Annotated in this window: 228 protein-coding genes and 2 tRNA genes (2 of these 230 running past the window's edge); 114 read left to right on the top strand and 116 right to left on the bottom strand. The window is 72.9% G+C overall.

Going from position 1 to position 219181, the window contains the following annotated elements; genetic code table 11:
- From JQC91_RS15345 to JQC91_RS15330, 4 genes are all read left to right on the top strand, one after another.
- On the top strand, window positions 1–573 hold the 3' portion of the coding sequence (locus tag JQC91_RS15345; protein WP_203288144.1) for a phytanoyl-CoA dioxygenase family protein. Its footprint begins 219 nt before the window's first position; only the last 573 of its 792 coding nucleotides appear in the window; its start codon lies off the left edge, out of view; it ends in the stop codon at window positions 571–573.
- Between the two features lie 134 nt (window positions 574–707).
- Window positions 708–1946: an extracellular solute-binding protein gene (locus tag JQC91_RS15340; protein ID WP_203288143.1), complete on the top strand. Its 1239-nt coding sequence runs from the start codon at window positions 708–710 to the stop codon at window positions 1944–1946.
- A 99-nt stretch (window positions 1947–2045) separates the two neighbouring features.
- Window positions 2046–3083 carry a sugar ABC transporter permease gene (locus JQC91_RS15335; RefSeq protein WP_203288142.1) on the top strand — a complete coding sequence of 346 codons (1038 nt, stop codon included), beginning with the start codon at window positions 2046–2048 and terminating at the stop codon, window positions 3081–3083.
- A 13-nt stretch (window positions 3084–3096) separates the two neighbouring features.
- Window positions 3097–3978 (top strand): carbohydrate ABC transporter permease, encoded by an 882-nt coding sequence (locus JQC91_RS15330; protein WP_203288141.1) that lies wholly within the window; start codon window positions 3097–3099, stop codon window positions 3976–3978.
- Between the two features lie 35 nt (window positions 3979–4013).
- On the opposite strand, the gene JQC91_RS15325 is transcribed toward JQC91_RS15330, so the two are convergent.
- Together JQC91_RS15325 and JQC91_RS15320 are read right to left on the bottom strand one after the other, a co-directional pair.
- Window positions 4014–4703: an RraA family protein gene (locus tag JQC91_RS15325; protein WP_203288140.1), complete on the bottom strand. Its 690-nt coding sequence runs from the start codon at window positions 4701–4703 to the stop codon at window positions 4014–4016.
- 123 nt (window positions 4704–4826) lie between these two features.
- The gene (locus JQC91_RS15320) at window positions 4827–5870 is read right to left on the bottom strand and encodes a hypothetical protein (RefSeq protein ID WP_203288139.1); all 1044 of its coding nucleotides are present in this window, start codon (window positions 5868–5870) and stop codon (window positions 4827–4829) included.
- Between the two features lie 212 nt (window positions 5871–6082).
- Between JQC91_RS15320 and infC the strand changes: the two genes are divergently transcribed.
- Window positions 6083–6598 carry a translation initiation factor IF-3 gene (gene infC, locus JQC91_RS15315; protein WP_343069992.1) on the top strand — a complete coding sequence of 172 codons (516 nt, stop codon included), beginning with the start codon at window positions 6083–6085 and terminating at the stop codon, window positions 6596–6598.
- 50 nt (window positions 6599–6648) lie between these two features.
- Here infC and JQC91_RS18040 read toward each other — a convergent pair whose 3' ends face one another.
- From JQC91_RS18040 to JQC91_RS15275, 8 genes are all read right to left on the bottom strand, one after another.
- Window positions 6649–6861 (bottom strand): hypothetical protein, encoded by a 213-nt coding sequence (locus JQC91_RS18040; RefSeq protein WP_238941577.1) that lies wholly within the window; start codon window positions 6859–6861, stop codon window positions 6649–6651.
- Window positions 6862–7431: 570 nt separating this feature from the next.
- On the bottom strand, window positions 7432–8238 hold the full coding sequence (locus JQC91_RS15305) for a xanthine dehydrogenase family protein subunit M (protein WP_203288137.1): 807 nt from the start codon (window positions 8236–8238) through the stop codon (window positions 7432–7434).
- 13 nt (window positions 8239–8251) lie between these two features.
- Complete coding sequence (locus JQC91_RS15300) at window positions 8252–10714, bottom strand: xanthine dehydrogenase family protein molybdopterin-binding subunit (protein ID WP_203288135.1); 2463 nt, start codon at window positions 10712–10714, stop codon at window positions 8252–8254.
- A 137-nt stretch (window positions 10715–10851) separates the two neighbouring features.
- Window positions 10852–11337, bottom strand: a complete 486-nt coding sequence (locus tag JQC91_RS15295) for a (2Fe-2S)-binding protein (protein WP_203288133.1) — start codon at window positions 11335–11337, stop codon at window positions 10852–10854.
- 55 nt (window positions 11338–11392) lie between these two features.
- The gene (locus tag JQC91_RS15290; RefSeq protein ID WP_203288131.1) at window positions 11393–12382 is read right to left on the bottom strand and encodes a molybdopterin-binding protein; all 990 of its coding nucleotides are present in this window, start codon (window positions 12380–12382) and stop codon (window positions 11393–11395) included.
- Window positions 12379–13323, bottom strand: coding sequence for an XdhC family protein (locus JQC91_RS15285; protein WP_203288128.1), 945 nt, complete (start codon window positions 13321–13323; stop codon window positions 12379–12381). Before JQC91_RS15285 ends, JQC91_RS15290 begins: the two co-directional genes overlap by 4 nt.
- Before the next feature lie 86 nt (window positions 13324–13409).
- Entirely contained in the window at window positions 13410–15422 is a 2013-nt protein-coding gene (locus JQC91_RS15280) for an OmpA family protein (RefSeq protein WP_203288125.1), read from the bottom strand.
- A 97-nt stretch (window positions 15423–15519) separates the two neighbouring features.
- Window positions 15520–16773, bottom strand: coding sequence for a VWA domain-containing protein (locus tag JQC91_RS15275; RefSeq protein ID WP_203288123.1), 1254 nt, complete (start codon window positions 16771–16773; stop codon window positions 15520–15522).
- Between the two features lie 91 nt (window positions 16774–16864).
- Here JQC91_RS15275 and JQC91_RS15270 point away from each other — a divergent pair, with 91 nt between their 5' ends.
- Window positions 16865–17398, top strand: a complete 534-nt coding sequence (locus JQC91_RS15270; protein WP_203288121.1) for a DUF4329 domain-containing protein — start codon at window positions 16865–16867, stop codon at window positions 17396–17398.
- Between the two features lie 3 nt (window positions 17399–17401).
- On the opposite strand, the gene JQC91_RS15265 is transcribed toward JQC91_RS15270, so the two are convergent.
- Together JQC91_RS15265 and JQC91_RS15260 are read right to left on the bottom strand one after the other, a co-directional pair.
- A complete protein-coding gene (locus tag JQC91_RS15265; protein WP_203288119.1) occupies window positions 17402–17932 on the bottom strand; it encodes a hypothetical protein in 531 nt (176 codons plus the stop codon).
- A complete protein-coding gene (locus JQC91_RS15260) occupies window positions 17929–18825 on the bottom strand; it encodes a MoxR family ATPase (protein ID WP_203288118.1) in 897 nt (298 codons plus the stop codon). The genes JQC91_RS15265 and JQC91_RS15260 overlap by 4 nt, the downstream gene beginning before the upstream one ends.
- Window positions 18826–18920: 95 nt before the next feature.
- On the opposite strand from JQC91_RS15260, the gene JQC91_RS15255 reads away from it, so the two are divergent.
- Window positions 18921–20144 carry an acyl-CoA dehydrogenase gene (locus tag JQC91_RS15255; protein WP_203288116.1) on the top strand — a complete coding sequence of 408 codons (1224 nt, stop codon included), beginning with the start codon at window positions 18921–18923 and terminating at the stop codon, window positions 20142–20144.
- Between the two features lie 75 nt (window positions 20145–20219).
- Here the strand turns inward: JQC91_RS15255 and JQC91_RS15250 are convergent, their stop codons facing one another.
- Window positions 20220–20798, bottom strand: coding sequence for a YceI family protein (locus JQC91_RS15250; protein WP_203288115.1), 579 nt, complete (start codon window positions 20796–20798; stop codon window positions 20220–20222).
- Window positions 20799–20913: 115 nt separating this feature from the next.
- Window positions 20914–21861: a CAP domain-containing protein gene (locus JQC91_RS15245; RefSeq protein WP_203288114.1), complete on the bottom strand. Its 948-nt coding sequence runs from the start codon at window positions 21859–21861 to the stop codon at window positions 20914–20916.
- 375 nt (window positions 21862–22236) lie between these two features.
- Here JQC91_RS15245 and rpsF point away from each other — a divergent pair, with 375 nt between their 5' ends.
- The 4 genes from rpsF to JQC91_RS15225 all read left to right on the top strand — a co-directional run bounded on the left by rpsF (window position 22237) and on the right by JQC91_RS15225 (window position 24164).
- Entirely contained in the window at window positions 22237–22599 is a 363-nt protein-coding gene (gene rpsF, locus JQC91_RS15240) for a 30S ribosomal protein S6 (protein WP_203288113.1), read from the top strand.
- A gap of 12 nt (window positions 22600–22611) precedes the next feature.
- Window positions 22612–22839, top strand: coding sequence for a 30S ribosomal protein S18 (gene rpsR, locus JQC91_RS15235; RefSeq protein WP_203288112.1), 228 nt, complete (start codon window positions 22612–22614; stop codon window positions 22837–22839).
- A gap of 10 nt (window positions 22840–22849) precedes the next feature.
- Window positions 22850–23479, top strand: coding sequence for a 50S ribosomal protein L9 (gene rplI, locus JQC91_RS15230; RefSeq protein ID WP_203288111.1), 630 nt, complete (start codon window positions 22850–22852; stop codon window positions 23477–23479).
- Between the two features lie 208 nt (window positions 23480–23687).
- Window positions 23688–24164 carry a GNAT family N-acetyltransferase gene (locus tag JQC91_RS15225; protein ID WP_203288110.1) on the top strand — a complete coding sequence of 159 codons (477 nt, stop codon included), beginning with the start codon at window positions 23688–23690 and terminating at the stop codon, window positions 24162–24164.
- Between the two features lie 20 nt (window positions 24165–24184).
- On the opposite strand, the gene JQC91_RS15220 is transcribed toward JQC91_RS15225, so the two are convergent.
- Window positions 24185–24778 (bottom strand): rhomboid family intramembrane serine protease, encoded by a 594-nt coding sequence (locus JQC91_RS15220; protein WP_203288109.1) that lies wholly within the window; start codon window positions 24776–24778, stop codon window positions 24185–24187.
- Window positions 24779–24926: 148 nt separating this feature from the next.
- Between JQC91_RS15220 and JQC91_RS15215 the strand changes: the two genes are divergently transcribed.
- Window positions 24927–26885, top strand: coding sequence for a bifunctional 2',3'-cyclic-nucleotide 2'-phosphodiesterase/3'-nucleotidase (locus JQC91_RS15215; protein ID WP_203288108.1), 1959 nt, complete (start codon window positions 24927–24929; stop codon window positions 26883–26885).
- On the opposite strand, the gene JQC91_RS15210 is transcribed toward JQC91_RS15215, so the two are convergent.
- Together JQC91_RS15210 and JQC91_RS15205 are read right to left on the bottom strand one after the other, a co-directional pair.
- The gene (locus JQC91_RS15210) at window positions 26874–27527 is read right to left on the bottom strand and encodes a DUF2268 domain-containing putative Zn-dependent protease (RefSeq protein WP_203288106.1); all 654 of its coding nucleotides are present in this window, start codon (window positions 27525–27527) and stop codon (window positions 26874–26876) included. The genes JQC91_RS15215 and JQC91_RS15210 overlap by 12 nt on opposite strands.
- A 42-nt stretch (window positions 27528–27569) precedes the next feature.
- Window positions 27570–27962 carry a four-helix bundle copper-binding protein gene (locus tag JQC91_RS15205; RefSeq protein ID WP_203288104.1) on the bottom strand — a complete coding sequence of 131 codons (393 nt, stop codon included), beginning with the start codon at window positions 27960–27962 and terminating at the stop codon, window positions 27570–27572.
- Between the two features lie 127 nt (window positions 27963–28089).
- On the opposite strand from JQC91_RS15205, the gene JQC91_RS15200 reads away from it, so the two are divergent.
- Both JQC91_RS15200 and cobS read left to right on the top strand, forming a co-directional pair.
- Window positions 28090–29298, top strand: coding sequence for a PQQ-dependent sugar dehydrogenase (locus tag JQC91_RS15200; RefSeq protein ID WP_203288102.1), 1209 nt, complete (start codon window positions 28090–28092; stop codon window positions 29296–29298).
- Window positions 29299–29395: 97 nt separating this feature from the next.
- Window positions 29396–30379 carry a cobaltochelatase subunit CobS gene (gene cobS, locus JQC91_RS15195; RefSeq protein ID WP_203288100.1) on the top strand — a complete coding sequence of 328 codons (984 nt, stop codon included), beginning with the start codon at window positions 29396–29398 and terminating at the stop codon, window positions 30377–30379.
- A 19-nt stretch (window positions 30380–30398) separates the two neighbouring features.
- Here cobS and JQC91_RS15190 read toward each other — a convergent pair whose 3' ends face one another.
- Window positions 30399–31385, bottom strand: coding sequence for a phosphotransferase family protein (locus JQC91_RS15190; protein WP_203288098.1), 987 nt, complete (start codon window positions 31383–31385; stop codon window positions 30399–30401).
- Window positions 31386–31431: 46 nt separating this feature from the next.
- Between JQC91_RS15190 and JQC91_RS15185 the strand changes: the two genes are divergently transcribed.
- From JQC91_RS15185 to JQC91_RS15170, 4 genes are all read left to right on the top strand, one after another.
- Window positions 31432–32664, top strand: coding sequence for an acyl-CoA dehydrogenase family protein (locus JQC91_RS15185; RefSeq protein WP_203288096.1), 1233 nt, complete (start codon window positions 31432–31434; stop codon window positions 32662–32664).
- Window positions 32657–33286 carry a class I SAM-dependent methyltransferase gene (locus JQC91_RS15180; protein WP_203288094.1) on the top strand — a complete coding sequence of 210 codons (630 nt, stop codon included), beginning with the start codon at window positions 32657–32659 and terminating at the stop codon, window positions 33284–33286. The genes JQC91_RS15185 and JQC91_RS15180 overlap by 8 nt, the downstream gene beginning before the upstream one ends.
- Complete coding sequence (locus tag JQC91_RS15175) at window positions 33283–33549, top strand: hypothetical protein (RefSeq protein WP_203288092.1); 267 nt, start codon at window positions 33283–33285, stop codon at window positions 33547–33549. The genes JQC91_RS15180 and JQC91_RS15175 overlap by 4 nt, the downstream gene beginning before the upstream one ends.
- Window positions 33550–33673: 124 nt before the next feature.
- Window positions 33674–33886, top strand: coding sequence for a DUF2945 domain-containing protein (locus JQC91_RS15170; RefSeq protein WP_203288090.1), 213 nt, complete (start codon window positions 33674–33676; stop codon window positions 33884–33886).
- Here JQC91_RS15170 and JQC91_RS15165 read toward each other — a convergent pair.
- The 3 genes from JQC91_RS15165 to JQC91_RS15155 are packed head-to-tail and all read right to left on the bottom strand — an operon-like array spanning window position 33883 to window position 37122.
- Complete coding sequence (locus JQC91_RS15165; protein ID WP_203288088.1) at window positions 33883–35151, bottom strand: DUF3422 domain-containing protein; 1269 nt, start codon at window positions 35149–35151, stop codon at window positions 33883–33885. The genes JQC91_RS15170 and JQC91_RS15165 overlap by 4 nt on opposite strands.
- A 40-nt stretch (window positions 35152–35191) precedes the next feature.
- The gene (kynU, locus tag JQC91_RS15160) at window positions 35192–36376 is read right to left on the bottom strand and encodes a kynureninase (RefSeq protein WP_203288087.1); all 1185 of its coding nucleotides are present in this window, start codon (window positions 36374–36376) and stop codon (window positions 35192–35194) included.
- Window positions 36373–37122: an SDR family oxidoreductase gene (locus tag JQC91_RS15155; RefSeq protein ID WP_203288085.1), complete on the bottom strand. Its 750-nt coding sequence runs from the start codon at window positions 37120–37122 to the stop codon at window positions 36373–36375. The genes kynU and JQC91_RS15155 overlap by 4 nt, the downstream gene beginning before the upstream one ends.
- A 101-nt stretch (window positions 37123–37223) precedes the next feature.
- Between JQC91_RS15155 and JQC91_RS15150 the strand changes: the two genes are divergently transcribed.
- The 3 genes from JQC91_RS15150 to JQC91_RS15140 all read left to right on the top strand — a co-directional run bounded on the left by JQC91_RS15150 (window position 37224) and on the right by JQC91_RS15140 (window position 41088).
- Window positions 37224–38798, top strand: coding sequence for a Re/Si-specific NAD(P)(+) transhydrogenase subunit alpha (locus JQC91_RS15150; RefSeq protein ID WP_203288083.1), 1575 nt, complete (start codon window positions 37224–37226; stop codon window positions 38796–38798).
- Window positions 38799–38808: 10 nt separating this feature from the next.
- On the top strand, window positions 38809–40326 hold the full coding sequence (locus JQC91_RS15145) for an NAD(P)(+) transhydrogenase (Re/Si-specific) subunit beta (RefSeq protein ID WP_203288081.1): 1518 nt from the start codon (window positions 38809–38811) through the stop codon (window positions 40324–40326).
- Between the two features lie 201 nt (window positions 40327–40527).
- Window positions 40528–41088, top strand: coding sequence for an outer membrane beta-barrel protein (locus JQC91_RS15140; protein ID WP_203288080.1), 561 nt, complete (start codon window positions 40528–40530; stop codon window positions 41086–41088).
- A gap of 277 nt (window positions 41089–41365) precedes the next feature.
- Here the strand turns inward: JQC91_RS15140 and JQC91_RS15135 are convergent, their stop codons facing one another.
- The gene (locus JQC91_RS15135) at window positions 41366–42049 is read right to left on the bottom strand and encodes a D-lyxose/D-mannose family sugar isomerase (protein ID WP_203288079.1); all 684 of its coding nucleotides are present in this window, start codon (window positions 42047–42049) and stop codon (window positions 41366–41368) included.
- 207 nt (window positions 42050–42256) lie between these two features.
- Window positions 42257–43366, bottom strand: a complete 1110-nt coding sequence (gene hppD, locus JQC91_RS15130; RefSeq protein WP_203288078.1) for a 4-hydroxyphenylpyruvate dioxygenase — start codon at window positions 43364–43366, stop codon at window positions 42257–42259.
- Window positions 43367–43478: 112 nt separating this feature from the next.
- Here hppD and JQC91_RS15125 point away from each other — a divergent pair, with 112 nt between their 5' ends.
- The gene (locus JQC91_RS15125) at window positions 43479–43952 is read left to right on the top strand and encodes an Lrp/AsnC family transcriptional regulator (RefSeq protein ID WP_203288077.1); all 474 of its coding nucleotides are present in this window, start codon (window positions 43479–43481) and stop codon (window positions 43950–43952) included.
- A gap of 35 nt (window positions 43953–43987) precedes the next feature.
- Entirely contained in the window at window positions 43988–45886 is a 1899-nt protein-coding gene (locus JQC91_RS15120; RefSeq protein WP_203288076.1) for a monovalent cation:proton antiporter-2 (CPA2) family protein, read from the top strand.
- Here JQC91_RS15120 and JQC91_RS15115 read toward each other — a convergent pair.
- The 4 genes from JQC91_RS15115 to JQC91_RS15100 all read right to left on the bottom strand — a co-directional run bounded on the left by JQC91_RS15115 (window position 45883) and on the right by JQC91_RS15100 (window position 49577).
- Entirely contained in the window at window positions 45883–46347 is a 465-nt protein-coding gene (locus JQC91_RS15115; RefSeq protein ID WP_203288075.1) for a DUF1499 domain-containing protein, read from the bottom strand. The genes JQC91_RS15120 and JQC91_RS15115 overlap by 4 nt on opposite strands.
- A gap of 19 nt (window positions 46348–46366) precedes the next feature.
- Complete coding sequence (locus tag JQC91_RS15110) at window positions 46367–47581, bottom strand: DUF4147 domain-containing protein (RefSeq protein ID WP_238941575.1); 1215 nt, start codon at window positions 47579–47581, stop codon at window positions 46367–46369.
- A 46-nt stretch (window positions 47582–47627) separates the two neighbouring features.
- A tRNA-Leu gene (locus JQC91_RS15105) sits at window positions 47628–47712 on the bottom strand.
- Window positions 47713–47867: 155 nt separating this feature from the next.
- Window positions 47868–49577, bottom strand: coding sequence for an NAD(P)H-hydrate epimerase (locus tag JQC91_RS15100; RefSeq protein WP_203288074.1), 1710 nt, complete (start codon window positions 49575–49577; stop codon window positions 47868–47870).
- A 148-nt stretch (window positions 49578–49725) separates the two neighbouring features.
- Between JQC91_RS15100 and JQC91_RS15095 the strand changes: the two genes are divergently transcribed.
- The 9 genes from JQC91_RS15095 to scpB all read left to right on the top strand — a co-directional run bounded on the left by JQC91_RS15095 (window position 49726) and on the right by scpB (window position 58835).
- Window positions 49726–50064: a P-II family nitrogen regulator gene (locus JQC91_RS15095; protein ID WP_203288073.1), complete on the top strand. Its 339-nt coding sequence runs from the start codon at window positions 49726–49728 to the stop codon at window positions 50062–50064.
- 44 nt (window positions 50065–50108) lie between these two features.
- The gene (gene glnA / locus JQC91_RS15090) at window positions 50109–51515 is read left to right on the top strand and encodes a type I glutamate--ammonia ligase (RefSeq protein ID WP_203288072.1); all 1407 of its coding nucleotides are present in this window, start codon (window positions 50109–50111) and stop codon (window positions 51513–51515) included.
- Between the two features lie 101 nt (window positions 51516–51616).
- Window positions 51617–52075 (top strand): hypothetical protein, encoded by a 459-nt coding sequence (locus JQC91_RS15085; protein WP_203288071.1) that lies wholly within the window; start codon window positions 51617–51619, stop codon window positions 52073–52075.
- Window position 52076: 1 nt separating this feature from the next.
- A complete protein-coding gene (locus tag JQC91_RS15080) occupies window positions 52077–53261 on the top strand; it encodes a crosslink repair DNA glycosylase YcaQ family protein (protein ID WP_203288070.1) in 1185 nt (394 codons plus the stop codon).
- Window positions 53262–53322: 61 nt separating this feature from the next.
- Entirely contained in the window at window positions 53323–55065 is a 1743-nt protein-coding gene (argS, locus tag JQC91_RS15075) for an arginine--tRNA ligase (protein ID WP_203288068.1), read from the top strand.
- A gap of 127 nt (window positions 55066–55192) precedes the next feature.
- The gene (locus JQC91_RS15070) at window positions 55193–56254 is read left to right on the top strand and encodes an SPOR domain-containing protein (protein WP_203288066.1); all 1062 of its coding nucleotides are present in this window, start codon (window positions 55193–55195) and stop codon (window positions 56252–56254) included.
- Window positions 56255–56401: 147 nt separating this feature from the next.
- Complete coding sequence (locus JQC91_RS15065; protein WP_203288064.1) at window positions 56402–57385, top strand: glycoside hydrolase family 3 protein; 984 nt, start codon at window positions 56402–56404, stop codon at window positions 57383–57385.
- 8 nt (window positions 57386–57393) lie between these two features.
- Window positions 57394–58194, top strand: coding sequence for a ScpA family protein (locus tag JQC91_RS15060; protein ID WP_203288062.1), 801 nt, complete (start codon window positions 57394–57396; stop codon window positions 58192–58194).
- Complete coding sequence (gene scpB, locus JQC91_RS15055) at window positions 58191–58835, top strand: SMC-Scp complex subunit ScpB (protein WP_203288060.1); 645 nt, start codon at window positions 58191–58193, stop codon at window positions 58833–58835. Before JQC91_RS15060 ends, scpB begins: the two co-directional genes overlap by 4 nt.
- A 202-nt stretch (window positions 58836–59037) precedes the next feature.
- Here the strand turns inward: scpB and JQC91_RS15050 are convergent, their stop codons facing one another.
- The 5 genes from JQC91_RS15050 to JQC91_RS15030 are packed head-to-tail and all read right to left on the bottom strand — an operon-like array spanning window position 59038 to window position 62418.
- The gene (locus JQC91_RS15050) at window positions 59038–59949 is read right to left on the bottom strand and encodes an ATP-binding cassette domain-containing protein (RefSeq protein WP_203288058.1); all 912 of its coding nucleotides are present in this window, start codon (window positions 59947–59949) and stop codon (window positions 59038–59040) included.
- Entirely contained in the window at window positions 59942–60613 is a 672-nt protein-coding gene (modB, locus tag JQC91_RS15045; protein WP_203288056.1) for a molybdate ABC transporter permease subunit, read from the bottom strand. Before modB ends, JQC91_RS15050 begins: the two co-directional genes overlap by 8 nt.
- Window positions 60610–61353: a molybdate ABC transporter substrate-binding protein gene (gene modA, locus JQC91_RS15040; RefSeq protein WP_203288054.1), complete on the bottom strand. Its 744-nt coding sequence runs from the start codon at window positions 61351–61353 to the stop codon at window positions 60610–60612. The genes modB and modA overlap by 4 nt, the downstream gene beginning before the upstream one ends.
- Window positions 61328–61975: an SDR family NAD(P)-dependent oxidoreductase gene (locus tag JQC91_RS15035; protein ID WP_203288052.1), complete on the bottom strand. Its 648-nt coding sequence runs from the start codon at window positions 61973–61975 to the stop codon at window positions 61328–61330. Before JQC91_RS15035 ends, modA begins: the two co-directional genes overlap by 26 nt.
- Window positions 61975–62418 carry a DUF1178 family protein gene (locus JQC91_RS15030; protein WP_203288050.1) on the bottom strand — a complete coding sequence of 148 codons (444 nt, stop codon included), beginning with the start codon at window positions 62416–62418 and terminating at the stop codon, window positions 61975–61977. The genes JQC91_RS15035 and JQC91_RS15030 overlap by 1 nt, the downstream gene beginning before the upstream one ends.
- 84 nt (window positions 62419–62502) lie before the next feature.
- Between JQC91_RS15030 and JQC91_RS15025 the strand changes: the two genes are divergently transcribed.
- Both JQC91_RS15025 and JQC91_RS15020 read left to right on the top strand, forming a co-directional pair.
- A complete protein-coding gene (locus JQC91_RS15025) occupies window positions 62503–62997 on the top strand; it encodes a glutathione peroxidase (RefSeq protein WP_203288048.1) in 495 nt (164 codons plus the stop codon).
- Window positions 62998–63008: 11 nt separating this feature from the next.
- The gene (locus JQC91_RS15020) at window positions 63009–64121 is read left to right on the top strand and encodes an acetoin utilization protein AcuC (protein ID WP_203288656.1); all 1113 of its coding nucleotides are present in this window, start codon (window positions 63009–63011) and stop codon (window positions 64119–64121) included.
- Window positions 64122–64447: 326 nt separating this feature from the next.
- Here the strand turns inward: JQC91_RS15020 and JQC91_RS15015 are convergent, their stop codons facing one another.
- The 8 genes from JQC91_RS15015 to JQC91_RS14980 form a co-directional block, all read right to left on the bottom strand.
- Window positions 64448–64993, bottom strand: a complete 546-nt coding sequence (locus tag JQC91_RS15015; RefSeq protein ID WP_203288046.1) for a PIN domain-containing protein — start codon at window positions 64991–64993, stop codon at window positions 64448–64450.
- Window positions 64990–66177 carry a class I SAM-dependent methyltransferase gene (locus tag JQC91_RS15010; protein ID WP_203288044.1) on the bottom strand — a complete coding sequence of 396 codons (1188 nt, stop codon included), beginning with the start codon at window positions 66175–66177 and terminating at the stop codon, window positions 64990–64992. Before JQC91_RS15010 ends, JQC91_RS15015 begins: the two co-directional genes overlap by 4 nt.
- 46 nt (window positions 66178–66223) lie before the next feature.
- Entirely contained in the window at window positions 66224–66370 is a 147-nt protein-coding gene (locus tag JQC91_RS15005) for a hypothetical protein (RefSeq protein ID WP_203288042.1), read from the bottom strand.
- Between the two features lie 196 nt (window positions 66371–66566).
- Entirely contained in the window at window positions 66567–67322 is a 756-nt protein-coding gene (locus JQC91_RS15000) for an aldolase/citrate lyase family protein (RefSeq protein ID WP_203288040.1), read from the bottom strand.
- An 8-nt stretch (window positions 67323–67330) separates the two neighbouring features.
- Window positions 67331–70006, bottom strand: coding sequence for an ATP-binding protein (locus tag JQC91_RS14995; protein WP_203288038.1), 2676 nt, complete (start codon window positions 70004–70006; stop codon window positions 67331–67333).
- The gene (locus JQC91_RS14990) at window positions 70003–70308 is read right to left on the bottom strand and encodes a hypothetical protein (RefSeq protein ID WP_203288036.1); all 306 of its coding nucleotides are present in this window, start codon (window positions 70306–70308) and stop codon (window positions 70003–70005) included. Before JQC91_RS14990 ends, JQC91_RS14995 begins: the two co-directional genes overlap by 4 nt.
- Window positions 70305–70700 (bottom strand): response regulator, encoded by a 396-nt coding sequence (locus JQC91_RS14985; RefSeq protein ID WP_203288034.1) that lies wholly within the window; start codon window positions 70698–70700, stop codon window positions 70305–70307. The genes JQC91_RS14990 and JQC91_RS14985 overlap by 4 nt, the downstream gene beginning before the upstream one ends.
- A 34-nt stretch (window positions 70701–70734) precedes the next feature.
- Complete coding sequence (locus JQC91_RS14980) at window positions 70735–72000, bottom strand: helix-turn-helix domain-containing protein (protein ID WP_203288031.1); 1266 nt, start codon at window positions 71998–72000, stop codon at window positions 70735–70737.
- Between the two features lie 227 nt (window positions 72001–72227).
- Between JQC91_RS14980 and JQC91_RS14975 the strand changes: the two genes are divergently transcribed.
- From JQC91_RS14975 to aat, 10 genes are all read left to right on the top strand, one after another.
- Window positions 72228–73601: a substrate-binding protein gene (locus JQC91_RS14975; protein WP_203288029.1), complete on the top strand. Its 1374-nt coding sequence runs from the start codon at window positions 72228–72230 to the stop codon at window positions 73599–73601.
- Between the two features lie 63 nt (window positions 73602–73664).
- On the top strand, window positions 73665–74702 hold the full coding sequence (locus tag JQC91_RS14970; protein ID WP_203288027.1) for a branched-chain amino acid ABC transporter permease: 1038 nt from the start codon (window positions 73665–73667) through the stop codon (window positions 74700–74702).
- Window positions 74703–74795: 93 nt separating this feature from the next.
- Window positions 74796–75980: a branched-chain amino acid ABC transporter permease gene (locus JQC91_RS14965; protein ID WP_238941605.1), complete on the top strand. Its 1185-nt coding sequence runs from the start codon at window positions 74796–74798 to the stop codon at window positions 75978–75980.
- On the top strand, window positions 75980–76741 hold the full coding sequence (locus tag JQC91_RS14960) for an ABC transporter ATP-binding protein (RefSeq protein ID WP_203288023.1): 762 nt from the start codon (window positions 75980–75982) through the stop codon (window positions 76739–76741). Before JQC91_RS14965 ends, JQC91_RS14960 begins: the two co-directional genes overlap by 1 nt.
- An 88-nt stretch (window positions 76742–76829) precedes the next feature.
- Window positions 76830–77585, top strand: a complete 756-nt coding sequence (locus tag JQC91_RS14955) for an ABC transporter ATP-binding protein (RefSeq protein ID WP_203288022.1) — start codon at window positions 76830–76832, stop codon at window positions 77583–77585.
- Window positions 77586–77662: 77 nt separating this feature from the next.
- A complete protein-coding gene (acs, locus tag JQC91_RS14950; protein WP_203288021.1) occupies window positions 77663–79615 on the top strand; it encodes an acetate--CoA ligase in 1953 nt (650 codons plus the stop codon).
- Between the two features lie 183 nt (window positions 79616–79798).
- Window positions 79799–80293: an acetyl-CoA carboxylase biotin carboxyl carrier protein gene (gene accB / locus JQC91_RS14945; protein ID WP_203288020.1), complete on the top strand. Its 495-nt coding sequence runs from the start codon at window positions 79799–79801 to the stop codon at window positions 80291–80293.
- Window positions 80293–81639, top strand: a complete 1347-nt coding sequence (gene accC / locus JQC91_RS14940) for an acetyl-CoA carboxylase biotin carboxylase subunit (RefSeq protein ID WP_203288019.1) — start codon at window positions 80293–80295, stop codon at window positions 81637–81639. Before accB ends, accC begins: the two co-directional genes overlap by 1 nt.
- Before the next feature lie 34 nt (window positions 81640–81673).
- A complete protein-coding gene (locus JQC91_RS14935) occupies window positions 81674–81901 on the top strand; it encodes an N-(5'-phosphoribosyl)anthranilate isomerase (protein WP_203288018.1) in 228 nt (75 codons plus the stop codon).
- Window positions 81902–81979: 78 nt separating this feature from the next.
- Window positions 81980–82624 (top strand): leucyl/phenylalanyl-tRNA--protein transferase, encoded by a 645-nt coding sequence (aat, locus tag JQC91_RS14930; RefSeq protein WP_203288017.1) that lies wholly within the window; start codon window positions 81980–81982, stop codon window positions 82622–82624.
- Here the strand turns inward: aat and JQC91_RS14925 are convergent.
- Window positions 82582–83049 carry a DUF2155 domain-containing protein gene (locus JQC91_RS14925; protein ID WP_203288016.1) on the bottom strand — a complete coding sequence of 156 codons (468 nt, stop codon included), beginning with the start codon at window positions 83047–83049 and terminating at the stop codon, window positions 82582–82584. The genes aat and JQC91_RS14925 overlap by 43 nt on opposite strands.
- A complete protein-coding gene (locus tag JQC91_RS14920; protein ID WP_203288015.1) occupies window positions 83046–83423 on the bottom strand; it encodes an NADH:ubiquinone oxidoreductase subunit NDUFA12 in 378 nt (125 codons plus the stop codon). The genes JQC91_RS14925 and JQC91_RS14920 overlap by 4 nt, the downstream gene beginning before the upstream one ends.
- Window positions 83424–83629: 206 nt before the next feature.
- Here JQC91_RS14920 and JQC91_RS14915 point away from each other — a divergent pair, with 206 nt between their 5' ends.
- Window positions 83630–84121: a hypothetical protein gene (locus JQC91_RS14915; RefSeq protein WP_203288014.1), complete on the top strand. Its 492-nt coding sequence runs from the start codon at window positions 83630–83632 to the stop codon at window positions 84119–84121.
- A gap of 133 nt (window positions 84122–84254) precedes the next feature.
- A complete protein-coding gene (locus JQC91_RS14910; protein WP_203288012.1) occupies window positions 84255–85562 on the top strand; it encodes an O-acetylhomoserine aminocarboxypropyltransferase/cysteine synthase family protein in 1308 nt (435 codons plus the stop codon).
- A gap of 39 nt (window positions 85563–85601) precedes the next feature.
- On the opposite strand, the gene JQC91_RS14905 is transcribed toward JQC91_RS14910, so the two are convergent.
- The 4 genes from JQC91_RS14905 to JQC91_RS14890 all read right to left on the bottom strand — a co-directional run bounded on the left by JQC91_RS14905 (window position 85602) and on the right by JQC91_RS14890 (window position 88148).
- Window positions 85602–85964, bottom strand: a complete 363-nt coding sequence (locus JQC91_RS14905) for a hypothetical protein (RefSeq protein WP_203288010.1) — start codon at window positions 85962–85964, stop codon at window positions 85602–85604.
- Window positions 85965–86160: 196 nt separating this feature from the next.
- Window positions 86161–86367 (bottom strand): cold-shock protein, encoded by a 207-nt coding sequence (locus JQC91_RS14900; protein WP_203288008.1) that lies wholly within the window; start codon window positions 86365–86367, stop codon window positions 86161–86163.
- 196 nt (window positions 86368–86563) lie between these two features.
- Window positions 86564–87046, bottom strand: coding sequence for a MarR family winged helix-turn-helix transcriptional regulator (locus JQC91_RS14895; protein WP_203288006.1), 483 nt, complete (start codon window positions 87044–87046; stop codon window positions 86564–86566).
- Window positions 87033–88148 carry a twin-arginine translocation pathway signal protein gene (locus JQC91_RS14890; protein WP_203288004.1) on the bottom strand — a complete coding sequence of 372 codons (1116 nt, stop codon included), beginning with the start codon at window positions 88146–88148 and terminating at the stop codon, window positions 87033–87035. Before JQC91_RS14890 ends, JQC91_RS14895 begins: the two co-directional genes overlap by 14 nt.
- A 128-nt stretch (window positions 88149–88276) precedes the next feature.
- Between JQC91_RS14890 and JQC91_RS14885 the strand changes: the two genes are divergently transcribed.
- Both JQC91_RS14885 and JQC91_RS14880 read left to right on the top strand, forming a co-directional pair.
- Window positions 88277–89467 carry an alpha-hydroxy acid oxidase gene (locus JQC91_RS14885; RefSeq protein WP_203288002.1) on the top strand — a complete coding sequence of 397 codons (1191 nt, stop codon included), beginning with the start codon at window positions 88277–88279 and terminating at the stop codon, window positions 89465–89467.
- Window positions 89468–89560: 93 nt separating this feature from the next.
- A complete protein-coding gene (locus JQC91_RS14880; protein WP_203288001.1) occupies window positions 89561–90268 on the top strand; it encodes a DUF2726 domain-containing protein in 708 nt (235 codons plus the stop codon).
- Here the strand turns inward: JQC91_RS14880 and JQC91_RS14875 are convergent.
- Window positions 90265–91392: an MFS transporter gene (locus JQC91_RS14875; protein ID WP_203288000.1), complete on the bottom strand. Its 1128-nt coding sequence runs from the start codon at window positions 91390–91392 to the stop codon at window positions 90265–90267. The genes JQC91_RS14880 and JQC91_RS14875 overlap by 4 nt on opposite strands.
- Window positions 91393–91574: 182 nt before the next feature.
- On the opposite strand from JQC91_RS14875, the gene JQC91_RS14870 reads away from it, so the two are divergent.
- Window positions 91575–92240 carry a 50S ribosomal protein L25/general stress protein Ctc gene (locus tag JQC91_RS14870; protein WP_203287999.1) on the top strand — a complete coding sequence of 222 codons (666 nt, stop codon included), beginning with the start codon at window positions 91575–91577 and terminating at the stop codon, window positions 92238–92240.
- 315 nt (window positions 92241–92555) lie between these two features.
- On the opposite strand, the gene JQC91_RS14865 is transcribed toward JQC91_RS14870, so the two are convergent.
- The gene (locus tag JQC91_RS14865) at window positions 92556–93140 is read right to left on the bottom strand and encodes a TetR/AcrR family transcriptional regulator (RefSeq protein ID WP_203287998.1); all 585 of its coding nucleotides are present in this window, start codon (window positions 93138–93140) and stop codon (window positions 92556–92558) included.
- 81 nt (window positions 93141–93221) lie between these two features.
- Here JQC91_RS14865 and JQC91_RS14860 point away from each other — a divergent pair, with 81 nt between their 5' ends.
- The 6 genes from JQC91_RS14860 to JQC91_RS14835 are packed head-to-tail and all read left to right on the top strand — an operon-like array spanning window position 93222 to window position 98206.
- On the top strand, window positions 93222–94055 hold the full coding sequence (locus tag JQC91_RS14860) for an alpha/beta hydrolase (RefSeq protein ID WP_203287997.1): 834 nt from the start codon (window positions 93222–93224) through the stop codon (window positions 94053–94055).
- Between the two features lie 14 nt (window positions 94056–94069).
- Window positions 94070–94750, top strand: coding sequence for an aminoacyl-tRNA hydrolase (gene pth / locus JQC91_RS14855; RefSeq protein WP_203287996.1), 681 nt, complete (start codon window positions 94070–94072; stop codon window positions 94748–94750).
- Entirely contained in the window at window positions 94747–95739 is a 993-nt protein-coding gene (locus JQC91_RS14850; RefSeq protein WP_203287995.1) for a DUF2332 family protein, read from the top strand. The genes pth and JQC91_RS14850 overlap by 4 nt, the downstream gene beginning before the upstream one ends.
- Window positions 95740–95797: 58 nt before the next feature.
- A complete protein-coding gene (locus JQC91_RS14845) occupies window positions 95798–96958 on the top strand; it encodes a serine hydrolase (protein ID WP_203287994.1) in 1161 nt (386 codons plus the stop codon).
- A gap of 53 nt (window positions 96959–97011) precedes the next feature.
- Window positions 97012–97401: a DUF2237 domain-containing protein gene (locus JQC91_RS14840; RefSeq protein ID WP_203287992.1), complete on the top strand. Its 390-nt coding sequence runs from the start codon at window positions 97012–97014 to the stop codon at window positions 97399–97401.
- Between the two features lies 1 nt (window position 97402).
- Window positions 97403–98206 carry an alpha/beta hydrolase gene (locus JQC91_RS14835; protein ID WP_203287990.1) on the top strand — a complete coding sequence of 268 codons (804 nt, stop codon included), beginning with the start codon at window positions 97403–97405 and terminating at the stop codon, window positions 98204–98206.
- A gap of 13 nt (window positions 98207–98219) precedes the next feature.
- Here JQC91_RS14835 and JQC91_RS14830 read toward each other — a convergent pair whose 3' ends face one another.
- From JQC91_RS14830 to JQC91_RS14770, 13 genes are all read right to left on the bottom strand, one after another.
- Entirely contained in the window at window positions 98220–98732 is a 513-nt protein-coding gene (locus tag JQC91_RS14830) for a helix-turn-helix transcriptional regulator (protein ID WP_203287988.1), read from the bottom strand.
- A gap of 3 nt (window positions 98733–98735) precedes the next feature.
- A complete protein-coding gene (locus JQC91_RS14825) occupies window positions 98736–99194 on the bottom strand; it encodes a hypothetical protein (protein WP_203287987.1) in 459 nt (152 codons plus the stop codon).
- 81 nt (window positions 99195–99275) lie between these two features.
- On the bottom strand, window positions 99276–99719 hold the full coding sequence (locus JQC91_RS14820; protein WP_203287986.1) for a hypothetical protein: 444 nt from the start codon (window positions 99717–99719) through the stop codon (window positions 99276–99278).
- A 362-nt stretch (window positions 99720–100081) separates the two neighbouring features.
- Entirely contained in the window at window positions 100082–100531 is a 450-nt protein-coding gene (gene rpiB, locus JQC91_RS14815) for a ribose 5-phosphate isomerase B (protein WP_203287985.1), read from the bottom strand.
- Entirely contained in the window at window positions 100528–101757 is a 1230-nt protein-coding gene (gene trpB / locus JQC91_RS14810) for a tryptophan synthase subunit beta (protein ID WP_203287984.1), read from the bottom strand. Before trpB ends, rpiB begins: the two co-directional genes overlap by 4 nt.
- Window positions 101758–101855: 98 nt before the next feature.
- Entirely contained in the window at window positions 101856–102881 is a 1026-nt protein-coding gene (locus tag JQC91_RS14805) for a hypothetical protein (protein WP_203287983.1), read from the bottom strand.
- A gap of 169 nt (window positions 102882–103050) precedes the next feature.
- Window positions 103051–104139: a hypothetical protein gene (locus JQC91_RS14800; protein ID WP_203287982.1), complete on the bottom strand. Its 1089-nt coding sequence runs from the start codon at window positions 104137–104139 to the stop codon at window positions 103051–103053.
- Window positions 104136–104831 (bottom strand): phosphoribosylanthranilate isomerase, encoded by a 696-nt coding sequence (locus JQC91_RS14795; protein WP_203287981.1) that lies wholly within the window; start codon window positions 104829–104831, stop codon window positions 104136–104138. The genes JQC91_RS14800 and JQC91_RS14795 overlap by 4 nt, the downstream gene beginning before the upstream one ends.
- Before the next feature lie 4 nt (window positions 104832–104835).
- Complete coding sequence (locus tag JQC91_RS14790) at window positions 104836–105186, bottom strand: LapA family protein (RefSeq protein ID WP_203287980.1); 351 nt, start codon at window positions 105184–105186, stop codon at window positions 104836–104838.
- 62 nt (window positions 105187–105248) lie between these two features.
- Window positions 105249–105533 (bottom strand): integration host factor subunit beta, encoded by a 285-nt coding sequence (ihfB, locus tag JQC91_RS14785; RefSeq protein WP_203287978.1) that lies wholly within the window; start codon window positions 105531–105533, stop codon window positions 105249–105251.
- Window positions 105534–105850: 317 nt separating this feature from the next.
- Window positions 105851–107533, bottom strand: coding sequence for a 30S ribosomal protein S1 (gene rpsA / locus JQC91_RS14780; protein ID WP_203287976.1), 1683 nt, complete (start codon window positions 107531–107533; stop codon window positions 105851–105853).
- A 194-nt stretch (window positions 107534–107727) separates the two neighbouring features.
- Entirely contained in the window at window positions 107728–108726 is a 999-nt protein-coding gene (locus JQC91_RS14775; protein WP_203287975.1) for a hypothetical protein, read from the bottom strand.
- Between the two features lie 11 nt (window positions 108727–108737).
- On the bottom strand, window positions 108738–109709 hold the full coding sequence (locus JQC91_RS14770; protein WP_203287973.1) for a hypothetical protein: 972 nt from the start codon (window positions 109707–109709) through the stop codon (window positions 108738–108740).
- A gap of 455 nt (window positions 109710–110164) precedes the next feature.
- Here JQC91_RS14770 and JQC91_RS14765 point away from each other — a divergent pair, with 455 nt between their 5' ends.
- On the top strand, window positions 110165–111121 hold the full coding sequence (locus JQC91_RS14765) for a hypothetical protein (RefSeq protein WP_203287972.1): 957 nt from the start codon (window positions 110165–110167) through the stop codon (window positions 111119–111121).
- Window positions 111118–112161 carry a GSCFA domain-containing protein gene (locus JQC91_RS14760; RefSeq protein WP_203287971.1) on the top strand — a complete coding sequence of 348 codons (1044 nt, stop codon included), beginning with the start codon at window positions 111118–111120 and terminating at the stop codon, window positions 112159–112161. Before JQC91_RS14765 ends, JQC91_RS14760 begins: the two co-directional genes overlap by 4 nt.
- Before the next feature lie 152 nt (window positions 112162–112313).
- Here the strand turns inward: JQC91_RS14760 and JQC91_RS14755 are convergent.
- Window positions 112314–112400, bottom strand: a tRNA-Leu gene (locus JQC91_RS14755).
- 115 nt (window positions 112401–112515) lie between these two features.
- Here JQC91_RS14755 and lipB point away from each other — a divergent pair.
- The 6 genes from lipB to JQC91_RS14730 all read left to right on the top strand — a co-directional run bounded on the left by lipB (window position 112516) and on the right by JQC91_RS14730 (window position 117202).
- Entirely contained in the window at window positions 112516–113166 is a 651-nt protein-coding gene (gene lipB / locus JQC91_RS14750) for a lipoyl(octanoyl) transferase LipB (protein WP_203287970.1), read from the top strand.
- Window positions 113167–113220: 54 nt separating this feature from the next.
- Entirely contained in the window at window positions 113221–114063 is an 843-nt protein-coding gene (locus tag JQC91_RS14745; RefSeq protein WP_238941573.1) for a type III polyketide synthase, read from the top strand.
- Entirely contained in the window at window positions 114060–114272 is a 213-nt protein-coding gene (locus JQC91_RS18035; protein ID WP_343069990.1) for a hypothetical protein, read from the top strand. The genes JQC91_RS14745 and JQC91_RS18035 overlap by 4 nt, the downstream gene beginning before the upstream one ends.
- The gene (locus tag JQC91_RS14740) at window positions 114269–114760 is read left to right on the top strand and encodes an isoprenylcysteine carboxylmethyltransferase family protein (RefSeq protein WP_203287969.1); all 492 of its coding nucleotides are present in this window, start codon (window positions 114269–114271) and stop codon (window positions 114758–114760) included. Before JQC91_RS18035 ends, JQC91_RS14740 begins: the two co-directional genes overlap by 4 nt.
- A 192-nt stretch (window positions 114761–114952) precedes the next feature.
- Window positions 114953–116668, top strand: a complete 1716-nt coding sequence (locus JQC91_RS14735; protein ID WP_203287968.1) for a cytochrome c oxidase subunit 1 — start codon at window positions 114953–114955, stop codon at window positions 116666–116668.
- 6 nt (window positions 116669–116674) lie between these two features.
- On the top strand, window positions 116675–117202 hold the full coding sequence (locus tag JQC91_RS14730; RefSeq protein ID WP_203287967.1) for a DUF2244 domain-containing protein: 528 nt from the start codon (window positions 116675–116677) through the stop codon (window positions 117200–117202).
- A 188-nt stretch (window positions 117203–117390) separates the two neighbouring features.
- Here the strand turns inward: JQC91_RS14730 and JQC91_RS14725 are convergent, their stop codons facing one another.
- Window positions 117391–117843 (bottom strand): GatB/YqeY domain-containing protein, encoded by a 453-nt coding sequence (locus JQC91_RS14725; protein WP_203288654.1) that lies wholly within the window; start codon window positions 117841–117843, stop codon window positions 117391–117393.
- 164 nt (window positions 117844–118007) lie between these two features.
- On the opposite strand from JQC91_RS14725, the gene carA reads away from it, so the two are divergent.
- Window positions 118008–119159: a glutamine-hydrolyzing carbamoyl-phosphate synthase small subunit gene (carA, locus tag JQC91_RS14720; RefSeq protein WP_203287966.1), complete on the top strand. Its 1152-nt coding sequence runs from the start codon at window positions 118008–118010 to the stop codon at window positions 119157–119159.
- 55 nt (window positions 119160–119214) lie between these two features.
- A complete protein-coding gene (locus JQC91_RS14715; protein WP_203287964.1) occupies window positions 119215–120855 on the top strand; it encodes a glycosyltransferase in 1641 nt (546 codons plus the stop codon).
- On the opposite strand, the gene JQC91_RS14710 is transcribed toward JQC91_RS14715, so the two are convergent.
- Window positions 120852–121478: a GntR family transcriptional regulator gene (locus JQC91_RS14710; protein WP_203287962.1), complete on the bottom strand. Its 627-nt coding sequence runs from the start codon at window positions 121476–121478 to the stop codon at window positions 120852–120854. The genes JQC91_RS14715 and JQC91_RS14710 overlap by 4 nt on opposite strands.
- Before the next feature lie 61 nt (window positions 121479–121539).
- Here JQC91_RS14710 and JQC91_RS14705 point away from each other — a divergent pair, with 61 nt between their 5' ends.
- Complete coding sequence (locus tag JQC91_RS14705) at window positions 121540–122184, top strand: pyrimidine 5'-nucleotidase (RefSeq protein ID WP_203287960.1); 645 nt, start codon at window positions 121540–121542, stop codon at window positions 122182–122184.
- Here JQC91_RS14705 and JQC91_RS14700 read toward each other — a convergent pair.
- Window positions 122181–122609 carry an Lrp/AsnC family transcriptional regulator gene (locus JQC91_RS14700; protein WP_203287958.1) on the bottom strand — a complete coding sequence of 143 codons (429 nt, stop codon included), beginning with the start codon at window positions 122607–122609 and terminating at the stop codon, window positions 122181–122183. The genes JQC91_RS14705 and JQC91_RS14700 overlap by 4 nt on opposite strands.
- Before the next feature lie 95 nt (window positions 122610–122704).
- On the opposite strand from JQC91_RS14700, the gene rocF reads away from it, so the two are divergent.
- The gene (gene rocF / locus JQC91_RS14695; protein ID WP_203287956.1) at window positions 122705–123601 is read left to right on the top strand and encodes an arginase; all 897 of its coding nucleotides are present in this window, start codon (window positions 122705–122707) and stop codon (window positions 123599–123601) included.
- Between the two features lie 165 nt (window positions 123602–123766).
- Here the strand turns inward: rocF and JQC91_RS14690 are convergent, their stop codons facing one another.
- The 3 genes from JQC91_RS14690 to JQC91_RS14680 form a co-directional block, all read right to left on the bottom strand.
- Complete coding sequence (locus tag JQC91_RS14690; protein ID WP_203287954.1) at window positions 123767–123946, bottom strand: hypothetical protein; 180 nt, start codon at window positions 123944–123946, stop codon at window positions 123767–123769.
- Window positions 123947–124124: 178 nt separating this feature from the next.
- Window positions 124125–126209 (bottom strand): ATP-dependent DNA helicase RecG, encoded by a 2085-nt coding sequence (gene recG / locus JQC91_RS14685; RefSeq protein WP_203287951.1) that lies wholly within the window; start codon window positions 126207–126209, stop codon window positions 124125–124127.
- 55 nt (window positions 126210–126264) lie between these two features.
- Window positions 126265–126876, bottom strand: coding sequence for a TetR family transcriptional regulator C-terminal domain-containing protein (locus JQC91_RS14680; RefSeq protein ID WP_203287949.1), 612 nt, complete (start codon window positions 126874–126876; stop codon window positions 126265–126267).
- 94 nt (window positions 126877–126970) lie between these two features.
- Between JQC91_RS14680 and JQC91_RS14675 the strand changes: the two genes are divergently transcribed.
- The 14 genes from JQC91_RS14675 (at window position 126971) to JQC91_RS14610 (ending at window position 137153) form a co-directional block, all read left to right on the top strand.
- On the top strand, window positions 126971–128233 hold the full coding sequence (locus JQC91_RS14675; protein WP_238941571.1) for a Zn-dependent hydrolase: 1263 nt from the start codon (window positions 126971–126973) through the stop codon (window positions 128231–128233).
- Window positions 128230–128418: a hypothetical protein gene (locus JQC91_RS14670; protein ID WP_203287946.1), complete on the top strand. Its 189-nt coding sequence runs from the start codon at window positions 128230–128232 to the stop codon at window positions 128416–128418. Before JQC91_RS14675 ends, JQC91_RS14670 begins: the two co-directional genes overlap by 4 nt.
- Window positions 128415–128669: a hypothetical protein gene (locus tag JQC91_RS14665; RefSeq protein WP_203287944.1), complete on the top strand. Its 255-nt coding sequence runs from the start codon at window positions 128415–128417 to the stop codon at window positions 128667–128669. The genes JQC91_RS14670 and JQC91_RS14665 overlap by 4 nt, the downstream gene beginning before the upstream one ends.
- Window position 128670: 1 nt before the next feature.
- Window positions 128671–128898 carry a hypothetical protein gene (locus JQC91_RS14660; RefSeq protein WP_203287942.1) on the top strand — a complete coding sequence of 76 codons (228 nt, stop codon included), beginning with the start codon at window positions 128671–128673 and terminating at the stop codon, window positions 128896–128898.
- Between the two features lie 8 nt (window positions 128899–128906).
- A complete protein-coding gene (gene hydA, locus JQC91_RS14655) occupies window positions 128907–130370 on the top strand; it encodes a dihydropyrimidinase (RefSeq protein WP_203287940.1) in 1464 nt (487 codons plus the stop codon).
- 100 nt (window positions 130371–130470) lie between these two features.
- The gene (locus tag JQC91_RS14650; RefSeq protein WP_203287938.1) at window positions 130471–130998 is read left to right on the top strand and encodes a hypothetical protein; all 528 of its coding nucleotides are present in this window, start codon (window positions 130471–130473) and stop codon (window positions 130996–130998) included.
- 266 nt (window positions 130999–131264) lie between these two features.
- Entirely contained in the window at window positions 131265–132035 is a 771-nt protein-coding gene (locus tag JQC91_RS14645; RefSeq protein ID WP_203287936.1) for an ABC transporter ATP-binding protein, read from the top strand.
- Window positions 132032–132184 (top strand): hypothetical protein, encoded by a 153-nt coding sequence (locus tag JQC91_RS14640; protein ID WP_203287934.1) that lies wholly within the window; start codon window positions 132032–132034, stop codon window positions 132182–132184. The genes JQC91_RS14645 and JQC91_RS14640 overlap by 4 nt, the downstream gene beginning before the upstream one ends.
- The gene (locus tag JQC91_RS14635; protein WP_203287932.1) at window positions 132181–132612 is read left to right on the top strand and encodes a GNAT family N-acetyltransferase; all 432 of its coding nucleotides are present in this window, start codon (window positions 132181–132183) and stop codon (window positions 132610–132612) included. The genes JQC91_RS14640 and JQC91_RS14635 overlap by 4 nt, the downstream gene beginning before the upstream one ends.
- A complete protein-coding gene (locus tag JQC91_RS14630; protein WP_203287930.1) occupies window positions 132609–132800 on the top strand; it encodes a hypothetical protein in 192 nt (63 codons plus the stop codon). The genes JQC91_RS14635 and JQC91_RS14630 overlap by 4 nt, the downstream gene beginning before the upstream one ends.
- 50 nt (window positions 132801–132850) lie before the next feature.
- Window positions 132851–133792, top strand: a complete 942-nt coding sequence (locus JQC91_RS14625; protein ID WP_343070006.1) for an ABC transporter permease — start codon at window positions 132851–132853, stop codon at window positions 133790–133792.
- A 53-nt stretch (window positions 133793–133845) separates the two neighbouring features.
- On the top strand, window positions 133846–134619 hold the full coding sequence (locus JQC91_RS14620; RefSeq protein ID WP_238941601.1) for an ABC transporter permease: 774 nt from the start codon (window positions 133846–133848) through the stop codon (window positions 134617–134619).
- Window positions 134620–134642: 23 nt separating this feature from the next.
- Window positions 134643–135632 carry an ABC transporter substrate-binding protein gene (locus tag JQC91_RS14615; protein ID WP_203287928.1) on the top strand — a complete coding sequence of 330 codons (990 nt, stop codon included), beginning with the start codon at window positions 134643–134645 and terminating at the stop codon, window positions 135630–135632.
- Window positions 135633–135755: 123 nt separating this feature from the next.
- Entirely contained in the window at window positions 135756–137153 is a 1398-nt protein-coding gene (locus tag JQC91_RS14610; protein ID WP_238941570.1) for a class I adenylate-forming enzyme family protein, read from the top strand.
- Window positions 137154–137160: 7 nt separating this feature from the next.
- Here JQC91_RS14610 and JQC91_RS14605 read toward each other — a convergent pair whose 3' ends face one another.
- Entirely contained in the window at window positions 137161–138150 is a 990-nt protein-coding gene (locus tag JQC91_RS14605; protein ID WP_203287926.1) for an HWE histidine kinase domain-containing protein, read from the bottom strand.
- 120 nt (window positions 138151–138270) lie between these two features.
- Between JQC91_RS14605 and JQC91_RS14600 the strand changes: the two genes are divergently transcribed.
- Window positions 138271–138933: a DsbA family oxidoreductase gene (locus JQC91_RS14600; protein WP_203287925.1), complete on the top strand. Its 663-nt coding sequence runs from the start codon at window positions 138271–138273 to the stop codon at window positions 138931–138933.
- Window positions 138930–140138 carry an MFS transporter gene (locus JQC91_RS14595; RefSeq protein WP_343069988.1) on the top strand — a complete coding sequence of 403 codons (1209 nt, stop codon included), beginning with the start codon at window positions 138930–138932 and terminating at the stop codon, window positions 140136–140138. Before JQC91_RS14600 ends, JQC91_RS14595 begins: the two co-directional genes overlap by 4 nt.
- Before the next feature lie 7 nt (window positions 140139–140145).
- On the opposite strand, the gene hemB is transcribed toward JQC91_RS14595, so the two are convergent.
- Entirely contained in the window at window positions 140146–141150 is a 1005-nt protein-coding gene (hemB, locus tag JQC91_RS14590) for a porphobilinogen synthase (protein WP_203287924.1), read from the bottom strand.
- Between the two features lie 136 nt (window positions 141151–141286).
- Between hemB and JQC91_RS14585 the strand changes: the two genes are divergently transcribed.
- The 5 genes from JQC91_RS14585 to clpX all read left to right on the top strand — a co-directional run bounded on the left by JQC91_RS14585 (window position 141287) and on the right by clpX (window position 148884).
- A complete protein-coding gene (locus JQC91_RS14585; RefSeq protein ID WP_343069987.1) occupies window positions 141287–141817 on the top strand; it encodes a component of SufBCD complex in 531 nt (176 codons plus the stop codon).
- Window positions 141818–141913: 96 nt separating this feature from the next.
- Window positions 141914–145414, top strand: a complete 3501-nt coding sequence (mfd, locus tag JQC91_RS14580) for a transcription-repair coupling factor (protein WP_203287922.1) — start codon at window positions 141914–141916, stop codon at window positions 145412–145414.
- 91 nt (window positions 145415–145505) lie between these two features.
- Window positions 145506–146525, top strand: a complete 1020-nt coding sequence (locus JQC91_RS14575; protein WP_238941569.1) for a hypothetical protein — start codon at window positions 145506–145508, stop codon at window positions 146523–146525.
- 227 nt (window positions 146526–146752) lie between these two features.
- Entirely contained in the window at window positions 146753–147388 is a 636-nt protein-coding gene (locus tag JQC91_RS14570) for an ATP-dependent Clp protease proteolytic subunit (RefSeq protein ID WP_203287918.1), read from the top strand.
- Window positions 147389–147621: 233 nt separating this feature from the next.
- The gene (gene clpX, locus JQC91_RS14565; RefSeq protein WP_203287916.1) at window positions 147622–148884 is read left to right on the top strand and encodes an ATP-dependent Clp protease ATP-binding subunit ClpX; all 1263 of its coding nucleotides are present in this window, start codon (window positions 147622–147624) and stop codon (window positions 148882–148884) included.
- A gap of 51 nt (window positions 148885–148935) precedes the next feature.
- Here the strand turns inward: clpX and JQC91_RS14560 are convergent, their stop codons facing one another.
- Window positions 148936–149622, bottom strand: a complete 687-nt coding sequence (locus JQC91_RS14560) for a hypothetical protein (RefSeq protein WP_203288705.1) — start codon at window positions 149620–149622, stop codon at window positions 148936–148938.
- A 197-nt stretch (window positions 149623–149819) separates the two neighbouring features.
- Between JQC91_RS14560 and JQC91_RS14555 the strand changes: the two genes are divergently transcribed.
- Together JQC91_RS14555 and JQC91_RS14550 are read left to right on the top strand one after the other, a co-directional pair.
- The gene (locus tag JQC91_RS14555) at window positions 149820–150779 is read left to right on the top strand and encodes a PAS domain-containing protein (RefSeq protein ID WP_203287914.1); all 960 of its coding nucleotides are present in this window, start codon (window positions 149820–149822) and stop codon (window positions 150777–150779) included.
- 43 nt (window positions 150780–150822) lie between these two features.
- Complete coding sequence (locus tag JQC91_RS14550; RefSeq protein WP_203287912.1) at window positions 150823–152043, top strand: FAD-binding domain-containing protein; 1221 nt, start codon at window positions 150823–150825, stop codon at window positions 152041–152043.
- Here JQC91_RS14550 and JQC91_RS14545 read toward each other — a convergent pair.
- Genes JQC91_RS14545 through JQC91_RS14530 form a run of 4 tightly spaced genes read right to left on the bottom strand, consistent with a single transcriptional unit; the run spans window position 152040 to window position 155837 of the window.
- Window positions 152040–153113 carry a DNA polymerase III subunit delta' gene (locus tag JQC91_RS14545; RefSeq protein WP_203287910.1) on the bottom strand — a complete coding sequence of 358 codons (1074 nt, stop codon included), beginning with the start codon at window positions 153111–153113 and terminating at the stop codon, window positions 152040–152042. The two genes, JQC91_RS14550 and JQC91_RS14545, sit on opposite strands and share 4 nt — an antisense overlap.
- Window positions 153110–153706 (bottom strand): dTMP kinase, encoded by a 597-nt coding sequence (gene tmk, locus JQC91_RS14540; protein ID WP_203287908.1) that lies wholly within the window; start codon window positions 153704–153706, stop codon window positions 153110–153112. The genes JQC91_RS14545 and tmk overlap by 4 nt, the downstream gene beginning before the upstream one ends.
- Before the next feature lie 52 nt (window positions 153707–153758).
- Window positions 153759–154916, bottom strand: a complete 1158-nt coding sequence (locus tag JQC91_RS14535) for a D-alanyl-D-alanine carboxypeptidase family protein (RefSeq protein ID WP_203287906.1) — start codon at window positions 154914–154916, stop codon at window positions 153759–153761.
- 39 nt (window positions 154917–154955) lie between these two features.
- Entirely contained in the window at window positions 154956–155837 is an 882-nt protein-coding gene (locus JQC91_RS14530; RefSeq protein WP_203287903.1) for an SPOR domain-containing protein, read from the bottom strand.
- A gap of 163 nt (window positions 155838–156000) precedes the next feature.
- Here JQC91_RS14530 and JQC91_RS14525 point away from each other — a divergent pair, with 163 nt between their 5' ends.
- From JQC91_RS14525 to JQC91_RS14515, 3 genes are all read left to right on the top strand, one after another.
- Window positions 156001–156783, top strand: coding sequence for a TatD family hydrolase (locus JQC91_RS14525; RefSeq protein WP_203287901.1), 783 nt, complete (start codon window positions 156001–156003; stop codon window positions 156781–156783).
- A gap of 56 nt (window positions 156784–156839) precedes the next feature.
- Window positions 156840–157646: an MBL fold metallo-hydrolase gene (locus tag JQC91_RS14520; RefSeq protein WP_203287899.1), complete on the top strand. Its 807-nt coding sequence runs from the start codon at window positions 156840–156842 to the stop codon at window positions 157644–157646.
- 77 nt (window positions 157647–157723) lie between these two features.
- Window positions 157724–158653: an AEC family transporter gene (locus JQC91_RS14515; RefSeq protein WP_203287897.1), complete on the top strand. Its 930-nt coding sequence runs from the start codon at window positions 157724–157726 to the stop codon at window positions 158651–158653.
- Here the strand turns inward: JQC91_RS14515 and JQC91_RS14510 are convergent.
- Window positions 158650–159543 carry a transglycosylase SLT domain-containing protein gene (locus JQC91_RS14510; protein WP_203287895.1) on the bottom strand — a complete coding sequence of 298 codons (894 nt, stop codon included), beginning with the start codon at window positions 159541–159543 and terminating at the stop codon, window positions 158650–158652. The genes JQC91_RS14515 and JQC91_RS14510 overlap by 4 nt on opposite strands.
- 261 nt (window positions 159544–159804) lie before the next feature.
- On the opposite strand from JQC91_RS14510, the gene gatB reads away from it, so the two are divergent.
- Both gatB and JQC91_RS14500 read left to right on the top strand, forming a co-directional pair.
- Window positions 159805–161319, top strand: coding sequence for an Asp-tRNA(Asn)/Glu-tRNA(Gln) amidotransferase subunit GatB (gatB, locus tag JQC91_RS14505; protein WP_203287893.1), 1515 nt, complete (start codon window positions 159805–159807; stop codon window positions 161317–161319).
- A gap of 82 nt (window positions 161320–161401) precedes the next feature.
- Complete coding sequence (locus tag JQC91_RS14500) at window positions 161402–161986, top strand: DUF4177 domain-containing protein (RefSeq protein ID WP_203287891.1); 585 nt, start codon at window positions 161402–161404, stop codon at window positions 161984–161986.
- A 1-nt stretch (window position 161987) separates the two neighbouring features.
- Here JQC91_RS14500 and JQC91_RS14495 read toward each other — a convergent pair whose 3' ends face one another.
- On the bottom strand, window positions 161988–162239 hold the full coding sequence (locus JQC91_RS14495) for a BolA family protein (protein WP_203287889.1): 252 nt from the start codon (window positions 162237–162239) through the stop codon (window positions 161988–161990).
- Window positions 162240–162334: 95 nt separating this feature from the next.
- Here JQC91_RS14495 and JQC91_RS14490 point away from each other — a divergent pair, with 95 nt between their 5' ends.
- Window positions 162335–162949: a J domain-containing protein gene (locus JQC91_RS14490; protein ID WP_203287887.1), complete on the top strand. Its 615-nt coding sequence runs from the start codon at window positions 162335–162337 to the stop codon at window positions 162947–162949.
- Window positions 162950–162979: 30 nt separating this feature from the next.
- On the opposite strand, the gene JQC91_RS14485 is transcribed toward JQC91_RS14490, so the two are convergent.
- The 7 genes from JQC91_RS14485 to JQC91_RS14455 form a co-directional block, all read right to left on the bottom strand.
- Window positions 162980–163450, bottom strand: a complete 471-nt coding sequence (locus JQC91_RS14485; RefSeq protein WP_203287885.1) for a hypothetical protein — start codon at window positions 163448–163450, stop codon at window positions 162980–162982.
- 112 nt (window positions 163451–163562) lie between these two features.
- Entirely contained in the window at window positions 163563–165206 is a 1644-nt protein-coding gene (locus tag JQC91_RS14480) for a flotillin domain-containing protein (protein WP_203287883.1), read from the bottom strand.
- A 13-nt stretch (window positions 165207–165219) separates the two neighbouring features.
- Window positions 165220–165912 carry an OB-fold-containig protein gene (locus JQC91_RS14475; RefSeq protein WP_203287881.1) on the bottom strand — a complete coding sequence of 231 codons (693 nt, stop codon included), beginning with the start codon at window positions 165910–165912 and terminating at the stop codon, window positions 165220–165222.
- A gap of 222 nt (window positions 165913–166134) precedes the next feature.
- Window positions 166135–167469, bottom strand: a complete 1335-nt coding sequence (tig, locus tag JQC91_RS14470; RefSeq protein ID WP_203287878.1) for a trigger factor — start codon at window positions 167467–167469, stop codon at window positions 166135–166137.
- Between the two features lie 123 nt (window positions 167470–167592).
- Window positions 167593–168027: a MarR family transcriptional regulator gene (locus JQC91_RS14465; RefSeq protein ID WP_238941597.1), complete on the bottom strand. Its 435-nt coding sequence runs from the start codon at window positions 168025–168027 to the stop codon at window positions 167593–167595.
- Window positions 168028–168183: 156 nt separating this feature from the next.
- Window positions 168184–168450, bottom strand: a complete 267-nt coding sequence (locus JQC91_RS14460; protein WP_203287874.1) for a succinate dehydrogenase assembly factor 2 — start codon at window positions 168448–168450, stop codon at window positions 168184–168186.
- The gene (locus tag JQC91_RS14455) at window positions 168447–168815 is read right to left on the bottom strand and encodes a helix-turn-helix domain-containing protein (protein WP_203287872.1); all 369 of its coding nucleotides are present in this window, start codon (window positions 168813–168815) and stop codon (window positions 168447–168449) included. The genes JQC91_RS14460 and JQC91_RS14455 overlap by 4 nt, the downstream gene beginning before the upstream one ends.
- 79 nt (window positions 168816–168894) lie before the next feature.
- Here JQC91_RS14455 and JQC91_RS14450 point away from each other — a divergent pair, with 79 nt between their 5' ends.
- Complete coding sequence (locus tag JQC91_RS14450) at window positions 168895–170097, top strand: pyridoxal phosphate-dependent aminotransferase (protein WP_203287870.1); 1203 nt, start codon at window positions 168895–168897, stop codon at window positions 170095–170097.
- Window positions 170094–170504: a hypothetical protein gene (locus tag JQC91_RS14445; RefSeq protein ID WP_203287868.1), complete on the top strand. Its 411-nt coding sequence runs from the start codon at window positions 170094–170096 to the stop codon at window positions 170502–170504. Before JQC91_RS14450 ends, JQC91_RS14445 begins: the two co-directional genes overlap by 4 nt.
- Here JQC91_RS14445 and JQC91_RS14440 read toward each other — a convergent pair.
- The 3 genes from JQC91_RS14440 to JQC91_RS14430 all read right to left on the bottom strand — a co-directional run bounded on the left by JQC91_RS14440 (window position 170461) and on the right by JQC91_RS14430 (window position 173007).
- Window positions 170461–171846 (bottom strand): MATE family efflux transporter, encoded by a 1386-nt coding sequence (locus tag JQC91_RS14440; RefSeq protein WP_203287866.1) that lies wholly within the window; start codon window positions 171844–171846, stop codon window positions 170461–170463. The two genes, JQC91_RS14445 and JQC91_RS14440, sit on opposite strands and share 44 nt — an antisense overlap.
- 70 nt (window positions 171847–171916) lie before the next feature.
- A complete protein-coding gene (locus tag JQC91_RS14435) occupies window positions 171917–172420 on the bottom strand; it encodes a hypothetical protein (protein ID WP_203287864.1) in 504 nt (167 codons plus the stop codon).
- Between the two features lie 14 nt (window positions 172421–172434).
- Complete coding sequence (locus JQC91_RS14430) at window positions 172435–173007, bottom strand: TetR/AcrR family transcriptional regulator (protein ID WP_203287862.1); 573 nt, start codon at window positions 173005–173007, stop codon at window positions 172435–172437.
- Between the two features lie 96 nt (window positions 173008–173103).
- On the opposite strand from JQC91_RS14430, the gene JQC91_RS14425 reads away from it, so the two are divergent.
- Complete coding sequence (locus JQC91_RS14425; protein ID WP_203287860.1) at window positions 173104–173697, top strand: carboxymuconolactone decarboxylase family protein; 594 nt, start codon at window positions 173104–173106, stop codon at window positions 173695–173697.
- Window positions 173698–173779: 82 nt separating this feature from the next.
- On the top strand, window positions 173780–174574 hold the full coding sequence (locus JQC91_RS14420) for a trypsin-like serine protease (RefSeq protein ID WP_203287858.1): 795 nt from the start codon (window positions 173780–173782) through the stop codon (window positions 174572–174574).
- On the opposite strand, the gene JQC91_RS14415 is transcribed toward JQC91_RS14420, so the two are convergent.
- Both JQC91_RS14415 and ndk read right to left on the bottom strand, forming a co-directional pair.
- Window positions 174561–175259 carry a hypothetical protein gene (locus JQC91_RS14415; protein ID WP_203287856.1) on the bottom strand — a complete coding sequence of 233 codons (699 nt, stop codon included), beginning with the start codon at window positions 175257–175259 and terminating at the stop codon, window positions 174561–174563. The two genes, JQC91_RS14420 and JQC91_RS14415, sit on opposite strands and share 14 nt — an antisense overlap.
- A 65-nt stretch (window positions 175260–175324) precedes the next feature.
- The gene (ndk, locus tag JQC91_RS14410) at window positions 175325–175747 is read right to left on the bottom strand and encodes a nucleoside-diphosphate kinase (RefSeq protein WP_203287854.1); all 423 of its coding nucleotides are present in this window, start codon (window positions 175745–175747) and stop codon (window positions 175325–175327) included.
- Between the two features lie 124 nt (window positions 175748–175871).
- Between ndk and JQC91_RS14405 the strand changes: the two genes are divergently transcribed.
- The 3 genes from JQC91_RS14405 to JQC91_RS14395 all read left to right on the top strand — a co-directional run bounded on the left by JQC91_RS14405 (window position 175872) and on the right by JQC91_RS14395 (window position 178991).
- A complete protein-coding gene (locus JQC91_RS14405) occupies window positions 175872–177740 on the top strand; it encodes an ABC-F family ATP-binding cassette domain-containing protein (RefSeq protein WP_203287852.1) in 1869 nt (622 codons plus the stop codon).
- Window positions 177737–178342: a MarC family protein gene (locus tag JQC91_RS14400; RefSeq protein ID WP_203287850.1), complete on the top strand. Its 606-nt coding sequence runs from the start codon at window positions 177737–177739 to the stop codon at window positions 178340–178342. The genes JQC91_RS14405 and JQC91_RS14400 overlap by 4 nt, the downstream gene beginning before the upstream one ends.
- Before the next feature lie 64 nt (window positions 178343–178406).
- Complete coding sequence (locus JQC91_RS14395) at window positions 178407–178991, top strand: TIGR02281 family clan AA aspartic protease (RefSeq protein ID WP_203287848.1); 585 nt, start codon at window positions 178407–178409, stop codon at window positions 178989–178991.
- On the opposite strand, the gene JQC91_RS14390 is transcribed toward JQC91_RS14395, so the two are convergent.
- Genes JQC91_RS14390 through JQC91_RS14380 form a run of 3 tightly spaced genes read right to left on the bottom strand, consistent with a single transcriptional unit; the run spans window position 178988 to window position 181138 of the window.
- Complete coding sequence (locus JQC91_RS14390) at window positions 178988–179152, bottom strand: hypothetical protein (protein WP_203287847.1); 165 nt, start codon at window positions 179150–179152, stop codon at window positions 178988–178990. The genes JQC91_RS14395 and JQC91_RS14390 overlap by 4 nt on opposite strands.
- 53 nt (window positions 179153–179205) lie before the next feature.
- The gene (locus JQC91_RS14385) at window positions 179206–179667 is read right to left on the bottom strand and encodes a DNA polymerase III subunit chi (protein WP_203287846.1); all 462 of its coding nucleotides are present in this window, start codon (window positions 179665–179667) and stop codon (window positions 179206–179208) included.
- 4 nt (window positions 179668–179671) lie between these two features.
- Window positions 179672–181138: a leucyl aminopeptidase gene (locus tag JQC91_RS14380; protein WP_203287845.1), complete on the bottom strand. Its 1467-nt coding sequence runs from the start codon at window positions 181136–181138 to the stop codon at window positions 179672–179674.
- 185 nt (window positions 181139–181323) lie between these two features.
- On the opposite strand from JQC91_RS14380, the gene lptF reads away from it, so the two are divergent.
- From lptF to pdxA, 5 genes are read left to right on the top strand one after another with little or no spacing between them, the layout of a single operon-like run.
- Window positions 181324–182457, top strand: coding sequence for an LPS export ABC transporter permease LptF (lptF, locus tag JQC91_RS14375; protein WP_203287844.1), 1134 nt, complete (start codon window positions 181324–181326; stop codon window positions 182455–182457).
- Window positions 182454–183539 (top strand): LPS export ABC transporter permease LptG, encoded by a 1086-nt coding sequence (gene lptG, locus JQC91_RS14370; RefSeq protein WP_203287843.1) that lies wholly within the window; start codon window positions 182454–182456, stop codon window positions 183537–183539. Before lptF ends, lptG begins: the two co-directional genes overlap by 4 nt.
- Window positions 183536–185680 (top strand): LPS assembly protein LptD, encoded by a 2145-nt coding sequence (gene lptD, locus JQC91_RS14365; RefSeq protein WP_203287842.1) that lies wholly within the window; start codon window positions 183536–183538, stop codon window positions 185678–185680. The genes lptG and lptD overlap by 4 nt, the downstream gene beginning before the upstream one ends.
- A 31-nt stretch (window positions 185681–185711) precedes the next feature.
- On the top strand, window positions 185712–186938 hold the full coding sequence (locus tag JQC91_RS14360; protein WP_203287841.1) for a peptidylprolyl isomerase: 1227 nt from the start codon (window positions 185712–185714) through the stop codon (window positions 186936–186938).
- Window positions 186935–187900, top strand: a complete 966-nt coding sequence (gene pdxA / locus JQC91_RS14355) for a 4-hydroxythreonine-4-phosphate dehydrogenase PdxA (RefSeq protein WP_203288646.1) — start codon at window positions 186935–186937, stop codon at window positions 187898–187900. The genes JQC91_RS14360 and pdxA overlap by 4 nt, the downstream gene beginning before the upstream one ends.
- Here pdxA and JQC91_RS14350 read toward each other — a convergent pair.
- Complete coding sequence (locus JQC91_RS14350) at window positions 187851–188255, bottom strand: hypothetical protein (protein ID WP_203287840.1); 405 nt, start codon at window positions 188253–188255, stop codon at window positions 187851–187853. The genes pdxA and JQC91_RS14350 overlap by 50 nt on opposite strands.
- A 69-nt stretch (window positions 188256–188324) precedes the next feature.
- Here JQC91_RS14350 and JQC91_RS14345 point away from each other — a divergent pair, with 69 nt between their 5' ends.
- On the top strand, window positions 188325–188846 hold the full coding sequence (locus JQC91_RS14345; protein WP_203287839.1) for a TetR/AcrR family transcriptional regulator: 522 nt from the start codon (window positions 188325–188327) through the stop codon (window positions 188844–188846).
- Window positions 188847–188855: 9 nt separating this feature from the next.
- The gene (gene rsmA, locus JQC91_RS14340; RefSeq protein ID WP_203287838.1) at window positions 188856–189689 is read left to right on the top strand and encodes a 16S rRNA (adenine(1518)-N(6)/adenine(1519)-N(6))-dimethyltransferase RsmA; all 834 of its coding nucleotides are present in this window, start codon (window positions 188856–188858) and stop codon (window positions 189687–189689) included.
- Here rsmA and JQC91_RS14335 read toward each other — a convergent pair.
- From JQC91_RS14335 to JQC91_RS14320, 4 genes are all read right to left on the bottom strand, one after another.
- Window positions 189686–190306: a DUF4167 domain-containing protein gene (locus tag JQC91_RS14335; RefSeq protein ID WP_203287837.1), complete on the bottom strand. Its 621-nt coding sequence runs from the start codon at window positions 190304–190306 to the stop codon at window positions 189686–189688. The genes rsmA and JQC91_RS14335 overlap by 4 nt on opposite strands.
- A 159-nt stretch (window positions 190307–190465) precedes the next feature.
- Window positions 190466–191221 carry a peptide chain release factor N(5)-glutamine methyltransferase gene (gene prmC / locus JQC91_RS14330; RefSeq protein WP_343069984.1) on the bottom strand — a complete coding sequence of 252 codons (756 nt, stop codon included), beginning with the start codon at window positions 191219–191221 and terminating at the stop codon, window positions 190466–190468.
- A gap of 50 nt (window positions 191222–191271) precedes the next feature.
- Window positions 191272–192333 (bottom strand): peptide chain release factor 1, encoded by a 1062-nt coding sequence (gene prfA / locus JQC91_RS14325; RefSeq protein ID WP_203287835.1) that lies wholly within the window; start codon window positions 192331–192333, stop codon window positions 191272–191274.
- A 72-nt stretch (window positions 192334–192405) separates the two neighbouring features.
- Entirely contained in the window at window positions 192406–193239 is an 834-nt protein-coding gene (locus JQC91_RS14320; protein ID WP_203287833.1) for a hypothetical protein, read from the bottom strand.
- Between the two features lie 134 nt (window positions 193240–193373).
- On the opposite strand from JQC91_RS14320, the gene cobT reads away from it, so the two are divergent.
- From cobT to JQC91_RS14305, 3 genes are all read left to right on the top strand, one after another.
- A complete protein-coding gene (gene cobT, locus JQC91_RS14315; protein ID WP_203287831.1) occupies window positions 193374–195245 on the top strand; it encodes a cobaltochelatase subunit CobT in 1872 nt (623 codons plus the stop codon).
- A gap of 324 nt (window positions 195246–195569) precedes the next feature.
- Entirely contained in the window at window positions 195570–197342 is a 1773-nt protein-coding gene (locus JQC91_RS14310; RefSeq protein WP_203287829.1) for an aminopeptidase P family protein, read from the top strand.
- A 52-nt stretch (window positions 197343–197394) separates the two neighbouring features.
- A complete protein-coding gene (locus tag JQC91_RS14305; RefSeq protein ID WP_203287827.1) occupies window positions 197395–197736 on the top strand; it encodes a DUF427 domain-containing protein in 342 nt (113 codons plus the stop codon).
- Window positions 197737–197847: 111 nt separating this feature from the next.
- Here JQC91_RS14305 and JQC91_RS14300 read toward each other — a convergent pair whose 3' ends face one another.
- Window positions 197848–199233 (bottom strand): FAD-linked oxidase C-terminal domain-containing protein, encoded by a 1386-nt coding sequence (locus tag JQC91_RS14300; RefSeq protein WP_203287825.1) that lies wholly within the window; start codon window positions 199231–199233, stop codon window positions 197848–197850.
- Window positions 199234–199296: 63 nt separating this feature from the next.
- On the opposite strand from JQC91_RS14300, the gene JQC91_RS14295 reads away from it, so the two are divergent.
- Window positions 199297–200979 (top strand): chloride channel protein, encoded by a 1683-nt coding sequence (locus tag JQC91_RS14295; protein ID WP_203287823.1) that lies wholly within the window; start codon window positions 199297–199299, stop codon window positions 200977–200979.
- A 379-nt stretch (window positions 200980–201358) separates the two neighbouring features.
- Here JQC91_RS14295 and recN read toward each other — a convergent pair whose 3' ends face one another.
- From recN to murF, 18 genes are all read right to left on the bottom strand, one after another.
- Window positions 201359–203014 carry a DNA repair protein RecN gene (gene recN / locus JQC91_RS14290; protein ID WP_203287821.1) on the bottom strand — a complete coding sequence of 552 codons (1656 nt, stop codon included), beginning with the start codon at window positions 203012–203014 and terminating at the stop codon, window positions 201359–201361.
- Window positions 203015–203074: 60 nt separating this feature from the next.
- Complete coding sequence (locus JQC91_RS14285; RefSeq protein ID WP_203287819.1) at window positions 203075–203893, bottom strand: outer membrane protein assembly factor BamD; 819 nt, start codon at window positions 203891–203893, stop codon at window positions 203075–203077.
- A 103-nt stretch (window positions 203894–203996) separates the two neighbouring features.
- Complete coding sequence (gene lpxC / locus JQC91_RS14280; protein ID WP_203288644.1) at window positions 203997–204908, bottom strand: UDP-3-O-acyl-N-acetylglucosamine deacetylase; 912 nt, start codon at window positions 204906–204908, stop codon at window positions 203997–203999.
- 365 nt (window positions 204909–205273) lie between these two features.
- Window positions 205274–206842, bottom strand: a complete 1569-nt coding sequence (gene ftsZ / locus JQC91_RS14275) for a cell division protein FtsZ (RefSeq protein ID WP_203287817.1) — start codon at window positions 206840–206842, stop codon at window positions 205274–205276.
- A gap of 190 nt (window positions 206843–207032) precedes the next feature.
- A complete protein-coding gene (gene ftsA / locus JQC91_RS14270) occupies window positions 207033–208361 on the bottom strand; it encodes a cell division protein FtsA (RefSeq protein ID WP_203287815.1) in 1329 nt (442 codons plus the stop codon).
- A complete protein-coding gene (locus JQC91_RS14265) occupies window positions 208358–209257 on the bottom strand; it encodes a cell division protein FtsQ/DivIB (RefSeq protein ID WP_203287812.1) in 900 nt (299 codons plus the stop codon). The genes ftsA and JQC91_RS14265 overlap by 4 nt, the downstream gene beginning before the upstream one ends.
- On the bottom strand, window positions 209245–210111 hold the full coding sequence (locus JQC91_RS14260) for a D-alanine--D-alanine ligase (RefSeq protein ID WP_238941589.1): 867 nt from the start codon (window positions 210109–210111) through the stop codon (window positions 209245–209247). Before JQC91_RS14260 ends, JQC91_RS14265 begins: the two co-directional genes overlap by 13 nt.
- Before the next feature lie 117 nt (window positions 210112–210228).
- Window positions 210229–211146 (bottom strand): UDP-N-acetylmuramate dehydrogenase, encoded by a 918-nt coding sequence (murB, locus tag JQC91_RS14255; protein WP_203287808.1) that lies wholly within the window; start codon window positions 211144–211146, stop codon window positions 210229–210231.
- Complete coding sequence (locus JQC91_RS14250; RefSeq protein ID WP_203287806.1) at window positions 211143–211379, bottom strand: DUF2484 family protein; 237 nt, start codon at window positions 211377–211379, stop codon at window positions 211143–211145. The genes murB and JQC91_RS14250 overlap by 4 nt, the downstream gene beginning before the upstream one ends.
- 3 nt (window positions 211380–211382) lie before the next feature.
- Window positions 211383–212783, bottom strand: coding sequence for a UDP-N-acetylmuramate--L-alanine ligase (murC, locus tag JQC91_RS14245; RefSeq protein ID WP_203288643.1), 1401 nt, complete (start codon window positions 212781–212783; stop codon window positions 211383–211385).
- A 17-nt stretch (window positions 212784–212800) separates the two neighbouring features.
- The gene (murG, locus tag JQC91_RS14240; RefSeq protein WP_203287804.1) at window positions 212801–213895 is read right to left on the bottom strand and encodes an undecaprenyldiphospho-muramoylpentapeptide beta-N-acetylglucosaminyltransferase; all 1095 of its coding nucleotides are present in this window, start codon (window positions 213893–213895) and stop codon (window positions 212801–212803) included.
- A 10-nt stretch (window positions 213896–213905) separates the two neighbouring features.
- A complete protein-coding gene (locus JQC91_RS14235; RefSeq protein WP_203287802.1) occupies window positions 213906–215069 on the bottom strand; it encodes a putative peptidoglycan glycosyltransferase FtsW in 1164 nt (387 codons plus the stop codon).
- Window positions 215070–215199: 130 nt separating this feature from the next.
- Window positions 215200–216591, bottom strand: coding sequence for a UDP-N-acetylmuramoyl-L-alanine--D-glutamate ligase (murD, locus tag JQC91_RS14230; protein WP_203287800.1), 1392 nt, complete (start codon window positions 216589–216591; stop codon window positions 215200–215202).
- Window positions 216588–216845, bottom strand: coding sequence for a hypothetical protein (locus tag JQC91_RS14225; RefSeq protein WP_203287798.1), 258 nt, complete (start codon window positions 216843–216845; stop codon window positions 216588–216590). Before JQC91_RS14225 ends, murD begins: the two co-directional genes overlap by 4 nt.
- 17 nt (window positions 216846–216862) lie before the next feature.
- Complete coding sequence (locus tag JQC91_RS14220; protein WP_203287797.1) at window positions 216863–217507, bottom strand: SDR family NAD(P)-dependent oxidoreductase; 645 nt, start codon at window positions 217505–217507, stop codon at window positions 216863–216865.
- Window positions 217504–217881 (bottom strand): ACT domain-containing protein, encoded by a 378-nt coding sequence (locus JQC91_RS14215; protein WP_203287795.1) that lies wholly within the window; start codon window positions 217879–217881, stop codon window positions 217504–217506. The genes JQC91_RS14220 and JQC91_RS14215 overlap by 4 nt, the downstream gene beginning before the upstream one ends.
- On the bottom strand, window positions 217878–218960 hold the full coding sequence (gene mraY / locus JQC91_RS14210) for a phospho-N-acetylmuramoyl-pentapeptide-transferase (RefSeq protein ID WP_203287793.1): 1083 nt from the start codon (window positions 218958–218960) through the stop codon (window positions 217878–217880). Before mraY ends, JQC91_RS14215 begins: the two co-directional genes overlap by 4 nt.
- 10 nt (window positions 218961–218970) lie before the next feature.
- Window positions 218971–219181: the 3' portion of a UDP-N-acetylmuramoyl-tripeptide--D-alanyl-D-alanine ligase gene (gene murF, locus JQC91_RS14205; RefSeq protein ID WP_203287791.1), read on the bottom strand. It continues 1175 nt past the right edge of the window; the window shows 211 of its 1386 coding nt (coding positions 1176–1386); its start codon lies off the right edge, out of view — the gene reads right to left on this strand; its stop codon occupies window positions 218971–218973.

Here is a 219181-nt window from a genome sequence, read left to right as displayed (position 1 = left end):
GCCGCGGCCCGCGACCCGCGCGTGGTGGAGGCGGTGGGCGCGCTGATGGGCGGCGGACGGGTGCAGCTGTTCCACGACCACGTGCTCGTGAAGGAGCCGGGGACCTCCAAGCCGACGCCGTGGCATCAGGACGGGCCCTACTACTTCGTGGACGGCGACCAGACGGTCAGCCTCTGGGTGCCGCTCGACCCGGTCGCGGAGGCGACGCTGCGCTGCGTGAGGGGATCGCACCTCTGGGACCGGCCCGTCCTGCCGACCCGGTGGCTCAAGGGCGACGACTTCTATCCCGACCCGGACGCCTACGCGCCCGTCCCCGACCCCGACGCGGAGGACATGGACGTGCTCGAATGGACGATGGAGCCGGGCGACGCGGTGGCCTTCCACTACCGCACGCTGCACGGCGCGCGGGGCAACTCCAGCGACCGGACGCGGCGCGCCTTCTCGCTGCGCTACGTCGGCGAGGACGCCCGCTACGCCGCGCGTCCGGGCCCGACCTCGCCGTCCTTCCCCGGCCACGGCATGACCCCGGGTCAACGGCTTCGCGAGGACTGGTTTCCCATCCTGCGGAACTAGTTGGTCGCGCGGGCGCGGCCGGGGGGTGCCTGCTTGCATTCGATTGCAATCCCCTCCCCCCTGTCGTTCTATGCCGCCCGGACCGCGCGCGGGATTTCCATCGCGCCGGACCCGAAACAGGGAGAGACAACCAAATGAACGTGACCAAGCGCCTGCTGCTCGGCTCGGCCCTCGCGGCCGTCGCCGCGCCCGCCTTCGCCGATGGCCACCTCGTCGCGGGCTGCCCCGTCGAGGGCCGCGTCGCCATCCTGTCGAACGACTTCCCCGCGCTCGCCGCCGTGTCGGCCCGCGCGCAGGAATGCGCGCCCGAGGCGACGATCAACGCGACCACCGAGCACAAGGACATCCAGGTGCCGGCGCTGACCGCCGAGCCGGCGGAGTACACCGTCGCCGTGGTCGCCAACTCGTCGCTCGTGCCGCTTCTGACGGCCGACCTCGTGCGCCCGCTCGACGACCTGATCGCGGAGCACGGCGCGAACATCGACCCGGGCCAGATGATCAAGATCGACGGCCAGACGATGGCCATCGCGTTCATGGCCAACGCCCAGCACCTCTACATGCGGTCCGACCTGCTGGAGCAGGCGGGCATCACCGAGATGCCGACCACGTGGGAGGGCGTCATCGAGGCCGGACAGGCGTTGCGCGACCAAGGCATCATGGAGAACCCGCTCGCGATGAACTCCGCCGCCGGGTGGAACCTCGCCGAGGAGTTCGTGAACATGTACCTCGGCTACGGCGGGTCGTTCTTCGCCGACGGCTCGGCCGAACCCGCCATCGCCAACGAGACCGGCGTGCAGGCGCTCGAGACGCTCAAGCAGATCGCCGAGCTGTCCGGCCCCGACTACCTGACCTACGACTCCAACGCGACGCAGGCGCTGTGGTCGGCCGGCGAGGTCGCCATCGCCCAGATGTGGGGCTCGCGCGCGGCCAACGTGCTGGAGGAATCGGGCGAGGAGATCGCGGCGGCCACCGTGCTCGCCGGCGCGCCGACCGTCGGCGGCGGCTCGTCGCCCGCCTCGACGCTCTGGTGGGATGGGTTCACCATCGCGGCCAACATCTCGGACGAGGACGCCGAGGCGTCCTTCATCGCGATGGTCAACGGCGTGCAGCCGGCCGTGCTGGAAGGCAACGAGGACAAGGCCGTGTGGCTGATCCCCGGCTACGAGCCGACCCCGGTCGCCGTGGGCGTGTCCGAGACGGCGACGGGCGGCACCGCGCCCTACCCGATGCTCCCCTACATGGGCGCGATGCACAACGCCTTGGGCGCCGAGCTGGTGGACTTCCTGCAGGGGTCCGAGGACGCGATGACCGCGCTGCAGGATGCCGAAGCGGCCTACCGCGCCGCGGCCACGGAACTCGGCTTCCTCCAGTGATCGAAGCTTGACGCCTCTCCTCCGGGGGGGTGGAGTGGCGGGGCGGGCCTTCGGGTCCGCCCCGTTGCGTTCTGCGGCGGGCGCACGGGGAGACCACCTATGAAGCACGGCGCCTTCCTGCGCTTCATCGCGCCGTCGCTGGCCGCGATGGTCCTGTTCATCGCGCTGCCGATCGTCTCGGTGCTGATCCAGTCGATGCATGCCGAGCACGAGCAGGTGCTGAAGGTCGTCGAGAACTGCGTGCCCTTCGCCGGCTGCACCGAGACGACGTCCATCGACCAGGAGGCGATGCGCGAGCTGCGCGAGGAGCGGCCGCTCGGGCGCTTCGTCGGCGGCGACATCTACGCGGGCCGCAACCACCTCGCCTTCGACAGCGTGGGCGCGGCATGGGCCGCGTCGGACGGGATCGGGGACTTCCTGTCCCGGCTGATGAACCTGCGCTTCTACAAGGCCTTGGCCTTCACCCTGACCTACACCTTCGTCGTCACGCCCTTCTGCATCGTCATCGGGCTGTGCGTCGCGCTCGCGCTCAACACGCTGCCGAAGCTGCTCAAGGGGCCGACGATCTTCCTCTCGATCCTGCCGATGATGATCACGCCCCTGATCGGGGGGCTCGTCCTCTACTGGATGCTCGACAGCCGGGGCATCCTCGGCTCGGCGCTGATCTACCTGACGGGCGATCCGGGCCTGTCGCTCAAGGCGTCGCCGGTCCTGACGTGGGTCATGCTGATCGTCTACGGCGTCTGGTCGTCGATCCCCTTCGCCTTCGTGGTCTACTACGCGGGCCTGCAGACCGTGCCCGAAGACACGCTGGAATCGGCCGTCATCGACGGCGCCTCGCGGTGGGAGCGGATCCGCTACGTCATCATCCCGCACCTCGCGCCGCTGACGACCTTCATCGCGCTCATCCAGCTGATGGACAACTTCCGGGTGCTGGAGCCGATCGTCTCCTTCTCGGCGGAGGCGAACGCGATCTCGCTCTCCTACGCGATCCTGAACGACCTTCGGGGCACCGAGACGGCGCTGTTCGGCTCGGCGGCGGCGACGTCGATGCTGACGATCATCGGGGTGGCGGTGCTGCTGTCGCCGGTGATCTGGCGCACGTGGCGCGACTTCACCTCCCGCAACGCCCACTGAGAGGGGACACGTCATGGCATCCAAGGCCTCCGCCCGCTCCCCCCTCGCCACGGCGGTGCTGTGGGGCTTCCTCGCGATCTGGATCCTCGCAGCAGCCTTCCCCTTCGTCTGGACGCTCTGGGGCTCGTTCAAGGTCGAGCTGGACTTCTTCTCCCTGCGCGGATGGCAGAACGCGCTGACCGGCCGCTTCACGGAGGCGCAGACCGGCTCGCCCTTCACCGGGCAGGCCTACGAGGCCGCGTGGCTCCGCGAGGAGTTCTGGCGCAACGCCCTCAACACGCTGATCGTGACAGGCTCCGTGGTGGTCATCTCGCTGACGTTCGGCACGCTGGGGGGATACGCGCTCGCCCGCTCGGGCTACCGCTACGCCTTCTGGATCCTCATCGTCGCGCTGATCTTCCGCGCCATGCCGCACATCACGCTGGTCTCGGGCTACCTGCTGCCCTTCTTCCAGTGGGGCATCTGGGGCTCGATCCCGACCACCGTGATCGTGCTCGTCGCGATCAACCAGCCCTTCACGCTGTGGATGCTGCACAGCTTCTTCCTGAACATCCCCAAGGACCTCGACGAGAGCGCGATGGTCGACGGCTGCACCCGGTTCGAGGCGTTTCGTCGGGTGATCGTGCCCGTGATGTGGCCCGGCGTGATCACCACCGGGCTGTTCAGCTTCCTGCTGGCGTACAACGACTTCGCGGTCACGGCGCTCCTGCTGCGCGAGGAGAACCTGACGATGGTGCCCAAGATCGCGTCCTTCCTCGGCTCGACGCAGGTGGACGGGGAGATCATGCTCGCCGTGTCGTCGGTGGTCTCTGCGACGGTGCCGCTCTTTCTGCTGGTGATGGTGTTCCAGCGCCAGATCGTGTCCGGCCTGACGGCGGGAGCGGTGAAGGGCTGACCGTCCGGGAGGCCCCACGCGGGGCCTCCGGTGCTTCAGCCCACCCACTCCACGTCGCCCCGCGCGTCGTGCTCCGCCAAGAGGCCCACGTCGCGCCGCCCGGCCTCCACCTCTGCGTCGAGCGCCGCCTCCGCGGCCATCACCCGCCGCGCCGCCTCGGCCACGGCGTCGAGGCGCTCGAACGGCACGACGACCACGCCGTCCACGTCCGCGACCACCACGTCCCCCTGCGCCACGCGCGCGCCACCCATGTCCACGGGGAGGCCCACGGTCCCCGGCCCCCGACCCACCGGCGAGGCGGGGGTCAGCCCCGCGCACCACGCGGGAAGCCCGACCGTCCGCAGCCCGTCGAGGTCGCGCAGCGGCCCGTCCGTCACCAACGCCGCCGCGCCCCCGTTCCTCGCCATGCCGGCCACGCGGTCCCCGGCGGCGGCCGCCCCCGCGTAGCCGTCCACCGCGACCATCAGCACGTCGCCCGGCTCGACCCGCTCCAGCGCGGCCAAGGTCGCCAGCACGTCGCCGGGCTGGTTCCCCGCGACGAGGGCCGGACCGCAGACGCGGACCGCCTGCCCCGGAAGCGGCGCGATGGCCGCGGACAGCGCCCCCGCCCCGTGCATCGCGTCCAGCACCACGGCGGCGGGCAGCCCGTCGAAGGCGGCCACCTGCGCGGCCGTGGGCCGCCTCAGGGCGCGCGCCACGCGCAGGGTCTTGGGTTCCTCGATCATCGCCGCCTCCGGGTTGGTGCCGCGTCACCCTGCCCCGCGACCGCGGTCCTCTGCAAACGCGGACGGGCCGCCCCGAAGGACGGCCCGTCATGTCGATGCGTGGCGCCCGGCAGGGCGCGCGGATCACTCCCCGACGAGGCGGGCGCGGATCGCCGTGATGGCGGTGTCGACCAGCTCCGGGTTGTCGCGCGCCTGCTCGATCGCGCCCCGCAGGGTGGTCTTGGCGAGGGCGCCCAGGTCGCTCTCGTCGACGTAGACGAGCACGGCGTCCGCGTCGAAGGTCTCCGGCGTCAGCAGATCGGCGAGAGGCAGCGGCTCGGCGGAGGCGTCCCCGTCGACGATGACCGCGCCCTCGGCGTCGCCCTCGACGGGCTGGATGGCGACGGTCTCGGTGGTGGTCGTCACGCCCTCCTCGGTGGCGTCCACGGCCCCGCCTTCGCCCGCGCCCTCGACGGCGGCCTCGGCCCCCTCGGAGACGTCGGCGGCGGCGTCCTCGGCGGCGTCGGTGGTGATCTCCACCACGTCGGCCCCGTCGTTCACGGCCTCCTCGGTCGCCCCGGTCGCCTCTTGGATTAGGGAATCGGCGGCCTCGGCCGCGTCGTTCGCCGCGTCGCTGACGGCGGCGGCCCCGTCCGCCACGGCCGCATCGGCGGCCTCCTCGGCGTCCTGCAGCGCGGCGCTCGTCGCGGCGGCCCCCTCCTCGGCGGTCTCCTCGACGGCCTCGACGCCGTCCGCGACGGCCTCGCCGGCGTCCTCCGCCAGCGCGGCGGTGCCCTCGGCCGCGTCCTCGGCCGCCTCGCCGACGGCGGTCGAGGCGCCCTCGATGGCGTCGCCGGTCGCCTCGGCGCCCTCCTGCAGCGCGAGGCCCGTCTCCTCGGCGGCGCCCTCGACGGTCTCGACCAGCGTGTCGCCGGCCTCCTCGGTGACGACGACGGCCTCGTCGGTGGCGGCCTCGACCTCCACCTCGGCGGCGTCGAGCGCCTCGTCGACGTTGCTGGCGGGCTCCTCGGCCTCGACGACGGCGACGGCGCCCTCGTCGGTGGTGGTGACGGGCGTCTCGACCGGGGCGTCCGCGATGTTGTCGGCATCGCCGAGCCGGTCGATGACGACCCATGCGAGGACGGCGACGACGACGATCGTCAGGACGAGGATGAGCGTGCGGGACATTCGATTCTCCTTCAGGGCCGGTGCGGCGGCCTCGGGTGGGGTCCTTGGGGAAATCCCTCCCCCCCCGCAAGGGTTCCCGTGCCACGCCGGACGGGCGACGAACCGGCGAGCCTCCGCGCGCCTTGAACCGGGCGGAGGGTGCAGCTACCTTGCCCCCCTCAAACACCGCAGGAGCGAACGCCATAGCCCGCCGACCCCACAACGCGCCCCCCGTGCGCGACACCGGCCCCCGCGCCAACGACAAGATCCGCGCCATCGAGGTCCGCCTGATCGGCGCCGAGGGCGAGAACCTCGGGGTCATGTCCCCCTCGAAGGCCATGGACCTCGCCGCGGAGGTCGAGCTGGACCTCGTCGAGATTAGCCCGAACGCGAACCCGCCCGTCGCCAAGATCATGGATCTGGGCAAGTTCAAGTACGAGCAGCAGAAGCGCGAGGCCGAGGCCCGCAAGAAGCAGAAGACGATCGAGGTGAAGGAGGTGAAGTTCCGCCCCAACACCGACACGCACGACTACGACGTCAAGATGCGGAACGTGACGCGCTTCCTCGAGGCGGGCGACAAGGTGAAGGTCACCCTGCGCTTCCGGGGCCGCGAGATGGCGCACCAGAACCTCGGGCGCGAGCTTCTCGAGCGGGTGGCCGAGGACACCAAGGAGATCGGCAAGGTGGAGAACTTCCCCAAGATGGAAGGCCGCCAGATGGTCATGATGATCGGCCCGATCCAGCGCTGATCGCCGCCGAAAGACCGGGTCCGGGGCGCCTTCGGGCGCCCCTTCCCGTTTCAGCAGTCGAGGTCCACCACGACCGGGTTCGGCACGAGGTCCTGGGACGCGCCCGTGCTCGCGTCGACCGCGAGGCCGATCACGCCCCCGACGAGCACGTTGCCCGCCACGCCGGCCGCGCCGGCATTCGCGGTGTGATGGGTCACGTTCACCTGCGCGGTCCGGCATCCGCGCCGCGAGATCGTGGCCACGAGGTCCGACCGCCGCGGCATCTTGAGCGCACAGGGCGTCGACGCGCACGAGTAGCCGTTGCTGGTCTGGACGGACGCCCCCGAGGGGGTGGTCTGGAACTGGAGTACGTCGTCGCTGCCGCGCGTGATCGTGGCGCAGCCGCCGAGGCCGAGCGCGGCGATGGATAGGAGGGTGGCGAATCTGGTAGTATCGTCATGGGACCGGCCCTACCGATCCGGGACATGCGATGACATCCGACCTCCCCGGCAGGGCGTGGTTGCGGGTTTCGCCGGGCTTTCCCTAAGCCGCTCGCGGCGAACGCGAATCCGCCGACTGCGTTCGCCCTGCATGGAAGCCTTTTCACCGAGGGATGCCCAGGGGTGCGTCGCGATTTCGAGAGGAAGGGGGCGCTCCGACAGGGCACCAGTCCCGTCGTGCGCCCCCGAGTGGACCTTCCGGGAAGTCCGTAGGCCCCGGCCGGTACCACGTTTCCCTAATCCCGGCATGCCTCCCCGGGTTCCGCCGTCACGTCCCCGAAGGCCCGCGCGGCACCCCCCGACGCGAAGGGGCGCGGGCTCCTCCGCGCCCCTCCGATGGCATCGCCGGTGGCGTCAGCCCGCGGCCTTCACCGCCCGCGCCGTCATCACCTTGCACAGGTGCGCGCGGTACTCCGCGGACCCGTGCAGGTCGGAGATCATGCCGCCCGCATCCGGCGCGGCGAGCCCCTTCACCGCCTCCGCCGAGAAGTCCTGGGACAGCGCCGTCTCCGCCTCGGTCCAGCGGAACACCCCGTCCGAGGACGCGCCCGTGATCGCCACGCGCACCCCGTCGGCGAACTTCGCCACGTAGGCCGCCACCAGCGGGAAGCGCGAGGCGGGCTGAATCATCTTCTCGTAGGCGGCCTTCTCCGGCACGGGGAAGCGGATCTCGGTGATGATCTCGCCCTCCTCCAGCGCGGTGGTGAACATGCCTTGGAAGAAGTCGTCCGCGCCGATCTCCCGCGTGCCGGACTTGCCCGCCGCCACGACCGTCGCGCCCGAGCCCAGCACGCCCGCCGGCCAGCAAGCCGAGGGGTCGTCGTTGGCGACCGAGCCGCCCATCGTGCCACGCGCGCGCACCGCCGGGTCGCCGATCCGAGCGGCCAGCGAGGACAACGCCGGGTAGTCGGACTTCAGCGCCTCGGCCGCCGCCGCGTGGGTCGTGCCCCCGCCGACGCAGAGGCGGCCCGCGTCGTCGGTGCAGACGCCTTTCATTTCCTCGACATGGGCAAGCGAGACGAGCGTGTCGGTCTGCGCCAGCCGCGCCTTCATCGTCGGCAGCAGCGTCTGCCCGCCGCCCAGCGCCTGCGCGTCCTCGGCCCCAAGGGCCTCGATCGCCTCGGCCACCGAGGAGGGCTTCACCAGTTGAAAGTCGTACATGGGTCTCTCCTGCTCAGTGCGTGGCCGTCGTGCCATCGCCGACGCTGCGCGCCTGCGTGGTGTCGTCGGCGTTGGCGGCGGGCTGCGCCGCTCCCTGCCCCGTCGCCGAGCCGTTCATCGCCCCCCACACCCGGTCGGGCGTCAGCGGCATGTCGATGTGGTAGACGTCGGTGAAGCCCCCCGACTGGAGCGCGTCGACCACCGCGTTGACCACCGAGGGCGGCGAGCCGATGGCGCCCGCCTCGCCGCAGCCCTTCACGCCCAAGGGGTTGTGGGTGCAGGGCGTCTGCGACGACTGGCTGTCCACTTGGAACATCGGGAAGTCGAAGGCCCGCGGCATGGCGTAGTCCATGTAGCTGGCCGACAGGAGCTGCCCGTCCTCGTCGTAGGCGCAGTTCTCCAGCAGCGCCTGCCCGATCCCTTGGGCCAGCCCGCCATGGACCTGCCCCTCCACGATCATCGGGTTCACGACGTTGCCGAAGTCGTCGGCGGCGGCGAAGGCGACCACGTCCACCTTGCCCGTCTCCGGGTCCACCTCGACCTCGCAGGCATAGGCGCCCGCCGGGTAGGTGAAGTTGTTCGGGTCGTAGAACGCCGTCTCCTCCAGCCCCGGCTCGATGTCCTCCAGCGGGTAGTTGTGCGGGACGTAGGCGGCGAGGGTGACGTCGCCCCACGCCACGTCCTTGTCGGTGCCCGCGACGGAGAACTTGCCGTCCTTCAACTCGACGTCGCCCTCGTCGGCCTCCATCAGGTGGGCCGCGATCTTCTTGGCCTTGGCGATGATCTTCTCGGTCGCGCGGACCATCGCGCTGCCCCCCACGGCCAGCGAGCGCGAGCCGTAGGTGCCCATGCCCATCGGCACCCTCGCGGTGTCGCCGTGCACGATCTCGACCTGGTCCTCGGGGATGCCGATCATGTCGGCCACAACTTGGGCGAAGGACGTCTCGTGCCCCTGCCCGTGGCTGTGCGAGCCGGTCATCACCACGAGGCCGCCGGTGGCGTTCACGCGGACGGTGGCCGACTCGTAGAGGCCCGCGCGGGCCCCCAGCTGGCCCACGAGGTTCGACGGCGCGATGCCGCACGCCTCGATGTAGCTGTTGATGCCGAGGCCGCGCAGCTTGCCCCGCGCCTCCGACTCCTTGCGGCGGGCGGCGAAGCCGTCCCGGTCGATCATCTTCTCCAGCACGTCCATCGTGCCGTTGTAGTCGCCGGTGTCGTATTCGACCGCCACGGGGGTCTGGTACGGGAACTCGGTGACGAAGTTCTGGCGGCGCAGCGCGACCGGATCGACGCCCAGCTCGCGCGCCGCCTTGTCCACCACGCGCTCCAGCTGGAACGTCGCCTCGGGGCGTCCCGCCCCGCGATAGGCGTCGACGGGCACGGTGTTGGTGAACACGGCCTTCACGTTCACGTAGACGAGCGGGGTCTTGTAGTTGCCCGCCATCAGAGTCCCGTGCAGCCACGTCGGCACCGAGGGGGCGAAGGTCGAGAGATACGCCCCCATGTTCGCGTAGGTCTCGGTCCGCAGCGCGGTGAAGTTGTTCTCCGCGTCGAGCGCCAGCTCGATCTTGGTGACGTGGTCGCGCCCGTGGGCGTCGGACATGAACGCCTCGCCCCGCGTCGACGTCCACTTGACCGGCATCTCCAACTGCTTGGCTGCGAAGGTGCAGAACGCCTCCTCGGCGTAGTGGAAGATCTTGGTGCCGAAGCCGCCGCCCACGTCGGGGGCCACGACCCGCAGCTTGTGCTCGGGGATGCCCAGCACGAAGGCGCCCATGAGCAGGCGGATGACGTGCGGGTTCTGCGACGTGGTGTAGAGCGTCGAGCTGTCGTCGTGGGACGCGTAGTCGCCCACCGCCACGCGCGGCTCCATCGGGTTGGCGACCAGACGGTTGTTGACCAGCTCCAGCGAGGTGACGTGCGCCGCCTCGTCGAAGGCCTTGGCGACCGCGTCCTTGTTCTCCTCGACGAAGCCCCAGTCGTAGCAGAGGTTGTCGCGCAGGTCGTCGTGGACCTTGGTCGCCCCCTCGGCCAGCGCGTCCTTCATGTTGATGACCGCCGGAAGCTCGGTGATCGACGCCTCCACCGCCTCGGCGGCATCGCGGGCCTGCGCCTTCGTCTCGGCGACCACGGCGGCGTAGGGGTCGCCCACATGGCGCACCTTGCCCTGCGCCAGCACGGGATGCGCCGGCTCCTGCATCGGCTCGCCATGCTTGTCGGTCACCTGCCAGCCGCAGGGGATGGAGCCCACCCCCTCGAAGTCGGCGCCGGTGAACACCCGGATCACGCCCGGCATCCCCTCGGCGGCGGAGGTGTCGATCCCCTCGATCCGCCCGTGCGCCACGTCCGAGCGGCAGAACACGACATGCGCCTGCCCCGCCACGTTGATGTCGTCGGTGTAGCGGCCCTTCCCTGTCAGGAACCGCACGTCCTCGCGCCGCTTGCTGCTGGCGCCGATACCCATGTCCTTCGGCATCGTGTCCTCCCTGTCTGTCGGGGCCGGGGTCGTCCGCGCGGCTCCGTGAAAAAGAGGGGGCGCGTCTCCTCCCAAATCCGCGCCCCCCGGGGTCTCGGTCGTCGGTTCCGCACCAAGCCCCTGTCCGGTGTCCGCGCCTACTCGGCGGCGACGGCCTCCACCTGCTGGCCGCTCGCGGCCATGATCGCCTTGACGATGTTGTGGTAGCCCGTGCAGCGGCAGATGTTGCCCTCGAGGTAGTGGCGCACCTCCTGCTCGCTGGGCCGCGGGTTCTCCTTGAGCAGCGACGCCGCCGCCATCACCATGCCCGGCGTGCAGAAGCCGCACTGCAGCCCGTGGTAGTCCTGGAACGCCTGCTGGATCTTGCCCAGCGACCCGTCCGCGTTGGCCATCCCCTCGATCGTCGTGACCTCCGCGCCCTCGCACTCCTGCGCGAGCACGGTGCAGGCCTTGGCCGGCTGGCCGTCCACGTGCACGAGGCAGGCCCCGCATTGCGACGTGTCGCAGCCCACGTGGGTGCCGGTCAGGCGCAGCCCTTCCCGCAGGAAATCGACGAGCAGCGTGCGGCCCTCGGTGGGCGCGCTCCGCGACTTGCCGTTCACGGTCATCGTCGTGACGGTCATGTGGTCCTCCCTATCGGCGCGGAGCGTTGCACGGGGATCGCCATCTGTGAACCGCCTATTTGTCGCGCTTCGCCGGGGGCCGCGCACGCGGCTGCGGGCGCGTCGGAATCTCGCCCAGCAGGCCGCCCACGCCCATCCCCGCGATGTCCGCCGCCGAGACCGGCACACCGCAGGCGACCCGCTCCAGCACCCAGTCCGCCCCGTTCAGCTTGGGCGAGCGCGCGCAGCCCGGCATCCCGATGACGTCCGCCCCCCCGAGCCGCCCGAGGAACAGCAGGTTGCCGGGATCGACCGGCATCCCGACCCGCTCCACCGTCCCGCCCGCCCGGCGCAGCGCGGCGGGGCCGACGTCGTCCGGGTCCGAGGTGGCCGACGCCGTCAGCAGCAGGCGCAGCGGCGCGTCCGCCCCGGCCAGCGCGGCGGCGAGCGCGCCTTCCTCGTGCGGCACCTCGCGCACGGCGCAGGCGATGCCCAGCCGCGCCAGCCGCTCCACCACCGCGTCCGACCCCGTCGGCGTCCCGTCCAGCACGGTGACGAGCAGCTCCGCCCGCGCGACCACCGGCGCGCGCCGCGCCAGCGCCCCCCGCGCCGCCGCGCAGGCCCGGCGCACGGCGTCGGCGGCCACGCCGTAGGCGATCACCTTCACCGTCGCGGCCATCGTCCCCCCGGCCAGCCGCTGCCACTCCGGCAGGGTCGCCACCGTCAGCATCGGGTCCACCGCGTTCACCGCGTCGATCGCCGCCCGATCGACCCGGAGCACCCCCGGCCCGTCCGCGTGCAGGTTGGCCCGCCCCGTGAACGCCGCCCGCACCGACAGCCCCTCGCCGCACAGCGCCTCCGCCAAGGCGGCCGCCGCCGCGTCCTCGCCCATGTCCTCCGGCCCGAGGCGCGCGGCCACCACCTCGGTCGCCCCGCTCGCGCGCAGCGCCGCGACGTCCGCCGCGCGCAGGACCGTGCCCTTCCGCAGCCGCCCGCCCGCGACCCGGTGCGAATGGGCCAGCACCGCGCCCTCCGCCTCCTCCAGCGGGACCGGACCGAACCTCACCGGCGCAGGGCCTGCGTCATCGCGCCGAGGATGCTCACCGCGATCTCGGCGGGCGTCCGCGCCCCGATGTCAAGCCCCACCGGCGCGTCCAGACGGTCGAGCAGCGCCGCGTCCATCCCCCCCTCGGTGAGCCGCGCCACCCGCTTGGCATGGGTCCGCGTCGAGCCGAGCGCGCCGACGTAAAAGGCCGGGCTTTCCAGCGCGACGCGCAGCGCGGGGTCGTCCAGCTTCGGGTCGTGGGTCAACAGCACGACCGCCGCGCGCGCGTCGGGCGCGAAGGCGGCCATCGCCTCGTCCGGCCAGTCGTGGACGAGCGCCGTGCCGGGGAAGCGCGCGGGCGAGGCGAACGCCTCGCGCGGGTCGATCACCGTGACCGCGTAGCCCGCGATGCGCGCCATCGGCACGAGCGCCTGCGCGATATGCACGCCGCCCACCACCGCCAGCCGCAGGGGCGGGGCGAACAAGGTGACGAACGCGTCCCCGTCCCAGCCCGACCGCTCCTGCCGCAGCCGCTCCTCCAACCCGTCGGTCACCACCGCCACCGCGTCCCCCTCGGTCCGAAGGGCCACGGGCGCGGCCGCCGCCCGCCGCGCCGCGACCGCCTCCAGCGCGTCCGCTTTCAGAGCCCCGCCAAGGGGTTGCAGCATGACCTTGATCCGACCTCCGCAGGCGAGGCCCACCGCGAAGGCCTCGTCGTCGGACACGCCGTAGTCCAGCGTCCGGGTGGACAGGTCCCCCATCGCGTCCAGCGCCTCGGTCACCACCGCGCCCTCGACGCAGCCGCCCGACACGGAGCCGACCAGCTCCGCCTCCTCCGAGATCGCGAGCAGGGAGCCCACGGGCCGGGGGGCCGACCCCCACGTCTCCACCACCGTGGCGAGGGCCGCGCCCTTGCCCGCCCGGTGCCACGCCAGGGCGGCCTCGATCGGATCGGTCTCCATGAAGGCACGCTAGACGCAGGAGGGGCAGGCACAAGGCCCGCCCCTCATTCTTCCGACCGTGCCGGGGAACGCCCCCGGCGACCCGCTCAGTTCGCCGCCGCGACCCGCAGCAGGTCCGTGATCTCGCGCACCACGGCGCGGCGGTTGGCACGCTCGTCGCTCAGGGTCTGCACCTTGAGGAACTGCTCGCCATAGCCCTGCACGACCATGTTCTCCACCGGGACGTCGAAGTACTCGTTCAGCGCCAGGGCCAAGGATTCCGCCCGCCGGTCCGACAGCGCGAGATTGTAGGCCGCGTCGCCCACCGCGTCCGTGTGGCCCTCGATTAGGAACACCTCCGCCGGGTTCTCGCGGATGGCCGCGACCAGCTGGCGCCCGAGGTCCGCGAGGTTCGCCGCCTGCTCCGGCCGGATCGCGGCCGAGCCCGAATCGAAGGTGATGGCGTTCACCTCGAAGGCGGGGGCCAGTTGGCGCACCTCCGAGATCTGCCGGATCTGCGCGAGCGAGAACGCGCGGTCCACCGCGGTCTGCCCGAGCTCGGCCCGAAGCGCGTCGCCCAGCGCGTCGCCCTCGCGGGTCGACACGATCGGGCTCGGGGCGGGCGGCAGCGTCGCCACCTCGACGGGCGCGATCGGCGCGGTGTCGTCGATCAGCGTGACCTCCGTGCCGTCCGTCCGCACCAGCACCCGGCGCAGCACCCGCAGGCTCGCGTCCCGCACCGTGATGACCTGGCTGCCGTCCTCCCGCGTCACGATGGTCCGGGTCGAGCCGTCGGAGAACTGCTCCGTGCGCACGCGGTCGCCCTCCGTCCGCAGCAGGGCGTCGTCGTCCTTGAGGACTTGGAGGTTGCCGTCGTCGCGCTGCACCACCACCCGGTCGCCGGAGTTGGAGACCACGCGGCTGCGGTTGTTGAGCACCGTGCCGACGGCCAAGAGGCCCAGCGCGCCGAGCGCGAACTTCTCGCGGTTCGACAGGCCGGAATCACGCTCCCGCGCGATCGCGGAGGTCTCGAAGTCCTGATCGGACGTCCGCACGTCCTCGGCGGTCACGACCTCCTCGCTCACCTCCGCCTCGGGGGCGGCGTCCCCGGCGGCCGCGGCGGCCGTCGGCACGGCCTCCTCGGACGTCGCGTCGCCCGTGGACGCCTCCAGCGCGGTCAGGGCGGCCTCGGCCTGCACCGCGGCGGCCTCCTCCTCCTCGGTCAACTCCGGCTCGGGCTCCGCGGCGATCTCCTCCGCCAGCTCCGATTCCGGCGCCGCCTCGCCCGCGTCGAGGCCAAGCGTCTCCGCGACGCAGGCGCGGCGCGCGTCGCCGCGCAGCCCGTCGGCCCGGCAGGCCTCGCGCGCGGCCTGCCGCGTCGCCTGGCGCTCGGCCCGGCGCTGCTCGCGCGGGGTCAGATCCGCGGCCTCCTCAGCCACCTCCTCGGTCGGGGCGCCCTCCTCGGCCTCCGCCGCCTCGGCCGGGGCGGCCTCGGTCTCGAGCGCCTCGCGCAGCGCCTCGGCGCCGTCGCCCTGCTGCGTCTCGACTGCCTCGCCCTCGATGGCGACGGGCTGGTCCACGTCGGCCTCCGACGCGGTCTCGGCCTCGACGGGTGCCTCCGGGGCCTCGGGCGCAGCCTCCACCGCCTCGACGGCGGGGGCCTCCTCGACCGCCTCGGGCACCTGCACCTCCTCGGCCACGTCGGCGACGCCGTCGCCGCCCTCCTCGACGATCTCCTCGATCACCTCCTCGGTCGGCGTCTCCGCGACCTCCTCGACGGGCTCCGCCTCGGCCGGCGCCTCGACCACCTCCTCGACGACGGGGGCCTCCTCGACGGGGGCCTCCACGACATCCTCGACCACGGCCTCCGATTCCTCGACCAGCTCCTCCACGGCCGCCTCGGCCTCGGCCTCCGCCTCGTTCACGTCGAAGCCTTGGTCGGCGAGGCGCTGCAGGATGCAGGGCCGCACCTCGTCGCGACCGCGCAGGCCCTCGGCCCGGCAGGCCTCGCGGGCCTCCTGCCGGGCGGCGGCGCGGTCGGACTGGGCGAAGGCGGGGACGGTGGGCACCACCAGCGCGAGGCTCGTGGCGAGGGCGGTGGCGTTGCGAAGCAGGGGCATGGAACTCTCCCGGATGTGCCTGTCGTGAACGGGCAGATGGGGAGGCGGTTCCCGGAACGCGCATGTCATCGGATGACCGGCGGGCCGTCGCCGGATGTCAGCCGCCGCCGCGAAGGGATGCGCGCATCCGCGCCAAGAGCGCGTCGTCGCCGCCGGCGTCCAGCGCGGCGGCCAGCCCCTCCAGCGCGGCGACCGAATGGCCGGCGCGCAGCAGATCCACGTGGGGCAGCAGCGCCCGCACCCCGGCCGCCTTCGGCGCGAACCCGTCCCAGCGCAGCAAGGGGTTCAGCCAGATCACCCGCCGGGCGGTCAGGTGCAGCCGCCGCGCCTCGAAACCGAGCCGCTCGGGGTTGCCCCGTTCCAGCCCGTCCGTCACGAGCAGCACGACCGCCCCCTGCCCCAGCACGCGGCGCGACCAGTCCCGGTTGAAGGCGTGCAGCGAGTCCCCGATCCGCGTTCCCCCCTCCCAGTCCGTCGCCTGCGCCCCGGCGGCCGCCAACCCCGCGTCAACGTCGCGCGTTCGCAGGTGCCGGGTCACGTTCGTGAGGCGGGTGCCGAAGGTGAAGCTGTGCACCTCGGCCCAGCCCTGCCCCTTCGCGTTCGACACCGCGTGCAGGAAGTGCAGCAGCGCGCGGGAGTAGGACGACATGCTCCCCGAGATGTCGCAGAGCGCCACGAGGTTCGGCCAGCGGGCCTTGGTGACGTGGCGGCGCAGGTCGCCGAGTTCGCCGCGCCGCAGCGAAGCCCGCAGCGTCGCCCGCCGATCGATCCGGCCCGTGGACGACGCGGCCTTGCGGCGGGTCGGGAGCGGCGGGACCGGGAGGCGGAGGGTGGCGAGCATCCGCTTCGCCTCGGCCATCTCGGCGGTGGACATCTGCTCGAAGTCGAGCGTCCGCAGCCGCTCGCGCGCCGAGGCGGTGGCGGAGGCGTCGATCTCCACGGCCTCGGGCGGGGGCTCGGGGGCCTCGGGGCGGGGGCGGTCCGCCTCGCCGAGGAGCGCCTCCGCCGCCCGCTTCTCGGCGGGGCGGGCGCGCCGCTCCTCCTGCACGCCCCGCACCGTCGGCGTCAGCAGCCCCATCATGTGCTCGAGGAAGCGCGGGTCGCGCCAGTAGAGGCGGAACAGCTGCCGGAAGACCGTGCGATGCTCGGGCCGCCGGACGAAGGCGGCCTCGAGCGCATGGGCGAAGTCCGTACGATCCGTGAACCCCGCCGCCGCGACCGCGCGGACCGCCAGGAGCACCCGGTCCGGCCCGGCGGGCACCCCCGCGCGCCGCAGCGCGGCGGCGAAGTGGGCGATGTTCCCCGCGAGGCGCGGGTCGTCGGGCAGGTCGAGGGGGGCGTACTCCATCACGGGGACGCTAGCGCGCCGCGCCCGCGGCGTCAGCCGCGCGCCCGCGGTTTCGTGAGTGGACGCCATGCCGTCCGCGCCCCATCGTCGCCGGATGCGCCGCCTCGCCCTGCTCCTCGCCCTCCTCGCCCCGCCCGCCACCGCGCAGGACGCGGACCTCGTCGGGACGGCCCGCGCCATCCTCGCGCAGCTTCAGCCGAACTCGATCCGCGCGGGGCGCGAGATCTGCGGCCTCATCGTGCGCTCGCCGGACGGGCACTACCGCGCGATCCCGCCCCGCATGGGATCGACCGACGGCTGCACCCCGCGCGACGACCCGCGCGTGCGCGGCGAGGTGGTGGCCTCGTTCCACACCCACGGCGGGTTCGACGAGGGCATGGACAGCGAGGTGCCGTCGCTCGCGGACCTGCGCGCGGACCGGGCGGAGGGCATCGTCGGCTTCGTCTCGACGCCGGGCGGACGACTCTGGCTGGTGGACGGGCCGCGCGACCGGGTGCGGATGCTGTGCGACGTCGGCTGCCTGCCCCGCGACCCGCTCTTCCGCCGCGGCGCCGCCGGCCCCATCGCGCGCGGCTACGACGCGCGCGGCCTCAAGCGGCGCGAGCGGGAGCTGATGGGCGGCTCCTGACGCTCAGGCGAGCATCGCGGCGAGGCGATCCGCCGCCGCCTCCGCGGACAGGTCCGTGACGTTCACCGACCGCGCGCCCGGCAGGCGCAGCAGGGCGTGACGCCGCCGCAGGTCGGCGAGCACGGACGGGTCGGTCAGCTTGCCCGTCCCCGCGCGCGCCGGGTCGGCCAGCCGCCGCGCGTTCTCCTCGGGCCCGACCTCGAGGACGAAGGGCACCAGGCCGCCGCGGGCGCGGGCGAGGTGGAGCGTGGTCTCGATCAGCGGCGCACCGGCGTCGGTGGCGGCGAGCGCGTCCGTCACGATCAGCGGAACCTCGGGCGGCAGGCCGACGGCCGCCTCGTAGAGGGTGGCGCGCAGCCGTTCGCGCAGCGCTGCGCGCTCCGGCGTGCCGCGCTCGAACAGGGCCGAGGCCGGATCGAGGACGAGGTGGCTGTGCAGGACGCGCGCGCCGATCCGCGCCGCGAGGGCCAGCGCCACGGTGCGCTTCCCCGTCCCGGGCCAGCCGTTGAGGTGGACCAGCGGCGCCCGGCTCACGCCAGTTCGGCGCGCACCTCGTCGAGGATGCGCCGCGCCTCCGACCCCTGCAGCTTCTGGATGTCGTCCTGATACTTGAGCAGCGCGCCGAGCGTGTCGGCCACGACCTCCGGCGACAGGTCGATCACGTCGAGGGCGAGCAGGCACTTCGCCCAGTCGATCGTCTCCGCGACGCCCGGCGTCTTGAACAGGTCCTCCGTCCGCAGCTTCTGGACGAAGGCCACCACCTCGCGGCTCAGCGCCTCGGCGGCGTCGGGCGCGCGGGCGGCGAGGATCGCCATCTCGCGGTCGTGGCCGGGATAGTCGACCCAGTGATACAGGCACCGCCGCTTGAGCGCGTCGTGCACCTCGCGCGTGCGGTTGGACGTGAGGACGACGACCGGCGGGGCGGGCGCCCGGACGGGGCCGCGCTCGGGGATGGTCACCTGGAAGTCCGACAGCGCCTCGAGGAGGAAGGCCTCGAAGGGCGCGTCGGCGCGGTCGATCTCGTCGATCAGCAGGACGGGCGCGCCGCCGGGCTGGGGCCGCATCGCCTCCAGCAGCGGGCGCGCGATCAGGAAGTCGTCGCCGAACAGGTCCGGCGGCGCCTCGCCCCGCGCCTCGGCGGCGCGGATCGCGACCATCTGCGCGGCGAAGTTCCACTCGTAGACGGCGGTGGCGGCGTCGAGTCCCTCGTAGCACTGGAGCCGGATCAGGCGGCGCCCGAGGACGGCGGCGAGCACCTTGGCGATCTCCGTCTTGCCGGTCCCCGCCTCGCCCTCGAGGAAGAGCGGGCGCCCGAGGCGGAGGGCGAGGAAGGTCACCGTGGCGAGGTCGCGCCCGCAGACGTAGCCCTCCCCGGCCAGCGCGGCCTGCACCGCGTCGATGTCGTCGAGGGGGATGGAGGACGTCATGCCGCCTGCCTACACGCGGCGGGCGCGTGCGGCACCCCCCCGCGTTGCCGATCCCCCCGGCGCCGCGCTAGGAGGCGGGGACCGGAGGACACGCCATGAAAGACGCCGCCACGATGCAAGCCGCGGGCTTCGGCCCCGACCTCGGCCCGTTCGACTGGGCCGACCCGTTCCGCCTCGAGGACCAGCTCTCCGAGGAGGAGCGGATGCTCCGCGACGGGGCTGCGGCCTTCGCCGCCGACCGTCTCGCCCCCATCGTGCGGGAGGCCTACGCGACCGAGGCCGAGGCGCCGGACCTGTTCCCGCTGATGGGCGAGGCGGGGCTGCTCGGGGCGACGATCCCGGAGGAGTACGGCGGGCTGGGCGCCTCCTACGTGTCCTACGGGCTGATCGCGCGGGAGGTGGAGCGCGTCGACAGCGGCTACCGCTCGATGCTGTCGGTGCAGTCCTCGCTGGTGATGTACCCGATCCATGCCTACGGGTCGGAGGCGCAGAAGGCGAAGTACCTGCCGGGGCTGGCGAAGGGCGAGCTGATCGGCTGCTTCGGCCTGACCGAGCCGGATGCGGGGTCGGACCCGGCGGGCATGAAGACGCGCGCCGAGAAGGTAGATGGCGGCTACCGGATCTCCGGGGCGAAGATGTGGATCTCCAACGCGCCCTTCGCGGACGTGTTCGTGGTGTGGGCCAAGTCGGACGCCCATGACGGCAAGATCCGCGGCTTCGTGCTGGAGAAAGGGATGGCCGGGCTGTCGGCACCGAAGATCCGCGGCAAGCAGTCCCTGCGCGCCTCGACCACCGGCGAGATCGTCATGGACGGCGTGGAGGTGGGCGAGGACGCGCTGCTGCCCGGCGTGTCCGGCCTCAAGGGGCCGTTCGGCTGCCTCAACCGCGCGCGCTACGGCATCGGCTGGGGCGTGATGGGCGCGGCGGAGGCCTGCTGGCATCAGGCGCGGCAGTACACCCTGGACCGGACGCAGTTCGGGCGGCCGCTGGCGCAGACGCAGCTGGTGCAGAAGAAGCTGGCCGACATGCAGACGGAGATCGCCTTCGGCCTCCAGGGCTGCCTGCGGGTCGGACGGCTGATGGACGAGGGGCGGGCGGCGCCCGAGATGATCTCGCTCATCAAGCGGAACAACTGCGGCAAGGCCTTGGACATCGCGCGGGTGGCGCGGGACATGCACGGCGGGAACGGCATCTCCGAGGAGTACGGTGTGATCCGCCACATGATGAACCTCGAGACGGTGAACACCTACGAGGGGACGCACGACGTCCACGCGCTGATCCTCGGGCGGGCGCAGACGGGGCTCCAGGCGTTCTTCTAAGGGCTTCGCGGCGATCGCCGGCGGAGGAGGCCCCGGCGCGTCCGCGCGGGGCCCCCGGTCTTCACGGGGCGCGGCTCACGCCTGCGGCTGGCCCGCCTCGATCGACACCGTCACCTCGACCTCGTCCGACACGAAGGGCGCGAACGCGCCGGCGTCGAACTCCGAGCGCAGGATCGTGGTGGTCGCGTCGAAGCCGAGCCACGGGGCGCCGGACTGCGGGTGCTCGCCCTGCTGGTTGAGGCGGGCGTCGAGCACGACCTCGTTGGTCACGCCGCCCAAGGTCAGGTCGCCGGTGATGAGCGCCGTGTCCTCGCCGGTCACCTCGATGCCCGTGGACACGAAGCGGACCACGTCGTTGGCGGTCGCGTCGAGGAAGTCGGGCGAGGAGAAGTGCGCGTCGCGCTGCTCCCATCCGGTGAACATGGCGGACGCGGGGATGGAGACGTCCACGGAGGAGTTGGCCGGATCCTCGGCGTCGAACTGGATCTCGCCCTCCCAGCCGGAGAACATGCCGAAGGTCGTCGAGTAGCCGAGGTGGTTGTAGCTGAAGAGGGTCTGGGCGTGGGAGGCGTCGACCTCGTAGGTGACGGGCTCGGCGAGGGCGGGGGCGGCCGCGAGCAGGGCGGCGGCGGCGATCAGGGGCAGACGGGTCATGGGACTCTCCGGTTGGTGGTGTCGATGACGTGATGGACATAGCCCATTCCGTCGACCCCGCCCCCTCAACAGGTCGTGTGCGGCGGCGCGCAGGTCCGGCGCGCCGCCCGACGCCTCAGAGGATGACGTCGTCCACGATCTGATCGAACGTGACGTCGCGGATCCGAAGGACGTCGCCGCCCCCGAAGTCCAGTTCGAGGTGGTCGCCGGCCTGCGTGGCCCGCGCCTCCAGCGCGTCGATGTCGGCGAGGCCGAAGTCGCGCAGCACGATCGTGTCGACGTCGTCCTCGAAGTCGCGGATGACGTCGCGGTCGTCCTTCTGGGTGAAGACGAAGCGGTCCGCGCCGCGCCCGCCGACGAACAGGTCGTCCCCCTTGCCCCCGGTGAGCCGGTCGTTGCCGTTCCCGCCGTAGAGGCGGTCCGCGCCCCCGTTGCCCGAGAGCGCGTCGCGCCCCCCGCCGCCGTAGAGGCGGTCCGCGCCGCCGCGCCCGGCGATCGTGTCGGCGTCCGACGAGCCGCGCAGCACGTCCTCCCCGCGCCCGCCGGTGATCGGCTCGGGCGCCGGGTCCGGGACGGCCGCCGCGGGCGCGCCCGTGTCGAGGTCCACCCCGCCGCCGGTCGAGGCGAAGTTCTGCGTCACGATGACCGAGTCGTAGGTGCCGCTCGAGAAGTCGAAGTCGCCCCGCTCGATCCCGATCCCGATGTAGTCGAGGTCGGGGTTCAGCAGGTTGGCCCGGTGGCCGGGGCTGTCCATCAGCGACCGGTGGAGGTCGGCCACGTCGTCCGAGATGCCGCCGGGCCCGCGCTCGCTCTGGACGGCGATGTTCTCGGCGGAGCGCCATCCGTTCGAGAAGTCGAAGCCCGCGTCGGCCATGCGCTCGGTCGCGGAGGAGCCGCCGACGCCCGTGTGCGAGAACGTGTCGGTCCGCAGCATCCACTCCGAATGCGCCTCGGCGGAGGCGTTGAGGTTCTGCTCCAGCTGCAGGGGGTCGAGCCCGAACCGGGCCCGGTCCGCGTTGATGAGGTCGAGCATCTCGCGCTCGAATTGGTCCGCCGTCGACATCCGGTCACCTTTCCCCGCCGCGCCGCGCGGCGTCATCTCGGTCCTTGGGGACGGGCGCGGAGGAGCGCGCCCGCCGGTTCGGCCCCCGAGCTAGTCGCGCCCGTATGTGGCCGCATCGGGGCGGGCGCGGGGCGCGGTCCGGCGCGCAGGCCCCCGCCGATCGCGACGATCCTCCGCCGACGGGTGCGCGGCGGCCCGCGCACCGCGCCGCCCCGGCCCGGCGGGGCCCCGCGCACGCGCCCACCCACTTGCGCGCGGGCGCGGCATCGCTATACGCCCGACGTCCCGCCGAACGCATTCAACCGCGCGGCCCCTCGTGCTCCGGGGGCGGGCCAAGAGCCGGAGCTTTGAAGCCGCCATGTCATGGAGACATGCATGCCGCTCTACGAGCATGTGATGATCGCGCGCCAGGATCTGTCCAACGCGCAGGCCGAGGGTCTGAACGACCACTTCTCGGCGGTCCTGACCGACAACGGCGGCTCGGTCGTCGACGTCGAGTACTGGGGCGTCAAGACGATGGCCTACAAGATCAACAAGAACCGCAAGGGGCACTACAGCTTCTTCCGCACCGACGCGCCCTCGGCCGCCGTGCAGGAGATGGAGCGCCTCGCCCGGCTGCACGACGACGTCATGCGCGTGCTGACGATCAAGGTGGACGAGCACGAGGAAGGCCCGTCCGTCCAGATGCAGAAGCGCGACGAGCGGGACGACCGCCGCCGCCGCGACGACCGGCGCTGAGGAGACAAGATCATGGCAGCCAAGCCCTTCTTCCGTCGCCGCAAGACGGACCCGTTCGTCGGCCCCAACGCGCCGAAGATCGACTACAAGGACACGCGGACCCTGCAGCGCTACGTCAGCGAGCGCGGCAAGATCGTGCCCTCGCGCATCACCGCCGTGGGCGCGAAGAACCAGCGCAAGCTGGCCCGCGCCATCAAGCGCGCGCGCTTCCTCGCGCTCCTGCCCTACGCCGTGAAGTGAGGACCATGCGATGCAAGTGATCCTACTGGAGCGCGTGGCCAAGCTGGGCCAGATGGGCGACGTCGTCGACGTCAAGCCCGGCTACGCGCGCAACTTCCTGCTGCCGCAGGGCAAGGCGCTGACGGCGTCGGACGCGAACGTGCAGGCCTTCGAGGGCCGCAAGTCGCAACTGGAGGCCGACAACCTCGAGTCCAAGAAGGAGGCCGAGGCGATGGCCTCGCGCTTGGAGGGCCAGCAGTTCGTGGTCATCCGGCAGGCCTCCGACGCCGGCTCGCTCTACGGCTCGGTCTCGACCCGCGACGCGGTCGAGGTGGCACAGGAGAACGGGTTCAAGCTGGAGCGCCGCCAAGTGGCGCTGAAGGCCCCGATCAAGGAGCTGGGCCTGCACGGCGTGACCGTGGTCCTGCACCCCGAGGTCGAGACGGAGATCACGCTGAACGTGGCGCGGTCCTCCGAGGAAGCCGAGCTTCAGGCCGCCGGCAAGTCGATCCAGGAGCTGGCCGCCGAGGAAGAGGCGCAGGCCGAGTTCGAGATCGCCGAGCTGTTCGACGACATCGGCACGGCGGCCTCCGAGGACTCCGATCTCGAGGTGGAGACGCCTGAGAGCCGCAGCGACGTGGACGACCAGCCGGAGGTGTGAGCCTCGGTTCGGTCGAAGAGACGAGGGGCCGTCCCGGGTGGGGCGGCCCTTCTTCGTTCGGCAGCGCGCAGGTCCCGCCCCGGCAGACCTGTGGCCGGGTGACGGGCAGGCCAGACGAAGGCGCGGGGCTCGCGGCTGCGCGCCGACGCAAGGGCGCGACCGTCCACGTCCGTGCATCGGCGCGCCGCTTGCCATAGCCATCGGTCCCATGGTCCGCATCGAACCACAGTCCCCCGGCCACGCACCGGGCCTCTTCACCGCGCTATCCGACGAGCGGAGCTACGCGTTCTTGGATGAGCGACCGCCCTCGACCGTCGAAGCGGTGCGCGACCGCATCGCCCGTCTGGCCGAGGTGGCACCGTCCGGCAGCGGCGAGACGTGGCGCAACTGGACGGTGTTCGACGGGAAGGTGATCGTCGGGTACACGCAGGCCACGATCGACGGCGGGGGAGACGCCGATCTCGCCTACGTCCTGCATCCTGAAGCGTGGGGCCACTCGGTCGGCTACGAGGCGTGCCGCCTGACCCTGATCGAGTTGCGGTCCGATCCGGCCGTCCGGCGCGTCGTGGCGGACACGGAACGCGGGAACCGACGCTCCCGCGCGCTGCTCGACCGCCTCGGGTTCGAGCCTGTGCGTGAAGACGGACCGGACCTGTTCTACCGGCTCCCCGCCAATGCCTCGTAGGACGGAGGTGGCATCCTCCCCTACCCCCGCTCCACCCCCTCCACCCGCGGCGCGTGCACCCGGCTCCGCACGACGACCGCCGCCGCGACGCCCGCCAGCGCGCCGAAGAGGTGCGCCTCCCACGAGACGCCCGGACGGCCCGGCAGGACGCCCCAGATGATCGCGCCGTAGAGGACGCCCACCAGCGCGGCGGCGGCGAGCGTGACGGGGGAGCGGTCGACGAGCCCGCGGGCGACGAGGAAGCCGAACCAGCCGAAGACGAGGCCGGAGGCGCCCACGTGGATGGCCGCCGAGCCGAAGAGCCAGACGAGCGCCCCACCGGCCGCGACGATGATCGCGTTGACCGCGACGAGGGCGCGGGTGGCCGTGGCCGAGAGGAGCGCGCCCATCACGAGCAGCGGCGGCGTGTTGGACATGAGGTGGCCGAAGCCCCCGTGGAGGAGCGGCATGGCGACGATCCCGTCGAGCCCCTCCGCCTCGCGCGGGATGAGGCCGAAGGCCGGGTTCAGCGAATACCCCGTCAGCCAGTTCAGGGCCTGCACGATCCAGAGGATCGCGACGAAGCCGCCCAAGGCGGCGAGGCGGAGGGCGAAGGTCCGGGTGGCGGCGGGCATGGGCCGGAGGTTAGGCGCGCGGGCGGCGGCGGCAAGCCCTGCCCGCCGATTGGGCGGCGGGGGGCGGGCGGGCGGCCCGGACGGGCGAAGGCGTTGCCCCGGCGTCATCTTTCGGTGTCAGGTGGGGGCGACCCAGAGGAGACCTGCCATGCTCACCCGCCGCACCCTGCTCGCCACGACCGGCGCCGCCTCGCTGCTCGCCGTCCACCCCTTCGCCGCCCGCGCGCAGGCCAACCAAGCGCATCTCCGCATCGCCGAGACGACCGACCTGCACGTCCACGTCTGGCCCTACGACTACTACGGCGACCGCGAGGTCGACACGGTGGGGCTGGCGCGCACCGCCTCGCTCATCGAGCAGGTGCGCGCCGAGGCGGGCAACAGCCTCGTGCTCGACAACGGCGACTTCCTGCAGGGCAACCCGATGGGCGACTGGGTGGCCTACGAGCGGGGCATGCGGGAGGGCGACCTCCACCCGGTGATCCAAGCGATGAACGCGGTGGGCTTCGACGGGGCGACCATCGGCAACCACGAGTTCAACTACGGGCTCGACTTCCTGATGAAGGCGCTCGCGGGGGCGGGCTTCCCCGTGGTGCTCGCCAACGTCGCGACCGAGCAGGGCGCGACCCCAGCCGAGGACGCGACCCTCGTGCCGCCCTACGCGATCCTCGACCGGACGCTGACCGACGGCGCGGGCGAGGAGCACCCGATCCGCATCGGGATCATCGGCTTCACGCCGCCGCAGATCATGACGTGGGACCGCCGCCATCTCGAGGGCAACGTGCAGGTGCGCGACATCGTCGCCACCGCCGAGGCGCTGGTGCCGCAGATGAAGGAGGAGGGCGCGGACATCGTGATCGCGCTGTCGCACTCCGGCATTGGCCCCGCGGAGCGCGAGGACATGATGGAGAACGCCTCCGTCCCCCTCGCCGCCGTGGCGGGCATCGACGCGGTGCTGACGGGGCACCACCACCGGGAGTTCCCGGGCGACGCCTACGCGGACATCCCCAACGTCGATGCGGGCGCGGGCCTGATCCACGGCAAGCCCGCCGTGATGCCCGGCTTCTGGGGCAGCCACATGGGCCTCATCGACCTGCTGCTGGAGCGCGACGGCGGGGGCTGGCGGATCGTCTCGTCCACGCAGGAGCTGCGTCCGATCGCGCGGCGCGAGGAGGACCGCTCGTGGACCGCGCTGGTCGAGAGCGACGCGGAGGTGCTCGCCGCCACGGAGGAGGCCCACGAGGCGACGCTCGCCTACGTCCGCCGCCCGGTGGGCGAGACGGACGCGCCGCTGCACTCCTACTTCGCGCTCGTGGCCGACGATCCCTCGGTGCAGATCGTGAGCCAGGCGCAGAAGTGGTACGTCGAGCAACTGCTCGCCGGGACGGAGCACGAGGGGCTGCCCATCCTGTCGGCGGCGGCGCCGTTCAAGGCGGGCGGGCGCGGCGGCGCGGAGTACTACACCGACGTGGCGGCGGGCGACGTGTCGATCGGGGACGTGGCCGACCTCTACCTCTATCCCAACACGGTGCGCGCGGTGCGCGTGACCGGGGCGCAGGTGAAGGACTGGCTCGAGCGCTCGGCCGGCATGTTCAACCAGATCGAGGCCGCGGGCGCGGCGGACCAGGTGCTGCTGAACCCGGACTTCCCCTCCTACAACTTCGACGTCATCGACGGCGTGACCTACAGGATCGACCTCGCCCAGCCCGCGCGGTTCGACCGCGAGGGGGCGGTGGTGAACCCGGACGCGAGCCGGATCGTCGACCTCATGTACGAGGGCGCGCCGCTGGACCCGGAGGCGGAGTTCGTGATCGCCACCAACAACTACCGCGCCTCGGGCGGCGGCAGCTTCCCCGGCGCGGACGGCTCGACCATCATCCTCGAGGCGCCGGACACGAACCGCGACGTGATCGTCCGCTACATCGTCGAGCAGGGGACGATCAGCCCCTCGGCGGACGGCAACTGGACCTTCGCGCCGATGGACGGGGCCTCGGTCCTGTTCGACACGGGGCCGGGCGGCGCGGCCTATGCGGACGGAGTGCCCGGCGTGACGCTGGAGCCGATGGAGGTGACCGAGGACGGCTTCCAGCGGTATCGCCTAGCCCTCTGAGCCCGGCCCGCGCCGCACGGCGTCGCGGAACGCCATGTGCGGCGCGTGGGCCAGCGTGAGCGGCGTCTCGTCCGGGTGCCGCCGGAGGTGCCGTCCCACGAGGTCGTAGCCCAGCGCGTAGCCCAGCCAGCGCGGGTGCCCGTCCGCGCCGAAGAACCAGCGCGCGTGCCCGTGGCCCGTCCGGTCGAACCGCTCAAGCGCGGGGGCGCGCCACGGGTCCAGCTCCTCTGGACCGAGGGCTGCCTCCCACGGCTCGGGCGGGCTGCGGTGGAGCATCCGCACGAAGTGGCCTGCGAGCCCCTCCGCCACCAGCGCCGACCCGAGCTTGGCCCCGTAGCCCGGCGCGGCCGCGCGCAGGGCGTGGTGATACTCGTGCGCGATCGCCCGCTCCAACGTGGCTCCGAGGTTGGGGACCATGTTCGGGTTCTTCGGGTCGAAGGACAGCCGGATCACGTCGGGGTCGCCGCAGTAGCCGCCGAACCCATGCATCGGCAGCGCGCGGGAGCGGTCCGCGACGAGAAGGAACCGGATCGGGACGGGATCCGCCACCGCCGCGACGCGCGCGCGGGTCGCGGCGATGGCCGCCTCGATGGCCGGCAGGTGGGGGCGCAGGGTCGGGGAGACCCGCTCGACGGTCCACATGGGATCGGTATCGCGCGGCCCCGCCCCCGCCTCAAGCGCGGCTCACATCGCGTCGAGGGCCGCCCTGCAATCGCGGATGACCTCCTCGCACATGGTCGCGCAGCGCTTGCAGTGCGCGTCATCGTGCTTGGAGCAGTGCGCGTGACACGCTTCGCAGGCCGTGATCGCGAGCGACAGCGCGGCCTTGATCGCCTCGACGTTCCCGCCCGTGCGACGGCTGCCGATCCGGTAGGCCGCCGTGCAGGCGTCCGAGGCGTCGAGGCAGCGGCGGATGCACTCCGCCCGGTCCTCGGCGTCCGGCTCTGCGAGGCAGGCATCGGCGCAGGAGTTGGTGATGGCGGCGCCGTACATGGCGTGCTTGACGGCTTGGGTCAGTGCCTCGTTGTCGTTCCCGGCGACGTCGGGGTGCTCGGCGATCATCTCCTTGATGGACATGGCGTATCCTCCTGATGTTGCGCGGGCCAACGGCGGGCGGGCGCCGGGCGTTCCCGAACCCGCGCGCGCCGGGCGGACGTCGGCGCGGGACGCGCTAGCTGTGCCCGGTCAACCTGGGAGATCCGCCATGAGCCGTACGACCCTCGCCCTCCTCGCCGCCTCGGCGCTCGCAGCCCCCGCGCTGGCCGAGCCGCACACCTGGGCGCAGCGCAACACCGACTTCCCCCCCGCCTTCCCCGAGCAGTTCCGCGCCACCACCGTCGACAGCGGCGTGGCGATGACCCAGACCACCCTCGCCGAGGGTCTGGTCCACCCTTGGGGCATCGCCACCCTGCCCGACGGCGCGGGCTGGCTCGTGACCGAGCGGGCGGGCCGGATGCGCCACCTCGCCGCCGACGGCACGCTGTCCGACAGCATCGTGGGCACGCCGGACGTGCTGTCGCAGCGGCAGGGCGGCCTACTCGACGTGGCGCTGGGGCCGACCTTCGCGGAGGACCGGGTGATCTACGTCACCTACTCCAAGCCCGTGGAGGGCGGGTCCGCCACGGCGGCGGCGCGGATGGTGCTGGCCGACGACCTCGGGTCGGTCACGGAGGTGGAGGACATCTTCGTGCAGGAGCCGCCCTCGCCCACGCCGATGCACTACGGCGCGCGGATCGTGTTCCCCGGCGACGGGACGGCCTTCGTGACCACGGGCGAGCATTCCTCGGACGAGGAGCGGCCCTTCGCGCAGGATCTCGACAAGACCTACGGCAAGGTCGTGCGGGTCAACCTCGACGGCTCGACGCCCGAGGGGATGCCCTTCGCCGGCACCGAGGGCGCCGTCGAGACGATCTGGTCCTACGGGCACCGCAACATCCAAGGCGCCACCATCGCGCCGGACGGGACGCTGTGGACGATCGAGCACGGGCCGCAGGGCGGCGACGAGCTGAACCGCCCGGAGCCGGGGCTGAACTACGGCTGGCCGGTGATCTCCTACGGCAAGCGCTACGACTTCCGCGAGGTCGATCCCGGCGGCCCCATCGGCATCGGGCAGGCCGTCGAGGAGGGCATGGAGCAGCCGGTCTACTTCTGGGACCCGGTGATCGCGCCCGGCGGCATGGCGTTCCATTCGGGCGACGCCTTCGCGGACTGGAACGGCGACATCCTGATCGGCTCGCTCAAGCCCGGCGGCGTGGTGCGCCTCTCGCTCGACGCGGACGGGCTCGTGACGGAGGAGGAGCGCCTGCTCACCGATCTCGGGCGGGTGCGCGACGTCGAGATCATGGAGGACGGCAGCTTCGTCGTCCTGACCGACTTCGAGGACGGCTGGGTGGTGCACGTCACCCCCGGCTGACCTCCGGCGGGGCGGCAGCTTGCCGCCCCGCTTTCACTTGCGGCGCGGGGCCATATGTTGCACCCCGGCGCCCGGATCGAGCGAAGGGGCGAGGCACATGGACGGCAGCACGGACACCATCATGGAGCCCACCCGCGACATCTCCGTGCGCGAGGCGTTCGGCATCGACTCCGACATGATGGTCAAGGGCTTCGACGCGCCCACCGACCGCACGCCCCCCATCGACGAGACCTACAAGTTCGACCCCGACACGACGCTCGCCATTCTCGCGGGCTTCGGCTGGAACCGCCGGGTGATGATCCAAGGCTACCACGGCACCGGCAAGTCGACCCATATCGAGCAGGTGGCCGCGCGTCTCAACTGGCCCTGCGTGCGCGTGAACCTCGACAGCCACATCAGCCGGATCGACCTGATCGGCAAGGACGCGATCAAGCTGCGCGACGGCGTCCAGGTGACCGAGTTCCACGAGGGCATCCTGCCGTGGGCGCTGCGCAACCCCGTGGCCATCGTCTTCGACGAGTACGACGCGGGCCGCGCCGACGTGATGTTCGTGATCCAGCGCGTGCTGGAGGCGGACGGCAAGCTGACGCTGATGGACCAGAACGAGGTCATCACCCCCCACCCGTCCTTCCGCCTCTTCGCCACGGCCAACACGGTGGGCCTCGGCGACACGACGGGCCTCTACCACGGCACGCAGCAGATCAACCAAGCGCAGATGGACCGCTGGTCGCTCGTCGCGACGCTGAACTACCTCGACCACGACGCCGAGGCGGCCATCGTCGTCGCCAAGAACCCGCACTACAACACCGACGACGGGCGGCGCACGATCTCGCGCATGGTGACGGTCGCGGACCTGACGCGGACGGCGTTCATGAACGGGGACCTGTCGACGGTGATGTCGCCCCGCACGGTGATCGCGTGGGCGCAGAACGCCGAGATCTTCCGCGACGTGGGCTATGCCTTCCGCCTGACCTTCCTCAACAAGTGCGACGAGTTGGAGCGCCAGACGGTGGCGGAGTTCTACCAGCGCTGCTTCGACGAGGAACTGCCCGAGAGCGCGGTGGCGATGTCGCTGGGCTGACGTCCGCGCGGGGCGCGCGTCACGCGCCGTCCAGATACGACACCCCCAGCGCCGCCACCTGCGGCACCATCGCCCCGTAGCGCCGCCCGCCCTCCGGGTCGCTCGCGTTGCCCGCCGCCGCCCGCGCGCCCACGCCCGCGAGGATCGCCGCCAGCCGGTAGGCCGCGAGCGCCCGCCACGCCGTCCAGTCCGTCACCTCCACGCCCCGCCGCGCCGCGTAGGCCGCGACGTGCGCCGCGTCGGACGGCAGCCCCCGCGCCGCCCGATCCACTCCCCCGAGGCCGCGGAGCGGCGAGGCGTGGGGCAGGCCCCATTGCATCACCTGATAGGCGAGGTCGGCCAGCGGATGGCCCAGCGTCGACAGCTCCCAGTCCAGCACCGCCACCACCCGCGCCTCCGTCGGGTGGAGCATCACGTTGTCGATCCGCCAGTCCCCGTGCACGATCGAGGGAGGGGCCTCCGCGACGGCCTGCCCCGCCAGCCAGTCGCCCAGCCGCGCCATCTCCGCCGACGGCATCGCCACCGACGCCTCGTATTGCCGCCGCCACGTCGCCGCCTGCCGCGCGAAGTATCCCTCGGCCCGCCCGTAGCCCGGCAGGCCGACCGCCTCCGGGTCGACCGAGTGCAGCGCCGCCAGCGCGTCGGTCATCGCCGCCACCTCGGCCCCCGTGGCCGCCGCCGGATCGCGCACGACCCGCCCCTCGACCCATTCCATCACGTAGAGCGTCCGCCCCAGCGGGTTCGCCTCGGAGAGCAGCACCATGCGCGGCACCGGCACGCCCGTGTCCGCCAGCGCGTCCATCACCCGGTGCTCCCGCTCCACCATGTGCGCCTTGGGCAGCAGGCGCCCCGGCGGCTTGGCCCGCAGCACCAAGGGCCCGCCCTCGGTCTCCAGCCGCCACGTCGGGTTCGACTGCCCGCCCGACAGGCGCGCGGCACCGGTCACCTCGGCCCCCACCTGCTCGGTGAGCCACGGGAACAGGTCGGGGGGCAGGTCGGGGTCCATGCCCCGAGGGTTGCCGTCCCCCGCCCGCATCATCAAGGGTGCGCGCATGGACCTGAGCCTGACCGAACGGGGCCGCGCGCTCCGCGATGCCGTGGCCGAGATGGTGCGGACGCGCATCGCCCCCTTGGACGCCGAGTTCCACGCCGACCACGTGCCGGACCGCTGGACCCACACGCCCCGCCAGACCGAGATCCTCGAGACGCTCAAGGCCGAGGCCCGCGACCGCGGCCTCTGGAACCTCTGGCGCACCCACCTCCCCGGCGGGCCGGGGATCACCACGGTCGACTACGCGTGGATCGCCGAGGAGATGGGCCGCGCGTGGCTCGCCCCCGAGGTCTTCAACTGCAACGCCCCGGACACCGGCAACATGGAGGTCTTCGCCCGCTACGGCACGGAGGACATGAAGCGCCGCTGGCTGGAGCCGCTCATGGCGGGGGAGATCCGCTCCGCCTACCTGATGACCGAGCCCGACGTCGCTTCCTCGGACGCCTCCAACATGGAGCTGCGGGTCGAGCGCGACGGCGACGGCTGGGTCCTGAACGGCGAGAAGTGGTGGTCGACCGGCGCGGGCGACCCGCGCTGCAAGGTCCACATCGTCATGGGCCTGTCCGACCCGGACGCCCCGCGCCATCAGCGGCATTCCATGCTCGTCGTCCCCACCGACACGCCCGGGGTCGAGGTGCTGCGCGGCCTCACCGTCTTCGGCGACGACGAGGCCCCGCACGGCCACATGCACATCCGCTACACGGACGTCCGCGTGGACGCCGACGCCATGCTCCTCGGGCCGGGACGCGGCTTCGAGATCGCCCAAGGCCGCCTCGGGCCGGGCCGCATCCACCACTGCATGCGCGCCGTCGGCATGGCGGAGAAGTGCCTCGACCTCGCCCTCGCGCGGGGCGCGGCGCGCCACGCATTCGGCTCCGACCTCCTGCATCTCGGCGGCAACGCCGAGCGGATCGCCGAGGCGCGCATCGGGATCGACGCCGCCCGCCTCACCTGCCTGCGCGCCGCCTCCGAGATGGACCGGGCGCACGCGGCGACCGGCGACATGAAGGCCGCCGCCCCCTACATCTCCGCCGCCAAGGTGCTCGTCCCGCGCGTCGCGCTGGAGGTGTGCGACATGGCGATCCAGCTGCATGGCGGCGCGGGGGTTAGCCAAGACACCGACCTCGCCCGCCTCTGGGGGCACCTCCGCACGCTGCGCCTCGTGGACGGGCCGGACGCGGTGCACCAGCGGACGGTCTTCCGGGCCGAGCGCAGGCGGCTCCGCGATGGATAGGCCCGCCCCCGCCAGGCTCGACGCGGTCTACGGCGCGGCCTCGGCGGAGGCGCAGGAGGGGGCCTACGACGCATGGGCCTCGGACTACGACGCGGACCTGATGGCGATGGGCTACCGCCTGCCGATGATGATGGCCGCCTGCGTGGCCCGCTTCGTGCCCGTGGACGCGGCGCCCATCCTCGACGCGGGCTGCGGCACGGGGCTGCACGCCGAGGCGCTGGTTGCCGCGGGCTACGGCGGCCTCGTCGGCGCGGACCTGTCCGAGGGCATGATGGCCGTCGCCCGCGCCAAGGGCGTCTACGCCGAGACGCACCGCGTCGTCCTCGGCACCCCCCTGCCCTTCGCGGACGGCCACTTCGCGGCCACCCTCTGCGCGGGCACCATCACGCCGGGCCACGCCCCGCCCGAGGCGCTGGACGAATTGGTCCGGGTCACACGCCCCGGCGGCTGGCTGGTCGTCTCGCTCCGCCACGACGCGGAACAGGAGGCGCGCTACCTCGACAAGCTGGACGCGATGGCGGGCACGGCGTGGGACGAGGTCCACCGCACCCCCGCCTTCGCCACCATGCCGCTGGGCGAGCCGTCGGTCCGCAACCGGGTCCACGTCTGCCGGGTCCGATGACGCCCTTGGAGATGCGCGCCGAGGCGGGACGCGTGGACCTCCGGCGCGGCGACGACCGCATCGCCTTCGCGCGCGACGGCGTGCTTCCCGTGGCGCTCGCCGCATGGCTCGCCGACCCCCGCGCGCGCCTGCCCCACGGCTGGTTCTCCCGCGACGACGGCGCGCGGCTGGAGATGCGGGCGGAGGACCGGCGGTTCGACCTGCACCGGGCGGAGGTGGAGCGGCTGCTCCGGCGGCTATCGGAGGGCGACGCGGGCCGGTAGCGCACCGCGCGGGCACGCCGCTCCCGGCGCCCCGGCCCCGAGCTGGGGCGCCGCGGGCGCCCCCGCCCCCGGAACCGAATCCCCCGCCGCCCCGTTCGCGGAGTCATCGAGACAGGAGGCCACGATGAGCTATTCCAAGGGCGACAAGGTCGAGTGGGACTGGGGCAACGGCACCGGGACCGGCACGGTCGAGAAGACCTACACCCAGAAGATCACGCGCAAGCTGCAGGGCTCGGAGGTCACGCGCGACGGCTCGGACGACGACCCCGCGCTCTACATCGAGCAGGAGGACGGCGACGGCGTGCTCAAGCTCGCCTCCGAGGTCCGGAAGGCCTAGCCCAGCCGTTTGCGCACCCCGCGCACCATCCACCAGACCAGCGCCACCACCGGCAGCACGAGCACGGCGGCGACCATCTCCTTGGTCGCCCCCACCCGCACCCCGACGGGGTAGAGAAGCGACGCGGCGAGCTGCAGCGCGTAGTAGCTGATCGCCACGACGCTGAGCCCCTCGACCGTCTTCTGCAGCCGCAGCTGCGCGTCCGCCCGCGCGTCCATGGACCTGAGCAGCCCCGCGTTCTGGGCCGCCCGCTCCACGTTCACCCGCGTCGAGAGCAGGTCGCCCGCCCGCTTGGCCCGCTCGGCCATCGCCTCCATCCGCCGCTGCACCGCGCGGCAGGTCCGCATCGCGGGGTCGAAGCGGCGCATCATGAACTCGTGCAGCGTCTGGCGCCCGCCGAACCGCTCCTCGCGCAGCACCTCGATCCGCTGCCGCACCAGCGCCTCGTAGGCCTCCTGCGCGCCGAACCGGAACGAGGAGCGCGCCAGCATCGTCTCGAGGTCCGACCCGATCTTGAGCAGCCCCTCCAGCGTCTCCTCCGAGCCGCCCTCGCGCATGTCGCCCACCAGCCGGACCAGATCCGCGTCGATCTCGCCCAGCCGCGCCCCCAGCGCGCGGGCGCGGGGAAGCGCCAGCATCGCCATCGTCTTGTAGGTCTCGATCTCCGTGAGCCGCTGCACGATCCGCCCGACCCGCCGCTCGCCCGTCTTGTCCGCGCAGAACACCGCGAAGCGCACGTGCCCCGCCGCGTCGATGCGGAAGTCCGACGCGATCACCGCCGAGTCGTCCAGCACCCGCGCCACCGCGAGGCTCTCGGGCACGAACCACTCCGCCAGCTTGGGCGCGATCTCGTCCCCGTGCGTCTCCCCCTCGACCCGGATCAGGGCCGAGGTCAGCCGCACCCCCGGCGCGTCGGCCAGCCAGTCCGCCGGGAACGCGTCGAAGGACGCCCCCTCGAAGGGCCGCTCCGCCACGCCGTCGCTGAACAACGTGTAGGTCACGAACTCCGTGTGGCTCTCCCACTTCAGGTGGTGCCGCCCCAGCCGGACGAAGTGGTGGGTGGCCCCCGGCGCCGGGTGCGTCGCCCCGAAGCGGTCCAAGAGCGCCAGCAGATGCGCCCGGTCCACGCCCCTGTCCCGGTTCGCCGCGTCCGCCTCCGCCTTGATGGCCACGAAGGCCGCCCGGCAGGGGGCCTCCAGCGCGGGGAAAGGCCGGGCGTGCAGCTCGTTGGCGAGGTCGTATCGGCGGGGATGGTCGCGCAGCATGGACGCGAGGTAGCCCCCCGCCCCCCGCCGTCATGGAGATTCACGTAACCGCGCGGCGCGCCTTCATTTCGGGCCGGTCCCACTCCCGGCCGCGCATCACGGCGGCGACGTGGCCCACCGCCGCGTCGATGTCCCCCTCCGACAGGAACAGCGGCGTCACCCCAAGCCGCACGATGTCCGGGCTGCGGAAGTCCCCGATCACGCCCCGCGCGATCAGCGCCTGCACGATGGCGTAGCCCTCCGGATGGCGGAAGCTCACTTGGCTGCCCCGCCGGTGGGGGTCGCGCGGCGAGGCGAGGCGCAGGTCCGTCTCCCGCTCCACGCCCGCCACCAGCCGCTCCTGCAGCGCGACCGAACGCGCGCGGACCGCGTCCATCCCCACCCCGTCCCACGCGTCCAGCGCCGCCTCCAACGCGGCCAGCTGCAGCACCGGCGGCGTCCCCACGCGCAGCCGGTCGATCCCCCGCGCGGGCCGGTAGGACGGCTCGAACGCGAAGGGCGCCGCGTGGCCCAGCCAGCCCGACAGCGCGGGCCGCACGTCGTCGATCAGGTCGGGCCGCACGTAGGCGAAGGCGGGCGCCCCCGGCCCCGCGTTGAGATACTTGTAGGTGCAGCCGCACGCGAGGTCCGCGCCCGCGCCGGACAGGTCCACCGGCACCGCCCCCGCCGAGTGCGCGAGGTCCCACAGCGCCAGCGCGCCCACCGAATGCGCGGCCCCGGTCAGCGCCGCCATGTCGTGCATCCGTCCCGTGCGGTAGTCGACCTGCGTCAGCATCAGGACCGCCACCTCCTCGGTCAGCGCGCCCTCAACCTCCTCCGGCTCCACGAGCCGCAGCTCGTGCCCCCGCCCCAGCGAGGCGATCAGCCCCTCCGCCATGTAGAGGTCGGTGGGGAAGTTCCCCCGGTCCGACAGGATCACCCGCCGCTCGGACCGCATCTCCAGCGCGGCGGCCAGCAACTGGTGCACCTTTATCGACAGCGTGTCGCCCACCGTGACCGTCCCCTCGGGCGCGCCGATCAGCCGCCCGATCCGGTCCCCCAAGGCGCCGGGCCACGCCATCCATCCCTCGTTCCACCCGCCGATGAGGCTGTCGCGCCACTGCGCCAGCACCCGCTCCATCCGCTCCGGCACGCCCACCGGCAGCGGCCCCAGCGAGTTGCCGTCGAGGTAGATCACCCCCTCGGGCAGCGCGAACCGCGCCCGCGTCGCGGCCCAATCCGTCAAAACTCGCCCCCGGAGACTTGGATCGCCTGCCCGTTCACCGACCGCGCGCCCTCCGAGCAGAGCCAGAGCACCGCCGACGCCACCTCGTCCGCGTCGATCAGCCGCCCGTGCGGGTTGGCGTCGAGGATGGCGGCGTTGGCCTGTTCCTCCGACAGCCCGCGCGCCTTCAACGACGCGAGGTTGGTCGTCACGATGTCGGTGTCCACGTAGGCCGGGCAGACCGCGTTCACCGTTAGGGGCTTTCGCACGAAGTCCGCCGCCAGCCCCCGCATCAGCCCGATCATCCCGTGCTTCGACGCGGTATAGGCGGCGGCGCCCTTCAGCCCCTTCAGCCCCGCGATGGACGACATCGCGACGGCCCGCCCCCACCCGGCCTCCAGCATGTCCGGGATCGCGTGCGCGAAGGTCCGGTAGCAGCCGTCGAGGTTGATCCCCATCACCTGCCGCCAGAAGTCCTCGTCGGTGTCCTTGAGCGACCGGCCCTGCGCGATGCCCGCGTTCGCCACGCAGATCGTCACCGGCCCGTGCGCCGCCCGCGCCGCGGCGAACCCGTCGGCCACCGAGGCCGGGTCCGCCACGTCCATCGCCACCGGCGTGCAGCCTTCCACCTCGCGCAGCACCGCCTCGCGCCGCCCCGTCACCGTCACGGCCGCGCCCGCGTCGCGCAGGGCCTCGGCCACGGCGCGCCCGATCCCGGTGCCGCCGCCCGTCACGAGCGCATGCCGCCCCGCCAAATCCGGTCCCATCGCACGCTCCCTACGCAACGTTGTTGCGCGGGCGATCCGCGCGTCCTTGAGGTCCCCTTCCCCCCGCTATATCGCCGGGGGATGGGCATCGGAGGACTCGCATGAAGATCGGCGCACCGAAAGAGGTCACCCCGGGCGAGAACCGGGTCGCCATCACGCCCGAGTCGGCCGGCCATCTGCAGAAGCTGGGCCATGAGGTCGCCGTCGAGAAGGGCGCGGGGCTGGCCGCCGGCTTCACCGACGAGGCCTACAAGGCGGCCGGCGTCGAGGTGATCGCCACGCCCGCCGCGCTCTACAAGGTGGCCGATGTCGTCGCCAAGGTCCGCCCGCCCACCGAGACGGAGGTCAAGCGCCTCCGCAAGGGCCAGACGCTGATCTCCTTCTTCTACCCCGGGTCCAACGAGGACCTGATGAACCTCGCCCGCGACCGCGGCGCGACCGTGATCGCGATGGACATGGTCCCCCGCATCTCCCGCGCGCAGAAGATGGACGCGCTGTCCTCCATGGCGAACATCGCGGGCTACCGCGCCGTGATCGAGGCGGCGAACAACTTCGGCCGCTTCCTCACGGGTCAGGTCACCGCCGCCGGCAAGGTGCCGCCCGCCAAGGTGCTGGTCGTCGGCGCGGGCGTCGCGGGCCTCGCCGCCATCGGGACGGCGACGTCGCTGGGCGCGATCACCTACGCCTTCGACGTCCGCCCCGAGGTGGCCGAGCAGATCGAGTCGATGGGCGCGGAGTTCGTCTTCCTCGAGTTCGAGGACTCCGAGCTGCCCGACGGGGCCGAGACCGGCGGCTACGCGCCCCCCTCCAGCCCCGAGTTCCAGGCTAAGCAGCTCGAGAAGTTCCGCGAGCTGGCGCCCGAGATGGACATCGTCATCACCACGGCGCTGATCCCCAATCGCGACGCGCCGATCCTGTGGACGAAGGACATGGTCGAGGCGATGAAGCCCGGCTCCGTCGTCGTGGACCTCGCCGCCGAGCGGGGCGGCAACTGCGAGCTGACCGTCCGCGACGACAAGATCGTCACCGACAACGGCGTGACCATCGTCGGCTACACCGACTTCCCGTCCCGCATGGCGACGCAGTCCTCCAACCTCTACGGCAACAACGTCCGGCACATGATGGCCGACCTGACGCCCGCGGGTGACGGCGCGGTCGTGCACGACATGGAGGACGACGTGATCCGCGGCGCCACCATCGCCCATTCCGGCGAGGTCACGTGGCCGCCCCCGCCCCCCAAGGTGCAGGCCATCGCGGCCAAGCCCAAGGAGAAGGTCGTCATCCCGACCCCCGAGGAGCAGCGCGCCGCAGAGGTGGCAGCGTTCCAAGCCGAGACCAAGCGGCAGGCGATCCTGCTGGCCGTGGGCGGCGCGCTCGTCCTGCTCGCGGGCCTCTTCACGCCCGCGTCCTTCATGCAGCACTTCATCGTGTTCATGCTGGCCTGCTTCGTCGGCTTCCAAGTGATCTGGGGCGTGGCCCACTCGCTCCACACGCCGCTCATGGCCGTGACCAACGCCATCTCGTCGATCATCATCCTCGGCGCATTGCTCCAGATCGGAAGCGGCAGCTTCCTCGTGACGCTGCTCGCGGCGCTCGCGGTCTTCATGGCCGGGATCAACATCTTCGGCGGCTTCCTCGTCACCCGGCGCATGCTCGCCATGTTCCAGAAATCCTGAGGAGAGCCCCGTGGAACTCGGATTCACCAACGCGGCCTACGTCGTCGCAGGCGTCCTCTTCATCCTGTCCCTGGGCGGCCTGTCCTCGCAGGAGAGCGCCAAGCGCGCCATCTGGTACGGCATCGCGGGCATGGCGCTGGCCGTCGCCGCCACGCTCGTCGGCCCCGGCGCGGGGCTCTGGCCCGTCTCCATCATCCTGATCGGGCTGGGCGGTGCCATCGGCTACGTCCTCGCCAACCGGGTGCAGATGACGCAGATGCCCGAACTGGTCGCGGCGATGCACTCCCTCGTGGGCCTCGCCGCCGTGTTCGTCGGTCTCAACGCCCATATCGAGATCGGGCGCGTGGCCGAGGCGTTCGCCGAGGCGAACATCCTCTGGCCCCTGCCCTACGACCGCACCCCCGAGGCGGCGCTCGCGATGGGCGCGGTGACGGAGCAGTTCCGCGGCTTCGCCGACCTCATCGCCAAGAAGATCCCCGTCGAGATCACCATCCTCCAGATCGAGCTGGCGCTCGGCGTCTGGATCGGCGCGATCACCTTCACCGGCTCGGTCGTCGCCTACGGCAAGCTCGCCGGCGGCTCCTCGCTCCTGCCCTTCAAGATCGACACCTCCGCAAAGAAGCTGCCCGGCGGGCACTTGCTCAACGCCGCCGCCGCCGCGATCTCGCTCCTCTGCCTGTTCTGGTACCTCGGCACCGGCTCCGGCCTCGCCCTCGCCATCCTGACGATCGCCGCGCTCTTCATCGGCTACCACCTCATCATGGGGATCGGCGGCGCGGACATGCCGGTCGTCGTCTCCATGCTCAACAGCTACTCGGGCTGGGCGGCCGCGGCGATCGGCTTCTCCTTGGGCAACGACCTGCTGATCGTGGTCGGCGCCTTGGTCGGCTCCTCGGGCGCGATCCTGTCCTACATCATGTGCAAGGCCATGAACCGCTCCTTCGTGTCCGTCATCCTTGGCGGCTTCGGCGGCCCGGCGGGCGAGCAGATGGCCGTCGAGGGCGAGCAGGTCGCCATCGAGGCCGACGGCGTGGCCCAAGCCCTCAACGAGGCCGACAGCGTCGTCATCGTCCCCGGCTACGGCATGGCCGTGGCGCAGGCGCAGGGCACGGTGGCGGAGCTCACCCGCAAGCTGCGCGCCAAGGGCAAGACGGTGCGCTTCGCCATCCACCCCGTCGCGGGCCGCCTGCCCGGCCACATGAACGTGCTCTTGGCCGAGGCGAAGGTGCCCTACGACATCGTGCTGGAGATGGACGAGATCAACGACGACTTCCCCGACACGGACGTGGTCATCGTCATCGGTTCCAACGACATCGTGAACCCCGCCGCGCAGGACGACCCGAACAGCCCCATCGCGGGGATGCCCGTGCTGGAGGTCTGGAAGGCCAAGCAGGTCTTCGTGTCCAAGCGCGGACAGGGCACCGGCTACTCGGGCATCGAGAACCCGCTGTTCTTCAAGGACAACACGCGGATGTTCTACGGCGACGCCAAGGCGTCGCTCGACAGGCTCCTGCCGCTGATCGACTGATCCGCTCGGCGCGGATCCGCCGATCCGCGCTGCCGCCGCCGCGCCCGAAGGCGCCCCGAGGGCCATGATGCACGGGCGATCGGGGCCCATGTTGCCCTTAGGTCACGTGACCGTGCGAATGTCCGGCCCCTCGGATCGTTGTGACCCCCCAACGCGTATCCTATTGGAACGCAACAACCCGCACTCGGAAGGAATCCTCCCATGCGCTTCCCGACCCTCACCGCCGCCGCGGCCCTGCTCGCCGCGCCGGCCGCCTTCGCCGGCAACGTCGAGCCGATCGCCGCGCCCGTCGTCATCGCCCAGCCCGCGCCGCTCGTGGACTGGTCCGGCGGCTACGTCGGCGGTGGCCTCGGCTACGCCGACTACGACGTCAGCGACGATGACGACGACGACGATGATGACGACGACGATGGCGACGACGTCGGCGGCGGCCTCTTCGTCGGCTCCAACTTCCAGCAGGGCAACCTCGTCTACGGCGGCGAGCTCGGCCTCGGCTTCGCCGACGACATCGACTACGCCGTCGACCTTCGCGGCCGCGTCGGCTACGCCGCCGGGCGCGCCCTGCCGTTCCTCAGCGTCGGCTACAGCTTCATCGACGAAGGCGACGTCGAGATCGAAGGCCCCTCCGTCGGCCTCGGCCTCGACTACATGCTCAACGACCGCATGTTCGTCGGCGGCGAGGTCCGCTACGTGGACCTCGAGGGCGACGGCACCGACGTCGAAGGCACCGGCGTGGGCCTGCGCCTCGGCTTCCGTTTCTGATCGGATCGTCACGACGGGAAGGGGCGGGCGCGCAGCGTCCGCCCCTTTTCCGTGCCCGGACGGCGCCTCCCGCAGGCGGCGTCCCCCAGAACGTCGAACGCCCCGGCCCTATCAGGACCGGGGCGCCGCTCACACGGACGCTCCCCGCACCGCACAACCACCGAGGAACGCCCGGAGCCCGGGCCGTCCGAACCGCTGATGCCGGACGGGGTGATGCTTCACGGGACGAACCGCCCCCGCCCGCCGATTGTTCCCCGATCGGCGACACACGATTCGCTCAGAGCCACCGCGCGTAGTCGCTGGCGAGCAGATGGGTCGGCGCCTCGTCCTCCTCGATCTCCGCGAAGCGCCCGATCGGCTCCCGGAACCAGTTGTCCGTCTCGTCGTCGTTCACCGTGCTGACCTCCCCGATCAGCACGTCGCCCCCCTCGCCCCAGAAGGCGTGCCAGTCCCCCGGCATCAGCGTCACGCTCTCGCCCGGCGCGAAGCGCAGCACCTCGCCCGGCGCGAAGTCGCGGCGGATGCCGTCGCAGAACACCGTCCCGCCCGCCGTCTCGTCGAAGCTGCCGTCCGGGGCCGAGCCGTACATCTCGATGGCCAGCGTCGCGCCGCCCCGGTTGATGATGTCCTCCGCCTTCACCCAGTGCCGGTGCATGGGCGACAGCTGGTCGTGGCGCGAGATCATGATCTTCTCGGCGTAGCACATGCCCCCGCCCCGCTTCAGGTCCGCCTCGCGCCCGTTGCGCGTGGTGAATAGGAACAGACCCATCTCCCCGAACCGGCCCGCGCCGTAGTCGGTGACGTCCCAGCCCAGCCGCGCGTCGATCAGCGGCCCGATCTCGCCGCGGCGCGCGCGCATCTCGTCCGGCGTCCAGTAGGCGAAGGGCGGCAGGATGTGCCCGAAGGAGCGGATGAACGCGTCCCCCTCGGCCATGATGGCGTTGATCTCGGATCGCTTCACGGGGGCCTCCGGTTCGGGTCGCGGCACGATAGGCGCGCGGCCCGACCGACGAAAGCGCCCCGTCGGGCCCCCGAACCTTAACGAAAGATGACCACCCGTATGAACGCGCGTATGCACGGCGTATGCACGACATATGCACGGGGGGTGCACGCATGGCACCCCCCACGCCCCGCGCACGGATCGCCCGATCCATGCGCGATGCGCGCATCACGACGCCTTCAGCACGCCCCGGTCGATCTGGTCCTGCTCGATGGCCTCGAAGAGCGCCTTGAAGTTGCCCTCCCCGAACCCGTCGTCGCCCTTGCGCTGGATGAACTCGAAGAAGATCGGCCCCACGCAGGTCTTCGAGAAGATCTGCAGCAGGATGCGCGTCTCGCCGCCCCCCCCGCCGTCCAACTCGACCACCCCCTCGCCGTCGATCAGGATGCCGTGCTCGGCCATCCGGTCCAGCGGCTCCTCGTGGCCCGTCACGCGTTCGGTCGACTGCGGGTAGTAGGCGGCGGGCGGCGGCGGCATGAACCGCACCCCGTTGGCCGCGATGGCGTCGACGCTGGGGTAGATGTCCTTCGCCCCCACCGCGATGTGCTGGATGCCCTCGCCGTTGTAGCGCTTGAGGTATTCCACGATCTGCCCCGTCTCGCCCCGGTCCTCGTTGATTGGGATGCGGATGCGCCCGCAGGGCGAGGTCAGCGCCCGGCTGAATAGGCCGGAATGCTTGCCTTGGATGTCGAAGAACCGGATCTCGCGGAAGTTGAACAGGTCGCCGTAGAAGCGGAACCAGACGTCCATGTTCCCCTTGTGGACGTTGTGCGTCAGGTGGTCGAGGTAGTGGAACCCCACCCCCTCGGGGTTGGCCTCCGCGATCCACTCGAACTCCGCGTTGTAGGGGCTGGCCTCGTGGTGGCCGTCCACGAAGTAGATCAGCGAGCCGCCGATGCCGACGATCGCGGGCCGGTCCATCACCTTGCCCGGCCCCTCGTAGGGCTCCGCCCCCTTCGCCACCGCGTGGGCGAAGGCGTGGGCCGCGTCGGCCACCCGCCAGCCCATCGACGGGGCGCATGGGCCGTGCTCGTCCACGAAGGCCATCGCGTGGCTGCCGGGCTCGGCGTTGATCAGGTAGGTGACGTCCCCCTGCTGCCAGACCTCCACGGCCTTCGTGCGGTGCGTGGCCACGTGGGCATAGCCCTGCGCCGCGAACACGTCGCGCAGCGCCTGGGGGTCGGGATGCGCGAACTCCACGAACTCGAACCCGTCCGTGCCGGCGGGGTTCGCGTCGCTGACCGTGGCGGGGGCGGCGTCGTGCGGGAAGGGGCCCATTGCGTTCTCCTTTGCTCGCGGGGAACCTAGCGCGACCGCGCGGCGCCCGCCGCGCATCCATCGAACCAACATCGGAGGCGGATGCGCGTTCCGCGCATCCCCACGCCCGTCCATGCAAGACCGACGCACGCCCCTCGACGCCACCGACCGCGCGCTCCTCCGCCACCTCTCCCGCGACGCCACCCTCTCGGGCGAGGCGCTGGGGCGGGAACTGGGGCTCTCGGCCAGCCAAGCCGCCCGCCGCCGCGCCCGGCTGGAGGCCGAGGGCGTCCTCCGCCCGCCCCGCGCCCGGCTCGACCCGGCCGCCCTCGGTCTCGGCGTGCAGGCCTTCGTCGAGGTGCAGATGGCCACCCACCAGCCCGAGCGCGCCCGCGCCTTCCTCCGCACCTTGGAGCAGGAGGCGCGCGTCACCGACGTGTGGACCCTGACGGGCGAGGCCGACTACCTGCTCCGCGTCTGGTGCGACGACCTCGCCGCGCTCAACGCCCTCGTCCACGGTGTCCTGCTACCCCACAAGGCGGTCGCCCGCGTCCAGAGCCGGATCGTCATGGCCCAGCCCAAGGCGGACGGCCCGCTGCCCGTCTAGTTGCCCCCTCAGCCCGGACGCCCTAGCCGTCGGGCATGGAAGCCGCCCTCCTCCAAGCCGCCATCTACCTCGCCGCCGCCACGCTCTGCGTCCCGCTCTCGATCCGCTTCGGCCTCGGCTCCGTCCTCGGCTACCTGATCGCGGGCGTGCTGATCGGGCCGGTCCTCGGCCTCGTCGGCTCCGAGACCGAGACGCTGCAGCACTTCGCCGAGATCGGCGTCGTGATGATGCTCTTCGTCATCGGCCTCGAACTCCAGCCGCGCACGCTGTGGGACATGCGCGCCAAGCTGCTGGGCCTCGGCCTCGGGCAGGTCGTCGCCACGGTCGCCGCCGTGGCCGCCGTGGCATGGGCTCTCGGCACCGCCCCCGCCGAGGCCGTCGTGCTCGGCATGATCCTCGCCCTGTCCTCGACCGCGATCGTCATGCAGACCCTGCAGGAGAAGGACCTCGACCGGACGCCGGGCGGGCGCTCGGCCTTCTCTGTGCTGCTCGCGCAGGACATCGCCGTGATCCCGATGCTCGCCCTCATGCCGCTCCTCGCGGTCGGGCAAGCGGCGGGCGACGCTCATTCCGACGACCACGGCCCCGCGATGGGCGACGGCGGCGCGATGGAGATGGCCGAGGCCGCCTCGGGCTGGGTCGACTCGCTCCCCGGCTGGGGCATGGCGCTGCTGACCGTCGCGGCGGTGGCGCTCATCGTCGTCGGCGGGACGTTCCTGACCCGCCCCGTGTTCCGCTACGTGGGCCGCGCCCGCCTGCGCGAGATGCTCACGGTCGTCTCGCTGCTCTTCGTGCTGGGCGTCGCGGCGCTGATGACGCTGATCGGCCTGTCACCGGCCCTCGGCGCCTTCCTCGCCGGGGTCGTCCTCGCCAACTCGGAGTACCGCCACGAGCTCGAGGCCGACATCGAGCCGTTCAAGGGCATCCTGCTCGGGCTGTTCTTCATCACCGTGGGCGCGGGGATCGACTTCGGCACGCTCGCCGGCGCCCCGCTCCTCGTGCTGGGCATCACCGTGGGCCTGATCGCGCTCAAGGCCGCGCTGCTCTGGGGCCTCGCCACGCTGTTCCGCCTGCGCGGACCGGATAGGCAGCTCTTCGCCTTGGGCCTCGCGCAGGCCGGCGAGTTCGGCTTCGTCCTCACCTCCGTCGCCGTCGCGGCGGGCGCGCTGGGGGGCGACCTGTCGCGCGTCGTGCTCCTGGCCATCGCGCTGTCGATGCTGGCCACGCCGCTCCTGTTCATCCTGCAGGGATGGCTGGCCGAGCGGTCCAAGGCCGCCCCGGGCGAGGCCCCCGCCGACGAGATCGACGCCCGCAGCCGGGTCATCATCGCGGGCGTGGGCCGCTTCGGGCAGGTCGTGCAGCGGATGCTCACGGGGGCGGGCATCGCGCCCGTCGTCCTCGACCGCGACGTCGAGACGATCGAGCTGCTGCGCGGCTTCGGCGTCCGCACCTACATGGGCGACCCGACCCGCGCCGAGGTCTTAGCGGCCGCCGGGCTGGCCGAGGCGGACGTCCTCGTGGTGGCGCTCGACGACCGGGCCGACGCGGTGCGCCTCGTGCGGATGGCGCTGGAGGCGAACCCTGACGTCACGATCGTCGCGCGCGCCTACGACCGCGTGCACGTCTACGAGCTCTACCGCGCGGGCGCGCGCCTCATCGTGCGCGAGATGTTCGACTCCTCGCTGCGCGCGGGCCGCTACGTGCTGGAGAACGTCGGCTTCTCCGAGACCGAGGCGCACGAGATGGAGGTGGCGTTCTACAAGCACGACCGGGCCTCCCTCGCCGAGCTCGCCGAACTGTGGGAGCCCGGCACGCCCGTGGCCAAGAACGACGCCTACCGCGCCCGCGCGCGGGAGTTGAACCAGACCTTGGAGAACGCGCTCCTCGGGCGGTTCGGCGAGGACGCGGCGGCGGCGGAGGCCACGCGGGACTAGGCGCCCAGCGCGGCCAGCCAGTCGTCCACCCGCGCCTCGTTCGCGCCGAGGTCGGAATGCCCGAACCGCGAGCGCGACCACAGCATCAGCCGCGCCCCGTTCCCGTCCGGGACCGCCTTGACCGAGATGGCGTCGGGGTAGCCGACCAAGGGCGTGCGCTCAACATAGGTGGCCCACCCCTCCTGCGGCGTGCCCGCGATCCGCACCGCGCCCCGCGCGGCGGCCATCGCGTCGAGCCGCAGCATCAGCGCCTGCACCCCCTCGTCGAAGCGCACCGGCGCGGCGTCGCCGCCGGGGGCGACGAGGAAGTCGTTGGGCTTGCCCGTCCGCTGCGCGATCTCGGGGTCGGCGTGCCAGTCGTCGGCGGGCATCGCGGCGGTGCGGACGTAGATCGCCCCCGCCGCGCCGATGGCGAGCGCGGCGATCCCGGCGGTGGCGAGGATGCGGGTGGTGCGGCTCATTCGGGTCTCCTTCGGGGGCTCAATGCACGACGAGGGCCTGCAGATCCGCGACGTTCGTGCCCGTCCCCCCCGTGACGAGCAGGTCGCCCGACGCGGCCAGCGCCGGGTTGGCGTCGTTGTCGGCCAGCCGCGCGACCGGGTCGATGCCGGCGGCGCGCATCCGGGCCAGCGTGCCGTCGTCCACCACGGCCCCCGCGGCCTCCGTCGGCCCGTCCCGCCCGTCCGTGCCACCCGACAGGAAGGTCCAGCGGCGGCCCCACCCCTTCAGCGCCAGCGCGACGCGCAGGGCCAGTTCCTGGTTGCGCCCGCCCCGGCCCCGCCCGCGCAGGACGACCGTGGTCTCCCCGCCCCAGAGCGTGGTGCCCGGCCCTCGCCGGGCGGCGGCGGCGATGCGGGCGGCGGCGTCGGCCACGTCGCCCACCAGCGGGTCGGGATCGACGGCGGCGTCCGGCGCCGCCCGGCCCATCGCCGCGAGCGACAGCGCGTTCGATCCGATCAGCGTCCAGCCCGCGTCGGGCGGCGGGGCGGGGTCCGGCCGGTCGAGCGCCGCGCGCACCGAAGCGGCCACGCGGTCCCACAGGCCCGCCGCCCGCAGCACGGCCCGCGCCTCGGCATGGCCCGTCGTGGGCGCGACCGTGGGGCCGGAGGCGATGGCCTGCGGGTCGTCCCCGATCACGTCCGACAGGATCAGCGCGTCGAGCCGGGCGGGCGCGGCGGCGCGGGCCAGCCCACCGCCCTTGAGGCGCGAGAGCGCGCGGCGCACGGCGTTCATCGCCTCGATATCCAGCCCCGCGCCGAGCAGCAGGCGCGAGACCTCCGCCTTCTCCTCCGGCGTCACGCCCGCCACCGGCGCGATGGCCAGCGCCGAGCCGCCACCCGAGATCAGCACCAGCGCGCGCCGCCCCGCGCCCAGCGCCGCGGCGCGGTCCAGCAGCGCCGCCCCCGCCCGCGCCGAGGCGGCGTCGGGGACGGGATGGGCACCGAGGATCGCCTCGGCGCCGGGCAGGTCTGCGGCGTTCTCGGGGTTCGTGACGACGAGCGTCGGCGTGCCCGCGAAGCGGTCGAGCGCGGCGCGCGCCATCGGGATCGCGGCCTTGCCCAGCGCGAGGATCGCATCGGGGGCCGCGTCGGGGAGATGGGCCGTCGTGGCCGCGTGGGGATCGGCCCGGGCGACGCCGGCCTCGAAGAGGCGGATCAGGCGGTCGCGGGGCGAGGACGGGATCGGATCGGTCAAGCGCGGCCCCCCGGCATCGTCGCGCCCGGCGGCCGGGGCGCGGATGTGGTGCGGGTGAAGGGACTCGAACCCCCACGCCTCGCGGCGCCAGAACCTAAATCTGGTGCGTCTACCAGTTCCGCCACACCCGCATCCGCGCTGCGGATAGCAGCCGGGCGGGTTCCACGGAAGTGCCCCATTTCGGCCCGACGGCTGCCGCGCGGGTCCGGTGGACCGTCCCCATGTGCATCCAAGTGAGAGAAAGCGCGAAGGCGCTCGCCGCGAAGTCGCAGCCGATCCGCCCGCGCTAGGACAGCGCGCGCAGCACGGCGGGCAGGCGGTCCGGCAGGTCCTCGGCAATGAGGCCCGGCCCGAACCCGCGCGCCGCCGCGGCATGCAGCCAAGCGGCCTGTGCCCCGGCGAGACCGGGGGGCCAGCCCCGTGCCATCAGCCCCGCCGCGATCCCCGCCAGCACGTCCCCCGCCCCCGCGGTGGCGAGGTCGGGCACCGCGTGAGGCCCGACCGAGGCGACGACATGCGCTCGGCCGTCCGGCTCGGCCACCACGGTGTCCGGCCCCTTCAGCAGCACCGCGCAGCCCAGCCGCGCCGCCGCGTCCCGCGCCGCGTCGATCTTCGAGTACATCGGCGCCCGCTCCTCCGCCCGCGCGGCGGGGCCGGCCGCGTCCGCATCGTCCGGAGCCGCCGGGCGGGTCGGCGACAGGCGGTCCGCGAGGTCGGGGCAGAGCGCGCGGAACTCGCCCATGTGCGGCGTGAGCAGGCAGCGCGGGTGCAGCCGCCCCCGCAGGTCGGCATCCTCGCCCAGCATCCGCAGCGCGTCCGCGTCCAGCACCGTCGCGCGCCCCGCCCCGAGGGCGGCCGCCACGAGGTCCCGCTCCCGCCCGCCGGAGCCGAGCCCCATGCCGAGGCAGAGCGCCGTCAGCCGCCCGTCCTCCAAGGCCGCGCGCAGCGCGTCGCCGTCCGCGATCCGCGCGATCATCACCGCGTCGAGGCGGCAGGCGTTCTCCGGCACGGCGGCGGGCGGGCAGCCCAGCGTCACCGCCCCCGCCCCCACGCGCAGCGCACCCCGCGCCGCCAGCCGCGCGGCCCCGCCCCGGCCCACCCCGCCGGACAGGACCAGCGCGTGGCCGTGGTCGTACTTGTGCCCCTGCCCCTTGGCGAAGGGGCGCGCCCCGCCGAGCGGCGGGCGCCCTTCGGGCACCTGCCACGGCGAAGGCAGCGGTGCGGACGGCCCCTCCGCCGAGAGGAGGCCGGTCCGCACCGGCGTCACCTTGCGCATCGGTCCGCCCCGGAAGGCCTCGCCCTCGCGCCACCGCGCGACACCGATGTCCGCGACCACCACCCGCCCGCACAGGTCGGGGCCGTGGCCCAGCAGGTGGCCCGGCTTGGGCGAGTCGAACGTCACCGTCAGGCGCGCATGGGGCGTGGGCGAGCCGAACGGGTCGGGCACGCCCGGCACCCGCCCGCTGTCGGCGTCGAGGCCCGACGGCAGGTCGACGGCGAGGGTGCGCGGTTGGAAATGACCGTAGTCGCCCCCCGAACCGGCCCAGTAGCGCATCAGGTCGCCGACCTCCCCCGTGGCCGGCCCCCGCGCCCCCGTGCCGAACAGGGCGTCGACGTAGAGGTCCGCGTCCGCGCCGCCGCGGAACCCGTCGTAGGTCAGCGGCACGGCCCGCAGCCCCGCCGCCTTGGCCGCCCGCCGCGCGGCGGCGGCGTCGGGGCCGCGCCGGACCGAGGGCATCGCGAGGACGCGGACCGTCCAGCCCGCGTCGTGCAACAGGCGTGCGATCACGAACCCGTCGCCCCCGTTGTTGCCCGGCCCGCAGACGACCACGGCCGTGGACCCCGGCCCGAGGTCCGGCCACTCGTCCGCCACCGCATCGACGCAGGCCGCGCCGGCCCGCTCCATCAGGGCCAGCCCCGTCACCTCGCCCGAGGCCATCGCCGCCGCCTCGATTCCCCGCATCCGCGCGGCGGTGACCAGTTCGACCCGCCTCATTCCCAATCTGCCCAATAATTGACCACGACGCCCGTTTCGCGGGCATCGGAGGGGATTCCATCCGGAGGCGCCCGCCCCGCCGCACCCTAGCCGATTGAGGCCGCCCCACCACCCGGCGACAGGAGGCCCCGACGCGGAGGAGAGGCGAATGAAGAAGCTCGAGGCGATCATCAAGCCGTTCAAGCTCGACGAGGTGAAGGAGGCCCTGCAGGGCATCGGCATCCAAGGTCTGAGCGTGGTCGAGGTGAAGGGGTTCGGACGCCAGAAGGGGCACACCGAACTCTACCGCGGCGCGGAGTACGTCGTCGACTTCCTGCCGAAGGTGAAGATCGAGGTCGTGCTCGCCGACGACATGGTCGACGCCGCCGTCGAGGCCATCGTCGACGCGGCCAAGACGGACAAGATCGGCGACGGCAAGATCTTCGTCAGCTCGGTCGAGCAGGCCATCCGCATCCGCACCGGCGAGACCGGCGAAGACGCGATCTGACCCCCCACACCCACGAACGACCATACCAGCGAGGGAGCCCCCCCATGAGCAAGGACACTGTCCTCAAGACGATCAAGGACGAGGAGGTCGAGTACGTCGACATCCGCTTCACCGACCCGCGCGGCAAGCTGCAGCACGTCACGGTGATGGCCGATCAGGTCGATGCCGACTTCATCGAGGAAGGGTTCATGTTCGACGGCTCCTCCATCGCCGGATGGAAGGGCATCGAGGCGTCGGACATGAAGCTGATGATGGACACCGAGTCCGCCTACGTCGACCCGTTCTACGCCGAGAAGACGCTGTGCGTGCACTGCTCCGTGGTCGAGCCCGACACCGGCGAGGCCTATGACCGCGACCCGCGCGGCACCGCCGAGAAGGCCGAGGCCTACCTCAAGTCGTCCGGCATCGGCGACAGCTTCTTCTGCGGCCCCGAGGCGGAGTTCTTCCTCTTCGACAACGTCCGCTACTCGAACACGATGCAGAAGGTCTCCTTCGAGGTCGATGCCGCGGACGCCGCGTGGAACACCGACGCCGAGTACGAGATGGGCAACATGGGCCACCGGCCCGGCGTCAAGGGCGGCTACTTCCCGGTCAACCCGACCGACGCCTCCCACGACCTGCGCTCCGAGATGCTCTCCACGATGAAGCGGATCGGCATGAAGGTGGACAAGCACCACCACGAGGTGGCGTCCTGCCAGCACGAGCTGGGCCTGATCTTCGACAGCCTGACCAAGCAGGCCGACGAGCTTCAGAAGTACAAGTACATCATCCACAACGTGGCGCATGCCTACGGCAAGTCGGCGACGTTCATGCCCAAGCCCATCGCGGGCGACAACGGCACCGGCATGCACGTCAACATGTCGATCTGGAAGGACGGCAAGCCGCTCTTCGCGGGCGACCAGTATGCCGACCTCTCGATGGAGGCGCTCTACTTCATCGGCGGCATCCTCAAGCACGCCAAGGCGCTGAACGCCTTCACCAACCCCTCGACCAACTCCTACAAGCGCCTGATCCCGGGCTTCGAGGCCCCGGTGCTGCGCGCCTACTCGGCCCGCAACCGCTCGGGCTGCGTGCGCATCCCGTGGACCGAGTCGCCGAAAGCGAAGCGCGTCGAGGCCCGCTTCCCCGACCCGTCGGCCAACCCCTACCTGTGCTTCTCGGCGCTGCTGATGGCGGGCCTCGACGGCATCCAGAACAAGATCCACCCGGGCGAGCCCTCGGACAAGGACCTCTACGACCTGCCCCCCGAGGAACTGGCCGGCATCCCGACCGTCTGCGCGTCCCTTCGCGAGGCGCTGGACGAGCTGGAGAAGGACCACGAGTTCCTGCTGGCCGGCGGCGTGTTCACGCGCTCGCAGCTCGAGGGCTACATGGAGCTGAAGTGGGAGGAGGTGTACGCGTTCGAGCACACCCCGCACCCCGTCGAGTACGGCATGTACTACTCCTGCTGATCGCCCCCACGGCGACGGCGGACGGGCGGCCCTCGGGCCGCCCTTTCTCGTCCCCGCCGCCGCGCCTAGGGTGCGCGGACCCTCACGCGCCCGGACCCGCCATGACCCGCACCCTGCTCGCCGCCCTCCTCCTCGCCACGCCCGCCGCCGCGCAGGACGCCCCGCTCGACGGGACGTGGGTGACGACGCCCATGGGCATGACCCTCGCCGAGGCCTGCCCCGAGGCGTTCATGGCCATCGCGTCCCAGATCGCCGAGGCGACGGCGCGGACCCAGGCCGAGGAGATCGCGTGGGGCGGCACCTTCGATCCCTCCACGGTCCCCGCCTTCAACCGCGTGGGCGAGGGGCAGCGCATCGACTGGACCCGCGACGGCGAGACGTGGTCGGGCGCGATGTCCGAGGACGGGCAGGACGCCGGGACGATCACGCTGACGCTGCTCGCGCCCGACCGGATCGACTCGGGGGTGCGGATGGACATCGCGTCGATGATGGGCGGGGCCGCCGGCGGGCTGGAGGGCTGCGACCTGACCCTCGACTTCGAGCTGCGCCACGAGGGCTGAGGTGCCGCGCGAGCGCCTTTCCCCGTCCGAGGCGCGCCGCCTCGCCATCGCGGCGCAGGGGCTGCACCAGGGCGCCCCGCGGATGGACGTCGTGGGCGCCGCACGCCGGATGCGCCTGCTCCAGATCGACAGCGTCAACGTGGTCGCGCGCGCGCACCTGCTGACGCTCCACGCCCGCCTCGGCCCGTTCGACCCGGCGGACCTGCACCGCGCGGCCTATGGCGGGCGGCGGCGCAGGCTGTTCGAGTATTGGGGGCACGAATGCTCCTACGCGCCCGTGGAGGACTGGCCGCTCTGGCAGTGGCGCATGAAGGACGCCCGCCAAGGCATTGGCCTGTATGGCAACCTCGCGCGGTTCGGGCGGGAGAGGCGCGACCTGATCGACGCGACGCTCGCCCGGATCGAGGCGGAAGGGGCGGTGTCCTCCGGCGACCTCGGGGGCCGCGGCGAGGGCGGCTGGTGGGGCTGGTCGGAGACCAAGCAGGCGGTCGAGTGGCTTTTCTGGGCGGGGCGCCTGACCACGGCCACGCGGGGCGGCACCTTCGAGCGGGTCTACGACCTGCCCGAGCGCGTCTTGCCCCGCGCCGCCCTCGACGCGCCCGTCCCCGATCGGGCCGAGGCGCAGGCCCGGCTCATGGACCATGCGCTGCGGGCGCAGGGCGTGGCGACCGAGGGCGACCTGCGCGACTTCCTCCGCCTCAGGCCCGGCGACAGCCGCGCCGCCCTGTCCCGCCTCGCCGAGGAGGGCGTGGCCGTCCCCGTCCGCATCACCGGCTGGCCCGAGGCGTGGATGCACCGCGACGCGCGCATCCCCAGGACGGTCGAGACGACGCGCCTGCTGGCCCCCTTCGACCCCCTCGTCTGGACCCGCGACCGGGCCGAGCGGCTGTTCGGGATGCGGGTGAAGCTGGAGATCTACACCCCGGCGGAGCAGCGCCGCCACGGCTACTACGTGCTGCCCTTCCTCCTCGGCGACGCGCTGGTGGCCCGCGTGGACCTCAAGGCGGACCGCAAGGCGGGCGTCCTGCGGGTGCTCGCGACCCACGGCGAGGATCACGCCCCGGACCACGCCTGCGCGGCCTTGGGCGACGCGCTGCGGGGCATGGCGGGCTGGCTCGGGCTGGAGAGGATCGAGGTCGCGCCGAAGGGCGACCTCGCGGCGCGGCTGGCGGGCGCGTGCGCCTGACGTTGCGCCCGCGCATCCCCTGCCCTATCCGGCTCTCCGCCCGCCCCAGGAGACCGAGCCCATGAACCTCTTCGCCGACATCCGCGCCGCCGTGATCGACGCCGTGGACGCGATGACCCGCGGCGGCTCGCTCCCCGAGGGGCTGGAGACGCGGGGCATCTCGGTCGAGCCCCCGCGCGACGCCTCCCACGGGGACATGGCGACGAACGCGGCCATGGTGCTGGCCAAGCCCGCCGCCAAGAAGCCCCGCGACATCGCCACCGGGCTGGCCGCCCTGCTGGCGCGGGACCCGCGCATCGCGAGCGCCGAGGTCGCCGGGCCGGGCTTCCTCAACCTCCGCCTCGCCCCCGCCGCGTGGCAGGGCGTGGTCGCGGCCGTCCTCGACCAAGGGACGGCCTTCGGGCGCTCCGGCATGGGCGAGGGCCGGAAGGTCAACGTCGAGTACGTCTCGGCCAACCCGACCGGCCCGCTCCACGTGGGCCACACGCGGGGCGCGGTGTTCGGCGACGCGCTGGCCTCGCTCCTGGCCTTCACCGGCCACGACGTGACGCGGGAATACTACGTCAACGACGGCGGCGCGCAGGTCGACGTGCTGGCCCGCTCGGTGTTCCAGCGCTACCGCGAGGCGCATGGCCTCACGCCTGAGTTCGGCGACGGCGAGTATCCGGGCGACTACCTCGTGGAGGTGGGCGAGGCGCTCAAGGCCAAGGTCGGCGACGCCTATCTCGACAAGGGCGAGCAGTACTGGCTGGAGGAGGTCCGCGACTTCGCGATCGACGCGATGATGGACCTGATCCGCCGCGACCTCGACCTCCTCGGCGTGAAGATGGACGAGTTCTTCTCCGAGCGGAGCCTCTACGGCACCGGACGGATCGAGGCCGCGCTGGAGGCGCTGGACGACAAGGGCCTGATCTACACCGGCACGCTCGAGCCGCCGAAGGGCAAGACCCCCGAGGACTGGGAGCCGCGCGAGCAGACGCTGTTCAAGTCGACCGAGCATGGCGACGACGTGGACCGCCCGGTCAAGAAGTCGGACGGGTCGTGGACCTACTTCGCCCCCGACATCGCCTACCACTACGACAAGATCGAGCGCGGCTTCGACGCGCTGATCGACGTGTTCGGCGCCGACCACGGCGGCTACGTTAAGCGGATGAAGGCCGCCGTCTCGGCGCTCTCGGACGGAAAGGTGCCGCTCGACGTGAAGCTGACGCAGCTCGTGAAGCTCACGAAGGACGGCCAGCCCTTCAAGATGTCCAAGCGGGCGGGCACCTTCGTCACGCTCTCGGACGTCGTGGACCTCGTCGGCGCGGACGTGACCCGCTTCGTCATGCTGACGCGCAAGAACGACGCGCCGCTCGACTTCGACGTCGACGCCGTGCTCGAGCAGTCGCGCGACAACCCCGTCTGGTACGTGCAATACGCCCACGCCCGGATCATGTCCGTGCTCCGCAAGGCCGCCGAGCAGGGGTGGGACGTCTCGGACGACGCGCTGCGCGGCGCGGACCTCGCGGCGCTCGACCACGAGGCCGAGGCCGCGCTGATGGCCAAGCTGGCAGAGTGGCCGCGCATGGTCGAGATCGCCGCCAAGGGCCACGAGCCGCACCGGATCGCCTTCTATCTCTACGACTTGGCGGGCGCCCTTCACGCGCATTGGAATCGTGGCAACGATGTGGCGGACCTCCGCTTCCTGCAGGATTCGCGCGACACGTCCTTGCCGAAGGTGGCCCTCGCGCGGGCGACCGCCTTGGTGATCGCGGCGGGCTTGGGCATCTTGGGCGTCGAGCCGGCGCAGGAGATGCGGTGAACCGCGTCCCATGACCAGACGCGCCGGCCGAGGGTACGAGGCGGGCGCGTCAACCACGGCGGCCCCAACGCAGTGAACCAAGACGTCCGCGCGGCCACGGCGGCGACGGACGCGTGGAGGCAGGCCAATGTCGGACATGGATCATCTCAACGGGGTCGGCGCGCCGTCGCAGCCCCCGCTCGTCGCGCCCGCGCGCCGCGCCCCCGCCGCCGGCCCCGCGCCCGCGCCGTCGGCGCAGGCGCGATTCGGCACCGCCGGCTGGGCCGGCGCGATGGCGTCGCTCGCCGTGACCGCCGGGATGGCCGTCTGGGCGGTCCAGCTCACGATGCGCGACGTCTCCGACGTCCCCGTGATCCGCGCCCTCGAAGGGCCGATGCGCGTGGCCCCCGAGAACCCGGGCGGGCAGCAGGCGGCCTATCAAGGCATGGCGCTCTCCGACATCACCTCGGGCCGGGGCGCCGCCCTCGCGCCCGACGCGGTGGCGCTCGCCCCCGATCCGATCGCCCTCGACGCCGCGCCCTTGGGCGTGCAGGTCGCCGCCGGGCCGGTGAGCCGCCCCCTGCCCCGCACCGTCCAGAACATCACCGACACCGTCAGCCGCACCGCCATCTCGCGCGACGCGGCCGCCGCCGCCGCGGCGGCCGTGATCGCCGCGCCGTCGCCCCTCTCGACCGAGGTGGACCACGGGGCCGTCGCCGACGCGATCGCCGCGACCTCCACGCTCGCCACGCCCGGCGCGGACCCCGCCGCCGAGGCGCTCGCCGCCGCGCACGCGCCCGAGCTCCTCGAGACGACGGCGGGCCAGCCCCACGCCTCCGCCCGCCCCAGGATGCGGCCGGCCGGGCGCCCCGCCCTCGCCGCCGCGCCCGTCCCGGCGGACGCGCCGCAGGTCGCCGCCGCCGGCGGCGTCCGCGACGTCGAGCCCTCCTCGATCGCGCCGGGCACCCGCGTGGCGCAGCTCGGCGCCTTCGACAGCGAGGTCATCGCCAAGCGCGAGTGGGAGCGCCTGTCGAACCGCTTCCCCGAATACCTCGGCGGCAAGTCCCGCATGATCATGAAGGCGCAGTCCGGGGGCCGCGACTTCTGGCGCCTGCGGGTGGTGGGCTTTGACGACGGCGACGCCGCGCGGCGGTTCTGCTCGGCGCTGACGGCGCGCAACGCGGCCTGCATCCCCGTGACGATGCGCTGAGACCCCCGAAGCCCCGGCCCCGCGCCGGGGCTTGCGCGTTCCAGGGCAGGCATCCCGGCAACGCCCCGCCACCGACCGCGCGCCCCTCGCTTGCACGAGGCCCGCGCCGCCCCGCATAGACCTGCCGAGATCGATCCGGAGGCCGCCATGCCCGGTGCCTACATCCTCGGCTGCGAAGGCCCCGACCTGTCCCGCGACGAGGCCGCCTTCTTCCGCGACGCCGACCCGTGGGGGTTCATCCTGTTCGCCCGCAACGTCGACACCCCGGACCGGCTGCGCGCGCTCACCGCGGACCTGCGGGCCGCCGTGGGGCGGCAGGCGCCGATCCTCGTGGACCAGGAGGGCGGGCGCGTGCAGCGCCTCGGCCCGCCCTTCTGGTCCCGCTGGCGCCGCCCGCTGACGCAGATGGACCGCGCCGCCGATCCCGTCCGCGCCATGTGGCTGCGCGCGCGCCTCATAGCGCAGGAGCTCCACGACGTCGGCATCGACGTGAACTGCACGCCGACCGCCGACATCGCCACGGACGCGACCCACGAGTTCCTGCTCTCCCGCCTCTACGGGCGCACCCGCGAGGAGGTGATCGCCCGCGCCCGCGCCAACGCCGAGGGCTGCCTCGCGGGGGGCGTGCTGCCGGTGGTCAAGCACATCCCCGGCCACGGGCGGGCGGCGGCCGACAGCCACAAGCGCCTGCCCCACGTCGACGCCTCCGCCGACGCCCTGCGCTCGACCGACTTCGCGGTGTTCCGGGGGCTCAACGACCTGCCGCTGGGGATGACCGCGCACGTCGTCTACCGCGACATCGACCCCGACCGGCCCGGCACCCACTCGTCCGCGATCATCCGCGAGATCCGCGAGACGATCGGCTTCGGCGGCCTGCTGATGACCGACGACATCTCGATGGGCGCCCTGCCCGGCGACATGGCCACGCGCTGCGCGCGGTCCATCGCGGCGGGCGTCGACGTGATCCTGCACTGCAACGGGGAGCAGGGCGACATGGAGGCGGTCGTCTCCGTCTCCGGCGCGCTCTCCGGCGACGCGCTGCGGCGCGCAGACGAGGCCCTCGCCTTCCGCGCCCCGCCCGAGGAGATCGACCTCGACGCGGCCCGTGCGGAGATGGACGCGCTGGCGTAGGGAGCCCCATGACCGACCCGGACGACTTCGAGGACGGCCCGCCGCGGGACGACGTCGACGCACGCCGCGCGATGGAGGCGCTGGTGGTCGACGTGGACGGCTACGAGGGGCCGCTCGACGTGCTGCTGACGCTGGCGCGCGGCCAGAAGGTCGACCTCGCCAAGATCAGCGTCCTCGACCTCGCCCGCCAGTACCTCCGCTTCGTCGAGACCGCCGCCGAACTGCGGATCGAGCTGGCCGCCGACTACCTCGTGATGGCCGCGTGGCTCGCCTTCCTGAAGTCGCGCCTGCTGCTCCCCCCCGACCCCACCGAGGAGGGGCCGTCCGCCGCCGACATGGCCGCCCACCTCGCCTTCCAGCTGGAGCGGCTGGAGGGGATGCGCCGCGCCGCCGCCAAGCTGATGGCGCTGGACCGGCTGGGCCGCGACGTCTTCGCCCGCGGCATGCCGCAGGAGGTCGTCCGCGCCCGCCACGTCACCTACGACTGCACGCTCCTCGACCTGCTCCAAGGCTACGCCCGCGTCCGCACCCGCGACGACTTCCGCCCCTACGTGATGGACCGCGAGGGGGTGCTCACGATGGAGGAGGCGCTGGAGCGGCTGCGCCCGCTGATCGGCGACTTCGCCGACTGGACGGACCTGTCGGCCTTCCTCCCCGACGGCTGGGACACGCCCGCCCAGCGCCGCTCCGCGCTCGCCGCGACATTCGCCGCCTCGCTGGAGCTGGCCAAGCACGGGCAGGTCGAGATCCGCCAGGACGCGACCTTCTCCCCCATCAGCCTCCGGCGCGCGGGGACGCGGGGCGCATGACCGACGCCCTCTTCCCCGCCCCGCCGCAGGCAGAGCAGGAGCGCATGGTCGAGGCCATCCTCTTCGCCGCAGCCGAGCCGGTGACGATCGCCGACCTGCAGGCCCGGATGCCCCACGGCTGCGAGGCCGCGCCCGCCCTTGACGCGCTCGCCCGCCGCTACGAGGGGCGCGGCGTCCGCCTCGTGAAGGTGGGCGACGCATGGGCCATGCGCACGGCCCCCGACCTCGCCTTCCTGATGACCCGCGAGACGGTCGAGACTCGCAAGCTGTCGCGCGCCGCCGTCGAGACGCTGGCCATCGTCGCCTACCACCAGCCCGTCACCCGCGCCGAGATCGAGGAGATCCGCGGCGTCTCCGCCTCGCGCGGCACCTTCGACCAATTGATGGAGCTGGAGTGGATCAAGCTCGGGCGCCGCCGCGAGACGCCGGGCCGCCCCGCCACCTTCGTCACGACCCGCGCCTTCCTCGACCAGTTCGGGTTGTCGAGCCCGCGCGATCTGCCGGGGCTCAAGGAATTGCGGCAGGCCGGGCTGCTGGAGCGGACACCGCCCGAGGCGGAGCAGACCGAGGGTGAGGCCGGGCTCTTCGGGGACGCGGACAGTCCGGACGAGAACGATGCGGATGACGTCCCACGACCATAGAGTCTGACGATCGGGCTAACGCACCCGCGCGGTACGCGAGCGCCAGCGAGCCGCGCATCGCCGGGCCGTCCCCACGGCACGGCGATCCATCTCCGGTACCGCGACGGGTCGGCGTTGTGCGGGGGTGAGGGATAAATCACGCCGCGGATGGCGCGCATCGCCGCGCCACGGCCCTGCGATGCGCTCTCGGCTCGCCCTCGATCTAGGGTCCGCCGCGCAACACGGCGAACCGCATCCCCTCGATCGGCGCATCCCCCACGTCCGCCAGCAGCCGCACCCCGCCCGTGTCGCACACCGCCACACCGTCCCGCACCCGCTCCACGCGCACCGGCACCACCACGCCGCCCGCGACCTCCACCCGCTCCGAGACCAGCACCACGTCCCGCGCCCGCACCCGCCCCACGACGCCCAGCCCGTCCGCCTCGGTCAGCACGACGCCCGCCTGCCCCGCCCCCAGCCGCGCCGCGCGCACGGGGTCGCCCAGCACCTCCGCCAGCGGCCCCGCGTCCACGACCCGCCCGCCATCGAGGAAGGCCACCCGGTCGGCCAGCGCCACCACCTCCTCCGCGTCGTGGGTGATCAGCAGCATCGGCACCCCCGTCGCCTTCAGTCGAGCAAGGTAGGGCAGGATCGCCCCGCGCAGCCGCGCGTCGAGCGAGGCCAGCGGCTCGTCCAGCACGACCAGCCGCGGCTCCGTCAGCAGCGCGCGGCCCAGCGCAACCCGCGCCGCCTCGCCACCCGACAGGTGGCGCGGACGCCGGTCGAGCAGCGGGCCCAGTTCCAAGAGGTCCACCACCTCCCCCAGCCGCCCGTCCCCCGGCGCGCCGTAGAGCAGGTTCGCGCGCACGTCCCGGTGGGGCAGCAGGCGCGCGTCCTGGAACACCGTGCCGATCCCGCGCCGGTGGGGCGGCACGTCCGTGCCTTGGTCCCACAGCACCCGCCCGTCCAGCGCGATCCGCCCCGACTCGGGCCGCGCCAGCCCCGCGACCGCGCGCACGAAGGTCGTCTTTCCCGCCCCCGACGGCCCGAACAGCGCGGTCACGCCGCCGGGCGCCACCACCTCCGCGTCCAGCGCGAAGGCCCCGCGCGACAGCCGGACCCGCGCCTCAAGCACCGCGCACCCGCGCCGCCACCCGCCGGGCCAGCCATTCCGACAGGCCCAGCGCGACGACCGCCACGACCACCGCCACCAGTACCAGTCCCCGAGTCGCAGCCTCCGCGCCCGGCACCTGCAGGAAGGCGTAGATCGCCGAGGGCAGCGTCCGCGTCTCGCCGGGGATGGAGGCCGCGAAGGTGATCGTCGCGCCGAACTCCCCCATCGCCTTGGCGAAGCCGAGGATCGCCGCGGCCAGGATGCCCGGCGCGATCAGCGGCAGCGTCACCGTCGCCATCACGCGCCACGGCGACGCCATCGTCGCCGCCGCCTCCTCCACGCGGGGGTCCACCGCCTCCAGCGCGAGGCGGATGGGTCGCACCATCAGCGGGAACGCCATCACGCCCGCCGCCAGCGCCGCCCCGGTCCAGCGGAAGGCAAAGGGAAGGAAGCCCAGCGGTCCGGCAGGCGCGAAGACCGCCAGCAGCGCGTAGCCGGTCACCACCGGCGGCAGGATCAGCGGCAGCAGCACCGCCACCTCCACCAGCCACCGCCCCCGGAACGCCACCCGCGCCAGCAGCCACGCCACCGCGAAGGCCAGCGGCATCCCCGCGAGCGTCGCCACCGCGGCGACGCGCAGCGAGAGGCGCAGCGCCTCCCACGCCTCGGGCGGCAGGTCGATCACGCGAAGCCGTGGGCGGCGAAGGTCGGGCGGGCGTCCGCGATGGCCGCGAGGAGCGCCTCGGCCCCCGGCGCGGCGCGGGCCGTGACGGCGGCGGGGTAGCGGATCGGCGCGTGGGCGGTCGCGGGAATGGCCGCCACCTCGGCCACGTCGGCGCGGCGCAGGTCCGAGCCGTAGACCAGCCCGAGTGGCGCGGCCCCGCGCGCCACGTAGGCCAGCGCGGCGGTCACGCTCTCGGACAGCAGCAGCCGCTCGGACAGCGCGCCCCACGCGCCCAGCGTCTCCAAGGCCTGCTGCGCGTAGCGCCCGGCGGGGACCGACATCGGGTCGCCCATCGCCAGCCGCCCGGACCCGAGCCGCGCCTCCAGCGCCTGCGCCGACAGGTCCACCGGCGCCGCGCCCGCCGGTCCCGCCAGCGCCAGCCGGTTGCCCGCCACGTCGACCACCCCGCCCCGCGTCGCGCCCTGCGCCGCCAGCCAGTCCGCCCAGTCCGTCGCGGCCAGCACCACCACGTCGGCGGGCGCCCCCGCCGCCACCTGCCGCGCCAGCAGGCCGGACCCGCCATAGGCGACGCGCGCGCCCCGCGCGGCGGCGATCTCGTCCAGCGGCCCCTTGAGCGAGGCGGCGGCGAAGACCGTCAGCGGCGCGGCGGCGACCAGCGGCGCCGCCAGCAGCGCCGCGCCCAGCCCGCATCCGAGGACACGGCGGCGCGTCGGGTCAGAAGGGGAGCGGCGTTCCGTCATAGGACCTGATCACGCCCGAGCCCGCCCCGGTCAAGCCGGGCTCCAGCGCCGCGAACCCGTCCCAGAGGCCTTTGGCCGACTCCTCCGGCGACACCGCCGCCGACGATCCGCCCATGTCGGTGCGCACCCAGCCCGGATGGAAAGCGCCCACCGCCACCTTCGGCGCCAGCGCCACGGCGAGATTGGCCGCGAGGTTCGTCGCCGCCGCCTTGGACGCCCGGTAGGCGAAGGCGTTGGGCGCGGGCCGCGCGGAGATGCCCATCTGCGACGACACGATCGCCACCTTGGCGCCGTCGCGCAGGCAGGGTCGCATCGCGCGCACGACGGCGAACACGCCCACGACGTTCACCTCCATCGCCATCCGCATCATCTCGTCGGTGGTGCCGTCCAGATCGACGCCCTTGTCCGGATAGACGCCCGCGTTGCAGACCAGCAGGTCCACCTCGCCCACCCGGCCCGGCAGCGCCGCCACCGACGCCGCGTCCGTCACGTCCACCGCCGGGTCGCCGTCGCGCGTCGTGCCGATTACGTCCCAGCCCCGCGCGCGCCCCTCGGCCACCAGCGCCGCGCCGATCCCGCGCGAGGCCCCCACGATCAGCGCGCGGCTCTCGGAACGGGGCATCAGTTGCTCTTGGCCTTAGGCCGGAACGGCAGCGGCGCGACCGGCAGCCCGTCCTCCAGCATCGACTTGGCCTCCGAGGGCGTGGCCTCGCCCCAGACGGGCCGCTCCGGCGTCTCGCCCGACGCCTGCGCGCGCACCTCCTTGGCGAAGCCCTTGCCCACCCACGTGGAGTTCGCCTCCACCTTGGCGCGCAACTCCGAGATGGCCTTCTCCAGCTTCGAGGCGGGCTCGGACAGCTTGGGCGCGGCGGGCAGGTTCGCCGCCTCCTTGCGGTTGCCCTTGGTGCCCACCTTCGGCGCCATCAGCGCCTTGGACACACCGCCGCCCCCGCAGACCGCGCAGGACAGCAGCCCCTTCGACGCCAGCGCGTCGTAGGCCTCGCCCGACTGGAACCACGATTCGAAGTCGTGCCCGTCGGCGCAGCGGAGGGAGTACTTGATCATCGCGCCCCCAATCTATGGCCCCGCACGGGCGGCGCAAGGACGCGGGCGCTTGGCCCCGGCCCGCCGCGCCCCTACCTTCCGCCCATGCGCGCCATGGCCCTCCTCCTCCTCGCCACCCCCGCCGCGGCCTTCGAGTTCGAGGCCATCGAGGGCGGCACCATCGACCTCGCCGCCCTGCCCGGCCCCGTCCTCGTCGTGAACACCGCCAGCCGGTGCGGCTTCACCCCGCAACTCGAGGGGCTGCAGGCCCTGCACGAGACCTACGGTCCCCGCGGCCTCACCGTGCTCGCCGTCCCCTCCGACAGCTTCCGGCAGGAACTGGGCTCCGAGGCCGAGGTCGCCGAATTCTGCGAGGTCCAGTACGGCCTGACCGTCCCCATGACGACGATCACCGACGTCACCGGCGCCGACGCCCACCCCTTCTACCGCTGGCTCGCCGACGCCCACGGCGCGGCTCCGACGTGGAACTTCAACAAGGCGCTGATCGACGGCGACCGCCTCCTCGCCTTCGAGCCCGCGCCCACGCGCATGGACGCCCCGCGCCTGACCCGCGCCATCGAGGCCGCGCTGGCCGAGTGACCGCCGCCCGGATGCTCGGCCACGAGGTCTATCGCGGCTCCTCCTACGGCCCGTGGCACCCGCTGCGCGTCCCCCGCGTCTCCACGGTCATGGACCTGTCCCGCGCGCTCGGCTGGCTCCCGCGCGACCGCTTCCTCCGGTCGCCCCGCGCCAAGCCGGAGGCGCTCCACCTCTGGCACACCCCCGCCTATGTCGACGCCCTCGCGCGGGCCGAGGCGGCGGGCACCGTCGACGACCCCACCCGCGCCCGGCACGGCCTCGGCACCACGTCCAACCCCGTCTTCGCCGAAGTCTGGCGTCGTCCCGCCACATCGGCGGGCGCGTCGCTGCTGGCGGGTAACCTGCTGCGCGACGGCGGCATCGTCCACCACCCCGGCGGCGGCACGCACCACGCCTTCCCCGACCGCGCGGCGGGGTTCTGCTACCTCAACGACCCGGTCCTCACGATCCTGTCGCTGCGCCGGAACGGCGCCCGCCGCATCGCCTACGTGGACATCGACGCCCATCACGGCGACGGGGTGGAGCACGCCTTCGCCGCCGACCCCGACACGCTCCTGATCTCCGTCCACGAGGAGCGGCGCTGGCCCTTCACCGGCCACCTCGCGGATCGCGGCATCGGCCAGACCTTCAACCTCCCCCTCCCCCGCGGGAGCCACGACGGCGACGCGGCCCACCTCCGCGACCGCCTGATCGCCCCCCTGCTGGAGCGCATGGCCCCCGACGCCATCGTCCTGCAATGCGGGGCCGACGCCGTGGAGGAGGACCCGCTCTCCCGCCTCGCATGGTCCAACCGCGCGCACGAGGGGATCGTGCGGCGCCTCATGGGCCTCGCGCCCCGCCTCGTGGTGCTGGGCGGCGGCGGCTACAACCCGTGGTCGGTGGGGCGATGCTGGACGCTCGTCTGGGCGGCGCTCTCGGGCGCGGACGTGCCCGACCGCCTGCCCCCCGAGGCGGAGGACGTGCTGCGCGGCCTCGAATGGCGCGGCGCGCGGGCGGGCCGGACGCCGCCGGAGCACTGGTTCACGAGCCTGCGCGACGCGGGGCGCGGGGACCGGCCGTCGCCCGAGGTGGAGGCGCGGGTCGAGGCGCTGATGACGCGGGACGACGTGCTGATCCCCGCCTGAGCGAGACGGCAGCGCATCGCAGGGCCGTGGCGCGGCGACCAGACCTCCCCGCGAAGCGATTTATCCCTCACCCCCGCACGACGCCCCGGCGTCGCGGGACCTTCGACGGATCGCCGGGCCGGGGGACGGCCCGGCGATGCGCGGACCGCTACGCGGTCGTATCGCGCAGGACGCCACGCGTCGTCGGAGCAGGGCCAGTGCCGGACCGGGGGTCGGCGCATCCGACCTCCGGGCGGCGCGGTTTATCCATCGACTGTCGGAAGACGCGTCCGCGTCGCGCATCCTTCGACGAAGCGCCGGCCCGCGCACCGGGCCGGGCGCTCCGCTCAGGCGGACACCACCGCCTTCCCCAGCCGCGGCAGCCGCACCCGCTTCAGGAGCGCCCGCGCTGCCACCGGCTCCCCCGCCATCGCCTCGGCGCGCGCGCGCACCGCCTCCACGGCCCCCTCCACCGCGGCCCCGTCCCGCAGCCACAACTCCATCAGCAGCGCGTCCGGCGGCTCGACCTCGATCCCCTCGGCCCGCACCTCGCCCTTGGGGAAGTCGCGCATGTTCAACGTCACCAGCCGGTCCGCGCCCCCGTCGATCGCCGCCGCCAGCACGTGCACGTCGTCCGGGTCCGGCAGCCACAGCCGCGCCTGCGTCCCCGCGCCCACGCGCACCTCCGCCTCCGGCCACGCGGCGCGCGCCAAGGCCACCTCGGCCCGCGCCTGCGCCTCGCCCGTGGGGCCGATCTTGCGCGCCGCCCGCGCCCATTCCTCGAGGATGCGCTCGGACCAGAGCGGGCGGAACGCGCCCGTCGCCGCCACGCCCAGCAGGATCTCCCGCAGCACCGTCGGGTAGAGCACGCAGGCGTCGAGCAGGACCTTCACGACAGCCTGAACGTCAGCGCCTTGAGGTAGCCCGTCTCCGCCAGCAGCGGATGCACCGGATGGTCCGGCCCCGCGAACCCCGTCCGCACCAGCGCCGCGCGCCGCCCCGCCCGCCCGATCCCGCGCGCGCAGGCCGCGTGGAAGCGCGACAGGTCCGCCGCGTGCGAGCAGGAGCAGAGCGTCAGCCACCCGCCCTCCGCGACCAAGGGCGCGGCCAGCCGGGCCACCCGCTCGTAGGCGCGTAGCCCCTTGTCCAGCGCGGGCTTGGCGGGCGCGAAGGCGGGCGGGTCGCAGATCACGCTGTCGAAGGTCTCCCCCGCCAGCGCGTCCAGCGCGGCGAAGGCGTCCGACTTGGTGGTGGCGAACCGGTCCCCCATCCCCATCGCGTCCGCCCCGCCGGTGGCCAGTTCCAAGGCCGCCGGCGAACCGTCAACCGCCGTCGCATGGGCCGCGCCGCCCGCCAGCGACGCGAGCGCGAAGCCTCCCACATGCGAGAACACGTCCAGCACCCGCCCGCCCGGCGCCAGCCGCGCGGCGAAGGCGTGGTTCGGGCGCTGGTCGTAGAACAGCCCCGTCTTCTGCCCGCCCGTCAGGTCCGCGAGGTAGGTCGCCCCGTTCATCGGCACCGGGACGGGGGCGTCCGGCGCGGTCCCGCGCAGCACGCCCGGAACGTCGTCCAGCCCCTCCAAGGCGCGGGTCCGCCCCGAGGCGGACTTCAGGATCGTCGTCGCGCCGGTGACGTCGGCGATGGCCTCCACCATGGGCCCCAGCAGCGCCTCGGCCCACGCCGCGTTGGGCTGCAGCACGACCGCGTCCCCGAACCGGTCCGCGACCACGCCGGGCAGCCCGTCGCCCTCGGCATGGATCAGGCGGTGGTAGGGGGCGTCGTAGAGCGTCGCGCGCATCGCGTGGGCGGCGGCGACCTTGGCGCGCAGCCACGCGGCGTCGATCCCGGCCTCCGGCGTGTCCAGCACCCGCACGGCGATCTTCGACAGCGGGTTCACCGCGACCGTCGCCAGCGGCACCCGCTCGGCGTCCTCCAGCGTGGCGATCGTGCCGGGGGCGAGCGCCTTGGACCGCCGGTCCAGCACGAGGTCGTCGGCATAGACCCACGGGTGCCCGTGGCGGACGCGGCGCGCGTCGGCGCGGGGCTTCAGGCGGATGACGGGGCGCTCGAACGACATGGGGGGCGCCTAGCGCCCCCCACATCCGTCGGCAATGTCGTCTCGCTCAGGCGGTCTGCGCGGCACCCTGCGGCAGGCGCACGCCGCGGAGGCGGGCGGCGACGCGGGCGAAGAAGGCGCGGGTCACCTCGGCGCGCAGGGCGCGGGCGCGGTTCTCGATGGCGATGGCGTCGAGGGTGGTCGGGTGGATCATCGGTCGTCTCCGGCTCGGACGCGAGCGTGGCCCCGAATGGGTCAGCCCTGCTGTCCTTGTTCGATGAACCCGATATGGACGCCGCGCCGCGGCATGACCAATGCCCATGCCTCAACGCCGCGTTGCGGCATGCGCAAACCGGCGTACGGATCGTGAAGGAGGGCCGGACAGCCCCGTACGAAACGTACGGAACCCGTCAGTCGAGGGCGTGGACGCCCTCGGCCACCTCGCGCGCGCCGCGCAGCATCCACGCGTGCTCGGAGGCCACGAAGAAGCACGTCACCCCGTGCCGCCGCCACTCCGCCGCCTTCGCCGCGTCGGGCACCCACGTCACGTAGCCCTTGCCCCGCGCCCGGCACGCCGCGCCGATCTTGGACAGCGCCTCGGGCAGGTCCGCGTTGTCGAGGCTCGCGTGGCCGTAGCCCACCGACAGGTCGGCGGGCCCCGCGAAGAGCGCGTCGATCCCGTCCACGGCGGCGATGGCGTCGGCCGCGTCCACGCCCTCCGGCTCCTCGATCTGGACGATCACCACCGTCTCCGCGTCCTGCGCCAGCACGTCGCCCATCGGCCGCGTCGCGTAGCCCGCCCAACGGGTCGAGCCTGCGAAGCCCCGCCCGCCGCGCCCGAAATGCGCCGCGTCCGCAACGGCTTGCGCCTTCTCCACGGTGTCGACATGCGGCACGACCACCCCCGTCGCGCCGAGGTCCAAGGCGCCGAGGATCGCGTCCGGCGTGCCCGCGCCCACGCGCACCAGCACCGGCAGGCCGTGGGCGCGGGCGACGGCGAGGGCCGCGTCCGTCTCGCCCCGGCCCCACGGCGCGTGCTCGGCGTCGATGCAGACGAAGTCGAGGCCGGCCTTGGCCATGATCTCGATCACGACGTGGGAGGGCGTCTTGAGGAAGGTCCCGGCGAGGAACTCGCCGCCCCGGAGGCGGTCGCGGAAGCTGGGCATGGGGTCTCCTATTCGGCGGCCAGTTCGGTCGCCGCAGGGGTCGCATGCGGCAGGCGCAGGCGGAAGGCCGCGCCGCCCTGCCCCGCGAGATAGTCGATCGACCCGCCCAGCCGCCCCATCACCTCGCGGCAGATGGCGAGGCCCAGCCCCGCGCCCCCGGCGGCGGTCGGGTCGCCGAGGCGGGCGAACTTCTGGAAGATCACGGCCCGGTCGGCGGGGGCGATGCCGCTGCCGTTGTCGATCAGGTCCACGACGATCCCGTCCGGGCGGGTCGCGGTGCGGATCGTCAGGTCCGGCGCCGGGGCGTCGCAGTACTTGGCCGCGTTGGCCACGAGGTTGATGAAGACCTGAGCCAGACGGTCCGGGTCCGTCACCAGCGCGACGCCCTCGGCGGCGGGGTCGCGGGTGACGGTGAGGCGGGTGTCCACCTGGCTCGTGGCGGCCGTGACCGCCCGGTCGATGACGGAGGCGAGGGTCACCTCCTCCAAGGCGAGCTCCACTTGGCCCGATTCCAGCACGCCGATGTCGAGCAGGTCGTCGAGCAGCCGCGTGAGGCGGCGGCTCTCGTCGAGGATGATGCCGGCGAAGCGGGCGCGGTCGGCCTCGGAGTGGCCCCCTTCGCGCAGGATCTCGGAGAAGGCGCGGATCGAGGTCATCGGCGTCCGGAGCTCGTGGCTGACCTGCCCGAGGAAGGCGTCCTTCTGGCGCCCCAGCCGCGTGAGCGCGGCGTTCGCCTCGCGCAGCTCGGCCGTGGTGCGGCGCAGCTCCTCGGTGCGGGCCTCCAGCCGGGCGGAGGTCTCCAGCACCTGCGCCGTCTCGTCGGCGACCGCGATCAGGTCCTCCACCCCCACGGCCTGCCCGCCGCCGAGGCCGGAGATCATCGCGTGCGCCGTCGCCGCGCCGACCGACCCCGCGAGCCGCCGCTCCAGCCGGTCGAGCAGTGCGGGCGTGGTCGCGGGCAACTCGCCGGGGCGGCCTTGGCTCCGGGCCTCGGCGGCGAAGAGGGCCTGCGCCTCGTCGGCGCCGAGGATGCGCTGGGTCGCGACGAGCAGCTCCTGCGCGCCGGGCCCGACCGCGCGCCCGTCGCGCGACGGGGCGGCCACGGGGAGGTCGACGAAGCGCGGGGCCTGCAGCATCTCCATCGGCGTGGGCCGGGTCAGCAGCGAGACGAGGCAGAGCAGCGTGGCGTTCAGCCCGAGCGACAGCATCAGCGCCACGACCAGCGGATCGCCCGCGAGGCCGAACATCGCCTCGGGGCGCAGCCATCCGACGCCGAACGGGCCCTGCGCCAAGAGGCCTGCGGGCACCAGCGACCCGGCGAAGACGGGGACCAGCATCACCCACGCCCAGATCGCGAAGCCCGACAGGATGCCCGCCGCCGCGCCCGCGCGGGTCGCCCCCTTCCACGTCAGCGCGGCGACGAGCGCGGGGAGCACCTGCGCCAGCCCGACGAAGGCGATCAGCCCGATGGACGCCAGCGCCGCCGTGCCGCCGGTCGTGCGGTAGTAGAGCCACGCGAGGCCGAGGACCGCGACGATGGCGAGGCGGCGGGCGGTGAGCGCGACCGCGCGGACGTCGCCCGAGATCGTCGCCCCGCCCGCCCCGCGCAGGGCGAACCACGCGGGCATCACGACGTGGTTCGACAGCATCGTCGCCAGCGCGAGCGCCGCGACGATCACCATGGACGTGGCCGAGGAGAAGCCGCCGAGGAAGGCGAGCATCGCCAGCCCCTCCCGCTCGCCCGCGAGCGGGAGGGTCAGGACGAAGAGGTCGGGGTTCGTGCCGGGCAGCATCCGCAGCCCCGTGACCGCGATGGGCACGACGAAGAGGCACATCGCCAGCAGGTAGAGGGGGAAGGCCCACGAGGCGGTGGCGAGGTCGCGTTCCTCGGGGGCCTCGACCACGAGGACGTGGAACATGCGCGGAAGGCAGACGATGGCCGCGCCCGACACGAGGATCAGCCCCGCCCAGCGCCCCGGCCCGCCGGTCCAGTCCGCCACCGGCGAGACGCGGATCGCCTCGAGCGCGGCGCGGGCGCCGCCGTTGAGGCCCCAGACCACGTAGGCGCCGACGGCGAGGAGGGCTACGAGCTTGACCACCGCCTCGACGGCGATGGCCGAGACGATGCCCTCGTGGCGCTCGTCCACGTCGAGGCGGCGCGTGCCGAAGAGGATGGTGAACAGCGCGAGCCCCGCGGCGATCCAGAGCGCGCCGGAGCGGGCCTCGGTCGCCTCCGGCCCCGCGAACACGGCGAGCGAGGCGGTCACGGACTGCAACTGCAGCGCGATGTAGGGCGTGGTGCCCACCAGCGCGAGCAGGGTGACGATGACGCCGAGCGCGGCGGACTTGCCGAAGCGCGAGGAGATCATGTCCGCGATGGAGGTGACGCGCTCGGCGCGGCCGACGCGGACGAGCTTGCGCAGCAGTGTCCACCATCCGATCAGCACGAGCGTCGGGCCGAGGTAGATCGTCATGAACTCGAGGCCCGAGCGCGCGGCGTAGCCCACCGCGCCGTAGAAGGTCCACGCGGTGCAGTAGACCGACAGCGACAGCGTGTAGATCAGGGGGCCGCGCAGGCCGGGGCGGCCCCGGCGCGCCCGGCCCTCGGCGTAGAAGGCGATGGCGAAGAGCGCGGCGACGTAGGCGAGGCAGACGCCGACGAGCAGGTTCGGCGTGAGGGTCATCCCCCCTCCCCCTCCCCGGCGCCGGGGCCTCCGGGCGCGGGGTCGCGGTCGCGGTTGACCGCGCGCGCGATCAGCGCCGCGAGCGCGATGACCCCCGCCCATGCGGCGAAGAGGTAGACGAGGCCCGGGGCCGTGGCGCCCGCGCCGCGCCCGGACAGGACGAGGTCGGGCGCGATCAGGAGGACGGCCCCGAGCAGCGGCAGCAGCCGGGCGGCGTCCGTGCGCCGCGCGCGGTCCTGCGCGCGCCGCTGCGCGGCGGAGGCGGCGGGGGCCATGCCCCGGAAGGGGTCGCGCGCGCTCATCTGCCCGCGAGGTCGCGCACGGCCTCGGCCAGCTCGGCGTTGGAGAAGGGCTTGGTCATGAACCGCGTGGCCCCCAGCGCCATCGCGCGGTCGCGGTCCTTGGCCTGCCCCTTGGCGGTGAGCATCAGCACGGGGACGTCCGCATGGGGGCCTCGGCGTACCTCCTGCAGCACGTCGAAGCCCGAGCGGCCCGGCAGCATCACGTCCAGCACCACGACGTCGGGCGCGTGCCGGGCGACGGCCGCCGGCGCGGTGGTGCCGTCGTGATGCGCGGCCACGTGCCAGCCCGCGCGCCCCAGCACGAAGCGGATCGCGGTGGCGATGTTCTCCTCGTCCTCGATCAGGAGGACGCGGCCCGGCCCCGCCTCGGGGCCGGATGGCGCGTCGGTCATGGCGGGCCTCCCTTCCCGTCACGGCGCGGGCCCGTCAGCCCGCCGGATCACCTTGCGCGCCGGACGGGGGGCTGTCCAGCGCCGCCCCGGCGGCGGGCGGCGCGCGCCGCGCGGCGCAGGTGCGCGGGCAGCGCGGGCAGGACGGCCCGACCGCGCGCCCGCCCGCCGCGTCCGCGGGCCGGGCCAGCATCGCCGCGCGGCGCGGCGCGGGGGCGTCCCAGCCTGCCGGGGCCTGCCGCGCGGCGGCGGCGACCGCGTGCCACGCGCCGCCGTCGGGCATCTCGAGGCGCGCCTCGACCGGGCGGTCGTCGGCGCGCGCCTCCCAGAGCGGCCAGAGCGGGCAGAGCGCGCCGTCGCCCACCGGGAACCCCGCCGCCGCCCGGGCCGCAACGATTCCCCCCGCGCCGTCGACCTCGACGAAGGCCGCGTCGGGGTCGGCGACGGCCATCCGGCGCAGCACGAGCGGCCCGTCGCCCCCCGCGGCGTCCCACACGTCGGGAATCGCGCGGCCATCGACCCGGTGCAGCGGCAGGCGCGCGGCGTCGGTTGCGTAGGCCTCGAGCCGCAGGCGCACCCAGTCGCGCGCGGCCTGCGGCACGCCTTCCAGCAGCGCGGGGATGGCCGCCGCCCCATCCGCCTCGATTCCGTCGAACCGGTGCCGATGCGCCGCGAAGAGGCGGGCCGCGTGATCCTCCGCCGTGGCCGGCTCGGGCGCGTCGCGGGCCTCCAAGCGGGCGGCCACGGCCTCGGCCCCGGCGGCGAGCCGGCGGCTCTCGGCGTCGAGGGAGGCGTGGAAGCGCGCGCGCCACGTCGCGTCGAGGTCCGGATCCCCGGCGAGGATCGAGGCGGTGGAGCGCACGGCGGAGGCGGTCGAGAGCATCTCGTGCACCGCGTCGGTCAGCACGGGGTCGTGCGCCATCCGGTCCGAGAGGGCGGCGGCGGCACGGGCGTGGCGGCGCGCCTCGCCGTCGAGATCGACGATCATCTCCGCCCAGCGCGGATGCCGCGCCGCGAGCGCGTCCGCCTCGTCCAGCGCGCCGGGGGGCAGGCGTCCTTCCGCGACGGCGCGGAGCGCGGCGGCGGCGGGCGTGCGGGCGGCGAGGGCCTCGGCCTCCAGCCCGAGCGCCGCGGCGAGGCGCGCGAGGAGCGGCGCGGTCGCGGGGCGGCGCCCATGCTCGATGAGGTTGAGGTAGGACGGCGAGATGCCCGCCCGCGCCGCGAGCGCCGCTTGCGCGATCCCGGCGGCCAGCCGCGCCTCGCGCAGCCGGGCCCCGCCCCGTCCGTCCGGCGTCCCGGCCATCCCGTCGCCCCCTCCGCTCCCGCAGTTCCCCTTGCGCCCGCGATCGATTTACAGCCCCCCGGGCGCGGTCTGTCAATTCGTTTACAGCCGAGGCGCGTTTGCGGAGACATATTCTTGCCGCGATCCGCGACGCCGCGTCATAACCGGACCATCCGCCGAGACGCGGACCCGCCGGATGCGCCCTGGAGGAGGGACGGAGCCGGCGCGGAATCACAGGGAGGGTCTCCATGACCAACAAGTTGACGCGCCGCGGCGCGCTCAAGACTGGTGCCGCTGCCGGCGCCGGCCTCGCGACGCCGATCGTCTTCACGTCGAACGTCTGGGCCGACGGCCACACCGGGTTCACCAACGCGCCGCAGGGCGACACGGTCACGCTGGGCTTCAACGTGCCCCAGACCGGCCCCTACGCCGACGAGGGCGCGGACGAGCTGCGCGCCTTCCAGCTGGCGGTCGAGCACCTCAACGGCGAGGGCGACGGCGGGATGCTGTCCACCTTCTCGTCCAAGGCGCTGGAAGGGAACGGCATCCTCGGCAAGCGCGTCGAGTTCGTGACCGGCGACACCCAGACCAAGTCGGACGCCGCGCGCGCCTCCGCCCGCTCGATGATCGAGAAGGACGGCGCCATCATGATCTCCGGCGGCTCGTCCTCGGGCGTGGCCGTGGCCGTGCAGGGCCTGTGCCAAGAGGCGGGCGTCATCTTCATGGCGGGCCTCACGCACTCCAACGACACGACCGGCAAGGACCGGAAGGCCAACGGCTTCCGGCACTTCTTCAACTCCTACATGTCGGGCGCCGCGCTCGCGCCGATCCTCGTCGACCAGTACGGCAACGACCGGAAGGCCTATCACCTGACGGCCGACTACAACTGGGGCTACACCACCGAGGAGGCCGTCCGGTCGTCCACGGAGGCCTTGGGCTGGGAGACGGTCGCGGCGGTCAAGACGCCGCTGACGCAGACGGACTTCTCGTCCTACATCACGCCGGTCCTGCAGTCGGGCGCCGACGTGCTCGTGCTGAACCACTACGGCGGCAACATGGTCAACTCGCTGACCAACGCCGTGCAGTTCGGCCTGCGCGCGCAGGAGGCCAACGGCAAGCAGTTCGAGATCATCGTGCCGCTCTACTCGGAGCTGATGGCGCGCGGCGCGGGCGAGAACATCGCCGGCATCTTCGGGTCGCAGAACTGGGACTGGAAGCTCGAGAACCAGCTGGGCGACCGCTACTCGGGCACCAACGCCTTCGTGCAGTCCTTCGGCGAGAAGTACGGCTTCCCGCCGTCGCAGGCGGCGCACACCTGCTACGTGCAGACGCTGCTCTACGCGGACGCGGTCACGCGGGCCGGCTCCTTCGCGCCCTGCGCGGTGGACGAGGCGCTCTCGGGCTTCGAGTTCGACGGCCTCGGCAACGGCCCGACCCTCTACCGGGCCGACGACCACCAGTGCTTCAAGGACGTGGTCGTGGTGCGCGGCAAGGAGAACCCGGAGAACGAGTTCGACCTCGTGGAGATCGTCGAGGTCACGCCGGTCGACCAGGTCACCTACGCCCCCGATCACCCTCAGTTCGCGGGCGGCCAGCTGGGCACCTGCAACAACGGCGCCTGAGCCGCACCGGGGAGGCCGCGCGCGGCCTCCCCTCCCCCTTGGCAGCGCCGCGAGGACGACCCGATGGACGCCATCATCCTTCAAATCCTGAACGGGCTGGACAAGGGCAGCGCCTACGCGCTGATCGCCCTCGGCCTGACCCTGATCTTCGGCACGCTCGGCGTCGTGAACTTCGCCCACGGCGCGCTGTTCATGATCGGCGCCTTCGTGGCCGTGACCCTCAACAAGGTGCTCGCGCTGGGCTTCGTCGACGAGAACGCCGAGGCCACGAGCGTGGGCGGCTTCTCCTTCGGCGGCGCGCAGGAGACGCTCTACGTCGAGCACTGGTTCGGCGAGGCGGCGGGCGGCTGGATCTCCGACTGGTCGGTGCCGCTGGCGATCCTGTTCGCCATCCCGATCATGATCGCCGTCGGCTTCGTGATGGAGCGTGGCCTGATCAAGCACTTCTACAAGCGCCCGCACGCGGACCAGATCCTCGTGACCTTCGGCCTCGCGATCGTGCTGCAGGAGATCATCAAGTACTTCTACGGCGCCAACCCGATCCCGACCGCCGCGCCGGACGCCTTGCGCGGCGCGTTCGACCTCGGCGCGCTGATCGGCTTCGACCCGGGCACGATCATCTACCCCTACTGGCGCCTCGTGTACTTCTTCTTCGCCGCGGTCATCATCACCGGCGTCTTCGCCTTCCTGCAGTTCACCACCTTCGGCATGGTCGTCCGCGCCGGCATGGCGGACCGCGAGACGGTGGGCCTCTTGGGCATCGACATCGACAAGCGCTTCACGCTGATGTTCGGCCTCGCGGCCGCCGTCGCGGGACTGGCGGGGGTGATGTACGTGCCCATCGCGCCGCCCAACTACCACATGGGCATGGACTTCCTCGTGCTCAGCTTCGTGGTGGTCGTCGTCGGCGGCATGGGCTCGCTGCCCGGCGCGGTGCTGGCGGGCTTCCTGCTCGGCATCCTCGAGAGCTTCGCGTCCATGCGCGAGGTGATCGACCTCGTCCCCGGCATCAACCAGGTGATCATCTACCTCGTTGCCGTCGTCATCCTGCTCACCCGTCCGCGCGGCCTCATGGGTCGCAAGGGCGTCATGGAGGACTGATCCATGGCCGTCACCGACAACCAGCCGACCTACGCGCCCAAGGCACAGAGCGCCGCGCGCGCGCCGGGCCTCACCAAGCGGGACTGGAGCCTCATGATCCTCGTGGTGGCGCTCGTCGCCCTCGCGCCCATCCTGCTCAACCCGTTCCCGACGGACTCCAGCCTCGCGCAGTTCAACGCGGGCTACCCGGACCTGATGCAGCGCTTCGTGATCTTCGGGATCTTCGCGGTGGGCTTCAACATCCTGTTCGGCCTGACCGGCTACCTCTCGTTCGGCCACGCGGCCTTCCTCGGGGCGGGCTCCTTCGCGGGGGTTTGGATGTTCAAGCTCTTGGGCATGAACGTGCTCTTCGCGATCGTCGCCTCGGTGGCGGTGGCGGGGGTGTTCGCGCTGATCGTGGGCTACGTCAGCCTGCGGCGCTCCGGCATCTACTTCTCGATCCTGACGCTCGCCTTCGCGCAGATGTCCTTCGCGCTGGCCTACTCGGTGCTGACGCCGATCACGGGCGGCGAGACGGGGCTGCAGCTCTCGAAGTCGGACCCGCGCATCTTCGGCGAGCAGGTGGCCGCGGACGGCAACCTGCCGGTGACGACGCTGTTCGGTCTGGACATGCGCGACAGCCTGATCGTCGACGCGGGTGCGTGGGAGTTCGTGTTCAACGCGGGCTACTACGTCTGCGCGGTCGCGCTGATCATCGCGTTCTACGTGTCGATCCGCATCTTCCGCTCGCCCTTCGGCATGATGCTGCGGGCGGTGAAGTCGAACCAGCAGCGGCTGAACTACACCGGGCTCAACCCCAAGCCCTACATGCTGGCGACCTTCGTGATCTCCGGCATGTACGCGGGCCTCGCGGGCGGGCTCATGGTGTCGATGGACCCGCTGGCCGGCGCCGAGCGGATGCAGTGGACCGCGTCGGGCGAGGTGGTGCTGATGACCATCTTGGGCGGGGCGGGCACGCTGATTGGCCCGGTCCTCGGCGCGGGCCTGATCAAGTACTTCGAGAACATCTTCTCGAAGATCAACAAGGGCGTGCTGGAGACGTGGTTCAGCGTCTTCCCCGACGGGCTGTCGGACGTGCTGGTCACGATCGTCTACCCCTTCGTGGGCAAGGGCTGGCACCTGACGCTGGGCATCATGTTCATGCTGGTGGTCATCTTCCTTCCCGGCGGCCTCGTGCAGGGCGTCCAGAAGGCGGCGACCGTGTTCCGGCGCGACCGGAACGCCCCGCCCGTCGAGGGGCCGGCGGCCGAGCGTCGCGCGCAGGCGGAGGACAAGTGATGGGACTCTTGGAGGTCAAGGACGTCGGCAAGCGCTTCGGCGGGCTGCAGGCGCTCTCGGACGTGAACCTGAGCGTGGCCGAAGGCACGGTCCACGCGATCATCGGGCCGAACGGGGCGGGCAAGTCGACGCTGCTCAACTGCCTCGTGGGCAAGCTGATCCCCGACTCGGGGTCGGTCAGCTTCGACGGCCAGTCGGTGCTCGGGCGCAAGCCGCACGAGATCAACCAGATGGGCATCTCCCGGGTGTTCCAGACGCCCGAGATCTTCGGCGACCTCACGGTGCTGGAGAACATGATGATCCCCTGCTTCGCCGCCCGCGACGGCGCGTTCGAGCTGAACGCGTGGGGCAGCATGATGGGGGACCGCGAGGTCGTCGAGAAGGCCGAGGCCGAACTCGAGGAGATGCGGATGGCGGACAAGCGGCACATGCACGCCGCCGCCATGTCGCGCGGCGACAAGCGGCGGCTGGAGATCGGCATGTGCCTCGCCCAGCGGCCCAAGCTGCTGCTGCTCGACGAGCCGACGGCGGGCATGGCGCGAGCCGACACCAACAACACGATCGACCTGCTCAAGGAGATCCAAGAGAACCGCGGCATCACCATCGCCATCATCGAGCACGACATGCACGTCGTGTTCTCGCTGGCGCAGCGGATCACCGTGCTCGCCCAAGGCACGCCGCTGGTCGAGGACACGCCCGAGAACATCAAGGGCCACCCGAAGGTGCGCGAGGCCTACCTGGGCGAGTCGTCGGGGCACTGAGACCGTCATCCTCGGGCTCGACCCGAGGACCTTTGGACGCCGAGGTCCCCGGGTCAGGCCCGGGGATGACGGCGAGGGAGAGAAGACCATGACCGTGAAGCCCGACTTCACCACCGCCGCGAACCACGCGTCGACCGCGCCCGCCTACTTCAGCGTGCACGACATCCACGCCTACTACGGCGAGAGCTACATCGTGCAGGGCGTCAGCTTCAACGTGCACGAGGGCGAGATCCTCGCGCTGCTGGGGCGCAACGGGGCGGGCAAGACCTCGACCCTGCGCGCCTGCGCCCGGGTGAGCAGCCCGGAGGTGCAGCGCGGCGAGATCTGGCTCGACCACCAGCCGCTCCACACGATGTCCGCGCACCAGGCGGCGGCGGCGGGGCTGGGCCTCGTGCCCGAGGACCGGCGCATCATCCAAGGCCTCACGGTCGAGGAGAACCTCAAGCTCGCGCAGATCGCGCCGCCGATCGGCTGGTCGCTGGAGCGCGTCTACGACCTGTTCCCCAAGCTCAAGGAGCGCCGCAAGCAGGAAGGCGTGACGCTGTCGGGCGGGGAGCAGCAGATGCTCGCCATCGGGCGCGCGCTGACCCGCGACATCAAGGTACTGCTGCTGGACGAGCCCTACGAGGGGCTGGCCCCCGTCATCGTCGACAAGATCGAGGAGGCGCTGATCGAGATCAAGAAGCTCGGCATCACCACCGTCCTCGTCGAGCAGAACGCCGTGCGCGCGCTGGAGTTGGCCGACCGCGCGGTGATCCTCGACACCGGCGGCGTCGTGTTCGACGGCACCGCCAAGGAGGTGCTGGAGAACGCCCAGCTGCGCGCCGAGTACCTCGCCATCTGAGCCGGTCGCCGGACCGCGCGCGGTCCGGCCCGCCGGGGGCACGGCCCCCTCCACACGACACGACCCGGAGACATCCCATGTCCGACATGCGCCACCCGTCCGCCGACCTCGCCTCCTCCGCCCATGCCGACAAGGCGACCTACGACCGGATGTACGCGGACTCGGTCGCGGACCCCGCCGCCTTCTGGGGCGAGCACGGGAAGCGGGTCGACTGGATCAAGCCCTACTCGGAGGTGAAGGACACCTCCTTCGCGCCGGGCAACGTCTCGATCGAGTGGTTCCGGGACGGCACGCTGAACGTGGCGGCCAACTGCATCGACCGGCACCTCAAGGACCGGGGCGACCAGACCGCCATCATCTTCGAGCCGGACGACCCCGACAGCGTGGACGGCGGCGGCGCGCAGCACATCACCTACCAGCAACTGCACGCGCATGTCTGCAAGTTCGCCAACGTCCTGAAGGGGATGGGCGTCGGAAAGGGCGACCGCGTCGTGCTCTACATGCCGATGATCCCGCAGGCGGCCTATGCGATGCTCGCCTGCGCGCGGATCGGCGCGATCCATTCGGTGGTGTTCGGCGGCTTCTCGTCGGACGCGCTGGCCGCCCGCGTGGACGGCTGCGAGGCGAAGGTCGTGGTCACCGCCGACGAGGCCCCGCGCGGCGGCCGCAACACGCCGCTGAAGGTCAACGCCGACAAGGCGCTGGAGAAGGCGTCCACCTCGCCCAAGATGCTGGTCGTCAAGCGCACCGGCGGCGCCATAGACATGGTAGAGGGCCGCGACGTCTGGCTCCACGAGGCGGAGCAGGAGGTGTCGGACGTCTGCGAGCCCGAGGAGATGGCCGCCGAGGACCCGCTCTTCATCCTCTACACCTCCGGCTCGACGGGGATGCCCAAGGGCGTGGTCCACACGACCGGCGGCTACCTCGTCTATGCCTCGATGACGCACCAGTACACGTTCGACTACCGCGACGGCGAGGTGTTCTGGTGCACGGCGGACGTGGGCTGGGTGACGGGTCACAGCTACATCGTCTACGGCCCGCTCGCGAACGGGGCGACCACGCTGATGTTCGAGGGGGTGCCCACCTATCCGGACGCGGGCCGCTTCTGGGCCGTCTGCGAGAAGCACAAGGTAAACCAGTTCTACACCGCCCCCACCGCCATCCGCGCGCTGATGGGCAAGGGGACGGAGTGGGTCGAGAAGCACGACCTGTCGTCGATCCGCATCCTCGGCACCGTGGGCGAGCCGATCAACCCCGAGGCGTGGAACTGGTACGACGAGGTCGTGGGCGGGGGCCGCTGCCCCATCGTCGACACGTGGTGGCAGACCGAGACCGGCGGCCACCTGCTGACCCCCCTGCCCGGCGCCACGCCGACCAAGCCCGGCAGCGCAACCCTGCCCTTCTTCGGCGTGCAGCCCGCCGTGCTCGACGCACAGTCCGGCCAGGAGATCGAGACGGTCGAGGCCGAGGGCGTGCTCGTCATCAAGGATTCGTGGCCGGGCCAGATGCGGACCGTCTGGGGCGACCACGAGCGGTTCGAGAAGACCTACTTCGCCGACTATCCCGGCACCTACTTCACCGGTGACGGCTGCCGCCGGGACGCGGACGGCTACTACTGGATCACGGGCCGGGTGGACGACGTGATCAACGTCTCCGGGCACCGCATGGGCACGGCCGAGGTCGAGAGCGCGCTGGTCGCCCACCCCAAGGTGGCCGAGGCCGCCGTGGTCGGCTTCCCGCACGAGGTGAAGGGACAGGGCATCTACGCCTACGTCACCCTGATGGGCGGCGAGACGGAGTCCGAGGAGCTGCGCAAGGAACTGGAGACGTGGGTCCGCAAGGAGATCGGTCCCATCGCCAAGCCCGACGCGATCCAGTGGGCGCCGGGCCTGCCCAAGACGCGCTCGGGCAAGATCATGCGCCGCATCCTGCGCAAGATCGCCGAGAACGACACCGGCAGCTTGGGCGACACCTCCACGCTGGCGGACCCCGCCGTGGTGGACGACCTGATCGCCAACCGGGTCGGGTGAGCGCGGCGGGCACGCGCCCGGATCGGCCGTGATCCGGGCGCGCCCCGCCGGGTCGATCGGCCGGCCTGGCCGCGCGACCCCTGCGGCGGGGGCGCGGCGCGCCGGCACGCGCCGCGACCCGGCCACCCTTCCCCCGCTCCGCCGCGTCGGATAGGACGCGACGAAACGGCACGGGGATCATCCATGAGCAAGCGCGACGACGACGTGGCCTTCATCGAGGCGCTGGCGCGCATCTTGGCCGACAACGACCTCGGCGAGATCGAGGTCGCGCGCGAGTACGGCGAGGACGACAGCCTCGAGGTCCGCGTCTCCCGGCAGTCCGCCGCCGCCCCGGCCCCGGTCGCCATGGCCGCGCCCGCCGCGCCGCAGGCCGCAGTCCCGCAGGCCGTCCCGAGCGCGTCCGCCGCCACGGCCCCGGCCGCCGCCGAGGATCCCGCCCAAGACCCCGGCGCCGTCACCTCGCCCATGGTCGGCACCGCCTACCTCGCGCCGGAGCCGGGGGCGTCCAACTTCGTGTCGGTGGGCGACAAGGTGGCCGAGGGGCAGACCATCCTCATCGTCGAGGCGATGAAGACCATGAACCAGATCCCCGCCCCCCGCGCGGGCACCGTGAAGCGCATCCTCGTGGCCGACGGCGACCCGGTGGAGTTCGGCGCGCCGCTGGTGATCCTGGCCTGATGTTCGACAAGATCCTCATCGCCAACCGCGGCGAGATCGCGCTGCGCGTCATCCGGGCCGCGCGCGAGATGGGCGTCAAGACGGTCGCCGTGCACTCCACCGCCGACTCGGACGCGATGCACGTCCGCATGGCCGACGAGGCGATCTGCATCGGCCCCGCGCCGGGGGCGCAGTCCTACCTCAACATCGCCGCCGTCATCTCCGCCTGCGAGATCACGGGCGCGCAGGCGGTGCATCCGGGCTACGGCTTCCTGTCCGAGAACGCGACCTTCGTTCAGGCGCTGGAGGATCACGGGATCACCTTCATCGGCCCCACGGCCGAGCACATCCGGATCATGGGCGACAAGATCACCGCCAAGGAGACCATGATCAAGCTGGGCGTGCCCTGCGTGCCCGGCTCGGACGGGGGCGTGCCCACCCTCGAGGAGGCGCGGCGCGTCTCGGAGGAGATGGGGTTCCCGGTCATCGTCAAGGCCACCGCCGGCGGCGGCGGGCGCGGCATGAAGCTGGCCCGCACGGCCAAGGACCTCGACAACGCCTTCGGCTCCGCCCGCTCCGAGGCCAAGGCCGCGTTCGGCAACGACGAGGTCTACATCGAGAAATACCTCGGCACGCCGCGCCACATCGAGGTGCAGGTCTTCGGCGACGGCAAGGGGAACGCCGTCCACCTCGGCGAGCGCGACTGCTCGCTCCAGCGCCGCCACCAGAAGGTCTTCGAGGAGGCGCCCGGCCCCGCCATCACCCCCGAGATGCGCGCGGAGATCGGCGCGACCTGCGCCAAGGCCGTGGCCGACATCTGCTACATCGGCGCGGGCACCATCGAGTTCCTGTGGGAGAACGGCGAGTTCTACTTCATCGAGATGAACACCCGGTTGCAGGTCGAGCATCCCGTCACCGAGGCCGTGTTCGGCGTCGACCTCGTCCGCGAGCAGATCCGCGTGGCCGCGGGCCTGCCGATGGAGTTCACGCAGGAGAGCCTCGGGGAGCCGCAGGGCCACGCCATCGAGGTGCGGCTCAACGCCGAGAAGCTGCCCTCCTTCTCGCCCTCGCCGGGCCGGATCAGCCAGTATCACGCGCCGGGCGGCCTCGGCGTCCGCATGGACAGCGCGCTCTACGACGGCTACCGCATCCCGCCCTACTACGACTCGCTGATCGGCAAGCTGATCGTGCACGGGCGCGACCGGGCGGAGGCGCTGGCCCGCCTCGACCGCGCGCTGATGGAGATCATCATCGACGGCGTCGACACCACGATCCCGCTCCACCGCGAGTTGGTCCGCAACAGGGACGTGATCGCGGGCGACTACACGATCCACTGGCTCGAGAAGTGGCTGGAGGCGAACCTTTAGGGGCTCGTTCACCTGCTACGGCTAGGCGTGGGCGATGCCCCTGCCCGCCCATCTCGACGCCGACCGCTGGGTCGCGCACCTCTTCTCCGCCCGCGCCGCCGCCGAGGGCGGCATCGTCCGTCGCAAGGTCCGCGACGTGGAACGGATCGTCGGCCTCCCCCGCTTCGAGCGCGAGGTCGCGCGGCGGGGGTTCCAACTGCTCGTCAACGCCGACCAGTTCATCGTGGTGTGCAACGCGCAGCCGGTCCGACGCCGGGTCTGAGGGAAATCGCTTCGAAGCGATTTGCGAATGCCTTCGAAGGCATTTGCGCGCGCGGCCTCTGGACCTACCTTGCCGCGCATGCCGCGCGACACGCCACCAATCACCGCCGAGACGCTGCTCATGGCATATGCCAGCGGCGTCTTCCCCATGGCCGAGAGCCGGGACGACCCCGACATCTTCTGGGTCGATCCCCGCCGCCGGGGCGTCCTGCCGCTCGACGGGCTTCGCATCTCGCGCAGCCTCGCCAAGCGCATCCGGCAGGCGCCGTGGCGCGTCACCCTGAACGCCGCGTTCGACGCGACCGTGGCCGCCTGCGCGGATCGCGACGAGACGTGGATCAACCCGCCCATCGCGCGGCTCTACTCGCAGCTCCACGCGGGCGGGCTCGCGCACAGCCTCGAGCTATGGGAGGAGGATACCCTCGTGGGGGGCATCTACGGCGTGACCCTCGGCACGGCCTTCTTCGGCGAGTCGATGTTCTCCGCCCGCCGCGACGCGTCCAAGGTCGCGCTGGCGTTCATGGTCGCGCTGCTCCGCCGCGAGGGGTTCACGCTCTTCGACACCCAGTTCCTGACCGAGCACCTCGCCTCGCTCGGGGGGGTGGAGATCAGCCGCGCCGCCTACCGCCGCCGCCTCGCCGCCGCCCTGGAGGGCAAGGCGCGCATCCGCGGGCCGGTCCCTCAGTCGAGCGAGGTGATGCACCTCAGGAGCCAGACGTCGTAGCGCGGATGCTCCAAGGCGTTCAGCGCGGGCGACGACGCGACCATCCAGCCGCCGAACAGCTCCTCGACGCGCATGGCATCGACCACTTGGATCAGGCCGAAGGCGTCGCCCGACGGGTTGTTCGTCGGGAAGCGGCATTCGTGCAGCGTCACCTGCAGCGGCCCGTAGGCCATCGTCTGCCCCTGCGACATCTCGACGTCGACCACGTCCCCCGACACGCGATCGAGCGTCCGCAGCACCGCGCCCGCGCCGGTCCCCGTCCGCACGGCGGTCGAGGTACGCTGCGTGCCGCGCGTCTCCGGCGGGGGGCCGAGGTCGAGGATGATCGGGTTGCCGAACCGGTCGCGCCGGATCCCGTCGTCCTGGGCGGAGGCGGGCAGCGCGACGGCGCAGGCCAAGGCCGCCCCGAGGGCCGCGCGGATCATTCCGGCGTCCACGCCTCGTAGTCCGACTGCGGCTTGACGTCCGCGCGGCGCAGCGAGCCCTCGCGGTAGAACGCCCCCTCGGACCCGGTCAGGTTCGGCTGGTGCGGCTTCTCCCACGCCTTGCGGACGATCGGATCCTCGGTCGGCGGCTTCGGGAAGGTGTGGTGGAGCCAGCCGTACCACTCCGGGCCGACGCGGGTGCCGTCGTTCTGCCCGGCGTAGATAACCCAGCGGCGGGTGTCGTCGGCGTTGCGGTAGTAGATGTTGCCCTCCGCGTCCTCGCCCACCTTGTGGCCGTGGCGCGCGGTGAAGATCTGGGTGCCGAGGCTCTGCCCCTCCCACCACGTGACGAGACGCTTGATCAGGCTGGCCATCGCGGTCGCTCCTCGGGGTCGCAGGCCCGCCGGTCGCGGGCCGCCCCCGTCCTACACGCTGCCCCGAAGGGTGCAAGTTCGCACGCCCCTCCCTGCGGTCTTTCGGAGGCGGCCCGCCTTGACGCTGACCTAGGGGCAATCTAAATAAACCGAACAGTTCAGTTTAACCCGTCCCTCCCCCGGACCCCTGCCGAAGGACCCTCCCCATGCTCCGCCCCGCCCTCCACGCCGTCGCCGTCGCCGCGCTGCTCGCGGTCCCCGCCGCCGCAGACCCCCTCGCGCCGACGCACGACTCCGCGCGCGCGATGGGCGAGGCCTTCGTGATGGCGCTCGACGCCGACCACTCCGGCACCGTCGAGGCGGGCGAGCTGTCCACCTTCGCCGAGGCCGCCTTCGTCGCGATCGACGCGGACGGGTCGGGCGCGGTCACGCGCGCCGAGATGCTCGGCTGGGACGACGGCCCCCGCGCCGAGGCCGCCTTCGTCGGGCGCGAGCAGGGCTTCGACGCGGCGATGGGCACCGTGTTCGACCTCTTCGACCGCGACATGGACGGTCGCCTGACCCGGCAGGAGCATGCGGCGGGCGTCGTCAAGGCCGCCGCCTTCGCCGACCTGGACGGCGACGGCGTGCTGACCACGCGGGAGTTCCGCGACGGCTACGTCCTCGAGGTGGCGATGCGGAACGCCTTCCACGGCTGACCCCGCCCCTCGCGCGCGCCGCCGGCCCCTCCCCTCCGGCGGCGCGCCTCACCTCGCCCATGCGCGCGGCGCCCCTTGCGCCCTCCCCTCCCCTCGCGGCACCACTCCGGCGGACCGACGAGAGGGACATCCCATGACCGAGACCCGCCAATACGGCTTCGACACGCTGCAGGTGCATGCCGGCGCCCGCCCCGACCCCGCCACCGGCGCCCGCCAGACGCCGATCTACCAGTCGACCGGCTACGTCTTCCGCGACGCCGACCACGCCGCCGCCCTGTTCAACCTGCAGGAGGTGGGCTTCATCTACTCCCGCCTGACGAACCCGACCGTGGCCGTCCTGCAGGAGCGGATCGCCACGCTGGAGGGCGGCGTCGGCGCCGTCTGCTGTTCCTCGGGGCACGCGGCGCAGATCATGGCGCTGTTCCCGCTGATGCAGCCGGGCTGCAACGTGGTCGCCTCGACGCGCCTCTACGGCGGCACGGTCACGCAGTTCTCCCAGACCATCAAGCGCTTCGGCTGGTCGGCCAAGTTCGTCGACTTCGACGATCCGGCCGCGATCGAGGCGGCCATCGACGACGACACCCGCGCGGTGTTCGGCGAGGTGGTGGCCAACCCCGGCGGCTGGATCATGGACATCGACGCGGTGGCCAAGGTCGCGGACGCCGCCGGCCTGCCGCTGATCGTCGACAACACCACGGCCACCCCCTACCTGCACCGCCCGATCGAGCACGGGGCTACGCTCGTCGTGCACTCGACCACCAAGTACCTGACCGGCAACGGCACGGTAACGGGCGGCTGCGTCGTCGACTCGGGCAAGTTCGACTGGACCAAGTCGGGCAAGTTCCCCTCCCTGTCCGAGCCCGAGCCCGCCTATCACGGCATGCGCTTCCACGAGACGTTCGGGGGGCTCGCCTTCACCTTCCACGGCATCGCCATCGGCCTGCGCGACCTCGGCATGACCATGAACCCGCAGGCCGCGCACTACACGCTCTTGGGCATCGAGACGCTGTCGCTGCGGATGGACCGGCACGTCGCCAACGCCGAGAAGATCGCCGCGTGGCTGGAGAAGCACCCCGCCGTCGAGGAGGTCACCTATGCGGGCCTGCCCTCGTCGCCCTACCACGAGCGGGCCAAGACGGTCTGCCCGCGCGGCGCGGGCGCGCTCTTCACCTTCGCGCTCAAGGGCGGCTACGACGCCTGCGTCAAGTTCATCGACAACGTCGAGATCTTCTCGCACGTCGCCAACCTCGGCGATACGCGCTCGCTCTGCATCCACTCCGCCAGCACCACGCACCGGCAGCTGTCGGAGGCGCAGCAGGTGGCGGCGGGCGCCGCGCCGAACGTCGTGCGGGTCAGCATCGGGATCGAGGACGCGGACGACCTGATCGCGGACCTCGACCAAGCGCTGGCCAAGGTGGCGCCCAAGATGGCCGCCGAGTGAGTGGTCGGGGCGGGGGCACTGCGCCCCCGCCCCGCGGGATCACGACGCGAAGCGCGCGAAGCAGGCCGCGTAGGCCTGCGTGTTCTCAGTCCCGCCGTTCGGGTTCTCCGTCCCCGTGAGGATCTCGACGAAGGCGCCGAAGCTGCCGGAGACCGACAGGTCCGCGCCGCGGCTCTCGAACGCCTCGCGGACCTCCGCGATGATCTCCGCGGCAGGGCGCGTGCCGCGCTCCTCCAGCTTGCGCATGAGGTAGGTGTCGCGCCGGTCGTTGGGCTGGCGGCATTCCGTCGGCTGGATCGTCCCAAAGGCGGGGTTGCCCGACGGCGCGACGGCCGCGGGCTGGCAGCCCGCGAGGAGCGCGGCCGCGCCGATGGCGAGAATGGGGGCGGTGAAAATCTTCATCTTGGTCTTTCCTCGAAGCAGGCGCGCGTTCGGCGCGCCCGCGACCATCGGCGGCCGACGAGGGGGTCACAACCGCCGGGGCGGACGGTGTGGTGCCCCCGTCACATCCGCACTCGCGGGTCGGCACGTGAAAGGGGCGCGCCGGTCCCGGCGCGCCCCTCGGAATGTCGTGTCCCGCCCCGGAGGGCGGCGCGGCTCAGGCGAGCTGCAGGTTCACCGCGGACTGGCGGCCGTCGCGGCCGGCCTCGAGGTCGTAGGTGACCTTCTGGTCGTCCTTGAGGTCGGTCAGGCCGGCCCGCTCGACGGCGGAGATGTGCACGAACACGTCCTTGCCGCCGCCCTCGGGGGCGATGAAGCCGAAGCCCTTGGTGCTGTTGAACCACTTGACGGTGCCGTTGGCCATCGTCTGTCTCCTTGTCTGTCTGCCCGCAGGATGCGGCAGGGCGGCTCGTCTCGTCATAATCGATGGACTGGGCCGCGAAGGAGCAGTGTCGAAAGCAAGCGTAGCCACCCCCATTTCGGCGCGGGATGACGCAAAGGCAAGGGGCGCGAACGTCACAGGCGCGATGGGCGGCGAGTTGCCGTCGCGACACGTGCCCTCAACGCTCTGGATCCCGACGGGAATCCAGGACGGCGCGCAGTTCCGCGAGCCTCGGGAGAAGGGCCTCGAAGGTCTCGAGCGGGACGTCGGCCAGCCGCTCGGCGATGTCGGGCGCGAGGCGCGCGACCGTCTCGCCGAACCACGCGAGCCCCGCCTCGGTCGGGCGCACGATCTTGGACCGCGCGTCCTTCGGGTTGGGGACCGTCTCCACCCAGCCCCGCCCCACCGCGAGGGCGAGCGTATGGCTCATCGTGGTCTTCGGCACTTGGAACGACCGGGCGAGGTCCAGCGGCGTGCGCCCCTCCCGCCGCTTGGAGAGATGCGACATCAGGCCGAAGACCGGCGCGCCGACCCCGTCGCCCAGCCGCGCCTCGAGAAGAGTGCGGCTGAGCTGCGCGAGGATGCCCACCTCGGTGAAGACGCCGAAGACGAGGCGCGCGCGCTCCGCCGCCTCCGCGCCGTGTGCCTCAGGCCCGTCCATCCACCATCCGCGTCTCCAACGGCCAGCGCGGGGTGCGCGGCGTCCGCGCCCCATAGCCCAGAAGCCCGAGCATCTGAACCGTCTCGCCCTCGGCGGCCACGAGGTCGTGCACGGCGGCCCGCATCGGCGCCACTGCGTCGTACTCCTGCAGCGCTTGGCTGACCGGGCGAAGCGCCAGCCCCGCCCCCGTCGCGGCGAGGTTCAGGCGCATCCAGCGCCGTCCCGCCTCCATCTGCGCGAGGCGGTCGTTGCCCCGCGTCGCCACCGAGACCAATGCCGGTGCGGCGCGCAGCACCGCCTCGTCCCGCTCCATCACCGCGCGCGTCGTCGGGTTGTCGATGTCGCCCGCCGCCTCGCGCGTGAGGATGCCCGCCAGCGCCAGCCCCTCCATCATCGGCCCGCCGAGGTCGATCCCGTCCGGGTTCGCCTCGATCTCCGCCCGCCCGATCCGCAGCAGGTCCGTGCTCTCCCGCAGGGCCTCGGGCGTGGTGATCTCCGCCACCCACGCGTCCGCCGCGAGGGCGCGCAGCTCGTCCCGCACCGGCCCGTCGAGATGGAGCCGCCCCAGCCCCGCCAAGGGCGCGGCCGCGTCCAGCGTCACGGCGCGGTCCTCGAACGCTTCCTTGTGCGACCGCCGGTCCATGACGTGGGCGAAGAGCGGATCGGGCGTGCCCCCTGGCGCGAGGCGCAGCACCGCGACCGGGCCGTCCTCGCCCTCGGGGAACAGGTCGGTCGCCGTCGCGTGCCCGTCCGCGGCGGCGGCCATGCGGCAGAGCTCGACGAAGCAGCCCATCCCGATCGTCAACTGCCGGGCGAACGGGTCCGTCACCGGCAGGTCCCGCGCCGGGTCGCGGCGGAGGACGATCCCGTCGTCGCCGACGAGTTCGGCCGTCCACGGCTGGCGGTTGTGCGGGTTGGGCGCGAGCAGCCCGAAGGACAGCGCCCGCATCCGGGGGTCCGCGTAGGTCCCCGCCGCATCCCATGGGGCCAACGCGGCGTGGGGCGTGCGGGTCAGGGCGAAGGCGGCGGCCCCGCCGGTGGCGGCGAGGACGGTGCCCCCGCCGACGAGGGACAGGACGGCGCGGCGGGAAGGGCGGGACATGGCGGCACTCCATAAGTTCGATGTCGCACTATATGATACGAAGTAGGACTAATTGCAACCCTGCCCCTCTTTCCGCGCTGCGGCATGGGTGGTAAGAATTTCCGACCAATCCGACCGGACCCCCGCCCATGCTCCCCAAGCCCGTCATCACCGAGATCGAGGACCTGCACCGCATCTACCGGCGGCGCGTGCCCAAGATGTTCTACGACTACTGCCAGTCCGGCTCGTGGACCGAGCAGACGTTCCGCGAGAACGAGACCGACTTCGACCTGATCCGCCTCCGCCAGCGCGTGGCCGTCGATATGGAGGGCCGCTCCACCGCCACCACCATGGCGGGCCGCGACGTGGCGATGCCCGTGGCGCTGGCACCCGTGGGCCTGACCGGGATGCAGCACGCCGACGGCGAGATCCTCGCCGCCAAGGCCGCCGAGGCGTTCGGCGTGCCCTACTGCCTGTCCACCATGTCCATCTGCTCGATCGAGGACGTGGCCGAGGCGACCACCGCCCCCTTCTGGTTCCAGCTCTACGTGATGCGCGACGAGAAGTTCGTCGACGCCACGCTCGCCCGCGCCAAGGCGGCGGGCTGCGACACGCTGGTGCTGACGCTCGACCTCCAGATCCTCGGCCAGCGCCACAAGGACATCAAGAACGGCCTCTCGGCCCCGCCCAAGCTGACCCCCGCCTCCATCGCCAACATGGCGACCAAGGTCGGCTGGGGCCGCGACATGCTCAGGACCAAGCGCCGCTTCTTCGGCAACATCGTGGGCCATGCCGAAGGCGTGGGCGACGCCTCCTCGCTGTCCTCGTGGACCGCCGAGCAGTTCGACCCGCAGCTCGACTGGGACAAGGTGAAGCGCATCGCCGACAAGTGGGAGGGCAAGCTCGTCCTCAAGGGCATCCTCGACGCCGACGACGCGGAGATGGCGCTGCAGGTCGGCGCCGACGCCATCGTCGTCAGCAACCATGGCGGGCGCCAGCTCGACGGCGCGCTGTCGTCGATCCGGATGCTGCCCGAGATCGTGGACCGGGTGGGCAGCCGCATCGAGGTGTGGATGGACGGCGGCGTCCGCTCGGGCCAGGACGTGCTCAAGGCCGTGGCGCTCGGCGCGCGCGGCGTGATGATCGGGCGGGCCTACATCTACGGCCTCGGCGCGATGGGCGAGGCGGGCGTGACGGCGGCGCTGGAGGTCATCCGCAAGGAACTCGACACCACCATGGCGCTCTGCGGCGAGAAGGACGTCCACGCCCTCGGCCCGCACAACCTCCTCGTCCCCAAGGGCTTCCGCGGCGAGTGGGAGGAGCACCGAACGAACGCGTAGGCCGAAGGCCCGGAAACGGCCAAGCCCGACCCATCTCCGGCCCCATTCCTCCGCTTTGCTGCCGGGTAAGGCACGCGGACGGGAGGATGGTTAATGATCGAGACGCTGCAGGAGCTGAACCTGATCCTGCTCCTCGTCCTGACGGGGATTTGCGCGGCGTTCCTGCTCATCGTGCCGGCGCTTCACTCGGCGAAGCGCCGCCGCGCCCTCGCGGAACTGCGGCGCCAGCGGCGCCATCATGACGCCGAGGTCGCTGCACTGACCCGCGCCCACGACCGCGAGGTCGCGGGCCTGCGCGAGGCGATCCGCTTCGAGCGCAGCGCGATGCGCCCCCACGCCGCCGTGGACGCCTGCGCGATCGAGCCGCGCCCCCTCCTCAACCGCGAGGAGGCCGACCTCTTCGCCCGGCTCGAGGCGCTCGCCGATGCGCTGCCCAACGGGGTCCGGCTCTTCAGCCAAGTCTCCCTGCTCGAGGTGTTCCGCCCTCGGGCGCTGAACGGCGACCCCAAGGTGCGCCTCGCCGCTTTCGACGCCTACAAGGCGTCCCGGGTGGACTTCCTCTTCGTGAACCGGCGCGGCTACCCGCTGCTCGGGATCGAGTATCAGGGCACCGGTCACGCGCAGGGCAACTCCGCCTACCGCGACCAGATCAAGCGCGAGGTGTTTCGCAAGGGGGGCGTGCCCCTCCTGGAGGTGATGGCCGACTACACGTGGCCCGATGTCGAGACCCGCGTGCGCGAGGCCGTACGCGCACCGCTTCTCGCCCGGACCGCGCCCGACGATGCGCGCCGCGCCGCCTAGCCCCGCCGCCGGGCCGCCGCGGTCAGCGGCCACAGCCCCGCCAGCAGGACCGCCACCGCAGCGAAAGCCCAGCGCAGCCCAACCGTCTGCGCGCCCAGCCCCATCAGCGCGGGCGCGACGAAGAAGCCGAGGAAGCCGATCACCGCCACGCGGGCGATCACCGCCGTGCGCAGGGCCTCGGGCGACAGCCGCCCCGCCAGCGCGAGGCCCATCGGCCCGATCACGCTGATCCCCAGCCCCAGGAGGCCGAAGCCGAGATAGGCCACGGCGGGCGACGGCGCGGCGGCCGCCACCAGCACGCCCACCGCCGCCAGCGCCCCCGCCGCCCGGATCACCGCCACCTCCGAGAGCCGCGCCGCGACCGCCTGCCCCGAGAAGCGCCCCACGGCCATCGTCAGGCCCAGCGTCGCGGGGCCGAGCGCGCCCTCCGCCGCCCCGCCCAGCAGCGTCCGCTCGATGTGGAGCGCCGACCACGATTCGACGGTCGCCTCCGCCATGAACCCGATCAGCACGATCGCCCCGCACAGCGCCACCAGCCCCAGCGGCAGGCGCCGCGCCGACGCCTCGTCCTCCGGCACCCGCGCCACCTCCATCATCTGGAACGGCGCCGTCGCCGCGATCAGGGCGGCGGTCGCCGCGAAGATCGCCTCCGGCCCCCACCCCGCCTCGCGCAGGGCCCCCGTCAGCAGGGCCGACGCCGCGTAGGCCACCGAGAACATCGCGTGGTTCACGTTCATCAGCGAGCGCCCGTGCCGCGCCTCCAGCTCGGCCACGCGCGCGTTCATCACCACGTCCGTCAGCCCCGAGGCCGCCCCCGCGACCGTCAGGGCCACGAACAGCCACGCCCATGCGGGCGCCGCCCCCGGCCCCAAGGCCGCGACGGCCAGCGCGAGCGTGCCCGCCGGCATCGCCCAGCGGCCCATCCCCCGGTCCCAGCGCGGCGCGGCCCAGATGGTGAAGGACAGCCCGACCGCCGTGCCGAGGAGAAGCAGCCCGAAGGTCGCGTCGTCCACGCCCACGCGCGCCTTGAGCACGGGGGCCATCGCGGCGAAGCAGCCCCACATCAGCCCCACGGCCACGAAGGCGAAGACGGGCGCGCGGGAAAGGCGGATCGCGGAGAGCATGGGAGCGCCCTGCCCCGCCGGACGCCCCCTCGCAAGCCGCGTCGCGACGTGGACGGCATTTCTTCGCGGAATCCCCCCGTCCCCGGGGTGGACAAGGCGTCGGGGCTCCCGTAGGCGGCGCGCCTTACGAACATCCGGGCGGCACCCTTGGAGGCCGTCAGACTGCTGAACTGGAGAGAAACATGGCTGGTGAGATTCCCGATCTCGTAGCGCAGGCCAGGACGGGGACGGGCAAGGGGGCCGCCCGTCAATCGCGACGCCGCGGCATGGTGCCGGGCGTCGTGTATGGCGGGGGCTCCGATCCCCTCCCCATCGAGGTGCCGTTCAACGAACTGCTCAAGAAGCTCAAGGCGGGCCGCTTCATGGCGACGCTTTGGAACCTGAAGGTCGAGGGGCAGGAGGACGTCCGCGTCATCGCCCGCGACGTCCAGCGCGACGTCGTCAAGGACCTGCCCACCCATATCGACCTGATGCGCCTGCGGCGGACGTCGCGCGTGTCGCTCTACATCCCCGTCGAGATCGTCGACGAGGACAAGGCCCCCGGCCTGAAGAAGGGCGGCGTGCTGACCATGGTGCGCCCCGAGGTCGAGCTGCGGGTCACCGCGGGCGAGATCCCCGAGAAGCTGGTCGTCTCCGTGGCCGGCCTCGAGATTGGCGACACGGCGACCATCTCTTCCGTGGAGATGCCGTCCGGCGCGCGCGCGACGATCGACCGCGACTTCGTGATCGCCAACATCCAGCCGCCCTCGGGCCTCGCGTCGCAGTCCGACGACGAGGACGAGACGCCGGAGACCGAGGTCATCGAGCAGACGGACGAGACCGTCGAGGCCGAGTCCGACGAGGGCTGACGCCCGACGGGACGAATTGCGGAAGGGCGGCCCCACGGGCCGCCCTTTCCCGTTCTCGGGCGGGGATCCCCTCGACGCGGGCCGGATCTTCACCATCCGTTAACTGCTCGGCCCGATCACCCTCCCCCGTGCAGCACGCCGGGGGAGACCCCGGACAGGAAATGACGGACCCCGACGGGCTCCCACGGGAGTCGCCTCGTCGGCCGGCCTCGAAGACGACCAGGCGGCCTCCGCGCCGCAGGGCAGCAAGGTTCGTCCGTCCCTCCCGGGGAAAACCCGACGGGACGCGGCGCCGATCTTCCTTCCCCGCCGGGCCTAGCCCCGGCCCGCCAGACGGAGCACCCGACCCACGTCGCGCATCCGCCCCGCGTCGCCATGCGCGCGCGCCTGCATCCATGCGCCCTGCAGCACCGTGACCGACAGCCGCGCCAGCCCCTCCGGGTCCGCGGCCCCGAGGCGCGCGTAGTGTCCGGCGAAGGCCCGCTCCCAGTCCCCGAAGATCGACCGCGCCCGCTCGCCGAACCGCGCGGGCCCGCCCCCGTCGAGCAGTGTCGACGTCACCGGGCAGCCGCGCCACTCGCCGTGGCGCTCGAAGGCCCGCTCCAACGCCGCGGCGAGCCCGTCCAGCGCCGCCTCCAGCGTCGCCGCCTCGCCCATCGCCCGGTCGAGCATCCGCAGCACGACCTTGCCGCCCACGTCCGCGCAGGCCAGCGCGAGATCCTCCTTCCCGCCGGGGAAGTGGTGGTAGAGCGACCCTTTGGGCACCTCCGCCGCGCGCAGCACCTCCGAGACGCCGACGGCGGCGTATCCCTTGGCCCGGAAGAGGCCGGCCGCGGCGGCGATCAGGCGCTCGGGGGTCGAGAGGCTGCGGGCGGGGGCATTGGACGCGACGTCGGGCATGAGGGGTGTTTGACAGGATTGGACCGATCGGTCTAGCCGTCGTGCGAGCCTAGACCGATCGGTCCAATGCGGGAGCGCGCCATGTCCACCACCGAGATCGAGATCGCGATCCCCGCCCCCGGCGCATCACTCGCGGGGACGATCCACCGCCCGGCGGGGCGGGTCCGGGCGGCGGTCGTCCTGAACCCGGCCACGGGCACGCCCGCCGGGTTCTACGCCGCCTTCGCCCGCTGGCTCGCCGCCGAGCGGGACTGCGCCGTGCTGCTCTACGACCATCGCCAGTTCGGCCGCTCCCCCGGCCCGCGCGGGCGGGCCGCGACGGCGACGATGACGGACTGGGGCATCCGCGACCAGCAGGCGGCGCGGGACTGGCTCGCGCGCCGCGTCGAGGCGCCCCTCTGGGTGATCGGGCACAGCCTCGGCGGCCTGATGCTGCCGTTCCAGACGGGCCTGTCGGGCATCGCGCGCGTCGTCACGGTGGGATCGGGGGCGGTGCATCTCTCGGACCATCCTTGGCCCTACCGCGCCGTGGCCGCCGCGTTCTGGCACGGGCCGGGCCGTCTCGCGGCCGCGGCGCTGGGCCACGTGCCGGGGCGGCTGATGGGGATCGACCCGACCGTCTCGGTGCCGCGCGGCGTGTATCGCCAGTGGCGCATCTGGTGCACCTCGCGCGGCTTCACCGCCGCCGACCCGGACCTTCCCGGCCCCGACCCCTCGGGCCTCGTGGCGCCGATGCGCCTCGTGGCGGCGGCCGACGACGACCTCTGCCCCCCCGCGGCCGTGTGGCGGCTGATGCGCCACTACCCGCAGGCCCCGAAGGAGCAACTCACCCTTCGCCCGACGCGTGGCCCCATCGGCCACCACGGCGCGTTCCGGCGGGCCAACGCCCACCTCTGGCCCGCGCTGGTGGACTGAGATAGGCCCCGCCCATGGTTCAGATCTGGGCGGGGCTCGGCAATCCGGGCGTGAAATACGCGGGCAACCGGCACAACGTGGGCTTCATGGCCCTCGACCGGATCGCCTCGGACCACGGGTTCGGGCCGTGGCGCGCGAAGTTCCAAGGCGAGATCAGCGAGGGCCGCTTCGGCAGCGACCGCGTGATCCTCCTCAAGCCCGCGACCTACATGAACGAATCCGGCCGCGCGGTGGGCGAGGCGCTCCGCTTCCACAAGCTCGACCCGACCGACCTGACGGTCTTCCACGACGAGTTGGACCTCGCCCCCGGCAAGGTCCGCCTCAAGGCGGGCGGCGGCCATGCGGGCCACAACGGCCTGCGCTCGATCCACCAGCACTGCTCGCCGCACTACGACCGGGTGCGGATCGGCATAGGGCATCCGGGGCACAAGGACCGCGTCTCGGGCTACGTGCTGTCGGACTTCGCCAAGGCCGAGCAAGGCATGCTCGACGACCTCCTGCGCGGCCTGTCCGACGGCGCGCCGAAGCTGGCCGCGGGGGACGGGCCGGGCTTCCTCAACGCGGTCGCCCTCCGGGTGGTGCCGCAGCGCGATCCCGCGCCGAAGCCGCCGAAGGCCGCGCCACCCGCCCCGGCGCCCGAGCCCGAGCCGGACACGCGCAACCCGCTCCAGCGCCTCGCCGACCGGTTCCGGTGACGCTGCGGGAGGCCTTCACCCGCCAGTCCGCCGCCTGCGCCGGGATGGGCTCGCCGTTCATGGCCCGCCTCATGGCCCTGTGCGCCGACCGTCTCGGGCCGGAAGGCCCCATCGGCGCGCGGCTCCACGCATGGGCCGGCGACCTGTCGCCGGCAGGGCAGTCGGTTCCCCTCCGCCTCGCGGGCGGTCTGCACCGGCTGTCGTGGGACGACCCGGCCCTCGGCGCCGTCTACCCGCCCCACGATCCGTCCGATGCGGCGCTCTGGACCGCCGTCGCGGCGGCGCTGGACCGCCACGCAGACTGGCTCGACGCATGGCTCGACAGCCCGCCGCAGACCAACGAGGTCGGGCGGTCCGCCGCGTTCCGGGCCGCCGCGCACGTGCTCGCGGACCGGGTCGGGCTGCCGATGGTCTGGTGGGAGCTGGGCGCGTCGGCGGGGCTGAACCTGCGCTGGGACGCCACCGCCTTGGAGGCGGGCGGCTGGCGCCGCGGCCCGGCGGACGGGATCGCGCTCGCGCCCGACTGGACCGGCCCGCCGCCACCCGACTCCGCGCCCGAGGTGGTCGAGCGCCGGGGCGTGGATCTCCGCCCGGTGGAGGATCCGGACCGCCTCCGCGCGTATCTCTGGCCCGACCAGCCCGAGCGCCGCGCGCGGACGGACGCGCTGCTGGCCCTCCCCCGCGCGCCGGTCGACGCGGGCGACGCCGCCGCTTGGCTCGAGGACCGCCCCTCCCGGGAGGGGCGCCTCCGCGTGGTCGCCCATTCGGTCGCGTGGCAGTACTTCCCCGAGGAGACCGCGGCGCGCGCCGAGGCCGCGCTCCGCGCGATGGGCGCGGCGGCGACGGCGGAGGCCCCGCTCGCCCACGTCTCGATGGAGGCGGATGGCGGGCGCGGGGCCGCGCTGCGCCTGCGGGTCTGGCCGGGCGGGGCGTGGGAGCCGCTGGCCCGCGTCGACTTCCACGGCCGGTGGGTGGCGTGGCGCGCATGACGCGCCGTCACCGCCCGCGCCGCTGGACCTCCGGCGCGGGCCGCGCCACCCCACGCCCATGCGACGCATCCTAAAGCTGCTCGGCCTCGCCGCCCTCGCCACGCTCCTGATCGTCGGGGCCGCCGCCCTGTGGAAGCGCGAGGAGATCGCGCGCCTCTGGACGGTGAACACCCTGTTCGACGAGGACAGGATCGTCGCCAACTTCTCGGATATGGGATCGGCCTTCCTGACCGCGCCGCTCCCCGGACGGGACGCGCGGGCCCTGCCCGCCTGCGATGCCCCGCTCGCGCTGCCCGAAGGGCACGCGGACTGGATCGCGGCGGATGCGGTCACCGGCCTCGTCGTGCTGCGCGGCGGCTGCGTGGCCCACGAGACCTACCATCTCGGCACCGGGGCCGAGGACCGCCGCATCTCGTGGTCCGTGGCGAAGTCCGCCCTGTCGCTGCTGACCGGCACGCTGGTCGCCGACGGCACGGTCGCGCTGGACGACCCGGTCACCCGGCACGCCCCCCAGCTCGCCGGCTCCGCCTACGACGGCGCGACGCTGGAGGACGTGCTGCAGATGGAGAGCGGGGTGCGGTTCGACGAGGACTACCTGGACCCCGGCAGCGACATCAACCGCATGGGCCGGACGCTGGCGCTGGGGGGGACGCTGGACGACTTCACCGCCGCGATCTCGGAGCGGGACGCCGCGCCGGGCGCGCGCTGGACCTACGTGTCGATGGACACCCACGTCATCGGCATGGTGCTGCGCGGCGCGACGGGGCGGTCCATCGCCGACCTGATGGCCGAGAGGGTGACGGGGCCCATCGGCATCGCCGACGGCGCCTACCTCACCGACGGGGCGGGCGCGGCCTTCGTGCTGGGCGGGCTGACCCTGCGGACGCGCGACTACGCGCGGCTGGGCCTCCTCGTGGCGCAGGACGGGACGTGGGACGGCGCGCAGGTGGTGCCCGCCGCATGGATCGACGCCTCCACCGCGCCGACCGCCGCGACGGCGGACGGGGCGTGGGGCTACGGCTACCAGTGGTGGCTCGCCCCCGACGCCCGGCCCGGCGAGGTGATCGGGCGCGGCGTCTACGGCCAGTGGCTCTACGTCGACCGCATCCGCGACGTGGTGGTGGCGGTGAACGGCGCGGACCGGGGCTTCCGCGCCCCGGACGCCCATGCCGACGCGATCCGGCACCTGCGCGCGCTGGCCGACGCGGCGGCGGGGTGACGCGGGCCGATCGCGCCCTACCTCGTGGCCGGACCGACCTGCGAGACCCCGACATGCGACATCCCGGACGTGCCCCCTCTCGCAACGTGAGGGGCGAGGCGCTGCAACCCTGCTCCACCGACCCGATGACCGGGTTCTTCCGCGACGGCTGTTGCGACACCGGGCCGATGGACAGCGGCTCGCACACGGTCTGCGCGGTGATGACGGCCGAGTTCCTCGCCCATTCCAAGTACCTCGGCAACGATCTGAGCACCCCCCGCCCCGAGTTCCGCTTCCCCGGCCTCAAGCCGGGCGACCGCTGGTGCCTCTGCGCCTCGCGCTTCCTGCAGGCCCACGAGGAGGGCGTGGCCCCCGACGTGCATCTGGAGGCCACCCACGAGCGCGCCTTGGACGTGGTGCCGCTCGCGGTGCTGGAGGCCTACGCGGCGACGACCGACGGCTGAGATGGGCGTCGCGCTCCTCTGGATGGCGCGCGCCGCGGGGGTGGCCGCGCTGCTCTACCTCCTCGCGCTGGCGGCGCTCTGGGCGCTACAGGAGCGGCTGCTCTTCATCGGGTGGGACGGGCTGACCGACGGCGAGGTGGCGATGGTGCCCGGCCTCGCCGAGGTGGAGGTCCCCGGCCCCGACGGCCCCCTGCGCGGCTGGTGGCGCCCGCCCGACGCGGGGCGCGAGACGATCGTGGTCTTCCACGGCAACGGCGGGTTCCAGTGGCCGAAGATGATCCCGTGGGCCCGGCGGGGCCACGGGGTGCTGCTCGTGGCCTATCGCGGCTACGCGGGGAACGCGGGCGCCCCCTCGGAGGCGGGGCTGCTCGACGATGCCCGCGCCGCCTTGGCCTTCGCCGCGGCGCAGGGCGTCCCGGAGACGCGGACGGTCCTCTACGGCGAGTCGCTAGGCACCGGGGTCGCCACCCGCATGGCGGCGGAGGGGGACTGGCGCGCGCTGGTGCTGGACGCGCCCTACACGTCGATCCCGGACCGGGCGGCGGAGATCTACGGCATCTTCCCCGTGCGCGCGATGATCCGGACCCGGTTCGAGACGCGGGCGGTGCTGCCGGAGGTCGAGGCGCCCGTCCTGATCCTGCACGGCACGGCGGACCGGGTGATCCCGGTGGCGCATGGGCGGGCGCTGCTGGCGGTGGCGGGGGAGCCGAAGGACGGGGTGTGGGTGGAGGGGGGGACGCACTTCCTGCCGCCCGAGGTAGTGGACCGGGCGATGGCGGGGTTCTTGGCGGCGACGGCGGGCTAGGCGCGCGGAGCCGCTAGGGCGACGGCGCGGCGGGCGGCGGGTCGGCGGGGTCGCCGAGGATCTCCTCGATGAAGAGGCTGAGCAGCTGGGGGCGCCCGTGGACGCCCGCCTTGCGGTAGATCGCGGCCATCTGCGCCTTGATCGTGCCCTCGGAGGTGCCGCGCAGGTCGGCGATCTCGGGGCCGGACATGCCCTTTATGGCGAATAGGGCGACGTCGCGCTCGGCGGGGGTGAGGCCCCACGCCGAGAACCGCTCCTCAAGGACGTCTTGGAAGGCGGCGCGGGCGTGGCGGAGCGCGGTCTCGGCGGCATCGGCGCGGCGCAGGCTGGTGTGGAGCGCGACCCCGCCGAGGGCCACGCCCGCGAGCAGGGCAGACGCGGCAGCGATCTCGATGGCCTCGTGCGCGGCCCACGGGATCGGGCCGAAGGGGGAGCCGAAGGCCTGCAGCGCGATGTCGCCGACGAAGACGAGAACGGCGATCAACTGGAATAGGGCGATGCCGAGGATGAGGGAGCGGCGGGCCATCGCTCAATCGTCCTCGCCGTCGTCGTCATCGTCATCGTCATCGTCATCGTCGTCGTCGTCGTCACGGTCGTCGTCACGGTCGTCGTCACGGTCGTCATCGTCGCGGTCATCGTCGTCGCCGACGTTCGACCGGCCGTCGTCCCGGTCCTCGTCTCTGTCGCTGCCGGATGCGCGGTCGCTGCGGCCTTCGCGCCGGGCGTCGTCGTCGCCCTCCCGGCGCAGGACGTTGCGAAGGACGTCGCCGTCGGCGGTGAGGATGATCTCCTGCCGCCCACGGTTGCCCAGTGCGACGACACGGTAGCGCCCGAGCAGGGTGCGGCGGACGGAGACGACGGTCATGCCTTGCGCGGCGAGGCTGCGCTGGAGGCCGTCCAGCCACGTCTGAGCGCGTGCGGGGCCGGGCACGAGCAGGGACGCGGTCGCGGCGGCGATAAAGGTGCGGCGCGTGGGTCGGCGGATCATGCGGCGGGGCTCCGTGGGACCGGCCCGCCTCGGAAGGCGGGCCGGATGGCGGGGGCGGCCGAGGGCGGCCGCCCCGACCGGTCAGTCGTCGTCATCGTCATCGTCGTCGTCGTCATCGTCCCGGTCATCGTCGTCGTCGTCCCGGTCGTCGTCATCGTAGTCGTCGCGGTCGTCGTCATCGTCGTCGTCCCGGTCGTCATCGTCGCGGTCGTCGTCGTCCCGGTCGTCGTCGTCCCGGTCGTCGTCGTCCCGGTCGTCCCGATCGTCGTCATCGTCATCGTCGTCGTCGTCATCGCCGTCGTCGTCAACGTCGCCCGACGAGACGGGGACGAGGAAGCGGCGGGTCTGCCCCTCGGAATCGGTCGCGGTGAGGCGCAGGCCGCGCGCCGTCTCGGCCACGCCGGTGACGGTGATGCCTTGCGCGGCGAGTTGCTCGGCGGCGGCGCGCAGGGTGCGCTCGTCGGCGGCGCCGGAGGCGGCGGTCAGGGCGAGGAGGGCGGCGGCGGCCGTGGTGATGCGAAGCATGTCGGGTCTCCCGGTTGGGCCGGGCGGGGATCGCCCGGCCCAACCGGTCTGACCGCCGCAGCCGCGCCGCTCCATCTGCCGGACGGGGGGTGGCGGGGCGCGTGAGCCATAAGGATTACGCGCATCGTTCTCGGGTGACATGGGCGTAACCCATCGGGATATGGTTCGTGACGGCGTTCGCCGACTGCGGGGGCGTGATCGCCGGAGCGCATCGGCGGGCCGCGGCGCGGCGATCTTGGGGTCCGACTTTGCGCGCTACGGGTGCCATGGTCGGACGACGCCTCGGCGGAGTGCCGATGCACAGGATTCGCCGGGCCGAGGGCCAGCCCGGCGATACGCCGCCGGTTCGTCGCCGGGGGAGGCTAGCCCCGCTCCGCCTCGATCTCGCCGATCATGTCGACCCGGGTGGCGTGGCGGCCACCCTCGAAACCGGTCGAGAGGAACGCCTCCACGATCTCGAGCGCCAAGCCCTCGCCGACGACGCGGGCGCCCATCGACAGCATGTTGGCGTCGTTATGGGCGCGGATCATGCGGGCGGAGAAGGTGTCGTGGCAGACGCCGCAGCGGATGCCGGGGACCTTGTTGGCGGCCATCATGATCCCCTGCCCCGTGCCGCAGAGCACGATGCCGAGATCGGCCTCGCCGCCCGCCACGGCACGCGCTGCCGCGGCGCCGTGCCGGGGGTAGTGGGTCGACTCGGTCGTCGTCGGGCCGATGTCGGAGACGGTCCAGCCCAAGCCCTCGGCATGGGCGGCGACGGCGCGACGCAGGTCGATGGCGGCGTGGTCGGAGGAGAGGACGAGCCGCTTCATGCCTCGGTCATCTCCCAGCCGAGCGCGCGGGCGACGGTGAAGATGTCCTTGTCGCCCCGTCCGCACATGTTCATGCAGATCAGGTGGTCGGCGGGCAGCCCGGGCGCGATCTTGGCGACGTGGGCGAGCGCGTGGGACGGCTCCAGCGCGGGGATGATGCCCTCGGCCTCGCAGCAGATCTGGAACGCCTCCAGCGCCTCGACGTCGGTGATCGAGACGTACTCGGCGCGGCCGATGTCGTGGAGCCACGAATGCTCGGGGCCGATGCCGGGGTAGTCTAGCCCCGCGCTGATCGAGTGGCCCTCGAGGATCTGGCCGTCGTCGTCCTGGAGGAGATACGTGCGGTTGCCGTGGAGGACGCCGGGGCGCCCGCCGGTGAGGGAGGCGCAGTGCTCCATGCGGTCGTTCACGCCCTTTCCCCCGGCCTCGACGCCGATGATGCGAACGTCCGGGTCGTCGAGGAACGGGTAGAACAGGCCCATCGCGTTGGAGCCGCCGCCGATGGCGGCGATGATGGTGTCGGGCAGGCGGCCCTCGGCGGCCATCATCTGCTCGCGGGCCTCCTTGCCGATGATGGCTTGGAAGTCGCGGACCATGGCCGGATAGGGGTGCGGCCCGGCCACGGTGCCGATGCAGTAGAACGTGTCGGCGACGTTGGTGACCCAGTCGCGCAGCGCGTCGTTCATGGCGTCCTTGAGGGTGCCGCGCCCGGACGTCACCGGGATGACCTCCGCGCCCAAGAGCTTCATGCGGAACACGTTGGGGGCCTGCCGCTCGACGTCGTGGGCGCCCATGTAGACGACGCATTTCAGGCCGAACTTGGCGCAGACGGTCGCGGTCGCGACGCCGTGCTGGCCCGCGCCGGTCTCGGCGATGATGCGGGTCTTGCCCATGCGGCGGGCGAGGATGATCTGGCCCAGCACGTTGTTGATCTTGTGCGCGCCGGTGTGGTTCAGCTCGTCGCGCTTGAGGTAGATCTTGGCGCCGCCGAACCGTTCGGTCAGCCGCTCGGCGAAGTAGAGGGGCGAGGGGCGGCCGACGTAGTGGGTCCAGAGGTCGTGCATCTCGGCCCAGAAGGAATCGTCGGTCTTGGCGTGCTCGTACTGGCGCTCCAGCTCGAGGATGAGCGGCATCAGCGTCTCCGAGACGAAGCGGCCGCCGAAGAGGCCGAAGCGGCCGTCCTCGTCGGGGCCGGTCCTGTAGCTGTTGGGCATGTCCTCGGGCATCGTCTGCTCCCCCTCTCAACCGACGCCCCGGTCTAGTCGCGGCGCGCGGGGGCGGCAACGGGGGACGGGCGGCGCGGGACGGAATGCCTCAGCGTGGGTCAGGGGCGGCGCAGGAAGGCCGGAAGCCACCCCCGGCCGCGCGGGCGCCGGGGCGCTTCGGACGCGCGGCGCAGCGCTTCGACGAGGCCGGGCACGTCGTTGTCGGGGGGCAGATCGCCGGGCGCGACCCGTGTTGCGGCCCAGTCGCGCAGCGCCCCGCCGAGGGCCGCCCCATAGGCGAGGATGGCGTCCGCGTCCGCGAACCCCTCCGCCGCTCGGTCCTCCGGGAAGGGACGGTCGAGCCGGGCCTCGGCCCATGCGACCTGCGCGGCGTGGTCGCCCGCGCCATCGAGGACGCCGGGCGCGAGGCGGAAGCGTCCCGTGCCGAACCCGTCCAGCGCGAGGACCGCCGGGCGGCGGAGCGGGGCGTGCCCGTGGCGCCGCGGCTCGCGGCCCACGGCGGCGCGGTAGACGGCGAGCACGGCGACCGCCTCACGCGAGGGGGACGGGTTGCGCACCGCCGTCTCCGCAGGCGGGAGGCCCGCCCGCACGGCGAAGTCCGCCGTCACGTCGCCCTCGGCGAGGGCCGCGCGGTCGTAGAGAGCGTAGGTCATCGCCTCCCGCCCGAGCGCCTCCTCCCACGGGGCGAGCCGCGTCCGATAGCGCGGACGCTCGTGGGCGAGTGCGTCGGGCAACGGCCATTGCTTGACCCGCTCGACGGTCCTGCTGGCGAGGTATGAGAGGGGCGCGCGGAGGTAGGCGATCGCCTCGACCCGGTCGAAGAGCGGCATCCATTCTTGAAGCGCCTCGGCTATGCGGTGCGCCCGCCAGCGGGACATGGCCTCGTGGCTGACGACGACGGTGCCGCCGTTCCGCGCGGCGCGGGCGAGGAGCGCGCGGACCTCGTCGCGGGCGTCCGGCTCGTCGCGCGCGCCGCCGTAGCTACGGGTGAGCAGCCGCTGGAGCTGGAGGGCGGGCGCGGGCCAGCGGACCTCGCCCTCGAGGGTGGCGCCATGCGCCTTCTGGATCGACGTCGAACCGGTCTTGTCCATGCCGAGATGCAGCAGGAGGCGCGCGCGGCTCACGGGACCGCACGGGGCGACGTGGGCGGACGGGCGCGGTCGGACCGGTCGTGGTGGCCCTGTCCGCCGTTGGCCGCCGTGTTCTTGGGCATCGTCCGCCTTTCCGCGCTGCGGCCCCGCTCTAGTGGCCGCGCGGCGGACCGGCAACGGGTCCGGCCCCGAACCGCCCCCGTCAGCGGCGTCCGAACTGGCGGCGGAGACGCTCGGTCAGCCGTTCGACCCCCCGTTCGATCTCGACGCCCAAGGCACCGCGGTGGGCGAGGTCGGCGCGCACCGCCTCGACCAGCGCGGCGGTGCCGGGTCCGGCGGGGCGCGCGGCGGGGGCGACGGCGGCGGCCCACGCCTCCAGCACGGGCGCGGCGGCCTCGCCGAGCGCGCGAAGGTGCGACAGGGAGGCGACGGTGGCGGCGGGGACCGGCTCCTCGGTAAAGTCGAAGCACTTGGTGTAGCGTTCGACCCAGTCCGTGTCGGCGCGGCGCTCGTCGAGGATCGCGTCGACCTCCGGCCCGCCGAAGCCCCAGTCGCGCGTGCCCTCGAGACCCTTGAGCGCGTCGACGACGAACCGCAGCCCTGCATGATCGGTCGGGCCATCGGACCCGTAGGCGTCGTGCCAGAGGGCCAAGGCGGCCACGGCTTCGAGGCAGAGGCCCGCGTTGGCGGGCGGGGTCGGTGGCAGGTCCGCGGGATCGACGCCGGTGCGGGCGCACCAGTCCGAGATGAGGTCACCCCCCTTGAACCGATCGGGACGGAAGGGGACGAGGCGGGCATGGCGTGGTCCGACGGCAGCCACCCACGGGCGCATCCGATTGCGGTAGCTCGGGTAGGTCGAGCCCAGTTGAGCCGGGAGGGGCATGGAGCGGAGGCGCTGCTGCAGGACGGAGCGTATGTAGGCACGAGGCGTCCGCAGGTAGGCCAGCACCTTCACCCGCCGGGTGGCGGGCGCGACCAGATCGACGAGGGCCTGCGCCCCCTTGATGACGGGGCGGGCCGAGAGGAACTCGCTGCTGAGGATGGCGGGCCGGTCTGAGAGGGCGAGGGCCGCCGCAAGGCGCGCGCGGGCGACGTCTGGGTCGAGCAGCCCCGCCTCGCGCAGGCTCGGGGGCGGGGTGGCGACCGCGCAAACGGTCATCAGCGCGGCGTCGATGCGCCTGGGGTCGGTGAGGTAGTCGATCGCAGTGCCGCGATAGCCGTCCATCGCGCGCTGGATCGTGGTGCTACCTGCCTTGTTGAGCCCGACATGCAGGCGGACGACGGGCCTCATGGGGTGATGCCCGCGCCCTCCGCCGCCGCGACGAAGGCGGTGATGCGGACCGGATCCTTGGCGCCGGGGGCCGACTCAACCCCCGAGGACACGTCGACCTGCGCCGCGCCCGTGAGGCGGATCGCGCGGGCCACGTTCTCCGGCGTCAGCCCGCCGGCCAGCATCCATGGCTTGGTCCACCTGCGCCCGGCGATCAGCGCATGGTCGAAGCCGATCCCGTTGCCGCCCGGCAGCGCCGCGCCCTCGGGCGGCTTGGCGTCCACGAGCACCATGTCCGCCGCCGCCTCGTGGGCCGCCAGCGCGGGCAGGTCGGAGGCGTCCCGCAGGCCCACCGCCTTCATCACGGGCAGGCCGGTGCGGGCGCGCACCTCGGCCACGCGGGCGGGCGTCTCGCGGCCGTGGAGCTGGATCACGTCGAGGGGCACCGTGCCGGTCACCGCGTCGAGCGCGGCGTCGTCGGGATCGACCACGAGCGCGACCTTCGCCAGCCCGACGGGCGCGGCGAGGGCGAGGCCGCGGGCGGTGGCGGGATCGACGTGGCGGGGGGAGCGCTCGAAGAAGACGAGGCCCATGTAGGCGGCCCCGGCGGCGGCGGTCGCCTCGACGTCCGCGACGGTGCGCAGGCCGCAGATCTTCACCCGGACCGGTCCGCCGGGGGCGCCGCGCCCGCCGGTCGGGGTCACGCGCAGCATCGGCTCAGCGGGGGCCGTCGACGATGGCGAGGACGTCGTCGCGCTCGGAGTTGGCGGCCTCGACGCGGGAGACCTTGCGCTCCAGCTTCTCGCGGCGGGACCGCTCGCGCGCGGCCTCGGCGCGGTGCTTGTGCTCGCGCAGCCACTCCGCGACGAAGCCGATCACGAGGCCGAACGCGATCGAGCAGAAGATCACCCCGAAGAGTGGGATGCCCCCGGCGCGCAGGTTGAACCCGAGGATGTCGCCGATCTGGTCGGGCAGCAGCGCCACGTCCACGGCCTCGCGGTTGGCGAGGGCGATCAGGACCAGCACGAGGGCCAGCAGCACGAGCAGGAGGATGCGGAGGAAGGTCATGGCCGTGTCCTAGGGCGGCGCCCCCGCCCTGTCCAGCGGCGGCGCGCGCCGGCGTCCGGGCGTCAGGCCTTGCCGTTGAGGCGGTCCCGCAGGAGCTTGCCGGCCTTGAAGAACGGGACGTGCTTGGCCTCGACCTCGACCGGCTCGCCGGTGCGCGGATTGCGGCCCATCCGCGCCTCGCGCTCCTTCACGGAGAACGCGCCGAACCCCCGGAGCTCGACCCGGTCGCCGCCGATGAGCGCCTCCGTGATCTCCTCGAAGATGGTGTTCACGATCTTTTCCACGTCACGCTGCGTGAGGTGCGGATTGTCGTCTGCGATCTTCTGGATCAGCTCGGAGCGGATCATGCGAGTCTCCCAATCGTCCATTCCGCGGCCTCGTCAAGCGCCGTCGGGGTGGCAGAGCGTATATGCGCGACGGCCCGGGGCCGGAAGCGGCGCAAGCCCGAAACACCCCCGATCCGCCCCGCGACGTGCAGAAAAACAAGGGCGGATTATCAATTGACGTAGAATTGGGACGGTCGGTGCACAAATCGATTGTCAGATGACATGTTTTCCCAGGGGCGGAATGTCGCACCCCGACCGCCAAGGCACGGAAAACGCGAAACGGCCCCCCGACCGACTCGTCGGGGGGCCGTTCCAAGACATAGCCGGATGGCCGTGGATCAGTCGTCGTCGCCCTTGAGGGCGGCGCCGAGGATGTCGCCGAGCGACGCCCCGGAGTCGGACGAACCGTACTGCTCGACGGCCTCCTTCTCCTCGGCGATCTCGCGCGCCTTGATCGACATGCCGAGGCGACGGTTCTTGGAGTCCACGTTGGTCACGCGCACGTCCACCTTGTCGCCGGGCTGGAAGCGCTCGGGGCGCTGGTCCTGCCGGTCGCGGGCGAGGTCGGAGCGGCGGATGAAGGCCTTCATGCCCTCGTACTCCACCTCGATGCCGCCATCCTCGATCTTGGTCACCTCGACGGTGATGACCGAGCCACGGCGCACGCCGCCGATCGCGTCGGCGAAGGGATCGCCCTCGGCCTGCTTGATCGAGAGCGAGATGCGCTCCTTGTCGGTGTCCACCTCGGTGACGACGGCCTTGACGATGTCGCCCTTGCGGAACTCGCCGATGACCTCCTCGCCGCGGCGGTCCCACGAGATGTCCGACAGGTGCACCATGCCGTCGATGTCGCCGTCGAGGCCGACGAACAGGCCGAACTCGGTGATGTTCTTGACCTCGCCCTCGACCTCGGTGCCCTCGGGGTGGGTCTCGGCGAAGACCTCCCACGGGTTGCGCTGGGTCTGCTTGAGACCGAGCGACACGCGGCGCTTCTGGGTGTCGATCTCCAGCACCATGACCTCGACCTCTTGCGAGGTGGAGACGATCTTGCCGGGATGGACGTTCTTCTTGGTCCACGACATCTCGGAGACGTGCACGAGGCCCTCGACCCCCGCCTCCAGCTCCACGAAGGCGCCGTAGTCGGTGATGTTGGTCACGCGGCCCTGATGCACCGAGCCCAGCGGGTACTTGGCGATCACGGTGTCCCACGGATCGTCCTGGAGCTGCTTCATGCCCAGGGAGATGCGGTGGGTCTCCTTGTTGATCTTGATGACCTGCACCTTCACGGTCTCGCCGATCGACAGGATCTCGCGCGGGTCGTTGACCCGGCGCCACGCCATGTCGGTCACGTGCAGCAGGCCGTCCACGCCGCCGAGATCGACGAAGGCGCCGTACTCGGTGATGTTCTTGACCACGCCGTCGACGTTCTGCCCCTCGTGGAGGTTGGCGATGACCTCGGCGCGCTGCTCGGCGCGGCTCTCCTCGAGGATCGCGCGGCGGGAGACGACGATGTTGCCCCGGCGGCGGTCCATCTTGAGGATCTGGAACGGCTGCTTGAGGCCCATGAGCGGGCCCGCGTCGCGCACGGGGCGCACGTCGACCTGGGAGCCGGGCAGGAAGGCCACGGCGCCGCCGAGATCGACGGTGAAGCCGCCCTTGACGCGGCCGAAGATGGCGCCCTCGACGCGCTCTTCCTTGCCGTAGGCTTCCTCCAGGCGGTCCCACGCGGCCTCGCGGCGGGCGAGCTCGCGGGAGATGACGGCCTCGCCGCGGGCGTTCTCGACGGAGCGGAGGAAGACCTCGACCTCGTCGCCGATCTCGACCTCGGGGGCCTCGCCGGGCTGGGCGAATTCCTTGAGCTCGACGCGGCCTTCCATCTTGTAGCCGACGTCGATGATGGCTTGGCCCGCCTCGATGGCGATCACCTTGCCCTTGACCACCGAACCTTCGTTCGGCGTGTCGATCTCGAGGCTTTCGTTCAGGAGGGCCTCGAACTCCTCCATGGATGCGTTCTGCGCCATGTGGCTGCGTGTGTCCTATCTACTTGGTTTTGCTGGCCGCGCGGTTGGGTCCGCCGGTCTGTGGTTGGGATCGCGCGGGCCGGTCGGCCGGGGCCGTCGTCGGGTCCGCGAAATCGGGATGCGGCGCAGTAGCGGAGTGCGCCCCCGCGCGCAAGCCGGGCGCGCGGCGACGGGGGCCTGCGGCGGCGCCCGGCTCAGTAGGTGAGCCGCACCAAGGCGTCGGCGCCGCTCGCGTCGGCCTCCTCGTAGAAGGCCTCGACCGCGAGCCGCTCGAGGTAGTCGCGCATCTCGGCCTCGCCCGGCGGGATCCCGGCCCGCGAGAAGCGGACCGACCCGAGATCGACGAAGCCCCGCCCCGTCGTCCCGAGGAACGCGAGGTCGAACCCCACCGCGGACAGCCGGTCGAGCCCCGAGAGCGGCATCACCTTGCGTTCCGGGCGGCCGGGGCGGCGGGCCTTGTGGATCGAGTAGGGCGACCCGCCCCACGCGGGGGCGAAGGGCTCGTCCGGCTCGGGCGGGGGATCGTCGGGACCGCGCCGCAGCACGAGGACGCAGCCCGCCGTGCCGTGGCAAACCGGCAGGTGGATGCGCCCGAACCCCGCCTCGCGCGTCCGGTCCCGCAGGAGCAGCACGCCCCGCGCGGGGGCGTCGGGCGCCACCTCCAGCAGCGTGGCGGCGGCGGGGGTGGTCTGCCCGTCGGGCTGCACGACGCGGACGTGGCACAGGCCCACGAGGCTCCCCTGCCCCGGATCGGTGGCGGAGGGCTCCCACGAGACCGCGACGGTGGCGTCGTGGAGGCCGATCTCGATCGGCACCTCGATGCGCCACGTCCCGTCCGGCCCGCCGCGGACGGCCGCGACCTCCACCGCGTGGGGCAGCTCCGCGACGCGGTGGGCGTGGCGCGCGGCGGGCACCCGCAGGATCCGCCCGCCGGCCTCGTCCGGCCCCCGCAGCTCGACCCGGAGATGGGCCCCGTCGGGGACCGGGCCGTGGATCGGCACCACCGCCCACGCCCGGCCCGACAGGGGCGTGCAGGGGACGACCACCGTCGCCCGCGCGGCGGGCGCGAGGAACAGGAGCGGCGCGTTGGGCGGGACGGGTACCTCGTCGGGCGCATGACCCGGCACGCGCCCGGCCCCGCCCAGCGCGGCGGGAAGGGCGCGCGCGGCGAGGCGGCGGAGCGCGGGGATCATCGCCGCGCCCCTCACACCGCGCGGGCGCCGTCGGCCGCGCGCGCCTGCTCGGCCTTGAGCAGGTAGTAGGTGGCCGACTCGCGCCAGTGGGCGGGCACGGTCCCCGCCGCGGCGCAGGCGAAGGCGGCGGCGTCGACCTGCGGGTCGGCCCGGTCGGCGGGAAGGCTCCGGATCGCGTCGCGGTAGGCGTCGAAGCCCCACGGGCCGTGCCGCTCGGCGTAGGCGGCGTGATGCGTCCGGGCGCGGGTGAACATCTGGTAGAGGCCGTCGCGGTCGATGTTCTGCAGCCAGTGCGCCCGGCGCGCGACCGCGACCACGGGCACGCGGTTCGCCTTGCACAGGATCGCGAGGGTCAGGTCGACCATCGTCTCGGGGAGGAAGGCGTCGAGCTCCAGCGGCAGCACCCCCGCCCGCACCGCGAGCGAGGCCGTGCCCGGGAGCGTGACGAACCGGTCCTGCGGCAGCGCCTGCTGCGCGGCGAAGATGGCGGTGCGGAGGTAGTAGTGCTCGACCCGGTCGGGGAAGATCGAGCCGTGGACGCAGGCCGCGACCCGCCCGCCGTAGCGCGCGATGGCCGCCTCCAGCGTGGCCACGTAGTTCGCAGGGTAGATGAAGTCGTCGTCCGCGGTGAGCAGGGTCCCGTGCGGCACGTGGCCCAAGGCGAACACCTTGCCGGTCGCGTTGAGGTCCCCGAACTCCTGGCTGCGGAACACGGTGATCCTCGGGTCTTCGAGGAAGTCCGGCACTGCGTCGTAGCCGTTGAGGTAGACGAAGGCGTGGGTCGCTTGGCCCTGCAGGGACGCCAGCGTCGCGCGCAGCGCATGCACCCGCCGCGGGATGGAGGCGATGCCGAGATAGGCGCCGTCGGGATCGGTCGCGGCGCGCTCGACGACGGCGCGCACCTCGGCCGCGTCGAACGCCGGGCGGTCCGGCGGCATGGGGCCGGACATCTCGGGCGTCTGCCTGAAGGGGATGGGGGTCATCCGGTCTCCGGTGCGGGTCCGGGACGCGCGGCGCGCGTCGGAGACGGTCTGACCGGTGTCGGTGGTGCCATCGAGACGAACCATCGCGCAGACCTCTGGTGGCGTGTCCGCTACCGCCTATCGCGACCCGTGTCCATCGCGCGAGGGCCGAACGCGAGGGCCGGCAGGGTCGAGCCGGTGGACGCCGCCGGGCGTGACCCCGGCAGGCGCGCGCGCCGGACGGCGGCTCGCCCCGGAGACGCATCGCCTGCCCCCTGCCGGAGGCACTTTCGCCTCAACCATCGTAGGTCTAATAGCGGCCGAGGCCCTGCTGTCCTGCGCTCGCGCAGGATGGCCGCCGGATCGCATGTCGTGCCTCGGCTCCGGCGGATGACGCCGCCGCCCAACGCACGTCGATGCACAATGGAGGTGCACCCGTGCCACGAACCAAGCCGGACACCCCGAGCTTCGACCAGATGGAGAGGCGGGCGCTCGCCGGGCTCCTGTCCGAGGGCGGGCATGCGATCGTCGACTACGAGGGATGCGCCATTCCGTTGCGCTTCGACCGGGAGGGGCGCCGAGACGTCCTCGTCGTCAGCTTCCACGGCGCCGTGAGCGCGACGAAGCGGCCGCCACCCGTCTTCGTACCCCCATTCGGCGACGTCACGTCGCCGGTCCACCTCGCGATCTCGGATCCGCTGTTCCTAGATCGCGTCGACATCTCGACGAACTGGTTCATCGGGACGGAACGACATCCGCTGCAGGACCTCGTCCATTCGCTCGTCCAGGAGGCCTTGGACCTGCTGAAGATCGACTCGGTCATCTTCCTCGGCGGATCGGCCGGGGGGTTCCCGGCGCTGTTCCACTCCCATCGCGTCCCGGGGAGCGTCGCCGTCGTAGGCGGCGCCCAGACCGTCCTGACCCCATATCGAGGCAGCCTGCTCGCCCAGGAACTCTGGCCGGGCCTCGGCGACGCGGAGTCGCTCGCGGACCATGTGGTGACCGACTTGCCGGACCTCTATGGGCAAGGGCACGAGAACCTACCGATCTTCCTCGTCGCCGCGGGCGATCGGAAGCAGTTGTCCGGGCATCTCTATCCGATGCTGAACGCGCTCGAGGGCGCGGGCTCCTCGAACTACATCGTGAACGTCGACTACTGGGGCACGCCCGGACACGCGGGCGCGGTGCCGGGCCATCAGCTTCGACGCTGGATCGCGGCGGCGGCCGACGCGGCCGCCGACGGCCCCGATGCCGTGCTCGCGCGCTACCACGAACTCCGCCCGCGCCCCGAGCGGAAGCCGGCGCCCTTCCGCAAGGGGCGATCCGCCCCGCCGGACGAACCGGAGCGGAGTATCGTGACGGCCGAGGCGGACGAGTTGGCGCTCGCCCGGCAACTCAGGGACCTGACGATCGCGAAGGACGCGCCGAGATGAAGCATCCGTATGAAGGACTGCCCGACACGCGCTACTGGCGCCGGTCCGTCGGGGATCGGCACTATGCCGCGCTCGACGATCTGTGGGAACCGATCTCCCTGTCCCGGGGCGACACCATCGCCACGGCCGGAAGCTGCTTCGCCCAGCATATCGGCGATGCGCTCCGCCGGAACGGCGCGCGCTGGCTGGACGCGGAGCCGGCACCGGTGCGCTTCCCCTCCCTCGCCGAGGCGCGGCGCTGGGGCTACGGCGTCTACAGCTGCCGCTACGGGAACGTCTACACGGTGCGGCAGCTCCTGCAGCTGTTCGAGGAAGCCTTCGGACGACGCGTCCCCGAGGAGCGCGTCTGGAAGCTCGGCGACCGCTGGGTCGATGCGCTCCGCCCCACCATCGACCCGGTCGGGCACGACAGCCCGGACGACGTACTCGCCATGCGAGAGGCGCATCTCGCGGCGGTGCGCCGCATGTTCGAGAGCGCGAACCTGTTCGTGTTCACCCTCGGCCTCACCGAGACGTGGGCTTCCGCCCGGGACGGAACCGTCTACCCGGTCGCGCCGGGGGTGTCCGGCGGCCGCTACGACCCGGATCGGTACGCCTTCCTGAACATGGGCTACATCGACGTGCGCCGCGACCTGCTCGCGTTCTGGGGCGGCCTGCAGGAGGTGAACCCGGGCGCGCGGATGCTGCTCACCGTGTCGCCGGTCTCGCTCGCGGCGACGGCCTCGCCCGAGCACGTCCTCTTGGCGAACACCTACTCCAAGTCCGTCCTGCGGGCGGTGGCGGGCGACGTCACGCGGGGCCGGAGCCGCATCGCCTACTTCCCGTCCTACGAGATGATCGCGACCCATCCGTCGCGCGCGACGTTCTACGAACCCAACCTCCGCGAGGTGAACCCGTTCGGGGTCGAGACGGTGATGCGCTACTTCCTCCGGTCGGTCGGGCTCTCCGACGGGGGAGCCGCCTCGACGCGTGCGACGGATGGCGCCGACGGGGAGGGCTTCGAGATCCTCTGCGACGAGGAGATGCTCGACGAGCGCTGACGCGGTCCGCTCCGGGTGGGCCGCGGCCACCCGGCGTCCGTCCCGACGCGCGCGATCGCATAGGGAGCGCCGACGGTCCCATGCGGCGACGCCGGACGGCGTCCGGACAAGCGCGTCGCCCTATCCGCCGCAAGGAGATGGACCGGAGCCGGTGGTGCGGTCGAGAAGACTCGAACTTCCACGGGTGTTACCCCACAGCGACCTCAACGCTGCGCGTCTACCAATTCCGCCACGACCGCCCCTCTGGGGCCCACGACGGCTCCGGTGGGCGGGCTGTTAGCGGGGCCGCGCGGGGATGGGAAGCCCCCTCTTGCCCGACTTGCGCATCCCCGCGCAGGGCGTCACCTGCGGAGCATGGTGGAGTGGATCGAGAGCGCCGACCCGGTGGGCTACGCGGACGCGGTCGCGTGGATGGAGGCGCGGGCCGAGGCGATCCGCGACGGCACGGCGGGGGAGTGCGTGTGGCTGCTGGAGCATCCGCCGCTCTACACCGCGGGGACCTCCGCAAGGGACGCCGACCTCCTCGACGCGCGGTTCCCGGTGCACGCCACGCGGCGGGGCGGTCAGTACACCTATCACGGGCCGGGGCAGCGGGTGGCCTACGTGCTGCTGGACGTCGGGTCCCGGGGGCGGGACGTGCGGGCCTTCGTGCAGTCCTTGGAGGCGTGGGTGATCGCGGCGCTGGCGGAGTTCGGGGTGACGGGGCGGGTTGAGCCGGGGCGCGTGGGCGTCTGGGTGGACCGGCCGGAGAAGGCGCCGCTGCCCGACGGCACGGCGCGGCAGGACAAGGTGGCGGCGATCGGGGTGCGGCTGCGGAAGTGGGTCAGCTTCCACGGGCTGTCGGTCAACGTGGAGCCGGACCTGTCGCATTTCGACGGAATCGTGCCCTGCGGGATCGCGGGCCATGGGGTCACGTCGCTGGTGGACCTCGGCCTGCCGGTGGGGCTGGGCGATCTGGACGACGCGCTGAAGCGGACCTTCGCGGGCGCCTTCCCCGATCCGTGAGTTGACCGGCGGCGGGGGCGGGCCACGTCGCCGGGGGACACGCCCGGAGGCCCCATGACCGCACCCATCCGACTGTTCGGCCCCGCGACCGCGGCGGCCCCGCACGCGCTGCCGCAGGACATCGTCGGGCGCCGCGCCGAGGAGCTGCTCGGGCCGCGCTATCCGCAGTTCCAGCGGATGCTGTCCTCCTTCGCCGCCGCGGGGATCGACCGGCGGCAGTCGGTGGTCCCGTTCGAGTGGTTCGACGACCGGCGCATCGGCTGGAAGGAACGCAACGACGCCTATCTGGCCGGCTGCGCGGACCTGTTCGCGCGGTCCGCGGCGGCGGCGCTGGACGCGGCGGAGTGGACCGCGGCGGAGGTGGACGTGATCGTCACCGTCTCCTCCACGGGCGTGGCGACGCCGACCTTGGAGGCGGTGTGCGGCGACGCGCTGGGGTTCCGGGCGGACGCGCTCCGGGTGCCGGTGTTCGGGCTGGGCTGCGCGGGGGGTGCCACGGGGCTCACGATCGCGGCGCAGATGGCGCGGGGCGCGCCGGGGGCGAAGGTGCTGCTGGTGGTGGTCGAGGCCTGCACGGTGAGCTTCCGCACCGACCGGCTGCAGAAGGCGGACGTGATCGCCACCGTGCTGTTCGGCGACGGCGGCGCGGCCTGCGCGATGACCGCCGGGGACGGGCCGGTGACGGTGGCGCCGGGGGCGCAGCACCGCTGGCCCGACACGCTGGGCATCATGGGCTGGGACGTGGATGACGAAGGCTTGGGCGTGGTGTTCGACCGCTCCATCCCCGACTTCGCCACGGCGAGATGGGGGCGGCGACGGACGCGGCCCTCGCGGCGATGGGGCGGGACCGGGCCTCGGTGGACCGGATCGTGGCGCATCCGGGCGGGGCGAAGGTGATCACGGCGCTCGAGCAGGCCCTGGAGCTGGGCCAAGGGGCGCTCGACCTCGAGCGGGACGTTCTGCGCGACCACGGCAACATGAGCGCGCCCACGGTGCTCTTCGTGCTGGAACGTGCGCTGGCGGCGGGGCGGACGGGGCGGCTGATGACGACTGCGCTGGGTCCGGGCTTCTCGGCCGCGTTCACGCCGGTGGACGTGGCCGCGTGATCGAGGCGCTGCTCTTCATCGGGTTCCTGATCGTCCAGCGTCTGGCGGAACTGGCGATCGCCAAGCGCAACACCGCGCGGCTGCGCGCGCGGGGCGCGGTGGAGCACGGGGCGGGCCACTACGGGACCATCGTGGCGCTGCACGCCTCGTGGATCGCGGCCATCGCCGTCTGGGGCTGGGACGAGCCGGTCCGGCTGGGCTGGCTGGTGCCGTTCGCGATCCTCCAGGCCCTGCGGGCGTGGGTGCTGGCCACGCTGGGGCCGCGCTGGACGACGCGCATCCTCGTCGTGCCGGGCGAGACGCTGGTGGCGCAGGGCCCGTTCCGCTGGATCCCGCACCCGAACTACGCGGTGGTCGTGGCCGAGATGGTCGTCGCGCCGATGGTGCTGGGCCTGTGGTGGGTCGCGCTGGTCTGGGGGGTGGCGAACGTGGCGCTGCTGGCCTTGGTCCGCATCCCGGCCGAGGAGCGGGCCTTGGGCCTGCGGTAGCGCCGGGGCGCTGCCCTCCCGCTGCGACCCATCGCCCTCCCCCTGCGTCCCACCGCCCCGTTGCGCGTTGGGGAGACGGTCGATAGACCGCCCCCCGGACGGGGCCGTCCGGCATGCAGCCGCATGCCCGATTCCCCCGGTGAGCAGACGGCGCCTCTCCAGACGGGCGCGAACGACACGGAGCGACCGAGAATGGCAGACGCCGCGATCTCCGGACACGACGCGCACGAGAAGCCCGGCTTCTTCACGCGCTGGTTCATGTCCACGAACCACAAGGACATCGGCATCCTCTACCTGATCGTGTCCGGCATTGCCGGGTTCATCAGCGTGGCGATGACGGTCTACATGCGCCTCGAGCTGATGGAGCCGGGCGTCCAGTACATGTGCCTCGAGGGCGCGCGCCTGTTCTCGGCGGGCGCGATGGAGGAATGCACGCCCAACGGCCACCTGTGGAACGTGCTGATCACGGGCCACGGCATCACCATGATGTTCTTCGTGGTCATCCCGGCGCTGTTCGGCGGCTTCGGCAACTACTTCATGCCGCTGCACATCGGCGCGCCGGACATGGCGTTCCCGCGCCTCAACAACCTGTCCTTCTGGCTGTTCGTGACGGGCACCTCGCTGGCGGTGCTGTCGCTGTTCGTGCCGGGCGGCAACGGGCAGAACGGCTCGGGCATCGGCTGGGTGCTCTACCCGCCGCTCTCGACGACCGAGCAAGGCTTCTCGACGGACATCGCGATCTTCGCGGTGCACGTGTCGGGCGCGTCCTCGATCCTCGGCGCGATCAACATCATCACGACGTTCCTCAACATGCGCGCGCCGGGCATGACGCTGCACAAGGTGCCGCTCTTCGCGTGGTCGATCTTCGTGACCGCGTGGCTGATCCTGCTGGCCCTGCCCGTGCTGGCCGGCGCGATCACGATGCTGCTGACGGACCGCAACTTCGGCACGACCTTCTTCTTCCCCGAGGGCGGCGGCGACCCCGTGCTCTACCAGCACATCCTGTGGTTCTTCGGGCACCCGGAGGTCTACATCGTCGTGCTGCCCGCGTTCGGGATCATCTCCCACGTGGTGGCGACGTTCTCGAAGAAGCCGATCTTCGGCTACCTGCCGATGGTCTACGCGATGGTGGCGATCGGGGGGCTCGGCTTCGTCGTCTGGGCGCACCACATGTACACGGTGGGCATGTCGCTGACGCAGCAGGCCTACTTCATGGTGGCCACGATGATCATCGCGGTGCCCACGGGCGTGAAGATCTTCTCGTGGATCGCGACGATGTGGGGCGGCTCGATCGAGTTCCGCACGCCGATGCTCTTCGCGATGGGCTTCATCTTCCTGTTCACGCTGGGCGGCGTGACCGGCATCGTCCTGTCCCAAGCGGGCGTGGACCGGGCCTATCACGACACCTACTACGTGGTCGCGCACTTCCACTACGTGATGTCCCTGGGCGCCGTGTTCGGCATCTTCGCGGGCGTCTACTACTGGATCGGCAAGATGTCGGGACGGCAGTATCCGGAATGGGCCGGCCAGGTGCACTTCTGGGTGTTCTTCATCGGCGCCAACCTGACCTTCTTCCCGCAGCACTTCCTCGGGAACCAAGGGATGCCGCGCCGCTACATCGACTACCCGGAGGCGTTCACCCTCTGGCACCAAGTGTCGTCGTGGGGCGCGTTCCTCTCGTTCGCCTCGTTCCTCTTCTTCATCGGGATCGTGGCCTACACCGTGCTGCGCGGCCGCGTGATCGCCGAGCCCGCCTACTGGGGCGAGCACGCCGACACGCTGGAGTGGGTGCTGCCCAACCCGCCGCCGGAGCACACGTTCGAGGAGCTGCCGACGCAGGACATGTGGGACCGGCACCCGCACGGCGACCTGCCCGCCTCGCCGGCGGTGGACGGCGCGCGGCGCTGAGGCGCGATGCCCTACAGCGTCCTGAGAGACCCGCAGGAGGCCCCGGCACAGTCCGGGGCCTCTTCGCGTGGGGCCGACGACGTGGTGCTGGAGGTGGTGGCCACGCCGCACTCGTCGCTGACGAAGCCCGGCTTCGCCCGCGTCGTGTCCTTCATGTTCGCCGCGCTCTGCATCCCGCTGATGGGGGTGCTCGCCACGGTGGCGTTCTGGGGGATCCTGCCCTTCGCGATGGGGGCGCTGGGGCTGCTGTGGCTCGCGCTGCGGCGGTCGTGGCGGGACCGCGACATCGAGGAGCGGCTGGTCGTCACGCCCGCGCTGGCGCGGCTGGAGCGGCGCGACCCCAAGGGCCTGCGCGAGTGGGAGGCGAACCCCTACTGGGTGCGGGTCGAGATGCATCCCGGCGAGCGGCCCGTCGAGAACTACCTGACGCTGGAGGGCGGGCCGCGCCCGGTGGAGATCGGCGCGTTCCTGACGCCGTCGGAGCGGGCGTCCCTGCGCGACGTGATCGGCGCGGGGCTGAACGCGGCGCGGTAGGGTGGCGGAGCGCATCGCAGGGCAGTGGCGCGGCGATGCGACCTCACCGCGGCGCACTTGATCCCTCACCCCCGCACGACGTGGCCGCGTCGCGGACCCTCGGACCGATCGCCGGGCCGGGGTACGGCCAGGCGATGCGCGGACCGCTGCGCGGCCGTATCGCGGCGGGCGCGCCGCCCGAACGCCCCCTACCCCAGCTTGGCCTTCACCGCCGCGCCCGCCGCGCCGAAGTCCATCTGCCCGGCGTGCCTTGCCTTCAGCGCGCCCATCACCTTGCCCATGTCGCGCACGCTGGTGGCGCCCGTCGAGGCGATGGCCGCGTCGATGGCCGCCGCCCGCTCCTCGTCGGAGAGCTGCTTGGGCAGGAACTCCTCGATCACCGCGATCTCGGCGCGCTCCTTCTCGGCCAGCTCCAGCCGCCCGCCCTCCTCGTAGACGGTCGCGGATTCGCGGCGCTGCTTGACCATCTTCGACAGGATCGCCGTCGCGTCGGCGTCCGACACCGTGCGGCCCTCGGCGCGCAGCGCGATGTCTTGGTCCTTGAGCGCCGCGTTGATGAGGCGCAGCGTGCCGAGGCGCGTCGCGTCCTTGTCGCGCATCGCCTCCTTGAGGCTGGCGGAGAGCCGGTCCCGCAGGTCCATGTCGAAGTCCTTCCATGGGGCCGCGCCATCGGCGGCCGAACAGGCCATCTAGCCCCGCGCGGGGGCACGTTCAACGGCACCGCCCGCGCCGCGCGCCACCTTGCGCCCCCCGTCCCGCCCCGCTACGCGGCTGCCGTTTGCCGCCATACGCCCGGAGCGCTCCCATGACCGAGTCCCACCCGACCGCCTGCCTCGTCCTCGCCGATGGCACGGTGTTCCACGGGCGCGGCTTCGGCGCGACGGGGACGACGACCGCCGAGCTGGTCTTCAACACCGCGATGACCGGCTATCAGGAGATCATGACCGATCCGTCCTACGCCGGGCAGGTCGTAACCTTCACCTTCCCGCATATCGGCAACGTCGGCGTGAACCCCGAGGACGACGAGACCGCGGACCCGGTGGCACGCGGCATGGTGGTGAAGTGGGACCCGACCGAGCCGTCCAACTGGCGTGCGACGCGGGACTTGTCGGACTGGCTGGCGGCGCGGGGGCGGATCGGGATCGGCGGCGTGGACACGCGGCGCCTGACCCGCGCGATCCGCCAGCAGGGCGCGCCGCACGTGGCGCTGGCCCACGACCCGGAGGGCAAGTTCGACCTAGAGACGCTGGTGGCCGAGGCGCGGGGCTTCGCGGGGCTGGAGGGGATGGACCTCGCCCGCGAGGTGACGACGGCGCAGTCCTACCGCTGGACCGAGACCAAGTGGGCATGGGGCGAGGGCTACGGCGAGCAGACGGCGCCGCGCCACAAGGTCGTCGCCATCGACTACGGGGCGAAGCGCAACATCCTGCGCTCCCTCGCCCATGTCGGCTGCGACGTGACGGTCCTGCCCGCGACGGCCACCGCCGAGGACGTACGCGCGCTAGCCCCCGACGGGGTGTTCCTGTCGAACGGGCCGGGCGACCCGGCGGCGACGGGCGACTACGCGGTGCCGACGATCCGCGCGCTGGTCGACGACGGGCTGCCGGTCTTCGGCATCTGCCTCGGGCACCAGATGCTAGCGATGGCCTTGGGCGCAAAGACCGTGAAGATGAACCACGGCCACCACGGCGCGAACCATCCGGTGAAGCGCCACGGCGACGGCAAGGTCGAGATCACGTCGATGAACCACGGCTTCACCGTCGACGCGCAGACCCTGCCCCAGGGCGTGGAGGAGACGCACGTGTCGCTCTTCGACGGGTCGAACTGCGGCATCCGCCTGTCGGGCAAGCCGGTGTTCAGCGTTCAGTACCACCCCGAGGCGTCGCCGGGGCCGCATGACAGCGCATACCTCTTCGACGACTTCGCCGCCGCGATGGACGCCCGCAAGGGAGGTTAACCCGCCGTTAACGCGCGCGCGCTAGCCCTCGTCCCCGTCCACGGGAAAGGGCCCGATGCGAGACCTCACCGACGAGTCGCCCCCGGCCCCGGCCGCGAAGGGCGGGGGCGTCGCGGTGAGTCTGGACGACGCCTTGGCCCACCGCGCCCTCCCGCTTGGAGATCGGGTGATGTCGGACCGCCCCTTCCGGCTGCCCTGCCGGTTCTGGCATCCCACGCCGCGGCTCGTGACGCCGGACGCCTTCGACGCGGAGCTCGCGCGCCGGCATGGCGACGCGCTCGCCCGCCGGGCCGAGGCCCGCGCGCCCGAGGCGATCTCCTGCCGCACATGGCGCCCGCAGGTCGCGGCGGCCGTCCTCGCCGGGATGGCGGGCGCACTCGCCACGGCGCTGGTCCTGGCCTTCGGGCCGACGGTGCGGGCGCTGATGGTCGCGGCCTTCGCCGCGGTGGCCGCGAACCTCGCTCTGCGGACGATGGCCCTGCTCGCGCTCCTACGCGCGCGCGGGGCGCCGCCGACCGCGCCGCTGCCCCCGGACCCGCCGGTGATCACGCTGCTCGTCCCCGTTGCCGACGAGGCCGCCATCGTCCCCGACCTCCTGCGCCGTCTCGCACGGCTCGACTACCCGCCGGACCGCCTCGACGTGATCGTGCTGGCGGAGGCGTGGGACACGTCCACCGTCGCCGCCCTGCGGGCGGCGGACCCGCCCCTGCCGTTCCGCTGCCTCGTGGTGCCCGACGGGCATCCGCGCACCAAGCCGCGGGCGATGAACTACGCCCTGCCCTTCGCCCGCGGCGAGATCGTCGGGGTCTACGACGCCGAGGACGCGCCCGCGCCCGACCAGCTGCGCCGCGTCGCTGCCCGCATGGCCGCCGCCCCGCCCGAGGTGGCCTGCCTGCAGGGGCTGCTCGACTACTACAACGCCGGGCGCAACTGGATGTCGCGCTGCTTCGCCATCGAATACGCAGGCTGGTTCCGCCTCGTGCTGCCGGGGCTGGCGCGGCTGGGACTGGTGATCCCGCTGGGGGGAACGACGCTGTTCTTCCGGCGCGCGGCCTTGGAGGCGGTGGGCGGCTGGGACGCGCACAACGTCACCGAGGACGCGGAACTGGGCGTGCGCCTCGCGCGGGCGGGCTATCGGACGGAGGTGATCGAGACCGTCACGCTGGAGGAGGCGAACGCCGCGCCCGGCCCTTGGGTGCGGCAGCGCTCGCGCTGGATGAAGGGCTACGTGATGACGTGGGCCATGCACGCGCGGCGCCCCGTGGCGCTCTGGCGCGACCTCGGCACCAAGCGGTTCCTCGGGATGCACCTGCTCTTCCTCGGGGCGGTCGCGAACGCGCTGCTGATGCCGGTGCTGTGGACGCTGGCGGTGATCCCGTTCGGCCTGCCGCATCCGGCGCGGGCATGGCTGCCACCCGAGGCGGACGCGTGGCTGGCCGCCGTCCCGATGGGCCTGACGCTCTGCGTGATGGGCCTGTCGCTCTACGCGCTCCGCGCGCCGGAGCATCGGAGCCTGCGGTGGTGGGTGGCGCTGACGGAGCCCTATTTCGCCCTGGCGTCCGTCGCGGTGGTCAAGGCGATGTGGGAGCTGGTCGCGGCGCCGTTCCACTGGGACAAGACGGCGCACGGGCGGTTCGGGGGCGTGACCGACGAGGAGGCCCGCCCCGCGACGCCCCCCCGCCGGACGGAGGCCTAGCCCCGCGCCTCCTGCCGCAGGCGCACCTCGAAGGCCCGGCTCAGGTGGTCCTTCAGGGCCGCCGAGGCCGCCGCGCCGTCGCCCGCCGCAATGGCCTCGACGATGGCGGCGTGCTCGTCGAGCGCGGTGCCCGTGCGGCCCTCGGCCGCCAGCGACGTCTCGGCCATGAGCGTCATGGAGCGGTAGACCAGCCCCAGTTGCTGCACGAGGTAGCGGTTGTGGCTCGCGAGGTGGATCTGCTTGTGGAAGCGGCGGTTGGCGCGCGCCATCGCCTGCGGGTCGCCGACGAGGGCGCGGTCCTCCTCGACCATGGCGACGAGCACGCGCACCTCCTCCTCGGCCGCGTGCTTGGCCGCGAGGCGCGCGGCCAGCCCCTCCAGCTCGGAGCGCACCGCGTAGAGCTCCGCCGTCTGGTCCCGGTCCAGCGCGGCCACCACGAGGGAGCGCCCGTCGCGGGCGAGCAGGCCTTGGGTCTCCAGCCGCTGCAGGGCCTCGCGCACCGGGGTGCGGGACACGCCGAGCCGGTCGGCCAGTTCCGACTCCACCAGCCGGTCGCCGGGGCGGTAGATGCCCCGGTCGAGCGCGTCGAGGATCAGGGCGGTGGCGTCCTTGGTCGTCTGCATGGCCGCGGTTTGGCGCATTTTCTTGGTGAAGAAAATGCGCGCGGGCGATAGGGCGCGCCCCATGCTCGACCATGTCGCCACGTGGGTCTTCGACCTCGACGAGACGCTCTACCCGCCCTCCACCCCGCTCTTCCCCCAGATCGAGGCGCGGATGGGCCGGTGGATCGTGGACCTGCTCGGCGTGACGGAGGCCGAGGCGGACCGGCTGCGCCGTTCGTGGTGGGAGCGGCACGGCACGACCCTGGCCGGCCTGATGGAGGAGCACGGGGTCGATCCGGACCCGTTCCTGCGCGACGTGCACGAGATCGACGTCTCGGTGCTCGACCCCGACCCGGGGCTGCGCGCGGCGCTGGCGGACCTTCCGGGACGGCGGGTGATCCACACCAACGGGACGGCGGACTACGCCGAGCGGGTGCTGGCGGCGCGGGGCCTGTCGGGCCTGTGGGACGCGGTGTGGGGGGTCGAGCACGGCGCCCACGTGCCCAAGCCGCAGGCGGAGAACTACGAGGCCGTCTGGGCGCTGGACGGGCTGGACCCCGCGCGGTCGGCGATGTTCGAGGACACGGCGCGCAACCTCGTGGTGCCCCACGCGCGGGGGATGGCGACGGTCCACGTCGCCGGATCGCCGGCCGCGGCCCCGCATGTCCGCTTCGGGACGTCGGACCTGACGGGGTTCCTACGCCGCGTCGCGCGAGGGCGGATCTAGCCGCTCGACCGCTTGGTCGTGAGGTAGAGCGACGTCTCGCTGTTGGCGACGCCGCGGATCAGCCGGATCCGGCGCAGCGCCGCGTCGAGGTCGGCGAGGGAGCGGCACCCGAGTTCGCAGACGAGGTCCCAGCGCCCGTTCGTGGTGTGGATCGTGCGGACCTCGGGCAGGCGGTCGAGGGCGGAGACGACCTCCGCCGTGCGGGGGCCTTCGATGGACAGCGTCATCACGCCCTGCACCGGAAGGGGCGCCACGTCCTCGGCGAGCACCGCGGTGAACCCGGTGATCGGCCCCTCGCGGCGCAGGCGCTCCAAGCGGGCGGCCGTGGCCGCGCGGCCCAAGCCGATCTCGGCGGCGAGCTTGGCCACGGGGATGCGCCCGTCGCGGCGCAGGAGCGCGATCATGCGGGCGTCGGTGTCGTCCATCTGCGCGGTCCCCGCCGTCGGTCCGTCCGGTCGAGGGACCGTATCGCCCCCTCCGTCCGGTTCGCAACCGCGCGGATCGCGCGGTAGCACGGGGCATGGAACTCGATCTGATCGGATTGCCCGTCGACGCGGGCGCGGGACGGCGCGGCTGCGCCCTCGGGGCGGGCGCGCTGCGCGTGGCGGGGCTGGAGGCGGCGCTCGCCGGGCTGGGGCACGCGGTGACGGACCGCGGCGACCTGCGCCCCCTGCCCTCGGACGCGGCGCATCCGAACCCGGCGATCCACGACCTGCGCGAGTGCGCCGGATGGATCGCCGCCGCCCACGCCCAAGACTTCGGCGACGGGGTGCCCGTGGTGCTGGGGGGCGACCACCTGATGGCGGCCGGCTCGGTGCCCGCCATGGCGGCGCGGGCGGCGCGGCGGGGGCGTCCGCTGCACGTGCTGTGGCTCGACGCGCACAGCGACTTCCACGACCTCGCCTCGACCGAGAGCGGGAACCTGCACGGGACGCCCGCGGCCTACTTCACCGGCCAGCCGGGGTTCGACGCCTTCCCGGCGCTCCCCGCGGCGGTGGACGGGGGCGACGTCACGATGCTCGGGCTGCGCTCCGTCGACCCAGCCGAGCGCGCGCGGCTGCGCGCGGCGGGCGTGGTGGTGCACGACATGCGGGCCATCGACGAGGACGGGGTGCGGGCGCCGGTGGCGGCGGCCTTGGACCGGGCGCGGGCGGCGGGGGCCGACCTGCACGTGTCGTTCGACGTCGACTTCCTCGACCCGGCCATCGCGCCCGCCGTGGGCACGACGGTGCCCGGCGGGGCGACCTTCCGCGAGGCGCATCTCGTCATGGAGATGCTGTGCGATTCGGGGCTGGTGACCTCGCTCGACGTGGCCGAGCTGAACCCGATGCTGGACGAGCGGGGCCGGACGGCGACCCTCTTGGTGGACCTGGTGGCGTCGCTCTTCGGCAAGACGGTGCTGGATCGCCCGACCTGACGGAAAAAACCGCCGCGCGCCGTGGGGACGGCGGCGGCGGTCGAGTGGCGTCTCTCGGTCGGGCAGTGTCCGCTCCGCGCCGTCCCGGGACAGGGAACGACGCGGGTGCGCCGTGACGGCGCGGATGAGAGTCGCGGGCAGTGAGGGTTGAGCGCGGCCGTCAGGTCAGGCGAGGACGCCCGGCAGCTGGAACAGCGCGAGGATCAGGGTCACGAGCCACGCGCCGCCGAGAACGTCGGCCACCGGCTCCGACGTCAGCGCCCGGCGGGCGCGCATCGTGGCGCGGGAGGTGGGCGTCGACCGCAGAATGACGCGGTACGGGGCGGTGCGATCGGTGTGGGGCATCGTTGGCCTCCTTCTTGCTCGTTGCCCGTTCGTTCTCATACCCTCCCCCCTCCTGTCCAGAACTTTATGAGAACATCCGTGAACTTTTCGGAACGCGGACCTCCCGGAGCCCGGTCCGCGTCAGGATGGCATGGGGCCGGCGATCGCAGACCTCCCCCGTGCATGCGGGCGCCATCGCTCAGCCGACGTCGAGGAGCTTCAGGGCGCGATCCTGCTCGGTCAGCCAGAGGAGGAGGCGCGCCGCGCGGCCCCGCTCCGAGTCGAGGGAGGGGTCGGCGGCGAGCAGCGCGCGGGCGTCGTCCTGTGCGATGGCCATGAGGTCGGCTTGGCGTTCGAGGTCGGCGACGCGGAAGCGTGGCAGCCCGGACTGGGCGGTGCCGATGACGTCGCCCGCGCCGCGGAGCGCGAGGTCCTCCTCGGAGATGCGGAAGCCGTCCTCCGATTCGCGCAGGATGCGCAGGCGGGCCTCGGCGGCCTCGCCCAAGGGGGCCTTGTAGAGCAGCAGGCAGGTGGACTTCTCCGACCCCCGGCCCACGCGACCGCGCAGCTGATGGAGCTGGGCGAGGCCGAAGGTCTCGGCGCGCTCGATCACCATGATGGAGGCGTTGGGGACGTTGACGCCCACCTCGATGACCGTGGTCGCCACCAGCACCTTGGCGTCGCCCGCGACGAAGCGGGCCATCGCGGCGTCCTTCTGCGAAGGTGGCATCTGGCCGTGGACCAGCTCGACCGTGCCTTCGGGGAAGGCAGCGCGCAGGGAGCGGAACCGCTCCTCGGCGGAGGTGGTGTCGACGACCTCGGACTCCTCGACCAGCGGGCAGACCCAGTAGGCCTGCCGCCCCTCGGCCACGGCGGACTGGAGGCGCGCGATCACTTGGTCCATGCGGCCGACGGGCACGGTGGAGGTGGTGACGGGCGTGCGGCCCGGCGGCTTCTCGTCCAGCACGGAGAGGTCCATGTCGCCGTATTGCGCCAGCGCGAGGGAGCGCGGGATGGGCGTGGCGGTCATCACGAGGACGTCCGCCGCCTGCGCCTTCTCACCCAGCAGCATCCGCTGGCGGACGCCGAAGCGGTGCTGCTCGTCCACGATGGCGAGGCGGAGGTCGGCGAACTGCACGTCGCGCTGGAACACCGCGTGAGTGCCCACGAGGATGTGGATGTCGCCGCGCGCGAGCGCGTCGAGCTTGGCCTGCCGCTCGCGGCCCTTGTCCCGTCCGGTCAGCAGCGCCAGCACGACGCCCGCCTCCTCGGCCAAGGGGCGCAGGCCCTCCTCGTGCTGGCGCGCGAGGATCTCGGTGGGCGCCATGAGGGCGCCCTGCCCCCCCGCCTCGACCGCGATCAGCAGCGACATGAGCGCCACCAGCGTCTTGCCGGAGCCGACGTCGCCTTGCAGCAGGCGGTTCATGCGGCGGTCGCGGGCCATGTCGGCGGCGATCTCGGCGATGGCGCGCTGCTGGGCTCCGGTGGGCGTGTAGGGGAGCGCGGCCGCGACCTTGGCCTGCAGGCGGCCGGTGCCCTCGGTCGCGCGGCCGGGGCGCTTGCGCGCGCCCGCGCGGGCCAGCGCGAGGGTGAGCTGGTGGGCCAGCACCTCGTCGTAGGCGAGGCGGCGGCGGGCGGCGGAGGCGGGCGAGAGGTCCTTGGCGCCCTCGGGGTGGTGGGCGGCGCGGACGGCGTCGCCGAAGGAGGGCCACCCCTCGCGGTCGAGGAGATGCGGGTCGGCCCATTCGGGCAGGTCGGGGAGGCGGTCGACGGCGCCCTGGGCCGCCTTCGTCATGGCCTTCAGGGTGAGGCCGGCGGCGAGCGGGTAGATCGGCTCGTAAGGGGGCAGCGTCTCGCCGACGGTGAGGACATGGTCGGGATGCGGCATCTGGGCGAGGCCGTCGTAGAGCTCGACCTTGCCCGAGACGACGCGCCGCTCGCCGGTCGGGAGCTGGCGGAGGAGGTGGTCCTCCGAGGCGCGGAAGTAGACCAGCTGGAAGGTCGTCTTCGCGTCCTCCACCTCGACCCGGTAGGGCTGGCGCCGCGTGGGCGGCGCCATGTGGCGGCCCACGGTGACGGTGGTGGTAGCCACGCCCGGCAGGGGGACGTCGCGGATGCTGTCCACGGGCGTGCGGTCGGTGCCGCCGGTGGGCAGCGTGAAGAGCAGGTCCTTCGGCGTGGCGACGCGCAAGGACGCCAGCGCCTTCGCGGATTTCGGGCCGATTCCGGGCAGCGTCTCCACCGAGGCGAAGAGCGGGAAGAGGAGTTCCGGACGGCCCGTCATGGCCCGGTTGTGGGGGCTCGCCGCGCGGAGGTCCAGTTGGCGCGGCCCCCGCCCGTCACGCGGGGCGCAGCACCCGGCGGAAGTGGGCCTGGACCTCGCGCTCGGCCTCGGCCCACGGGTCGCGCCCGCCCCCGAGGACGGCCCGCACCTGCACCTCGAAGTCCGCGTAGTGCTGGGTCAGCGCCCAGACCGACATGACGAGGTGGTGCGGGTCCGAGGGGGCCAGCCGCCCGGCCTCCATCCAGCCCGCGATCACCGCCGCCCGATCCTCCACCAGGGCGCGGAGGTCTCCGAATCCGCCCCCGAGGACCGGCGCGCCGCGGAGCACCTCGCCCGCGAAGAGGCGCGACTCGCGCGGGCGGGCGCGGCTCAGGGCGAGCTTGGCGCGGACGTAGGCCAGCATCTCCTCCATCGGATCGCCTGACGGGTCGAGGTCGCGCAGCGGGGCGAGCCAGTCGTCGAGGAGGCCGTCGAGCAGGGCGCGATAGACGGCCTCCTTGGACGGGAAGTAGTAGAGCAGGTTGGGCTTCGAGAGCCCAGCCCCCTTGGCGATCCGGTCCAAGGTGGCGCCGCGGAACCCGTCCTCCGCGAACGCGTCGAGCCCCGCCGCGAGGATGGCGGCGCGGTTCGCCCTCTGGATGCGCGTCGTCCCTCCCTCGCCTGCCATCGCCCCCTCCGCGCCCCGCGGTTGACCGCCCTCCCCCCTTTGCTAACGTCGATTTGACCGGGTGGTCAAAGCGAGCGCGGCAGGGGAGAGCGGCATGGACGGACCTATGGCACCGGCGCGGAACCTGCGGATCGACGGCGACCGGCTGTGGGACAGCCTGATGGAGATGGCGAAGATCGGCCCCGGCGTGGCGGGCGGCAACAACCGCCAGACCCTCACGGACGCCGACGGCGAGGGCCGCGCGCTGTTCCAGCGGTGGTGCGAGGCGGCCGGCATGACCATGGGGGTCGACCGGATCGGCAACATGTTCGCCCGCCGCGAGGGCACGGAGGAGGGACCGGCCGTCTATCTGGGCTCCCATCTCGACACCCAGCCCACGGGCGGCAAGTACGACGGCGTCCTCGGCGTGCTGGGCGGGCTGGAGGTGATCCGGACGCTCAACGACCTTGGGGTGAAGACGCGCCGGCCCATCGTCGTGACCAACTGGACCAACGAGGAGGGGACGCGCTTCGCCCCCGCGATGCTGGCCTCGGGGGTGTTCGCCGGGGTCCACACGCAGGACTGGTGCGAGGACCGCACGGACGCCGAGGGCAAGCGCTTCGGCGACGAGCTGGACCGCATCGGCTGGCGCGGCGACGAGGAGGTAGGCGCGCGCCGCGACGACATCCACTCCTTCCTCGAGCTCCACATCGAGCAGGGGCCGATCCTCGAGGCGGAGGGCCGCGACATCGGCGTCGTCACCCACGGGCAGGGCCTGTCGTGGACGCAGGTGACGGTGACCGGCAAGGACAGCCACACCGGCTCCACCCCGATGCCGATGCGCCGGGACGCGGGACTCGGCATGGCCCGCATCCTGCAGGCGGTGAACGAGATCGCGCTGTCCCACGCGCCCCACGCGGTCGGCGCGGCGGGGCATATCGACGTGCACCCCAACTCCCGCAACGTGATCCCCGGGCGGGTCGTCTTCACCGTCGACTTCCGCTCGCCGGACCTTTCGGTGATCGAGGACATGGAGGCCCGCCTGCGGACCGAGGGGCAGCGGATCGCGGACGAGATGGGGCTCGGGATCGCGTTCGAAAAGGTGGGCGGGTTCGACCCCGTGGCCTTCGACGAGGGCTGCGTGGCGGCCGTGCGCGGGGCGGCCGAGCGGCTGGGCTACTCCCACATGGACATCATCTCGGGCGCGGGCCACGACGCCTGCTGGATCAACCGGGTGGGGCCCACGGCGATGATCATGTGCCCCTGCGTCGACGGCCTGTCGCACAACGAGGCCGAGGAGATCAGCAAGGACTGGGCCACCGCCGGGACGGACGTCCTGCTCCACGCCGCCTTGGAGCGGGCGGAGGTGGTGGCGTGACCCGCATCCTCGCCCCCGGCATCCCGCTCTACGCCGCGATGGTGTTCGGCCTGATGCTGCTGCACTTCGGCTGGGCGGGCGGGTTCGACCGGGCCGCCCTCATCGCCGCCGCGCTGACCGCCGCGATGGCGACGTCGGCCTACGCCGCGCTCCACGCGCTCCTGCGCTGGGGCCTCCACCGATGATCCGCGCCCTGCCGCTCCTCGCCCTGCTCGCCGCCTGCGCCCAGACGCCCGCGCAGCCGCTCAACCCCGTGGGCTACGCGCCGCTCGACCACGAGGCGCCCTTCGCGCTTCGCGCGCTCCTCCCGCGCGGCACGCCCACCACGGCCCTGCGCGAGAACGACGGCTGCTACGCCTACCTCTTCCGCGACAGCCTGCTCTATCCCGTCCGCCGCCCGGACGGCGGCCAGTACTGCATCGGCACCGGAGAATAGCATGCGCGCCCTGATCCTGATCGTCCCCCTCGCCGCCTGCGCGCCCGCGGGGGGCGACGACGCGCCGCTCAACCCCGCCGCCCTGCCGCCCAACGTCACCACGAACCTGCCCGTCGGCATCGACGTGCGCGCGGTGGGCCTGCAGGACGGCTGCTACGTCTACGACACCCCCGAGGGCGACGTCCGCTTCGTCACCGACGACGCGGGCGCCCGCGTCTGCATCCGCTGAGAGGTCCCATGAGCAAGGTCATCAAGAACGGCACGATCGTCACCGCCGACCGCCAGTGGAAGGCGGACGTCCTGATCGAGGGGGAGCGGATCGCGGAGATCGGCGAGAACCTCTCCGGCGACGAGGTGATCGACGCCACGGACGCCTACGTCATCCCCGGCGGCATCGACCCGCACACCCATCTGGAGATGCCCTTCATGGGCACGACCGCCGCCGAGACCTTCGAGTCGGGAACCTTCGCGGCGGCGGCGGGTGGCACGACCATGCTGGTCGACTTCTGCCTGCCGGGCGAGGACGGCTCGCTCCTGAACGCGATCGACGAATGGGACCGGAAGTCGAAGGACCAGATCTGCGTCGACATCTCCTACCACATGGCGATCACCGGCTGGTCCGAGCGCATCTGGGAGGAGATGGAATCGGTCGTGAAGGACCGCGGCATCAACACCTTCAAGCACTTCATGGCCTACAAGGGCGCCTTGATGGTCGAGGACGACGAGATGTTCGCCTCCTTCAAGCGCTGCGCCGAACTGGGCGCCCTGCCCCTCGTCCACGCCGAGAACGGCGACATTGTCCAGGAGCTGCAGCAGCACTACTTGGCCCAAGGCGTCACCGGCCCCGAGGGCCACGCCTATTCCCGCCCGCCGGAGGTGGAGGGCGAGGCCGCCAACCGCGCCATCATGATCGCCGACGCCGCCGGCACGCCCCTCTACATCGTCCATGTCTCCTGCGAGCAGGCCCACGAGGCCATCCGCCGCGCCCGCCAGAAGGGGATGCGCGTCTATGGCGAGCCGCTGATCCAGCACCTGACGCTCGACGAGACGGAATATTTCGACAAGGACTGGCAGTACGCGGCACGGCGCGTCATGTCCCCGCCCTTCCGGTCCAAGGATCACCAGGATTCGCTCTGGGCCGGGCTTGCGGCGGGGTCGCTGCAGGTGGTGGCGACGGACCACGCCGCCTTCTCCGACGAGCAGAAGCGCATGGGCGTGGACGACTTCACCCGCATCCCCAACGGCACCGGCGGGCTGGAGGAGCGGATGGCGATGCTCTGGACCGAGGGCGTCGAGACCGGGCGCCTGACGCCGGAGGAGTTCGTGGCGGCGACCTCCACCAACATCGCCAAGATCCTCAACATCTACCCCATGAAGGGCGGCATCGCGGTGGGCGGCGACGCCGATGTAGTGGTCTGGGACCCGTCGATCCACCGCACCGTGGAGGTGGCCACGCAGAAGTCGATCATCGACTACAATGTGTTCGAGGGGCGGGAGCTGACCGCCGCGCCCCGTTTCACGCTGTCGCGCGGCGAGGTGGTCTGGGCCCACGGACAGAACTCCCAGCCCACGCCGGGCCGGGGCCGGTTCGTGAAGCGCAAGCCGTTCGCGTCGGCGTCAAGGGCGCTGTCGACGTGGAAGGCGCTGAACACGCCGCGGAAGATCGAGCGGGATCCGATGAACATTCCGGCGGGGGTTTAGTCAGTCAGGATTTCAGTCCATCGCCCAAGATCCACGCTGCGTCCCCATCGTTGGTGTCTACGATTTTGCAGAAAAATTGTCGAACGAAAGCTTCCGCATAGTGCAACAAATTACGCTCGTCTCCGAAATCCTTCAAACCCTCGGAATTCTCGGCGCATTCTACTTTACGGGAAGACAACTTAAGACAATTAATGACCGGTCGGTCTACGATGTTTATGGGAAATTTTCGGATCGGATGATGGTGCTTCGTCAGCTCATGATTGCCGACGAAGATATCAGGAAGATATGGGAAGGCGGCAGAGAGTCCGAAGCTCTTTCGGAAATGGCCGACGAGAAACATTTCTATTTTGCGAAGATGCTCTTCCAAATAAACGAAGCGTTCTTTCTCGCGCTCGAAGACCCATCCATCAATACAAGTGCGAAGGGCTTCCATAAGGCTGCATGGAGGGCAAATTTCAAGACCGATTTGACCGCAAGTACCTTTCGAAAAGTCTGGAGTAGATACGCTATCGTTCAAGAGAGCTATGACGAAAAGTTTCGTGCTGAGGTAAATCAGATCATACGAGAAATTGAAACGCAAGGATACGCACCTGCGGTAATTGGCGGTCAATCCGCTTCGGAACCGTAGTAGACGTAGGATGGGCATCACCATGCCCATCACCCCCGCCCGACACGCCCGACACGCCCGCCACGGTGGGCATGGTGATGCCCACCCTACGGGGCTTGCGCTCCATCCCCGCGCCGCGCACCGTCTGTCCCGATGACCACGATACCCCCTCGTCACGCCCCGGCCACGAGCCGGGGCCTCCGCACGTCGCGGGCGATGCGCGCCGCCCCCCGCTCGGCACGGACCGGCAGGGAGGCCCCGGCGCGAGGCCGGGACGGGATCGCGCGATGACCGTGATCCAAGCCTCCCATCTCGACCTCACCTTCCCCACCGCCGACGGTCCGGTCCACGCGCTGCGGGACGTCTCGCTCGACGTCCAAGCGGGCGAGTTCGTCTCCTTCATCGGCCCCTCGGGCTGCGGCAAGACCACCTTCCTGCGCTGCGTGGCCGCCCTCGAGACGCCCACCGGCGGCACGCTGACCGTCAATGGCATGGCCCCCGACGAGGCTCGCCGCGCGCGCGCCTACGGCTACGTGTTCCAAGCCGCCGGGCTCTACCCGTGGCGGACCATCGGGCGGAACGTCACCCTGCCGCTGGAGATCATGGGATACCCCCGCAAGGAGCGCGCCGAGCGGATGGAGCGCGTGCTCGACCTCGTGGACCTGTCGGGCTTCGCGCAGAAGTATCCCTACCAACTGTCGGGCGGGATGCAGCAGCGCGCCTCCATCGCCCGCGCGCTCGCCTTCGACGCCGACATCCTGCTGATGGACGAGCCCTTCGGCGCGCTCGACGAGATCGTGCGCGACCGGCTCAACGAGGAACTGCTCAAGCTCTGGGACCGGACGGGCAAGACGATCCTCTTCGTCACCCACTCCATCCCCGAGGCGGTCTACCTCAGCACCAAGATCGTCGTTATGTCCCCCCGCCCGGGCCGCATCACCGACGTGATCGACAGCCCGCTGCCCAAGGACCGCCCGCTGGACATCCGCGATACACAGGCCTTCCTCGACATCGCCCACCGCGTCCGCGAGGGGCTGCGGGAGGGGATGGAGGCATGAGGCACGCCGGAGACCTGCTCGGCATCGCCTGCGCCGTCGCCGTCCTGCTGGGCCTCGTGCCGGGGCTGGAGGGCCGCGTCGTGGGGGCCGTGGCGCTGCTCGTGCTCCTCGTCTCCGCCGCCCGCATCGCGATGCGGCTGCGCGCATGACGGACCTGACCCTCCGCCGCGCCGAGGCCGACGACGCCCCCGCCTGCGCCAAGATCGTGCGCGACTGGCTGGGCAGCATCGACTGGATGCCCGACCCGCCCGCGATGGAGGTGATCGAGGCCATGATGCGCGAGGGCTTCCCCGAGCGGGAGGCCTACGTCGCCGAGCGCTTGGGCACGGTGGTGGGCTACGTCTCCCTCGACCCCGACAGCGACCACATCCGCGGCCTCTACGTCGCCGAGCCGGGCGGCGGCGTGGGCCGCGCGCTGGTCGAGCGGGTGAAGGAGGGGCGCGACCGCCTGACCCTCAACACCCACGCCCCCAACGCCGACGCCCACCGCTTCTACGCGCGCGAGGGCTTCGCCAAGGTCTCGGACGAGACGGGGTCCGACGGCATCCCCGAGCACCGCATGGAGTGGACCCGATGACCCGCCTGACCCCCACCGGACGCCTGATCGCCCACGGGGCCGCGGCGGTGATCCTGCTGCTGCTGCTCGCCACGACGCAGTGGAGCGGCGCCGGGCGCATCGTGGTGGGCCTGCTGCTGGTCCTCGCCTTCACCGGCAACCTGTGGGGGCTCGTGCTCGCGTGGCGCGCGCGCGAGCGGGACCGGTGACCGACGCGCCCCTCTCCGCGCCGGGCGCCGCCGTCGGGCGGTCGGGCCGGGTGGCGCTCTGGCTGCGCGGCGTGCCGGGCACGGTCGCGCCGGTACTGGCGGTCGTCGCGGCGCTCGTCGCGCTCTGGTATCTCGCCTGCATCCCGATGAACGCCGCGCAGTCCGCGCTCGACGCCGAGCGCGCGGGGGCCACGCTCTCGACCAGCGCCTCCGAGCGGCGCGACATGGCCGGCGTCGCCGTGGCGCTCGCCCACCCGGCGGAGGCCGTCGCGGGCGCCTTCGCGCAGGAGCGCCCGCGCCTGCCCGCCCCGCACCAAGTGGTCGCGGAGCTCTGGGACACGACGGTTGGCAAGAAGATCACCTCGAAGCGCTCCCTCGTCTTCCACGCGGGGATCACGCTCGGGCCGACGCTGCTCGGCTTCGCCATCGGATCGACCTTGGGCATCCTGCTCGCCGTCGGCATCGTCCACTCCCGCGTCATGGACCTCAGCGTTATGCCGTGGGCCATCGCCAGCCAGACGATCCCGATCCTCGCCATCGCCCCGATGATCATCGTGGTGCTGAACTCCGTGGGCGTGCAGGGGCTGCTGCCCAAGGCGATCATCTCGGCCTACCTGTCCTTCTTCCCGGTCACGGTCGGCATGGTGAAGGGCCTGCGCGCGCCCGCCCCCGCCGACCTCGACCTGATGCGGACGTGGAACGCCTCGGCGCTGCGCACCCTCGTCTCGCTCCGCCTGCCGATGGCGCTGCCCTACCTCTTCGCCTCGCTCAAGATCGCGGTGGCCGCCGCCCTCGTCGGCGCGATAATCGGCGAGCTGCCGACCGGCGCGGTGCGGGGCCTCGGCGCGCGGCTGCTGGCGGGCAGCTACTACGGCCAGACCATCCAGATCTGGTCCGCGCTGTTCGGCGCGGCGATCGTCGCGGCGGGGCTGGTGGCGCTGCTGTCGGGGATCGAGCGGGCGACGCTGGCGAAGATGGGCCTGCGGCGGTGAGCGGCGCGCTCATCCTCGGGACGTGGGCCGCGCTCTGGGGCGCGAACGTCTGGCTGGCCGGCCGGACGGCCGGGCGCTTCCTCGCCCCCGTCCTGTTCGGCCTGACGCTCCTGATCCTCTGGGAGATGACCGTCAGGCTGTTCGACGTCCCCCAGGTCATCCTCCCCGCGCCCACCGAGATCGCCACCGCCATCGCCGCCAACGCCCCCACGCTGTGGGCCGACTTCGTGCAGACCGTCCTCAAAGGCGCGCTGACCGGCTGGCTGATCGGCTGCGCGGCGGGGATCGGCGCGGCGCTGCTGGTGGCGCGCGTGCCGTGGCTTCGGCGCGGCCTCCTGCCGGTCGGCAACTTCGTCGCGGCCCTCCCCATCGTCGGCACCGCGCCGATCCTCGTGATGTGGTTCGGCTTCGGCTGGGAATCGAAGGCCGCCGTGGTCGTCGTGATGGTCTTCTTCCCCGTCCTCGTGAACACGGTCGCGGGCCTGTCCGACACCGACGCGATGCAGCGCGACCTGATGGCCACCTACGCGGCGACGCCGGGCCAGACGCTGCGCCACCTCCGAGGGCCCGCCGCCCTGCCCTTCGTGTTCAACGGGCTCAAGATCGCCACCACCCTCGCCCTGATCGGCGCCATCGTCGCCGAATTCTTCGGCAGCCCCACGGTCGGCATGGGCTTCCGCATCAGCACGGAGGTCGGGCGCTTGAACCTGCCGATGGTCTGGGCGTCGATCGCCGTGGCCGCCGTGGCGGGCTCCGCCTCCTACGCGCTCATCGCGCTCTTGGAGAAGCGGCTCACCTTCTGGCATCCATCACAGAGAGGGCGGTGACCGCCCCGCACAGGGAGAGACGAATGAAGAAGACCATCACCGCCGCCGCGCTCGCGCTGGCGTCGCCCGCCTTCGCCGACGGCCACGCCGACGACTCCGTCACGCTGCAGCTGCAGTGGGTCACGCAGGCCCAGTTCGCGGGCTACTACGCCGCGCTGGAGAACGGCTTCTACGAGGAGGAGGGGCTCGACGTCACCATCCTGCCCGGCGGTCCCGACATCGCGCCCCCGCAGGTGCTGGCGGGCGGCGGCGCGGACGCCATGCTCAACTGGATGCCCTCGGCCTTGGCCGCGCGCGAGAAGGGCCTGCCGGTCGTCAACATCGCCCAGCCGTTCAAGACCTCCGGCCTGCAGCTGACCTGCTGGAAGGACACCGGGATCGAGGGGCCGCAGGACTTCCGCGGCAAGACCATCGGCGTCTGGTTCTTCGGCAACGAGTATCCCTTCCTGTCGTGGATGAGCCAGGAGGGCATCCCCACCGACGGCGGCGCCGAGGGCGTCACGGTGCTCAAGCAGGGCTTCAACGTCGATCCGCTTCTGCAGCGGCAGGCGGACTGCATCTCGACCATGACCTACAACGAGTACGGCCAAGTGCTCGACGCGGGCGTCTCCGAGGACGAGCTGGTCACGTTCAAGTACGAGGACATGGGCGTCGCCACCCTCGAGGACGGCATCTACGTGCTGGAGGAGAACCTCGAGGATCCGGCCTTCGTCGACAAGATGACCCGCTTCGTGCGCGCCTCCATGCGCGGCTGGGAATGGGCCGGCGAGAACCCGGAGGAGGCCGCGGGCATCATCCTCGACTACGACGAGACCGGCGCCCAGACCGAGGCGCACCAGGTCCGCATGATGGGCGAGATCGCCAAGCTGACCGCGGGGTCGGACGGCTCCCTCGACGAGGCCGACTTCCAGCGCACCGTCGACACGCTGCTCGCCGGCGGGTCCGACCCGGTCATCACCGCGCAGCCCGAGGGGGCGTGGACGAGCGTGATCACGGATGCGGCGCTGAACTGACCCTCCAGCGCCTGCGGCGCCGGACCCGCGGGGGGCTCCGCCCCCCGCGCCCCCCGGAGTATTTCCGGACCATCGAGGGGGGCGGGGCTTTCGGGCGCCGCCCCCTTTGCTATGCCGAGGGGCATGGAGATGCCGTCCGCCTACAATCTCGCCGCCGACGTGATGGAGGCGGGCCGCGCCCGCCCCGGCCATCCCGCCCTCGTCGTCCTCGGGGAGCGGGACGAGACGTGGACCCATGCCGACCTCCTCGCCGCCGTGGAGCGGCGGGCGGGCGGGCTCGCGGCGCTCGGCCTGCCCGCGGGCGCGCGGGTGATGCTGCGGGTGGGGGACACGCCGGACTTCCCCATCACCCACCTCGCCTGCGCCGCCGCCGGGCTGGTGCCCGTCCCCACCTCCGCCGCGCTGACCGCGCCCGAGGTGGCGAAGATGGCGGCCCGCATCGCCCCCGCCCTCGCCGTGGGCGACGCCCTGCCCCTGCCCCCGGACATCCCCGCCGCCGCGCCGGGCGACCTCGACGGCGCGCCCCTGCCATTCGACGACTGGCCCCGCGGCGACCCGGACCGCCTCGGCTACATCGTGTTCACCTCCGGCTCGGGCGGGACGCCCAAGGCTGTGGCCCACGCGCACCGCGCGGTGCGCGCGCGGCGCAGCATGTGGGACGGGTGGTACGGCCTGACGCCCGACGACCGCCTGCTGCACGCGGGCGCCTTCAACTGGACCTTCACGCTGGGCACGGGCCTCCTCGACCCGTGGGCCATCGGCGCGACCGCCCTGATCCCCGCGCCCGGCACCTCCATCGAGGCGCTCCCCGCCCTGCTCGCGCGCGCCGACGCCACGCTCTTCGCCGCAGCGCCCGGCGTGGTCCGCCGCATGCTGCGCGCGCCCCTCCCGCCGCTCCCCCGCCTCCGCCACGCGCTGGTGGCGGGCGAGGCGCTCTCGCCCGCCATCCGCGCCGACTGGGAGGCCGCCACCGGCACCCCGGTCCACGAGGCGCTCGGCATGTCCGAATGCTCCACCTTCGTGTCCGGCTCGCCGGCCCGGCCCGCCCCCGGGGGCACCGCGGGCTTCGTCCAGCCGGGACGCCGCACACGCATCGCGGGCGGCACCCTCCAGGTCGGGCGGGGCGATCCCGGCCTGATGCTCGGCTACTGGGAGGACGGCGCGGTGACGCCCGTGCCCGAATGGTTCGACACCGGCGACCGGGTGGAGGAGGCGGGTGGCGCGATCCGTCATCTCGGGCGGGCCGACGACCTGCTGAACCCCGGCGGCATCCGCGTGAGCCCGCAGGAGGTGGAGGCCGCGCTCGCGGGGTTGGCCGAGGATCTGGCCGTGGGGACGGTGACGACGGGAAGCGGGGCCGTGATCCTCGCCGCCTTCCACGTGGGCGGGATCGACCTCGCGGCGGCGGAGGCGCGCGCGGCGGAGCGGCTCGCCCCCTACAAGCGCCCGAAGGTCTGGCTCAGGCGCGACGCCCTGCCGCGCAACGCGAACGGCAAGCTGATCCGGCGGCGTCTCGCCTGAGCCGCCCCTAGGCGGTGAACCCCTGCATGGGCCACGTGCAGCGGAAGCGCAGCCCCCGCTCGGTCCACTCCACCTCCGGCCGCCCATGGTAGGTCGAGGCGGTCATCCCCGTGAGGACGCGCATGCCGAACCCCTTGCGCGTCGGCGGCGCGACCGGCGCGTCGTTCTCCTCGGCCCACTCGAAGGTGAACTTCCCGTCCTCGAGGGTGACCTTCAGGTCCACGGTCCCGTCCCCGTCGCGCAGCGCGCCGTGCTTGACCGCGTTGGTCACCAGCTCGTTGAGGAGCAGCACCATCGTCTGCGCCGCGCCCCCGGCGATGTCGCAAGGATCGGGCAGGACGTTCCGCATCCGCCCCGCCGCCACGTGCTGCCCGGCCGCCGCGGACACGAGGTCCGACAGCGCGACCTTGGCCTCGCGGTCGCCCAGCGTCATCGCGTTCAGCCCGGCGAGCGCGCGCAACCGCCCCTCGAAGGCCTCCTGCAGCTCGGGCACCGACCCGGCCCCGCGCGCGGCCATCGTGAAGATCGACTGGACCAGCGCGAAGAGGTTCTTGATCCGGTGCGCCATCTCGCCGGCGACGAGCTCGGCGCGCATCTGCGCCTCGCGCAGCTCCGTGACGTCGTGGGTCGCGCCGACCAGCATCCGCCGCCCGTCGACCGTCATCATCCGCCCCGAGGCCTCCAGCCAGACGAGCCCGCCGTCCGGGCGCCGGAAGCGGAACACCGTCTCGAACCGGCCCGGCCCTTCCGCGACGCCGTCCAGCGCGGTCTCCACCGCCGCGCGGTCCCCGGGGTCGATCCGCGCGAGCATGACCTCCGCGTCGAAGGGCCCGGCCACCTCGGGCAGGCCGGTGAGGTCGGCGAGCGCGGAATCGCCCTCGGCCGATCCGGTCGAGGGATCGATCGCCCAGCGCCCCACCTCGGCGGCGAGGGGCGCGAGGTCCGCCCAGTGGGGCGCGTCCTCCCGCAGGAAGCCTTCAGCGAGGTCGTTCGCCATGCCATCCTCCCAATCGACGCCGCGTGTCGCATGGGGGGGGACGACCGGCAACCGGGGGCGGGTTCCCCTTCGGCGCCCGTCGGCCTAGGGCTGCCCCGTCCCGCCGCCGGAGCCGCCCCCATGACCACCGCCACGATCCCCCTCGACATCCTGTCCGATCCGATCTGCCCGTGGTGCCTGATCGGGCGGGCGCGGCTGTTCGCCGCGCTGGAGCAGCGCCCCGGCCACCCCTTCGCGATCCAGTGGCACCCGTTCCAGCTCAATCCCGACATGCCGGCGGAGGGCATGGGCCGCGCCGCCTACCTCGAGGCCAAGTTCGGCGGGCGGGAGGGGGCGATGCGGGCCTACGCCCCCATCGTCGAGACCTCCGAGGAGATGGGCCTCGGCATCCGCTTCGACGCGATCCAGCGCACCCCCAACACGCTGGACGCGCACCGGACGATCCACTGGGCCGGGCTGGAGGGGAAGCAGACCGCGATGGTGGACGCGCTGTTCGACGCCTACTTCCGCAAGGGCCGCGACATCGGCGACCATGCCGTGCTCGCCGATCTCTGGGCGGGCGCGGGGCTGGAGCGCGAGGCGGTGGAGCGCCTGCTCGCCACGGACGCCGACGCCGACGACATCCGCGCCCGCGACGCGCACGCGCGCGAGCGGGGGGTGACCGGGGTGCCGACCTTCGTCGTCGCCAACCAGTCCGCGGTCGTGGGCGCGCAGCCGACGGAGACGTGGCTCTCGATCATCGACGACATCGCCGCGCAGACGGCCGACCGGGCCCCGTCGTGACCCTCGCCGAGGCCCATCCCCGGCGGCTGGGCCAAGCGGAGTTCGTCGCCCTCATGGCGATGACGGCGGCGACCATCGCGTTCAGCATCGACGCCATGCTCCCCGCCCTGCCCCGGATGGGCGCGGACCTGTCGCCCGCCGACCCCGAGCGCGCGCAGCTCGTCGTCCTCGCCTTCGTGATCGGCACGGGGCTGGGCACCTTCGTCGCCGGGCCGCTCTCGGACGCGTTCGGCCGCAAGCCGGTGATGATCGGCGGGGCCGTGATCTACTCGCTCTCCGCGGCGGCGGCCACGTGGCTCGACACGCTGGACGGGGTGCTCGTCGCGCGGGTCGTCCAAGGCATCGGCGCCTCCGGCCCCCGCGTCGTCGCGATGGCCATGATCCGCGACCTCTACATGGGGCGCGGCATGGCCCGCATCCTGTCGCTGACGATGACCGTGTTCACCCTCGTCCCCGCCATCGCGCCCCTGATCGGCGCGGGCATCATCGCGGTGTCCGGCTGGCAGGGCGTGTTCTGGGCCTTCGTCGTGTTCTCCGCCGCGACCTCGCTCTGGCTCGGCCTGCGCCAGCCCGAGACGCTGCCCCCCACGCGGCGGCGTCCGCTGGACCTCGCCAAGATGCGCGCGGCGGTGGCCGAGGTGCTGCGCCACGCCGTCGTGCGCCGCGCGATGCTGGTGCAGACGCTGGTCTTCGGCATCCTGTTCTCGACCATCGCGAGCGTCCAGTCGATCTACGCCGCCACCTTCGACGCCGCCGAGACGTTCCCGCTCTGGTTCGGGGGCGTGGCGCTGGTGTCGGGCAGCGTGGCGCTGCTCAACGCCTCCATCGTCGAGCGGCTGGGCATGGTGCCGATCATCCGCGTCGGCGTCTGCGCGCACCTCCTGCTGTCGGTCGCGCTCCTCGCCGGCTGGTCCGCCCTGCCCGAGGCGACGCGGTTCCCGTCCTACCTCGTCTGGCAGTTCGCCTCCTTCGCCTTGGCCGGGCTCGCCATCGGCAACCTCAACGCCATCGCCATGGCCCCGATGGGCCACCTCGCGGGCATGGCGTCGAGCGTGATCTCGGCCACGGCGACCATCCTCGGCGCGCTCTGGGCCTATCCGGCGATCCTGCTGGGGGACGGGACGCCCGTGCCGCAGGTCGCGGTGGGCGCGGTGCTGTCGGGGGTGGCGGTGGTGCTCGCGGCGCGCCTGCGCGAGGCGGCCTGACCGGCCCCTACTCCCAGCCCTTGGCGATCAGGCCCGCCGCCTCGGGCGCGAAGTAGGTCAGCACCCCGTCGCAGCCGGCCCGGCGGAAGGCCATCAGGCTCTCCATCATCACCCGCTCGCCGTCGATCCAGCCCTGCGCGGCGGCCGCCCGGATCATCGCGTACTCCCCCGACACCTGGTAGGCGAAGGTCGGGCAGCCGAAGCGGTCCTTCACCCGCCGCACCATGTCGAGATAGGGCAGGCCCGGCTTGACCATCACCATGTCGGCGCCCTCGGACAGGTCCCGCTCGACGCAGCGCAGCCCGGCCTCGGCGTTCAGCGGATCGATCTGGTAGGTCTTCTTGTCGCCCACCAGCCGCCCCGAGGCCCCCACCGCGTCCCGGAACGGGCCGTAGAAGGCGCTGGCGTACTTGGCCGCGTAGGACATGATCGTCACGTCCTGGTGCCCCGCCTCCTCCAGCGCGGCCCTCAGCGCCCCGATCCGCCCGTCCATCATGTCCGACGGCCCGAGGATGTCGGCCCCCGCCTCGGCCTGCGCCAGCCCCATGCGCACCAGCGCCTCGACGGACTCGTCGTTCACGATCACCCCGTCGCGCACGATCCCGTCATGCCCGTTGGCGTTGTAGGGGTCGAGCGCCACGTCCGTCATCACGGCCATCCCCGGCACGGCGGCCTTGATCGCCCGCGTCGCGCGGTTCGACAGGTTGTCGGGCAACCACGCCTCCTCGCAGCCTTCGGTGCGGAGCGACGCGTCCGTGTAGGGGAACAGGCACATCGCGCGGATGCCCAAGGCCGCGGCCTGCTCGGCCGCCTCCACCACCATGTCCACGGACCGCCGCACCACACCCGGCATCGACGGCACCTCCTCCAGCGTCCCCTCGCCCTCGCGGACGAAGACCGGCCAGATCAGGTCGTCCACCGCCAGCCTGTCCTCCCGCACCAGCGCGCGCAGGGCGGGCGTGCGCCGGACCCGGCGCATCCGGGTGGTCGGAAAGGGGGCGAAGCGCGGCATGGGTGGCCTCCGGGACACGGGTTGCGACCGGGGTGCCACGCCACCTCCCCCCCCGCAAGCGCCGCGCCCTTGCGGGACGGGAACGCCCACGCGACAAGCGCGCCGGGACCGCGCGCCGCGCGCGGGGAGGAGCTGCGTGAACTTCGACTTCATCGAAACTGCCTTGGAGGTGATCGCCTTCCGGTCGTTCTCGAACCTCTGGTTCTGGATCGCGCTGGCGGTGCTCTGGTCGACCGCGTCCTACTGGATGATCGGGGTCCCCTTCGACCTCGTCCGCCGCGCCGCGCGGGGCGAGGAGGTGGCGCGCGCCGACATGCTCACCCTCGCCGGGATCCACTCCCGCCGCCTGATCCACATCTCGGAGGTCACGGGCCTCTGGACGACGGCCTTCGCCTTCTTCTCGATCACGCTGCTCGCCCTGCTCGGCTTCGCCTACGGGATCGAGTTCGCCCAAGCGGTCTTCCTGCTGTTCCTGCCGATGACGGTGGTGGGCTGGCTGAACCTGCGGACCGCGCGGCGGGTGCAGGGGATGGAGGCCGGGGAGATGGCGGACACCCTGCTGCGCCACCGCCGCGTGGTGCAGTTCGTCGGCATGGTCTCGATCTTCGCGACGACAATGTGGGGCATGTGGACGAACCTGAACGTCTCGGTGCTCGGCGGCGGCTGAGGACGCGGGGCCCCGCACCGGGCGGCGCGCGCGGGCCGGAACACCGCCCCGCCGAGCCGGTTGACCCCCTGCACCGACCCGTTAGCTGCCCACCCCATGCCCGACACCGCGCCCGACCCCGCCTTTGTCTCCCCCCTGCCCGACGGCCACGTCCGGGCGGGCGGCGCCCCCGAGGGGTTCGACGCGCGCGTCCTGCTGACCGAGCTGGACCGCTGCCCCGTCATCCACGTCGCCCGCGACGACAAGCGGATGGAGGCGATGGCCGCCGCCCTGCGCTTCTGGGCGCCGGGCACGCAGACGCTCCGCATCCCCGCGTGGGACGTGCTGCCCTACGACCGCGTCTCCCCGGCGGCCGAGATCAGCGCCGACCGCATGGCGGCCTTCACCGCGCTGGCCCACGGGCTGTCCGGCCGGCTCGTCGTGCTGACCACGCTCAACGCCCTGACCCAGAAGGTGCCCGCCGCCGCCACCCTCAAGGGCGCGGGCTTCTCCGCCCGCCGCGACCAGCGCATCGACGAGGACGCCTTGCGCGACTTCCTCGTCCGCATGGGCTTCACCCAGTCCCCCACCGTCGTCGAGCCGGGCGACTGGTCCCCCCGCGGCGGCATCATCGACATCTGGCCCCCCGGCCAGCCCGCGCCGGTCCGTCTCGACCTGTTCGGCGACACGGTGGACGGGCTGCGCCGCTTCGACCCCGCCACCCAGCGCACGACCGAGCAGCTGGACGCGATCGAGCTCGCCCCCGTGTCCGAGGTCATCCTCGACAACCCCGCCATCACCCGCTTCCGGCAGGCCTACCGCATCGCCTTCGGCGCCGCCGGCACCGACGACCCGCTCTACGAGGCCGTCAGCGCGGGCCGGAAGGCGTCCGGCATGGAGCACTGGCTCGGCTTCTTCCACGAGCAGCTCGCCACGATCCCCGACCTCCTGCCCGCCGCCTCCATCGTCCTCGACGACGGCAGCGGCCCGCAGCACCAAGAGCGGTGGGAGCAGATCGTCGACATGCACGACAACCGCATGGAGGCGCTGAAGTCCCGCGCGCGCATGGGCGACGTCTACAAGCCCGCCCCGCCTGACAGCCTCTACCTCTCGCCCGACGCGCTGGCCCGCGCGCTCGCGGGCCGCCGCGCGCTCCACCTCTCCCCCTTCCCCGCCGCGCCCGGCCCGAACGTCATCGACATGGGCGGGCGCGTCGGACGGTCCTTCGCCCCCGAGCGCCAGCGCGAGGACGTCAACGTGTTCGCCGCCCTCGCGGACCACGTGGCGGACAAGCGCGAGACCGGCGCGGTGGTCATCGCCTCCTACTCCAAGGGGGCGCGCGAGCGCCTGCAGGGGCTGCTCGACGACCAAGGGCTGTCCGACGCCCAGCCCGTCCGCCACGCCGCCGATGTCGCCAAGGGACAGGTCGGCCTCGCCGTCTGGCCGCTCGACCGGGGCTTCGAGGGGCCGGTGCCGAAGTCCGACGGCGGCCACCGCCTCACCGTCGTCTCCGAGCAGGACGTGCTGGGCGAGCGCCTGATCCGCACCAAGAAGCGCAAGCGCCGGGCCGAGAACTTCCTGACCGAGGCGCAAAGCCTCTCCGCCGGCGACCTCGTGGTCCACGTGGACCACGGCGTCGGGCGCTTCCTCGGGCTGGAGACGGTCACGGCGGCGGGCGCACCGCACGAATGCCTCGCGCTGGAATACGCGGGCGGCGACAAGCTCTACCTGCCGGTCGAGAACGTCGAGCTGCTGTCCCGCTACGGCCACGAGGAGGGCTTGCTCGACAAGCTGGGCGGCGGCGCGTGGCAGGCGCGCAAGGCCAAGCTCAAGGAGCGGCTCAAGCAGGTGGCCGACCGCCTCATGCGGATCGCCGCCGAGCGCGCGCTGCGCCGCGCCCCCATGCTCGAGCCGCCGCCCGAGATGTGGGCCGCCTTCCAAGCCCGCTTCCCCTACGAGGAGACGGACGACCAGTTGCAGGCCATCGAGGACGTGACCGCCGACCTCGCGGCGGGCCAGCCGATGGACCGCCTCGTCGTGGGCGACGTGGGCTTCGGCAAGACCGAGGTGGCGATGCGCGCCGCCTTCGTCGCCGCCACCTCCGGCAAGCAGGTCGCCGTGATCGCGCCGACCACCCTGCTCGCCCGCCAGCACGCCAAGTCCTTCACCGACCGGATGCGCGGCTTCCCCCTCGAGGTGCGGCAGCTCTCGCGCTTCGTCCCCGCCGGACAGGCGACCAAGACGCGCGCGGGGATCGCCGACGGCACGGTGGACATCGCCGTGGGCACCCACGCGCTCTTGGCCAAGCAGGTGAAGTTCCAAGACCTCGGCCTGCTCATCATCGACGAGGAGCAGCGCTTCGGCGTCACGCACAAGGAGCGCCTGAAGGAGCTGCGCTCCGACGTGCACGTCCTCACCCTCTCGGCCACGCCCATCCCACGCACGCTCCAGATGGCGCTGACCGGCGTGCGCGACCTGTCGGTCATCGGCACACCCCCGATCGACCGCCTCTCGATCCGCACCTACGTGTCCGAGTTCGACCCCGTGACGATCCGCGAGGCCCTGCTGCGCGAGCATTTCCGCGGCGGGCAGTCCTTCGTCGTCGTCCCCCGCATCAGCGACCTCAGCGAGATGCAGGCCTTCCTCGAGGAGCAGGTGCCCGAGGTCTCCTTCACCACCGCCCACGGCCAGATGGCGGCGGCGGAGTTGGACGAGCGGATGAACGCCTTCTACGACGGACGCTTCGACGTGCTGCTGTCCACGACCATCATCGAGTCCGGCATCGACATCCCCACCGCCAACACGATGGTCGTGTGGCGCGCCGACCGCTTCGGGCTGGCGCAGCTCTACCAGATCCGGGGCCGCGTGGGCCGCTCCAAGACCCGCGCCTACGCCTACCTGACGACCAAGCCGCGCGTGAAGATCACCACCGCCGCCGAGCGCCGCCTCAAGGCGCTGGGGAGCATCGACGCGCTGGGCGCGGGCTTCAACATCGCCAGCCAAGACCTCGACCTGCGCGGCGGCGGCTCCGTCATCGGCGAGGAGCAGTCGGGCCACACGGAGGTGGGGGCCGAACTCTACAACTCCATGCTGGAGGAGACGATCCAGAAGTTGAAGGCGGGCGACGCGGGCCTCGCCGACGCGCTCGACGACGAATGGTCGCCCACCATCGCGCTGGGTGTGCCGGTGCTGATCCCCGAGGACTACGTCCCCGACCTCGACGTCCGCCTCGGCCTGTACCGCCGCCTGTCGAGCCTCGGGTCCAAGGTCGAGCTGGAGGGCTTCGCCGCCGAGCTGATCGACCGCTTCGGCGAGCTGCCGCGCGAGGTGAACGTCCTGCTCCGCGTCGTCCGCATCAAGGCGATGTGCAAGGCGGCGGGCATCGAGAAGCTGTCCGTGGGCGAGAAGGGCGCCGTGGTCGAGTTCCACGGCGGCAAGTTCCCCGACCCGGCCGCGCTCGTGGACTACATCAAGTCGTGGAAGGGCGCCGCGCAGATCAAGGGCGACAAGCTGGTCATCAAGGCGACGGCCGCCAAGGAGGCCGACCGCATCAAGGGCGCCTTCGCCATCGCCCGCGACCTCGCCGTGGCGGCGGGCGCGGTGAAGCGGAAGGGGTAGCCCCCGAATCCGTGCCGCGGATCGCACGGCCCGCCCCACCCGTGCCATCATGCCGCGCGACCCCGTCCCCACGCGCGCGCGGGAGGCCCCAATGTTCAACATCGTCTGCGTCGGCCAGAGGGGCCGCCTCGAGCACGAGGCCTGCCTGCTCGCCGCCACCCTGCGCCACGCCTCGCCCCGCTTCGGCGGCGGGCTCGTCGTGATGGAGCCGCAGCCCGGCGGGCGCTGGCCCGGCGACCCGCGCATGGGCGACGCGGCGCGCGACCTGCTCGCCCGTCTCGGCGCCGAGATCCGCCCCTTCCCCGCCGCCGTCTACGGCGAGCCCTACCCGCAGGGGAACAAGATGGAGGCGCTGGCCCACGCGCCCGCGGGGCCGTTCCTCTTCCTCGACACGGACACCGCGATCCTCGACGACCTCGCGGACCTCGAGATCGACTTCGACCGCCCCTCGGCCTCCATGCGCCGCTCGGCCACGTGGCCCGCCATCGACCTCTACGGCCCCGGCCACGAGGAGATCTGGGGCAGCCTCTACGCCGCCCGCGGCCTCGACTTCGCGTCGTCGCAGGATCCGGCATGGCCGGTCGAGCACTGGCGCCGCTACCTCTACTTCAACGCGGGCTGGACCTTCGGGGCCGACGCCCCCTCCTTCGGGCGGCTCTGGCTGGAGGTGGCCGGGATGGTCGAGGGCCTCCACGCCCGCGCCGCCGACGGCCTCGCCGCCGACGGCCCGCCGGGGCCGCTCTCCGGCCAGACGATCTGGCCGTGGCTCGACCAGATCGCGCTGCCGCTCGTCGTGCACGAGCTCGGCGGCGGCCGCCCCGGCGCCGGCGGCGGGATCGCCGACGGTTGGCTCGACGGGACGCACAGCTACCACTGGCGCGTGATGCCCCTGCTCTACGCCACCGCCCCCGAGCGGGTGATCGAGCGCGTCGAGGCCGCCGCCGCGCCCAACAGGATCAAGAAGGTCCTCAAGGAGCACGAGCCGTTCAAGCGGTTCCTCTACCAAGGCCGCGGCGCGAAGGCGCGTGCGCTGTTCGACCGCGCCGACCTGCCGGCCGACGAGCAGCCGATCCGCAACCGCCTCAAGCGCGAGAAGCTCTGGATGCGGTGACACGCGGCGGCAGGCGCGGTCTCGGGTAAACGAAAGATGAAGGGGCGTTCATACGCGCGTATGCACGAGATATGCACGCGGGATGCACGCGGGATGCACGCCCGCCGGCCCCGCCTTGCACCCCCCCGACCCCGCCCCTAGGTTCCACCTCCGAGCCGCGCCCGGCGGGGGCGACGCAGGGGACCGCGCCCACCTCAGGGGCGGCCCCGGACCAAGGGACACACGACATGCGCGATCCGATGGACATCCAGATGAACCTCGTGCCGATGGTGGTCGAGCAGACCTCCCGCGGCGAGCGGGCCTACGACATCTTTTCGCGCCTCCTGAAGGAGCGGATCGTGTTCGTGAACGGCCCGGTCCACATGGGCATGAGCCAGCTCATCGTCGCGCAGCTGCTGCACCTCGAGGCCGAGAACCCGAACAAGGAGATCTCGATGTACGTCAACTCGCCCGGCGGCGAGGTGACGGCGGGCATGTCGATCTACGACACGATGCAGTACATCAAGCCGAAGGTCTCGACCCTCGTCTGCGGCATGGCCGCCTCCATGGGCTCGGTCATCGCGGTCGGCGGCGAGAAGGGGATGCGCTACGCGCTGCCCAACTCGGAGATCATGATCCACCAGCCCTCGGGCGGGATGCAGGGGATGGCCGAGGACATCCTGATTTCCGCGCGCCACATCGAGCGCACGCGCGAGGCCATCTACAAGGTCTACATGAAGCACACCGGGCAGGACTACGAGACGGTCCGCACCGCGCTGGACCGCGACAAGTGGATGACGCCCGAGGAGGCCAAGGAGTGGGGCCATCTCGACGAGATCGTCGAGTCCCGGGGCAAGGCGTCGGAGGACGACGAGGCGAAGTGACCTTGCGGCAACCTGTTGATTTTACTTGAGAGACGTGCCGCCGCCCCGCGCGGCGGCACGCAGGGCGGTCCGTTCGCCACAGCCTCGGGGCGTCGGCGCGAACGCGCCCTCCCGCCCTTGTGGCCCCCGGCGCTGGGGCCTAGGCTCGGGCACGAACGAGCAGACACAGGACAGTGCGCGGGGGTTCCCGCGACCGGCGGCCCGGTGGGGGTCGCCCGGACAGGAGGCGGCAGATGTCCCAAGGCAACACCGGCGGCGACGGCAAGAACACGCTCTACTGCAGCTTCTGCGGGAAGTCGCAGCACGAGGTGCGCAAGCTGATCGCGGGCCCCACCGTGTTCATCTGCGACGAGTGCGTCGAGCTGTGCATGGACATCATCCGCGAGGAGACGAAGGCCGCCGGGCTCAAGACGGCCGACGGCACGCCGACCCCGCGCGAGATCTGCGCCGTGCTCGACGACTACGTGATCGGGCAGGCCCACGCGAAGCGCGTGCTCTCGGTGGCGGTGCACAACCACTACAAGCGGCTCGACCACGGGTCGAAGTCGGACATCGAGCTGGCCAAGTCGAACATCATGCTGATCGGCCCCACCGGCTGCGGCAAGACGCTCCTGGCGCAGACGCTGGCGCGCATCCTCGACGTGCCGTTCACCATGGCCGACGCCACGACGCTGACGGAGGCCGGCTACGTCGGCGAGGACGTCGAAAACATCATCCTCAAGCTGCTGCAGGCCTCCGAGTACAACGTCGAGCGGGCGCAGCGCGGCATCGTCTACATCGACGAGGTCGACAAGATCACGCGCAAGTCGGACAACCCGTCCATCACCCGCGACGTGTCGGGCGAGGGGGTGCAGCAGGCGCTGCTGAAGATCATGGAGGGCACCGTCGCCTCCGTGCCGCCGCAGGGCGGGCGCAAGCATCCCCAGCAGGAGTTCCTGCAGGTCGACACCACGAACATCCTGTTCATCTGCGGCGGCGCCTTCGCCGGGCTCGACAAGATCATCGCGCAGCGCGGCAAGGGCTCCGCGATGGGCTTCGGCGCCGACGTGCGCGCGCCCGAGGACAAGACCGTGGGCGAGGCCTTCAAGGAACTGGAGCCCGAGGACCTGCTCAAGTTCGGCCTGATCCCCGAGTTCGTCGGCCGCCTGCCCGTCATCGCGACGCTCGAGGACCTCGACCAGGACGCGCTGGTGACCATCCTGACCGAGCCGAAGAACGCGCTCGTGAAGCAGTATCAGCGCCTCTTCGACCTCGAAGGCGTGACGCTGACCTTCACCGACGACGCGCTGCAGTCGATCGCCAAGCGCGCCATCGAGCGCAAGACCGGCGCCCGCGGCCTGCGCTCGATCATGGAGGACATCCTACTCGACACGATGTTCGAGCTGCCGGGCATGGAGACCGTGGACGAGGTCGTGGTGAACGAGGAGGCCGTCCGCCGCGATGCGGCCCCGCTCCTGATCCACGCCGACAAGGAGGAGGCCGAGGCCTCCGCCTGACCCGATCCCGGATCGCACGGAGCGGCCGCCCCCCGGGGCGGCCGTTCCGCGTCAGGAGGCGGTGACGGAGACGTCGTCGACGCCGTAGAACTCGTTGCCGAGCCCTTCGTCCGCGCCCGATCCCACCCCGAGGGTCAGGCCCTGCCCGGGGTCGTCGATCGTGATGCGGACGGTGGCGCGGCTGTCGCTGCCGTGGGTGCCGCCACCCACCGGGTCGTTGCGGTACTGCTGGTCGATGCTCACGGTGACGCCCTCGGCCCCCTCGCCGGAGACGGTGATCCGCCCGTGGTCGTCGGCATAGACGGCGACCGGCTGCCCGTTGACGTAGACGGTGGCGGGTTCCCCATCGAGGTCGTCGCCACCGATCAGGTCGAACGCCACCTCCAGCGTCTCGGCCCCGTCCGGCACGTCGAGCGCGAGTTCCGCCGTGCCGCCGGGATCGACGAGGAGCATCTCTCCGAAGCCGGGGACGTCGGCGACGGTCCCGCCGGTCCAGCCGTCGGCCCCGCCCGAGAAGTCGGTCCCGAAGAGGTCGCCGAGCGTCTCGAACGCGGTCTTGATCGTGATCCCCGACAGGGTCGAGGCCGTCGCGTTCGAGGCCGACTGCGCCCCGGTCGAGACGGCCCCCATCACGGCGAGCCCCAGCCCCGTCACGGCGGCGGTCAGCACGACCCAGTCGACGGTCACCGCGCCCGCGTCGGACCGGATGAAGGCGGAAATGGGGTTCGTCCCTTGCATTCGAGCGAGGCTGCCGGTGCCGCGGGGCGTGGCGGAGGCGCGATTGGGGCATTCCCGGCCCCTTGGTTTCCCCCTCCGCACCGATCCGCACGGATCGTTCATGGACCGGGGCGGGGCGGTTCGCTCGAATCCGCCGGATCGCGCCGTTGCGTCGGGCGGCGGGCGGCGGATAGCGTCCGGCGCCGAGGAGGACTGCCATGCTCGCCCACGCCCCGCTCTCGCAGGACGCCATCGTCGCCGTGTTCGAGCAGTCCGAGGACTGCGTGAAGCTCGTCGATCCGGACGGGCGGCTCCTCTGGATGAACCGCAACGGCATGTGCGCCATGGAGATCGACGAGTTCGGCTTGGTCGAGGGGGGCGAATGGTGCGGCTTCTGGCCCGAGGCGCATGCCGCGGAGGTGCGCGCCTCCTACGCCGCCCGCCCGCCGCGCCCCTCGCGGTTCACGGCCTTCTGCCCGACCGCCAAGGGCACCCCGAAGTGGTGGGAGGTGTCGGTCACGCCGGTCAACGACCCCTCCGGCGCGCATGCCGGCTTCGTCGCGATCAGCCGGGACATCACCGAGCGCGAGGCCGCGAGCCGGACGCGGGAGGTGCTGCTCGCCGAGATGCGGCATCGCCAGAAGAACACGCTCACCCTCGCCGCCTCCCTGCTCCGGCTGCACGGGCGGGCGCATCCCGACGCCGCGCCCTTCGTCGCCGAGATGGTCGGGCGCCTGTCCGCGCTGGGACGCGCGCAGTCGGTGGTGGCCCGCGCCGAGGAGGCGGAGGCGCCGCTCCTCTCCGACCTGATCCCCACCTTGGTCGAGCCGCTCCGGACGCCGGGCTGCGCGCTCGACCTCTTCGTGGACGAGGGCCTCGTCCTGCCCGCACGCCAAGTGGACGTCGTCGGGGTGATCCTCGGCGAGCTGGCCGTGAACGCGGGGAAGCACGGCGCCTTCGCCGAGGGCGGTCGCGTCGCCGTCTCGGCGCAGGACGTCGGCGGGGCCATCGAGATCGCGTGGAGCGAGACCGCGCGCCGCGCGGTCTCGGCGACGTCGCGCGCCGGCGGCCAAGGGCTGGACCTCATGGGCCGGATCGCGGCGATGAACGGCGCCAGCTTCCACGTGGAGTGGCGGGCCGACGGGCTGCGGGCCCGCTTGGTGTTGTCGCCCGTCTGATCCCTCCCCTCGCCGCGCGGGGACCGCGCCCTATCCTCGCCCCATGCCCGAGGATCACGCGCCCGCCCCGCCCGTCGCAGCGACCGACACGCCCGACCGTGACTTCCCGCCCAGCCGCGACGCGGCGCTCGCCCGCCTCGCGGAGTTCGTGCCCCATGCGGGACGGGACTACGCCGGGCGGCGCAACCACGACCTGCCGGGCCACCCCCACGTCTCGGTGCTGTCGCCCTACCTGCGCCACCGCGTGATCTCCGAGGCGGAGGTCTGCGCCGCGGTGCTGGAGCGGCACGCCAAGTCGGCGGCGGAGAAGTACGTGCAGGAGGTGGTCTGGCGGACCTACTTCAAGGGCTGGATGGAGCGGCGGCCCGGCACGTGGGACGCCTACCTGCGGGGCGTGGCCAAGGGCCGCGACCGGCTGGCGACCGAGGGCGGGCTGCGCCGCGGGTGGGAGGCGGCCTGCGAGGGCGAGACCGGCATCGCCCCCTTCGACGACGGGGCCAAGGAGCTGGTCCGCACGGGCTACGTCCACAACCACGCGCGCATGTGGTTCGCGAGCGTCTGGATCCATACGCTGGGCCTGCCGTGGGAGCTCGGGGCGGACTTCTTCCTGCGCCACCTCCTCGACGGCGATCCGGCCTCGAACACGCTGGGCTGGCGCTGGGTCGCCGGGCTGCACACGCGGGGCAAGACCTACCTCGCGCGGCCCGGTAACATCCGCCGCTACACCGGCGAGCGCTATGCCGAGGCGGACCTCTCCCGCCTGTCGAAGGAGGCCCCCGCGCTGGAGGAGCCCGCCCCCGCCGCGCCGTCCGACATGCCCGGGGACGCCCCCATCCCCAAGGGCCGCGTCGGCCTGATCCTGCACGAGGACGACCTCCACCCGGCCTACCTGATGGCGCGCGGGCTGGAGGCGGCGGAGGCGATGGTGCTGCTTAACCCCGAGGGGCGCTCGCCGCTGGAGGTGGCGCGCAAGGTGCGCGACTTCACCGACGCCTTGACCGCCGACGCGGCGGATCGGCTGCCCTGCGACGTGGCCGCGATCACGCGGGACCCGGCCGAGGTGTCGGCTTGGGCCAAGGGGTTCGACGCGGTGGTCGCCCCCTATGCCCCGGTGGGGCCGGGCCGCGCGGTGCTGGACCGGGTGGAAACCGAGATCGTCCGCCCGATCCGCGACTGGGACCTCGCCGCGTGGCCGCATGCCACGGCGGGCTACTTCAAGGTGAAGGCGAAGATCCCGGCCCTGCTGGAGGCCGCAGACGGCTAGGCCTCTCGGGCGGCGGCCTCGACCCGGGCCAGCGCGTCCCACACGATCGACGCCCCGTCGAGGTTGACCGCTGCACCGTGCGCCGCGCGATCGGCCACCTCCTGCGCCACCGCAGCCCATCGCCGCGCCGCGGCATCGTGGGGGGCGAGGCGGGCCAGCACCTCCGCCTCGCCGGGGACCGCCTCGGGCGGGGGGCCGACGAGGCCCGCGCGGGCGGCGCGGTGCATGAGCTTGTCGAGCATCGCGAGCGTCACGGGAAGCGTCTCGGCCGCGGCGCGGCCTGCGTTCGCGTCGGCGAGCTTGCGCGCCGCGCCCCGGTCCATCGGCAGGCGTCCGAGGAGGCGCACGAGGTCCGCGTAGATCTGCGCGCCCCCGCCTTGCCCCAGCGACGCGGCCCCGCCCACCGACCCGCCCGCGAGCTCGGCCAGCCCCGCGCCCGGTGGCTCCAGCCCGGCGGCGAGGGCGGCACGTTCGAGGTCCGGGGGCGAGAGCGGGTCGAGCCGCAGCACGCGGCAGCGCGAGCGGATCGTCGGCAGGAGCCGCGCGGGCTGGTGCGAGACCAGCAGCAGCGTCACGGCGCGCGGCGGCTCCTCGAGGAGCTTGAGGATCGCGTTCGCCGCCGTGGGGTTCATCTCGTCGGCGGCGTCGATGATGACGACGCGCCGGTCCCCCGCCCCCGCCGACAGCCCGAGGAACGGGCCGAGGCGCCGGGCCTCCTCGCCGGTGATCACCGTCTTCAGGCGCTTCGTCTTGGCGTCGTAGGGGCGGCGGAGCAGCAGGAGGGACGGCTCGGCCAGCGCCTCGATCCGGGCCAGCGCCGGATGGCCGCCGGGCGGGTCCAGCGTCTCGGCCGGGCGCGGCGGGTCGGTCAGCAGGAAGCGCGCCATCCGCCATGCCAGCGTCGCCTTGCCCACCCCGCGCGGCCCCGTCAGCAGCCAGCCGTGGTGCAGCCGCCCGGAGTTCCACGCGTCGAGGAACGCCGCCTCGGCCCGGTCGTGGCCTACCACCACGCGGGCATGGCGCGGGTGCGGCGCGCCGGACAGCGCGTCGGGCTCGGGGACGTCGCTCACGGCAGCCGGTCGAGGACGCGGGCGAACACGGCGTCCGCCGTACCGGTCCCGTCGATGCGCCGGATGCGATCGTGACGCGCGGCGAGATCGAGGAAGCCCGCGCGCACGCGGTGCTGGAAGTCCTCGCCGAAGGCCTCGAACCGCAGGTCCGGGCCGCCTCGCTCGATGCCGCGGCCCAGCGCCACGGCGGGGTCGAGGTCGATCAGGAAGGTGGCGTCCGGCTCCCGCCCGATCATCAGGTCGTGGAGCGCGTCGACCTTGGCCGTCAGGTCGTGGCGGGTGAGCCCTTGGTAGACGCGGGTGGAATCTGCGTAGCGGTCGCAGATGACCACGGCGCCGCGGTCCAGCGCGGGCCGGATCGTCCGCTCGAGGTTGTCGCGCCGCGCCGCGTTGAAGAGCAGCAGCTCGGTCTCGGGCGACCAGCGCCCCGGATCGCCGCGCAGCACGAGGGCGCGGATCTCCTCGGCCCCCTCCGAGCCGCCGGGCTCGCGGGTCAGGACGACCTCGCGGCCCTGCCCGCGCAGGTGCTCGGCGAGGCGGCGGGCCTGCGTCGACTTGCCGGAGCCGTCGATGCCTTCGAAGGACAGGAACATGGGGCCGCGTTAGCAGCGGGCGCGCGGGGGCGGTAGGCCCCCGCGCCCGCGGTCATTCGGCTTGGAGGCGGCTCAGGAGGTCGGCGAGCACCGCCCCACCCGCGACCTGCAGGCGGCGGACCGGACCGGCCTTGGGGACGTCCGCCCCCGCGAGCAGCGCCACCTCCTGCGGGGGGACGCCCGGATGGGTCAGGGTCAGGGTGCCGACCTGCGTGCCCGCCTCGATCGGCGCGGCGAGCGGCCCCTCGAACGTCACCTCGCCGGAGAGCGCCTCGCGCCCCGTGACCGGGAGCAGCAGCGTCACCGCCTCGGCGGGGACGAGGGGCACCGTGGCGGCCTCGCCCATCCACACGTCGGCGTCGACCACCGCCGCCCCGTCGTCGAGGATGGTCGCCTCGGCGAACTGACGGAAGGCCCAGTTGACGAGGCGCTCCGCCTCCTCGGCGCGGGCGGCCTCGGACTGCAGGCCCGAGATCACGAAGGTCACGCGCCGGTCGCCCTGCACCGCCGACCCGACGAGGCCGTAGCCCGCCTCCTGCGTGTGGCCGGTCTTGAGGCCGTCCGCCCCGATGTCGAGCCGCAGCAGCGGGTTGCGGTTGAAGCGGTTGGACGGCGAGCGCCCGTCGAACGCGAACTCGCGCTCGTCGAAGTAGGCGTAGTACTCGGGGAACTCCGTGATCAGCCGCTCGGCGAGGATCGCGAGATCCTCCATCGACATGACGTGCCCCGGCTCGGGCCAGCCGCTGGCGTTCATGAAGGTGGAGTTCATCATGCCCAGCTCGCGCGCCCGCTCGGTCATGAGGCGCGCGAAGCCGTCCTCGGTCCCGTCGGGCGAGAGCGCCTCGCCCAGCACGACGGTCGCGTCGTTGCCCGACAGCACGACGACGCCGCGGATCAGGTCCTCGACGGTCACCCGGTCGCGCGGGTCGAGGAACATGGTCGAGCCGCCGTAGGCCGCCGCCTCCGCCGACACCGGCAGCTCGGTGTCGAGCGAGAGCCGTCCGTCCTTGAGCGCCTCGAACGTCATGTTGAGCGTCATCAGCTTCGACATGGAGGCCGGCGGCAGGGGGATGTCCGCGTTCTTCGACAGCAGCACCTGCCCGGTGTTGTGGTCGACGACGATCGCGCTGGAGGCGCTGGTCTGGAACTCCTGCGCCACCGCCGGAAGGGCGAGCAGCAGGGCGGTCACGGTGGCGCAGATGGCGTGCATTGAAATCTCCGGATTGCAGGTCCGGGGCGATATAGGGTGTCAGCCCCGGACGGGATAGGCGTCGCCGAAGCCCAAGGCCTGGACCTTGCGGATCACCGCCGCCCGGTCGCGGGCGGACATCGACGGCCCGACGAACACGCGCCAGAAGGTGCGGCCCCGGATGGTGTCCTGCGCCACGGTCGGCACGATCCCCGCGCCGCGCAGCGCGGTCGCGGTGTTGCGGGCGTTCTGCTCCTCCGAGAAGTAGCCGATCTGGACGAACGGCTTGTCGAGCGGCGACGCGCCCCGGTCGAGCGGCGCATCGAGGGCGGGCGCGAGCGGCGCGGTCGAGGGCTCCAGCGCGGCCGTCTCGACCGGGTCCGGCGCGACGGCGACCTCGGGGGCGGCGAGCGGCGCGGCGTCCGCCCCGGCATCGGCCACGGCGGCGTCGATGGCCGCGACGTCCATGTCGGGCAGAGCCGCGGCGTCCTTGGCGTCGGGCGTGCCCTCGGGCACCTCCTCGCGGCGGAGCGCCACCACGGAGACCGGCCCCACGGCCCCGGCGGAGAGGCCCAGCGCGGCGGCGGCGTCGGACGAGAGCTGCAGCGGCGGGCCGGTGACCTCCCGGTCGCGCTTGAACAGCGCGCCGATCACGAACTTGCCCGTCGCCTCGTTGCGGATGATGACGCGCTCGGGATCCTCGACGCCCGGCGCGGCGACCCAGACGCCGCCCAGCGAGGGCCGGCCGTCCCAGACGCCGCGATCCTCCATGGAGAAGACCTGCGGCGCCTCGACGTCGCGCTCCACCAGCCGGACGCTGTCGCCCGCCGAGAGGGTGCCGTCGTCGGCCCGGTCGCCCCGGCTCACGAGGTCGGCGGGGTTGCAGGCCGCGAGGCCGCACAGGATGAGGGAGGGGGCCAAGGCCCGGATTGCCTGTCGCATGTCGCCTCTGCACTGCCCGTTCGGACCCCTTGAGGGGCCTCGTTGGGCGAAACGCTAGCGCGCGGGGGGCGACCTGTGAACCCCTCCCCTCCCCCTGCGCGCGCATCGGCGGGGACCCGTGGCCTGCTTGCCCTCCGGCGGCCCAGTCCCTAGGCCGCGCCCCATGACCGCGCCCCGCCTGACCGACAGCCACTGCCACCTCGACTTCCCGGACTTCGAGGACGTGGGCGACGTCGTCGCGCGCGCCGCCGCAGCCGGGGTGCACCGGATGGTGACGATCTGCACCAAGCTCCGCGCCGCAGGCGCGGTGCGCGCCCTCGCCGATGCGCACTGCCCCGTGTTCTGGGCGGCGGGCACCCATCCCATGAGCGCCGCCGACGAGCCGATGGCCTCCGTGGACGAGCTCGTGGCGCTGGCGGCGCATCCGAAGATGGTCGGGATCGGGGAGACGGGGCTTGACTACCACTACACCGCCGACAGCGCCGCGGTGCAGCAGGAGAGCCTGCGCGTCCACATCGAGGCGGCGCGGGTCACGGGCCTGCCGCTCATCATCCACGCGCGGGACGCCGACGACGACATGGCGCGCATCCTGTCCGAGGAGCACCGCGCCGGGGCCTATGGCTGCGTGATGCACTGCTTCTCGTCGGGCCGCGCGCTGGCCGAGGCGGCGCTCGACCTCGGGTTCTACCTGTCGATGTCGGGCATCGCGGCCTTCCCGAAGTCGGCCGACCTGCGCGCGATCTTCGCGGACGCGCCGCTCGACCGGTTGCTGGTCGAGACGGACGCGCCCTACCTCGCCCCGCCCCCGCACCGGGGGAAGCGGAACGAGCCGGCCTTCGCGGCCCATACCGCCGCGGTCGGCGCCGAGGTGTTCGGCTTGTCGGCGGAGGCCTTCGCGGCGGCGACGGAGCGGAATTTCGAGCGCCTGTTCGCCAAGGCGGCCTGAGCCGTCCCCCGTGATGAACGGTTGCCGCCACCCCCGGCCCGCGCCATGACCGGCCCATGACGCTTCGCTTCACGATCCTCGGCTGCGGCTCGTCCGGTGGCGTCCCGCGCCTCGGCGGGCCGGACGGGCACGGGGGCTGGGGCGCGTGCGACCCGGCGGAGCCGCGGAACCGCCGGTCCCGCTGCGCGATGCTGATCGAGCGGGACGGCGCCGAGGGCACGACCCGCGTGCTGATCGACACCGGCCCGGACCTGCGCGCGCAACTGCTGAAGGCGGGCGTCGGCGCGCTGGACGGCGTGGTCTGGACCCACGCCCATGCCGACCACGTGCACGGGATCGACGACCTGCGGATGATCGTGATTGCGATGCGCCGCCGCCTGCCCGGCTGGTGCGACGACGCGACCTTCGGGCAGCTCGTCCACCGCTTCGCCTACATCTTCGAGACGCCCGAGGGCTCGTCCTACCCGCCCCTGATCGAGCGCCGGCCCATCGAGGGCGACGTCGTGGTCGAGGGCGCGGGGGGGCCGATCACCCTCACCCCGGTGCCGGTGCATCACGGCGAGATCGACGCGCTCGGCTTCCGCGTGGGCGGCCTCGCCTACATCCCCGACTTCCACGACGTCCCGACCGCGTCGCTGCCGCTCCTCGAGGGGCTGGACGTGTGGATCCTCGACGCGCTCCGCCGGGCGCCGCACCCGTCGCATCTCAACCTCGAGCAGGCGCTGGGGTGGATCGAGCGGGTCGCGCCCCGCCGCGCGGTGCTGACGGACCTGCACAACGACCTCGACTACGCCACCCTGTCGGCGGAGACGCCCGCCCACGTGGAGGTCGCCTACGACGGGATGACGGTGACGCTCGACTGAGACCGCCGGGGTCTCCGCCCCGGCCCCCCGAGGTATCTCGGCCATGACGAGGGCGGGGGCTCGTCGGGAGGCCCGCCATGCTCGACGTCCTCGCGGTCACGGTCCCGGTCTTCCTGCTGATCGGGGCGGGCTACCTCGCCGTATGGCGGGGGCTCTTCTCGCAGGGGCAGGTCGACGGGCTGATGGTGTTCACCCAGCGCTTCGCCATCCCCTGCCTGCTGTTCCTCGCGATGACGCGCCTCGACCTGTCGGCGGGGTTCGACCTCGCGCTGCTCGCGGCCTACTACTCCGGCTCCCTCGCCTGCTTCGCGTTGGGCATCCTCGGCACGCGCCTCTGGCTCCGGCGCGGCTGGGAGGACGCGGTGGCGGTGGGCTTCGCGGCGATGTTCGCGAACACCGTGCTGCTCGGCCTGCCCATCGCCGAGCGGGCCTACGGGACCGACAGCCTCGCGCCGAACTTCGCGATCATCGCGCTGCACGCGGCGTTCTGCTACCTCGTCGGCATCTCCACGATGGAGGCCGTGCGCGCTGGCGGCGGGGGCCTCGCGGCGGGGCTGCGGACCGTGGCGCGCAAGCTGTCGCGCAACGCGCTGATGCTCGGCGTGGCGGCCGGGATCGCGGCGAACCTCTCGGGCCTCGCCCTGCCCCGCCTCGTGGAGGAGCCGGTCCAGCTCGTCGCCTCCGCTGCCCTGCCCGTCGCGCTGTTCGGGCTGGGCGGCGTCCTCGTGCAGTACCGTCCGGAGGGCGACGCGCGCGGCATCCTCCTCGTGTGCGGCGTGGCGCTGATCGTCCATCCCGCGTGGACGTGGGGCATGGCCGCCCTGCTCGGCCTGTCGGACGCCGCCACGCGCGCGGCGGTGCTGACGGCGGCGATGGCGCCCGGCGTCAACAGCTACCTCTTCGCCGCGATGGAGGGCCGCGCCGTGCGGATCAGCGCGTCGAGCGTCCTGATCGGGACGGGCGCCAGCGTGGCGACGGTGAGCGGGTGGCTCTGGCTCTTGGGCTAGTCGCGGGCGAGCAGGATCGGTGCGAAGGTCTCCTCGCGGGCTACGGCGGATCCGGCCGACGACCACGCGGACGGCCCGAGGAGGAACTCCTTGTCCATCTCCCACGAGACGAAGAGCGGGATCATCTCCGGCTCGGTCCACGCGCCGGGGTCGAGCTCCGCGATCCAGTCCGGCTTGGGCGCCGGCACCGGCGAGGCGGGCAGGCCCGCGCAGAAGGGCTGCGAGCTGATCCAGCGCCGCATGTCCTCGCGCTTGCGGCGGGAGTGGAACGGCCCCCAGTCGGCGGCCACGCCTCGCCAGTTGCGCGCCACGACGTTGTCGCGCGGGATGGTCACGTTCAGGATGCGCACCGCGCAGGACATGTTCAGCACGCCGTCCTTCAGCGCGTCGCCCGTCCGCGCCTGGCAGCCGTAGCCGCGCGCCGTGGCGGGCAGGATCTGCACTAGGCCGTACCACAGGCCGCCGCCGCCGACGGCGCGGGGGTCGTAGGTGCTCTCGTGCTTGGCGAGGGTCGAGAGCAGGCCCGCCCAGAACGCCTTGCGCTCCCACTCGGAGGCGTCCGGATAGGCCGGGCACCAAGCGTCGATGTCGTCGGGGACGGTCTGCGTGAGCTTCTGCCCGTGGCTGTCGATGGCGCGCATGATGGCGCGGGTCCAGCGCGAGGAGCCTCGGACGTGGTCCCAGCGCAGGTCCGGCATCGGCTCGGCGCGGGGGCGCGCGATCGGGCGGGCGGAGGCGAGGATGGGCGCCGGGGCGGCCGTCGCGGCCGCGAAGCCGTTGGCCACGAAGGCGGTCTGCTGCGCGATCGCCGGAAGCGACCCCATGGCGGTGGCGCTCGCCACGCAGGCGGCCGTGCCCCAGCGGGCGGCCTTGGCTAGCAGTCGTCTCATCAGTCCCCCCGGACGTCTCTCGGACCGGTCCCTCGCCCGAAGGCGGAGCCGGCCTCTCGGCCCGCAGGGTAGCCCGGTCGTCCTAGCGATCAACCGGAACGGGTTCCCCACGATTCCCTGCCCCCTACCATGTCGCTGGACATGGCTGCAAAAGGTGCGCCGTCGCCCGGCCGGACACGCAGTGTTCCGCCGGGGGGCGCCGCGGCTTGCCGCCCCCGTCCGCGCGGCCTAATCGGGGCCCCGACAGTCCCGGAGGCCGCCATGCTCGACCACACGATGCCCCTGCCCACGCCCAAGACCATCGCGGGCGACAAGCACGACTGGGAACTCGTCATCGGGATGGAGGTCCACGCGCAGGTCTCGTCCAACGCCAAGCTCTTCTCCGGCGCCTCCACCCGCTTCGGCGCGGAGCCGAACAGCAACGTGGCCTTCGTGGACGCGGGCATGCCGGGGATGCTGCCGGTCATCAACGAGTTCTGCGTGGCGCAGGCGGTCCGCACCGGCCTCGGCCTCAGGGCCGGGATCAACCTGCGCTCGGCCTTCGATCGCAAGAACTACTTCTACCCCGACCTGCCGCAGGGCTATCAGATCAGCCAGCTCTACCACCCCATCGTCGGCGAGGGGGAGGTGCTGGTGGAGCTGGGCGACGGCACGGCGCGCACCGTCCGCATCGAGCGCATCCATCTGGAACAGGACGCGGGCAAGTCGATCCACGACATGGACCCGGCCGCGTCCTTCGTGGACCTCAACCGCACGGGCGTGGCGCTCATGGAGATCGTCTCGCGCCCCGACATCCGCGGCCCGGAGGAGGCGGCGGCCTACATCGTCAAGCTGCGCCAGATCATGCGCTACCTCGGCACCTGCGACGGCAACATGCAGAACGGCAACCTGCGCGCGGACGTGAACGTCTCGGTCTGCCGTCCGGGCCAGTACGAGAAGTATCAGGAGACGCAGGACTTCTCCCATCTCGGCACGCGCTGCGAGATCAAGAACATGAACTCGATGCGATTCATCCAGCAGGCCATCGACGTCGAGGCCCGGCGCCAGATCGCCATCCTCGAGGGCGGCGGCGCGGTGGTGCAGGAGACGCGGCTCTACGATCCCGACCGGGGCGAGACGCGGTCCATGCGCTCCAAGGAGGAGGCGCACGACTACCGCTACTTCCCCGACCCCGACCTCCTGCCCTTGGAGATCGAGCAGGATTGGGTGGACGACATCGCCGCCGCCCTGCCTGAGTTGCCCGACGCCAAGAAGGCGCGGTTCGTGTCGGACTTCGGCCTGTCGGACTACGACGCGAGCGTGCTGACGGCGGACACCGAGGACGCCGCCTTCTTCGAGGCGGTCGCGGCCGAGGCCGGCAACGGCAAGCTCGCCGCCAACTGGGTCATCAACGACCTCTTCGGGCGGCTGAAGAAGGACGACCGCGGCATCGCCGACAGCCCCGTCTCGCCCGCGCAGCTGGGCGCGATCATCCGGCTGATCACCTCGGACGCCATTTCCGGCAAGATCGCCAAGGACCTCTTCGAGATCGTCTACACCGAGGGCGGCGACCCCGAGGCGATCGTCGACGAGCGCGGCATGCGGCAGGTCACCGACACCGGCGCCATCGACGCCGCCGTGGACGAGATCGTCGCCACCAACCCCGCGCAGGTCGAGAAGGCCCGCGCGAACCCCAAGCTGGCGGGCTGGTTCGTCGGCCAGGTGATGAAGGCCACGGGCGGCAAGGCGAACCCCAAGGCGGTGGACGCGGCGGTGCGGGCGAAGCTCGGCCTCTAGGGGCCGCGCGTTTCCCCGCCGCGAACGATCCGTCCGCGCGATGGACCGCGACTTCGCCAAGACCCTGCCGTAATCTCGCCGCATGAGCGACACGACCGACAGCCCCGCCCCGCAGACCCATGAATACCGCGTCGTCCCCGCTCCCCGCCGGGGCGAACGGGCGCGCGGGGTCCGGACCGGCGAGGGACGCTTCGCCCTCGCCTTGAGCCGGGTCGTCAACCACATGGCCGAGAGCGGGTGGGAGTTCGTCCGCACCGACACCCTCCCCTGCGAGGAGCGCGTCGGCCTGACCCAGACGACGGTGCGCCATCATTCGATGCTGGTGTTCCGCCGCCCCCTGCCCGGTGCCGTCGCGCAGGCCCCGCAGGCCGTCCCCGCGCCCCCTGTCGAGGCGCGCGCCGCCCTGACGGAGCCGCCCGCGAACGCGGTCGCCGCGCCCGCGGCCCCCGTCGCCGCGCGCCGCTTCTGGACCGGCCGCGGCGGCCCGGCCCCTCGTCCCGCCGCCGAGGCCGTGTCCCGGCCCGTCGCCGTCCCGCGCCCCGCCACGCCGCCCGCCCGTCGCGAGGATCCGGCTTGGGCCGGGTTCGCCGACGCGGAGATGCACGGGGACGACGAGCGCGTGATCGACCTGCTCGCCGCCCGGTCCGGCCGCATCGCCGCCGAGTAGCCTAGGCCGAGAGGTCCAGCGACAGCGCGTGGATGCGGCCCACCACGTCGCCCAGCGCGGCGTGGACCATCCGGTGACGCTGCACCCGGCCCACGCCCTCGAAGCGCGGCGTCGCCAGCGCCACGTGCCAGTGGCTCTCGCCGGACCCGTCGTCGCCCGCATGGCCCGCATGCAGGTGCGACTGGTTCACGACCTCCAGCCGGGTCGGCTGCAGGGCCTGCAACCGCTCGCGCATCTCTGCTTCGATGGACATTTCGCCTCGCTCCCTCTTCCCTCTGCGGGTCCGATGATTAATCTGTCGCCTCCCCGGCGGGACACCCCCCCGCGCAGAACGACGGAGCCCCCCGCATGGACAAGTTCGACCCCAGCCAGTTCGACATGCGCGTGTCCACCGCCAAGAAGCGGCAGACCAAGGGACGCCGTGGGATGTCGGGGGCGGTCGAGACGTCGCAGCGGGTTTGCGACAAGGAGGGCTGCGAAGAGCGGGGGCTCTACCGCGCGCCCAAGTCGCGGGACTCGAAGGACGACTGGTGGTGGTTCTGCCAGACCCACGTCCGCGAGTACAACCAGAAGTGGAACTTCTTCGAGGGCCAGACCGAGGCCGAGCTGGAGGCCGCGATGGCCTCGGAGAAGGGGCCGACCCGCCCCTTCCGCAAGTCCGTCGAGGAGCGGGCGTGGGCGCGGCTCGGCATCGAGGACGCGCATCAGGTGCTGGGCGGGAACGCGACGCAGAACCCCGGCCGCGAGGCCGTGGGCCGCCGCCTCCCGCCGACCGAGCGCAAGGCCATCGACATCCTCGAGGCCAAGGACACCGCGACCAAGGCCGAGATCCGCAAGGCCTACAAGAAGCTGATCAAGGTGCTGCACCCCGACATGAACGGCGGCGACCGCAGCCAGGAGGAGCAGCTCTCCGAGGTCGTGTGGGCGTGGGACCAGATCAAGGACAGCCGCAACTTCAAGTAGCGGCCGTCCCCCTGACCCACGGGGCCGCGCTCAGCGGTCGAACGTCTCCAGCTCGAACACGGCGTTGCAGGTGCTGCCGTCGTGCGTGCCGACCCAGAAGTCGAAGATGCCGTCCTGCGGCCGCGTCAGGACGATGCGCGCGTCCAAGCGGCTGTCCGCGTTGTCGTCGTCGTCGTAGAACCACGACTCCGCGCCGGTGTTCATCACGAGCACGCTGTCGCATTCCGAGTAGACGCTCGCCACGAGGCGGTAGGGCCGCAGGCCCGAAAGGGTGATCGTGAAGTCAGGACGCACCGGCACGTAGCCGCGCCCCCGGTCCGATCCGAAGGGCAGCTTGCAACGCGAGACCTCCTGGTCCCCGCCGGCGAGGATCGGGAAGCGCTTGGCGGCCCAGAGGTCCTTGCCGGAGAAGCTGGCCTGCTGGCCGTTGAAGCTCCAGTCCGGGCAGGCGTGGGCCGCTCCCGCGACGAGGAGCGCGAGGGCGGCGAGCGTGAATTTCATGACGGAACCTCCGGGCTGCGGTGAATGGCCGGAGGATGGCCGCCCGCGACCGTCGGTCGCAAGCGTTAACGCGACGGGAGCGCCCCGAAGGGCGCCCCCGCGTCTCGTGGGATCACTCGGCGGCGTCGATCCGCGGCGGCACGTCGGCCTCCGCCGCATCCGTGGCCTCGGTGTCCGCCGGCGCGTCCGGCGCGTCCCCGAGGTCGAGGCCGCCCAGCCCCTTCTCCATCGACACGCCGAGCTCCTCGCCCAGCTTGCGCAGCGCGGGCATCTGCACCGCCATCCCCATGATCGAGTCGAGCGCCTGGTTCACGACGGGCTTACCGCCCTCGTTCGCCGCGCCGCCGCCGGTGGACCCGTTCAGCCCCCCGACCTGGTGGATGCGGATCGAGTCGATCTTCTCGGCGGGCTTGACCATCTGCTCGACGATGCCCGGCATCGCCTCCAGCCGCGCGAGCTGCAGCTTCATCTGGATGATCGCGTCCGACAGCGCGTTCTCGGCGGCGACGATCTTCTCCCGTCCCTCCGCCTCGGCCAGCATGTCGGCCTTCTTCGCCTCGGCCTTGATCGTCACGGCGTCCGCCTCGGCGCGGGCCTCCTCGCGGCGGGCCTCGGCCCGGTCCTCCGCGGCCTCGCGCTCGGCCTGCGCCTCCAGCCGCACGCGCGTGGCCTCGCGCTCGGCCTCCCGCTGCGCCTCGATCAAGGCGATGCGCTTCTCCCGCTCGGCCTGCTCGACCTCGCGCGAGGTGATCACGCTCTCCTTGGCCTTCTCGGCCTCGGCCCGGGCGAGGTCGGCGCTGGCCCGCGCCCGGCTCTCCTCCTCGGACTTCTGGTTGACGATGATCTGGCGCTCCTGCTCCGCCACCTCGACGGCGCGGTCGCGGTCGATCTCGGCGGCGCGGATGGCCTGCTCGCGCAGCACGCGGGCGGCCTCGGATTCGCGCATCGAATCCTCGCGCCGCCGCGCCAGCTCGGCCGCCTGCGCGGCCTGCAGCGTCTCGACCTCCTGGATCTGCGCGATCCGCGCCGCCTGCTCGTCGCGCTCGATCTCCAAGGACCGCTTCGCCGCCGTCAGCGCCGCCTGCTTCACGGCCACCTCGGCGTCCGCGTCGATCTCCGCGCGCTCCTTCTTGGACTTGGCGATCACCTCGGCCAGCTTGCGCATGCCGACCGCGTTGAACGCGTTGTTCTCGTCGAGCGCCTCGAACGGCGTCTGGTCCAGCGCGGTCAGCGACACCGACTCCAGCCCCAGCCCGTTCTTGAGCAGGTCCTCGGTGACGGCGTTCTGCACCTCCTGCACGAAGTCCGAGCGGTTCTCGTGCAGCTCGTCCATCGTCATCTGCGCCGCGACCGACCGCAGGCCGTCGATCAGCTTGCCCTCGATCATCTCGCGCAGCTGCTCGACGTCGAAGGTGCGGTCGCCCAAGGTCTGCGCCGCGCGCGAGATGCCGTCCTCGGTCGGCGACACGGAGACGTAGAACTCGACGCCCACGTCCACGCGCATCCGGTCCTTGGTGATCAGCGCCCCCTCTCCGGTGCGCGACACCTCCAAACGGAGGGTCTTCATGTTCACCTTGGCGATCTCGTGGAACAGCGGGAACACGGTCGTGCCCCCGTCCACGATGACCTTCTTGCCCCCGAGGCCCGTGCGGACCAGCGCCTCCTCCCGCGAGGTGCGGCGGTAGAGCCGGGCGATCACGATCCCGACGAAGATCAGGAACGCGACGACGATCGCGGCTAGGATCAGTACTTCCATGATGGTCTCCCTCTCAATCCAGTGACACGACCCGCAGGGCGTCGGCCCGCCGGTCCCAGACGGTGAGCACCTCGGCCCCCCGCGAAATCTCGTCCGCGTCGCGCAGCGGCTCGGCGCGGACGTAATGGGTGTTGCCGTGGCGGTCGGTGACCCGCACCTCGGCGGCCCGGCCCCGGCGCATGGTGCCCTGCGTCACGCGCCCCCGCCGCCGCGCGAGTTGTCGCGGGGTGACCGACGCGGTCTCCAGCTGCGGCACCGCGCGGGCGAAGGCGCCCGAGAAGGTCCGCGTGAAGAGGATGCCGACCGCGCCCGCCGCCGGGACGACCAGCCAGAGCGGCCAAGGCCCGGTGAACTGCAGCGCGATGCCCGTGATGCCGAAGCCGGTGAGCAGCGCGGCGAACCAGATCAGGAAGGGCACCCGCCCGAAGCCGGTCCAGCCCATGCCCGCCACGCCGTCCACGCCCTCCACCTCGGCCTCCACGTCGCCGATCTCGAAGGCCTCGGGCGCCGCGGCGCCGACCTCCAGCGCCTCGATCTCGCCCATCTCCAGCTCGGGCACCTCGAACGCCGCATCCGGCCCGTCCGGCTCGGCCATCAGCGAGCCGCCGACGGCGAGCATCACCACCTCGAGCAGGAGCAGGAGGCAGAGGATCGCCACGGCGGTGGCGAAGGGGGCGAAGGGCGGCGATAGCAGCGTGTCGAGCATGATCCTCTCGTGCCCGCGCGTGGGGGCGCGCGGAAGGCGAAGGCGTGGCGATTTGGGTGGGCGCGGCCTCGCGCCGGCCCACATGTGGGGATCGCGCAACCGCGTTCAACCATATGTTGCATGGATGACACGGCGATCACGGGAGGGGCGAGCCGACGGTCCGCGCAACGAGAACGGGCGCCCCGAGGGGCGCCCGCATCGTCGGGAAGGGAGGTCCCCGCCTCAGGCGGTCTCCTCCTCCATCTTGTCGATCTCGGCCTGCAGGTCGTCCTTGGAGACGGTCTTGTCCGTCACCTTGGCCTGCTCGAGGATGTGGTCGATCACCTTGTCCTCGAAGAGCGGGGCGCGGAGCTGCTGCTGCGCGCCTTGGTTGGTGCGCACGAACTCGAAGAACTCGCGCTCCTGCCCCGGATACTGGCGGGCCTGGTTCATGATCGCTTGGGTCATCTCGGCGTCGGACACCTCGACCTTCGCCTGCTGGCCGATCTCGGCGAGCAGCAGGCCGAGGCGCACGCGGCGCTCGGCCAAGGCGCGGTGCTCGTCCGTCGCCTCGATCGCGCCGTGGTCGTGGCCCTGCACCTCCGGGTGCTCCTCGTGCCAAAGCTGGTGGGCGATCTGGTTGGCCTCCGCGTCGACGAGCGAGGGCGGCAGGTCGAAGTCCACCTTGCCGTCGAGCGCGTCGAGCAGGCGGCGCTTCACCACCTGACGCGCGGCGCCCTGATACTCCTGCACGAGCCGGTCGGAGATCTGCTTCTTCAGGCCGTCGAGGTCCTCGGCCCCGAACCGCTTCGCGAGCTCGTCGTCGAGCTTGGCGTCGACGGGCTTCTTCACCTCCTTGACGGTGCACTCGAACTTCGCCGCCTTCCCGGCGAGGTGCTCGGCCTGATACTCCTCGGGGAAGGAGACCTCGACGACCTTCTCCTCGCCCTTCTTGGCCCCGACGAGCTGCTCCTCGAAGCCCGGGATGAAGGAGTTGGAGCCCAGCACCAGCGGGTAGTCCTCGGCGGTGCCGCCCTCGAAGTACTCGCCATCGACGGAGCCCTTGAAGTCGATGACCACCTGGTCGCCGTCGGCGGCCTTGCCGCCCTTCTTCGTCTCGTAGGACTTCGCGGTGGCGGCCAGCTGCTCCAGCGCCTCGGTCACGTCCGCCTCGGCGGGCTCGACCACCAGGCGCTCCAGCTCGACGTCGGACAGGTCGATCTCGGGGACGTCCGGCAGGGCCTCGTAGGTGAGCGCGACCTCCACGTCGTCGCCCTCCTTCCAGTCCTGGTTCGTCATCTCGATCTTCGGCTGCATCGCCGGGCGGTCGCCCGACTCCTCGAAGTGCTTCTGCGTGGCGCCGTCGATGCTCTCCTGCATCGCCTCGCCCAACAGGCGCTGGCCGAACTGCTTCTTGAGCAGCGCCATCGGCACCTTGCCCTTGCGGAAGCCCTTCATCTCGATGGTGGGCTGCGCCTCGGCCAGCTTGCCGTCGACGGCGGCGGCCAGGTCGGCGGCGGGCACGGTGATGGTGTAGCCGCGCTTGAGGCCGTCGTTCAGGGTCTCGGTGACCTGCATGTGTGTTCCCCTCGGATGTGGCGTGCCGGGGGTCGCTCCCCCGGACCGGAGGGGGCACCCCCCGGAAAATCCGCGCCCTTCTAGGGAGGGGCCGATGGGGGCGCAAGGCGGGGACGGCGGCCCCTAGTAGATGTAGCGGATCTGATCCCCCCAGAACCGCTCCGTCCGTCGCAGCGTGTCGGTCACCCCGATCAGCATCGCGTCGTCGAGCACGCCCGTCTCCTTGGCGGACGCCGCCTGCCCCGCGAAGAGCGCGGCCACCGCGTCGCGCACGCCGCGGCCCTTCTCGGTCAGCCGCACCCGCACCGCGCGGCGGTCGATCTGGCATTTCTCGTGGTGCATGTAGCCCAGCTCGACCAGCTTCTTGAGGTTGTAGGAGACGTTGGAGCCTTGGTAGTAGCCCCGGCTCTTCAGCTCGCCCGCCGTCACCTCGTGGTCGCCCACGTTGTGCAGCAGCAGCCCCTGCACCGCGTTGATCTCCAAGAGGCCCAGCCGCTCGAACTCGTCCTTCACGACGTCGAGCAGGAGGCGGTGCAGGCGCTCGATCAGCTGCAGCATGTCGCCGTAGCCCGACTGGAAGTCGTGGACGCGGCGGGGGGCGAGGGTCTCGATGCGGGACATGGGCAGGCTCCGGCGGCAGAACAGATGCCGAACCTTTGCCTCGCCTTTTCCTAAGATCGGGTTAGCGCGTGGCGGAGATGCGGCGAAACCGTGTCACCGCTCCGCCGCCGGCCGCCGCGCCGACAGTTCCGCGACCAGCGCCGCGTGACCCTCGGGCGGCGCCTCGGCCCCGGACACCCACGCCCAGAGGTCGTGGTCCGACTCGGCCATCAGCGCCTCCAGCCGGTCCATCGCCGCGTGGTCCATGCCTGCCAACTCCGCGTCCGCGTAGCCGCCCAGCACGAGGTCCATCTCCTTGATCCCCCGCCGCCACGCGCGGATGCGCAGGCGCTTGCGCCGGGTCTCCTCGGCCTCGCTCATTCGTCGTCCAGCGAGGCCCGCAGCCGCGCCTCCAGCCGCTCGATCCGCGACACGACCGACGCCGCCTCGCGGTGGAGCGCCGAGATCTCGTCCAAGAGGTCCGCCCCCTCGGGCGTCGTCGCGCTCGGACCGCGGCCCACGCCGGTCATCAGCCACGGCAGCGACACGTTCAGCATCCCCGCCACCATCGACATCCGCGCCGAGCGCGGCTCCGACTGGTCCTGCTCCCACAGCTTGATCGTCCGCAGCTTGACGCCCAGCCGCTCCGCCAGATCCCGCTGCGTGAGACCCGCCGCCTCGCGCGCGCCGGCCAGCCTGTCGCCGAAGGTCGTCTCGTCGGGGGCATACCAGTCGCCGTCGTGCACGGGTCGGTCTCCTGTTGAATGGCCGTCGCGCCCGTTCTACGCGGGGTCGCCCAGAGCCGTAACCCCGGAGCCCGACCCAATGGCCTTCCTCTCCGACACCCTCGCCCGGGTGAAGCCCTCGCCGACCATCGCCGTCACGAACAAGGCGCGGGAGCTGAAGGCCCAAGGCGTCGACGTCATCGGCCTCGGCGCGGGCGAGCCGGACTTCGACACGCCGCAGAACGTCAAGGACGCCGCCGTCGCCGCCATCGCGGCGGGCAAGACGAAGTACACCGCCGTCGACGGCATCCCCGAACTCAAGGCGGCCATCGTCGCCAAGTTCGCGCGCGACAACGGCCTCGACTACGCGCCGTCGCAGGTCAGCGTCGGCACCGGCGGCAAGCAGATCCTCTACAACGCGCTGGTCGCCACCCTGAACCCGGGCGACGAGGTGGTCATCCCCGCCCCCTACTGGGTCTCCTACCCCGACATGGTGCTGCTCGCGGGCGGCACGCCGGTGGCGGTCGAGGCGGGGATCGAGACGAACTTCAAGCTGACGCCCGAGGCGCTGGAGGCGGCGATCACGCCGCGGACCAAGTGGTTCATCTTCAACTCGCCGTCGAACCCCACCGGCGCCGCCTACTCGGCGGAGGAACTGAAGGGCCTGACGGACGTCCTGCTGCGCCACCCCCACGTCTGGGTGATGACCGACGACATGTACGAGCACCTCGTGTTCGACGACTTCGTCTTCGCCACGCCCGCGCAGGTTGAGCCGCAACTCTTCGACCGCACCCTGACGGTGAACGGGGTGTCCAAGGCCTACGCCATGACCGGCTGGCGCATCGGCTACGCCGCCGGTCCCAAGACGCTCATCGCCGCGATGCGCAAGGTCCAGTCCCAGTCCACCTCGAACCCCTGCTCCATCAGCCAGTGGGCGGCGGTCGAGGCGCTGGACGGCACGCAGGACTTCATCCGCCCCAACCAAGACCTCTTCAAGGGCCGCCGCGACCTCGTGGTCGACGGCCTCAACGCCTGCCCCGGCATCGACTGTCCCAAGCCCGAGGGCGCGTTCTACGTCTATCCGTCCATCGCGGGCTGCATCGGCAAGACGTCCAAGGGCGGGACGCAGATCGCGGACGACGAGACCTTCGCTTCCGCGCTGCTGGAGGAGGAGGGCGTCGCCGTCGTGTTCGGCGCGGCTTTCGGCCTCTCGCCCCACTTCCGGGTCTCCTACGCCACCTCCGAGGACCAGCTCACCGAGGCCTGCGCGCGGATCAAGCGGTTCTGCGAGGGGCTGGCGTGAAGCCCGCCCTGCCCCCCTACCACTTCCGCGTGAAGGAGAACGGCGCGCAGGTGTTCCGCGTCGACGCCGAGAACCGGCAGCGGCGGCTGGAGCTGGACCAGATCGCGACGGTGAACGTGAACAACGGCAACGTGAAGCCGCAGGGCGACACGCAGCTCTCCGACGCCGACCGCGCCGCCATCGACGCGTGGCTGGCCGAGCGGCGGGACGTGCTCGCGCGGCGCGCGGACAGCACCGGCGAGGCCGCGCTGGAGGCCATCTCCCTCGCCGCCCAGTGGGCGCAGGCGCAGGCCGACGACGACCAGCTCGACGCCGTGACCGATCGCCTGCTGCTGGCGATGCACGACCTGCGCACCGTCCTCGTCAGGAAGCGAGCGGACCGGGTGCTGGGCGACCGGGAGGGGTGAGCGGCGGGGCGACCCGGAGGAAGCGGACCATCAGGAAACCCGACGCCGCCGCCAGCCCCAGCACCATCCCCGCCCAGATGCCCAGCGCGCCGAGCCCCAGCGCGAAGCCGAGGACCAGCGAGGCGGGGATGCCGATCCCGAAGTAGCTGGCCACGGCCAGCAGCATCGGCACCCGCGTGTCCTGCAGGCCGCGCAGGAAGCCCAAGGCCATCACCTGTACCGCGTCGACCAGCTGGAACACGCCCGCGACGATCACAAGCATCGCGGCGAGGTCCAGCACGGCGTCGGCCGCCGGATCGGAGCGGTCGAGGAACAGCGCCGCGAGGTCGCGCCCCGCCAGCAGGAACACGGCCATCGTCAGCGCCACCACCACCATCGACAGCGCGACGGCCGCCCACGCCGCGCGGCGCAGGTCGTCCGGTGCCCCCGCCCCGAAGGCGCGGCCCACGCGGACCGTCGCGGCCTGCGACAGGCCCAGATGGATCACGAAGGAGGCCGAGGCGATCTGCAGCGCGATCCCGTGCGCGGCCAAGGGGATCGTCCCCAGCGCCCCCATCATCAGCGCCGCGCCGAAGAACAGCGACGTCTCCGCCACCCCGGTCAGCCCGATGGGCCAGCCCAGCCGCGCGATCCGGCCCAGCAGCTCGGGGTCGGGGCGCCACGGGTTCCGGAACAGCCGGTAGGCCGCCATCCCCGGCCCCTTCGCCGCGTAGAGGGCCAGCACGACGGTCGCGGTCGCGTGGGCGAAGACGGAGGCCACGGCCGCCCCGCGCAGCCCCAGTTCGGGGAACCCGAGGTTGCCGAAGATCAGGAGCCAGTTCACCCCCACGTTCAGCGCCGCCGCCGCGAGCGTGGCCCACAGCACGATGCGCGTCCGCTCCAAGGCGCTGAGATGGGAGCGCAGGCATTGCGTGATCAGGGCGGGCAGCATGCCGACGCCCGCGATGATCAGGTAGTCCGCCGCGTCCGCCGCCAGCCGGTCCCCCTGCTGCGCCAAGCGGAACAGCGGCTCGGACAGCACGAACACCGGATAGACCGCCACGGCGAAGCCCACCGACCACCACGCCGCCATGCGCGTCGCCCGGCGCGGCGTGGTCGTGTCGCCGCGCCCCTCGGCGTCCGCCACGAGCGACATCGCCGCGAAGGCGAAGCCCGACCCGAGGATGAAGAGCGAGAACCAAGACGAATGCGCCAGCGCGCTCGCCGCCAAGGCCTCCGCCGAGTAGCGGCCCAGCATCGCGGTGTCGGTTATGCCGATCAGGATCTGCGCGAGGAAGCTGCCCACTAGCGGCAGGCCCAGCGTCAGCGTGCGCCTCAGGTGGTGGGGATACGGCTCGGCCATGCTCCGCCCGTGGACCCCCGCCCCGCACGGGTCAACACGCATCCTGCGCGATCGCGCCGGATCGCGCCCGTCAGGTCAGGTCGCGCGTCCGGTTGTGCAGCACGATCAGCGCCGCCCGCTGCTCCGCCAGCAGGTCGCGCGCCTCCGGGTCGGCGGCGGCGGCCACCGCGTCGTCGTAGAGGTCGATGGTCCGCTCCTCGCCCATCACGACCGGCCCGAGCACGCCCGGCCCGATCCCGGTGAGCGCCGCGCGGGTGCGGATGATGGCGCGCTGGAGCCACGCGGCCCAGCGGCTGCCCCCGCGCGGGGACTCGCCCCAGCGGATCGCGAGCAGGCTCAGGGCGTCGCGATGGGCGAGGTGCATCGTCCGCCAGTCCAAGAGCAGGCGGTCCACCTCCGGGCGGGCGCGGGGCACCATCTCGGCGTAGCCCGCCAAGGCGAAGTCGATCTGCGCCAGCAGCCGCTCCAGCGCCTCGGCGAACGCCTCGCGTGCGGCGACGTCGCCCTCGATCGCGTCCGTCCCCCCCTTGGGGTTGGGCGCCAGTTGCGCGGGCGAGGCGGGCAGTTCGTCCATGCCCCCAGTGTGGGTCAGCGCGCGTGCATATCCAATGCGGCGGATAGCTCCGCGGCCAAGGCCGCCGCGCCCGCCGCGTCGCGCTCCGCGAGCGCGTGCAGCCCGGTGAGGTCGGACTGGAAGCGGCGCGCCAGCGCGGCGGGGTCGTGGCGCGCCGCCACCTCGCCCGCCGCCTGCGCGCGCGCGAACACGGCCGCGAACCGCGTCTCCGCCTCCGCGAGCAGCTCCGCCGCCCGGGCCGAAAGGGGCGCCCGCCCCGCCCCCGTCTCCAGCAGCGTCTTGACCAGCAGGCACGACCGCGCGGGCCCCTCCGCGGGCCAAGCGGCCGCCTCGAGCAGCGCCCGCAGCGCCCCGAGGGGGCCATGCGCCGCCTCCGCCGCCGCGAGCGCCGCCGCCTGCTCGGCCGCGTGGCGGTCGAGCGCCGCGCGGAAGAGCCCCTCCTTCGAGCCGAACGCCGCGTAGAGACTGCCCGGCCGGAGGTCCAAGGCGTCCGAGAGGTCCCGCGTCGACGTCCCCGCCCACCCCTTCTCCCAGAACAGGGCGCGGGCGACCACGTCGTCGCGGTCGAAGGCGGGGGTCCGGGGCATTCGCTTCACCGTTACTTGATCGAACGTTCAATATTTAATCTTGAACGCTCGCTCAATCAAGTTCACCTATGCCGCGACGCAGCGAAAGGAACCCCCATGACCCAAGCCCCCCAGACCGCCGCCAACGGCTTTCCGATGCACGATCTCGACAGCGCGCCGGACGCCTCCAAGCCGCTCCTCGAGAAGTCCCAGAAGGCCTTCGGGCGCCTGCCCGGCCTGCACCGCGTGATGTCGGAGAGCCCCCAGCACCTTGAGGCCTACCAGACCCTCCACCGCCTCTTCACCGAGACCGCGTTCGACGCCGACGAGATGACCGTCGTCTGGCAGACCATCAACGTCGAGCACGAGTGCCACTACTGCGTCCCCGCCCATACCGGCATCGCCAAGGCGATGAAGGTGGATGACGCCATCGTCCAAGCGCTCCGCGACGAGACGCCCCTCCCCTCCGCCAAGCTGGAGGCGCTGCGGACGTTCACCCTGCAGATGCTGCGCCAGCGCGGCGACGTGACGGGGGCGCAGATGCAGGCGTTCCTCGACGCGGGCTACGGCCACCGCGCGGTGCTCGACGTGGTGCTGGGCCTCGCGCAGAAGGTCATGTCCAACTACATGAACCACGTCGCCGAGACCCCGCTCGACGCCCCGGTCCAGCCGCTCGCGTGGACGCGCAAGGGCCCGCCCATCGCCGCCTGATCCGGGCCGAACGTGCGCCGCATTCGACCGCCACACGGGGGGGCCGGGCCGTAAGGTCCGGCCCTTACTCCGGAGGTCCCCCATGCGCCGCGCGTCCATCCTCGCCCTCTGCGCCCTCCTCGCGGCGTCCCCCGCCCCGGCGGGTGGCCTGCGCGCCGCGACGGAGGCGGAGGCCGGCGCGGGCGTCCACGCCGTCGGCCGGATCGAGCTGGGGTCGTCGGGCTACTGCTCCGGCGCGCTGGTCTCGCCCACGCTGGTCCTGACGGCGGCCCATTGCGTCCACCGGCCCGGAACCGCGGAGGCCTACGCCCCCGACGACCTGCGCTTCCGCGCGGGCTACCGCCACGGCCAAGCGGTGCGCGACCGGCGGATCCGCCGCGTCGTGATCCATCCGGACTACCGCCCCGACGCGCCCAACTCGGCGGACAAGGTGGCCGCGGACCTCGCGCTCCTCGAACTGGCGCAGGGGATCGAGCCGCACGTGATCCGGCCCTTCGCGGCGGCGGGACGCCTCGGGACGGGGGACCGGGTGCGGATCGTGTCCTACGCGCAGGACCGCGACGAGTACCCGTCCTACGAGGACGGCTGCCGCGTGCTCGCCCGCGACGCGCGCATCCTCGCGCTCGACTGCGACGTGACCTTCGGGGCCTCGGGCGCCCCGGTCTTCGCCGAGGGGCCGGACGGGCTGCGGATCGCCTCGGTGATCTCGTCGGGTGCGCGGACCGACGGGACGGTGACGGCCTTCGCCGCGACGGTGGAGCACGGGCTCGCCCGGCTGATGCAGGAGTTCGGTCGCCCGTCCCGCCTCTCGGCGACCGCGAAGACCCTGCGGCCCGGCACGGGGGACCGGGGCACGATGCGGTTCATCCGGCCCTGAAGGGCCCCGTCCCGACCCAGACGCGCAGGCCGCCCGTCGCGTCGAACCCGGCGGCGCGGGCCGCGTCGAGCGCGGCGCCCCGCTCGTAGCCGACCACCGGCAGGCTTGGCCGGACCCCGCCGACCGCGTCCGCCGCGCGGGCGAAGGCGCCCGGCGCCGCGCCGAACGCATTGGACAGGCCCACGCAATCCGCCGACGGCGTCGCCAAGGCGCCCTCGACGCAGATCCCGTCCACCCAGCGCCCGAGGAACACGGCGCGCGGATCGGCGAGCAGCGCGTCCGGGAACTGGCGGATGGGCTGCGGCGCGTCCGCGGCCCAGCCCGCCTCCCACGCGGCCAAGGCGGAGGGATCCGTCGCGCGGGTCCAGCGGGTGGGCGCGCTGCGGGGCGTGCGCCAGATCCACGTCGCCTCGAACAGGACGGCCATGCCCGGGGGCTCGAGGTCGCGGAACGAGTCCTTGACCGCCCCGCGCCCGCCGGCGCGCGCCATCGCCGCCGCGACCGCCTCGGCCGCGCCGGGCGCCCCGGGGCGGAGCGTGGTCACGTCGGAGAAGAGGGGCGGCGGGCGCGCCCCCGCCTCGAACAGCGCGTCGCCGCGCCGGAACGGCACGCCGTGGGCCGCGAAGACCGGGGTGTAGAGGTCGGCGTTGTTGCGGGCCGCCATCGCGGCGCGGGGGTCGGTCATCCCCCCCCTCTAGCAGGAAGGGCGCCCCGCGGGGCGCCCTCCGGTCATGTTCGGGCGGGCCGGGATCAGCCGACGATCTCGAGGCCCGAGAAGAAGAACGCGATCTCCTCGGCGGCGGTGTCCGGGCCGTCCGAGCCGTGGACCGAGTTCTCGCCGATCGACAGCGCGTATTCCTTGCGGATCGTGCCCTCGGCGGCCTCGGCGGGGTTGGTCGCGCCCATCACCTCGCGGTTCTTGGCGATGGCGTCCTCGCCCTCCAGCACCTGCACGACGATCGGCTCGGAGGCCATGAAGGTCGTCAGCTCGTCGAAGAAGGGGCGCTCGGAGTGGACGGCGTAGAACTGGCCCGCCTGCTCCTTGGAGAGCTTGATGCGCTTGGAGGCCACGACGCGCAGGCCCGCCTCCTCGAACTTGGCGACGATGGCGCCGGTCAGGTTCCGCTTGGTGGCGTCGGGCTTGATGATCGAGAAGGTGCGTTCGAGGGCCATGATGCGCTCTCCGTCAGGTGTGGATTCCGGCGCGCGCCTATCAGGGCGCGCAGGGGATGGGAACCGCGCGCGGCGCCCCGGACGCGCCTTGACCCCGGCGGCGGGCGGGGTCATCGCCCCACCCATGCTCCGCCTCGACGACGTCACCCTCTCGGTCGCCGGGCGCCCGCTCCTGCAGGGCGCCTCCGCCGCCATCCCCGCCGGGCACAAGGTCGGCATCGTCGGTCCCAACGGGGCGGGCAAGACGACCCTGTTCCGCGCCATCCGGGGCGAGCTGCCGCTCGACGGCGGCGACGTCCACCTGCCCGCCCGCGCCCGCGTCGGCGGCGTGGCGCAGGAGGCGAAGGCGTCGCAGGTCAACCTCGTGGACACGGTGGTGGCCCACGACTCCGAGCGGGCCGCGCTTCTGGCCGAGGAGACGGAGGACGCCGCGCGGATCGCGGAGATCCAGACGCGGCTCGCGGACATCGACGCGTGGTCGGCGGAGGCGCGGGCGGCGACGATCCTCGCGGGGCTGGGCTTCGACGAGGCGGCCCAAGGACGCCCGGTGTCGGACTTCTCGGGCGGGTGGCGGATGCGGGTGGCACTGGCGGGCGTGCTCTTCGCGCAGCCGGACGTGCTGCTCCTGGACGAGCCGACGAACTACCTCGATCTGGAGGGGGCGCTGTGGCTGGAGGGCTACCTCGCGAAGTATCCCCACACGGTGCTCGTCATCTCCCACGACCGGGGGCTGCTGAACCGCGCGGTGGGGCACATCCTGCATCTGGAGGACCGCAAGCTGACGCTCTACGCGGGCGGCTACGACACGTTCGCGCGGACGCGGGCCGAGCGGCGGGCGGTGCAGGCGGCGGCGGCGGCCAAGCAGGCGCGGGAGCGGGCGCACCTGCAGAGCTTCGTTGACCGGTTCAAGGCGAAGGCGTCGAAGGCCAAGCAGGCGCAGAGCCGGGTGAAGATGCTGGAGCGGATGGAGATCGTGCGCGCCCCCGAGGAGGAGGCGGTGACGCGGTTCGGCTTCCCCGAGCCCGAGCAGTTGAGCCCGCCGATCCTGCGGCTGGAGGGGGCGTCGGTGGGCTACGGGGAGCGGGTGGTGCTGCGCTCGCTTGACCTGCGGATCGACCAGGACGACCGCATTGCGCTCTTGGGGCGGAACGGCGAGGGAAAGTCCACTCTTTCCAAGCTCTTGGCGGACGACTTGGAGGTCCGCGAGGGCGGGCGGGTCGCGTCGAGCAAGCTGCGGATCGGCTACTTCGCGCAGCATCAGGTGGACGCGCTGCATCTGGAAGAGACGCCGCTGGACCACATCGCGCGGCTGCGCCCCGAGGAGGCGCCGGCGCGGCTGAGGGCGCGGCTGGCGTCGTTCGGGCTGGGCGCGAACCAAGCGGAGACGGCGGTCGAGAAGCTGTCGGGGGGGCAGAAGGCGCGGCTGTCGCTGCTCTTGGCGACGCTGGACGCGCCGCACCTGCTGATCCTCGACGAGCCGACCAACCACCTCGACATCCCGTCGCGGGAGGCGCTGGTGGAGGCGCTGGCCGCCTATGACGGGGCGGTGGTGATCGTGAGCCACGACATGCACCTGCTGTCGCTGGTGGCGGACCGCCTGTGGCTGGTGAAGGACGGGCGGGTCGCACCCTATGGCGGCGACCTCGAGGACTACCGGGGCGAGCTGCTGGGCCTCGCGCCGAAGGCGGCCAAGCCGGAGAAGCCGAAGGCCAAACCGGCGAAGAAGGCCAATGCCGCGCCGCAGCAACCGTTGACCGTCAAGGAGTTGCGCGCTGAAGTTCAGAAATGCGAGGCGCGCATCGCCAAGATCGAGGGGATGCGGGCGCAGGTGGCGGAGAAGCTGGCGAACCCGGACCTCTACGACGACACGAACGCCCGCGACCTGAAGGTCTGGAACGAGAAGTATCGCGAGATCGAGGCCGGGCTCGCCCGGGCCGAGGCGCTCTGGGAGAAGGCCGCGGAGGCGCTGGAGCGGGCGGAGGCGGCGGCGTGAGCGACGCGATCACCGCGTTCACGGCCCTCTTCGTGGTCATCGACCCGATCGGCCTGACGCCGATCTTCGTGGCCCTCACGGCCGGGATGACGCCGCGCCGCCGCTGGGGCGTGGCGCTGCGCGCCGTGGCGCTGGCGGCGACGCTGCTGATCGTCTTCGCCTTGGCGGGCGAGGCGCTGCTGGGCTTCCTCGGGATCAGCATGGACGCGTTCCGCATTGCGGGCGGCCTGCTGCTGTTCCTGACGGCGCTGGAGATGCTGTTCGAGCGCCGCTCGGCGCGCCGGGGCGAGAAGGCCGACGCGCCGCCCGCCGACCCCAGCGTGTTCCCCCTCGCCCTGCCGCTGATCGCGGGGCCGGGCGCCATCGCGACGATGATCCTGCTGTCGGACGGCGGGGACCTCGCGGCGACGGGCATGGCGGTGGGCGTGATGCTGGCGGTGCTGGCCATCTGCCTCGCGCTCTTCGCGCTGGCCGGGCCGATGGAGCGGGCGCTCGGGCCGGTGGGCGTGGACGTGGCGACGCGGCTGCTGGGGATGCTGCTGGCCGCGCTGTCGGTGCAGTTCGTGATCGACGGCGTGCTGGGCGCGTTCGGCTGGCGTTAACCTTCCGTTCAGGATCGGGACGCGGGACTTGAGCGGGACCCCGCTCGGGAACATATCCCCCTGCATGGACCTTTCCGGCGACGACACCGCGACCCTTCTCTACATGGGGCTGCTCGGCTTCGTGCTCGTGCTGGCCTTCGCGGCGGCGTGGCGGGGCAGCGCGGCCAAGCTGGTCTACAACCTCGCCATCTGGGTCGCCGCCTTCGGCGGGCTGGTGGTCGCCTACAACTGGTATCAGGAGCAGGCCGTCCCCCGGCAGGCCGTGATCGCCGAGGGCGACGGCGGCTCGATCGAGGTTCCGGTGCGCCGCGACGGCCACTACCACCTGACCTTGGAGATCGACGGGGTGCCGGTCGAGTTCGTGGTCGACACGGGCGCGTCCAACCTCGTGCTGACGATGCAGGACGCGGAGCGGATCGGGATCGACCCGACCGAGCTGCGCTTCTTCGGGCGGGCGATGACCGCGAACGGCGAGGTGCGGACGGCGGACGTGCGGCTCGACGAGGTGCGGCTGGGCGGGCTGGTGGACCGCAACGTCCCGGCGGTGGTGAACGGCGGCGAGATGCCGGGCTCCCTCATGGGGATGAGCTATCTCGGCAGCTTCGGGCGGATCGAGATCGCGGACGGCGTCCTGCGCCTGACCCGCTAGGTCCGGTCCGGGGCGCAGGGATCCGCGTCGCCGCGGACGCAGTCCACCGGCGCGGGCACGTGCGGCTCGGCGATGGGGAGGTCGGGCAGGATCGGATGCACCGGGATCAGCGCGTGGGCGGGCGTCGCGGCGAGCGCGGCGATGATCATGAGGCGTCCCATGAAGGACAAACGTTGCGCGGCCCGCCCCGTTCCGTCGGGCGGACGGAACCCGCCTAGACGTTCGTCTCCCGCTTCATCTCCCAGCGTCCCGATTCCTGCGACCAGTAGCGGGCCGGAAGCCCCGCGCCGGTGAGGGCGGACCAGAGGGCGCGGGCGTCGGACACGGCCCGCTCGTCGCCGCCGTCGAAGAGGATCGCAACGCGGTCGCGGGCGGCGACGTCGTCCCCGGACACGGCGGCCCCGTCGATCACGAAGAGGCAGTGCGGCTCGTTCGCCACGGCCTGCGGCCCCAGCAGGATCGGCTGCCGCGCGTCGTGGTCCCCGCCCTCCAGCCCGTGGGGCAGGAAGGATTCCTTGGGGCCGAGCCACAGCTTCTCGTCCAGCCACTTGAGCCGCTCCGCGTCGCCGCCGCGGATGCCCAGCCGCCAGCCCCGCCCCCGGGCGCGGGGGATCAGCTCCAGCAGCGCCTCCTCGGGGCGCTGCCGGGTCAGGTGGTAGAAGGCGGCCTCCGGCACGGGGTCAGGACTCGTAGCCGTCCCGCACCATGCGGTCGAGCGCGCGCACGCCCCAGCCGGTGGCGCCGGCGGGCGACAGGTCCGTGCCGCCCTTGACGCTGGCCGTGCCCGCGATGTCGAGATGGATCCACGGCGTGCCGTCCTTGACGAAGCGCTGCAGGAACTGCGCCGCCGTGATGGAGCCCGCCGGGCGCCCGCCCACGTTCTTCATGTCGGCCACGCGGGACTTGAGCTGGTCGTCGTAGGCCTTTCCCAGCGGCATCCGCCACGCGCCCTCGTCCTCGCTCGCGGCGGCCTTGAGGAAGGCGTCGCAGAAGCGGTCGTCGTTGGAGAAGACGCCCGCGTTCTCGTGGCCCAGCCCGATGATGATGGCGCCCGTCAGGGTGGCGAGGTCGACCATGCCCACGGGCGCGAACCGCTCCTGCGCGTACCACATGACGTCGCACAGCACGAGGCGGCCCTCCGCGTCGGTGTTGATGACCTCGACCGTGTCGCCCTTCATGGAGACGACGACGTCGCCGGGGCGCTGGGCGCGCCCGTCGGGCATGTTCTCGACGAGGCCCACGAGGGCCACGACGTTCGCGCGCGCCTTGCGGCGGGCGATCGCCTCCATCGCGCCGGCGACGGTGCCCGCGCCGCCCATGTCCATGGTCATGTCCTCCATGCCGCCGGCGGGCTTCAGCGAGATGCCGCCGGTGTCGAAGACGACGCCCTTGCCGATCAGCGCGAGCGGCTTCTCGTCAGCCCTGCCCTTCCACTGCATCACGACGACCTTGGACGGGCTCTCGGAGCCCTGCCCCACGGCCAGCAGCGTGCGCATCCCGAGCCGCTCCAGCTCGTCCTCCTCCAGCACCTCGACCTCGACGCCGAGGTCGCGCATCGCCGCCAGCCGCTCGGCGAAGGAGGTGGTGGTCAGGACGTTGGAGGGCGCGTTGACGAGGTCGCGGGCGAGGAACACGCCCGCCGCCTGGGCCACGTGGGGGTCCAGCTCGGCGCGCAGGGCCTCGGCGTCGCGGGCCATGACGGTGATCGGGGCGGCCGGTTCGGCGTCGCCGGTCTTGTGGTCGCGGAAGTCGTAGGAGCGCAGGAGCGCGCCCTGCGCCACCGCGGCGGCCGCCTTGTGGCCCTCCGCGAGGAGGGTCAGCGGCCGCGACCCGCGCAGCTTGGCCAGCTTGGCGCCCGCCTTGCGCGCGGCGGCGGCGGCGGTCCGCTTCTCGAGCCGGACCACGGCGAGGGTCGTCGCCTCCAGCCCGGCGGGATAGCCGATCTCCAGCACGCCGCCCTCGGACAGCTTGCCCCATGCCTCGGACTCGACCGCCCGCTTGAGCCCGCCGCGCGTCAGCTTGTTCACGCGCCGCGCCGCGCCGCCCAAGGTGCCCGCCTCGGGCACGATCACCGCCACCACGCCCGCAGCGGCGGCGAGGGCGTCGGCATCGGTGTCGCGGATGTCGAGGGGGGCGAGGTCGGTCATGGGGGCGCTCCGGCGGGTCAGGGTCACGGGAGGAGTAGGGCGCGGACGCGCCGATGGCCACACCGTCGCGCGCGCGGGTCGCGTCACGGGTTTCCGCCCGCCCCCGCCCCCGCTAAGGACGGGGGACGGGATGGGGGTCGCGTCAGAGTGGATCTGCACCACACACGGCAATCGGGGCGCGCGCGGTGACGGTGTTCGACCGCTACCTCACGGGGCGGCTGCTGGTGCAGTTCGGCTTCTTCGCGCTCGTGCTGGTGGCGGTCTACTGGGTGAACCGCGCGATCCGGCTGTTTGACCGGCTGCTGTCGGACGGGTCGAGCGTGACCATCTTCCTCGAGTTCACGATGCTGGCCCTGCCCGGCGTGATCCTGTCGGTGCTGCCGGTCGCGGCGCTGGTGGCCGCGCTCTACGGGCTGAACCGGCTGGCGGCGGATTCCGAGCTGATCGTGGCGCAGACGGCGGGCCTCGGGCCATGGCGGCTGGCCAAGCCGGTGGGCGTGTTCGGGATCGCGGTCGCGGCGATGGTCGCGGTGCTGGCCCACGGCCTCGTGCCCGCCTCGCGCACCGCCTTGGCCGACCGCGGACGCGAGGTGCGCGAGGACGTGACGGCGCGGCTGCTGCAGGAGGGCAAGTTCCTGCACCTCGGGCCGGGGATCACGGTCTACGTGCGCGAGGTGTCGCCCGAGGGGGAGATGCTGGGCCTCTACCTGCAGGACCGGCGCGAGGCGGGCTCGCACACCGCCTACACCGCCGAGCGCGCCTTCCTCGTGCGCGGGGCGGAGTCGCCCCGGCTCGTGATGCTGCGCGGCATGGCGCAGACGCTGGCCCTCGCGGACCGGACGCTGCTGACGGTGCGGTTCGACGACTTCGCCTTCGACATGGCCGGCCTCGCGGGGGGCACGAACGCGCGGGCGCCCGACGCGCGCGAGCTGTCGACGCCCGCGCTGCTGCGCGCCGCGCCCGAGACCCGCGCCCTGACCCGCTCCAGCGCGGCGGAACTGCTCCAGGAGGGGCACAGCCGCTTGGCGGCCTCGCTGCTCGCGGCGGCGCTGCCGCTGATGGCGCTGGGGGCGATGCTGACGGGGGCCTACTCGCGGCTCGGCCTGTGGCGGCAGATCCTCGGGGCGGTGGCCTTGGCGGTGGTGGCGCAGCTCCTGTCGAACGCGGCCGAGTCCGCCGCGCGCGACGACGCCGGCCTGTGGTGGACGCTCTACCTGCCGGGGGCCGCGATGCTGGCGGCGGGGACGGTGCTGCTGTGGCTGGCCTCCGGCGGGCGGCGGGCGGCGCGCGGGCTCCGGGCGGCGGAGGCCGCGGCATGACCCTGCGCCTCTACATCGCGCGGCGCTTCCTGCTGCTGATCGCGCTCATCACGCTCGTGTTCACCGGGCTGCTGCTGCCCATCGACCTCGCCGAGCAGCTGCGCGGGCTGGAGGGCGGGCTGCGCGACGGGCTGCACCTCGCCGCCCTCAACCTGCCCGCCGCCCTCTACCAGATCCTGCCGCTGATCGTGATGCTGGCGACGCTGGCGCTGTTCCTCGGGCTCGCGCGCTCGTCCGAGCTGGTGGTGGTGCGCGGCGCGGGGCGCTCGGCGCTCTGGGCGCTGTGGTCGCCGGTGACGGCGGCGCTGCTGCTCGGGGTGGTGGCGCTGCTGGCGGTGAACCCGATCGTCGCCGCCACCCAGAAGGCGTTCGAGCGCGTCGAGGCGCGCCTGTCCGGCATCACCTCGACCCTGTCGATCTCGGACGAGGACGTCTGGCTCCGCCAAGGCGACGCGGAGGGGCAGACCGTGATCCGCGCCTCGCGCGCCTCGCTCGACGGCACCGTGCTCTTCGCGGCGACGTTCCTGCGCTTCGACGCCGAGGGCACCCCCACCGAGCGGACCGACGCCGCGCGCGCCGAGCTGCAGGTCGGCGCGTGGCACCTGACCGACGCCAAGACGTGGCCGCTGGACGAGGCGGAGAACCCCGAGCTGGACGCCGTCCTGTCGGAGGAGGCGACGCTGCCCTCGACACTGACGCGGGCGCAGATCCGGGACAGCTTCGGCACCCCCTCGGCCATCCCGATCTACGAGCTGCCCGCGTTCATCGCGCGGCTCGACGCGGCGGGGTTCTCGGCGCGGACCCACCGGGTCTGGCTGCAGATGGAGCTGGCGAACCCCATCCTGCTGGCGGCGATGGTGATGATCGGCGCGGCCTTCACCATGCGCCACCAGCGCGGGGGCCGGACGGGCGCCATGGTGCTGGCCGCGCTGCTCGCGGGGTTCGGGATCTTCTTCCTGCGCAACTTCGCGCAGGTGCTGGGCGAGAACGGGCAGCTTCCCATCGCCATCGCCGCATGGGCCCCGCCCGCCGCCGCGATCCTGGCGGCGCTGGGCCTTATCCTGCATCTGGAGGACGGATGACCCGGCTGCTCCGCCTCCTCGCCCTGCTCTGCGCGCTGGGCGCCGCGCCCGCCGCCGCGCAGGCGCCCGCCTCGCTGGTGGCGGACGCGATCGGCTTCGACGCGACCTCGCTCACGGCGAGCGGCAACGTGGAGGTCTTCGCCGACGGCCGCGTCCTGCGCGCCCGCCGCCTGACCTACCTGCGCGACGAGGACCGCCTCGTGGTGGAGGGGCCGATCGAGGTCGTGGACCCCGGCGGCGACGCGGTGCTGGTGGCGGAGTTCGCGACCCTGTCGCGGGACCTGCGGACCTCCGTGCTGCAGGGCGCGCGGCTCGTGCTGGACCGGCAGCTCCAGCTCGCCGCAAACGAGATCGCGCGCGACGGCACCGGGGTCACGCAGCTCTACCAGGTGGTCGCCTCGACCTGCGAGGTCTGCCCCGACGCGCCGGTCCCGATCTGGCAGATCCGCGCCCGCCGGGTCGTCCATGTCGAGGAGACCGGCCAGATCTACTTCGAGCGCGCCCGCTTCGAGGTGTTCGGCGTGCCGGTCGCGTGGTTCCCGGTGCTGCGCCTGCCCGCGCCGACGAACGGGCGGACCAGCGGCTTCCTCGCGCCGACGGTCACCTCGGACGACCTGCTCGGGACCGGGATCGCGGTGCCCTACTTCATCACGCTCGGCCCGTCCCGCGACGTGACGCTCGCGCCCTTCGTGACGACCAACGAGGCCCGCTCGCTGGGCTTCCGCTACCGGCAGGCCTTCGACGCGGGCGCCATCGAGGTGAACGGGGCGCTCGGCTCGGACGAGATCCGGCCGGGCGAGGCGCGCGGCTACCTCTTCGCGGAGGGCACGTTCGGCCTGCCGCGCGACTACCGGCTCGACTTCGACCTCGAGCTGGTGACCGACGACACCTACCTGCTGAACTACGGCATCACCGAGAAGGACCGCCTCGACAGCCGCATCGCCGTCAGCCGCGTCGAGCGCGACGAGCGGGTGCTGGCCGAGGCCATCGTGTTCGACTCGCTGCGGACCGGCGAGGACAACCGCTTCCTGCCCTCGCGCGAGGTCAACGTGGTGAAGGAGCGGCGCTTCGACTTCCCCGGCATCGGCGGCATCGGGGCGTGGTCGCTGCAGGGGCAGGTCCGGGAGCGCCCCGCCTCGGTCGCGACCGCGCGCGACGCGGGGCTGACGGGGGCCGAGGGGGCGCGCGACGTGAGCCGGTTCTCCGCCTCGTTCGACTGGCGGCGGTCGTGGGTCACGGGCGGCGGGCTGGTGTTCACGACGCAGGCGGCGGCGCATTTCGACACCTACCGCATCTCGGACGACCCGGCCTTCGGGGACGACGTGCTGACGCGGGGCGTCCCCTACGGCGCGGTCGAGCTGCGCTACCCGATGACGCGGACGGGCGCGGACGGGGCGGTCCACACGCTGGAGCCGGTGGCGCAGCTGATCCTCGCCCCCGACGAGCGCCGGAACCCCCCCGACGAGGACAGCCTCACGCCGGAGTTCGACGAGGGGAACCTGTTCTCCCTGTCCCGCTTCCCCGGCCGCGACCGCCGCGAGCTCGGGAGCCGGGTGAACCTCGGGGTGAGCTACCGGCGCGAGGTGGTCGACGGCTGGTCCCTCGGCGGGACGGTGGGGCGCGTGGTGCGCGACGGCGATCCGGGGCAGTTCCGTCCGGGCACGGGGCTCGACGGGCAGGGGAGCGACTGGCTGCTGTCGATGGACGCACGGCGGGGCGGGTTCGGGCTGATGGCGCGGGCGCTGTTCGACGACCAGCTCGACTTCAACCGGGCCGAGACGATCCTGCGCTGGACCGGCCCGCGGGGGCGCATCGACACCCGCCACACGTGGCTGGAGAGCGACGCGACGGCGGGGCGCCCGCGCGACACCTCGGAATGGGCGCTCGACGCGTCCTACGGGCTGGGGGGCGACTGGACGGGCCGCGCGAACTGGCGGTATGACTTCGTGACCAACGACCCCACCGAGGCGGGGCTTGGCGTGACCTACGCGACGGACTGCGTGTCGGTCGACTTCGACGTCGAGCGGCGGTTCACCTCGAACCCGGCGCTGGAGCCGAGCACGAGCTACGGGCTGTCGGTCAAGCTGGCCGGCCTCGGCGGACAGGAGCGGCGGACGCGCAAGCGCCGCTGCGGGCTATGAGGCGCCGCGCGAGCCGCGGGCGGGAGGGACGATGACGGGGACCGGATGGGCGCGGCGCGCGGGCGCGATGCTGCTGGCGGCGCTGCTGGCGGCGGGCGGGCAGCCCGCGGCGGCGCAGAACCTCTTCGCGCCGGCGGCCACGGTGGACGGCACGACCATCACCGACTGGCAGGTCAACCAGCGCGCGCGGTTCTTCGGGCTGATCAACGCGCCCGGCGCGGACTACGAGGGCGCGCGCGACCGGCTGATCGAGGAGACGATCCAGGTCGAGGCCGCGCGCCGGAGCGGCATCGTCGTCACCGCGGAGGCCCTCGACGAGGCGATGGTCGAGTTCGCGGGCCGCGCGGACCTCGCCCCCGACGAGTTCATCCAGATCCTCGAGGCGCGCGGCATCGCGGGCGAGACGTTCCGCGACTTCGTGCGCAACCAGCTCTACTGGCGTGACCTGATCCGCCAGCGCTTCGGCCCGCAGGCCCGCCCGACCGAGGCGGAGGTGGACCGCGCGGTGGCGAGCGCGGGGGCCGGCGGCGCCGGGGCGCGCGCGCTGCTCTCGGAGATCGCCCTGCCGCTGACGCCCGACAACGCCGAGGCGCAGCGCCGCCTCGCCGAGCGGCTGGCCGACACCCTGCGGGGCGAGGCGGCCTTCTCCGCCGCCGCGCGCCGCTTCTCGGCCGCGCCCACGGCGGGCCGGGGCGGGCGGCTCGACTGGGTGCCGCTGGCGAACCTGCCGCCGGAGGCCGCGACGCGCATCCTGACCTTGGAGCCGGGACAGGTCGCCGGGCCGATCGACTTCGGCAGCTTCCTCGCGCTGTTCCTCGTCCGTCAGGTGGACGAGGGCGGCGCGCCGGCGGACGCGCTGTCGGTGGACTACGCGATCTGGCCCCTCGCGGGCGGGCGCACGGCGGAGGGCCTCGCCGCCGCCGCCGCGCTGCGGGCGCGGGTCGATACCTGCGACGACCTCTACGGCGTGGCCCGGCGCGCGGGCCGCCCCGACGCGCTGATCCGCGAGGTGGCGACGGTCGACAGCCTGCCGGGCGACCTGCGCACCGAGCTGGCCAAGCTCGACGACGACGAGGTCTCGACGCTGATCGCAGCGAACGGGACGCTCTCCTTCGTGATGCTCTGCGGACGCGTCGCGGAGGTGCCCGAGGGCGCGCGCGACCAGATCGGCGGCCAGCTGGTCAGCCAGCGCCTGACGACCTACGCGCAGGGCTTCCTCGAGGAGTTGCGCTCGGACGCGGTGGTGGAGCGGTTCTGACCGCGCCGCTCGCGATCACCTGCGGCGAGCCGGCGGGCATCGGCCCGGAGGTCGTGGCGAAGGCGCGCGTCCTCGCCACGGGCATCCCGCTCCTCGTCCTCGGCAACCCCGACCACTTCGCGCCCTTCGGGCCGGTCGAGGTGATCGACGCGCCGGAGGCCGCGCACGACCGCGCGCTGTGCGTCCTGCCGGTGGACGTGCCGGGCCCGGCGGTGCCGGGGCGCCCCGACCCGGCGCAGGCGAAGGGCGTGGTGGCGGCCATCGACCGTGCGGTCGCGCTGTGCCGCGCCGGGGCCGCGTCGGGCATGGTGACGGCCCCGATCCACAAGGCCGCGCTGATCGAGGGGGCGGGGTTCGCCCATCCCGGCCACACCGAGTACCTCGCCGAGCTGGGCGGCGTGCGGGACGTGGTGATGATGCTCGCCTGCCCCGACCTGCGCGTGGTCCCCGCGACGATCCACGTCCCCGTTGCGGAGGTGCCCGCCGCGCTGACGCCCGAGGGCTTGGAGGCGACGCTCCGCATCACGCACCGCGCGCTGATCCGCGACTTCGGCGTGGCGTCCCCGCGCATCGCGGTGGCGGGGCTGAACCCGCATGCGGGCGAGGACGGCAAGATCGGCACGGAGGAGCGCGACTGGATCGCAGCGCTCGTCGCCCGGCTGGCGCCGGAGCTCGGCTGCTTCGGCCCCCTGCCCGCCGACACGATGTTCCACGCGGGCGCGCGGGCGGGCTACGACGCCGCCGTGTGCATGTATCACGACCAAGCCCTGATACCGATCAAGACGATCGACTTCGCGGGCGGGGTGAACGTGACCCTCGGCCTGCCCTTCGTGCGCACGTCGCCCGACCACGGCACGGCCTTCGACATCGCGGGGACGGGCCGGGCCGACCCGACCTCGACGGCGAACGCGATCAGGCTGGCATGGGAGATGGCCGCCCGGCGCGCCGCTCGGCCCGGATGACCGCCGCGACGAAGGCGAGCAGCCCGATCCCGCCCGTGGCCAAGGTCGCGGCCACCCACGGGGCGGGCGCGACGCCGGCGGCACGGGCGCGCGGCACCCAAGCGAACAGGGCCACGCCCGCGCAGATCAGCAGGTCCAGCCAGACCTGCAGCCCCCAGAGCGTCCCGGTGTGCACCGTCCAGAAGCCGAGCGGCCCCCCGTCCGCGACGGCGAGGAGCGAGACCCCGAGGAACCCGGCGGAGAGGACGGCCGGGACCGCCCAGCTTCCGCGCGGCAGGCGGCCCGTGGCGAGGCCGATCGCGACGGCCGCGAGCAGGAGCGCGCCGAGCGCGGCGGGGATGGTGAAGGGCGTCATGGATCGTCTCCCGTTGCGTAGCGCCCGCTACATATCCGAAGGACGTAGCGGCCGCTACGCTTTTCTGCCATGCCGCGCCTGACGCGCGGAATCCTCCTGCCGCGCCTCGCGGCGCACCTCTTGGCGGAGGGGCTGGCGGGGGCCGCGCTGCGCCCGATGGCCAAGGCGGCGGGGACGTCGGACCGGATGCTGATCTACCACTTCGGCACCAAGGAGCGGCTGCTCCACGACACCCTCGCGCACGTGGCCGCCGAGATGACGGCGCGCCTCGACGCGGGCCTGCCGCCCGGACCCCAGCCCGACCTCGCCGCGCTCGCGCGCGCGCTCCGCCGCCTCGCGGGCGATCCGGCCCTTTCGGCGCACTTCGCCCTCTGGCTCGACCTGCTCGCGTCGGGGGACGCGGGGACCGCGGCGGCGCTGCTCGACGGCTTCGCCGCGTGGGTGGCCGCGCGCCTGCCGCGGGACGAGGCCGATCCGGACGCCGCCGTGGCCGCGCTCCTGACGCTGACGGAGGGGATCGTCGTGCTCGACCGCGCGGGACGGGGGGCGTGGGCCGACGCGGCGCTCGACCGGCTGCTGCCGCAGGGCTAGGGGACGGCCATGATCGACGACCTGCCCCCCCTGCGCGAGGTAATCGCGCGCCACGACCTGCGCGCGCGGAAGAGCCTCGGGCAGAACTTCCTGCTGGACCTGAACCTCACGGCGCGGATCGCACGGGTCGCGGGGGACCTGTCGGGGACGGACGTGCTGGAGGTCGGGCCGGGGCCCGGCGGGCTGACGCGGGGGCTGCTGGCGGAGGGCGCGCGCAAGGTGCTCGCCGTCGAGAAGGACCCCCGCGCCCTGCCCGCCCTGCACGAGATCGCGGCGGCCTATCCGGGGCGGCTGGAGGTGGTGGAGGGCGACGCGCTGGCGCTCGATCCGGGCGCCCGCCTCGCCGCGCCGTGGAAGGTCTGCGCGAACCTGCCCTACAACGTCGGCACGGAGCTGCTGGTGCGCTGGCTGACGGAGGACTGGCCGCCGCGCTGGTCGTCGCTGACGCTGATGTTCCAGCGCGAGGTGGCCGAGCGGATCGTCGCGGAACCGGGGACGAGGCATTACGGCCGCCTCGCGGTGCTGGCGGCGTGGCGGACGGAGGCGCGGATCGCGCTGACCCTGCCGCCCGAGGCGTTCTCGCCGCCGCCCAAGGTGCATTCGGCGGTGGTCCACCTCGCCGCGCGGGCCGAGCCGCGCCACCCCGCCGACCCGGCGTGGCTGTCGAGGGTCGTCGCGGCGGGGTTCGGCCAGCGGCGCAAGATGCTCCGCGCGTCGCTCAAGCCGCTGGGCCGCCCGCCCGAGCCACTGCTGGAGGCGGCGGGCATCCCGCCCACGGAGCGGGCGGAGCAGGTCGACCTCGCGCGGTGGTGCGCCTTGGCGCGGGGCTACGCGGCGGCCTAGGCGGCGTCCTCCGGCGAGGGCTGCGGGGCGTCGCCGCCCTCCTCGGTCGGGGCCTTGGCCGTGGTGCGGCGGCGCGAGCGGCGGCGCGGCTTGTCGCCCTTGGGCTGCTCCTCGCCCTGCCCCTCCGGCACCTCGACGGGGCCGGCGTCCTGCGGCTCCGCGGCCTCGGCGGGCTGGTCGTCGCGCCGCTCTTGGCGCTCCTGCCGGCCTTGGTCGTTCTGACCGCCCTGGCCACCTTGACCGCCGCCGTTGCCCCCCTGGCCCCCGCCGCCTTGGTTGCCCCCCTGGCCCCCGCCGCCGCCTTGGCCGTTCTGCTGGTTGCCTTGGTTGTTCTGGTTGCCGCCCTGCTGCTGCTGGCGGGCCTCCTGCTCCTTGAGCGCGGCGGCCAGCATGCGGGAGTAGTGCTCCGCGTGCTGCTGGAACGCCTCGACGGCGACGCGGTCGCCGGAGAGCTGCGCGTCGCGGGCGAGCTGGTTGTACTTGTCGATGATCTGCTGGGGCGTGCCGCGGACCTTGCCCTCGGGGCCGGAGCTGTCGAACACGCGGTTGACGACGTTGCCGCCGCCTTGGTTCCGGTTGCGGTTCTTGTTCCGCGAGCGGGACTTGGAGGATCTCATGAAGTGCGTCCAGTCGGTTGTGTGGCGGACCCGGCCGCGTCGCGCGGCGCACTCGTCGGTCCGTCTGGCTGGTGCGGGCGTCGCGCGCGTCGTGCGCCAGCGTCTGCCCTTGCGCTGGTTATGGGGGCGGCGGGGGCCGGGCACAACCCCGATGATGCGTCAAACGGCGGTGTTCCGCCCGAAAACAACGCGATCGCGCCCGTCGAGGTCGGGTTTGACGCCGATTTCGCCGAGTCCGGCCTCCCGGAGGAGGCGCGACACGGCCCCGGCCTGCGTGGGGCCGATCTCCAAGAGGATTCGCCCGCCGGGGGCGAGGCGCGCCGCCGCGCCCGCCGCGATGGCGCGGTAGGCGTCCAGGCCGTCCCCGCCGGGGGTCAGCGCCATGCGCGGCTCGTGCGCCAGTTCGGGGGCGAGGCCCGCCATCTCGGCCGCGGCGATGTAGGGGGGGTTCGAGACGATCAGGTCGAAGCGGCCCTCGACCCCCTCCCACCAGTCGGCGCGCAGCAGCGTCGCGCGCCCGTCCACGCCGAGCGCCGCGAGGTTGCGGGCGGCCACCGCGAGCGCGGCGTCGGACAGGTCCGTCCCCACGCCCGTCGCGTCGGGACGACCGGCGAGCAGCGAGCCGAGGATCGCCCCGGACCCGGTCCCGAGATCGACGACGCGCGCGAACGGCGCCTCCAAGGCGGCGGCGACCAGCATCTCGGTCTCCGGGCGCGGGTCGAGCACGTCGCCCGTCACGGCGAAGTCGTGGCGCCAGAAGGCGCGGCGCCCGACGAGGTGGGAGACCGGGACGCGGGCGGCCCGGGCCTCGACCAAGCGCGCCCAGCCCGCCGGGTCGGGCAGGTCGTCGTCCGGGAAGGCGCCGGGGGCGTGATGCGCCATCAGGCGGCGCAGGTCGCCCGCCGGGTCCGGCACGCCCGCCCCGGCCAAGCGGGCGCGGGCGGCGGCCAGCGCGTCCCGGACGCTCAGCCCTCCATCTCCGCCAAGAGGGCCGCCTGCGCCTCGGCCGTCAACGCGTCGATCACCTCGTCGAGGTCGCCCCCCATCACCCGGTCGAGCGCGTAGAGCGTCAGGTTGATGCGGTGGTCCGTGAGGCGGCCCTGCGGGAAGTTGTAGGTGCGGATGCGCTCGCTCCGGTCGCCGCTGCCCACCTGCGCGCGCCGGTCCGCCGCCCGCTCGGCGTCGGCGGCGGCCCGCTGCGCGTCGTAAAGGCGGGCGCGCAGCACCTGCATCGCGATCTCGCGGTTGCGGTGCTGGGACTTCTCCGACGACGTGACGACGATGCCCGTGGGCAGGTGGGTGATGCGCACGGCGGAATCGGTCGTGTTCACGTGCTGCCCCCCGGCCCCGCTGGCGCGCATCGTGTCGATGCGGATGTCCGCGTCCGGGATGTCGACGTCCACCGCCTCGGCCTCCGGCAGCACGGCGACGGTGGCGGCGGAGGTGTGGATGCGCCCTTGGCTCTCGGTCGCGGGGACGCGCTGCACCCGGTGGACGCCGCTCTCGAACTTCAGCCGGGCGAACACGCCCTCCCCCTCGATGCGGGAGACGAGCTCCTTCAGGCCGCCGAGCTCCGTCTCCTGCCGCTCGATCTCCTCGACGCGCCAGCCGCGTCCTTCGGCGTAGCGGCGGTACATCGCCCACAGGTCCCCCGCGAAGAGCGCGGCCTCGTCGCCCCCCGTGCCGGGCCGGATCTCGAGGATGGCGGGGCGGGCGTCGGCGGCGTCGCGGGGCAGCAGCGCGAGGCGCAGGGACTGGGTGCGCTCGGAAAGGTCGGCCTCCAGCGCGGGCAGCTCCTCGGCGGCCAGCTCGCGCATCTCGGGGTCGTCCATCAGGGCGCGGGCGTCGGCCACCTGGCCCTCCAGCGACCGGACGGCTCGGACGGCCTCGGCCACGGGGCGGACCTCCGAATACTCGCGGGTGACGGCGGCGATCTCGTCCCCGTCCAGCCCCGCGTTCATGCGCGCCTCGAGATACTCCTCGCGCGCGAGGATCTGGTCGAGGCGGTCGGAGGGGAGCGTGGCCATGCGGGGCGCATGGCGCGGCGACCCGGAGGGGTCAAGCGGGGCGAGACCGAGCGCGGCCTCGCCCCCTCGGCATCACTGGTCGATCTGGCGCAGGAACTCGGCCCGCGACATGCCCTCGGGTAGGACGAAGCGCATCTGGTTGCCTTGCGCGTCGCGGAAGGTCAGCACGTCGCGGGTCATGCCGCGCCGCGTGTCCTGCGCCTGCTGGCGGAACCGCTCGCGGTCTTGGAACTGGCCCGCCTGGATGCGCTGCTGCATGCGGCGGATCCCCTCGGCGCGGACCTCCGTCATCGCCCGGACGTAGCCCTTGCGGTAGCCCTGCTCGAACATCTCGGTGGCGAAGGCCTCCACGTCGAACGGCACCGAGTCCACGCCGCCCGCCGACGCGATGTCGGGCGAGCCCGTGAGGCCGTAGCCGCCTTGGGCCTGCCCTCCCGCGTCGAGCTGGTCCGTCGCGGGCACGGCCTGCGCGGCCATCTCCGCGGTGAAGCTGTCGGCGAGGCCGCCCGCGCCCTCGGCGGTCATCGCCTCGGCGGTCTCCTGCGGCAGGCCGCCGGCCTGCTCGGCCTCGGTCAGCGCGCCGGCGGAGACCTGCGGCGTCATGCCGTCCGAGGGCAGCCCCTCGCCCGCCGCGACCGAACGGGTCACGGCGTCGTCCGTGGCCCCGACCGTCGGGCCGTCGGCCCGCGCGATGGCGTCGGCGACCGCGCCCGTCGCGCCCGGCGCTTGGTCGGCGGCCATCGAGTCGAACACGACGTTGCCGTCGGCGTCGCGGCGGATGTAGCGGACGGTGGCTTGCTCGCTCACGTCCTCGGCCATCGCGCCGGACGTCTTGGCGTGGCCGTCGGCCCACGCGGGCGCGGCGAGGGCGAGGGTCATCGCGCAGGTCGTCATCAGTCGGGTCATCGTCGGTTCCTCCGTTGCAGGGCGGGCCGCCACCGCGTCGCGCGGACGGCCCCGGACGCCCCCGCAACCCCCGGACGAGTCGAAGGTTTCATGCCGCGTTGCCCCGCGCCCGCGCGCCGCATAGGTGGAGGGCCATGAGCAAGCCCGCCGACAACCCCGCCGATCCGTTCAAGAAGGCGCTGGCCGAGGCCACGCGGACCATGGCCGACGACCCGGACCTCGGCGTCAGCTATTCCGTCGATCCGCCGGGCGCCACGGCCGAGCAGGTGCGCCTGCCGCAGGTGACGCGCCGCCTGACCCGCGACGAGGTGCTGATGGCGCGCGGCACGGCGGACGCCTACGCCCTGCGCCACCGCCACCACGACGCGGGCGTGAACGCGCGCTACCTGCCGCAGGGCAACATGGCGCGCGAACTCTACAACGCGATGGAGACCGCCCGCTGCGAGGCGGTGGGCGCGCGCCGGATGCCGGGCACGGCGGGCAACATCGAGGCCAAGATCGGGTCCGAGGCCACGCGCCGCGGCTACGGCGAGCTGTCCGACCGGGCGCAGGCGCCGCTGGCCGTCGCGGCGGGCTACTGGATCCGGCAGGCCGCCACGGGGCGCCCGCTGCCCGCGGCCGCGCAGAACGTGCTCGACCTGTGGCGGCCCTTCATCGAGGAGGCGACGGGCGACCGCATCGAGAGCCTCGACGACGTGCTCGCCGACCAGACCGCCTTCGCCAAGCTCGCCCGCTCGCTCATCGAGGATCTCGGCTACGGCGACCAGCTGGGCGACGATCCCGACACGGAGGACGAGGACGAGGACGACGGCGCCTCGGAGGACGAGGAGGAGCAGGAGCCCGACTCGACGGGGCAGGACGAGGAGGAGGACGAGGCCGAGGCCTCGCCCGAGAACGCCCAGGAGCAGCAGCAGGACCCGAGCCAAGCCCAAGTGTCCATGGAGGACGCGGCCGAGGCCGACAGCGACGAGGAGTCCGAGGCCCCCGAGGCGGACCAGCCGATGGACCCGCCGCCGCCCCCGCCCATCTCCGAGGCCGACCCGAACTACGTCGTGTTCACCGAGGCCCATGACGAGGTGGTGGACGCCGCCGACCTCGCCGAGCCGGCCGAGCTGGAGCGCCTGCGCGCCTATCTCGACCAGCAGCTCGAGCCATTGAAGGGCGCCGTCTCGCGGCTGGCCAACCGGTTGCAGCGGCGGCTGCAGGCGCAGCAGAACCGCTCGTGGGAGTTCGACCTAGAGGAGGGCATCCTCGACGCCGGGCGCCTGGCCCGGATCGTCGCCTCGCCCACCACACCGCTGTCGTTCAAGCAGGAGCAGGACACCGAGTTCCGCGACACGGTCGTCACGCTGCTCCTCGACAACTCGGGCTCCATGCGGGGCCGCCCGATCTCGATCGCCGCGATCTGCGCCGACGTGCTGGCCCGGACGCTGGAGCGCTGCGGCGTGAAGGTCGAGATCCTCGGCTTCACCACGCGGGCGTGGAAGGGCGGGCAGAGCCGCGAGGACTGGCTCAAGGCCGGGCGCCCCTCGGCCCCCGGACGGCTGAACGACCTGCGCCACATCGTCTACAAGTCCGCCGACGCCCCGTGGCGACGGGTGCGCCCGAACCTCGGGCTGATGATGAAGGAGGGGCTGCTCAAGGAGAACATCGACGGCGAGGCGCTGGAATGGGCGCACCGCCGGATGGTCGGGCGCGCGGAGGCTCGCAAGATCCTGATGGTGATCTCCGACGGCGCGCCGGTGGACGACTCGACCCTCAGCGTGAACCCCGCCAACTACCTCGAGAAGCACCTGCGCGACGTGATCGCCATGGTCGAGAAGCGCCGCGCGGTGGAGCTGCTTGCCATCGGCATCGGCCACGACGTGACCCGCTACTACGAGCGCGCGGTGACGATCACCGACGTGGAGCAGCTGGCCGGCGCGATGACCGAGCAGCTGGCCGCGCTGTTCGACAGCGACCCGCGCAAGCGCGCGCGGGTCATGGGGATGAAGCGCGTGGCGTGAGGGGGCGCAGGCGCCGCGGCACCGCCGCGCCCGAGCGGGCAGGCCCGGCCCCGGACGGCGTCGCCGCGTCGACGTCGGAGCCTCCGGCGGGGATATTTCCGCCAAGGAAGGGGAGCCCCCGCTGGGCGAGTGCCTTCGGCCAGGCCCCGCGGGGGCGGGACCGTACGGCCCCTTCCTTGGGCGGCCATCGGCGTCCCCGCCTGTGCCGCGGTCCCCTGCTAGCCGCCAAAGGTTGACGTTCGCTGAACGGCCCCCCCTTTCTTGGCGCAAATATCCCGGGGGTCCGGGGGCGGAGCCCCCGGCGCCCTCCACGAAAGGCACCCCATGTTCCAGAGCTTCGCCGTCACCGCCCGCCCCGCCGACGGCCCGCCCCGCGTGGCGGCGCTACGCGCGTGGATGGCCGAGCGCGACCTCTCCGCCTTCCTCGTCCCCCGCGCCGACGCGCACCAAGGCGAGACCGTCCCCGCCTCGGACGAGCGGCTCGCGTGGCTGACCGGGTTCACCGGGTCCGCGGGGTTCGCCGTGATCCTGCCGGACCGGGCGGCCATGTTCACCGACGGGCGCTACACGCTCCAGGTCCGGGCGCAGACGGACGGGGACACGTTCGAGTACGTCGACTGGCCCGCGACGAAGCTGGCCGACTGGCTGGCCGAGGCCCTGCCGGACGGGGGCCGGATCGGGTACGACCCGTGGCTGCACACCATCAAGGAGGTGCGCGCCCTTTCCGGCCTCGACCTCGTCCCCGTGGAGAACGGCGTCGACGCGGTGTGGCCCGACCGGCCCGCGCGCCCCGCCGCGCCGGTGGAGGCATGGCCGACGGACTATGCCGGCAAGGGCGACGAGACCAAGCGGGCCGAGATCGCCGAGGCGGTGCGCGCGGCGGGGGCGACCGCCTGCGTCCTCACCCTGCCGGAGTCGATCTGCTGGCTCCTGAACGTCCGCGGCGCGGACCTCGCGCGGACGCCCGCCGTGCTCGCCTTCGCGATCCTGCACGCGGACGGGCGGGTCGACCTGTTCTCCGACCCGGAGAAGTTCGAGGGCCTCGATCCCGACCCGGCCATCGCGCTGCACCGCTGGGACGCGTTCGTCCCCGCGCTCGCCGCCCTCGACGGGCCGGCGATGGTCGATCCCGCATGGGCCCCGCAGGCGGTCGCGGACGCGCTGGCGGCGGGGGGCGTCGAGCGGATCGACGCGCCCGACCCGACCGCGCTGCCCAAGGCCTGCAAGTCCGAGGCCGAGATCGCCGCCACCCGCGAGGCGCACCTGCGCGACGCCGCCGCGATGGTGCGCTTCCTGCGCTGGTACGACGAGGCGTCCGACGGGATCACCGAGATCGACGCCGTCCGCGCGTTGGAGGGGTTCCGGCGCGGCACCAACGCGCTGCGCGACATCTCCTTCGAGACGATCGCCGGGTCCGGCCCCCACGGCGCGCTGCCCCACTACCGGGTCGACGAGGAGTCCGACCGGATCGTGGACCCGGACTCGGTCATGGTGCTCGACAGCGGGGGCCAGTATCTCGACGGCACCACCGACATCACGCGCACCATCCCCCGCGGCGACCCGCCGATCGGGATACGGGAGGACTTCACCCGCGTCCTGCAGGGCATGATCGCCGTCTCCCGCGCCCGCTTCCCGCGCGGGGTGGCGGGGGCGCATCTCGACGCGCTGGCCCGCGCCCCGCTCTGGGCCGCGCACAAGGACTACGACCACGGCACGGGGCACGGCGTGGGCGTCTACCTCGGCGTGCACGAGGGGCCGGTGCGGATCAGCCGGGTCTCCACCCTGCCGCTGGCCGAGGGGATGATCCTGTCGAACGAGCCGGGCTACTACCGCGCGGGCGAATACGGCATCCGGATCGAGAACCTGATCGTGGTCACGAGGGCCGAGCGCCCGGAGGGCGGCGATGACCGCGACTTGCTGGGCTTCGAGACGCTGACATGGGTGCCGATCGACCGCCGCCTGATCGTGGCCCGGATGCTCGGCCCTTGGGAGCGGGACTGGATCGACGCCTACCACGCGGGCGTGCGCGCGCGGCTGTCGGACCGCCTGACGGGCGAGGACCGCGCGTGGATGGAGCGGATGACGGCCCCGCTGTGAGGGTGGGCTTACGCGCGGCGGCGCCCTACCATCCGGCCAAAGGAGAATCCCGATGGCCAAGATCGAGACCGCGCCCGCCGAGGGCACGTGGACCGTGCGCACGGACGACGGCGTGATGGTGGAGAGCCGCAACGCGGTGGAGCTGCGCGAGGGGTCGTACGACCCGGTCATCTACTTCCCGCGCGAGGACGTGGCGATGGCGCTGATGGAGCGGTCGGACAAGGTCACGCGCTGCCCGCACAAGGGCGAGGCCACGCATTATCACTACGTGGGCGCCTCGGCGCGGATCGAGGACGCGGCGTGGTCCTACGAGGCCCCGGACCAGGAGGCGGCGAAGCCCATCGCGGGGCATCTCGCGTTCTACGGCGACAAGGTGACGGTGGAGCGGGTCTAGGGCCCTAGCGCCCCGCCCGTCATCCCCGGGCTCGACCCGGGGACCTCCCTCCACGAGATCCTCGGGTCGGGCCCGAGGATGACGGGGGTCGGGGCCGAACCCCGACCCCCCTCAGTTCCCCCGCACCAGCTTGCCGGGGTTCATCACGCCCTCCGGGTCCAGCGCCCGCTTCACCAGCCCCATCACGTCCCACGCGGCCCCGTGCTCGGCCTCCATGTGGTGCAGCTTGCCCAGCCCCACCCCGTGCTCGCCGGTGGCCGTGCCGCCCAGCGCCTGCGCGTCCCGCACCATCGCGTCGGACAGCCGCTTGGCCTCCTCCAGCTCCTCCGGGCGGTCGCGGTCCACCAAGAGGATCGCGTGGTAGTTGCCGTCGCCCACATGCCCGAGGATCGGGCCGGGGATCGGCGACGCCGCGACCGCCGCCGCCGCCCGCTCGATCGCCTCGCCCAAGCGCGAGACGGGGACGCAGACATCCGTCACCACCGCCGTCGATCCGGGCCGCGACCGCAGGATGGTGTGGTAGGCCCGGTGCCGCATGTCCCACAGGCGGGTCCGCGCCTCCGCCTCGGTGGCCCAAGCGTAGCCCGCCCCGCCCCGGTCGGTGGCCGCCGCCCCGAACCGCTCCGCCGCCTCGGCCACGCCCGCGTCCGAGCCGTGGAACTCCAGCAGGAGGTGGGGGCCGACGGGCAGCCCCGCGCCGTCGAGGTCGTTGAGGATGGCCACCGTCGCCGCGTCCACGAACTCGCAGCGCGCGGGCACGATCCCCATCGCCGTCGCGTCGATGACGCAGCCGATGGCCGAGGCCGTGTCCGGGAAGGCGCAGACGGCGGCGGCCACCGCCTCGGGCTGGCCGTGCAGCTTCAGCGTCAGCTCCGTGATGAGGCCCAGCGTCCCTTCCGCGCCCACGAAGAGCGACGTCAGGTCGTAGCCCGCCGACGACTTCCGCGCGAGGCCGCCGGAGACGCCCCCGGTGCGGATCGCCCGCCCATCGGCCAAGACGACCTCTAAGCCCCGGACGTGGTCGCGCATCGTCCCGTAGCGCAGCGCCGTGGTCCCTGAGGCGCGGGTGGAGGCCATGCCGCCCACGCTCGCGTCCGCGCCGGGATCGACCGGGAACATCAGCCCCGTGGCGCGCAGCTCCTCGTTCAGGCGGACGCGGGTGCAGCCCGGCTGGACCCGCACCAGCATGTCCTCCTCCAGCACCTCCAGCACCCGGTCCATGCGGCGGAAGTCCACCGTGACGCCGCCCCGCGGCGCGGAGGCATGCCCCTCCAAGGCGGTCCCCGTGCCCCAGCCGATCACCGGCACCCCGCGGGCCGCGCAGAGGCGAACCACCTCGGCCACCTCGGCGGTCGTCTCGGGATAGGCCACCGCGTCGGGCGGCATCTCCGGGTGCCACGTCTCCGAGCGCCCGTGCAGGGCCAGATCGCTCTTTCCCGTCGACAGGCGGTCGCCTAGCATGGCGGCCAACGCGCGCGTCAGGTCGTCCGGGATCATCGTTTCACCTCCGGCGATCGCTCCTGGCGCGCACCCTACGCGCGACCCGACAGGCGGACCAGCATGAGCGTCGCCCCGTCCGACCCCCCCGAGGGACCCTTCGCCCGCCTGTCCGCGCGGACGCGCGACGCGTGGCGGGTGGTGCGGGAGCGCGGCCCGACCGCCGCCCAGTTCTGGTTCATCGCGCTGCTCATGGGCATCGCCTCGGGCTATGCGGCGGTGGGGTTCATGACGGCGATCCGGGCGCTCCAGACCCTGCTCTACGGCACCGAGGACCCGCGCCTCCTGCACAGCTTCGCGGCCACGCTGCCGTGGTGGTGGGTGCTCGCGCTCCCCGCCATCGGCGGGCTCGTGGTGGGCCTGATCCTCGACCGCTTCACCCCGGACGGGCGCGTGCGCTCCGTCGCCGACGTGATCGAGGCCGCCGCGCTCCGCGAGGGGCGGGTCGAGCGCAAGGCCGGCGTCGCCTCGGCCCTGTCGTCGCTCATCACCCTGTCCTCCGGCGGCTCCTCGGGCCGGGAAGGGCCGGTGGTGCACATCACCGGGATGATCGCGGGCTGGGTGTCGAACCGCATCAACGCCGACGGCATCACGGGGCGCGAGCTGCTCGGCTGCGCGGTCGCGGCGGGGGTCGCGGCCTCCTTCAACGCCCCGATCGCGGGCGCCCTCTTCGCGATGGAGGTGGTGAACCGCCACTTCTCGGTCCACGCCTTCGCGCCGATCACCATCTCGGCGGTCGCGGGGGCGGTCATCTCCCGGAGCCATTTCGGCGACGTCACCGAGTTCGCGCTCGGCGAGGGGCGCGTGCTCGCCTTCTACGTGGAGCTGCCCGCCTTCCTGCTGCTCGGCCTGCTCTGCGGGATCGTCGCCGTCGTGCTGATGCGGGCGGTGTTCTTCTGCGACGACATCGGCACTGCGGTCCAAGGCCGCACCGGCCTGCCGCGATGGGCGCGGCCCGCCGTCGCGGGGCTGCTGCTGGGCGCCATCGCCATCGCCTTCCCGCACATCATCGGCGTGGGCTACGAGACCACCTCCGCCGCACTGTCGGGGGGGATCGGCCTGCGCGAGGCGATGGTCTTCGCCGCCGTGAAGGTCGCCGCCGTCGCGATCACCGTGGGCGGGCGGATGGGCGGGGGCGTGTTCTCTCCGGCGCTGATGGTGGGCGCGCTGACCGGCCTCGCCTTCGGGATCCTCGCGACCGGGCTCTTCCCCGAGGTCTCGGGGTCGGAGACGCTCTACGCCCTGGCCGGCATGGGCGCGGTCGCGGCCGCCGTGCTAGGCGCGCCGATCTCCACCACGCTGATCGTGTTCGAGCTGACGGGCGACTGGCAGACCGGCCTCGCCGTCATGGTCGCCGTCTCCATGGCCACCGCCGTCGGCTCGCGCCTGATGGGCGGGTCCTTCTTCGACCGGCAGCTGTTCCGCCGGGGCCAGCAGATCGGCGCGGGTCCGCAGGCCTACATCCCCGCCACGATCCGCGTGACCTCGCACATGAAGGCCCTGTCGCACCCCCGCGCGCCCTCGCGGGAGCGGATCGACGCGGCCATGGCCGAGGGCCGCTGGATCGAGTCCGACGCCTCCTTCGCGACGGCCCTGCCCGTCCTGCGCGAGAGCGCGGCCGAGTTCGTCCCCGTCGTGCGGATCGAGGACGACGTTCCCCGCGCCGTCGCGGTCCTGCTCGCCGTGGACGCCTTCCGGGCGTTCAACCGGGCCTTGGCGGCCCGCGCGGCGGAGGAGCACGCCTGAGGCCCTCCCTCGACGCCCCCGACCTGATGGGGGCCTCCGTGCCCTCTCGTCGATCCGAGCCGAGAGAAAGGCTCCGAACGGGGGAGACCCGCAATGGTGGCGGTCGCGCGACGACCATACCAGCGCATCGCCGGCCCGTGGCACGGCAGCCTGGCGCTGCGCGGTCGTATCGCACATGGTGCTTTGCCCGTCCGACGACGCGGAACCGCCGAGATCACCGAGCGCCAACCCGTCCATCCTCCACGAACGCACGGTTTCCACCCGGACCGTGCGCCAGTCGGTATGAACGATGTATGCACGGTGTATGCACGCCATATGCACGGGGGGCGCCCCCCACCGTGCGGGGCGAAAGAGGGAAGATTTCCCGCGCGCTCTGCGCCTACGCCGCCGCGTCCAAGAGCGCCTTCGCCGCGCCCCGTGCGGCCTCCGTCACCGTGTCCCCGGCCAGCATCCGGGCGATCTCGTCCACCCGCTCGCCCTCGCCCAGCGGCACCACCGTCGAGGTCGTGACCTCGCCCTCGACCCGCTTCTCGACCCGCCAGTGATGCGCCCCCAGCGCGGCCACCTGCGGCGAGTGGGTGACGACCAGCACCTGCCCCCCCTCGGCCAGCGCCTTGAGCCGCCGCCCCACCGCGTCGGCGGTGGCGCCGCCCACGCCGCGGTCGATCTCGTCGAAGATGAGGGTCATCGACCGGTCCCCGCCCGTCAGGCAGACCTTCAGCGCCAAGAGGAAGCGCGACAGCTCGCCCCCCGACGCGATCTTGTTCAGCGGCCCGGGCGGCGCGCCGGGGTTGGTCGCCACCTCGAAGGCCACGTCGTCGCGCCCCTCCGGTCCTTCGGACCCCTCGGTCACGCGGGTGACGAAGACCGCCCGCTCCATCTTGAGCGGTGCCAGTTCCGCCGCCATCGCCGCGTCCAGCCGCCCGGCGGCATCGGTCCGGAGCGTCGTCAGCGAGGCCGCCGCCGCGTCGTAGGCCTTGCGCGCCTCGGCCTCCGCCTCGACCAGCGCGCGCATCCCCGGCCCCGACGCGTCCAGCAGGTCCAGCCGCGCGCGCAGGTCGTCCCCGAACGCGCCCAATTCGTCCGGCGCCACGCCGTGCTTGCGCGCCAAGGCCCGGATCGCGAAGAGCCGCTCCTCCACCGCCTCCAGCTCGTGCGGGTCGAAGGACAGCGCGTCGAGCACCGCCTCCACCCCCGCCTGCGCCTCGCCCAGCTCGGTCATCGCGCGCCCGAGCGCGTCGATGGCGCCCGCGAGCTGGTCCGCTGCCTCGCCCGCGTCCTCCAGCCATCGGGTCGCGTCGAGCATCTGCGCCTCCGCCCCGTTCGGCCCGATCGCCTGCAGGGCCTTGGCGACGTCCTCGCGGATGCGCTCGGCCCCCTGCATGAGGCGGCGGCGGGCGTCCAAGGCCTCGTCCTCGCCCGCCTCGGGGCCGAGGTCGTCGAACTCGGCCACGGCGTGGCGGAGGAAATCCTCCTCGGCCTTGGTCGCCTCGACCTGCGCCCGCGCCGCCCGCAACGCTTTGGCGGCCTTCGACAAATCCCGCCACGCCGCCCCCACCGCCTCGCGCGCGGGGCCCGCGCCGGCGAAGGCGTCGAGCAGCGCGCGGTGGCCGCGGATGTCCATCAGGCCCTTATCGTCGTGCTGGCCGTGCAGTTCGAGCAGGGCGTCCCCGAGCTGGCGCAGCACCTCGCCGGAGGCGCGGCTGCCGTTGATCCACGCGGTCTTGCGCCCGTCGGCGGTGTTGACCCGGCGCAGCAGGACCGCGTCGTCCTCGACCGCGATCCCCGCCTCGTCGAGCACCGTGCGGGCCGGGTGGCCGGGCGGCAGGTCGAACTCGGCCGACACCTCGCCCCGGTCGGCACCCGACCGCACGAGCGCCGCGCGGCCCCGCCAGCCCAGCACGAAGCCCAGCGAATCCAGCAGGATCGACTTGCCCGCCCCGGTCTCGCCGGTCAGCACGTTCAGCCCCGGCCCGAGCTCCAGCCCGAGGCGGTCGATGATGAGCATGTCACGGATGTCGAGGGTGCGGAGCATCGCCGGGAAATAGCGTCGGGACCGGCCCACCGCCACCCGTAGGATGGGGTTTCAGCCCATCTACAGCCAGCGGCCCCGGATCGTGCGGTCGTAGATCGAGCGCAGCCACGACGACCCCTGCGCCTCCAGCGTCAGGCCCCGGCCCGTGAGCGTCCGGTAGGCGTCGTCGTAGAAGGGCGAGGACTGGAAGTTGTGGCCGAGGATCGCGCCCGCGGTCTGCGCCTCGTTCGTGAGGCCCAGCGACAGGTACGCCTCGACCAGCCGCATCAGCGCCTCGGGCGTGTGCGTGGTGGTCTGGTAGTCCTCGACCACCGCGCGGAAGCGGTTGATCGATGAGGCGTAGTGCCCGCGCTTCAGGTAGTAGCGCCCGATCTCCATCTCCTTCGCCGCGAGGTGGTCGAAGGCGAGGTCGAACTTCAGCATCGAGGAGCGGGCGTAGGGCGATTCCGGGTAGCGCTCGACGACGGTGCGGAGCGCCTGCAGGGCTTGGAAGGTGAGGCCTTGATCCCGGCCCACCTGATCGATCTGGTCGTAGTAGGACAGCGCGAGGAGGTATTGCGCGTAGGCCGCCTCCTCGTCCGCGGGGTAGAAGTCGATGAACCGCTGCGCCGCGTCGCGCGCCGCCTCGTAGTCGCGGTCCTCGTGATAGGCGAAGGCCTGCATGATGAGCGCGCGCTTCGCCCATTCGCTGTAGGGGTAGAGCCGCTCGACCTCGGCGAAGAGCACGGCGGCGTCGTCGGGATCGCCGGCCGCGATCTCGCGCTCGGCCTGCTGGTAGATCGTCTCGGGCGCGGCGTCCTCGAGCGCGACCTCGGACGAGCCGCCGCACGCGGCGAGCGTCGCGACCAAAGCCACCGTTCCCAGACCCTTGCCCGTCATCGTGTCCCCCGTCCGTCCGGACCCGCCCGCCGGGTTCCCCGGTCGGACGCCCTCTCGTTAGCGGCCCCGCGCCCGCCGCGCCAGACCCGCGCGGCACGCGGCGTCAGACGTGGGCGAACACGTCACGCTCCAGCCCCGCGCCGGGGAGGCGGGCGCACTCCTCGGGGGCGAGCGTGCGGATGCGGTAGTTGGCCGGATCCGACAGCAGCTCGCGCAGCACGGCGTTGGTCATCGCGTGGCCCGCGCGCACGCCGGTGTACCGGCCGAAGATCGGCATCCCGGCCAGGGCGAGGTCGCCCACCGCGTCGAGCATCTTGTGGCGCACCGCCTCGTCGGCATGGCGCAGGCCGCCGGGCGACAGGACCTTCGCCCCGTCCACCACGACCGCGTTGTCGTAGGTCCCGCCGAGCGCCTTGCCCGCCGCCTGCATCGCCTCGACGTCCGCTTGGCGGCAGAAGGTCCGCGAGTCGCAGAGCTCGCGCACGAAGGTGCCGTTCGACAGGCGCAGCGCCTTGGACTGGCGCCCGATGGCCGCGTCGGCGAAGTCGATGCTGAAGTCGACCTCGAACTCGTCGGCCGGGGCGAGCGCCGCGCTGGCGGTGCCGCGCCGCACCTCGACCGGGCGGAGGACCTCGATCACCTGCACGGGCGCCCGCATCCGGGCCACGCCCACCTTGAGGATCGCCGACACGAAGGGCGCCGCCGAGCCGTCGAGGATCGGGACCTCGGGGCCGTCCACCTCGACGATGGCGTTGAGGACGCCGCAGCCCGCGAGCGCGGCCATTACATGCTCGACCGTGGAGACCGAGACCCCGTCGTCGTTCACGAGCAGGGTGCAGAGCGGCGACGGCTCGACCCGGTCGAACGCGGCGGGGATCGCGGCGCCGCCGAGGTCGGTGCGGCGGAACACGATGCCGTGGCCGGCGGGGGCGGGACGCAGCGACAGGCGAACGGGGCGGCCCGAGTGGAGGCCGATCCCGGAGAACGCGATGGTGCGCTTCAGCGTCGTCTGCATGTCGTCCACCCCCGTCAGGCATCCGGCCCCGTGGCCGTGCTCCATTGGTTCGACGGTGAGTTAGGCACAGCCCGCGCGCCCCACAAATCAACCACGGTTGCAGGATGTAACGGGACCATGACGGCGATGGGCGCCCGTCCGCCGACCCCGTCGGAGCCCCCGCATCCAGCTGATTCCGTTCGGATTTCATCCCTGCCGCGGGCGCGGGTTCCGGCGGCGCGCGACGAGGACGTGACAGGGTCCCGGGGCGTGACGCGGGGTCATGAAACGCGGCGGCGGCGTCCGGTGGGCACCGGACGCCGCCGCACGGCCCTCGATGGCGGGAGGGCGGTGGAGGCGCGGGCCGGTCCGGCCCGCGGGTTGCGTCAGTTCGCCTGGCGGCGGAGGAAGGCGGGGATCTCGATCCGCTCCTCCTCCGGGGCGGCCTCGGCGGCGGGATGCGCCACCGGGGTCGGCTGGGGCGCGGGGGCGCGCATCGCGGCACCCTCGGGCGTGCCGGACATCCGGCCCAGCAGCCCGCCGAGGCCGAACCGGCCCCCGGCCTCGGGCGCCGTCGGCGCGGCGGCGGGCGCCGCCTCGGCCCGGCGCTCGCCGTTGAGCACGGCGCGCTTCAGGCGGTCGATCGCCTCCGGCTCCGGCGCGGCGGGACGGCGGGAGAAGAAGTCGTCGCCCGGGGCCTCGTGCGCCGTCGCCATCGGCGCGGCCTCGGGGGCCTCCGCCTCCTGCGCGGCGCGCGCGTCGAAGAAGCTCTCGGCCTCGGCGGCGACGGCCGGGGCCGGCGCGGGCGCGGGCGCGGGCGCGTAGGCGACCGGCTCGGGGGCCGGCTCCGGCGCGACGGCGGCGGCGGGGCGCTCGAAGCGCGGGGCCTCCTCGACGGCGGGCGCCGGCGCGGGCGCGGGCGCGGCGGCCTCGAACGGGTCGGACAGGCGGCGGCGCGGCGCGGGCGCCTCCTCGGAGGCCTGCGCGTCGATGCCCGTGGCGACGACCGAGACGCGGACCGTGCCCTCCATGGTCGGGTCCAGCGTGCTGCCCACGATGATGTTGGCGTCCGGGTCCACCTGCTCGCGGATGGAGTTCGCGGCCTCGTCCATCTCGAACAGCGTCATGTCGTAGCCGCCGGTGATGTTGATCAGCACGCCCTTGGCGCCCTTGAGGCTGATCTCGTCGAGCAGCGGGTTCGCGATGGCGCTCTCGGCGGCGATCTTGGCGCGGTCGTCGCCGTTCGCCTCGCCGGTGCCCATCATGGCCTTGCCCATCTCGTCCATCACCGAGCGGACGTCGGCGAAGTCGAGGTTGATCATGCCCGGACGGACCATCAGGTCGGTCACGCCCTTTACGCCTTGGTAGAGGACGTCGTCCGCCATCTGGAACGCCTCGGTGAAGGTCGTCTGCGCGGAGGCGAGGCGGAACAGGTTCTGGTTCGGGATGATGATGAGGGTGTCGACCACCTTCTGCAGCGCCTCGAGGCCCTCCTCGGCCTGGCGCATCCGCTTGGTCCCCTCGAACTGGAACGGCTTGGTCACCACGCCGACGGTCAGGATGCCGAGCTCGCGCGCGGCCTGGGCGATGATCGGCGCGGCGCCGGTCCCGGTGCCGCCGCCCATCCCGGCGGTGATGAAGCACATGTGGGCGCCCGCGAGGCGGTCCACGATCTCCTCGATGGTCTCCTCGGCGGCCGACGCGCCCACCGCGGGCTTGGCGCCCGCGCCGAGGCCCTCGGTCACCCGCACGCCGAGCTGCACGCGGTGCTGCGCCTGGCTCTGCACGAGGGCTTGGGCGTCGGTGTTCGCGACGACGAACTCGACCCCTTCGAGGTCCTGCTGGATCATGTTGTTGACGGCGTTGCCGCCGGCGCCGCCGACGCCGAAAACGGTGATCCGGGGCTTGAGGTCCGCTTCGTGCGCGGACCCCGGCATGGAGAGGGTCAAGGTCATCTGATGTCCACCTGTAAGTTCCGCCCGGCGCGCGGGTTGGCCCGCGTCGCCCTGTTATTGATTGGGCGGGAGCCTAGCCCGGCCCGCGCCGCCACGTCACTCCCCTGATTCGCGCATCGGCGGAATCAGGGGCCCGCTCGCCTTCGGGTGAGTCGTGCGTGCCACATTTCCGCCATGATCCTCGCCCCGCTCACCAGTTGTCGCGGAACCAGCGCGCGACGCGGCGCAGCCCCTGCCCGCCCGCGCGCGCGGGCGCGGCGTCGAAGTCCCAGAACTCGTCCTGCGGCTCGGCCGCCTGGACGCACAGGCCCACGCAGGCCGCGCCCTCCGGCCCCGCCGCCCGCTCGGGCAGGCCGGGCACCCGCAGGGGCCGCCCGAGGCGGACCGACGGGCCGAGCACCCGCGCCGCGAGGCCGTCGAGGCCGGGCATCTGGCTGGCGCCGCCGGTGAGCACGATGCGCTGCGAGGGCAGCGAGGCGAAGCCCGCCGCCTCCAGCCGCGCGGCGGCCTCCTCGAGGATCTCCTCGAGGCGCGGGCGCAGGATGCCGATGAGGTCCGAGCGGCTGACCTCTCGCCGGTCGTGGTGCCAATCGCCGGTCTCGGCCTGCAGCGGGATCATCTCGCGGTCGTCGGCGCCCGTGGCGTGGACCCCGCCGAACCGCGTCTTGATCCCCTCCGCGGTGGCCCACGGCACGCGCAGCAGCTGGCTGACGTCGGTGGTGGCGTGGTCGCCCCCGATCGGCACCGTGTCGGCCCAGACCATGTGGCGGCGCATCCAGATCGACAGGCCCGTCGTGCCCGCGCCCATGTCGATGCAGGCCGCGCCTAGTTCCTTCTCGTCCTCGACCAGCGCCGCCGTCGCCGCCGCGTAGGGCGCCGAGACGAGGCCCGCGCATTCGAGGTCGCAGCGGTGGATGCAGGCGAGGAGGTTCGCGATCGCGTGGTCGTCAACAGTCAGCATGTGGACGTCCGCGCGCAGCCGCTCGCCGGACTGGCCCCGCGGGTCGCGCATGTTCGTGCGGTGGTCGAGGCCGAAGTTCACGGGCTGGGCGTGCAGCACCTCGCGGCCCGGCCCGAGGTCGGGGGTATCGACACGCGACAGCACGTCAGAGACGTCCGCGACGGTGCAGGCCTCGCCGATCAGGGGCATCTCGCCCTGCGTCGCGTAGGAAACCGGGCGCCCGCCCGAGAAGCACGCGACGACATGGTCCACCCGGACGCCCGCACCGCGCTGCGCGGCCTGCACGGCGCTGCGGATGGCGCGCTCCACCTCGGGCATCGCGTCCACCTCGCCCGCGCGCACCCCGCGCGAACGGGTCGTGGCATGGGCGATGACCCGGAAGTTCGACTGCCCCGCCATCTGGCCCACGCCCTCGCCCTGCGGCGCGTTCTCCTCGAAGCGCAGCACGAGGCAGGAGGTCTTGTAGGTGCCGACGTCGAGCACGGCGACGACGCCGCGCTGCAGCGCGGCCTGCCGCTTGCGGCGCATGGTGCGTTGGGCCTGGAACAGGCGGCTCATCCTTCGTCCTCCTCTCGGGCGGCGCGGGCCTCGGCGCGCACGGCGCGCAGCTTGGCGACCGCTTCCGGCCCCATCCTCACCGTGGGCCGCCCCGCGACCCGCATGTCCAAGGCCACCGCGTCGCGCGACAGCACGTCCGTGGCCGCGTGCAGCGCCAGCGCCCGGTCCAGCGCCTGCGCGGGCGCGACCTCGGGCAGCAGGATGCGCTTGTCGTCGGCCAAGACCACGTCCCAGCGGCGCTCGCCCACGCGCACGAGGCCCACGAGCGTCTCGGCCACCGGGCCGGCGGCCGCCATCAGGCGTAGTGCCTCCTCGACCCGGTCCCCCGCGCCCTCGCCCGCCACGCGCGGCAAGGGGCCGGCGGCGTCGACGTCCGCGACGGTGGCGATGCGGTGGCCCGTCGCGTCGAGCACGTCCACGCCGTCGGCATGCGCCCACACCACGGCGGGGTCGCGCTCGGTGATGCGGATGGCGAGCATGCCGCCCGGGGCCACGCGCACCTCGGCCCGCTCCACCGGGTCGAGGCTTTCGAGCCCGGCGCGGATCGCGGCGGTGTCGAGGGCGAACTGCGACAGGGGCAGGTCCACCGGCATCGCCTCGGCAATGTCCTCGCGCAGCTGCGCGGACGCCCCCTCGATCGAGACGTGCGTGACCATGAACTGGGGCCGGTCCTGAATCGAGCGGCGCACCTCGGCCATGCGGTCCTGCACGGCGGCGAGGCGGGCGGGGTCGCCGAGCCAGAGGTGGATCGCGCCCGCCGTCGCGAGAAGCGGGATGCCGACGCGCACGAGGCGCCGGAAGGACGGGGTGAGCCACAGCCGCTCGGCCCGCCACGCCCATTTCGCGTCGGCGCGCACGGCGCGGGCCACGGCCCTGAGGCGGATCAGCGGTCGCACGAGGCGTCCTCCACCAGCATCGCGCAGAGGCGTCCGAAGGGGATGCCCGCGTGCTCCGCCTGCTCCGGGGTGAGCGAGGTGGGGGTCATGCCGGGCTGCGTGTTGGTCTCGAGCAGGATCAGGCCGTCGAGCCCGCGCGCGTCGTCCCAGCGGAAGTCCGTGCGGCTCAGCGTGCGGCAGCCGAGGACGGCATGGGCGCGCAGCGCGAAATCGGTGCAGGCCTCCGCGATCTCCGCGGGCACGTCGGCGGGGACGATGTGAGACGACCCCCCCTCGGCGTATTTCGCGTCGTAGTCGTACCAGCCGTCGGTGACGATCTCGGTGACGCCCAGCGCGCGCCCGTCCAGCACCGTCGTCGTCAGCTCGCGGCCCGGAACGTAGGCCTCGACCATCACGGTGGCGGGCATGTCGTCGAGCGGCGGCAGGTTCGACCCCTCCCGCACGATGTGCACGCCCACCGACGAGCCGTCCGCGTTGGGCTTCACCACGTAGGGCGCGGGCAGCGCGGACCCGGCCGCGTCCCTCGGCACGAGGCGGCTCTCCACCACGGGCAGGCCCGCCGCGCGGAAGGCGTCCTTGGTGCGCGTCTTGTCCATCGCCAGCGACGAGGCCAGCACCCCGGAATGGGTGTAGGGGATGCGCAGCCATTCCAGCAGCCCCTGCACGCAGCCGTCCTCGCCCCAGCGCCCGTGTAGCGCGTTGAACACGGCGTCGGGTTTTTCCGCGGCCAGCCGCGCGGCCAGATCGGGGCCCACGTCCAGTTCCGTGACGCGGTAGCCCTCGGCCCGCAGCGCCGCCGCGCATTGCGATCCGGACGAGAGGGAGACCTCCCGCTCGTTCGACGGGCCGCCCATGACGACGACCACATGTTGGGGAGTCCTGCCCGACACCACCAATCCCTTGCCTGTTCGGGGCGCTGCCGCCCTCTCATCTGCCTCGTGCCGGGCCGCGTCTGTCGGCGGTCCTCGGCGTCAGGCGGGCTCTCCGACCCGCATGATCTCCCACTCTAGCGAAATGCCGCTATGGGCCAAGACCTTGGCGCGCACTTCCTCGCCCAAGCCTTCCAGATCTGCCGCCGTCGCGCCGCCCGCATTGACGAGGAAGTTTGAGTGCTTCTCCGACATCACCGCCCCGCCCCGGGTCGCGCCGCGCATCCCGGCGTCGTCGATCACCTTCCACGCCTTGAGGTCGTGCACGTCGTCCGCACGGCCCGTCGAGGAGAAGCCGGCCGGGTTGCGGAAGGTGGAGCCCGCGCTGCGGTCCTTGGTCGGCTGGGTCGCGTCGCGCTTGGCCAGCTGCTCCTCCATCCGCGCCTCCAGCGCCGCCGGGTCGCCCGCGGGCGCGCGGAAAGTGGCGCGGATGACGACGGCGCCCTCGGGCAGGTCGGAGGAGCGGTAGGCGAGGTTGAGGTCGGCGGCGGGCAGGTCGCGGACAGTGCCGTCGCGCAGGACCACCCGCACCTCCTCCAGCACGTCGGCCACGTAGCTGCCGTAGCAGCCCGCGTTCATCCGCACCGCGCCGCCCACGCTGCCGGGGATGGTCCGCAGGAAGGTGAGGTCGCGGCCCCGCTGCGCGGCCTTGCGCGCCACGTGGGCATCCAGCGCGGCGGCGCCCGCGTGGACCTGCTCGCCCTCGACCACGATCCCGTTGAAGCCGCGCCCGAGGCGGATCACCACGGCCCGCAGCCCCCCGTCGCGGACGATGAGGTTCGAGCCGACGCCCATCGGGAAGACCGGAACGTTCGGGTCCAGCGCAGCGAGGAACGCGGAAAGGTCCGCCTCGTCGGCGGGCTGGACCAGCGCGTCCGCGGGGCCGCCGACGCGCAGCCACGTGAGCGAGGCGAGGTCGCGCCTTTCGGTGAGCGTGCCGCGGAGGTCGGGATAGGTCATCGGATCAGGCCCTTGATGCGGCGCCAGCCGTAGCGGACCGGCCAGCGCAGGACGGCGCACATCGCAGCGAGGCCGAGCAGCGCGTGGGCCGGGGATTGCTGCCAGAGCAGCCAGAGGACCGGGACCGCCACGACCATCAGCCCGTAGGCGGCGGGCCACGACTGCTTGGCGGTCGTGACCCATTGCAGGACCGCCGCCGCGAGGATCCAGAGGCAGAGCGCAATCAGCCCCATCGCTCAGCCGAGCCGCCCCGCGAGGCCGCGCGCCCAGCCCGAGATGGAGCCCGCGCCGAGGCAGACGACGATGTCCCCCTCGCGCGCCTGCTCGCGCACCAGCCGGGCGAGGTCGTCCTCGTCGGTCACGGACCGCGCGTGGCGGTGGCCCGTGGCGATGATGCCGGCCACGAGGTCGTCGCGCGAGCGGCCCGCGATGGGGGCCTCGCCGGCGGCGAAGATGTCGGTGATGCCCACGACGTCTGCTTCTGCGAAGCAGCCCGCGAAGTCGTCGAAGAGGCTGTCGAGCCGGGTGTAGCGGTGCGGCTGGTGGACGGCGATCACGCGCCCGCCCTCGTCCACCGACTGCCGCGCGGCCTTGAGGACGGCGGCGATCTCTACGGGATGGTGGCCGTAGTCGTCGATGATCGGCACGCCCTTCCACTCCCCCACGCGGGTGAAGCGGCGGTTGACGCCCCCGAAGGCCGCGAGCCCGTCGCGGATCGTGGCGTCGTCCACGCCCAGCTCCCGCGCGACGGCGACGGCCGACAGCGCGTTCGACACGTTGTGGTCGCCCGGCATCGGCAGGCGGCACCCTTCGATCACGCGGCCCGCGTCCTGCAGGTGGATGTCGAAGCAGGCGACGCCCTTCTCGTAGGACAGGCCCACGGCCCGCACGTCCGCCTGCGCGTTGAACCCGTAGGTCACGACCCGGCGGTCGGAGGTGCGTCCCACGAGGCTGCGGACCTCCGGGTGGTCGGTGCAGCAGACGGCGAGGCCGTAGAACGGGATGCCGGACAGGAAGTCGTCGAAGCCCCGGCGCAGGTTCTCGATCGTGCCCCAGTGCTCCATGTGCTCGGGGTCGATGTTGGTGACGATGGCGACAGTCGCCGGCAGGCGGTTGAACGTGCCGTCGGACTCGTCGGCCTCGACCACCATCCAGTCCGAGCCGCCCATGCGGGCATTCGAGCCGTAGGCGTGGATGACGCCGCCGTTGATCACCGTCGGGTCCACCCCGCCCGCGTCGAGCAGCGCGGCCACCATCGTGGTCGTCGTCGTCTTGCCGTGCGTCCCCGCCACGGCGACGTTGGAGCGCAGGCGCATCAGCTCGGCCAGCATCTCGGCCCGGCGCACCACCGGCAGGCCGCGCGCGCGGGCGGCGTCCAGTTCGGGGTTGCCCGGCTTGATGGCGCTGGAGATCACCACGACCTCCGCGCCTTCGAGGTTCTGCTCGGCCTGCCCGATGAAGACCCGCGCGCCCAAGCCCTCCAGCCTCTTGGTGTTGTCCGACGCCTTCGCGTCCGAGCCCTGCACCGTGAAGCCTTGGCTCATCAGCACCTCGGCGATGCCCGACATGCCGATCCCGCCGATCCCCACGAAGTGGATCGGGCCGATGGAGGTCGGCAGCTTCGTCGCGTTCCGCATCGTGGTCTCCAAGTCCTTCATCGTCCCGCTCCCGCCATGTGCTCCGCCAGTTCCACGAGCCGCTCCGTCGCGTCGGGCACCGCGAGGCCGAGCGCGGCGCGCGACATCATCTGCGCGCCCTGCGGGTTCGTCAGCACCGTCTCCATCTGCTCGCGCAGGCTCTCGGGCGTGAACATGCCCTCGGGCATCACGATGGCCGCGCCCGCCTCGGCGGGGCCGCGCGCGTTGGCCGCCTGATGGTCGTTCGCCGCGGCCGCGTAGGGGACGAGGATCGAGGGCCGCCCGATCACCGTGAGGTCGGCCAGCGTCGAGGCGCCGGCCCGGGCGATGACGAGCTGCGCGTCGGCGAGCCGGTCGGGCACGTCCTCGAAGAACGTGTCCACATGCGCCCGCACGCCCGCCTCGTCGTAGAGTTCGGTGGCGTAGTCGTAGTCCTCCTCGCGCGCCTGATGGTCGACGCGGAGGTTGCGCTTCATCGCGTCCGGCAGGGCGGCGACCGCGCGGGGGACGACCTGCGACATGATCCGGGCGCCTTGGCTGCCGCCGAGCACGAGGAGCTTCATCGGATGGTCGCCCGGCGGGATGTAGGGGGCCGCGGCCCGGTGCGCGATGGCGGCGCGGACGGGGTTGCCGACATGGATCGCCTCGACCCCCTCGGGGAGCGTGGTCGGCCACGTGCCGCAGGCGACGGTGCCGACGCGCTCGGCGAAGAGTCGGTTCACCTTGCCCGGCACGCCGTTCTGCTCGTGCAGGAGGCGCGGGATCTTGAGCAGCTCCGCCGCCGAGAGCGCGGGGATGGTCGGGTAGCCGCCGAAGCCCACGACCAGCGCGGGCCGGTCGCGGCGCATGGAGCGGACCGCCCGCCACACCCCCGCGCCGATGCTGAACGGCGCCCTCGCCTTCGCCACGAGGCCGCCGCCCGCGAAGGTCGCGGCGGGGATCACCTCGCGGGCCACGGCCTCGGGGTAGCGCTCGGAGTAGCGCGCGCCGCGCTCGTCGGTCGAGAGCTTCACCCGCCAGCCGCGCGCGATCATCGCCTCGGCCAAGGCCTGCGCCGGGAACATGTGGCCGCCGGTGCCCCCGGCGGCGATCACCAACAGGGGCGCGTCCATGCGGGTCCTCTCAGCGGCGGGTCAGGATGTGGTCGCCCAAGTCCCCTTGGGGCCGCGACCGGGTGAAGCACAGCAGCATCCCGGTCAAGGCCCCCATCGCGATGAGCGAAGAGCCGCCGTAGCTCACGAAGGGCAGCGTCATGCCCTTCGCCGGCAGCAGCCGGACGGCGACGCCGAGGTTGATGAACGCTTGGCTGGCGAGGAGCACAACGAGGCCGGTGCCGGCCAGCCGGATGAACATGTCCCGCTCCTTGGACAGCCGGGCGAGCGAGCGCACGGTGATCGTGGCGAAGAGGCCGACGATCAGGAATACGAGGATCAGGCCGTACTCCTCGGCGGCCACGGCGATGATGAAGTCCGTGTGCGCGTCGGGCAGCGTCCAGCGCACCCGCCCCTCGCCGACGCCGACCCCGAGGAAGCCGCCCTCGCGGATCGCCTCGGTGGCGTAGCCGAGCTGGGTCCGGGGATCGACGTCGGGGGTGAGGAACCCGTCGATGCGGCGGGCGAAGTGCTCGGACGAGTTGTAGAACGCGATCCCGGCGAGGCCGACGGCGACCGCGATCACGGTCAGCAGCAGGATCGGCGCGCCGGCGACGAAGTAGATCGCCGACCACGCGATGACGTGCAGCATCGCCTGCCCGAAGTCGGGCTGGGTGGCGAGGAAGGCGAGGATCACGAGGAGGACGGCGAGCGAGATGGACTTGCCCGGCGGGCCGTTCGGCTGCGCGGCGGCGGACATCAGCCATGCCGTCAGGACCACGAAGACGGGCTTGAGGAACTCGGACGGCTGCACGGACGCGAAGCCGAGCGAGTACCAGCGCGTGGCCCCCTTGCCGAAGTCGGTGCCGAGCACCGGGAGCAGCGCCACCGCGAGGAACGCGCCGAAGAAGGCGAGGACCGCGAGGCGGCGGATCAGGTGCGGCGACATCATCGAGGTCGCGAGCATGACGACGAAGGCGAGGCTGCCGAAGAAGGCCTGCCGGTAGACGTAGTGGAACGGGTCCAGCCCGTTGCGCTCGGCCAAGGGCACCGAGGCGGCGAGGCCCAGCAGCAGCCCGCAGGCGAAGAGCAGCACGAGGCTGCCCAGAACGGTCTTGTCCAGCGTGCGCCACCAGCGCGACAGGATGGGTTCGCCCGGGGACACCATCACGGTGCCGTGCGCGATCTCGGTCATGGGTACGCCTGCGTCACTGCCCGGCCGGTTGGTCCGGCTCTGGAACGACGTGTAGGCGACGCGGGGGCGTTCGGTCCACAGCCGAGATGCGGCGGGCGACCGGGCGTGACGGGAAAGACTCGCGCGCGGCCTATGCGCCGACGCCCGCGACCCCGGCCACGTGACGCGCGAAATCCTCGCCGCGCCGCTCGAAGCTGTCGTACTGGTCGAAGGACGCCGCCGCGGGCGCCAGCAGCACCACGTCGCCCGGCTCCGCCTCGGCCACGGCGCGCGCCACCGCCGTGCCCATGTCGCCGCAGACCTCCGCCTCCACCTCGCCCAGCGCGACCGCGAAGGACGCGGCCTCGCGCCCGATCACGTAGGCCTTGGCGACGTTGCCGTAGTGGGGGCGCAGCCCGTCGAGCGACGCGCCGTCCTTGGCCAGCCCGCCGACGATCCAGCGGATGCGCGGGAAGGCGGCCAGAGCCTGCGCCGCCGCGTCCGGGTTCGTCGCCTTGCTGTCGTTGACGAAGCGCACGCCGCCCGCCTCTCCCAGCACTTGCGAGCGATGTGGCAAGCCGCCGAACCCCCGCAGGCCCGCCTCGATCTCGTGCGGGCCCAGCCCCAGCGCCCTCGCCACGCCCCACGCGCAGGCGGCGTTGAGGTGGTTGTGGTGCCCCGGCAGGCCCGCGACGTCGCGCAGGTCGACGGACGCCATCTGCCGCCCCTTGCGCGTCTCCGACAGCCAGCCCTTGCGCGCCGTCACCTGCCACGCGGTGCCGTTCGGACGCCCTGTCGCCACGCGGATCACGCGGTCGTCGCCCGGCGCCTCTGCCATCTGGTTGGCGAGGAAGCGGCCCGTGTCCTCGTCGCAGCCGATCACCGCGCGGTCAGGCCCGCCCTCGGCGAACAGGCGGCGCTTGGCCGCGTAGTAGCCGCCGAAGCCCGCGTGCCGGTCGAGATGGTCGGGCGAGAGGTTGGTGAACACGGCAACGTCGGGCGTGAGCGCGCGGGCCAGTTCCGTCTGGTAGGAGGACAGTTCCAGCACCACGACCTCCCCCTCGCCCATCGGGTCGAGGTCCAGCACGCCGCGCCCGATGTTCCCCGCGAGGTGCGCGGTGCGGCCCGCATGGGTGAGGACGTGGTGGATCAGCGCCGAGGTGGTCGACTTGCCGTTCGACCCGGTGACCGCGACCACCTTGGGCGGCGGGCCGTCATGGCCCAGCGAGCGGAAGAAAAGGCCGATGTCGTTGTCGACCGGCACGCCCGCGTCCCACGCCGCGCGGATCGCGGGGTGTGGCTGGGGGAAGAGGTGCGGGATGCCGGGGCTCGTGATCAGCAGGTCGCAGCCCTCCAGCCCGCCGCGCGCGAGGTCGGCGGTGGCGAAGCCCTCCGCCTCGGCCGCATCGCGCCCCGCCGCGCCGTCATCCCACGCGACGACGTCGGCACCCCCGGCCCGCAGCGCCCGCGCCGCCGTCAGGCCCGAGCGGCCGAGGCCCAGCACGGCCACCTTGGCCCCCGCGAGGCCGCGCACGGGGATCATTCGCAGCGCTCTACGAAGAAGGCCTCCGCCGCGCGGCGGAACTCGGAGCGGTCGTCGGGCGCGGCGGTGAAGCCGCGTCCGCAGAGCGTGGGATCGGCGGCCAGCCGCGCCTCGGCGTCGGCCCACCCGCGCAGGAACGGGACGGCGAGGGCGATCGCGCCCACGAGCGCGGCCATCGCGCCCCAGCGCGCCCAGCGCGTCCCCTTCATCGCCCACGGGGCGCGGTCGCGCGCGGCGTCGAAGGCGGCGTCCATCTCCTCGTCCGAAGGCCTCACCATTGGATCGGCCTGCGGTCGCGGAAGAAGCCGCCCGTCGGCCCGTCCTCGGGCAGCGTGGCCAGCCAGACGGCGGTGTCCGCCGCCTCCTCGGGCGAGCGCGTGGCGCCTGCCCCGCCCATCCGCGTCCGCACCCAGCCGGGGCACATCGCGTTGACCTTCACGCCCACGGGCGCCTCCCCAGCGGCGCGGACCGTCAGCGCGTTGAGCGCCGCCTTGGCCGGCCCGTAGGCCCCCCCGCCGCCGATCCCCTCGGCGAAGCTGCCCCAGCCCGACGACATGTTCACCACCCGCCCCTCCGGCCCCATGCCGGGCAGGAGCGCGCGCATCAGCAGCCACGGCGCGCGGACCATCACGGCCATCGTCGCATCAAAGTGATCGACCGAGGAGAACAGCCCCTCGTCCCAGAGCACGCCCGCGTTGTTGACCAGCACGTCGATCCGGCCCGCATCGGCCAGCCCCGCCTGAATGGACGCGTCGTCCGTCAGATCCATCGCCACCCAGTCGCATCCGATCTCGGCCGCAGCCTCCGCCCCGCCCGAGCGGGCGGCGATCACCACGTCCAGCCCCTCCGCCGCCAGCGCCGCCGCCACGGCGAAGCCGATCCCCCGGTTGCCGCCCGTCACGAGTGCCCGCGTCATCGCTCCGCCCCCGTCTCTTGCATGGCCCGCGCCCGCAGGATGTCCATCGCCTCGGCGGCGCGCGCCTCGGGGACGAAGAGGTGGTCGTGCGACCGCCCCGCCACCACGTTGCAGGCGATCCCCGCGTTCGCCAAGGCCGTGGACACGGCGGCGGTCAGGCCCACGCCTTCCAGATCCGAGAACACGTCGAGGGTGATCCACGCCATGCGCGGCCCCTCGCCGTCCCGCGCGGGGACGATCAGCGAGGGCGCGTCCTCGGCGATCGTGGCGATGGCCTCGCCATGCCGTGCGGCATCGCCGGAAAACACCCACGCGCCGTCGCGCAGCCGCGGGGACATGCCCGCGATCATCTCGGACGTGCCGGAGACGGTCATCGCACCTTCAGCGTGGCCAGCCCGACCAGCGCGAGCACCAGCGCGATGATCCAGAAGCGGATCACCACCTGGCTCTCGGGCCAGCCCTTCTTCTCGAAGTGGTGGTGGATCGGCGCCATCAGGAACACCCGCTTGCCGGTCATCTTGAAGCTGGCGACCTGGATGATCACCGACAGCGCCTCGACCACGAAGAGGCCGCCGATGATGGCCCAGACCAGCTCGTGCTTGGTCGCCACCGCCACCGTGCCCAGCGCGCCGCCCAAGGCCAGCGATCCGGTGTCGCCCATGAAGACCGCCGCCGGGGGCGCGTTGTACCACAGGAACCCGAGGCCGCCGCCGATCAGCGCCGCGCAGAAGACCAGAAGCTCGCCGGTGCCCGGCACGTAGTGGACGCCCAGATACTCCGTGAAGTCGGTCCGGCCCACCGCGTAGGCGATGACGCCCAGGCTTCCGGCCGCGATCATCGACGGCATGATGGCCAGCCCGTCCAGCCCGTCCGTCAGGTTCACCGCGTTGGCGGAGCCCACGATCACGACCATCACGAAGGGGATGTAGAACCAGCCGAAGTTGATCAGCACGTCCGCGAAGACCGGCAGCGCCAGCTGGTTCTCCAGCTCCGGCGGGTGCATCCAGATGGCGACGACGGCTGCGACGGCCGCCAGCGCGAAGCCCAAGGCGAGGCGCACCTTGCCGGGCACGCCCGCATGGTTGCCCGCCCGCACCTTGGCGTAGTCGTCCACGAAGCCGATCGCCCCGTAGACCGCCGTCACGCCCAGCACGAGCCAGACATAGGGGTTGTCGAGCCGCGCGAAGAGCAGCGTCGAGACGAGGATCGCGGACAGGATCAGCAGCCCGCCCATGGTCGGCGTGCCCTGCTTGGCGAAGTGCGTCTCCGGCCCGTCCGAGCGGATCGGCTGGCCCTTGCCCTGCCGCTTGCGCAGCAGGTCGATCAGCGGGCGCCCGAACAGGAAGCCGAAGACGAGCGCCGTGAAGAAGGCCAGCCCCGCGCGCACGGTGATGTAGCGGAACAGGTTGAACAGATCGCCGCCATCCGAGAGCGCCGTCAGCCAGTAGAACATGCAGGGTCTCCTAGTTCCGGCCGTCCTGACCGAGCGCCCGGATCGCGTCAACGATCCGCGCCATCCCCATCGAAAGGGAGCCCTTGACCGTGACCGCATCGCCCGGTCGCACGAGGTCGCGGATCTCGGCGGCCAGCGCGGCGGCGTCGTCCACGTGATGCCCGCGCGTCGCGGCGGGCAGCGCGTCGTGCAGGTGACGCATCAGCGGACCCACCGTGTGC

The sequence above is a fragment of the Jannaschia sp. Os4 genome, from assembly GCF_016820245.1.
In the GTDB taxonomy this organism is placed as follows: domain Bacteria; phylum Pseudomonadota; class Alphaproteobacteria; order Rhodobacterales; family Rhodobacteraceae; genus Jannaschia.
This window is presented reverse-complemented; position numbering and strand designations above follow the sequence as displayed.

Bases quoted from the DNA above. Each gene is read 5' to 3' on its own strand.
- JQC91_RS15340 (WP_203288143.1), top strand. From the start codon at position 708: ATGAACGTGACCAAGCGCCTGCTGCTCGGCTCGGCCCTCGCGGCCGTC.
- JQC91_RS15335 (WP_203288142.1), top strand. From the start codon at position 2,046: ATGAAGCACGGCGCCTTCCTGCGCTTCATCGCGCCGTCGCTGGCCGCG.
- JQC91_RS15330 (WP_203288141.1), top strand. From the start codon at position 3,097: ATGGCATCCAAGGCCTCCGCCCGCTCCCCCCTCGCCACGGCGGTGCTG.
- JQC91_RS15325 (WP_203288140.1), bottom strand. From the start codon at position 4,703: ATGATCGAGGAACCCAAGACCCTGCGCGTGGCGCGCGCCCTGAGGCGG.
- JQC91_RS15320 (WP_203288139.1), bottom strand. From the start codon at position 5,870: ATGTCCCGCACGCTCATCCTCGTCCTGACGATCGTCGTCGTCGCCGTC.
- JQC91_RS18040 (WP_238941577.1), bottom strand. From the start codon at position 6,861: ATGCCGCGGCGGTCGGACCTCGTGGCCACGATCTCGCGGCGCGGATGC.
- JQC91_RS15305 (WP_203288137.1), bottom strand. From the start codon at position 8,238: ATGTACGACTTTCAACTGGTGAAGCCCTCCTCGGTGGCCGAGGCGATC.
- JQC91_RS15300 (WP_203288135.1), bottom strand. From the start codon at position 10,714: ATGCCGAAGGACATGGGTATCGGCGCCAGCAGCAAGCGGCGCGAGGAC.
- JQC91_RS15295 (WP_203288133.1), bottom strand. From the start codon at position 11,337: ATGACCGTCACGACGATGACCGTGAACGGCAAGTCGCGGAGCGCGCCC.
- JQC91_RS15285 (WP_203288128.1), bottom strand. From the start codon at position 13,323: ATGGAGACCGATCCGATCGAGGCCGCCCTGGCGTGGCACCGGGCGGGC.
- JQC91_RS15280 (WP_203288125.1), bottom strand. From the start codon at position 15,422: ATGCCCCTGCTTCGCAACGCCACCGCCCTCGCCACGAGCCTCGCGCTG.
- JQC91_RS15270 (WP_203288121.1), top strand. From the start codon at position 16,865: ATGCGCCGCCTCGCCCTGCTCCTCGCCCTCCTCGCCCCGCCCGCCACC.
- JQC91_RS15260 (WP_203288118.1), bottom strand. From the start codon at position 18,825: ATGACGTCCTCCATCCCCCTCGACGACATCGACGCGGTGCAGGCCGCG.
- JQC91_RS15255 (WP_203288116.1), top strand. From the start codon at position 18,921: ATGAAAGACGCCGCCACGATGCAAGCCGCGGGCTTCGGCCCCGACCTC.
- JQC91_RS15250 (WP_203288115.1), bottom strand. From the start codon at position 20,798: ATGACCCGTCTGCCCCTGATCGCCGCCGCCGCCCTGCTCGCGGCCGCC.
- JQC91_RS15245 (WP_203288114.1), bottom strand. From the start codon at position 21,861: ATGTCGACGGCGGACCAATTCGAGCGCGAGATGCTCGACCTCATCAAC.
- rpsF (WP_203288113.1), top strand. From the start codon at position 22,237: ATGCCGCTCTACGAGCATGTGATGATCGCGCGCCAGGATCTGTCCAAC.
- rpsR (WP_203288112.1), top strand. From the start codon at position 22,612: ATGGCAGCCAAGCCCTTCTTCCGTCGCCGCAAGACGGACCCGTTCGTC.
- rplI (WP_203288111.1), top strand. From the start codon at position 22,850: ATGCAAGTGATCCTACTGGAGCGCGTGGCCAAGCTGGGCCAGATGGGC.
- JQC91_RS15225 (WP_203288110.1), top strand. From the start codon at position 23,688: ATGGTCCGCATCGAACCACAGTCCCCCGGCCACGCACCGGGCCTCTTC.
- JQC91_RS15220 (WP_203288109.1), bottom strand. From the start codon at position 24,778: ATGCCCGCCGCCACCCGGACCTTCGCCCTCCGCCTCGCCGCCTTGGGC.
- JQC91_RS15215 (WP_203288108.1), top strand. From the start codon at position 24,927: ATGCTCACCCGCCGCACCCTGCTCGCCACGACCGGCGCCGCCTCGCTG.
- JQC91_RS15210 (WP_203288106.1), bottom strand. From the start codon at position 27,527: ATGTGGACCGTCGAGCGGGTCTCCCCGACCCTGCGCCCCCACCTGCCG.
- JQC91_RS15205 (WP_203288104.1), bottom strand. From the start codon at position 27,962: ATGTCCATCAAGGAGATGATCGCCGAGCACCCCGACGTCGCCGGGAAC.
- JQC91_RS15200 (WP_203288102.1), top strand. From the start codon at position 28,090: ATGAGCCGTACGACCCTCGCCCTCCTCGCCGCCTCGGCGCTCGCAGCC.
- cobS (WP_203288100.1), top strand. From the start codon at position 29,396: ATGGACGGCAGCACGGACACCATCATGGAGCCCACCCGCGACATCTCC.
- JQC91_RS15190 (WP_203288098.1), bottom strand. From the start codon at position 31,385: ATGGACCCCGACCTGCCCCCCGACCTGTTCCCGTGGCTCACCGAGCAG.
- JQC91_RS15185 (WP_203288096.1), top strand. From the start codon at position 31,432: ATGGACCTGAGCCTGACCGAACGGGGCCGCGCGCTCCGCGATGCCGTG.
- JQC91_RS15180 (WP_203288094.1), top strand. From the start codon at position 32,657: ATGGATAGGCCCGCCCCCGCCAGGCTCGACGCGGTCTACGGCGCGGCC.
- JQC91_RS15175 (WP_203288092.1), top strand. From the start codon at position 33,283: ATGACGCCCTTGGAGATGCGCGCCGAGGCGGGACGCGTGGACCTCCGG.
- JQC91_RS15170 (WP_203288090.1), top strand. From the start codon at position 33,674: ATGAGCTATTCCAAGGGCGACAAGGTCGAGTGGGACTGGGGCAACGGC.
- JQC91_RS15165 (WP_203288088.1), bottom strand. From the start codon at position 35,151: ATGCTGCGCGACCATCCCCGCCGATACGACCTCGCCAACGAGCTGCAC.
- JQC91_RS15155 (WP_203288085.1), bottom strand. From the start codon at position 37,122: ATGGGACCGGATTTGGCGGGGCGGCATGCGCTCGTGACGGGCGGCGGC.
- JQC91_RS15150 (WP_203288083.1), top strand. From the start codon at position 37,224: ATGAAGATCGGCGCACCGAAAGAGGTCACCCCGGGCGAGAACCGGGTC.
- JQC91_RS15140 (WP_203288080.1), top strand. From the start codon at position 40,528: ATGCGCTTCCCGACCCTCACCGCCGCCGCGGCCCTGCTCGCCGCGCCG.
- hppD (WP_203288078.1), bottom strand. From the start codon at position 43,366: ATGGGCCCCTTCCCGCACGACGCCGCCCCCGCCACGGTCAGCGACGCG.
- JQC91_RS15125 (WP_203288077.1), top strand. From the start codon at position 43,479: ATGCAAGACCGACGCACGCCCCTCGACGCCACCGACCGCGCGCTCCTC.
- JQC91_RS15120 (WP_203288076.1), top strand. From the start codon at position 43,988: ATGGAAGCCGCCCTCCTCCAAGCCGCCATCTACCTCGCCGCCGCCACG.
- JQC91_RS15115 (WP_203288075.1), bottom strand. From the start codon at position 46,347: ATGAGCCGCACCACCCGCATCCTCGCCACCGCCGGGATCGCCGCGCTC.
- JQC91_RS15100 (WP_203288074.1), bottom strand. From the start codon at position 49,577: ATGAGGCGGGTCGAACTGGTCACCGCCGCGCGGATGCGGGGAATCGAG.
- JQC91_RS15095 (WP_203288073.1), top strand. From the start codon at position 49,726: ATGAAGAAGCTCGAGGCGATCATCAAGCCGTTCAAGCTCGACGAGGTG.
- glnA (WP_203288072.1), top strand. From the start codon at position 50,109: ATGAGCAAGGACACTGTCCTCAAGACGATCAAGGACGAGGAGGTCGAG.
- JQC91_RS15085 (WP_203288071.1), top strand. From the start codon at position 51,617: ATGACCCGCACCCTGCTCGCCGCCCTCCTCCTCGCCACGCCCGCCGCC.
- argS (WP_203288068.1), top strand. From the start codon at position 53,323: ATGAACCTCTTCGCCGACATCCGCGCCGCCGTGATCGACGCCGTGGAC.
- JQC91_RS15070 (WP_203288066.1), top strand. From the start codon at position 55,193: ATGTCGGACATGGATCATCTCAACGGGGTCGGCGCGCCGTCGCAGCCC.
- JQC91_RS15065 (WP_203288064.1), top strand. From the start codon at position 56,402: ATGCCCGGTGCCTACATCCTCGGCTGCGAAGGCCCCGACCTGTCCCGC.
- JQC91_RS15060 (WP_203288062.1), top strand. From the start codon at position 57,394: ATGACCGACCCGGACGACTTCGAGGACGGCCCGCCGCGGGACGACGTC.
- scpB (WP_203288060.1), top strand. From the start codon at position 58,191: ATGACCGACGCCCTCTTCCCCGCCCCGCCGCAGGCAGAGCAGGAGCGC.
- modA (WP_203288054.1), bottom strand. From the start codon at position 61,353: ATGACGGAACGCCGCTCCCCTTCTGACCCGACGCGCCGCCGTGTCCTC.
- JQC91_RS15035 (WP_203288052.1), bottom strand. From the start codon at position 61,975: ATGCCCCGTTCCGAGAGCCGCGCGCTGATCGTGGGGGCCTCGCGCGGG.
- JQC91_RS15030 (WP_203288050.1), bottom strand. From the start codon at position 62,418: ATGATCAAGTACTCCCTCCGCTGCGCCGACGGGCACGACTTCGAATCG.
- JQC91_RS15025 (WP_203288048.1), top strand. From the start codon at position 62,503: ATGCGCGCCATGGCCCTCCTCCTCCTCGCCACCCCCGCCGCGGCCTTC.
- JQC91_RS15020 (WP_203288656.1), top strand. From the start codon at position 63,009: ATGCTCGGCCACGAGGTCTATCGCGGCTCCTCCTACGGCCCGTGGCAC.
- JQC91_RS15010 (WP_203288044.1), bottom strand. From the start codon at position 66,177: ATGTCGTTCGAGCGCCCCGTCATCCGCCTGAAGCCCCGCGCCGACGCG.
- JQC91_RS15005 (WP_203288042.1), bottom strand. From the start codon at position 66,370: ATGATCCACCCGACCACCCTCGACGCCATCGCCATCGAGAACCGCGCC.
- JQC91_RS15000 (WP_203288040.1), bottom strand. From the start codon at position 67,322: ATGCCCAGCTTCCGCGACCGCCTCCGGGGCGGCGAGTTCCTCGCCGGG.
- JQC91_RS14995 (WP_203288038.1), bottom strand. From the start codon at position 70,006: ATGACCCTCACGCCGAACCTGCTCGTCGGCGTCTGCCTCGCCTACGTC.
- JQC91_RS14990 (WP_203288036.1), bottom strand. From the start codon at position 70,308: ATGAGCGCGCGCGACCCCTTCCGGGGCATGGCCCCCGCCGCCTCCGCC.
- JQC91_RS14985 (WP_203288034.1), bottom strand. From the start codon at position 70,700: ATGACCGACGCGCCATCCGGCCCCGAGGCGGGGCCGGGCCGCGTCCTC.
- JQC91_RS14980 (WP_203288031.1), bottom strand. From the start codon at position 72,000: ATGGCCGGGACGCCGGACGGACGGGGCGGGGCCCGGCTGCGCGAGGCG.
- JQC91_RS14975 (WP_203288029.1), top strand. From the start codon at position 72,228: ATGACCAACAAGTTGACGCGCCGCGGCGCGCTCAAGACTGGTGCCGCT.
- JQC91_RS14970 (WP_203288027.1), top strand. From the start codon at position 73,665: ATGGACGCCATCATCCTTCAAATCCTGAACGGGCTGGACAAGGGCAGC.
- JQC91_RS14965 (WP_238941605.1), top strand. From the start codon at position 74,796: ATGATCCTCGTGGTGGCGCTCGTCGCCCTCGCGCCCATCCTGCTCAAC.
- JQC91_RS14960 (WP_203288023.1), top strand. From the start codon at position 75,980: ATGGGACTCTTGGAGGTCAAGGACGTCGGCAAGCGCTTCGGCGGGCTG.
- JQC91_RS14955 (WP_203288022.1), top strand. From the start codon at position 76,830: ATGACCGTGAAGCCCGACTTCACCACCGCCGCGAACCACGCGTCGACC.
- acs (WP_203288021.1), top strand. From the start codon at position 77,663: ATGTCCGACATGCGCCACCCGTCCGCCGACCTCGCCTCCTCCGCCCAT.
- accB (WP_203288020.1), top strand. From the start codon at position 79,799: ATGAGCAAGCGCGACGACGACGTGGCCTTCATCGAGGCGCTGGCGCGC.
- accC (WP_203288019.1), top strand. From the start codon at position 80,293: ATGTTCGACAAGATCCTCATCGCCAACCGCGGCGAGATCGCGCTGCGC.
- JQC91_RS14935 (WP_203288018.1), top strand. From the start codon at position 81,674: ATGCCCCTGCCCGCCCATCTCGACGCCGACCGCTGGGTCGCGCACCTC.
- aat (WP_203288017.1), top strand. From the start codon at position 81,980: ATGCCGCGCGACACGCCACCAATCACCGCCGAGACGCTGCTCATGGCA.
- JQC91_RS14925 (WP_203288016.1), bottom strand. From the start codon at position 83,049: ATGATCCGCGCGGCCCTCGGGGCGGCCTTGGCCTGCGCCGTCGCGCTG.
- JQC91_RS14920 (WP_203288015.1), bottom strand. From the start codon at position 83,423: ATGGCCAGCCTGATCAAGCGTCTCGTCACGTGGTGGGAGGGGCAGAGC.
- JQC91_RS14915 (WP_203288014.1), top strand. From the start codon at position 83,630: ATGCTCCGCCCCGCCCTCCACGCCGTCGCCGTCGCCGCGCTGCTCGCG.
- JQC91_RS14910 (WP_203288012.1), top strand. From the start codon at position 84,255: ATGACCGAGACCCGCCAATACGGCTTCGACACGCTGCAGGTGCATGCC.
- JQC91_RS14905 (WP_203288010.1), bottom strand. From the start codon at position 85,964: ATGAAGATTTTCACCGCCCCCATTCTCGCCATCGGCGCGGCCGCGCTC.
- JQC91_RS14900 (WP_203288008.1), bottom strand. From the start codon at position 86,367: ATGGCCAACGGCACCGTCAAGTGGTTCAACAGCACCAAGGGCTTCGGC.
- JQC91_RS14895 (WP_203288006.1), bottom strand. From the start codon at position 87,046: ATGGACGGGCCTGAGGCACACGGCGCGGAGGCGGCGGAGCGCGCGCGC.
- JQC91_RS14890 (WP_203288004.1), bottom strand. From the start codon at position 88,148: ATGTCCCGCCCTTCCCGCCGCGCCGTCCTGTCCCTCGTCGGCGGGGGC.
- JQC91_RS14885 (WP_203288002.1), top strand. From the start codon at position 88,277: ATGCTCCCCAAGCCCGTCATCACCGAGATCGAGGACCTGCACCGCATC.
- JQC91_RS14880 (WP_203288001.1), top strand. From the start codon at position 89,561: ATGATCGAGACGCTGCAGGAGCTGAACCTGATCCTGCTCCTCGTCCTG.
- JQC91_RS14875 (WP_203288000.1), bottom strand. From the start codon at position 91,392: ATGCTCTCCGCGATCCGCCTTTCCCGCGCGCCCGTCTTCGCCTTCGTG.
- JQC91_RS14870 (WP_203287999.1), top strand. From the start codon at position 91,575: ATGGCTGGTGAGATTCCCGATCTCGTAGCGCAGGCCAGGACGGGGACG.
- JQC91_RS14865 (WP_203287998.1), bottom strand. From the start codon at position 93,140: ATGCCCGACGTCGCGTCCAATGCCCCCGCCCGCAGCCTCTCGACCCCC.
- JQC91_RS14860 (WP_203287997.1), top strand. From the start codon at position 93,222: ATGTCCACCACCGAGATCGAGATCGCGATCCCCGCCCCCGGCGCATCA.
- pth (WP_203287996.1), top strand. From the start codon at position 94,070: ATGGTTCAGATCTGGGCGGGGCTCGGCAATCCGGGCGTGAAATACGCG.
- JQC91_RS14845 (WP_203287994.1), top strand. From the start codon at position 95,798: ATGCGACGCATCCTAAAGCTGCTCGGCCTCGCCGCCCTCGCCACGCTC.
- JQC91_RS14840 (WP_203287992.1), top strand. From the start codon at position 97,012: ATGCGACATCCCGGACGTGCCCCCTCTCGCAACGTGAGGGGCGAGGCG.
- JQC91_RS14835 (WP_203287990.1), top strand. From the start codon at position 97,403: ATGGGCGTCGCGCTCCTCTGGATGGCGCGCGCCGCGGGGGTGGCCGCG.
- JQC91_RS14830 (WP_203287988.1), bottom strand. From the start codon at position 98,732: ATGGCCCGCCGCTCCCTCATCCTCGGCATCGCCCTATTCCAGTTGATC.
- JQC91_RS14825 (WP_203287987.1), bottom strand. From the start codon at position 99,194: ATGATCCGCCGACCCACGCGCCGCACCTTTATCGCCGCCGCGACCGCG.
- JQC91_RS14820 (WP_203287986.1), bottom strand. From the start codon at position 99,719: ATGCTTCGCATCACCACGGCCGCCGCCGCCCTCCTCGCCCTGACCGCC.
- rpiB (WP_203287985.1), bottom strand. From the start codon at position 100,531: ATGAAGCGGCTCGTCCTCTCCTCCGACCACGCCGCCATCGACCTGCGT.
- trpB (WP_203287984.1), bottom strand. From the start codon at position 101,757: ATGCCCGAGGACATGCCCAACAGCTACAGGACCGGCCCCGACGAGGAC.
- JQC91_RS14800 (WP_203287982.1), bottom strand. From the start codon at position 104,139: ATGAGGCCCGTCGTCCGCCTGCATGTCGGGCTCAACAAGGCAGGTAGC.
- JQC91_RS14795 (WP_203287981.1), bottom strand. From the start codon at position 104,831: ATGCTGCGCGTGACCCCGACCGGCGGGCGCGGCGCCCCCGGCGGACCG.
- JQC91_RS14790 (WP_203287980.1), bottom strand. From the start codon at position 105,186: ATGACCTTCCTCCGCATCCTCCTGCTCGTGCTGCTGGCCCTCGTGCTG.
- ihfB (WP_203287978.1), bottom strand. From the start codon at position 105,533: ATGATCCGCTCCGAGCTGATCCAGAAGATCGCAGACGACAATCCGCAC.
- rpsA (WP_203287976.1), bottom strand. From the start codon at position 107,533: ATGGCGCAGAACGCATCCATGGAGGAGTTCGAGGCCCTCCTGAACGAA.
- JQC91_RS14775 (WP_203287975.1), bottom strand. From the start codon at position 108,726: ATGATCCCCGCGCTCCGCCGCCTCGCCGCGCGCGCCCTTCCCGCCGCG.
- JQC91_RS14770 (WP_203287973.1), bottom strand. From the start codon at position 109,709: ATGACCCCCATCCCCTTCAGGCAGACGCCCGAGATGTCCGGCCCCATG.
- JQC91_RS14765 (WP_203287972.1), top strand. From the start codon at position 110,165: ATGGAGAGGCGGGCGCTCGCCGGGCTCCTGTCCGAGGGCGGGCATGCG.
- JQC91_RS14760 (WP_203287971.1), top strand. From the start codon at position 111,118: ATGAAGCATCCGTATGAAGGACTGCCCGACACGCGCTACTGGCGCCGG.
- lipB (WP_203287970.1), top strand. From the start codon at position 112,516: ATGGTGGAGTGGATCGAGAGCGCCGACCCGGTGGGCTACGCGGACGCG.
- JQC91_RS14745 (WP_238941573.1), top strand. From the start codon at position 113,221: ATGACCGCACCCATCCGACTGTTCGGCCCCGCGACCGCGGCGGCCCCG.
- JQC91_RS14735 (WP_203287968.1), top strand. From the start codon at position 114,953: ATGGCAGACGCCGCGATCTCCGGACACGACGCGCACGAGAAGCCCGGC.
- JQC91_RS14730 (WP_203287967.1), top strand. From the start codon at position 116,675: ATGCCCTACAGCGTCCTGAGAGACCCGCAGGAGGCCCCGGCACAGTCC.
- JQC91_RS14725 (WP_203288654.1), bottom strand. From the start codon at position 117,843: ATGGACCTGCGGGACCGGCTCTCCGCCAGCCTCAAGGAGGCGATGCGC.
- carA (WP_203287966.1), top strand. From the start codon at position 118,008: ATGACCGAGTCCCACCCGACCGCCTGCCTCGTCCTCGCCGATGGCACG.
- JQC91_RS14715 (WP_203287964.1), top strand. From the start codon at position 119,215: ATGCGAGACCTCACCGACGAGTCGCCCCCGGCCCCGGCCGCGAAGGGC.
- JQC91_RS14710 (WP_203287962.1), bottom strand. From the start codon at position 121,478: ATGCAGACGACCAAGGACGCCACCGCCCTGATCCTCGACGCGCTCGAC.
- JQC91_RS14705 (WP_203287960.1), top strand. From the start codon at position 121,540: ATGCTCGACCATGTCGCCACGTGGGTCTTCGACCTCGACGAGACGCTC.
- JQC91_RS14700 (WP_203287958.1), bottom strand. From the start codon at position 122,609: ATGGACGACACCGACGCCCGCATGATCGCGCTCCTGCGCCGCGACGGG.
- rocF (WP_203287956.1), top strand. From the start codon at position 122,705: ATGGAACTCGATCTGATCGGATTGCCCGTCGACGCGGGCGCGGGACGG.
- JQC91_RS14690 (WP_203287954.1), bottom strand. From the start codon at position 123,946: ATGCCCCACACCGATCGCACCGCCCCGTACCGCGTCATTCTGCGGTCG.
- recG (WP_203287951.1), bottom strand. From the start codon at position 126,209: ATGACGGGCCGTCCGGAACTCCTCTTCCCGCTCTTCGCCTCGGTGGAG.
- JQC91_RS14680 (WP_203287949.1), bottom strand. From the start codon at position 126,876: ATGGCAGGCGAGGGAGGGACGACGCGCATCCAGAGGGCGAACCGCGCC.
- JQC91_RS14675 (WP_238941571.1), top strand. From the start codon at position 126,971: ATGGACGGACCTATGGCACCGGCGCGGAACCTGCGGATCGACGGCGAC.
- JQC91_RS14665 (WP_203287944.1), top strand. From the start codon at position 128,415: ATGATCCGCGCCCTGCCGCTCCTCGCCCTGCTCGCCGCCTGCGCCCAG.
- JQC91_RS14660 (WP_203287942.1), top strand. From the start codon at position 128,671: ATGCGCGCCCTGATCCTGATCGTCCCCCTCGCCGCCTGCGCGCCCGCG.
- hydA (WP_203287940.1), top strand. From the start codon at position 128,907: ATGAGCAAGGTCATCAAGAACGGCACGATCGTCACCGCCGACCGCCAG.
- JQC91_RS14645 (WP_203287936.1), top strand. From the start codon at position 131,265: ATGACCGTGATCCAAGCCTCCCATCTCGACCTCACCTTCCCCACCGCC.
- JQC91_RS14640 (WP_203287934.1), top strand. From the start codon at position 132,032: ATGAGGCACGCCGGAGACCTGCTCGGCATCGCCTGCGCCGTCGCCGTC.
- JQC91_RS14635 (WP_203287932.1), top strand. From the start codon at position 132,181: ATGACGGACCTGACCCTCCGCCGCGCCGAGGCCGACGACGCCCCCGCC.
- JQC91_RS14630 (WP_203287930.1), top strand. From the start codon at position 132,609: ATGACCCGCCTGACCCCCACCGGACGCCTGATCGCCCACGGGGCCGCG.
- JQC91_RS14615 (WP_203287928.1), top strand. From the start codon at position 134,643: ATGAAGAAGACCATCACCGCCGCCGCGCTCGCGCTGGCGTCGCCCGCC.
- JQC91_RS14610 (WP_238941570.1), top strand. From the start codon at position 135,756: ATGGAGATGCCGTCCGCCTACAATCTCGCCGCCGACGTGATGGAGGCG.
- JQC91_RS14605 (WP_203287926.1), bottom strand. From the start codon at position 138,150: ATGGCGAACGACCTCGCTGAAGGCTTCCTGCGGGAGGACGCGCCCCAC.
- JQC91_RS14600 (WP_203287925.1), top strand. From the start codon at position 138,271: ATGACCACCGCCACGATCCCCCTCGACATCCTGTCCGATCCGATCTGC.
- hemB (WP_203287924.1), bottom strand. From the start codon at position 141,150: ATGCCGCGCTTCGCCCCCTTTCCGACCACCCGGATGCGCCGGGTCCGG.
- mfd (WP_203287922.1), top strand. From the start codon at position 141,914: ATGCCCGACACCGCGCCCGACCCCGCCTTTGTCTCCCCCCTGCCCGAC.
- JQC91_RS14575 (WP_238941569.1), top strand. From the start codon at position 145,506: ATGTTCAACATCGTCTGCGTCGGCCAGAGGGGCCGCCTCGAGCACGAG.
- JQC91_RS14570 (WP_203287918.1), top strand. From the start codon at position 146,753: ATGCGCGATCCGATGGACATCCAGATGAACCTCGTGCCGATGGTGGTC.
- clpX (WP_203287916.1), top strand. From the start codon at position 147,622: ATGTCCCAAGGCAACACCGGCGGCGACGGCAAGAACACGCTCTACTGC.
- JQC91_RS14560 (WP_203288705.1), bottom strand. From the start codon at position 149,622: ATGCAAGGGACGAACCCCATTTCCGCCTTCATCCGGTCCGACGCGGGC.
- JQC91_RS14555 (WP_203287914.1), top strand. From the start codon at position 149,820: ATGCTCGCCCACGCCCCGCTCTCGCAGGACGCCATCGTCGCCGTGTTC.
- JQC91_RS14550 (WP_203287912.1), top strand. From the start codon at position 150,823: ATGCCCGAGGATCACGCGCCCGCCCCGCCCGTCGCAGCGACCGACACG.
- tmk (WP_203287908.1), bottom strand. From the start codon at position 153,706: ATGTTCCTGTCCTTCGAAGGCATCGACGGCTCCGGCAAGTCGACGCAG.
- JQC91_RS14535 (WP_203287906.1), bottom strand. From the start codon at position 154,916: ATGCACGCCATCTGCGCCACCGTGACCGCCCTGCTGCTCGCCCTTCCG.
- JQC91_RS14530 (WP_203287903.1), bottom strand. From the start codon at position 155,837: ATGCGACAGGCAATCCGGGCCTTGGCCCCCTCCCTCATCCTGTGCGGC.
- JQC91_RS14525 (WP_203287901.1), top strand. From the start codon at position 156,001: ATGACCGCGCCCCGCCTGACCGACAGCCACTGCCACCTCGACTTCCCG.
- JQC91_RS14520 (WP_203287899.1), top strand. From the start codon at position 156,840: ATGACGCTTCGCTTCACGATCCTCGGCTGCGGCTCGTCCGGTGGCGTC.
- JQC91_RS14515 (WP_203287897.1), top strand. From the start codon at position 157,724: ATGCTCGACGTCCTCGCGGTCACGGTCCCGGTCTTCCTGCTGATCGGG.
- JQC91_RS14510 (WP_203287895.1), bottom strand. From the start codon at position 159,543: ATGAGACGACTGCTAGCCAAGGCCGCCCGCTGGGGCACGGCCGCCTGC.
- gatB (WP_203287893.1), top strand. From the start codon at position 159,805: ATGCTCGACCACACGATGCCCCTGCCCACGCCCAAGACCATCGCGGGC.
- JQC91_RS14500 (WP_203287891.1), top strand. From the start codon at position 161,402: ATGAGCGACACGACCGACAGCCCCGCCCCGCAGACCCATGAATACCGC.
- JQC91_RS14495 (WP_203287889.1), bottom strand. From the start codon at position 162,239: ATGTCCATCGAAGCAGAGATGCGCGAGCGGTTGCAGGCCCTGCAGCCG.
- JQC91_RS14490 (WP_203287887.1), top strand. From the start codon at position 162,335: ATGGACAAGTTCGACCCCAGCCAGTTCGACATGCGCGTGTCCACCGCC.
- JQC91_RS14485 (WP_203287885.1), bottom strand. From the start codon at position 163,450: ATGAAATTCACGCTCGCCGCCCTCGCGCTCCTCGTCGCGGGAGCGGCC.
- JQC91_RS14480 (WP_203287883.1), bottom strand. From the start codon at position 165,206: ATGGAAGTACTGATCCTAGCCGCGATCGTCGTCGCGTTCCTGATCTTC.
- JQC91_RS14475 (WP_203287881.1), bottom strand. From the start codon at position 165,912: ATGCTCGACACGCTGCTATCGCCGCCCTTCGCCCCCTTCGCCACCGCC.
- tig (WP_203287878.1), bottom strand. From the start codon at position 167,469: ATGCAGGTCACCGAGACCCTGAACGACGGCCTCAAGCGCGGCTACACC.
- JQC91_RS14465 (WP_238941597.1), bottom strand. From the start codon at position 168,027: ATGCTGCAGCTGATCGAGCGCCTGCACCGCCTCCTGCTCGACGTCGTG.
- JQC91_RS14460 (WP_203287874.1), bottom strand. From the start codon at position 168,450: ATGAGCGAGGCCGAGGAGACCCGGCGCAAGCGCCTGCGCATCCGCGCG.
- JQC91_RS14450 (WP_203287870.1), top strand. From the start codon at position 168,895: ATGGCCTTCCTCTCCGACACCCTCGCCCGGGTGAAGCCCTCGCCGACC.
- JQC91_RS14440 (WP_203287866.1), bottom strand. From the start codon at position 171,846: ATGGCCGAGCCGTATCCCCACCACCTGAGGCGCACGCTGACGCTGGGC.
- JQC91_RS14435 (WP_203287864.1), bottom strand. From the start codon at position 172,420: ATGGACGAACTGCCCGCCTCGCCCGCGCAACTGGCGCCCAACCCCAAG.
- JQC91_RS14430 (WP_203287862.1), bottom strand. From the start codon at position 173,007: ATGCCCCGGACCCCCGCCTTCGACCGCGACGACGTGGTCGCCCGCGCC.
- JQC91_RS14425 (WP_203287860.1), top strand. From the start codon at position 173,104: ATGACCCAAGCCCCCCAGACCGCCGCCAACGGCTTTCCGATGCACGAT.
- JQC91_RS14420 (WP_203287858.1), top strand. From the start codon at position 173,780: ATGCGCCGCGCGTCCATCCTCGCCCTCTGCGCCCTCCTCGCGGCGTCC.
- JQC91_RS14415 (WP_203287856.1), bottom strand. From the start codon at position 175,259: ATGACCGACCCCCGCGCCGCGATGGCGGCCCGCAACAACGCCGACCTC.
- ndk (WP_203287854.1), bottom strand. From the start codon at position 175,747: ATGGCCCTCGAACGCACCTTCTCGATCATCAAGCCCGACGCCACCAAG.
- JQC91_RS14405 (WP_203287852.1), top strand. From the start codon at position 175,872: ATGCTCCGCCTCGACGACGTCACCCTCTCGGTCGCCGGGCGCCCGCTC.
- JQC91_RS14395 (WP_203287848.1), top strand. From the start codon at position 178,407: ATGGACCTTTCCGGCGACGACACCGCGACCCTTCTCTACATGGGGCTG.
- JQC91_RS14390 (WP_203287847.1), bottom strand. From the start codon at position 179,152: ATGGGACGCCTCATGATCATCGCCGCGCTCGCCGCGACGCCCGCCCAC.
- JQC91_RS14380 (WP_203287845.1), bottom strand. From the start codon at position 181,138: ATGACCGACCTCGCCCCCCTCGACATCCGCGACACCGATGCCGACGCC.
- lptG (WP_203287843.1), top strand. From the start codon at position 182,454: ATGACCCTGCGCCTCTACATCGCGCGGCGCTTCCTGCTGCTGATCGCG.
- lptD (WP_203287842.1), top strand. From the start codon at position 183,536: ATGACCCGGCTGCTCCGCCTCCTCGCCCTGCTCTGCGCGCTGGGCGCC.
- JQC91_RS14360 (WP_203287841.1), top strand. From the start codon at position 185,712: ATGACGGGGACCGGATGGGCGCGGCGCGCGGGCGCGATGCTGCTGGCG.
- JQC91_RS14350 (WP_203287840.1), bottom strand. From the start codon at position 188,255: ATGACGCCCTTCACCATCCCCGCCGCGCTCGGCGCGCTCCTGCTCGCG.
- JQC91_RS14345 (WP_203287839.1), top strand. From the start codon at position 188,325: ATGCCGCGCCTGACGCGCGGAATCCTCCTGCCGCGCCTCGCGGCGCAC.
- rsmA (WP_203287838.1), top strand. From the start codon at position 188,856: ATGATCGACGACCTGCCCCCCCTGCGCGAGGTAATCGCGCGCCACGAC.
- JQC91_RS14335 (WP_203287837.1), bottom strand. From the start codon at position 190,306: ATGAGATCCTCCAAGTCCCGCTCGCGGAACAAGAACCGCAACCGGAAC.
- prfA (WP_203287835.1), bottom strand. From the start codon at position 192,333: ATGGCCACGCTCCCCTCCGACCGCCTCGACCAGATCCTCGCGCGCGAG.
- JQC91_RS14320 (WP_203287833.1), bottom strand. From the start codon at position 193,239: ATGACCCGACTGATGACGACCTGCGCGATGACCCTCGCCCTCGCCGCG.
- cobT (WP_203287831.1), top strand. From the start codon at position 193,374: ATGAGCAAGCCCGCCGACAACCCCGCCGATCCGTTCAAGAAGGCGCTG.
- JQC91_RS14310 (WP_203287829.1), top strand. From the start codon at position 195,570: ATGTTCCAGAGCTTCGCCGTCACCGCCCGCCCCGCCGACGGCCCGCCC.
- JQC91_RS14305 (WP_203287827.1), top strand. From the start codon at position 197,395: ATGGCCAAGATCGAGACCGCGCCCGCCGAGGGCACGTGGACCGTGCGC.
- JQC91_RS14300 (WP_203287825.1), bottom strand. From the start codon at position 199,233: ATGATCCCGGACGACCTGACGCGCGCGTTGGCCGCCATGCTAGGCGAC.
- JQC91_RS14295 (WP_203287823.1), top strand. From the start codon at position 199,297: ATGAGCGTCGCCCCGTCCGACCCCCCCGAGGGACCCTTCGCCCGCCTG.
- recN (WP_203287821.1), bottom strand. From the start codon at position 203,014: ATGCTCCGCACCCTCGACATCCGTGACATGCTCATCATCGACCGCCTC.
- JQC91_RS14285 (WP_203287819.1), bottom strand. From the start codon at position 203,893: ATGACGGGCAAGGGTCTGGGAACGGTGGCTTTGGTCGCGACGCTCGCC.
- lpxC (WP_203288644.1), bottom strand. From the start codon at position 204,908: ATGCAGACGACGCTGAAGCGCACCATCGCGTTCTCCGGGATCGGCCTC.
- ftsZ (WP_203287817.1), bottom strand. From the start codon at position 206,842: ATGACCTTGACCCTCTCCATGCCGGGGTCCGCGCACGAAGCGGACCTC.
- ftsA (WP_203287815.1), bottom strand. From the start codon at position 208,361: ATGAGCCGCCTGTTCCAGGCCCAACGCACCATGCGCCGCAAGCGGCAG.
- JQC91_RS14260 (WP_238941589.1), bottom strand. From the start codon at position 210,111: ATGGGCGGCCCGTCGAACGAGCGGGAGGTCTCCCTCTCGTCCGGATCG.
- murB (WP_203287808.1), bottom strand. From the start codon at position 211,146: ATGACCTATCCCGACCTCCGCGGCACGCTCACCGAAAGGCGCGACCTC.
- JQC91_RS14250 (WP_203287806.1), bottom strand. From the start codon at position 211,379: ATGGGGCTGATTGCGCTCTGCCTCTGGATCCTCGCGGCGGCGGTCCTG.
- murC (WP_203288643.1), bottom strand. From the start codon at position 212,783: ATGCGGAACGCGACGAAGCTGCCGACCTCCATCGGCCCGATCCACTTC.
- murG (WP_203287804.1), bottom strand. From the start codon at position 213,895: ATGGACGCGCCCCTGTTGGTGATCGCCGCCGGGGGCACCGGCGGCCAC.
- JQC91_RS14235 (WP_203287802.1), bottom strand. From the start codon at position 215,069: ATGACCGAGATCGCGCACGGCACCGTGATGGTGTCCCCGGGCGAACCC.
- murD (WP_203287800.1), bottom strand. From the start codon at position 216,591: ATGATCCCCGTGCGCGGCCTCGCGGGGGCCAAGGTGGCCGTGCTGGGC.
- JQC91_RS14225 (WP_203287798.1), bottom strand. From the start codon at position 216,845: ATGGACGCCGCCTTCGACGCCGCGCGCGACCGCGCCCCGTGGGCGATG.
- JQC91_RS14220 (WP_203287797.1), bottom strand. From the start codon at position 217,507: ATGACGCGGGCACTCGTGACGGGCGGCAACCGGGGGATCGGCTTCGCC.
- JQC91_RS14215 (WP_203287795.1), bottom strand. From the start codon at position 217,881: ATGACCGTCTCCGGCACGTCCGAGATGATCGCGGGCATGTCCCCGCGG.
- mraY (WP_203287793.1), bottom strand. From the start codon at position 218,960: ATGTTCTACTGGCTGACGGCGCTCTCGGATGGCGGCGATCTGTTCAAC.